The 230686-nt window shown below is 59.5% G+C and carries 195 protein-coding genes, 1 tRNA gene, 2 other RNA genes, 4 pseudogenes and 1 riboswitch (2 of these 203 cut by a window edge); of the genes and pseudogenes, 135 read left to right on the top strand and 67 right to left on the bottom strand.

Going from position 1 to position 230686, the window contains the following annotated elements; all coding sequences use genetic code 11:
• Positions 1-853 carry the 5' portion of a phosphotransferase gene (locus tag BAD_RS06165; RefSeq protein ID WP_041777365.1) on the bottom strand. The gene continues 698 nt to the left of window position 1, outside the view, so the window shows 853 of its 1551 coding nt (coding positions 1-853); its start codon is at positions 851-853; the stop codon falls past the left edge of the window.
• A gap of 125 nt (positions 854-978) precedes the next feature.
• Here BAD_RS06165 and BAD_RS06160 point away from each other — a divergent pair, with 125 nt between their 5' ends.
• Positions 979-2487 carry an ATP-dependent helicase gene (locus tag BAD_RS06160; protein ID WP_041777364.1) on the top strand — a complete coding sequence of 503 codons (1509 nt, stop codon included), beginning with the start codon at positions 979-981 and terminating at the stop codon, positions 2485-2487.
• Here the strand turns inward: BAD_RS06160 and BAD_RS06155 are convergent.
• The gene (locus BAD_RS06155; protein ID WP_003810931.1) at positions 2470-4029 is read right to left on the bottom strand and encodes a zinc-dependent metalloprotease; all 1560 of its coding nucleotides are present in this window, start codon (positions 4027-4029) and stop codon (positions 2470-2472) included. The genes BAD_RS06160 and BAD_RS06155 overlap by 18 nt on opposite strands.
• A gap of 71 nt (positions 4030-4100) precedes the next feature.
• Here BAD_RS06155 and BAD_RS06150 point away from each other — a divergent pair, with 71 nt between their 5' ends.
• Positions 4101-4997 carry a YlbL family protein gene (locus BAD_RS06150; RefSeq protein WP_011743492.1) on the top strand — a complete coding sequence of 299 codons (897 nt, stop codon included), beginning with the start codon at positions 4101-4103 and terminating at the stop codon, positions 4995-4997.
• 109 nt (positions 4998-5106) lie between these two features.
• Positions 5107-5532: a DUF3052 domain-containing protein gene (locus tag BAD_RS06145; RefSeq protein WP_003810925.1), complete on the top strand. Its 426-nt coding sequence runs from the start codon at positions 5107-5109 to the stop codon at positions 5530-5532.
• Positions 5533-5729: 197 nt separating this feature from the next.
• On the opposite strand, the gene BAD_RS06140 is transcribed toward BAD_RS06145, so the two are convergent.
• Positions 5730-5803: transfer RNA gene (locus tag BAD_RS06140), tRNA-Val, on the bottom strand.
• 208 nt (positions 5804-6011) lie between these two features.
• On the opposite strand from BAD_RS06140, the gene BAD_RS06135 reads away from it, so the two are divergent.
• The 6 genes from BAD_RS06135 (at position 6012) to BAD_RS06110 (ending at position 13627) form a co-directional block, all read left to right on the top strand.
• A complete protein-coding gene (locus tag BAD_RS06135) occupies positions 6012-7595 on the top strand; it encodes a DivIVA domain-containing protein (protein ID WP_041777363.1) in 1584 nt (527 codons plus the stop codon).
• Positions 7596-7747: 152 nt separating this feature from the next.
• Positions 7748-8926, top strand: a complete 1179-nt coding sequence (dxr, locus tag BAD_RS06130; RefSeq protein ID WP_011743489.1) for a 1-deoxy-D-xylulose-5-phosphate reductoisomerase — start codon at positions 7748-7750, stop codon at positions 8924-8926.
• A 64-nt stretch (positions 8927-8990) separates the two neighbouring features.
• Positions 8991-10190 carry a flavodoxin-dependent (E)-4-hydroxy-3-methylbut-2-enyl-diphosphate synthase gene (ispG, locus tag BAD_RS06125; RefSeq protein WP_011743488.1) on the top strand — a complete coding sequence of 400 codons (1200 nt, stop codon included), beginning with the start codon at positions 8991-8993 and terminating at the stop codon, positions 10188-10190.
• 190 nt (positions 10191-10380) lie between these two features.
• Positions 10381-12006, top strand: a complete 1626-nt coding sequence (locus tag BAD_RS06120) for an alpha/beta hydrolase family protein (RefSeq protein WP_003810918.1) — start codon at positions 10381-10383, stop codon at positions 12004-12006.
• An 83-nt stretch (positions 12007-12089) separates the two neighbouring features.
• A complete protein-coding gene (recO, locus tag BAD_RS06115; protein ID WP_011743486.1) occupies positions 12090-12830 on the top strand; it encodes a DNA repair protein RecO in 741 nt (246 codons plus the stop codon).
• Between the two features lie 5 nt (positions 12831-12835).
• Positions 12836-13627, top strand: coding sequence for an isoprenyl transferase (locus BAD_RS06110; RefSeq protein ID WP_003810914.1), 792 nt, complete (start codon positions 12836-12838; stop codon positions 13625-13627).
• Between the two features lie 157 nt (positions 13628-13784).
• Here the strand turns inward: BAD_RS06110 and BAD_RS06105 are convergent, their stop codons facing one another.
• From BAD_RS06105 to BAD_RS06085, 5 genes are all read right to left on the bottom strand, one after another.
• Entirely contained in the window at positions 13785-15023 is a 1239-nt protein-coding gene (locus BAD_RS06105; RefSeq protein WP_011743485.1) for a nucleoside hydrolase, read from the bottom strand.
• Between the two features lie 93 nt (positions 15024-15116).
• Positions 15117-16184 (bottom strand): ABC transporter substrate-binding protein, encoded by a 1068-nt coding sequence (locus BAD_RS06100; protein ID WP_011743484.1) that lies wholly within the window; start codon positions 16182-16184, stop codon positions 15117-15119.
• 270 nt (positions 16185-16454) lie between these two features.
• Positions 16455-17258, bottom strand: coding sequence for an ABC transporter permease (locus tag BAD_RS06095; protein ID WP_011743483.1), 804 nt, complete (start codon positions 17256-17258; stop codon positions 16455-16457).
• Between the two features lie 326 nt (positions 17259-17584).
• Entirely contained in the window at positions 17585-19141 is a 1557-nt protein-coding gene (locus BAD_RS06090) for a glycoside hydrolase family 32 protein (RefSeq protein WP_011743482.1), read from the bottom strand.
• Positions 19142-19343: 202 nt separating this feature from the next.
• The gene (locus BAD_RS06085) at positions 19344-20675 is read right to left on the bottom strand and encodes an MFS transporter (protein WP_041777362.1); all 1332 of its coding nucleotides are present in this window, start codon (positions 20673-20675) and stop codon (positions 19344-19346) included.
• On the opposite strand from BAD_RS06085, the gene BAD_RS09300 reads away from it, so the two are divergent.
• Entirely contained in the window at positions 20665-20967 is a 303-nt protein-coding gene (locus BAD_RS09300) for a hypothetical protein (RefSeq protein ID WP_231836959.1), read from the top strand. The genes BAD_RS06085 and BAD_RS09300 overlap by 11 nt on opposite strands.
• Positions 20968-21021: 54 nt before the next feature.
• Here BAD_RS09300 and BAD_RS06080 read toward each other — a convergent pair whose 3' ends face one another.
• From BAD_RS06080 to BAD_RS06055, 6 genes and pseudogenes are all read right to left on the bottom strand, one after another.
• Complete coding sequence (locus BAD_RS06080; RefSeq protein WP_011743480.1) at positions 21022-22065, bottom strand: LacI family DNA-binding transcriptional regulator; 1044 nt, start codon at positions 22063-22065, stop codon at positions 21022-21024.
• 102 nt (positions 22066-22167) lie between these two features.
• Positions 22168-22533, bottom strand: coding sequence for a thiamine-binding protein (locus BAD_RS06075; RefSeq protein WP_003810902.1), 366 nt, complete (start codon positions 22531-22533; stop codon positions 22168-22170).
• A gap of 88 nt (positions 22534-22621) precedes the next feature.
• Positions 22622-23464: a bifunctional hydroxymethylpyrimidine kinase/phosphomethylpyrimidine kinase gene (gene thiD / locus BAD_RS06070; protein WP_003810900.1), complete on the bottom strand. Its 843-nt coding sequence runs from the start codon at positions 23462-23464 to the stop codon at positions 22622-22624.
• A gap of 134 nt (positions 23465-23598) precedes the next feature.
• A pseudogene (locus tag BAD_RS06065) lies at positions 23599-24348 on the bottom strand (thiamine phosphate synthase); the annotation flags it as partial.
• Between the two features lie 143 nt (positions 24349-24491).
• Positions 24492-25376: a hydroxyethylthiazole kinase gene (locus tag BAD_RS06060; protein WP_011743478.1), complete on the bottom strand. Its 885-nt coding sequence runs from the start codon at positions 25374-25376 to the stop codon at positions 24492-24494.
• A riboswitch (TPP riboswitch) is annotated at positions 25367-25480 on the bottom strand. Its footprint overlaps the gene before it by 10 nt.
• Positions 25481-25657: 177 nt before the next feature.
• Positions 25658-26101 carry a MerR family transcriptional regulator gene (locus tag BAD_RS06055; RefSeq protein WP_041777361.1) on the bottom strand — a complete coding sequence of 148 codons (444 nt, stop codon included), beginning with the start codon at positions 26099-26101 and terminating at the stop codon, positions 25658-25660.
• A 227-nt stretch (positions 26102-26328) separates the two neighbouring features.
• Between BAD_RS06055 and BAD_RS06050 the strand changes: the two genes are divergently transcribed.
• From BAD_RS06050 to BAD_RS06035, 4 genes are all read left to right on the top strand, one after another.
• A complete protein-coding gene (locus tag BAD_RS06050; protein ID WP_011743476.1) occupies positions 26329-27204 on the top strand; it encodes an aldo/keto reductase in 876 nt (291 codons plus the stop codon).
• A complete protein-coding gene (locus BAD_RS06045) occupies positions 27201-27473 on the top strand; it encodes a flavodoxin (RefSeq protein WP_021913383.1) in 273 nt (90 codons plus the stop codon). Before BAD_RS06050 ends, BAD_RS06045 begins: the two co-directional genes overlap by 4 nt.
• A 353-nt stretch (positions 27474-27826) precedes the next feature.
• Positions 27827-28504: a DUF4230 domain-containing protein gene (locus BAD_RS06040; RefSeq protein ID WP_227561621.1), complete on the top strand. Its 678-nt coding sequence runs from the start codon at positions 27827-27829 to the stop codon at positions 28502-28504.
• Positions 28491-29084 carry a DUF4230 domain-containing protein gene (locus tag BAD_RS06035; RefSeq protein WP_229060142.1) on the top strand — a complete coding sequence of 198 codons (594 nt, stop codon included), beginning with the start codon at positions 28491-28493 and terminating at the stop codon, positions 29082-29084. Before BAD_RS06040 ends, BAD_RS06035 begins: the two co-directional genes overlap by 14 nt.
• A 24-nt stretch (positions 29085-29108) precedes the next feature.
• Here BAD_RS06035 and BAD_RS06030 read toward each other — a convergent pair whose 3' ends face one another.
• Entirely contained in the window at positions 29109-30209 is a 1101-nt protein-coding gene (locus BAD_RS06030; RefSeq protein WP_231836957.1) for a hypothetical protein, read from the bottom strand.
• A gap of 210 nt (positions 30210-30419) precedes the next feature.
• Here BAD_RS06030 and BAD_RS06025 point away from each other — a divergent pair, with 210 nt between their 5' ends.
• The 16 genes from BAD_RS06025 to glnA all read left to right on the top strand — a co-directional run bounded on the left by BAD_RS06025 (position 30420) and on the right by glnA (position 49575).
• Complete coding sequence (locus BAD_RS06025; protein ID WP_011743472.1) at positions 30420-31895, top strand: glycine--tRNA ligase; 1476 nt, start codon at positions 30420-30422, stop codon at positions 31893-31895.
• Positions 31896-31936: 41 nt separating this feature from the next.
• Positions 31937-33166, top strand: a complete 1230-nt coding sequence (gene dusB, locus BAD_RS06020; protein WP_003810853.1) for a tRNA dihydrouridine synthase DusB — start codon at positions 31937-31939, stop codon at positions 33164-33166.
• 179 nt (positions 33167-33345) lie between these two features.
• Positions 33346-34575: a cell division protein FtsZ gene (gene ftsZ, locus BAD_RS06015; protein ID WP_113736384.1), complete on the top strand. Its 1230-nt coding sequence runs from the start codon at positions 33346-33348 to the stop codon at positions 34573-34575.
• Positions 34576-34605: 30 nt separating this feature from the next.
• A complete protein-coding gene (locus BAD_RS06010) occupies positions 34606-35088 on the top strand; it encodes a cell division protein SepF (protein WP_011743470.1) in 483 nt (160 codons plus the stop codon).
• Positions 35089-35179: 91 nt separating this feature from the next.
• The gene (locus BAD_RS06005) at positions 35180-35461 is read left to right on the top strand and encodes a YggT family protein (protein WP_011743469.1); all 282 of its coding nucleotides are present in this window, start codon (positions 35180-35182) and stop codon (positions 35459-35461) included.
• A 109-nt stretch (positions 35462-35570) separates the two neighbouring features.
• Positions 35571-37169: a DivIVA domain-containing protein gene (locus BAD_RS06000; protein ID WP_011743468.1), complete on the top strand. Its 1599-nt coding sequence runs from the start codon at positions 35571-35573 to the stop codon at positions 37167-37169.
• Between the two features lie 21 nt (positions 37170-37190).
• Positions 37191-37754 carry a signal peptidase II gene (gene lspA / locus BAD_RS05995; RefSeq protein WP_011743467.1) on the top strand — a complete coding sequence of 188 codons (564 nt, stop codon included), beginning with the start codon at positions 37191-37193 and terminating at the stop codon, positions 37752-37754.
• A complete protein-coding gene (locus BAD_RS05990; RefSeq protein ID WP_003810838.1) occupies positions 37751-38680 on the top strand; it encodes an RluA family pseudouridine synthase in 930 nt (309 codons plus the stop codon). Before lspA ends, BAD_RS05990 begins: the two co-directional genes overlap by 4 nt.
• A gap of 63 nt (positions 38681-38743) precedes the next feature.
• Positions 38744-42334, top strand: coding sequence for a DNA polymerase III subunit alpha (gene dnaE, locus BAD_RS05985; protein WP_011743466.1), 3591 nt, complete (start codon positions 38744-38746; stop codon positions 42332-42334).
• A gap of 210 nt (positions 42335-42544) precedes the next feature.
• Positions 42545-43927, top strand: a complete 1383-nt coding sequence (gene hisD, locus BAD_RS05980; protein WP_107646377.1) for a histidinol dehydrogenase — start codon at positions 42545-42547, stop codon at positions 43925-43927.
• Complete coding sequence (locus tag BAD_RS05975) at positions 43924-45099, top strand: histidinol-phosphate transaminase (protein WP_011743464.1); 1176 nt, start codon at positions 43924-43926, stop codon at positions 45097-45099. Before hisD ends, BAD_RS05975 begins: the two co-directional genes overlap by 4 nt.
• Positions 45100-45269: 170 nt before the next feature.
• Positions 45270-45869, top strand: coding sequence for an imidazoleglycerol-phosphate dehydratase HisB (gene hisB / locus BAD_RS05970; protein WP_011743463.1), 600 nt, complete (start codon positions 45270-45272; stop codon positions 45867-45869).
• Entirely contained in the window at positions 45869-46639 is a 771-nt protein-coding gene (locus BAD_RS05965) for a hypothetical protein (protein ID WP_003810830.1), read from the top strand. Before hisB ends, BAD_RS05965 begins: the two co-directional genes overlap by 1 nt.
• Before the next feature lie 51 nt (positions 46640-46690).
• The gene (gene hisH, locus BAD_RS05960; RefSeq protein ID WP_003810827.1) at positions 46691-47338 is read left to right on the top strand and encodes an imidazole glycerol phosphate synthase subunit HisH; all 648 of its coding nucleotides are present in this window, start codon (positions 46691-46693) and stop codon (positions 47336-47338) included.
• Positions 47339-47449: 111 nt separating this feature from the next.
• On the top strand, positions 47450-48175 hold the full coding sequence (gene priA, locus BAD_RS05955; protein ID WP_003810825.1) for a bifunctional 1-(5-phosphoribosyl)-5-((5-phosphoribosylamino)methylideneamino)imidazole-4-carboxamide isomerase/phosphoribosylanthranilate isomerase PriA: 726 nt from the start codon (positions 47450-47452) through the stop codon (positions 48173-48175).
• A gap of 62 nt (positions 48176-48237) precedes the next feature.
• Positions 48238-49575 (top strand): type I glutamate--ammonia ligase, encoded by a 1338-nt coding sequence (glnA, locus tag BAD_RS05950; RefSeq protein ID WP_011743462.1) that lies wholly within the window; start codon positions 48238-48240, stop codon positions 49573-49575.
• 171 nt (positions 49576-49746) lie between these two features.
• On the opposite strand, the gene BAD_RS05945 is transcribed toward glnA, so the two are convergent.
• Entirely contained in the window at positions 49747-50673 is a 927-nt protein-coding gene (locus BAD_RS05945; protein ID WP_011743461.1) for a hypothetical protein, read from the bottom strand.
• 91 nt (positions 50674-50764) lie between these two features.
• On the opposite strand from BAD_RS05945, the gene BAD_RS05940 reads away from it, so the two are divergent.
• Positions 50765-51778, top strand: a complete 1014-nt coding sequence (locus BAD_RS05940) for an MFS transporter (protein ID WP_080505097.1) — start codon at positions 50765-50767, stop codon at positions 51776-51778.
• A 46-nt stretch (positions 51779-51824) separates the two neighbouring features.
• Here BAD_RS05940 and BAD_RS05935 read toward each other — a convergent pair whose 3' ends face one another.
• Together BAD_RS05935 and BAD_RS05930 are read right to left on the bottom strand one after the other, a co-directional pair.
• Positions 51825-55934 (bottom strand): DUF3418 domain-containing protein, encoded by a 4110-nt coding sequence (locus BAD_RS05935; protein ID WP_011743459.1) that lies wholly within the window; start codon positions 55932-55934, stop codon positions 51825-51827.
• Positions 55931-56542 (bottom strand): class I SAM-dependent methyltransferase, encoded by a 612-nt coding sequence (locus BAD_RS05930; RefSeq protein WP_011743458.1) that lies wholly within the window; start codon positions 56540-56542, stop codon positions 55931-55933. Before BAD_RS05930 ends, BAD_RS05935 begins: the two co-directional genes overlap by 4 nt.
• Positions 56543-56714: 172 nt before the next feature.
• Here BAD_RS05930 and hflX point away from each other — a divergent pair, with 172 nt between their 5' ends.
• From hflX to BAD_RS05915, 3 genes are all read left to right on the top strand, one after another.
• On the top strand, positions 56715-58175 hold the full coding sequence (hflX, locus tag BAD_RS05925) for a GTPase HflX (RefSeq protein WP_113736380.1): 1461 nt from the start codon (positions 56715-56717) through the stop codon (positions 58173-58175).
• Between the two features lie 262 nt (positions 58176-58437).
• Complete coding sequence (locus BAD_RS05920; RefSeq protein WP_003810784.1) at positions 58438-59400, top strand: L-lactate dehydrogenase; 963 nt, start codon at positions 58438-58440, stop codon at positions 59398-59400.
• A 174-nt stretch (positions 59401-59574) separates the two neighbouring features.
• Positions 59575-60516: a cation diffusion facilitator family transporter gene (locus tag BAD_RS05915; protein WP_011743455.1), complete on the top strand. Its 942-nt coding sequence runs from the start codon at positions 59575-59577 to the stop codon at positions 60514-60516.
• A gap of 179 nt (positions 60517-60695) precedes the next feature.
• Here the strand turns inward: BAD_RS05915 and lexA are convergent, their stop codons facing one another.
• A complete protein-coding gene (lexA, locus tag BAD_RS05910) occupies positions 60696-61469 on the bottom strand; it encodes a transcriptional repressor LexA (protein ID WP_003810781.1) in 774 nt (257 codons plus the stop codon).
• 87 nt (positions 61470-61556) lie between these two features.
• Between lexA and BAD_RS05905 the strand changes: the two genes are divergently transcribed.
• On the top strand, positions 61557-61862 hold the full coding sequence (locus BAD_RS05905; protein WP_011743454.1) for a LysM peptidoglycan-binding domain-containing protein: 306 nt from the start codon (positions 61557-61559) through the stop codon (positions 61860-61862).
• Positions 61863-61911: 49 nt separating this feature from the next.
• On the top strand, positions 61912-62364 hold the full coding sequence (gene nrdR, locus BAD_RS05900; protein WP_021913880.1) for a transcriptional regulator NrdR: 453 nt from the start codon (positions 61912-61914) through the stop codon (positions 62362-62364).
• 116 nt (positions 62365-62480) lie between these two features.
• On the opposite strand, the gene serA is transcribed toward nrdR, so the two are convergent.
• Complete coding sequence (serA, locus tag BAD_RS05895; RefSeq protein ID WP_003810774.1) at positions 62481-63680, bottom strand: phosphoglycerate dehydrogenase; 1200 nt, start codon at positions 63678-63680, stop codon at positions 62481-62483.
• Positions 63673-65970 (bottom strand): HelD family protein, encoded by a 2298-nt coding sequence (locus tag BAD_RS05890; RefSeq protein WP_011743451.1) that lies wholly within the window; start codon positions 65968-65970, stop codon positions 63673-63675. Before BAD_RS05890 ends, serA begins: the two co-directional genes overlap by 8 nt.
• Before the next feature lie 320 nt (positions 65971-66290).
• Between BAD_RS05890 and mraZ the strand changes: the two genes are divergently transcribed.
• From mraZ to BAD_RS05830, 12 genes are all read left to right on the top strand, one after another.
• The gene (mraZ, locus tag BAD_RS05885) at positions 66291-66746 is read left to right on the top strand and encodes a division/cell wall cluster transcriptional repressor MraZ (protein ID WP_229086408.1); all 456 of its coding nucleotides are present in this window, start codon (positions 66291-66293) and stop codon (positions 66744-66746) included.
• The gene (gene rsmH, locus BAD_RS05880) at positions 66746-67777 is read left to right on the top strand and encodes a 16S rRNA (cytosine(1402)-N(4))-methyltransferase RsmH (protein ID WP_011743449.1); all 1032 of its coding nucleotides are present in this window, start codon (positions 66746-66748) and stop codon (positions 67775-67777) included. Before mraZ ends, rsmH begins: the two co-directional genes overlap by 1 nt.
• Before the next feature lies 1 nt (position 67778).
• Positions 67779-68240, top strand: a complete 462-nt coding sequence (locus BAD_RS05875; protein WP_003810762.1) for a hypothetical protein — start codon at positions 67779-67781, stop codon at positions 68238-68240.
• Positions 68237-70039: a peptidoglycan D,D-transpeptidase FtsI family protein gene (locus BAD_RS05870; protein ID WP_011743448.1), complete on the top strand. Its 1803-nt coding sequence runs from the start codon at positions 68237-68239 to the stop codon at positions 70037-70039. Before BAD_RS05875 ends, BAD_RS05870 begins: the two co-directional genes overlap by 4 nt.
• A gap of 34 nt (positions 70040-70073) precedes the next feature.
• Positions 70074-70952, top strand: a complete 879-nt coding sequence (locus BAD_RS05865; RefSeq protein ID WP_033499725.1) for a hypothetical protein — start codon at positions 70074-70076, stop codon at positions 70950-70952.
• A gap of 75 nt (positions 70953-71027) precedes the next feature.
• Positions 71028-72497 carry a UDP-N-acetylmuramoyl-tripeptide--D-alanyl-D-alanine ligase gene (gene murF / locus BAD_RS05860; protein WP_011743446.1) on the top strand — a complete coding sequence of 490 codons (1470 nt, stop codon included), beginning with the start codon at positions 71028-71030 and terminating at the stop codon, positions 72495-72497.
• Between the two features lie 49 nt (positions 72498-72546).
• A complete protein-coding gene (gene mraY, locus BAD_RS05855) occupies positions 72547-73644 on the top strand; it encodes a phospho-N-acetylmuramoyl-pentapeptide-transferase (protein ID WP_003810755.1) in 1098 nt (365 codons plus the stop codon).
• A gap of 76 nt (positions 73645-73720) precedes the next feature.
• Positions 73721-75160 carry a UDP-N-acetylmuramoyl-L-alanine--D-glutamate ligase gene (murD, locus tag BAD_RS05850; RefSeq protein ID WP_011743445.1) on the top strand — a complete coding sequence of 480 codons (1440 nt, stop codon included), beginning with the start codon at positions 73721-73723 and terminating at the stop codon, positions 75158-75160.
• Positions 75141-76394: a peptidoglycan glycosyltransferase FtsW gene (locus BAD_RS05845; protein ID WP_003810751.1), complete on the top strand. Its 1254-nt coding sequence runs from the start codon at positions 75141-75143 to the stop codon at positions 76392-76394. Before murD ends, BAD_RS05845 begins: the two co-directional genes overlap by 20 nt.
• Before the next feature lie 121 nt (positions 76395-76515).
• The gene (locus BAD_RS05840; RefSeq protein WP_011743443.1) at positions 76516-77697 is read left to right on the top strand and encodes a UDP-N-acetylglucosamine--N-acetylmuramyl-(pentapeptide) pyrophosphoryl-undecaprenol N-acetylglucosamine transferase; all 1182 of its coding nucleotides are present in this window, start codon (positions 76516-76518) and stop codon (positions 77695-77697) included.
• A gap of 89 nt (positions 77698-77786) precedes the next feature.
• A complete protein-coding gene (murC, locus tag BAD_RS05835) occupies positions 77787-79352 on the top strand; it encodes a UDP-N-acetylmuramate--L-alanine ligase (RefSeq protein WP_011743442.1) in 1566 nt (521 codons plus the stop codon).
• Positions 79352-80341, top strand: a complete 990-nt coding sequence (locus BAD_RS05830) for a cell division protein FtsQ/DivIB (protein ID WP_003810745.1) — start codon at positions 79352-79354, stop codon at positions 80339-80341. The genes murC and BAD_RS05830 overlap by 1 nt, the downstream gene beginning before the upstream one ends.
• Before the next feature lie 165 nt (positions 80342-80506).
• Here the strand turns inward: BAD_RS05830 and BAD_RS05825 are convergent, their stop codons facing one another.
• The 4 genes from BAD_RS05825 to BAD_RS05815 form a co-directional block, all read right to left on the bottom strand.
• On the bottom strand, positions 80507-80911 hold the full coding sequence (locus tag BAD_RS05825) for a pyridoxamine 5'-phosphate oxidase family protein (protein ID WP_003810744.1): 405 nt from the start codon (positions 80909-80911) through the stop codon (positions 80507-80509).
• 287 nt (positions 80912-81198) lie between these two features.
• Positions 81199-81595: a transfer-messenger RNA gene (gene ssrA / locus BAD_RS08690) on the bottom strand.
• 191 nt (positions 81596-81786) lie between these two features.
• Positions 81787-82686: a carbohydrate kinase family protein gene (locus BAD_RS05820; RefSeq protein ID WP_003810740.1), complete on the bottom strand. Its 900-nt coding sequence runs from the start codon at positions 82684-82686 to the stop codon at positions 81787-81789.
• Positions 82687-82716: 30 nt separating this feature from the next.
• Positions 82717-83919 carry an ROK family transcriptional regulator gene (locus BAD_RS05815; RefSeq protein ID WP_011743440.1) on the bottom strand — a complete coding sequence of 401 codons (1203 nt, stop codon included), beginning with the start codon at positions 83917-83919 and terminating at the stop codon, positions 82717-82719.
• Between the two features lie 391 nt (positions 83920-84310).
• Between BAD_RS05815 and BAD_RS05810 the strand changes: the two genes are divergently transcribed.
• The 4 genes from BAD_RS05810 to BAD_RS05795 all read left to right on the top strand — a co-directional run bounded on the left by BAD_RS05810 (position 84311) and on the right by BAD_RS05795 (position 89992).
• Positions 84311-85936 carry an ABC transporter substrate-binding protein gene (locus BAD_RS05810; protein WP_011743439.1) on the top strand — a complete coding sequence of 542 codons (1626 nt, stop codon included), beginning with the start codon at positions 84311-84313 and terminating at the stop codon, positions 85934-85936.
• Positions 85937-86024: 88 nt separating this feature from the next.
• A complete protein-coding gene (locus BAD_RS05805) occupies positions 86025-87098 on the top strand; it encodes an ABC transporter permease (RefSeq protein ID WP_011743438.1) in 1074 nt (357 codons plus the stop codon).
• A gap of 1 nt (position 87099) precedes the next feature.
• Positions 87100-88275 (top strand): ABC transporter permease, encoded by a 1176-nt coding sequence (locus tag BAD_RS05800; protein WP_003810731.1) that lies wholly within the window; start codon positions 87100-87102, stop codon positions 88273-88275.
• Between the two features lie 4 nt (positions 88276-88279).
• The gene (locus tag BAD_RS05795) at positions 88280-89992 is read left to right on the top strand and encodes a dipeptide ABC transporter ATP-binding protein (protein ID WP_011743437.1); all 1713 of its coding nucleotides are present in this window, start codon (positions 88280-88282) and stop codon (positions 89990-89992) included.
• An 87-nt stretch (positions 89993-90079) separates the two neighbouring features.
• Here BAD_RS05795 and BAD_RS05790 read toward each other — a convergent pair whose 3' ends face one another.
• A complete protein-coding gene (locus tag BAD_RS05790; RefSeq protein WP_011743436.1) occupies positions 90080-90601 on the bottom strand; it encodes an NUDIX hydrolase in 522 nt (173 codons plus the stop codon).
• Positions 90602-90610: 9 nt separating this feature from the next.
• Complete coding sequence (locus tag BAD_RS05785; protein ID WP_041777358.1) at positions 90611-92212, bottom strand: aminopeptidase P family protein; 1602 nt, start codon at positions 92210-92212, stop codon at positions 90611-90613.
• A 146-nt stretch (positions 92213-92358) separates the two neighbouring features.
• Between BAD_RS05785 and BAD_RS05780 the strand changes: the two genes are divergently transcribed.
• Positions 92359-93993: a bifunctional folylpolyglutamate synthase/dihydrofolate synthase gene (locus tag BAD_RS05780; RefSeq protein ID WP_080505095.1), complete on the top strand. Its 1635-nt coding sequence runs from the start codon at positions 92359-92361 to the stop codon at positions 93991-93993.
• Positions 93994-94151: 158 nt separating this feature from the next.
• On the opposite strand, the gene BAD_RS05775 is transcribed toward BAD_RS05780, so the two are convergent.
• The 3 genes from BAD_RS05775 to BAD_RS05765 are packed head-to-tail and all read right to left on the bottom strand — an operon-like array spanning position 94152 to position 97691.
• Entirely contained in the window at positions 94152-94877 is a 726-nt protein-coding gene (locus BAD_RS05775) for an aspartate/glutamate racemase family protein (protein ID WP_011743433.1), read from the bottom strand.
• Positions 94874-96118, bottom strand: coding sequence for a carboxylate--amine ligase (locus tag BAD_RS05770; RefSeq protein ID WP_011743432.1), 1245 nt, complete (start codon positions 96116-96118; stop codon positions 94874-94876). The genes BAD_RS05775 and BAD_RS05770 overlap by 4 nt, the downstream gene beginning before the upstream one ends.
• Before the next feature lie 19 nt (positions 96119-96137).
• Positions 96138-97691, bottom strand: coding sequence for a UDP-N-acetylmuramoyl-L-alanyl-D-glutamate--2,6-diaminopimelate ligase (locus tag BAD_RS05765; protein WP_011743431.1), 1554 nt, complete (start codon positions 97689-97691; stop codon positions 96138-96140).
• Between the two features lie 121 nt (positions 97692-97812).
• Between BAD_RS05765 and BAD_RS05760 the strand changes: the two genes are divergently transcribed.
• Together BAD_RS05760 and BAD_RS05755 are read left to right on the top strand one after the other, a co-directional pair.
• A complete protein-coding gene (locus BAD_RS05760; protein WP_011743430.1) occupies positions 97813-98403 on the top strand; it encodes a sigma-70 family RNA polymerase sigma factor in 591 nt (196 codons plus the stop codon).
• Positions 98400-98651, top strand: coding sequence for a hypothetical protein (locus BAD_RS05755; protein WP_003810716.1), 252 nt, complete (start codon positions 98400-98402; stop codon positions 98649-98651). The genes BAD_RS05760 and BAD_RS05755 overlap by 4 nt, the downstream gene beginning before the upstream one ends.
• A gap of 156 nt (positions 98652-98807) precedes the next feature.
• Here the strand turns inward: BAD_RS05755 and BAD_RS09445 are convergent, their stop codons facing one another.
• A complete protein-coding gene (locus BAD_RS09445) occupies positions 98808-98882 on the bottom strand; it encodes a 50S ribosomal protein bL37 (RefSeq protein WP_003817083.1) in 75 nt (24 codons plus the stop codon).
• Between the two features lie 115 nt (positions 98883-98997).
• Positions 98998-99948 (bottom strand): aldose 1-epimerase family protein, encoded by a 951-nt coding sequence (locus BAD_RS05750; RefSeq protein ID WP_003810714.1) that lies wholly within the window; start codon positions 99946-99948, stop codon positions 98998-99000.
• 186 nt (positions 99949-100134) lie between these two features.
• Here BAD_RS05750 and BAD_RS05745 point away from each other — a divergent pair, with 186 nt between their 5' ends.
• A complete protein-coding gene (locus BAD_RS05745) occupies positions 100135-101139 on the top strand; it encodes a 4-hydroxy-3-methylbut-2-enyl diphosphate reductase (RefSeq protein WP_041777356.1) in 1005 nt (334 codons plus the stop codon).
• A 92-nt stretch (positions 101140-101231) separates the two neighbouring features.
• On the opposite strand, the gene ybaK is transcribed toward BAD_RS05745, so the two are convergent.
• From ybaK to BAD_RS05730, 3 genes are all read right to left on the bottom strand, one after another.
• Positions 101232-101738: a Cys-tRNA(Pro) deacylase gene (ybaK, locus tag BAD_RS05740; RefSeq protein ID WP_033499760.1), complete on the bottom strand. Its 507-nt coding sequence runs from the start codon at positions 101736-101738 to the stop codon at positions 101232-101234.
• Between the two features lie 127 nt (positions 101739-101865).
• Positions 101866-102921: a type I glyceraldehyde-3-phosphate dehydrogenase gene (gene gap / locus BAD_RS05735; protein ID WP_003810708.1), complete on the bottom strand. Its 1056-nt coding sequence runs from the start codon at positions 102919-102921 to the stop codon at positions 101866-101868.
• Positions 102922-103092: 171 nt separating this feature from the next.
• On the bottom strand, positions 103093-103839 hold the full coding sequence (locus BAD_RS05730; protein ID WP_011743428.1) for a thiamine diphosphokinase: 747 nt from the start codon (positions 103837-103839) through the stop codon (positions 103093-103095).
• Positions 103840-104027: 188 nt separating this feature from the next.
• Between BAD_RS05730 and asnB the strand changes: the two genes are divergently transcribed.
• From asnB to BAD_RS05670, 12 genes are all read left to right on the top strand, one after another.
• Entirely contained in the window at positions 104028-105914 is a 1887-nt protein-coding gene (asnB, locus tag BAD_RS05725; protein WP_011743427.1) for an asparagine synthase (glutamine-hydrolyzing), read from the top strand.
• 288 nt (positions 105915-106202) lie between these two features.
• Entirely contained in the window at positions 106203-106901 is a 699-nt protein-coding gene (infC, locus tag BAD_RS05720) for a translation initiation factor IF-3 (RefSeq protein ID WP_035010673.1), read from the top strand.
• A gap of 18 nt (positions 106902-106919) precedes the next feature.
• Complete coding sequence (rpmI, locus tag BAD_RS05715; RefSeq protein WP_003810699.1) at positions 106920-107114, top strand: 50S ribosomal protein L35; 195 nt, start codon at positions 106920-106922, stop codon at positions 107112-107114.
• A gap of 52 nt (positions 107115-107166) precedes the next feature.
• Positions 107167-107550, top strand: a complete 384-nt coding sequence (gene rplT / locus BAD_RS05710; RefSeq protein ID WP_003810697.1) for a 50S ribosomal protein L20 — start codon at positions 107167-107169, stop codon at positions 107548-107550.
• A 245-nt stretch (positions 107551-107795) separates the two neighbouring features.
• The gene (xerD, locus tag BAD_RS05705) at positions 107796-108749 is read left to right on the top strand and encodes a site-specific tyrosine recombinase XerD (protein ID WP_003810696.1); all 954 of its coding nucleotides are present in this window, start codon (positions 107796-107798) and stop codon (positions 108747-108749) included.
• Between the two features lie 98 nt (positions 108750-108847).
• Positions 108848-109687, top strand: a complete 840-nt coding sequence (locus BAD_RS05700) for a ParA family protein (RefSeq protein ID WP_011743425.1) — start codon at positions 108848-108850, stop codon at positions 109685-109687.
• Between the two features lie 127 nt (positions 109688-109814).
• Positions 109815-110624, top strand: a complete 810-nt coding sequence (locus BAD_RS05695) for an NUDIX hydrolase (RefSeq protein WP_138296735.1) — start codon at positions 109815-109817, stop codon at positions 110622-110624.
• A 67-nt stretch (positions 110625-110691) separates the two neighbouring features.
• Entirely contained in the window at positions 110692-112047 is a 1356-nt protein-coding gene (locus BAD_RS05690; protein WP_011743423.1) for an MFS transporter, read from the top strand.
• A gap of 191 nt (positions 112048-112238) precedes the next feature.
• Positions 112239-114170: a translational GTPase TypA gene (gene typA / locus BAD_RS05685; RefSeq protein WP_003810688.1), complete on the top strand. Its 1932-nt coding sequence runs from the start codon at positions 112239-112241 to the stop codon at positions 114168-114170.
• A 150-nt stretch (positions 114171-114320) separates the two neighbouring features.
• The gene (locus BAD_RS05680) at positions 114321-114881 is read left to right on the top strand and encodes a hypothetical protein (protein WP_011743422.1); all 561 of its coding nucleotides are present in this window, start codon (positions 114321-114323) and stop codon (positions 114879-114881) included.
• Positions 114882-114950: 69 nt separating this feature from the next.
• Entirely contained in the window at positions 114951-115931 is a 981-nt protein-coding gene (locus BAD_RS05675) for a prephenate dehydratase domain-containing protein (protein WP_011743421.1), read from the top strand.
• Positions 115835-116965 carry a prephenate dehydrogenase gene (locus tag BAD_RS05670; protein WP_080505094.1) on the top strand — a complete coding sequence of 377 codons (1131 nt, stop codon included), beginning with the start codon at positions 115835-115837 and terminating at the stop codon, positions 116963-116965. Before BAD_RS05675 ends, BAD_RS05670 begins: the two co-directional genes overlap by 97 nt.
• Before the next feature lie 97 nt (positions 116966-117062).
• Here the strand turns inward: BAD_RS05670 and BAD_RS05665 are convergent, their stop codons facing one another.
• The 3 genes from BAD_RS05665 to BAD_RS05655 are packed head-to-tail and all read right to left on the bottom strand — an operon-like array spanning position 117063 to position 121043.
• Positions 117063-117320: a DUF6725 family protein gene (locus BAD_RS05665; protein WP_021913854.1), complete on the bottom strand. Its 258-nt coding sequence runs from the start codon at positions 117318-117320 to the stop codon at positions 117063-117065.
• 34 nt (positions 117321-117354) lie between these two features.
• Complete coding sequence (locus tag BAD_RS05660; RefSeq protein ID WP_011743419.1) at positions 117355-120201, bottom strand: ABC transporter permease; 2847 nt, start codon at positions 120199-120201, stop codon at positions 117355-117357.
• Complete coding sequence (locus BAD_RS05655; protein ID WP_011743418.1) at positions 120198-121043, bottom strand: ABC transporter ATP-binding protein; 846 nt, start codon at positions 121041-121043, stop codon at positions 120198-120200. Before BAD_RS05655 ends, BAD_RS05660 begins: the two co-directional genes overlap by 4 nt.
• Positions 121044-121209: 166 nt before the next feature.
• Between BAD_RS05655 and BAD_RS05650 the strand changes: the two genes are divergently transcribed.
• The 16 genes from BAD_RS05650 to BAD_RS05575 all read left to right on the top strand — a co-directional run bounded on the left by BAD_RS05650 (position 121210) and on the right by BAD_RS05575 (position 140100).
• Complete coding sequence (locus tag BAD_RS05650; RefSeq protein ID WP_041777355.1) at positions 121210-122136, top strand: tyrosine recombinase XerC; 927 nt, start codon at positions 121210-121212, stop codon at positions 122134-122136.
• 302 nt (positions 122137-122438) lie between these two features.
• The gene (locus BAD_RS05645; protein ID WP_035011216.1) at positions 122439-124091 is read left to right on the top strand and encodes a peptide ABC transporter substrate-binding protein; all 1653 of its coding nucleotides are present in this window, start codon (positions 122439-122441) and stop codon (positions 124089-124091) included.
• A 327-nt stretch (positions 124092-124418) separates the two neighbouring features.
• A complete protein-coding gene (locus tag BAD_RS05640) occupies positions 124419-125345 on the top strand; it encodes an ABC transporter permease (RefSeq protein WP_011743415.1) in 927 nt (308 codons plus the stop codon).
• Between the two features lie 20 nt (positions 125346-125365).
• Positions 125366-126334 carry an ABC transporter permease gene (locus tag BAD_RS05635; protein ID WP_003810669.1) on the top strand — a complete coding sequence of 323 codons (969 nt, stop codon included), beginning with the start codon at positions 125366-125368 and terminating at the stop codon, positions 126332-126334.
• Between the two features lie 21 nt (positions 126335-126355).
• A complete protein-coding gene (locus tag BAD_RS05630; protein ID WP_011743414.1) occupies positions 126356-128365 on the top strand; it encodes a dipeptide ABC transporter ATP-binding protein in 2010 nt (669 codons plus the stop codon).
• A gap of 73 nt (positions 128366-128438) precedes the next feature.
• Entirely contained in the window at positions 128439-129299 is an 861-nt protein-coding gene (locus BAD_RS05625; RefSeq protein ID WP_003810666.1) for an exodeoxyribonuclease III, read from the top strand.
• Positions 129300-129421: 122 nt separating this feature from the next.
• Positions 129422-130270 carry a DUF3710 domain-containing protein gene (locus tag BAD_RS05620; protein WP_011743413.1) on the top strand — a complete coding sequence of 283 codons (849 nt, stop codon included), beginning with the start codon at positions 129422-129424 and terminating at the stop codon, positions 130268-130270.
• A 29-nt stretch (positions 130271-130299) separates the two neighbouring features.
• Entirely contained in the window at positions 130300-131040 is a 741-nt protein-coding gene (locus BAD_RS05615) for a DUF3159 domain-containing protein (RefSeq protein ID WP_011743412.1), read from the top strand.
• A complete protein-coding gene (locus tag BAD_RS05610) occupies positions 131040-132305 on the top strand; it encodes a class I SAM-dependent RNA methyltransferase (protein ID WP_011743411.1) in 1266 nt (421 codons plus the stop codon). The genes BAD_RS05615 and BAD_RS05610 overlap by 1 nt, the downstream gene beginning before the upstream one ends.
• Positions 132302-132895: a hypothetical protein gene (locus BAD_RS05605; RefSeq protein WP_011743410.1), complete on the top strand. Its 594-nt coding sequence runs from the start codon at positions 132302-132304 to the stop codon at positions 132893-132895. The genes BAD_RS05610 and BAD_RS05605 overlap by 4 nt, the downstream gene beginning before the upstream one ends.
• A gap of 137 nt (positions 132896-133032) precedes the next feature.
• Positions 133033-135507, top strand: coding sequence for an HAD-IC family P-type ATPase (locus BAD_RS05600; protein WP_011743409.1), 2475 nt, complete (start codon positions 133033-133035; stop codon positions 135505-135507).
• A gap of 78 nt (positions 135508-135585) precedes the next feature.
• On the top strand, positions 135586-138285 hold the full coding sequence (acnA, locus tag BAD_RS05595) for an aconitate hydratase AcnA (protein WP_011743408.1): 2700 nt from the start codon (positions 135586-135588) through the stop codon (positions 138283-138285).
• A gap of 102 nt (positions 138286-138387) precedes the next feature.
• On the top strand, positions 138388-138696 hold the full coding sequence (locus BAD_RS05590) for a hypothetical protein (RefSeq protein ID WP_231836955.1): 309 nt from the start codon (positions 138388-138390) through the stop codon (positions 138694-138696).
• 43 nt (positions 138697-138739) lie between these two features.
• Positions 138740-139033: an IS3 family transposase gene (locus BAD_RS09200; protein WP_041777353.1), complete on the top strand. Its 294-nt coding sequence runs from the start codon at positions 138740-138742 to the stop codon at positions 139031-139033.
• A 535-nt stretch (positions 139034-139568) separates the two neighbouring features.
• Positions 139569-139865 (top strand): integrase core domain-containing protein, encoded by a 297-nt coding sequence (locus BAD_RS09195; RefSeq protein WP_197524281.1) that lies wholly within the window; start codon positions 139569-139571, stop codon positions 139863-139865.
• A 34-nt stretch (positions 139866-139899) separates the two neighbouring features.
• Positions 139900-140100, top strand: a complete 201-nt coding sequence (locus BAD_RS05575) for a hypothetical protein (RefSeq protein ID WP_011743405.1) — start codon at positions 139900-139902, stop codon at positions 140098-140100.
• An 82-nt stretch (positions 140101-140182) separates the two neighbouring features.
• On the opposite strand, the gene BAD_RS05570 is transcribed toward BAD_RS05575, so the two are convergent.
• Positions 140183-141205: an AraC family transcriptional regulator gene (locus tag BAD_RS05570; protein WP_021913841.1), complete on the bottom strand. Its 1023-nt coding sequence runs from the start codon at positions 141203-141205 to the stop codon at positions 140183-140185.
• 140 nt (positions 141206-141345) lie between these two features.
• Between BAD_RS05570 and BAD_RS05565 the strand changes: the two genes are divergently transcribed.
• Positions 141346-142011 (top strand): sugar O-acetyltransferase, encoded by a 666-nt coding sequence (locus tag BAD_RS05565; RefSeq protein ID WP_021913840.1) that lies wholly within the window; start codon positions 141346-141348, stop codon positions 142009-142011.
• A 100-nt stretch (positions 142012-142111) separates the two neighbouring features.
• Positions 142112-143473, top strand: coding sequence for an MATE family efflux transporter (locus BAD_RS05560; RefSeq protein ID WP_041777352.1), 1362 nt, complete (start codon positions 142112-142114; stop codon positions 143471-143473).
• Positions 143474-143497: 24 nt separating this feature from the next.
• Here BAD_RS05560 and BAD_RS05555 read toward each other — a convergent pair whose 3' ends face one another.
• The 4 genes from BAD_RS05555 to BAD_RS05540 form a co-directional block, all read right to left on the bottom strand.
• Positions 143498-143890 carry a VOC family protein gene (locus BAD_RS05555; protein ID WP_011743401.1) on the bottom strand — a complete coding sequence of 131 codons (393 nt, stop codon included), beginning with the start codon at positions 143888-143890 and terminating at the stop codon, positions 143498-143500.
• A 115-nt stretch (positions 143891-144005) separates the two neighbouring features.
• On the bottom strand, positions 144006-145295 hold the full coding sequence (locus tag BAD_RS05550; RefSeq protein ID WP_011743400.1) for an ABC transporter permease: 1290 nt from the start codon (positions 145293-145295) through the stop codon (positions 144006-144008).
• Positions 145282-146532 (bottom strand): ABC transporter permease, encoded by a 1251-nt coding sequence (locus BAD_RS05545; protein ID WP_011743399.1) that lies wholly within the window; start codon positions 146530-146532, stop codon positions 145282-145284. The genes BAD_RS05550 and BAD_RS05545 overlap by 14 nt, the downstream gene beginning before the upstream one ends.
• 44 nt (positions 146533-146576) lie before the next feature.
• Positions 146577-147563: an ABC transporter ATP-binding protein gene (locus BAD_RS05540; protein WP_113736316.1), complete on the bottom strand. Its 987-nt coding sequence runs from the start codon at positions 147561-147563 to the stop codon at positions 146577-146579.
• Here BAD_RS05540 and BAD_RS09295 point away from each other — a divergent pair.
• The 3 genes from BAD_RS09295 to BAD_RS05530 are packed head-to-tail and all read left to right on the top strand — an operon-like array spanning position 147562 to position 149698.
• A complete protein-coding gene (locus BAD_RS09295; RefSeq protein WP_231836953.1) occupies positions 147562-147783 on the top strand; it encodes a hypothetical protein in 222 nt (73 codons plus the stop codon). The genes BAD_RS05540 and BAD_RS09295 overlap by 2 nt on opposite strands.
• Positions 147780-148994, top strand: a complete 1215-nt coding sequence (locus tag BAD_RS05535) for a sensor histidine kinase (RefSeq protein WP_011743397.1) — start codon at positions 147780-147782, stop codon at positions 148992-148994. The genes BAD_RS09295 and BAD_RS05535 overlap by 4 nt, the downstream gene beginning before the upstream one ends.
• A complete protein-coding gene (locus BAD_RS05530; protein WP_011743396.1) occupies positions 148994-149698 on the top strand; it encodes a response regulator transcription factor in 705 nt (234 codons plus the stop codon). Before BAD_RS05535 ends, BAD_RS05530 begins: the two co-directional genes overlap by 1 nt.
• A gap of 63 nt (positions 149699-149761) precedes the next feature.
• Here the strand turns inward: BAD_RS05530 and BAD_RS05525 are convergent, their stop codons facing one another.
• The 3 genes from BAD_RS05525 to BAD_RS05515 all read right to left on the bottom strand — a co-directional run bounded on the left by BAD_RS05525 (position 149762) and on the right by BAD_RS05515 (position 153984).
• The gene (locus tag BAD_RS05525) at positions 149762-151864 is read right to left on the bottom strand and encodes a GmrSD restriction endonuclease domain-containing protein (RefSeq protein ID WP_035010725.1); all 2103 of its coding nucleotides are present in this window, start codon (positions 151862-151864) and stop codon (positions 149762-149764) included.
• Positions 151865-151993: 129 nt separating this feature from the next.
• On the bottom strand, positions 151994-152623 hold the full coding sequence (locus tag BAD_RS05520; protein ID WP_011743394.1) for a response regulator transcription factor: 630 nt from the start codon (positions 152621-152623) through the stop codon (positions 151994-151996).
• Positions 152624-152682: 59 nt separating this feature from the next.
• Positions 152683-153984 carry a sensor histidine kinase gene (locus BAD_RS05515; protein WP_172458531.1) on the bottom strand — a complete coding sequence of 434 codons (1302 nt, stop codon included), beginning with the start codon at positions 153982-153984 and terminating at the stop codon, positions 152683-152685.
• Positions 153985-154218: 234 nt separating this feature from the next.
• Between BAD_RS05515 and BAD_RS05510 the strand changes: the two genes are divergently transcribed.
• The 3 genes from BAD_RS05510 (at position 154219) to BAD_RS05500 (ending at position 157064) form a co-directional block, all read left to right on the top strand.
• Positions 154219-154989, top strand: a complete 771-nt coding sequence (locus BAD_RS05510) for a DUF5067 domain-containing protein (protein WP_011743392.1) — start codon at positions 154219-154221, stop codon at positions 154987-154989.
• Between the two features lie 116 nt (positions 154990-155105).
• Entirely contained in the window at positions 155106-155987 is an 882-nt protein-coding gene (locus BAD_RS05505) for a Bax inhibitor-1/YccA family protein (protein WP_003810620.1), read from the top strand.
• Between the two features lie 126 nt (positions 155988-156113).
• Complete coding sequence (locus BAD_RS05500) at positions 156114-157064, top strand: DMT family transporter (protein ID WP_011743391.1); 951 nt, start codon at positions 156114-156116, stop codon at positions 157062-157064.
• A gap of 71 nt (positions 157065-157135) precedes the next feature.
• On the opposite strand, the gene BAD_RS05495 is transcribed toward BAD_RS05500, so the two are convergent.
• Positions 157136-157819: a GTP pyrophosphokinase gene (locus BAD_RS05495; protein WP_021913827.1), complete on the bottom strand. Its 684-nt coding sequence runs from the start codon at positions 157817-157819 to the stop codon at positions 157136-157138.
• Positions 157820-158009: 190 nt separating this feature from the next.
• Here BAD_RS05495 and miaB point away from each other — a divergent pair, with 190 nt between their 5' ends.
• Together miaB and miaA are read left to right on the top strand one after the other, a co-directional pair.
• Positions 158010-159464, top strand: a complete 1455-nt coding sequence (gene miaB, locus BAD_RS05490) for a tRNA (N6-isopentenyl adenosine(37)-C2)-methylthiotransferase MiaB (RefSeq protein WP_021913826.1) — start codon at positions 158010-158012, stop codon at positions 159462-159464.
• The gene (gene miaA / locus BAD_RS05485) at positions 159448-160458 is read left to right on the top strand and encodes a tRNA (adenosine(37)-N6)-dimethylallyltransferase MiaA (RefSeq protein ID WP_011743388.1); all 1011 of its coding nucleotides are present in this window, start codon (positions 159448-159450) and stop codon (positions 160456-160458) included. The genes miaB and miaA overlap by 17 nt, the downstream gene beginning before the upstream one ends.
• 128 nt (positions 160459-160586) lie before the next feature.
• Here the strand turns inward: miaA and BAD_RS05480 are convergent, their stop codons facing one another.
• Positions 160587-163595: a carbohydrate binding domain-containing protein gene (locus BAD_RS05480; RefSeq protein WP_011743387.1), complete on the bottom strand. Its 3009-nt coding sequence runs from the start codon at positions 163593-163595 to the stop codon at positions 160587-160589.
• Positions 163596-163858: 263 nt separating this feature from the next.
• Here BAD_RS05480 and BAD_RS05475 point away from each other — a divergent pair, with 263 nt between their 5' ends.
• The 7 genes from BAD_RS05475 (at position 163859) to BAD_RS05450 (ending at position 170962) form a co-directional block, all read left to right on the top strand.
• On the top strand, positions 163859-166663 hold the full coding sequence (locus tag BAD_RS05475; RefSeq protein WP_011743386.1) for an FtsK/SpoIIIE family DNA translocase: 2805 nt from the start codon (positions 163859-163861) through the stop codon (positions 166661-166663).
• Positions 166664-166722: 59 nt separating this feature from the next.
• Positions 166723-167397, top strand: a complete 675-nt coding sequence (pgsA, locus tag BAD_RS05470; RefSeq protein ID WP_011743385.1) for a CDP-diacylglycerol--glycerol-3-phosphate 3-phosphatidyltransferase — start codon at positions 166723-166725, stop codon at positions 167395-167397.
• Positions 167398-167403: 6 nt separating this feature from the next.
• Positions 167404-167970 carry a CinA family protein gene (locus BAD_RS05465; protein ID WP_033499691.1) on the top strand — a complete coding sequence of 189 codons (567 nt, stop codon included), beginning with the start codon at positions 167404-167406 and terminating at the stop codon, positions 167968-167970.
• A 62-nt stretch (positions 167971-168032) separates the two neighbouring features.
• Positions 168033-168542, top strand: coding sequence for a helix-turn-helix domain-containing protein (locus BAD_RS05460; protein WP_021913821.1), 510 nt, complete (start codon positions 168033-168035; stop codon positions 168540-168542).
• 82 nt (positions 168543-168624) lie between these two features.
• Entirely contained in the window at positions 168625-168858 is a 234-nt protein-coding gene (locus tag BAD_RS08865) for a DUF3046 domain-containing protein (protein WP_080505092.1), read from the top strand.
• 262 nt (positions 168859-169120) lie between these two features.
• A complete protein-coding gene (gene recA / locus BAD_RS05455) occupies positions 169121-170263 on the top strand; it encodes a recombinase RecA (RefSeq protein ID WP_003810592.1) in 1143 nt (380 codons plus the stop codon).
• A gap of 3 nt (positions 170264-170266) precedes the next feature.
• On the top strand, positions 170267-170962 hold the full coding sequence (locus tag BAD_RS05450) for a regulatory protein RecX (RefSeq protein ID WP_003810591.1): 696 nt from the start codon (positions 170267-170269) through the stop codon (positions 170960-170962).
• 79 nt (positions 170963-171041) lie between these two features.
• On the opposite strand, the gene rnpB is transcribed toward BAD_RS05450, so the two are convergent.
• Positions 171042-171406: RNase P RNA component class A (rnpB, locus tag BAD_RS08675), an RNA gene on the bottom strand.
• 177 nt (positions 171407-171583) lie between these two features.
• Here rnpB and hpf point away from each other — a divergent pair.
• The 5 genes and pseudogenes from hpf (at position 171584) to BAD_RS08860 (ending at position 178015) form a co-directional block, all read left to right on the top strand.
• Positions 171584-172246, top strand: coding sequence for a ribosome hibernation-promoting factor, HPF/YfiA family (hpf, locus tag BAD_RS05445; protein ID WP_003810589.1), 663 nt, complete (start codon positions 171584-171586; stop codon positions 172244-172246).
• Positions 172247-172424: 178 nt separating this feature from the next.
• Positions 172425-175301, top strand: coding sequence for a preprotein translocase subunit SecA (gene secA / locus BAD_RS05440; RefSeq protein ID WP_011743379.1), 2877 nt, complete (start codon positions 172425-172427; stop codon positions 175299-175301).
• 190 nt (positions 175302-175491) lie between these two features.
• Positions 175492-176547 (top strand): anthranilate phosphoribosyltransferase, encoded by a 1056-nt coding sequence (gene trpD / locus BAD_RS05435; protein ID WP_021913818.1) that lies wholly within the window; start codon positions 175492-175494, stop codon positions 176545-176547.
• Positions 176548-176657: 110 nt separating this feature from the next.
• Positions 176658-177210: pseudogene (locus BAD_RS09190) on the top strand (transposase).
• A pseudogene (locus BAD_RS08860) lies at positions 177171-178015 on the top strand (IS3 family transposase). The pseudogenes BAD_RS09190 and BAD_RS08860 overlap by 40 nt, the downstream one beginning before the upstream one ends.
• Positions 178016-178116: 101 nt before the next feature.
• On the opposite strand, the gene BAD_RS05420 reads toward BAD_RS08860, so the two are convergent.
• Positions 178117-178683, bottom strand: a complete 567-nt coding sequence (locus BAD_RS05420) for a hypothetical protein (protein WP_011743375.1) — start codon at positions 178681-178683, stop codon at positions 178117-178119.
• Positions 178684-178733: 50 nt separating this feature from the next.
• On the opposite strand from BAD_RS05420, the gene BAD_RS05415 reads away from it, so the two are divergent.
• A complete protein-coding gene (locus BAD_RS05415; RefSeq protein WP_011743374.1) occupies positions 178734-179462 on the top strand; it encodes a lysophospholipid acyltransferase family protein in 729 nt (242 codons plus the stop codon).
• A 98-nt stretch (positions 179463-179560) separates the two neighbouring features.
• On the opposite strand, the gene BAD_RS05410 is transcribed toward BAD_RS05415, so the two are convergent.
• Positions 179561-181732, bottom strand: a complete 2172-nt coding sequence (locus BAD_RS05410; protein ID WP_003810572.1) for a Stk1 family PASTA domain-containing Ser/Thr kinase — start codon at positions 181730-181732, stop codon at positions 179561-179563.
• 122 nt (positions 181733-181854) lie between these two features.
• Entirely contained in the window at positions 181855-182943 is a 1089-nt protein-coding gene (locus tag BAD_RS05405) for a polyprenyl synthetase family protein (protein WP_003810570.1), read from the bottom strand.
• A gap of 209 nt (positions 182944-183152) precedes the next feature.
• Between BAD_RS05405 and BAD_RS05400 the strand changes: the two genes are divergently transcribed.
• The 5 genes from BAD_RS05400 to BAD_RS05380 all read left to right on the top strand — a co-directional run bounded on the left by BAD_RS05400 (position 183153) and on the right by BAD_RS05380 (position 194174).
• Positions 183153-183797 carry a DUF4192 family protein gene (locus BAD_RS05400; protein ID WP_011743372.1) on the top strand — a complete coding sequence of 215 codons (645 nt, stop codon included), beginning with the start codon at positions 183153-183155 and terminating at the stop codon, positions 183795-183797.
• A 121-nt stretch (positions 183798-183918) separates the two neighbouring features.
• On the top strand, positions 183919-185358 hold the full coding sequence (locus BAD_RS05395; RefSeq protein WP_011743371.1) for an RNA polymerase sigma factor: 1440 nt from the start codon (positions 183919-183921) through the stop codon (positions 185356-185358).
• A 94-nt stretch (positions 185359-185452) separates the two neighbouring features.
• The gene (locus BAD_RS05390; RefSeq protein ID WP_003810563.1) at positions 185453-187777 is read left to right on the top strand and encodes a DNA gyrase/topoisomerase IV subunit B; all 2325 of its coding nucleotides are present in this window, start codon (positions 185453-185455) and stop codon (positions 187775-187777) included.
• Positions 187778-187970: 193 nt separating this feature from the next.
• Positions 187971-189203 (top strand): MFS transporter, encoded by a 1233-nt coding sequence (locus BAD_RS05385; protein ID WP_011743370.1) that lies wholly within the window; start codon positions 187971-187973, stop codon positions 189201-189203.
• Positions 189204-189329: 126 nt separating this feature from the next.
• The gene (locus BAD_RS05380; RefSeq protein WP_167524181.1) at positions 189330-194174 is read left to right on the top strand and encodes a DEAD/DEAH box helicase; all 4845 of its coding nucleotides are present in this window, start codon (positions 189330-189332) and stop codon (positions 194172-194174) included.
• 123 nt (positions 194175-194297) lie between these two features.
• Here the strand turns inward: BAD_RS05380 and BAD_RS05375 are convergent, their stop codons facing one another.
• On the bottom strand, positions 194298-196973 hold the full coding sequence (locus BAD_RS05375) for a DNA gyrase/topoisomerase IV subunit A (protein ID WP_011743368.1): 2676 nt from the start codon (positions 196971-196973) through the stop codon (positions 194298-194300).
• Between the two features lie 85 nt (positions 196974-197058).
• Here BAD_RS05375 and BAD_RS05370 point away from each other — a divergent pair, with 85 nt between their 5' ends.
• A complete protein-coding gene (locus tag BAD_RS05370; RefSeq protein WP_172458553.1) occupies positions 197059-198285 on the top strand; it encodes an alkaline phosphatase family protein in 1227 nt (408 codons plus the stop codon).
• A 55-nt stretch (positions 198286-198340) separates the two neighbouring features.
• Here BAD_RS05370 and sepH read toward each other — a convergent pair whose 3' ends face one another.
• Positions 198341-199336: a septation protein SepH gene (gene sepH, locus BAD_RS05365; RefSeq protein ID WP_011743366.1), complete on the bottom strand. Its 996-nt coding sequence runs from the start codon at positions 199334-199336 to the stop codon at positions 198341-198343.
• A 148-nt stretch (positions 199337-199484) separates the two neighbouring features.
• Between sepH and BAD_RS05360 the strand changes: the two genes are divergently transcribed.
• The 3 genes from BAD_RS05360 to BAD_RS05350 all read left to right on the top strand — a co-directional run bounded on the left by BAD_RS05360 (position 199485) and on the right by BAD_RS05350 (position 202695).
• Entirely contained in the window at positions 199485-199778 is a 294-nt protein-coding gene (locus tag BAD_RS05360; protein ID WP_021913807.1) for a DUF4193 domain-containing protein, read from the top strand.
• Positions 199778-200254, top strand: a complete 477-nt coding sequence (dut, locus tag BAD_RS05355) for a dUTP diphosphatase (RefSeq protein ID WP_041777347.1) — start codon at positions 199778-199780, stop codon at positions 200252-200254. The genes BAD_RS05360 and dut overlap by 1 nt, the downstream gene beginning before the upstream one ends.
• A gap of 119 nt (positions 200255-200373) precedes the next feature.
• On the top strand, positions 200374-202695 hold the full coding sequence (locus BAD_RS05350) for a RelA/SpoT family protein (RefSeq protein WP_041777346.1): 2322 nt from the start codon (positions 200374-200376) through the stop codon (positions 202693-202695).
• Between the two features lie 112 nt (positions 202696-202807).
• On the opposite strand, the gene BAD_RS05345 is transcribed toward BAD_RS05350, so the two are convergent.
• Positions 202808-203347, bottom strand: a complete 540-nt coding sequence (locus BAD_RS05345) for a peptidylprolyl isomerase (RefSeq protein WP_011743363.1) — start codon at positions 203345-203347, stop codon at positions 202808-202810.
• Positions 203348-203470: 123 nt separating this feature from the next.
• On the opposite strand from BAD_RS05345, the gene BAD_RS05340 reads away from it, so the two are divergent.
• Complete coding sequence (locus BAD_RS05340) at positions 203471-203920, top strand: GatB/YqeY domain-containing protein (RefSeq protein ID WP_003810434.1); 450 nt, start codon at positions 203471-203473, stop codon at positions 203918-203920.
• 95 nt (positions 203921-204015) lie between these two features.
• Here BAD_RS05340 and BAD_RS05335 read toward each other — a convergent pair whose 3' ends face one another.
• The 4 genes from BAD_RS05335 to BAD_RS05320 all read right to left on the bottom strand — a co-directional run bounded on the left by BAD_RS05335 (position 204016) and on the right by BAD_RS05320 (position 207454).
• Positions 204016-204696 (bottom strand): methionine ABC transporter permease, encoded by a 681-nt coding sequence (locus tag BAD_RS05335; RefSeq protein ID WP_003810432.1) that lies wholly within the window; start codon positions 204694-204696, stop codon positions 204016-204018.
• Between the two features lies 1 nt (position 204697).
• Positions 204698-205522 carry a methionine ABC transporter ATP-binding protein gene (locus BAD_RS05330; RefSeq protein WP_011743362.1) on the bottom strand — a complete coding sequence of 275 codons (825 nt, stop codon included), beginning with the start codon at positions 205520-205522 and terminating at the stop codon, positions 204698-204700.
• Between the two features lie 87 nt (positions 205523-205609).
• A complete protein-coding gene (locus tag BAD_RS05325) occupies positions 205610-206455 on the bottom strand; it encodes a MetQ/NlpA family ABC transporter substrate-binding protein (RefSeq protein WP_003810429.1) in 846 nt (281 codons plus the stop codon).
• A gap of 198 nt (positions 206456-206653) precedes the next feature.
• Positions 206654-207454 carry a Cof-type HAD-IIB family hydrolase gene (locus BAD_RS05320; protein ID WP_021913803.1) on the bottom strand — a complete coding sequence of 267 codons (801 nt, stop codon included), beginning with the start codon at positions 207452-207454 and terminating at the stop codon, positions 206654-206656.
• 131 nt (positions 207455-207585) lie between these two features.
• On the opposite strand from BAD_RS05320, the gene BAD_RS05315 reads away from it, so the two are divergent.
• The 11 genes and pseudogenes from BAD_RS05315 (at position 207586) to BAD_RS05270 (ending at position 220098) form a co-directional block, all read left to right on the top strand.
• Positions 207586-208734, top strand: a complete 1149-nt coding sequence (locus BAD_RS05315; protein WP_011743359.1) for a M20 metallopeptidase family protein — start codon at positions 207586-207588, stop codon at positions 208732-208734.
• A gap of 85 nt (positions 208735-208819) precedes the next feature.
• Positions 208820-210517, top strand: coding sequence for an NAD+ synthase (locus BAD_RS05310; RefSeq protein WP_041777345.1), 1698 nt, complete (start codon positions 208820-208822; stop codon positions 210515-210517).
• A 43-nt stretch (positions 210518-210560) separates the two neighbouring features.
• Entirely contained in the window at positions 210561-210770 is a 210-nt protein-coding gene (locus BAD_RS05305) for a hypothetical protein (RefSeq protein ID WP_003810421.1), read from the top strand.
• 148 nt (positions 210771-210918) lie between these two features.
• Positions 210919-213294 carry a formate C-acetyltransferase gene (gene pflB / locus BAD_RS05300; RefSeq protein ID WP_011743356.1) on the top strand — a complete coding sequence of 792 codons (2376 nt, stop codon included), beginning with the start codon at positions 210919-210921 and terminating at the stop codon, positions 213292-213294.
• Positions 213295-213431: 137 nt separating this feature from the next.
• Positions 213432-214310 carry a pyruvate formate-lyase-activating protein gene (pflA, locus tag BAD_RS05295; RefSeq protein WP_011743355.1) on the top strand — a complete coding sequence of 293 codons (879 nt, stop codon included), beginning with the start codon at positions 213432-213434 and terminating at the stop codon, positions 214308-214310.
• A 187-nt stretch (positions 214311-214497) separates the two neighbouring features.
• The gene (locus tag BAD_RS05290) at positions 214498-215130 is read left to right on the top strand and encodes a DUF3000 family protein (protein WP_011743354.1); all 633 of its coding nucleotides are present in this window, start codon (positions 214498-214500) and stop codon (positions 215128-215130) included.
• A complete protein-coding gene (locus BAD_RS05285) occupies positions 215123-216418 on the top strand; it encodes an HRDC domain-containing protein (RefSeq protein ID WP_011743353.1) in 1296 nt (431 codons plus the stop codon). Before BAD_RS05290 ends, BAD_RS05285 begins: the two co-directional genes overlap by 8 nt.
• 52 nt (positions 216419-216470) lie before the next feature.
• Positions 216471-217841, top strand: a complete 1371-nt coding sequence (gene tig, locus BAD_RS05280) for a trigger factor (RefSeq protein WP_011743352.1) — start codon at positions 216471-216473, stop codon at positions 217839-217841.
• A 183-nt stretch (positions 217842-218024) separates the two neighbouring features.
• Positions 218025-219173, top strand: a pseudogene (locus BAD_RS09290) (amino acid permease); the annotation flags it as partial.
• Positions 219173-219418 (top strand): homocysteine S-methyltransferase family protein, encoded by a 246-nt coding sequence (locus BAD_RS09285; protein WP_011743350.1) that lies wholly within the window; start codon positions 219173-219175, stop codon positions 219416-219418. The pseudogene BAD_RS09290 and the gene BAD_RS09285, both read left to right, overlap by 1 nt.
• Before the next feature lie 56 nt (positions 219419-219474).
• The gene (locus BAD_RS05270) at positions 219475-220098 is read left to right on the top strand and encodes a 3'-5' exonuclease (RefSeq protein ID WP_011743349.1); all 624 of its coding nucleotides are present in this window, start codon (positions 219475-219477) and stop codon (positions 220096-220098) included.
• A gap of 31 nt (positions 220099-220129) precedes the next feature.
• Here the strand turns inward: BAD_RS05270 and BAD_RS05265 are convergent, their stop codons facing one another.
• Positions 220130-220882 (bottom strand): YdcF family protein, encoded by a 753-nt coding sequence (locus BAD_RS05265; RefSeq protein WP_011743348.1) that lies wholly within the window; start codon positions 220880-220882, stop codon positions 220130-220132.
• Between the two features lie 158 nt (positions 220883-221040).
• Here BAD_RS05265 and BAD_RS05260 point away from each other — a divergent pair, with 158 nt between their 5' ends.
• Together BAD_RS05260 and BAD_RS05255 are read left to right on the top strand one after the other, a co-directional pair.
• The gene (locus BAD_RS05260) at positions 221041-221814 is read left to right on the top strand and encodes a GNAT family N-acetyltransferase (RefSeq protein WP_011743347.1); all 774 of its coding nucleotides are present in this window, start codon (positions 221041-221043) and stop codon (positions 221812-221814) included.
• Positions 221815-222110: 296 nt separating this feature from the next.
• Complete coding sequence (locus BAD_RS05255) at positions 222111-222767, top strand: ECF transporter S component (RefSeq protein ID WP_041777344.1); 657 nt, start codon at positions 222111-222113, stop codon at positions 222765-222767.
• Between the two features lie 17 nt (positions 222768-222784).
• Here BAD_RS05255 and BAD_RS05250 read toward each other — a convergent pair whose 3' ends face one another.
• Complete coding sequence (locus BAD_RS05250; RefSeq protein ID WP_231836951.1) at positions 222785-223405, bottom strand: hypothetical protein; 621 nt, start codon at positions 223403-223405, stop codon at positions 222785-222787.
• Positions 223406-223823: 418 nt separating this feature from the next.
• On the opposite strand from BAD_RS05250, the gene BAD_RS05240 reads away from it, so the two are divergent.
• The 3 genes from BAD_RS05240 to mntA are packed head-to-tail and all read left to right on the top strand — an operon-like array spanning position 223824 to position 224726.
• On the top strand, positions 223824-224069 hold the full coding sequence (locus BAD_RS05240) for a type II toxin-antitoxin system RelB/DinJ family antitoxin (RefSeq protein WP_033494219.1): 246 nt from the start codon (positions 223824-223826) through the stop codon (positions 224067-224069).
• Positions 224056-224376: a type II toxin-antitoxin system PemK/MazF family toxin gene (locus BAD_RS05235; protein ID WP_011743342.1), complete on the top strand. Its 321-nt coding sequence runs from the start codon at positions 224056-224058 to the stop codon at positions 224374-224376. Before BAD_RS05240 ends, BAD_RS05235 begins: the two co-directional genes overlap by 14 nt.
• The gene (mntA, locus tag BAD_RS05230) at positions 224373-224726 is read left to right on the top strand and encodes a type VII toxin-antitoxin system MntA family adenylyltransferase antitoxin (protein WP_011743341.1); all 354 of its coding nucleotides are present in this window, start codon (positions 224373-224375) and stop codon (positions 224724-224726) included. The genes BAD_RS05235 and mntA overlap by 4 nt, the downstream gene beginning before the upstream one ends.
• A gap of 91 nt (positions 224727-224817) precedes the next feature.
• On the opposite strand, the gene BAD_RS05225 is transcribed toward mntA, so the two are convergent.
• Positions 224818-225702 (bottom strand): Abi family protein, encoded by an 885-nt coding sequence (locus BAD_RS05225; protein WP_085379702.1) that lies wholly within the window; start codon positions 225700-225702, stop codon positions 224818-224820.
• A gap of 451 nt (positions 225703-226153) precedes the next feature.
• On the bottom strand, positions 226154-226477 hold the full coding sequence (locus BAD_RS05220; protein WP_039198631.1) for a nucleotide pyrophosphohydrolase: 324 nt from the start codon (positions 226475-226477) through the stop codon (positions 226154-226156).
• Positions 226478-226536: 59 nt separating this feature from the next.
• Between BAD_RS05220 and BAD_RS05215 the strand changes: the two genes are divergently transcribed.
• A complete protein-coding gene (locus BAD_RS05215; RefSeq protein ID WP_011743338.1) occupies positions 226537-228675 on the top strand; it encodes a DUF2075 domain-containing protein in 2139 nt (712 codons plus the stop codon).
• 103 nt (positions 228676-228778) lie between these two features.
• Complete coding sequence (locus BAD_RS05210; protein WP_041777342.1) at positions 228779-228976, top strand: hypothetical protein; 198 nt, start codon at positions 228779-228781, stop codon at positions 228974-228976.
• Between the two features lie 18 nt (positions 228977-228994).
• Here BAD_RS05210 and BAD_RS05205 read toward each other — a convergent pair whose 3' ends face one another.
• The 4 genes from BAD_RS05205 to BAD_RS05190 all read right to left on the bottom strand — a co-directional run.
• Positions 228995-229276 (bottom strand): type II toxin-antitoxin system RelE/ParE family toxin, encoded by a 282-nt coding sequence (locus tag BAD_RS05205; protein WP_041777341.1) that lies wholly within the window; start codon positions 229274-229276, stop codon positions 228995-228997.
• Complete coding sequence (locus tag BAD_RS05200) at positions 229269-229529, bottom strand: type II toxin-antitoxin system RelB/DinJ family antitoxin (protein WP_041777340.1); 261 nt, start codon at positions 229527-229529, stop codon at positions 229269-229271. Before BAD_RS05200 ends, BAD_RS05205 begins: the two co-directional genes overlap by 8 nt.
• Before the next feature lie 193 nt (positions 229530-229722).
• Positions 229723-230187: a D-aminoacyl-tRNA deacylase gene (locus tag BAD_RS05195; protein ID WP_041777339.1), complete on the bottom strand. Its 465-nt coding sequence runs from the start codon at positions 230185-230187 to the stop codon at positions 229723-229725.
• A 118-nt stretch (positions 230188-230305) separates the two neighbouring features.
• Positions 230306-230686, bottom strand: partial view of an ABC transporter substrate-binding protein gene (locus BAD_RS05190; RefSeq protein ID WP_011743336.1) — the final stretch only. The gene runs 987 nt beyond the window's last position; 381 of the gene's 1368 nt are visible here — the last part of the coding sequence; its start codon lies beyond the right edge, outside the window; it ends in the stop codon at positions 230306-230308.

The raw sequence follows: 230686 nt of genomic DNA, 5'->3' as shown, positions 1-230686 counted from the left end.
GATTCAACGCGCTGATGAAATCGCCCACCTGTTCCATCTGCAGCCACAGGTTGGCGCGCAGCATGATCAGATCATCCAGACGATTGCCCAGCATGCGTCCATACGCGCTGAGCAGCGCATTACGGTGGTTTTCGTCAAGTTTGGAGAAAATCCACGCCAAATCACGTGCCGGATCATTGACCTGCATATCCTGCCAGTTCGTGATGGCGGTGATCGACGAGCCCGAGAACAGCACATCGCCGTCGGACAGGCCACCATGCACCGGACAAGTGGCGAACGACCACAGGCCGTCCGTTTCAAGAACGTCGGACCAGCTCGTCGTGATCTCCTGCGGCACATGGCCAGCCTGACGCAAACGCTTGATCCATGCGGTCAGCTGCGCGCGAATCTGCCCCGTGGAGAATACCGGATAGCCGGCCTCCTGCAGAAAATCCGGACGGAGACGGTGTATCGCGCCCAACGCGGTGCCCACGCTGGCACAGTCGTCCAACGTCAGCAGCGTCAGCGGACGCGCCTGACCATCATGATGCGTGGCGATCATCACGGAAACGTCTCCTGTGACGGACCTCTCCTGTTCGCCGTTGGAGAACGCCAGAACGCGATCGACGTCGAATCCCAATCCGCCCAACTCGCGGTTGCCCATCAACGTCTGCGCGGCACGCACGCGACCAGCGAGACGCTTGCGTCCCTTCGGCGTGTTCGAAGCGAACGTGTCATACAACTTGCCCGCGGCGTCCTGCACCACGGCATGATCAATGCCATACCCCTTGTCGGTGGCGTTGACCTGCTCGCTGTCACGCGTGCCAGCGATGGTGGCGTTCGGCATCGCCGCGCTCGCCAAGGCGGCCATCATAAATCTGCTTCGTTCGGTCACAATTCCAACCTTAATACACACTGAAGGCTAATAAGGGCGCGACTTGCCACGAATTCACGGTTAATCGCGCCGATGGCGTCCGTATCGTCACGCAATCTGCCACAATGGAGCATATGGATGCAACAGCGGAAGCGATTCTCGACGGACTGGACGATGCGCAGCGCATGGCGGCGACCGCCGTGCGCGGTCCCGTCCGTATCATCGCCGGCGCAGGTGCCGGCAAAACGCGGACCGTCACCCGAAGAATCGCCTACGCATGCGCCATCAAGGCATGGGATCCGCACGCCACGCTCGCCGTGACCTTCTCCGTCAAAGCGGCCGCGGAAATGCGCAACAGACTATCCCAACTCGACGTCGCATCCGACGTCAAAGCCGCCACCTTCCACTCCGCGGCACTACACCAACTCCGTCGGATCTGGCCAGACGTATGCGAAGGGCCCATGCCGTTCATCTCACGCAATCCGCGCGAAATCGTGGAACATTCCCTACGCCGAGTCACCACCCAGCAGGTGGACGACGACACCGTGCGCAACCTGCAAGCCGAAATCAACTGGTGCAAAATCTCGCTCATCGCGCCGGAAGACTATGAACGCGTCTGCGCGGCCATCCACCACCAGCCGCCGGCAGGACTGGAACCAAGCCAATTCGTGGATGTCTACAAAGCCTACGAAACCGAAAAAACCAATCGCAACGAAATCGACTTCGACGACATCCTGCTCATCACCTGCCACCTCATCGAAAGCGACGAAGACGTGGCGGCCAGCATCCGCTCCGGCATCACATGGCTCACCGTCGACGAATACCAAGACGTCTCGCCCCTGCAGCATCGGCTGCTCACCCGATGGCTCGGTGACAACCGCAACATCTGCGTGGTCGGCGACCCGGCACAGACCATCTACTCGTTCGCCGGAGCCAGCAGCTACAACCTGCTCAACTTCGCCTCCGAATTCGGCCCCCTCACCGCCGACGTCAGACTCAACAACGACTACCGTTCCACACCGCAGATCGTCAACTACGCCAACCGCGTGCTCGAAGCCTCACCGCAACGCGCCGACTATCTCAAACTCAACTCCAAGCGAGACCAAGGCCGCCGAGTCGCGCAAACCGTCTACAACAGCGATCTCGAAGAAGCCCGGGGCGTGGCTGCACGCATCCGCAGACTCGTGGACGAGGGAGCATCTCCGGGCGACTGCGCCATCCTCACCCGAGTCAACGCGCAGCAGAAAATCCTCTGCCGGGCACTGGGCGAACAACACCTGCGCTACCGCGTCAAACGAGACAGCGGATGGCAGAACTCCGCGCTCGCGGATGACGCTCAGACCCGCTTGGCCATGTTGGAAGCACTTGGCGCAGGCGGCGACGTTAAAGGCGTGACCATCTCCACCATCCATGCCTCCAAGGGCCTGGAATTCAAACACGTGTTCCTGATCGGGTGCTCCGAAGGGCTGATTCCATACGGTTCACCGCCCGAAGGCGACCTTCTGGAAGAGGAACGGCGATTGATGTACGTGGCGGTCACGCGTGCCGAAGACACACTCGACGTGTCCTATGCGCGCGCCCGCGAAGACGATGGGTCCGATCGCGGGCGCAGGAAATCACGCTTCTTCCGGTGACTGCGGGTCGCCGGAAGCGTTCGTATCGCCGGCGTCATCTGTACCGTCGGCGTCGTTCGTGCCATCGGCGTCATCGCCCTTGTGCTCTTCCTCGTCGAGCAGCTTGGACAGTTCGGCATCCCAATCGATGCTGTCCGGAATATCCTGTTGCGCCGTGGTCTGTTCCGTACCGGTAGTGGCGGATGCGGCGCCGTTCTCTTCGTTGGAGCTATCCTCGGACTGTTCGTCCGGCAGTTGCGGCAGCAGATCCGGATGCGACCATTTCGCGTCGCGCGCCTCGGGGCCTTCCTGCGCGCCGATGCTTTCCCACAGCGCGGCCGCCTCACGCATGCGCTTGGGGCGCAATTGCATGCCCATCAGGCTTTCGAACGTGCGTTCCGCAGGGCCTCCGATGGCGCGTTCGCGGCGCAACATCTCACGAAGCTGTTCGATATGCGGAATATGCGCCATGCCCGCACGCCACACGACGGCATCCACCCAGCCCTCCACCAAGGCAAGCAGATTCTCCAACGCCTTCATGGCCTGCTTCTGCTCCGGAGTGTCCGGGAACGCCACCTTGGTGATGTTCACCGCGCTGGCCATGGAATCCGGATCGATGGACTCCGCCTCACGGATCTGCTCCTCCATGGCATCCATGTCGATGGTGATGCCACGCGCGTATTTGCCCAGCAGCGCCTCGAAGCGGGGCATCAGCCACGGCACGGAGGCGAACAGCCTGGCATGCGCAAGCTCCTGCAGCGCAAGATAGCCCATCACTTCGTTCACGTCGATGTCCAGCGACTTCGCGTATTCGGTCACGTTCTGCACGATCAGTCCGCCGGCGGGATTCTTCAGCAGCGCGATGCCCTGATCGAAGCTGCCGCGCACCTCATGGGACAGGTCGCCGGCGGCACGCCCCAACTGCATGGCGAACGACGTGTTGCCGACGAATCGCATCAGCTTCGCCGGATTTTTCATTTCGTCCGGAATCGGAATTTCGATGGGGCCTGCGAAAACCCCGGAAATCTCGGTCTGGATTTCGCCGTCGCCGAAACGCTGCGACAGAATCGAAGCCAGAGCGTCGTTCATCGATTCGGCCACGGGGGAGGCGAACTGCGCCCACGCGTCGATTGTGTCCTCCACCCAGCCGGCGCGGGTGAGCAGCTGCGTCTCGCCTTGCGCCGGGTTGAATTCGCAAGCGGTATCAAGCCACAGGTTCGCCTCGCTGATGGCACGTCTTGCGATTTCGCCGGTTTCGGCGTTCACGCTGCTGTCCGATCCGGCACCATTCGCCTGCTGCAACGCGAGCGATTTCGCCAGTTTGATGTTGATCGGCCCCTGTTCCACGGCCTGCTGCATATCTCCCATGGTGTTGAGTCCGCCGGCGGTGAACGCCTGCATCATGGACTTGACCTCTTCGGGCTTGGGCAGCGTGCTCGGATCCTGACTCATCAGCTGGTCGCGTACGGCTTCCGGCATGTTGGAAAGCTGGTTCCATGCCATCTCGCCCTGAATCGGTCCGAAGCAATCGATAAGCCACTGGCGGATCGCATTCTCATCCATACCGTTTCCTGCCTTTGTTCCACGCGATTGTTAAGTTCGTTGCCTTCCATAGTATGGGAGGCATGGCCGATATGCAGGAAACACAGCGAGTTCACGCCAAAAGTACACGTAACGGGTCGTCTCAAGGCCTTCTGCCACGTATCAGACGACGTTGGCGTCAGGTCGGACGGTGGTTCGATGTTCGCCCTTGGCGATATCTCGCCGGACCGATCGTGGCCGTGCTTTGCGTGCTGGTGCTTATTGCGCCCAGCGCGTACGTGGTGCAGGAGCCGGGACCGACCCAGGACGTGCTCGGAAAAGTCGAAGGCAAGCAGGTCATCGACGTGTCCGGCGTGAAGACGCATAAGGACTCCGGCAAACTACTGCTCGTCACCGTCAACGCCTCAGGCGTTCCCGGATATCCTGTGACCAACGCGCAGGCGTTGCTGGCATGGGCCAATCCGAAGGCCACGGTGATTCCGCAGGAGGCCGTGTTCCCCGTCGGACAAAGCGCCAAGGACTATGCGAAGGAAAGCAACAAGGAGATGTCCTCATCGCAGAACGCCGCGGCCACGGCCGCGAAGCGGTTCCTCAAGGCGCACGGTTATGACGTGTCCGGTATGAAGGTGTCCATGCACGTCGATGACATCGGCGGCCCGTCCGCGGGCATGATGTACACGCTCGGTCTGATCGACAAGGTGACCGGAGAGCAGCTTTCCGGCGGGAAGACCATCGCGGGTACCGGCACGATGAACGCCAAAGGCAAGGTTGGCGCGATCGGCGGCATCCGGTTGAAGATGATCGGCGCGAAGCGCGACGGGGCCACGTGGTTCCTTGCCCCGGAATCCAACTGCTCTGACGTGGTCGGTCATGTGCCACAGGGCCTCCACGTGGTGAAGGTGGGCACGTTGGATGAGGCGTACGACGCGCTGGTCGCCATCCGCGATGGTAAAGGCGGTTCACTGCCGCAATGCACCGTCAAGCAATGAGCGTGCGGCGGAAGGGGATAGGCGTGATACAGGCGGAAATCGCCGTTTCATCTCGAAAAGTGGGCGATTCCGGCGTTCGTAACGTATATGTTCGAGCAGTGTTGGTATATTGACGAACGTGAATCAAACGGCATCTGATAACGCTGAAGAATTCGGTTTCCACGCCGGCGACCTGGTACAGGAATGGCTGTGGGACGATGATGTGGATGACTCGATCCGCGCCAAGATCGAGGAACTGACCGGTGAGGAGCTGGTCGACGAGGATTATGACTCCGCAGTCGATGGTGTGATCATCTGGTGGCGTGATGGCGATGACGAGGACGAACTGGCCGACACCATTGTCGACGCCTATGCGGTTCTCGGCGATGACGGCCCGCTGTGGGTGCTCACCCCGAAGCCGGGACGTCCGGGTGCCGCAAGCTCCAGCACCGTGCAGTCCGCGGCCAAGACCGCCGGCATGAACGCCGCCACTCCGCTGACCGTCAGCTCCGATTGGAACGGTATTCACCTGCGCGCGTTCGGCAAGGGCAAGTAAACCAAGACTTTTCGCGATTTTCTCGCGTATACGAAAATCCCCCGGGCCCATTGGGTTTGGGGGATTTCGCTATTACGTGGACTTTCCGGCAAAACACAAACAAAACGTGGGCGGAATGTGGGCAAAACACGGGTGCGCGCGTTGATATTACGCGGGATGATATGCGATTCCTTGATTTTTCACGGCGTTGCGAAAAGTGGGCGATGAGGGATTCGAACCCCCGACATCCACCGTGTAAAGGTGGCGCTCTAACCAACTGAGCTAATCGCCCGCAACGAACTACTGTACCGTATCCGCGCGATGAGCCGCACTCGTGTGTCGGCATGGCGGATATGATGCCGCTTGATCGGTACGAAACCGCCGTGCGAGCGATGAGCCGCACGTGTCGATTCACTGAATTTTCATCTTTTGCGGCGTCTGCGTCGAATCAATCACGTAAAGTAGTGACGTTAATACGTGTAGCAGGAGGTCGAACGCCAATGGCACAGGAACCTGAAACCGAGAAGAACGCATCGGGAATCGCTCATGCCGCGAAGCGAAAGTGGGGCTACGATGCGGAACAGGTGGATGCTTTCCTTGAACGTGCGCACATGCTGTATGAAGGTGAGGGCGCGCAACTCACCCAGCATGATATTCAGAACGTCTCCTTCGAACTGGTCAAGGGCGGCTATGTGATCGCCCAAGTGGATGCCGCGCTTGCCCGTCTGGAACGTGCCGTGGTCGACAAGCAGACCACGTGGGAAATCTCCCAGCATGGCCGTGTGGCATGGAAGGCGCAGACCGAGGACCTGTTCAAGAAGCTCGACGCGCATGCCGAACGCGAGCATGGCCAACGGTTCAAGCCGGGCGAGGGCAAGAATCCGAGCTACGACCGCAAGCAGGTCGACAGCGTGATCGACAAGTGCCTGACGAAAGCCGCCGGCGAGCTGGGTGTCGAGGAAGTCAGTGAAGCGGACGCCAAGGCGATCGCCGACACGAATTCCCAGACCTTGAGCAACGTGATCTTCACTCAGCGCAAAGGCAAGAGGGGATATGACGAACGTCAGGTGGATTACTATCTGGCCGCCTGCGCGCAGTTGCTGACCCGACTCGAATCGTATGCGCGCGTCGCGGATTTCGTCGGTGAACCCTCCGAAGAGGCGATGGCCGCGGCCGCACCGTCCGTTGCCCCGGCTTCCAGTGATTCCGCAGCTGGCGAAACCCAGATGATCGCACCGCTGTTCGCAGCTCCTTCCGCCACGGTTCCGGCTGCTCCGGTTCCTCCTACTGTGCCAACCGTCACGCCGAGCGAAGAGGATTCCTTCGACGCGCTGAACAAGGCCGAGCATGAGATCTTCACGTCCGCGGTCACCTCCCCGGTGAGCGTGCCTGCCACGCCGACGAACACTCCGCCTGCGGTTCCGGTGGTTCCGCCGGTGTTCCAGCCGCAGACCGATTCCGCTTCTTCCGCGCCGAGCGCCGTTGAAGAGACCCAGGCGTTCGATCCGCTTGCCGATGATGCGATGGAAGATGCCGCGCCAAAGGCTCCGGCTCCGACCGCGACCGATTCGCAGGCTCCAGCCGCTCCGGCATTCCCGCCGGCTCCGGTTGAACCCGAGCCGCAGCAGGATCCGTCTTTGGCCGCGTTGGCGCATCTGGCCCACACCATCAATGAGACGAACCAGACGGAAAACACGTTCACGCCGCAGGTTCCGAGCCTGTCCGCGTCCGACTTGCCTCAGGTCACCACCGGTTCGACGAGCCTGAGCTCCCTCGCAGCCTCGGTGCCGCCATCCTTCACGCCTGAACCGGCCGCTCCGGCCACTCCGGTTCCGGATTCGAACCCAACTGTCATTCCGGCTCCGGTTGTTGAACAGGCTCCGGCCGAGCCGGCCGCTCCGGCTGAACCTGCCGTAGAACCGGCAGTTGGCCCGGCAACTGAACCGTCCGCCGAATCCGATGCGGACAAGCAGCAGGAGGACAAAAAGCCGGAACCAAGCCCGGCTTTCAGGTCGATTTTCCCGGCGTCGGGCAACGACGACAATCTCGATATTCCGGATCTGTCGTTCCCGTCCTTCGAGTGAACCAACGGTAATAAACAGGCTGGCGGAATCGTCAGCCTGTTCTCGCGTTTACACAATCCCAACTACACAGCCTCGACTACACAGTCCCAACTTACATAGTCCAAACCAATACCGGAACATCGGCATATCATACGGAGAGCAGCGCATAACCCATGCAACCATCAACCGTAGTAATTCTGGGCTCCACCGGATCCATCGGCACCCAAGGCCTTGACGTCATCTCACGTCATCTCGACCGCTTCACCGTGACGGGTCTCGCCGCGGGCGGAGCACATGTCGAACTGCTTGCGCAGCAGGCGGCGAAATTCCATGTGCCAACCGTCGCGATCTTCTACAAGGAAGCTGTCCCCGCGCTACGTGAGGCGTTGGAACAGGCCGGCGCAGGCAACGTCAACATCACAGCCGGCCCTGACGCGGTGATCGCCATGGCAGGCTCCGGCGCCGACGTGGTGCTTAACGGCATCACCGGCTCCATCGGCCTCGAACCGTCCATCGCGGCACTGCAGGCAGGCTCCCAGCTGGCATTGGCCAACAAGGAATCCGTGGTGGCCGGCGGACACCTGCTGTTTAGCGCGCAGGTACGCGACAAGCAGATCAATCCGGTCGATTCCGAACATTCCGCCATCTGGCAGTCGTTGCGTTCCGGCACACACGGCGAAGTGTCCAAGCTCGTCGTCACCGCGTCCGGCGGTCCGTTCCGCGGCTGGAAGCGCGACCAAATGACCGACATCACGCCGGAACAGGCCTTGAACCACCCCACATGGAACATGGGGCCGGTCGTGACCATCAACTCGTCCACGCTGATGAACAAAGGTCTTGAAGTCATCGAAGCAAGCCGACTGTTCGATGTGCCACCGAGCCGCATCGACGTGACCGTGCATCCGCAATCCATCGTGCATTCCATGGTGGAATTCCGCGACGGCGCCACCATCGCGCAGGCTTCGCCGCCGGACATGCGCCTGCCGATCGCTCTCGGCCTGTCCGCGCCGGAACGTCTCGGAAACGTCGCCGCCGCATGCGATTGGACGAAGGCGGCCACGTGGACGTTCGAGCCGCTCGACAACGAGGCGTTCCCCGCGGTGAACCTGGCCCGGCACTGCCTCGAATCGTCCGAAAAGCATACGGCCGTGCTCAACGCGGCCAACGAGCAGGCCGTCCACGCGTTCCTCGAACACCGTCTGCCATACCTCGGCATCGTCGACACCGTGCGCGAAGTGCTTGACGAGATGGACGCCGAACTGCGCGGCAACCCGCTGTTCGCTTCCGTGGAGGAAATGAGCCGACTCGAGCAGGAGGCTCGCGCCCGCGCCGACAAGCTGATAAACAAGTAAAGAGCACAAGCCGTAAGAACCATCGCGGGGCGCATAACGCGCCTCGCACATGCAAGGATCACGTATGCCAGAAATCGAAAAACCGTTCCGCAAAACCGGTGACGCGGCCATCAGCGAAAGCCCGCTGCATCCGCGCCGCAAGTCCCGCCGCATCATGGTCGGCCCGGTGCCGGTCGGCGGGGGAGCGCCGATTTCAGTGCAATCCATGACCAATACGCTGACGGCTGACGTACCGGCCACCCTGCAGCAGATCGCGGAACTGACCGCGGCCGGCTGCGATATCGTGCGTGTGGCCGTGCCAAGCCAGGATGATGCCGACGCATTGCCGGAAATCGTCAAAAAATCGCCGATTCCGGTGATTGCCGACATCCACTTCCAAAGCAAGTACGTGTTCCAGGCCATTGACGCCGGCTGCGCGGCCGTGCGCGTGAACCCCGGCAACATTCGCAAATTCGACGAGGTCGGCCCTTCGATCTGCAAGGCCGCCACGGATGCGGGCATTTCCCTGCGCATCGGCGTGAACGCCGGTTCGCTCGATAAAGAGCTGTACGCCAAATACGGCGGCCCGACACCGGAGGCGCTGGTGGCGTCCGCGATGAAGGAAGCGCGCATGTTCGAAGACGTCGGCTTCCACGATTTCAAGATTTCCGTCAAGCACCATGATGTGGTCACCATGGTGCAGACGTACCGTTTGTTGGCTTCCAAGGGCGATTGGCCGCTGCATTTGGGCGTCACCGAAGCCGGCCCGACCTGGCAAGGCACAATCAAAAGCTGCCTGGCCTTCGGCGCGCTGCTGGCCGAAGGCATCGGCGATACGATCCGCGTTTCACTGTCCGCGCCTCCCGTGGAGGAAGTGAAGGTGGGCTGCAAGCTGCTGGAATACATGGGATTGCGCCCGCGTAAGTTCGACATCATCTCCTGCCCGTCCTGCGGCCGTTCCCAGGTGGATGTGATTCAGCTGGCCAACGCGGTGACCGAAGGGTTGAAGGACGTGACCGCGCCGATTCGCGTGGCCGTCATGGGCTGCATCGTCAACGGTCCGGGCGAGGCTCGCGAAGCCGATTTGGGCGTGGCCTCCGGCAACGGCAAGGGGCAGATTTTCATCAAGGGCAAGGTCATCCAGACCGTGCCGGAAGACCAGATCGTGGAAACCCTGCTCGCCAAGGCGCAGGAGATCGCCGCGCAGATGGAGACCGACGGTCAGTTGCCTGCCACCGCCACCGGTCCGGTGGTCGTGCCGGTGACGCAAAACGGCAACTGCTGAAAGCCATGTTCCAGCGTGCCGTCGGTAGCATGCAATCGCAGGCTTCTCAGCAAAGGCCGGTAGAATGAGCGGCGTGTCAGAGCAGGAACGTCAATCATCAGCCGCCAGCCAATCATTACGGCAAGAATCGGCTTCATCGCCCGCGCGTCCGCAACCGCAACATCAACCGTGGACGCGCGGACGGCGACTCATGGTCAACCTGCCTATTTTCATCATGCTGCTGGGCATTCTGGTGTCCGTGGCCAATCTGACGGCATCCACATGGAACTACGAGCCGACCGAGCAGACCATCGAAACGCTTGACGCCAACACCGCCGTGACCTTCGCCAATCCATCCGGCGAAAAACTGGCGAAAAAAGGCGATTACGAGGTGGCGAAACGGTACGTCACCATCAAAGCGAAACGGCCTTCCACCGGTGAGATACAGAACATCAAAGTGCTGATCCGCAAACCGAAAGGGGCTGGGAACGGACGTCCCGGTGTGGTTTTCATGCACGGCGCCGGCTATGGCACCTGCGACAATTCCTTCGGCGACATGGCCTCCGACCTGTCTTCGGCGGGATTCGTGACGGCGGTGCTTGACAAGCCGGTCTGGTCCACCAACGACGCCAATCGCGACTACCCGGGTTCCGCCGCCATCTACGACCAGGTCATCAACCTCCTGCGGAAAATGGATACGGTGGACGCCTCCAAAGTGGGCATCTACGCCACTTCCGAAAGCACATGGATCTCATCGTATCTGCTGCAGCGCGATCCGGACGTCGCTTTTCAGGTGCTGCTCAGTCCGATGGTCTACGAGCCGCGGTATTCGCTGGGCTTCCTCGCCGCACAGGACTTCGCGCTCGTCGGCGCGCATGACGGCTACCAGTCGATCGTCCGCCGCGTATTCAATATCGACGCGTCCCTGTTCGGACTCACCAACCTCGACATCGACACGTTGACGCCGAAAGCGTATGCCATTCCGACATTGGTGGCGTATGGCACGAAAGACGTCATGACCGCGCAGGTGGAAGGCACGGAGAAAATCGTCGATCTGGCTCACCAGGCCGGCAACTGGGACGTCACCATACGCACGTACCCCATCGCCAACCATGTGCTGAGGCTCGGCGACGAAGCCAATTCCGGAACCCCGTTCGCCGACGCGTACGTGGACGATGTGGTCGACTGGGCCGTCGGCACCACGCACGGACTCAAACAGACCAGCGAACGCGTGGCCGGCACCAGAATGTACCAGTCAATCGCAGTGCCATTGGACCTCAAAGCCAATCGCGGCCTGACCATCTACCTGGTCGCGTTGCATGCCAGCATGCTGGTGCTGCTGCTTGCCGCAGGCGTGCTGTGGCTCGCCGTGCTGATGCGTAAGATCTGGGCGCGTGCCCACGGACGACGGTATCGGCTGGGGCTTGCGCAAGGGTTCAAAAACTCGCTGGTCACGTTGACTATCGCCACTATGGCCACGTTCGTGCTGTTCTGCGCCGGCCTTGGCGATGTGATCATGGGTGTGGTCAAACTGGCATGGGGCAGTGCCCCAGTGGAGAATCCGGGCGTGATGTATTGGAGCTGGCCGGTGATCCAGATCGTGTGCGTCGCCGTGGTGTGGGCATGGTCCCGCGTGTTCATGCGGCTGATCGAAGAGGCAACCCATCGAGGCATCGCGCAGTGGCCGCCACGTAAGGGTGCTATCGGCGAAATCGTCAGCGGACGGCAGCCGGTGCTGGCTTCCACGCGGTTCGGACGCGTGATGTTCTGGCTGACCGTGGCCGCCATGTTCTGCGTATTGCTGGTGTTCGCGTTCTGGGGGCTGTTCATCTACTGACGGGGCGAATGTATTTCGGAACGCGCACGTGCGGCGAGCGTATGCATAACAGGATGCGATGAACGGCAAGAAAAGGAGGTGCGATGCCGCTGTATCAAGACGAAGGCGTGGTGCTGCGCACCGCCAAACTCGGCGAAGCCGACCGCATACTCACCTTGCTCACACGTGACCATGGCAAAGTACGCGCCGTCGCGAAAGGCGTGCGCCGTACCAAATCGCGTTTCGGAGGCCGACTCGAACCGTTCATGCGCGTGGCGCTGCTCATTGCGGAAGGTCGTTCGCTCGACGTCGTGTCCCAAGCCGAATCGATCGCCGCGTATGCAGGGCCGATTTGCGCCGATTTTCAAGCGTATACGGCGGCGAACGTGATCTGCGAAACCGCCGACAAGCTGGTCGCCACGGAAAAGGAGCCTGCGGTCGCACAATACCGGCTGGTATTGGGCGCGTTGAACGCGCTTGCCAAACATGCGCACGAGCCGTCCACGATTGGCGATTCGTACGTGCTGCGCGCACTGGCGATCGCTGGTTGGACACCCCGTCTGCGCGTCTGCGTGGTGTGCGGCGAGCCGATTTCGTCTGCGCTGTCCTGGTATTTTTCGATTCCCGCCGGCGGCCTGATGTGCGCCGCCGACCATACCCCCGAATCGGAAGCGGTGTCGTGGGATGCGATTTGCCGGCTTTCGGCGCTTGTCGATGGCGATTGGGGGGAGCTGGACGGTGTTCCGGCGTCCGCGTCGATTCAACGGGAAACCCACCAAATAGTGGAAGAATGGGGCGAATACTATTTGGAACGGCCGATTCGTTCCATGCGCTTGCTAGATTAGCGGGTATGGCTTTTGAGAACGTGGATTACAAATCCCTTGACATTCCGGCGGCACCGTTTTCCGACCCGTCGATCATTCCCGATTTTCCAAAGAACAAGGTTCCGCGCCACGTCGGCGTGATCATGGACGGCAACGGCCGTTGGGCCCAGCAGCGCGGACTCATCCGCACCGACGGCCATCAGGCGGCCGAACCGGTGGTGTTCGACACCATCGCCGGCGCCATCGAAGCGGGCGTGCGCTACCTGTCTCTGTACACGTTCTCCACGGAGAATTGGAAGCGTTCGCCGCAGGAAGTGCGTTTCCTTATGGGCTTCTCGCGTGACATCATCCACCGTCGTGTCGATCAGATGAACGAGTGGGGCGTGCGCGTGCGCTGGTCCGGCCGCCGTCCGAAGCTGTGGAAATCCGTCATCGACGAGCTGGAAGTGGCGCAGGAGAAAACCAAGAACAACAAGACCATCGACGTGGTGTTCTGCCTGAACTACGGTGGCCGCGCCGAAATCGCGGACGCCTGCGCGGCCATCGCACGTGAGGTGCGTGACGGCAAGATCTCCGGCGATCGTGTGACGGAGAAGATGATCGCCGAGCACCTGTACAACCCGGATATTCCCGATTGCGATCTGGTGATCCGCACGTCCGGCGAGCAGCGCACGTCCAACTTCCTGCCGTGGGAAGCCGCCTACGCGGAACTCGACTTCGTGCCGGAACTGTTCCCGGATTGCGGCCGTGATGTGCTGTGGCGCTCCATCGACCACTATATTCACCGCGATCGTCGCTTTGGAGGCGTGAAGCGATAAGGAACAGCCCGGTGGGCTGTTCCAGCTTCACGCCCGAGCGGCTATGCCGCGAGGGTAATGTTGAGCCGGCCGTAGGCCGTCAATAATTGCAGGACGTGAAGAAATAAGAAAAAGACCCCCGCGGGGGTCTTTTTCTTTTCCGCTCCTAAAACGGCTTTTAATCGCCTGCCAGTTGCGCGATTCGCCACGTGAAATCAGCCACGAAACGATCATGATCCACGGTGAGCGCCACATGCACGCGTGGCGCCGACGGGTCAATCATTCCGGCCGGATCGCCGATGGTGCGGCCGCGCGTGCCATGAAAATCGCCTGTCTCCGTTTCGACCTTCATCGGCAGATCGAAACATTCCACCAAACTCGGATCCACCGCTACGGCTGCGGCGAGCGGATCGTGCAATGGCATGCCGGCTGCGAATAGTCGGGGGTCTGCGGCGAAATTGGCCGCGATGGAAAAGTCGGCGATATCGGCAAGGAACGTCCGCACGTCGCCATCCTGCGATTGCGATGCGGCCTGACGCCACTGTACGGTCGCGTCGGACCCCAACAGGCACTGATGCGTCACGTCCAGTCCGGCCATCGTCACATCCGCACCGGAATGGAACACGCGGTCGGCGGCCTCCGGATCCTGGATGATGTTCGTTTCGGCGGTCGCATCCCAACAGTTGCCTTCCTGCGTCAGCGTTCCCCCCATCATTACCAGCCGGAGCCGGCTAGTGATATCCGGTGCCGCGGCAAGCGCCGCATCGACGTCGGTCAGCGGGCCGGTCGCCACCACCGTGACGTCACTACCGTAGAAGCGAACCGCGTCGATGAGGAATCGAACGCCGTCCGGCAGAGCGACAGGGGAGTGGGAACGGTCCTCACAATCGTTGTCGCCGCCGGCATCGCGGACAGTAAACGAAAGCGAAAACGAGTCGGCTGCGGGATTGGCGTGAAGGTCGTGCACGTCATATCCGCCAACGGAAATCAGCCCGCGCATCGCTCGAACATCCAATCCTGACGAATCGGACACATTGGGTGCCGGATTGAGTGTCTGGATGTTCGAATCGTCACAAACAGACGTATGCCGTCCGACGGCACAATCAGCGGACGGGCCGAATCCGCCCAATCCATCCGTGCCGTGGAACTGCGCGCAGCCGGCGTCGGGAATGAACGCGGCCGCCCAGGAGGGGCGCGTCGAGCCGCACATCACCGGAACGTCCCGGAACCCCAACCGTTCCAGTACATAAGCCGTGTTGCGTACGGCGGTGTCAGTCGAAACGTTGCCATAGGTGCCGATGACGCCCAGTATCTCGACGTCGTCAAACGAGACGAGATACGCCAAAGCCAGCGCATCGTCGATGCCGGTGTCGACATCGAGAATCATCTTGCGTTTGCCGGAGGGTGTGAGCGTCATCGGCCGGTCTTTCTCTTAGGGGAATCCGTTATTTCAATATTCGCTTTCTTAAGCAGGATTCGTTTCTTAAGAAAGCTGTTATTTCAAAATCCGCTACTTCAGGAATTCGTCGGTGGCGAGATCCTTCGACTGCGGAGCCTGGTGAATCACCTTGCCATGCGAATCGGTATACGTGTCGGCTTTGGCAAGGAAGTCGAAATATTCCTGCGTGCCCTTCAGATCGTTGGTACCGAAAGTAAACGAGCCGTCCTTGATTTTGGCCGGATCGCCCCAATATTGACCGTCCACGATGGTCTTCATGCTCTTCTTGACGAAAGCCGGCTTCAGATTCGCGTCCGGAGCCTCCTTGACGAGGATTCCGGCGGCATCGCCAGGATGCGCGTAGGCGTACTCATAACCCTTCTTGGTGGCCTGCACGAACTTTCGCACCAGATTCGGATTGGACGAGATGGTCTTGGTGTTGGTGATGATGCCGATGGCGTCGGCGTTGCCCGGCACGCCGTAATCAGGCTCGCTGAAGCAGTTGAGCTTCGGGCCGTACATGTCGGCCTGCACGCCCTCCCACGTGGCGTAGAAGCCACCGAAATCGGCTTTGCCACTGGACAGCGTCTGGAAGGTGGACGTGCCGACGGTCACCTTGTCGAACGTGCCCTTGCCGCCGTCGGTCTGAATCATGCGGCGGATCACCGCGTCGGATTCGTTGGAGCCGAACGTGGCGAAGGTCTTGCCGTCGAAATCCTTCGGGGACTTGATGTCCTTGTTCGACGCGAGCGAACACCAGATGGCGCTCGGCTTCTGCTGCACCTGCATGACCTGTTTGATTTTCGCGCCCTTAAGCGTGTAAATGCCCACGTTGGTGAGGTTGGACAGCGCGAAATCCGCCATGCCGTTGTTCACGGCCTGCTCCGCGCCGGCCTGCGCCACCGCCACGATGTCCACGTCAAGACCGGCCTGCTTGAAATAGCCTTTGTTCTTCGCCACATACACGCCGATATGGTTGGTGTCGGGCGCCCACGAAAGCATGAACGTCACCTTGGTGAGGCCGTTGCCGTCCGCCGCGGTTTTCGTGGAGTCGTTGCTTTGCCCGCATGCGGCCACGCCGACGAGCATGGCGATCGAGCCGAGGATTGCGATTGCTTTGCTGAAGATGGTCTTCTTCATACCTTGCGATTTCCCTTGAATCTTGCTTCTCTACCGTTTTCTAGGGATGACGCTGCGGGCGGGGTTCGGGCAGAAAACGATACGAAGGGCTAAGGCCCCCGCTCGTCCAATGCCCCCGACGTTCCTTATGATGCCTGCCGCCGCCCGGTTGACCGTTTGACGCCGAAGCTGTGGAACATTGCCGGTTTGCCACACATTGGCTAAACAGCGAGTCCCATTATACGGGTGTGCATGACGATGATGAGGGCCGCAATGGTGATTGTTGCGTTTTCACTGGTCCGCGTCCGGATCGGCGTCCGCGTCGGCTGGGCCGAGCAGCAGGCGTTCGCTGAGATTCACGAGGCACATGAGTATGCCGGTGATGACGATGATGACCAGCGTGGCCGAGAAGATCAGCGGCGTGCGGAACGAATTGTAAGCCGCCTGCAGCCAGATGCCGAGGCCCTTGCGCGCACCCAGATACTCGGCAGTGGTGGCGGTGGCGAAGATGTATGCGGCGGATACGCGGATGCCGCCGTAAATCTGCCGTGCGGCGACGCGAAGCTTCACATGCCACAGCGTCCATGCGCGGGTCGCGCCGCATGTCAACGCCACATCGGAATAGAACTGCGGCACCGCCTCAAGCCCGCGAACCGTCTGCACGGCGATCGGAAACAAGCCGAATACGGCCACAATCACGATTTTGCCGGAAACTTCGAAACCGAACCAGATCAGAAACAGCGGTGCGATCGAAATCAACGGCATCGTCTGCGCGGCAGACAGCAGTGGGAACAGTGCGGCGTTCGCAACACGGGAGCAATACAGCAGAATCCCGATCAAGATGCCGCATGCCACGGCCAGCAGGAATCCGACGGTGCCTTCCAGTAGCGTGACCTGCGTCGCCGGCCATAGTGTGGGCCAGGTTTCGACGGTTGCCTGCGCGATTTCGCTGGGGGCGGCGATCATCGTGGATGGCACGTGCCCCAATCGCACCCATGCCTCCCATACGACAAGCAGTGTGATGACGGCGATCAGCGTTGGAATACGACGCTTCGCCATACCGAGTAGTTTGTGTTGAACGTGCGATTCCGCCATCGTTCACCTTGCTTTCTGCGTCAAAGTGGACGCGCACGTGACCGACTGCGGGAAATCAGTAAGGTGAGGAGCCTGCCCGCCAATCGGCCAGAAAAGATTGTTACCGGCTCGCCAGTATAGACGGTGGGGCGGAACGTAGGCAAACCCGCACAGCAAGTACGGCAGTAACGAGAGATAACGTGCGTTGGATACCATCCCAGATATCACTTTAGATATAGAGAGACAGATATAGAAAGGCCTCCGCACCCTTCCGATGCGGAGGCCTTCCCATATACCCCTTGCTACTGCCTTATGGTCGTTTGCCTGTCAACCATGACAGACGTCTATCATTCCAGTCCGATGGACTTCATGTGGTGAAGCACCAGGGACTTGACCTTGAGCGTGCCGGATTCGGCCACGAGCTTGATGGCGCGCGGACCTTCGGACGCGTAGCTGTACGAGCTGAGCACCTGACGGCCGTCGTTGACGTACACCTCCACGCAGCCACGGTCCACGTACACGCGCAGCTTGAGTTCGCCGGCGGCAAGTTCGGCTTCGGACAGCGGTGCCGTACGGTAGCCGCGATCGCCCTGAGCGTTGGCCTGACGGTCGACCACCACGCGGCCGATCTGATCGTCATACGCAACGGACGTGTAGGCGCCATCCTCGGTGGCGTGGACACGCAGGCCGGCACGCTCGGCGGTGGAGTTGGCCAGGTCGATGGTCATTTCGATTTCCACGGCTTCGGCATCGTCCACAATGGTCTTCTCGCCGCTGACGTCCAGATCGATCGCACCGAAATCGACGGTATCCTCGCGCAGGCCTTCCATTTCGGCCACCGGCGCGGTGTGCAGGTCGCCGTCGGCGCCCAGCGTGATCTCACGCGGCAGGGTGAGGTTGCCGCACCAGCCGTCGTCCTGCATCGGAATCGGCTCGACGAACGGGCTCATCCAACCGTAGACGATCTGACGCTTGCCGTCGTTGAACGACTGCGGCGCGTAGTAATTGTGGCCGCAATCCCACAGACGGAACTCGGTTTCCGGCTTGAACTGCTCACCCGGAGTCCAAGTGCCGATCATGTAGCCGGCGTTGTTGACGTTGCGGTTCATGAAGCCGGACGGCTTGGCACCCATGGCGGAGAAGCCGATAACCCACTTCTCGTTGCCTTCGACGTCCTTGATCGGGAAGAAGTCCGGGCACTCAAGCATAAACACGTTCGAATCCGGATGCTCGAACAGCACCTGCTCATAGGTCCACTTGACCATGTCGTCGGAGGAGAACAGCCACATCTGGCCGCGCTTCTCGGCAGAGGAGACACCGAAGGTCATGTACCACTTGTCGCCGGTCTTCCAGACCTTCGGGTCGCGGTAGTGGTGGTTCACCTTGTCGGTCGGGCAATCAATGACCATACCGCGCTTAGTGGCGCTGGTCAGCTCATCGTTGTCTGGTTCGGCGAGCATCTGTACCTGCCAGTCGCCGCCGGTGTTGTCCTTGCCGTTGGCCCAACGGTGGCCGGTGTAGTAGAACTTGAGCTTGCCATCGTCGCCGATCACTGCGGAGCCAGAGAAGACGCCGTCCTTTTCTTCTTCCAGAGACGGGGCGAACATAATCGGCTCACGCTTCCAATTGACCATATCGGCGGAGGAGACGTGACCCCAATGCATCGGACCCCACTGGGTGCCATACGGGTGCAGCTGGTAGAAGACGTGCCAACGGCCCTTGTAGAAGCACAGGCCGTTCGGATCGTTGATCCAACCGCCATTGGATGCGATGTGGAACTTCGGATACCAGCGGTTGTTACGCTTGGCTGCGAAGGCCGCGACACCGGCCTCTGCCTTGGTGAGTTCCTCGCTGTGGTTCTTGATTTCGTGAAGGACAGGTGCGTCCGGAGTAAAGCCAGTCATCGTTGAATGCCTTTCTGAATCTGGGTTATGAATTGTTGGATAAAAAGCTTTTTGAAGATGGTGCCCAAAGCGGAAAAAGGGAAACGCTTCGGACACCACGATTGTTGTTATGATGCGTACGGTACCGATGATGATCGCGGGAGAAGGGATGTAGGTTGCGACCACCATCGACGCCGTACGCCGACTTAGTACGGGCTGAGACTCAGGCCTTCACTTCCGCATCAGCGGCCTTCATGGCCTTGAGCTGCTTGTCAGTGTAGAACGGATCGCCGCCGACTTCCTGATCATCCTTCTTGATGACGAAGAAGCCGTAGACCAGAGCCGCAAACACGATGGCAGAGATGGTGAAGAAGGTCGGACGGTCGCCCATGGCATCATGCAGAGCACCCATCGGGGTGGAGAAAATCACCTGGCCGACCTGGGAAGCGATCTGGAAACCAACCATGTACAGGGTGGCAGACAGCTTCGTGTCGAAGTGCAGGGTGAAGTAGCGGAACGCCGGCAGGCAGAACAGCGGTACCTCGATGGAGTGGAACAGCTTGACGATGGAGACGGAGACCGGGTCATGGAACACGCCGCACAGACCGATACGGGCGAACATCACGGTGGCGCCGAGCAGCAGGGAGTTACGCACGCCGATCTTCTTCATGATGATCGGGACGACGCCCATCATGGCGGACTCAAGGAACACCTGGAAGGAGTTCAGGGTGCCGTAGGTGGCGTTGCCGATTTCGGTGGTCGGGAAGAGGGAGGCGTAGTAGTTCGGGAACATCTGCTGATCGAACACGGTGTAGAAGGTGTTGGTGAACAGCATGAAGACGATGAGCACCCACAGGGTCGGCATCTTCAGGACGGAGACCATTTCCTTGAAGGACGGGTTGGTCGGAGTTGCGTTCGGATCAGCTTCCTTCTTGAGTTCTTCCTTCTGCTCGGCCGGAACCCAGAAAGCATAGACGCACAGCATGCTGAGGCCGCAGATGGAACCAACCCAGAAGTTCAGCAGCGGGTTGATGTTGAACAGGAAGCCTGCGCACAGTGCCACGACAGCGTAGCCGAAGGAGCCCCAAGCGCGGGACTGGCCGTATTCGAAGCCGAACTTACGGGAGTAACGTTCGGTGATGGCTTCGAACAGGGAGCAGCCGGCCATGAAGCCTGCGGACAGCACGATGGAGCCGAGAAGCACGCCGATGAATCGGGTGGTGCCGCCGGCGGTCAGCATCGGCTGGTACACGAACTGCACGAACGGGCCAACGCATGCAGCGACCGCAGAGATGAAGATCACGAGCTTACGCTTAATGCCCAGCTGGTCCTGAATGGTGCCGTAAACGAACATGATGACCAGGGTGGCCAAGGAGTTGATGGAGTAGATCTGGCCCTGTTCCGCGGAGCTCATGCCCAGACCGTGGGTCGGGTCAGTGAGCCAGCGGGAGAAGAAGGACCACCAGATGCCCCAGGAACAGAAGAACATGAAAATGCCGAAGGAGCTCTGCAGATAGGAAGGATTCTTCCATACAGAACGTGTTTTGCTTGCCATTTTGATTCTCTTTTTCTCTTCGCGCTGCCGCTGCCGCGCGGCAGCGATCGCTTCCGATGTTGTTTTGGCTTGCGCCTGCTCTGATTTCAGCTGCCGTGCCGAAAAGCGAACATGGCTTCAAGATAGCATGTTGCAACTGCTTCGTCAATCGTTTGACGTCAATCGTTTGACGTCAAACGTTTGTAAGGATTTGCGGATAGTTGAAATTAAGCCTGAATCAACTGCTGGCGGACTGTTGGCACGATTGCTTTATTCGGCGTGTCGTGAACAAACGCACAATTTTCATGTATAGAAAATGGCTGTGCGAACAATCGTAAGCATTTGAATCGTTGTAAAAACAGAAAAATCAGGATATGACGGAATCTTTTTCCAACAATGCGCAGTGGATCTTCGCCGGAATCGGCGCATCAAGCGGCGGCAGGGAAGCTCTGGCGGATGGACATGAACTGGTATCCACATCCTTGCCTTCAATCATGGAAATCAGCTTGCAGGCTGACCAATAGCCCATTTCGTAATGTGGCAGTTCGACGGTGGTCAGCTGCGGTTCAAGTGTCTCTGCGAACACGCGGTGGTTGTCCACGCCGACCACGGAAATATCCTTGCCTACCGTAAGCCCTCTTCTTGCCGCGCATTCGTACACATACCAGGCGCGCGCATCATTGAAGCAGAAGAAGCCGTCCGGATGCTCGTCGTCGAACAACTTGTTCACGGCGCGTAAAGCTGGACCGTCGTTCATTACGTTGCATACCAGCGATGGGTTGAACGCACGTCCGGCCTCCTGCAACGCGGTGCAGTAGCCGGCAAGACGACCGTCCTGCGCGATCATGTTTTCCGCGCAACCCACGTACGCGATACGTTTGCAATCGGCCTGCAGCAACCGTATCGTGGCGTCATAGCCGATCATGAACTCGTCGGGCTCGACGCTGGGAACCTTGTTCTCATAATCGGTGGCGTCCACCATCACCACGGGATAATCGCTCAACGATTCAGGCACATGCGCGATGCGGTTCGACATCTTCGAATAGAAGAATCCATCCACGCCGTATCGTTTCAACGTGGCGATTTCGTTCTCCTCGCTCGCCTTGCCGTCGGTGCTGACTGTGAACAGCATGTAGCCGTAGGCACTGGCCGCATCCTGCGCGCCCAGAATGATGCCGCCTGCGTATGGTGTGGTGGCAACTTCCTCGCTGATGAAGCCGAGGATTCGGGTTTTGTTGGTACGCAGGCTTCGCGCCAACGGATTGATCTTGTACCCGAGCTCGGTCGCTTTGTTGCGTACGAGTTTGGCGAGCGCGGGATTTACCCTGCCTTCGTCGCGTCCGTTGAGCACCAGGGATACAGTGGAGATGGATACCCCCGTTTGTTCGGCGATTTCCTTCATTGTCGTCATAATCGCAACACTATACCCAAATAAACGCGAAAAGCGCGCTTTTGCCAAGAAAAAGCGCGCTTTTTTACATGGAATGGTTTCGTTTCACCACTGTAAAGGGGGTTATTTCGACAGAATCTCGTTTACCAGTTCCTGCTTGGCGTGGATCTGTCCTTCGAAACCGGGGCGGATGTCGAGACGGATCACCACGTCGGTGCGGTATCCCTGGCCGGCGAGCTTCATGGTAGCGTCGCGGATCACCTTGAGCACATCGTCGATGTCTCCTTCGATGTTGGTGAACATGGCGTTCGTCTCGTTCGGCAGGCCGGATTCACGGATCACATCCACGGCCTGCGCCACGTACGTGGACTTCTCCGGGCTGGCGCCGGCGGGGGAGATGGCTACTGCGGCAAGCGTGTTGATATACGGTTTGCCGGTTTCCGGATTGACGGGCACTTCCTGCTTTTCTGCGTTGCGATCGAGCGTCATGATTACCTTTCTCAGCGTTGTCTCGTGTGTTTTCGTGCGATTACTTGTTGTACTGTTCCAACGGTTGCCGTGGTTCGCGTGGCTTGGCTCAACGCCACTTCCACGCGTGGTCCATCGGACCGGAACCATGTCCAAGATCGAGCTGCGCTTCCAAAGCGCCGGTCAGGTACAGCTTGGCATGGTCGACGGCCGTCGGCAGCGCCTCGCCAAGAGCCAAATGGCTGGCGATGGCGGAAGACAGTGTGCAGCCGGTGCCGTGCGTGTTCGGGTTGTTGATGCGACGGGAACGGAACCAGGTGATCTTGCCATCCGGCTCGACAAGCACGTCACTCGCGTCATGCGTGCCGTGGCCGCCCTTGACGAGCACCGCGCAGCCGAAATGGCCGGCGAGCAGATGACCTGCGGTCACCATGTCGTTCTCGGTGGAGATGGATTCGCCGTTCTCATAGTCGATTGCGCCCGCACCCTGCTCTACGGCCAAGTCGCACAGTACCTGGGTCTCCGGCATGTTCGGCGTGATCACAGTGGCCAGCGGGAACAGTTTGGACGTCAGCGCCGCGATGGCATCATCCTCGATGAGCTTCGCGCCGGACGTGGCCACCATCACCGGGTCGAGCACCACGTTCTTCGCGTTGTGCGCGGTCAGACGGTCGGCGATCACGGTGATGAGCTCGGCGCTGGACACCATGCCAATCTTCACCGCCACCGGCGGAATGTCTTCGAACACCGCGTCGATCTGCGCCGCAAGCATTTCCGGGGGAGTGTTGGTGACCATCGTCACGCCGGTGGTGTTCTGCGCGGTCAGCGCCGCGATCGCGGTCATGCCGAACACGCCGTTGGCGAGCATGGTCTTCAAATCCGCCTGAATGCCGGCACCGCCGGACGAATCCGATCCTGCGATGCTCAATACCGGTGGCAATGTGCTGGTCATGGTAACTCTCCTTATTAGGCTCACTGATTCATTGATTATCTTCACTGAGCTCACTGATACAGTGTAGAACCACCTTTGCGGAACTTCTCGCTCATCTCAGCGGGCTTGTCGATTTCCTGTACGACGGACTACTTCACACGCGGCGCATAGCCGTGCTTCGCGTCGCCGCGCACCGCCTTCCAGCGCGTCACCATTTCGCGGGTGGCCGCTTCCGGATCGTCGGCACCGGCGATCGCGGACACCACGAACCAGCCGGCCGCCTTCGAACGGGCCAGCATCTCCATATCGTCGGCATGTACGCCGCCGCCGACCACTACCGGGAACTCGCTCGCCGCGCAAATCGCGTTGATCTGTTCCTCGTCAAGCGTGTGCCCGGAACCGTCGTTGCCGCCCACGGAAGCCTCCGGCTTGGTGGTGGACACATGTAGCGGGCCGGCGCCGATGTAGTCGATGCAGCCGCTCGGCAGCTCGTTGATAAGCTTCACCAGACTTTCGGTCTCGGCGGACAGGCCCACGATGGCATCCTCGCCGAGCAGCGCGCGAGCCTCCTGCGGTTCCATATCGGTCTGGCCGATATGCACGCCATCCACCTTGATGCCCTTGTCGCGCGCCTGCCACACCACATCCACGCGGTCGTCGATCACAAACGCCACGGAATCGGACTTGCCGCTGTTCTTGATGACCTGCGCGATATCGCGGGCCATTTCGGTGATATCCTTCGCATCCGCGTTCTTGGCGCGCAATTGGATGAACGTCGCGCCCCCACGCAACGCGTCATCCACCACATCCGTCACCGGCCGGCCCTTGCAATCCTGCGGACCGACCACGAAATACGCGCTCATATCAAAGCAGTCGCGCATCGAGGCGAATGGATAATTATTCATTGGTCTCCCCTTTGTTGTTCTTTGGGTAAGTGCTCCAGAAGAAGTCTTGTTATTTTCCGTTTATTTTCCGTCGCACCGCACTGAACGTATATATTCCGTATATACGATTGCGATGGTGCGAAACCATCCACGGAACGTTGCGGTCAGTTGGTTTCGATGATGTCGGACGCGGCCACCTGGTCGGCGGTGACGTTCCACAGCGCGTCGAGCAGCGCCACCTGGAACGAACCGGGGCCATCGGATTTGACTTCGGCGATTTCGGACGCACGATCATACAGCAGCGACGCGGCAAGGGCGGCGACCAGCGGCTCGGCCACGGCAAGATACGTTGCGGTCACGCCGCCGAGCGAACAGCCGGCGCCGGTGATCTTCGTCATCATCGCGCTGCCTCCGGGCAGGCGGAACGTGCGCTCGCCGTCGGTCACCAGATCAACCGCGCCGGACACCGCGACCGCGCCTGCTCCAACGGGGGAGCGCTTCGCCAGATGGCGGGCGAGACGCTTGGCCGCGTCGACCGCGGCATCGACCTCATCGACGGCTTCCACGCCGGCGGGACGGGTCGCGGGCGTGGTGCTGTCGGCGTCGGCGAGTCCCCACATCGCGTCGAGCGCGATGATCTCGCTGGCGTTGCCGCGCACGATGGTCGGCGGAACGTCACGGAACGATTCGAGGATGGCGGTGCGTGTCTCGCCGATGCCGGCCGCGACCGGATCGAGCACCCAGGTTTTGCCGTTCTCATGTAGCTTGCGCGCGATCTCGGGCAGCGCGTTCTTGAAGAACGGCAGCAACGTTCCCACGTTGATGTAATTGGATCCTGCGATTTCGGCGGTGGCGATCACGTCATCCGGCAGATAGCTCATGGCCGCGGTGCCGCCCGCGGCGAGCTGCGCGTTGGCCACCAGATTGATGGTTACGAAATTGGTGAACGACTGCGCCAATGGTGTCTGCCCGCGCACGTCCGTGACGGCTTGTTTGATGGCGGCACGCAATGTGCCGAGTGCGTCATTGGTGGATGGGTCATCGCTCATGATCTGCTCCCTACGTTGGTCCTAACCAACAGGTTCAAAGGGTCAGGCGTTCATGCCTATCTCAGCTTGATGGACTTGGACATCAAGCACCCCCGCATGTTTACAACAGTGGTTAATCTATCTGCGTCCCTTGACAGGCGCGATTCCGTAGGTGATTTTGGGCTTCCGTAGGTGGTTGCTGCCGGATAAGCATCGGCGAGATGCCTGGAATTAGGCGTTTGCTCGTGTCCGGATTCGAAGCTGACCGCCTACGGAACGCAAAAATCACCTACGGAACGCAGTCAGTCGCTTTGCGTCGTGTCGATGACGTTGCTGCAGTATGCCGTCCTGCCGGCAGTCACGTCGGCGTAGAAGCGCTGTTTTTCATCGATGTATGCGATGGCTTTACGCAGTTCCTCCAGTTGCGTCTCCAGATGCTCGCGTTTTTCGGCAAGGATTTCCTGACGTTCCGGTATCGATGACTCACCTTTAAGACAGAGTTGCGTGTAGTGCCGCATCTCCTTGATGCCCAGACCGCAGCGTTTGAGGCATGTCAGGCCGTTGATCCATGCGATGCATCGCTCGTCGAAGACGCGTCGGTTGTTCTGGTCTCGTTTGAGACCGGGCACGAGTCCTGAATTGCAATAGAACTTCAATGCTTCGTAATTCATGCCGGTTAGTTTGCAGGCCTGCTTCATCGTATAGGTTTTCATGTTCTTATGGAGTGGCACTGCCGTGATTGCCATACGTGGCTCCTTTCGGACGCTGCGCGGCAGGACGTTCGGCGGGTGCCGCCGGATGGGGTCGGGCTTGAGGCGCATTGTTCTTTTTGTTTGTACCTATCATGTCACATTTCCGGTTATTAATACCGGTAGATAGTACCGGCGTGCCGTAATTTGACCGGTAGCAGCTACCGGATTTTATCGTGGGGGTCAGAACGGCATACATGCCGGCACTGAATACCGACGAATTTATGGAAGGAAAAACAGTGGAATACGTGAAACTTGCCAACGGTATTGAGATTCCGAAGATCGGATACGGCGTCTTCCAGATCAGCAAGGACGATGCTCCTCGCTGCGTGCGCGAGGCCATCGAGACCGGGTACCGCCATATCGACACCGCACAGTCGTACTTCAACGAGGCCGAAGTCGGCCAAGGAATCAAGGATTCCGGTATCGATCGTAAGGATCTGTTCCTCACTACCAAGATCTGGATCAGCAATTACGGCTATGAGAACACGCTGAGGTCCGTCGATGTGTCCTTGAAGAAGCTTGGCACCGACTATCTCGATCTGGTGTTACTGCACCAGCCGTTTTCCGATACCTACGGCGCGTGGCGTGCACTCGAAAAGCTCTACAAGGACGGCGTGATCCGCGCCATCGGCGTGAGTAACTTCTATCCGGATCGTCTGGCCGATATGGTCGCCTTCAATGAGATCGCCCCGATGGTCGATCAGGTCGAGACTAATCCGCTCAACCAGCAGATCGAAGCTCGCAAGAACATGGTCAAGCGGGGCGTGGCTCAGGAAGCATGGGCTCCGTTCGGGGAGGGCATGCAGAACATGTTCTCCAATCCCACCCTGGCCAGGATCGGCGAGGCGCATGGCAAGTCCGTCGCGCAGGTGATCCTGCGTTGGCTCACCCAGCGCGACATCGTTGCTCTGCCCAAGTCCACGCACAAGGAGCGCATGGAAGAAAACCTGAACATTTTCGATTTCCGGCTCTCCGACAGCGAGATGGCAACCATCGCGGGCCTTGACACCAAGACCAGCATGTTCTTTCGCCACGACACCCCTGAGGCGGTCGACCGCTTCGTCGGTTATGTCAAGGAACGTGCCGGCCGCGAATGATTCCGGTCCATGACATGGTCGGTGCCGGCAGCACTGTGTATCTGGGCTTCCCGATTTGGTGGATGGCACCTGTTTGGCTGGTGAACGATTCCGTCAAATCCAACGATTTCGCAGGTAAGACGATCATTCCGTTCTGCACTTCCGCCAGCTCCGATATCGGCAACAGTGCATCCACGCTCCAGAAAATGGCAGGCAGCGGTACATGGCTTACCGGGCACCGTTTCTCGGAATCTGTTTCCGAGAAGGACGTGACCGATTGGCTGATTTAGTCCAAAAACGGTATCGCCGAATAGCGAAGACATGGGGCGACCATTGTACGTTCGGCTGCAGCATTTCGTGTGCTGAATAGCAGGTCGCCTCTTCCACGCTCTTTTGAGTATCCCATCCGAATGTTTAAGCCGGCGTGGAAGTAGTAAGTGGTATGTGTGCTGTCCTGCCTTGCAGGAAGACATGGCGGGCATTTTCATTATGATGAAACGTCATCAAATATCGGATTATTTCCGATAATCATTCCACGAGATGGGCTTCCCCGTATTATTTCCTGAGACGTTTGTGACGTCCCTATGTATTTGCGTGCGGGGATAGAATTGTTGACGGAAGAGAACCGTGAAAGGAATGTGCGTTGGCGAGAAATGACGGGAGTCGAAGGAGGCGGGGCGGTCTTTGCGATAGGTTGTTCGGCGATCTCAGTGCAAAAAAGTTGCGTAAGGTGTTGTTTGGCGCTGTTGCGGCAATTGTCACTGTTGCAGTTGTCCTGTTTGTGTGGAACGGTGTCGTTAAACCTGTTTTTGACAATGCAAGGACCGAATCTACCATCAGTGTGGAAAGCCAGTTGCAGGCGGCTGTGAATATCGACGATCTATCGACCGCGAAATTCCATTATGGCGGTGTTGCTGTAAAGAAAGACAATGCTGGTAAGGACAAGTGGCATGTTGCATATGAGGCGACGGTGACTGCTGGCGTCAAGATGAGCGATATCACGTTCGAAGTGGACGATACCGCGAAGACCGTCACTCCGATTCTGCCGAAGCCGACTATTGGGGACGTCGTGGTTGATAGCGGCAGCCTCGACTTTTTCGAGAACAATCCGTCCGTTGAAATTGATGAGGTGATCAAGCTTTGCAAGCAGGATGCGCAACAGGAAACCAAGACAAACGGAGACATTATTTCTATTGCTGCCAGCAATCTTGAACAAACTGTGGATGCGTTGACCAAGGATCTCGTGGAAGCAAAAGGATACAAATTGCAGAAGGCCGAGACCGTAAAGCTCACTAAGGAGACCGCGCATGCTGACGAATAATCGTTCCATGAAACGTGCGATTGCCGCATTATGTGTTGCTACGCTTGCATGTTCTGCTGTAGGGTGCGGCGAGGAAAAGAAAGAAGCTATCCCAACTTTCTCGAATGCCACGTATATCGCACAGATGGCCACATTAAAATGTTATTACCACAACACGGCCAAGCTCAGTCATGAGGGATCGTGGTTTTTCAATAATGGCTACAAACGTATGTGGATGGAATACAGTGGCATCGTGAAGTACGGTATTGATGCCGATAAAGTAACAATTAGTCCAGATGCCAACGGTCATAAAGTAATCATTACCGTGCCTCCAGCTCACGTGTTGGATGATCCGGACGTAAATGAGAAGTCGTTCAGCAAACCGCTGGTGAGCACTGGTTTCGCCACTTCGATTACCGCCGAAGAGAAAACGGAAATGTTTGATAAGGCCCAGCAAAGCATGCTGAAGCAGGCGAAAACCGATTCGGCGTTGCTTGCCCAAGCCGAAGCTCGCGCGTGGACTATTCTAGAGCAGTATGTGCGCAATGTGCTTGGCGACGACGCGAAGAACTGGACTATCGAATTCAAGGATGTGCAATAGTCGCCAAGCGGAAACCGACTCACATCACCCGCAATTGCCATCGTGGATGGCTGTGGCCAGCTGGTCGCTGTGCGCATCCATCGCGTATTCGGCGACGCCCTGCTGCTGGTCGGCGATGCGGTTGCGATCGGCCCCGAAAAACAGCACCGAATAGGAATTCGTCACCGCCTCGGTGCGGTCGGCCGCGATCGTCGGTTGGGTGGTGCCGCAGGAGACCATGATCGAACGGTGCGAGAGCTCGTGCTTGACCATGTCCACCAGCCAAGGGCTTCGCGCGGTCTGCGTCCAACCTGGGTGCGTGGTGAGGATATGCACGACATCCCGCTGCGTGCGGTCGGGCATCTGGCAGTAATAGGCCGCCACGAATCCGTTCGGATTCTCACCTGACTGGCCGCCGCAGTTGAATTCCATGGTCTGCTCGATCTGCACGCCCATCGTTGATACCACGTTCGTGGCGAGCGTGTACCATCCGGCCGGATCGAGATCGCCGTTGCGCTCAGGTACGGCGATCGCAGCCGCCGAGGCTTCCTCGCTGTGCAGATTGCTGACCGCGGACGAGACCTGCTGCTTCACGTCCGAGCGCAGCTTGTGCAATGATTCCAGTCCGGTGAGCATTTCCCGCATCGACGAATACTCACGCTGTTTGCCGTATCGGTCGATGAGCTCGTTCACCTGCGTCGGATCGTCCACCTGCAGCAGCCATTGCGCCGCATGCTGGCTGAAATCGTCCGCCATGGCCGCGTCGACCGCGCTGAGCAGCTCCTTGGTCTGTGCGTCGAGATTATGGGCCGCCACACGCATGCTGTCGATGATGGTGCGCTGCTGGTCGCGGTACAACAGCCCGATGATGCGTTCCTGCGGATTGTCCGACAGCAGATACTTGATCTGCTTGGTGTCGGCAAGCCGGTCGTAATCGTCCATATACTGTTGCACGGTTTCGATGTGTGCGGCGAATTGATCCGGATCATCCAGGCTCTGCGCGAACGTGATGCTGTCCTGCGCGGTCTGCCGGATGTCCTGCATCGTTTCGATCTGCGGCTTGACGTTACTGACCGCGTCGCTGGTGGTGGTGCGGAGGAAATTGGCGACGCTGGCGATGACCGCAAGCACGACAAGCACGCCCACGATGCGCAAGACATTTCGCCGGCCGCGCGAATTCGGGTTGTGGTACAGCATATCTCCAGCCTACTTTGTGTAATGCATCGTCTGCCGCCGTTCCGATCGCTTGCCGCATGGTCTCCCGTGCGCATGCGGGACGGCGGCTGGGCTGTCAGCATGTGACGGTAGGCTGTGCGGTTGTAAAGACCCCAAACCATTCAATCCAGAAGGTGCATTGTGGCTGTATCCAAACTCGATGAAGTCGTATCCCTCGCCAAGCGTCGTGGCTTTGTTTTTCCCGCCGGTGAAATCTACGGCGGAACCCGTTCCGCATGGGATTACGGTCCGCTCGGCGTGGCGTTGAAGGACAATATCAAGCGCGAATGGTGGCGCTCCATGGTCGTCACCCGTGGCGACGTGGTGGGCGTGGACACCTCCATCATCCTGCCGACCCCCGTGTGGGTGGCTTCTGGCCACGTGGCCGTCTTCAACGATCCGCTGGTGGAATGCCTTAACTGCCACAAGCGCCAGCGTTCCGACAAGCTTGAGGAATCCTATGCCGAGAAGCATGGAGACAAGCTGCCGGAGAACGGCATGGCCGACATCGTGTGCCCGGATTGCGGAACCCGCGGCAAGTGGACCGAACCGCGCGACTTCAACATGATGCTGCGCACCCACCTCGGCCCGGTCGAGGACGAGAACTCCCTGCACTATCTGCGTCCGGAAACCGCGCAGGGCATCTTCGTGGACTTCAAGAACGTGATGACCTCTTCCCGCAAGAAGCCGCCGTTCGGCATCGCCAACATGGGCAAGTCCTTCCGTAACGAGATCACGCCAGGCAACTTCATCTTCCGTACCCGTGAGTTCGAGCAGATGGAGATGGAGTTCTTCGTCAAGCCCGGCGAGGACGAAGCCTGGCACCAGTACTGGATCGACGCCCGCACCCAGTGGTACCTCGACCTCGGCGTCAAGCCGGAGAACCTGCGCCACTACGAGCATCCGAAGGAGAAGCTGGCCCACTATTCGAAGCGCACTGTCGACATCGAATACAAGTTCGGCTTCCAGGGCTCCGATTGGGGCGAGCTCGAAGGCATCGCCAACCGTACCGACTTCGACCTGTCCGCGCACGCGGAGCACTCCGGCGAGGACCTGAGCTACTTCAACCAGGCCACCGGTGAAAAGTACGTGCCGTATGTCATTGAGCCGGCCGCCGGCCTGACCCGCTCCCTCATGTGCTTCCTCGTCGACGCCTATGACGTGGACGAGGCTCCGAACACCAAGGGCGGTGTGGACAAGCGCACCGTGCTGCATCTCGACCCGCGTCTGGCTCCGGTCAAGGCCGCCGTGCTGCCGCTGAGCAAGAAGCCGGACCTGCAGTCCGTGGCCCAGAAGCTCGCCGCCGACCTGCGCCAGAACGAGTGGATGATCGACTACGACGAGGCCGGCGCGATTGGCCGTCGCTACCGCCGTGAGGACGAGATCGGCACCCCGCTGTGCGTCACCGTCGACTTCGACACCCTCGACGACCAGGCCGTCACCATCCGTGAACGCGACACCATGCAGCAGGAGCGCGTCAGCCTCGACAAGGTGGCCGACTACATCGCCGAGCGCATCGGCGAGAAGCGCGTCAGCGTGCCGCAGATGCCGGTCGAAATGGGCGGCGAGGCTTGGCCTGAGTCCGTCAAGATCGCCGAAGCCGGTGGCCTGTACTGATCGCCCCGAATCGGTCATATCGAACGGAACAAGTCTGACCTATGCCAGATAGCATTGTGAATGCCTACGAGGAATCCGACGTGCTCGACCCGCGTACCGACGCGGAACGGCCGTCGGTTCCTCCCGTTATAAAGCCCGTTGATCTGGGTCCGGTGCACGTCGAAACGCCGGTGGTGCTTTCGCCTATGGCGGGCGTCACCAACTGGCCGTTCCGCGTGATCTGCGAAAGCTACGGTCCCGACGGTCTGTACGTGGCGGAAATGATCACCGCGCGCGCATTGGTGGCCCGCAATCCGAAAGCCCTGCGCCTATGCCGTTTCGCACCCAGCGAGAAGATTCGTTCGCTGCAGCTGTACGGCGTCAATCCCTCGATTGTGGAGCAGGCCGCGAAAATCGTCATCGACGAGAACATGGCCGACCATGTCGACCTCAACTTCGGCTGCCCGGTGCCCAAGGTGACGCGTCGTGGCGGCGGATCCGCGCTGCCATGGAAGACGGACCTGTTCCGTGAGATCATCCAACGCGTGGTCAAGGTGTGCGACGCGGCCAACGTACCAGTCACGGCCAAAATCCGCGTCGGCATCGACCATGAACACGAGACGTTCCTCGAAGCCGGGCACATCGCGCAGGAGGAAGGCTGCAAGGCCGTCACCCTGCACGCGCGCACCACCGCCGAATATTACGGTGGGCATTCCGATTGGTCCCGCATTGGCGAGCTGGTTTCCGAGCTTGATATTCCCGTCTTCGGCAACGGGGATATTTGGGGTGCCAACGACGCGTTGGCGATGGTCGCCGAAACCGGTTGCGCGGGTGTTGCGATCGGCCGCGGCTGCCAAGGCCGTCCATGGTTGTTCGCCGACATCAAGAACGCGTTCGCCGGCAGTGACGAGCGCGTCGACCCCACGCTGGGCGACGTGTGCCGCGTGATCGAACGGCATGCCGAACTGCTGACCGAATTCTATGATGGTGACGAGCGGATGGCCGTGCATGACCTGCGCAAGCACGTCGCGTGGTATCTGAAGGGCTTCCCCGTGGGCGGTTCCACACGCCGTGCGTTCATGGAATGTGAAAATCTTGAGGATGTCCGGCGCGAGATAGGCAGACTCGACCCGAACATTCGGTTCCCAGAACGCATCGCCGACAAGCCAAGGGGGCGCGTGCGCTTCGCCAAAAAGGTGCATCTGCCTTACGGATGGTTGGAATCCCGGGAAACCACGCACGAGGAGCGTGAGGCGCTGTTCGGGGATGACCCGATGGATGCCAGCTACTAAAGCCCGTCACGCATGTTCGAAGAGCCGTGTACAAATGACTGAAGGGGTCAACGCAGGCAGAATGAACATGCTGACAGCAAAAAAGTGAAAAAACGGTGGTACACGCCTGGAAAAGTGCGCGTATCATCGGCGCGATTGCGATAGAGTTGTTCATATACGTGAGTGAACAGGAGACAATGGTGAGCGAGATTGCCCAGACTGACAATTTCAACGACAAGACCAACATCAAGGTCGTCGGTGTCGGTGGAGCCGGAGGCAACGCTGTCAATCGCATGATTGCGGAGGGTCTTCAAAGCGTCGAATTTATTGCGATCAACACTGATGCAAAGGATCTGCTGCGATCCGACGCCGATGTCAAGATCTCGCTGAACGATGCCTCCAGCCGTGGTCTGGGCGCTGGCGCCGACCCGGAAAAGGGTGCCAAGGCGGCGCAGGATCACCAGTCCGACATCGAAGAGGCGCTTAAGGGCTCCGACATGGTGTTCGTCACCTGCGGTGAGGGCGGTGGCACCGGAACCGGCGCCAGCCCGATCGTGGCACGTGCGGCCCACCAGCAGGGCGCGCTGACCATCGCCGTGGTGACCCGTCCGTTCAGCTTCGAAGGTCCGCAGCGTTCCGCTTCCGCCGCGCTCGGCATCGAGAACCTGCGCAAGGAAGTCGACGCGCTGATCGTCATTCCGAACGACCGACTGCTGGAACTGTCCGACCGCACCATTGGCATCGTCGACGCGTTCAAGACCGCCGACACCGCACTGCTGGCCGGCGTGCAGGGCATCACCGACCTGATTACCTCGAATTCGTACATCCACGTTGATTTCAACGATGTCAACGCGATTCTGCGTGGTGCCGGCACCGCGCTGTTCGGCATCGGTTCCGCTCGGGGAGAGGACCGCGCCACGCAGGCCGCGGAAATCGCCATCAGCTCGCCGCTGCTGGAGGAAAGCATCGAGGGTGCGCATGGCGCACTGATCAACATCGCCGGTCCGACCGACCTGAAGCTGCAGGAAGCCGCAGCCGCGGTCGCGCTGGTGCAGAAGGCCATCCATCCGGAAGCGCAGATCATCTGGGGCCTGTCCCTGGACGACGCCTACGGCGACGAGGTGCGTGTCACCGTCATCGCGGCAGGTTTCGATGCCAATTCTAAGAAGCCCGACCAGCCGGCCGAAGAAAAGCCGGCCGCGGCCAAGGGAAACACGGTACCGCTGTCCGCGTTGTCCGCCGGCGTGCAGGCTCCCGCCCAGCAGCCGCAGCCGGTGCAGACTCCGGCGGTGCCGCAGGTGCAGCCGCTGTCCAGCTACATTCCGTCCACTCCGGACCAGAACGTCGCCTCGTTCGACCAGACCACCGAGCATGAAGTGGTTTCGGCTAACGATCCGGGCGACCTCGATATTCCGGATTTCCTGCGCTAAAGTCAACGCGTAGACGCGAAAGGAACATACATGGCAGGTTTCATGAAGAACGCGATGTCGTACTTGGGAATGTCCGACGTCGCCGAGGGTGAGGATGATTTCGAGGATGACGTCGACACCGGCGAGACCTCGTTCGATTCGGATCATTCCGTCACCCCGATGCCTTCCTCTTCGGCTTCCGCTTCCACGCCGTCCGCTCCGCGTGAGCAGTCCAACCCGTTCCAGGGGGGTAGAGTGAGTCGCATCACCACCATCCATCCGAAGACCTATGACGATGCGCAGATGGTCGGTCGCGCCATTCGTGACGGCATTCCGGTGGTGCTGAACCTGACAGGTGTGGCCGAAGCCGTGGCATACCGCATCGTCGACTTCTCCGCCGGTGTGGTGTTCGGCGTGCGCGGCTCCATCGAACGCGTCACTCCGCGCGTGTTCCTGCTGAGCCCGGCCCAAGTGAACATCAAGGTCGAGGAGCCTGAAGACAAGGGTCCGGCCCACGACCTGTTCGCCGACTGAGCCGTGTAGCACAGAGCAAGCACAAATCAGACGATTATGCCCCCACTGAAAGCGGGGGCATTTTGTTATGCGCGCTTGATACAGTGGCAACGTGATTCTCTCGATAATTGGTAGCGTCGTCCATTTTCTGGTCAACGCCTATATCCTGGTGCTGTTCGTCCGCATGATTCTCGACTGGGTGTTGGCATTGTCGCCGACGTGGCGGCCAAGCGGAATCGTGGCCTCGTTGTTCGACGCCATCTACCAGCTGACGGAGCCGCCGTTAAGGTGGTTGCGGCAGTATATTCGTCCCGTTCCGCTCGGACCGATCTATTTTGACGTCGCGTATCTTGTGCTTTATTTCGTTCTTGTGGTCATTGATTTCCTTATTTAGCACCTCTAAAAAACCGTTTTTCCGCAAAATATCTATGGTTTCGTGCTAGAGTCGAACACTGAAAGCAACAACAGTAAGGCATCAAGCCCAAAGCGAGGTGTAAGGATTTATGGCTCTGTTGACGCCGAAAGATATTAGGGAGCATACTTTCCAGACCGTAAGGTTCAAGGAAGGCTATGACGTCGATGAAGTCGATGACTTCCTCGATCAGGTAACCGAGACGGTGGAAGCCCTTGGCAAGCAGGCAGTTGCCGGCGGACAGGCCACGCAGTCTCTTGGCCCAGATGTCGCAGGACTCAATTCCAAGATTTCCGAGTTGAATGCTCAGATCCAGTCCCTGCAGCAGGAGAACGCGACGCTGAAGTCCGCCTCCGAGCAGGCAGCTGGTGCGGGAGACCAGGCCGCTCAGGCCGCTCAGGCCGCGGCCGCCAAGCTTTCCGAGGCAGAGGAAAGCAATCGTGCGCTGTCTTCCCAGAACGAGCAGCTCAAGGGGCAGATCGATCGTCTGTCCGCGCAGGTCGATCAGCTCACCGCCCAGGCAGCCGAAGCGGCCGGTCAGGCCGACCTTGGCGAGCAGCTTACCGCCGTGCAGCACGAGCGTGACACGTTCCGCGCACAGACCGAGGACCTGTCCCGTCAGCTGGCATCGGCCCAGGAGCAGGTGGTCGTGGCTCAGCGTCAGAAGGAGCAGATCGATCAGCTCACCGCAAAGCTTCAGGAAGCGCAGGACCAGGTCGCTCAGGCCCAGCAGCTCACTCAGGAGCATGCTGCCCAGTCCCAGCAGCAGGATGCCCAGGTGAAGCAGCAGGCCATGCAGATTCAGCAGCTTGCCCAGCAGCTGAAGGATTCCCAGATTCGCGAGGCACAGCTGCGCGAACAGGTCGCCAAGTCCGAGCCGAGCACCGAAACCGGCAGCCTGCAGAAGATCGCAGGTGCCGCGGCAAGCGCCAATACCGAGCCGGAGCGCGCCACCGCCATGCTGACGCTGGCCATGCAGCTGCACGACCAGTACGTCGACAAGGGCAAGGCCAAGGCCAAGGAGATCACCGAGGAAAGCCAGCGCAAGTACGAAGAGATCATCGGCAGCGCCAACGACTACTCCAACCGCACTCGTTCCGAGGCTGACCAGTACTCCACCGACACCCGCGCCAACGCCGACAACTACCTGTCCGGCAAGACCCAGGATGGCGATGCCTATCTGGCACAGAAGCAGCAGGATGGCGATGCGTACCTGAACCAGAAGACCGAGGAGGGCGACGCCTACCTTGCGCAGAAGACCGAGGAAGGCAATGCCTATCTGGCCGGCAAGCAGCAGGATGGCGACGCTTATCTGGAGCAGAAGCAGCAGGAAGGCGACGCCTACTTCGCGCAGAAGCAGGAAGAGGGCGACGGCTACCTGGCTCAGAAGACCCAGGACGCCGACACGTACTTCTCCGACAAGCACACCGAGGCCGACAACTACGAAGCCGAAGTGCAGAAGCGCGCCTTCGACTACGATTCGAAGACCCGTACCGCTGCCGACGACTACGCCCAGCAGGTCCGCGACAACCTCGAGACCCAGACCAAGGTCATCGAAGGCAACATCAAGGGCCTCAAGCAGTTCGAAACCGAATACCGTGCACGACTCACCGACTTCCTCGGCCAGCTCGTCAACCAGGTGTCCGATACGAACAACTACGACCAGGACCCTCAGGACAACAACGACTGAGATTAGCCTGTGTCTGACATCATGAAGAATGATCAAAGACGGCTGCGCGACCGCGTGGCCGTCTTTGCGTGTATTGCGATCGCGGCGATCGCAATTGACCAGCTCACCAAGATGTGGGCTTTGTCCGCATTGGCCGATGGCCGTACCATACGCGTGATTCCCGGCCTGCTTTCGTTGACATTGGTGCGTAATCCAGGCGCCTCGCTCGGCATGGGCTCCGGCATGACGTGGCTGATTTCCCTGCTGGCGATGGCGGCCTGCGTGGCGTTGGTCGTACTTGCCGTCCGCACCATTTCCATGAAATGGACGGTGCTGTTCGCCTTCGCCTTCGCAGGAGCGTTCGGCAACCTCATCGACCGCGTCATCTATGCGGAAGGGTTCCTCAACGGCAAGGTCGTGGATTTCCTGAACTACGGATGGTCCATCGGCAACGTGGCGGACATCTTCCTCATGCTCGCGGGCGTTGCGGCGGTGTTGCTGCTGTTCCTCGGGGAACCGTTCAGCCAAAAGGACCTTGACGAGGCCAACGGCAAGACGCTTGGTGATGATGCGAACGCAACCGACGACGGGGCGAAAGCAGCATGAGCCGTCTCGTACCCGCTCCCGACGCGCTCGTCGGCAAACGATTCGACGTCGCGGTCGCCAAAATGCTTGGCATTTCCCGGGCCAAGGCGGCCGACCTCATCGAAAGCGGACAGGCGCGCGTGCTCGGCAGGGACATTTCCAAATCGTCGACCCTGCAGGCAGGCGAAACCGTAGAATTCGACATCGTCGAGGAACGGTCCGAACCGGAACCGATCGCCCATGACATGGCCGTCGTCTATGAGGACGACGATGTGGTCGTGGTGGACAAGCCGGTCGGCGTCGCCGCGCACGCATCCGTCGGATGGACCGGTCCGACGGTGCTTGGCAGCCTGATCGACAGGGGAGTGCACATCACGTCATATGGCGCGGCAGGCCGTCAAGGCATCGTGTCACGACTCGACGTGGGCACATCGGGACTGATGCTCGTATGCAAGTCCGATCTTGCGTACGTGGAGATGCGCCGGCAGTTCGCCGAACATGAGGTCGTCAAAACATATCACGCACTCGTGCAGGGCAATCTCAAAGAAGACAAAGCCACCATCGAAGCGCCGATCGGACGCGCCAAAGTCTCCGACTTCCGCTTCTGCGTGACACCGGCCGGCAAAGAGGCCATCACGCATTGGGACGTGATGGAACGTTTCGGCGAAGCCACGCTCGTATCCGTGAACCTGGAAACCGGCCGCACCCATCAGATCCGCGTGCATTTCTCATCCATCGGGCATCCGTTGGCGGGGGACGCCATGTACGGCGCGAATCCGCAGCTGAGCGAGGCGCTTGGCCTTGAACGGCAATGGCTGCACGCCATGCAATTGGAATTCCGCCATCCGCGTACGCACGTGTGGACCACGGTGAAATCGCACTATCCCGCCGACCTGCAGCATGCGCTTGACGTGATGCGCGCACGGCACGCCGACCAGTCCCTATAAAAGTGTGGCCGGACGGCCAGAAACGACTCCACGCCGTCATGAAGCCCAGCTAAATTGGAACGCATGGCTACTTCCGCAAATTTCGTGCAACTGCATAATCACACGCATTATTCGCTGCTCGACGGCGCATCGAAAATACCGGATCTGGTCAAGCGCGCCAAGGAACTGGGCATGCCGGCCGTCGGCATCACCGACCACGGCAACATGCATGGCGCGTATGAGATGTGGAGCGCCGCGGTCAACGCCGGCATCAAGCCGATCATCGGCATCGAAGCCTATGTGACGCCGGAAACCGCACGTCAGGACCCCACCCGTGTGAGCTGGGACACCAACTGGAATCCGGATCTGGATCCGCTGCATCGCCGCCGTAACCCGGATGATGTGTCCGGCGGCGGTGTCATCACCCACCTGACCATGTGGGCAGAAAACGACGAAGGCCTCGTCAACCTCATGAAAGCCTCCACCGACGCGAACCTTGAAGGCCGAGTCATGCGCTATCCGCGTATGGATAAGGAAATCCTCGCCAAATATTCGAAAGGCATCATCGCCTCGTCCGGCTGCCCGTCGGGCATCATCCAGACTCGTCTGCGCCTGGGCCAGTTCGATGACGCGTTGCGTGCCGCCGGCGAATTCCAAGACATTTTCGGCCGCGATAATTTCTACATCGAATTCATGGACCACGGCCTGAAAATCGAAAAGCAAGTGACCGACGGGCTGCTCGACATCGCAAAAAAGCTCAACGCGCCGCTGCTGGCCACCAACGATTCCCATTACACGCGTGCCGAAGACGCCGGCGCGCAGGACGCCATGCTGTGCATCAACTCCGGCTCCACGCTGGACGAGCCGGGCCGATTCAAATTCGACGGCACCGGCTACTACATCAAATCCGCCGAGGAAATGCGCGAACTGTTCAAAGACCTTCCCGAAGCGTGCGACAACACGTTGGAGATCGCCGAACGCTGCAACGTCATGTTTGACGATCATGAAGACGGCGCGTTCATGCCGCAATTCGACTGTCCGGAAGGCTGGGACGAGACGTCGCTGTTCCTGAAGAAGGTCGAGGAAGGCCTGGAACGCCGGTACAACGGCAAGCCGTCGCTCGAAGTGCTGCGGCAGGCCGACTACGAATGCGGCGTGATCTGCCAGATGCAGTTCTGCGGCTACTTCCTCGTCGTGGCCGACTACATCAACTGGGCGAAGGCCCACGGCGTGATGGTGGGGCCGGGCCGTGGCTCCGCCGCAGGCGCCATGGTCGCGTATGCGATGGGCATCACCGAACTTGATCCGCTTGAACATGGTCTGATCTTCGAACGATTCCTCAATCCGGAACGTGTCTCACTGCCTGATATCGACGTCGACTTCGACCCGGACGGTCGTGGACGCGTGCTCGACTACGTGGGTGAGAAATACGGACGTGACAAAGTGGCGCAGTGCGTGATCTACGGCACCATCAAAACCAAGCAGGCGCTGAAGGACTCCGCCCGCATCATGGGATACGACTTCTCCGTCGGAGACAAGATCACCAAAGCCCTGCCTCCCGCACAGACCGGCGGCAAGGACATTCCGCTGCACGACATCTTCGACCCAAGCGCGAAACGATACGCGGAAGCACGCGAATTCCGCGAACTGTACGATTCCGACCCGGACACGAAACGCATCACGGACGAGGCGATGGGCATCGAAGGTCTGATTCGTCAGACCGGTGTGCACGCCTGCGCCACCATCATGGGCAGCGAGCCGATCACCAACACGTCGCCGCTGCTGGAACGTACCGACGGCACCGTCACCACCACGCTCGAATACCATACGTGCGAAACGCTCGGTCTGGTCAAGATGGACTTCCTCGGACTTTCCAACTTGACGGTGATTCGAGACACCCTGAACAACATCGAGGCGAACGGCAAGGAACGCATCGACCATACGAAGATTCCGCTGGACGACCGCCCCACCTACGACCTGCTGTCCCGTGGCGACACGCTCGGCGTGTTCCAGCTCGATTCCGACGGCATGCGCTCGCTGCTGAAAACGTTGAAGCCGAACAACTTCAACGATATTTCCGCACTGATCGCGCTGTACCGTCCAGGTCCGATGGATATGGATTCGCACACCAACTATGCGAAGCGCAAGAACGGTCTGCAGAAGATCACGCCAATCCACCCCGAAGTGGCCGAACCGCTTAAGGAAGTGCTCGACGAGACCTACGGTCTGATCGTCTACCAGGAGCAGGTGCAGTCCGCGGCGCGAATCCTCGCCGGCTATTCGCTGGGCAAGGCAGACGTGCTGCGTCGAGCGATGGGCAAGAAGAAGCCGGAAGTGCTGGCCAAGGAGAAGATTCCGTTCTTCGCCGGCATGAAGGAGCATGGATATTCCGAAGAGGCCGCGCAGGCCGTGTGGGACATCCTCGTGCCGTTCTCCGGCTACGCGTTCAACAAGGCGCATTCGGCCGCATACGGTTTGATCTCCTACTGGACCGCGTATCTGAAAACGCATTATCCGGTGGAGTTCATGGCCGCCCTGCTGCAAGGCGCCAGCACGAACAAAGACAAGACCGCGCTGTACCTGGGCGAGGCGCGACGCATGGGCATCCAGGTGCTTTCTCCGGACGTGAACGAGTCGGTGTACGAGTATTCGGCAGTCGGCGACGTCGTGCGATTCGGCCTCGGCGCCATCCGCAACGTCGGCAAGAACGCGGTCGATGCGATCATCGCGGAACGTGAGAACGGCCACGGCAAGTACGTGAACTTCACCGATTTCATCAAACGCGTGCCGTTGGAGGCGCTGAACAGGCGATTGGTGGAATCGCTGATCAAGGCCGGCGCGTTCGACTCGATCGACCCGAACCGTCGTGCGCTGTTCACCATCCACGAAACGGCCATCAATTCGGTCGTCGGCCTGAAACGCAAGCAGGCGGAAGGCCAGTTCGACCTGTTCGCCGACCTGGACGATTCCAAAGAGAACGATTCCGCCATGGGAGACGCCATGGTGCAGGTGCCCGACGTGGAGGAGTGGGACAAGAAAACCAAGCTCAACTTCGAACGTGAGATGCTTGGCCTGTACGTGTCCGACCATCCGTTGAGCGGCATGCAGTCGATTCTGGTGTCGTTGCGCGAAATGTCGATAGCGCACCTGATCGACCGCGCGGGAAGCATGCCGGACGGCCAGCAGGTGACGATCGCGGGCCTGATCACGAATGTGGACCGCCGCGTGTCGAAAAAGGGCAATCCGTGGGCCATCGTAACCGTCGAGGATTTGGAAAGTTCCATCCAATGCATGTTCTTCGGCAAGGTGTACGAGGCCGCCGCGCCCGAGCTCGCCGTCGACACCGTGGTACAGATCCGCGGCCAGGTGGAGAAGCGCGATGAGACAGTGAGCATGCGCGCCACCGAATTCACCGTGCCGACGTTGGAGGCGCAGGATGAACGTCCGCTGACGATTGTGCTGCCGCCGATCGCGCTCGACCAGTCGCATGTGCGGCGGCTCGGGCAGATTCTGACCAGCCATCCCGGCCCATGCGAGGTGAAACTGGCGTTGATGGACGACAAAGGCAACGCCAAGGTGCTGACGTTCGGAGACCGGTTCCGCGTCAAACGCGACACGTCGCTGTTCGCCGAAATCAAGATTCTCTTCGGACCGAGCTCGCTTCCGTTGGCCTGAGCGGTTTGACTTGAACGGTTTGACCTGAACAGGTTTTTGATTGCCGGCCGATGCTGAATGGCGTCGACCGGCATATATTTTTCGCGGAAATCGGCATGGCATGGAAAACGGCGGATCTGCGTGTCTCACAATGCGGCTGAATGTGAGACGACGGGACGTTCTCGTGACTTGGCGTTGTTACCATGGGGCGTTATGAGCGAAGAAAACTATATGCGAATCATTGACCTGCGCGGCAAGAAGCTGACCCGAGCTGAAATGCTGGAAGCCATGCCCCGCGCCGAGATGGGCACCAACGAGGCCACTGAGCTCGTACAGCCGATTCTCGATGATGTGAAGGCCCGCGGCGCTGCGGCCCTGCGCGACTTCGCGGAGAAGTTCGACCATATCCGTCCCGAGCATCTGCGTGTGCCGGTCGAGGCCATGAAGGCCGCCGTCGACGAGCTCGATCCGGAAGTGCGCGCCGCCATCGAGGAATCCGTGCGCCGCTGCCGCGCCGTATCCGCATCCCAGGTGCCGGCCCCGTTCCACACCGACCTGGCCGAAGGCGCGCGCGTCGCCGAACGTTGGATTCCGGTGCAGCGCGTCGGCCTGTACGTGCCGGGAGGCAAGGCCGTCTACCCGAGCTCCGTCATCATGAACGTGGTGCCGGCGCAGGCCGCAGGCGTCGAATCGCTGGCCATCGCCACCCCGCCGAGCCGCAGCAGCTCCGACGGTCTGCCGGACAAGACCATCCTCGCCACCTGCGCCATCCTCGGCGTGGACGAGGTGTACGCGGTCGGCGGCGCTCAGGCCATCGCCATGTTCGCTTACGGCGCCAAGGGCTCCGAACCGCAGGACGGCGAGATCCTGTGCGATCCGGTGGACAAGATCACCGGCCCGGGCAACATCTTCGTCGCCACCGCCAAGCGCATGGTCTCCGGCATCGTCGGCATCGACGCCGTCGCCGGTCCGACCGAAATCGCCATCATCGCCGACAAGGGCGCCAACCCAAGCTGGCTCGCCGCCGATCTGATCGGCCAGGCCGAACATGACGAGCTCGCCGGCTCCGTGCTTATCACCGACAGCGAAGACATCGCCGACAAGGTGCAGGAAAGCCTCAAGTACCGCGTGCCTCGCACCGAACACGCCGAGCGCGTCAACACGTCGCTGCGCGGCCGCCAGTCCGGCATCATCCTCACAGACGGCATCGAACAGTCCATCGACGCGGCCAACGCGTACGCGGCCGAACACCTTGAAGTGCAGACCGCTGATCCGGATGCCGTGATCGCCAAGATCCGCAACGCCGGCGCCATCTTCCGTGGCCCGTACTCCCCGGTTCCGCTGGGCGACTACATGTCCGGTTCCAACCACGTGCTGCCGACCTCCGGCACCGCGCGCTTCGCCGCCGGCCTCGGCGTGCACACCTTCATGAAGCCGGTCGAAGTCATCGAATACGACGAGCAGGGACTGAAGACCCTCGCCGCCCGTGTGAACGCCTTCGCCGTCTCCGAAGATCTGCCGGCACACGGCGAATGCGTGCTGAGCCGCTTCATCGACGACCCGTACAACAAGGCGACCATCAAGGAACAGGAAGAGCAGGCCGGCCTCCGATGAGCGAGACTTCCAGCAACGCGATTCCGGCATATCTGCCGCTGCGCAACGACCTGATCGGCGAAGAACCGTACGGCGCGCCGCAGCTCGACGTGCCGGTGTGCCTCAACGTCAACGAGAATCCGTACGCGCCCGAACCGGCCGTGGTGGAAACCATCGCCCAGCGTGTCAAGGAGATCGCCCCGACGCTCAACCGCTATCCGGACCGCGAGCATATCGAACTGCGCAAGGCTTTCTCCACATATCTGGAACGCGAATCGGGCGTGAAGCTCAGCGTCGACCAGTTGTGGGGCGCCAACGGCTCCAACGAGATCATGCTGCAGCTGTTCCAGGCGTTCGGTGGCCCCGGCCGCATCGCGCTCGGCTGCGATCCGACGTACTCCATGTATCCGGAATACGCGCGCGACACGTTCACCACGTGGAAGCTTGCGCACCGCAACGCCGACTTCACGCTTGACGTGGACGCCACCATCAAGGCGATCGAAGACGTCAAGCCGGCCATGATCGTGCTCACCAGCCCGAACAATCCGACCGGCACCCCGCTCAAGCCGGAAGATCTGAAGCGCGTGCTCGAAGCCGCCCGTACCGCCGAAGTGGCAGGCGCCGCCGAAGGCGTGCATCCGGTGGTCGTGGTGGACGAGGCGTACATCGAATTCCGAGATCCGGGCACGCCCACCGCGCTGGAACTCATCGGCGAATACGAAAACCTCGCCGTCAGCCGCACCATGAGCAAGGCGTTCGCCTTCGCCGGCGCACGCGTCGGCTACCTGGCCGCCAACAAGGGCATCATCGACTGCGTGCGCATCGTGCGCATGCCGTACCACCTGTCCGCCGTCACCCAGGCCGCCGCCCTCGCCGCGTTCGAACACACCGACGAACAGCTGAGCCGCGTGGCGCACCTGCGCGAAACCCGCAACGCCACCTCCGCATGGCTCAAGGAGCAGACCTACAAGGGCCAGCCGCTCGAAGTGGCCGAAACCCAGTCGAACTTCATTCTCTTCGGCGGCCATTTCGACGACCGCGACCGCATCTTCGACGAACTGTTGAAGCGCGGCGTGCTCATCCGCGTCGTCGGTCCGGAAGGCTGGATGCGAGTGTGCATGGGCACCGACGAGGAAATGGCACGGTTCCGTGAGGCGTTGGTCGAAGTGCTGCGCATCGTGGAACAGGGCTGAACAAGCCGGAACGCAAGCTGGGATACTGTCCGGAACGGAAGTTCGTGACAGTATTCGGCAATAAGCTTGAAACAGAACAGAATCGCGGTGGCTGCGGAAGACGCAACCACCGCAATCGCAATATCGTAGCTGTAATATCGCAACTGCAACATCGCAAAAGGAGTCGCAACATGGCACGTACTGCAACCATCGTTCGTGAAACCAGCGAATCCAAGGTGGAGCTGAGTCTCAACCTCGACGGAACCGGCAAAACCGACATCGACACATCCGTGCCGTTCTACAATCACATGATGACGGCGCTCGGCAAGCATTCGCTGATCGACCTGAAAATCAAAGCCACCGGGGACACCGACATCGACGCGCACCACACCGTCGAAGACATCGCCATCGTATTCGGCGAGGCTCTGAAGCAGGCCCTCGGAGACAAGCGTGGCATCCGCCGTTTCGCCGACGCCACCGTGCCGCTCGACGAGGCACTCGCCAAAGCCGTCGTCGACATTTCCGGCCGCCCGTACTGCGTGTGCACCGGAGAGCCGGAAGGCTTCGAATACTGCATGATTGGCGGGCATTTTACCGGTTCGCTCGTTCGCCATGTCATGGAATCCATCGCCATGCATGCCGGCATCTGCCTGCACCTGCACGTGATTTCCGGCCGCGACCCGCACCACATCGCCGAAGTCGAATTCAAGGCTTTGGCCCGCGCATTGCGTTTCGCCATCGAACCCGATCCGCGCGTCGACGGCATTCCCAGCACGAAGGGCGCGCTGTGATGTCCGACGACAAGGACGATTTGAACGGTTTCGACGGCTTGGGGAAGACCAACGACGACGGCATGCATTTCAGCGAAGAGGAGCTGGAAGCGGCCATGGCCGGCTTCGAAAAGGAATTCCAGGACGAGGAAGCTGCCCAACAGAACGATGCTCCCGCGCAGGTGCCATTCGATCAGCCGGATGAGACGGTTAATTCCGATGCGTCTTCCGACGAATCGCAGGACGGCCTGCAATCGAAGGAAGCCGACGCGGTACTGTCCGAAGCCGAGAACTCGCTGTCATTCGACGACGAGTTGCAGGGGCTGCTGGGCAACCGTGCGAAAGTCGCGGTGATCATCACCCGACTTGCCTCCGCACGCCTGTTCGCCGCGTTCTGCCAACTGTCCGACATCTCCGCGCAATGCCTCGCCTCACCGCAAGGCGCGGTCGCTGTATTACGCAATCTCGACGGCGATGGCCCGGAAGCGGCCATCAAAGATCTGACCACCGTGGTCTCCGGCATGCCTGCCGTCCTCGCGATCAACCGTGCGGACAAGCTCGAGGCGACGATGTACCTGCAAGGCAAGGTCGGCCAGACGTTCGCGCCACCGGTGCTGCTCACCTCCACCGCGCCGTTCGTCGAAGACCTGCTGCTGGGCATCACCGACGTTCAGGGGGTGCGTGATTCCGGCGTGGAAACCGTCGATTCCGCAAGCCTGACCCGTGATGACGCCATGAAGATCCTCGCCGAGCACACGCGATTCGGTCGTGGTTCGTCAAGCATCGAATAAGTTTTTCCCCGAAGGATGGATTCTTCGGCAAGCAAAAGAAGGAGAGCGCCCATGACTTCCGTGGTGGTGTTCGATTACGGTTTCGGCAACGTGCGTTCCATGGTGCGCGCGCTGGCCAATCTCGACCTCGACGTGACCCTCACGTCCGACCATCGTCAGGCTCTGGAAGCCGACGGACTGGTGGTGCCGGGTGTGGGCGCGTTCGGCGCATGCATGGAAGGACTGAAAAGCGTCGGCGGAGACAGGGTCATCAAAGACCGTCTGCGCGCCGGCCGCCCGGTGCTCGGCGTCTGCGTGGGCGAGCAGATCATGTTCGAACGTGGCATGGAACATGGCGACGGCACGCCCGGTCTCGGTCTGATCAAGGGCGATGTCGAGCTGCTCGACGCCGACGTGGTGCCGCACATGGGTTGGGACACCGTCGAAGCGCCGGAAGGTTCCGTGTTGCTCAAGGGCGTGGAGAACGAACGATTCTATTTCGTGCACTCCTTTGCCGCGATGAGCGCTTCGCCTGCCGACACCTCCGCCGACCAGCTGGACTTCGGCGATGCGGAAGAGCATGTGACGTGGTGCACCTACGGGCGCAGCCGATTCGTGGCCGCCTACGAACGTGGACCGTTGTTCGCCACGCAGTTCCATCCGGAGAAATCCGCCGAAGCCGGCGCGCAGCTGCTGCGTAACTGGGTTGCGACGTTCTGAACGCGGATTCGTGCAAGGCAATCGCAACAATCGCAAAATCGTAAATTCAAATCGGTAATCGCAAGATCCGTTGAACGGCCGAAAACCGTTCAACGCAACGAAAGGTATGACATGTCTTTGACGCTGCTTCCCGCCGTCGACGTCCGTGATGGCAAGGCCGTGCGCCTGCGCCAAGGCGAATCCGGCTCCGAAACCGACTACGGCTCCCCGCTGGAAGCCGCCCGCACGTGGGTGGAATCGGGTGCGGAATGGATCCACCTCGTCGATCTCGACGCCGCATTCGGCACCGGCAACAACCGTGACCAGCTGCGCGCCATCGTCAAGGAACTGGGCGACAAGGTCAACATCGAAATGTCCGGCGGCGTGCGCGACGACGCCTCGCTCGACGCGGCGCTCGAAGCCGGCGCGGCCCGCGTGAACATCGGCACCGCGGCTCTGGAGAACCCCGACTGGACCGCTTCCGTCATCAAGAAGTACGGCGACCGTGTGGCCGTCGGCCTTGACGTGCGCGGCCACACCCTCGCGGCCCGCGGCTGGGTGAAGGAAGGTGGCGACCTGTTCGAGACCATGAAGTTCCTCGACTCCGTCGGCTGCTCCCGTTACGTGGTCACCGACGTGGCACGCGACGGCATGATGAGCGGCCCGAACATCGAGCTGCTGCGCGAAGTGGCGTCCCGCACCGACGCGAAGGTCACCGCATCCGGTGGCATCTCCAAGCTCGACGACCTGCGCAACATCAAGGAGCTCGCCGAACTGGGCGTGGACGCCGCGATTCTCGGCAAATCGCTGTACGCGCGCGCCTTCACGCTGGAGGAAGCCCTCGAAGTCGCACGCTGACATGTCGCGACACGGCATGTGTTAACGACGTTCGTAACATGCGCATGGAACGATTGGACACTATGGATAAACAGCAAGAGTTTGCTTTGCGCACGGTCGAGGAACGCGACGTGCGCTTCATTCGTCTATGGTTCACGGATGTGTTGGGAACACTGAAGTCCGTGGCCATCGCGCCGGCGGAACTGGAAGCCGCATTCGAGGAAGGGCTCGGATTCGACGGTTCCGCCGTGGAAGGCCTCACCCGCGTGTCCGAAGACGATATGATCGTCAAGCCCGATCCGTCGACGTTCCAGATTCTTCCGTGGCGCGGAGGCCCGCAGGGCACCGCACGTATGTTCTGCGACGTGCTCACCCCCGATGGCGAGCCATCGTTGGGCGATCCACGCCATGTGCTCAAGCAGGCGCTGGCCAAAGCCAAGGAAAAGGGATTCACGTTCTACGTGCATCCGGAAATCGAGTTCTACCTGTTCGAGAAGCAGGATGATTGGTCCCGTACACCGAAACCAATCGACGAGGGCGGTTACTTCGATCACGTGCCGCGTAGCCCTGGCATGGACTTCCGCCGCGCCACCGTCAATATGCTCGAACAGATGGGCATTTCGGTGGAATACTCGCATCATGAGGCGGGGCCAGGCCAGAACGAGATCGATCTGCGATATGCGGACGCACTCACCACGGCCGACAACATCATGACCTTCCGCACCGTCGTCAAGGAGATCTCTCTGGAGCGTGGCATCCATGCCAGCTTCATGCCGAAGCCGCTTGTCGACGCTCCGGGATCCGGCATGCACACGCATCTGAGCCTGTTCGAAGGCGATGCCAACGCGTTCTACGAGGCCGGCCAGGAATTCAATATGTCCGTCACCGCACGTCAGTTTGCCGCCGGCATCCTGTACCACGCGGCCGAGATCTGCGCGGTCACCGACCAGTACGTCAACTCCTACAAGAGGCTGTGGGGCGGTGCCGAAGCGCCGAGCTACATCTGCTGGGGCCATAACAACCGTTCCGCGTTGCTGCGCATCCCGCAGTACAAGCCAGGTAAGGGCAACTCCGCCCGTATGGAATTCCGCGCGTTGGACCCGGTCGCCAATCCGTACCTCGCATACTCCGTGCTGCTGGCCGCCGGACTCGATGGCATCGACAAGCAGATGCAGCTGGGGGAGCCGACCAGTGACGACGTGTGGGAGCTCACCGACGCCGAACGCCAGGCCATGGGCATCCAGCCGCTGCCGGAATCGCTTGACGAGGCTCTGAAGATCATGGAGAAGTCCGACTTCGTGGCGGATGTGCTCGGCGAGCATGCGTTCGAATACTTCCTGCGCAACAAGCATCAGGAATGGGATGAGTACCGCAAGCAGGTCACCCCGTTCGAGCTGAAGAAGTATCTGCCGAAGCTGTGATCGCGGACCATCGATAGACAAAACGTCATACACGAGGCCGCCGTCCGGAACATAAACCGGGCGGCGGCCTTGCTCGTGCGTTTCGCACACGTCTATGGCGGAAAGGCCACGGGGAATCGGTGTCGGACTGGTCGAGGATATGCTCGAACGGCATATCCTCATTGGGATGCATCAGCCTCGCGGGCTGCCGAACATCGAATGGTAGATAATCGCGAAATTGCGGTTGCCGTATGACGAGCAGGAATCGCCTTCACCGGCCCCCGCTTCGAGCGCCGCGGCATTCGGCTGATACGGGGTGTATATGTACAGCAGCGCGGTCGCCCGGTTCTCGATGTACACGTTGCTGCCGCCGCAGCCGGCATTTGGATTGTACTGGATGTAATTGAGCCGTCCGGCATGGTAGCCGTAGCGTCCCTCGTGCCGAAGATAGTACTGGTACCGTTTGGCCGCGCCGTACACCTGTTTGAAGAAGCCGGCATAGGTGGGGTCGCAGTTCGCATCATCCGGGCAGCTCAGGCCCATCGCCGCTTTGAATTGGAAATCGTTTGGATTGGTGGCCGTGAGCAGATGCTGCTCCTTTTGCAACACGGTGAGCAGCACCTTCTGGCTGATGCCGCATGCCTTGCCCGCCTTGTAGACAATCGCCGCCGCGCTTTCGTTCGGGCCACCATCATAAGCCTGGCAATATTCGTCCGCGGACTGCGATTCGGTGCTGAACGTCATGGACTTCAGGCATCGTTCGCCACTGCAGGCCACGCCCTGCTGTTCGATGATGGTGCTGACCTGCTGCTCGCTCAACGCATTGCCGTTGAAGAACGTGCCGTCGGAAATGATGTTGCCGGGATTGAAGTCGTATTGCGACTGCGACTGGCTTTGCGCGGTGAGCGCCTCGTTCACCTGCACGCGCCAGCCGATGAAGCGCACCGCCCCCACGATGATGGCGATCGCCGCGATCGCTGCCACGGTCGCGGTGGCGACCATGCCGATGCGTGCGACGGGATTCGCCTTCCGCCACATGGTGCGGAGATTCTTGAGATTGAGGGGCTTGCGATTGCGGGTTTTCCGTGCTTTGCGCGTGCTGTTCGTCTTGCGTGTCATCGTGCGTCATATTGTATCGCGCATGGCATAGTGTCGCCTCGGATTGGTTACGTCAATCGATTGATGTCCCGGTGTGGAAGGGAAATGCGGCATGGCAAAGGAACGGTTCTTCAATCTTCCGGTGCTTATCCTGATCGCCTCGAGCTTCATGCTCGGCATGAGCGAATTCATCATGGTCGGCATCCTGCCGGACATCGCCGTCGGATTGAAGGTGTCGGAGGTGACGGTCGGCAATCTGGTGTCGCTGTTCGCGTTCGTGTACGCGCCGGTCACGCCGCTCGGTTCGGCCCTGTCCGCGCGCTTCCCGCGGTTCGCCACGCATATGACGCTGATTGGCGTGTTCCTGGCGGGCAACCTGCTGTGCGCCTTCGCTCCCAACTACGCGGTGCTGATGGCCGGACGCATCCTGATCGCGCTGGTGTCCGGCACACTGGTGGCCATCGCCATGACCTACGCGCCCGATGTGGCCACCGACACCTTCCGCACGAAATTCATCGCATGGGTGTTCTCCGGCTTCTCCATCGCCTCCGTGGTGGGTGTGCCGGTCGGCACTTGGGTGGCCAACGCGTTCGGCTGGCGTTGGGCGTTCCATCTGGTCAACGCGCTTACCGTCGTGCTCATCATCGGCATGGTCGCCGTGCTGCCGCGCAACAGCCATGCGGCAAAAATCGGCTTCCTGTCCCAGTTTCGCCTGTTCTTCGACCGCTGCATCCAGCTGGGCGTGCTCGACGTGGTGTGCGGCGCGGCCGCAAGCTACGTGTTCTACACGTACCTGACTCCGATCATGCGCGATGAAGTGCATGTGCCGGAGCAATATCTGAGTGTCGGACTGGTGATCTTCGGCGCGGCCTGCCTGTGGAGCAACCTGTATGGCGGCAAGCTCGCGGACCGGGGCAGGGGAGTGGAGCCGCTGACGCACATCCGTCCGATCTACTGCGCGCACGCGGTGCTCATGGCATCGCTCATCGTGGCGCATTGGGTGGCGGTGTTGGCGGCTGCGGTGCGTACGCCGTTGGCTGTGTTCGCCGGTGTGATGGTGGCGAGCCTGTTTGCAGGGTTGTTGATTCGGGAATCGCAGTTGTTCCGTTTCTTCAAGAAGCGTTGACTGGTTTGAGGAAACGGAACAATCCGTTGGGTTGTTTGGTCGGTGGCTAGGCGATGGCCTTTTTGATGCGTTGCAGGCTGATCGGTTTCGGCGTGCCGAGTTCCTGCGCCCAAAGGGATACGTAGAATTCCTCGAGCATCCAGCGCAAGGTCTCGGCCTGTTTCATGAGTGTTTCATGGCGTGGGCCGGCTGGTTCGCGTTGTGCTTTCGCCATGGTGTTGTCGGCGAGTTGTTTGGCTTCGTCGGCTTCCCATGCCCAGCGCACATCGCGGTTCTTGTCGTTTTTCGCCTTGGCGAGGCGCAGCAGGTCGGCGTGCAGGTATCGTTCGATGGACGGCAATGCGTCCGGTGGCGTCTTGCCGATGAAACCGGGGAAGACGAGCGTGGCGATGTGCTCGCGGATCGACTGCAGCACGCTCAGCAGGGGCAGGTCGGCTTTGCCGGACACGGCTTTGTCGACTTCCGCATACCGTTTCAGTATGGCGATCACGTCATGCGCCACCGCATACACGGTGTCCTCGTACACTTCGCGCACGTCGAGCACTGCGTTGGCGAGCGCTTCGTCGTCGGGCAGCTGGTCCACGTTCGGCAGGAGTCGTTTGACGGCGGCCAATTGCAGGTCTTCGGTGAGTTCCTTCGTGGACTTGTAGGGGGCGGAGGCGAGCATGAGCGCTTCCGTGCCGAGCCAGCGTGAGGAGATGCGTTCACCGGGCAGGCGCAGCGTGTCGAGTGCACCTTGCCAGAGCATGGTGGCGCGTGCTTCGGTGGTTGCTCCCGCTTTGTTGAGCAGGTTGGCTTTTTCGACGATTTTGCCTTGGTCTCCGGCGTTTCGGGCTTGTTTCTCGACCATGTGGCGTGCGGACGCTTTGGCCTGCTCGGCGAATTTGCGTTGCAGATCGACGAGTGATTTGCCGGTGCCGAGTGTTTTGACGGGGCCTCGCGCGTGCCGTCTGCCGTGCTGGTTCTTGCGGTTGGGTGGCAGCTGCTGTTCCACGGCGAAGGTCATGCGCAGGTATGGTGCGAGCTTGTTCCACAGTTCGCCAGTGAGGACTTCCGGGTGGATTTGCGCGCCGACGATGCTGATGGCCGCTTGGGTGAACGCGTGTGGCAGGTCGGGCCATGCGGCGACGCCATCCTCGTTTTCGGGGGCCAGGTTTGGTTTTTGCTGGCTTCCGGAGCCGGGTAGGTCGGGGTAGCGTTCGTCGATCCAGGCGCGGATCCTGCGTGCCGTGTCCGGGGCGGGTACGAACTGTACGCGCAGGGTTTTCGGCAATGATTTGATCATGCCGACGATGAGCCCGTCCAGCAGTCCCGGCACGTTCCATGTGAACTGTTCCGGGGTCAGCCGCGACAGCGCCTTCAACGGCACGTGCACGGTGACGCCGTCGTTCGGGTCGTGCGGATCGTAGATGTAGCTCAACCTTAGGTCGATGGGGGAGCCGTCGGTGCCGAGCGTATGCCAATGGTCGGGATAGTCGTCCAAGGACACCGAATCGGAGTCGGCGAGGCGTTCCACCTTGTCCGGGTCGAAATCCAGCAGGTCGGGCTGCTCGTCGTGCCTTGTCTTCCACCATTTCGCCAGGTCGGCCACGCTGGTGACGGTGTTGGGGATGATGGCGTTGTAGAAGTCGAACAGGTCCTCGTCGCCGACGGTCTGCGCCACCTGGCGGGTGCGGCTCGCGTCGTCGGCCGCGTCTTCGAGGATGTCGCGGTTCCGCATGACGAAATCGTCGTAGGAGAACCGTTGCTGGATGTCGCCTTCCACCAGGCCTTGGCGGATGAGGAAGTCGCGTGCCTCGAGCGGGTTGATGCGCCCCCATTGCACGGTGCGGTCCTGCACGATCGGCAGGCCGTACAGGAGCACCTTCGCGCTCGCCACGGCCGAGCCACGCGAACCGGACCAGTGCGGATCGGCGTAGGTGGTGCGCGTCAACGCTCCGGCGAGCGGTTCGGCCCACGCTGGGTCGATTTCGGCGGAGTACCGCGCCCACAGCCGGCTTGTCTCCACCAGTTCGGTGCTCATCACCCATTGCGGGGTCGACTTGGCTACGGCGGAGGCGGGGAACAGGGCGAAATGCGTGCCGCGCGCGCCCTGATAGTCGTTCTTCGCCATCTTCTGCGCACGTTTCATCGCGCGTGCCCGTGCCGCTCCCTTGAGCCCGGCGAAATCGGAAGCCTTCGGCTCGCGCACGATCTGCATGCCCATCATGGACAGCAGGCCGGAAAGCATGGACGTGTGGATGCCCTGCGCGTCCCATGAGCAGCACAGCGAATGCGCTGCCTGCTGGTTGAGCGGTAGCTGGCGGATTTCCAACGGTGGGCGGGACACGGGGATTGGCTCGCCGAGCTTGAATTTGAACTCCCGGCACATTTCGCGCAGCTGGGCGACCAGATCCTTCCATTGGCGCATGCGCAGCCAACTCAAGTACTCGGTCTTGCAGATGCGGCGCAGTGCGGAATTGCTTGGTTCGCCATCAGCTTGGAACACGCGGTCCCACAGGTTCAACGCGGTCAGGAAGTCACTGGTCGGGTCCGCATACCGGTTGTGGATGCGGTCCGCCTCCTCACGGTTCTCATCGGGACGTTCGCGCGGATCCTGCAGGCTGAGGAACGCCACGACCACCAATACGGCGGCCAGTGTGTTCGGCGTGGTTGACTTCGCGGCCTCGATGATCATGCGGCCCAAACGCACGTCGATCGGGATGCGCGCCAGCATGCGGCCCGTATGCGTCAACACCACTTCGCCATGCTTGCGGGCGATGGCCTTCAGTTCGGTCAGCTCGTTGAAACCATCGGATACGGCCTTCATATCCGGCGGGTCGATGAAACCGAAATCCGTCACATCCCGCGCGGTGCGCGCCACGCCCACCGACAGCATGTGCAGGGCGACCGCGCCCAAGGACGTGCGTAGGATCTCCGGCTCCGTGAATTCGGGACGCGTCTCGAAATCCTCACGTGAGTACAGGCGGATCGCGATGCCGTCGGCGATACGGCCGCAGCGGCCCGAACGTTGGTTCGCGCTCGCCTGGCTGATTGGTTCGATCGGCAGTCGCTGCACCTTCGCCGTCTTCGAATAACGGGAGATGCGCGCCGTGCCCGGATCGACCACATAGCGGATGCCCGGCACCGTCAACGACGTTTCGGCCACGTTCGTGGCGATCACGATGCGCTGATGCTCGTGCGGCTCGAACACCTTATGCTGCTCCTTCGAGGAGAGCCTGGCGAACAGGGGCACGATCTCGATCGCGTCGGGGCGGCGCATGTCCACCGCGCGCGGTCCGTAATGGCGGCGCAGCGCGTTTTCGAATTCGTGGATGTCGCGCTCGCCGGAGGCGAACACGAGGATGTCGCGTGGCCCGCGGTCGTGGCTTGAATGGATGACCAGTTCGGCGCAGGCGCGTGCCACGGCGGTGGGCATGTCCACGTTCGTATCGCGTGAATCGCGGCCATCCCTACCATCCGGCGCTGCGGACAGGCTCTCGTAGTCAGCGTCTCCCGGCATCGCGCCGGTTTCGAAGCCCGGCACGGAGCGCATCAGCGCCGGCGCGGTACCCAACGGCTCGTACACGATCTGCACGGGGTAGGTGCGTCCCGACACTTCGATCACCGGCACTTTCGTATGCAGCGCGTGTTCGAAATGCTCCTGGAACTTCACCGAATCGATGGTGGCGGACGTGATGACGAGCTTCAGATCGCGTCGTTTCGGCAGCAACGCGGTCAGATAGCCGAGCAGGAAATCGATGTTCAGGCTGCGCTCATGCGCCTCGTCGATGACGATCGTGTCGTACTGCATGAGCTTGGGATCGCGTTGGATCTGCGCCAGCAGGATACCGTCGGTCACGACGCGCAGCCGTGTCTTCGGCGAGCTTTCGTCGGTGAACCGCACCTGATAGCCGACTTCCTCGCCCAGCTTCACGCCCATTTCGCTGGCGATTCGCTCGGCGACGGTACGTGCGGCGAGCCTGCGCGGCTGCGTGTGCACGATCTGCCTGCCATGCGAGCCGCGGCCCAGCTCAAGCAGGATCTTCGGTAGCTGCGTGGTCTTACCGGAACCCGTCTGTCCGGAAATGATCACCACCTGGCTTGCTCTGACCGCTTCGGCGATGTCGTCGCGCGCCGTGGAAACCGGCAGTTGGGAGGGATATTCGAATCTCATGCCTTCATAACCTCGATGACGCGGAAGCCTTTCGAACTCGCGTACTTGCTTACCTCATATCCGTCGCCGAGCTGCGTGGCGAGCCACGGGATCAGCGAATCGGAACCCAGATTCTTCTGCACCACCAGATATGCTGCGCCTCCCGCGTTCAGCCGCGGAAGCCATGTCATGAGCAGCGTGTGCAGGACTTCCTTGCCGACGCGAATCGGCGGATTCGACCAGATCAGGTCGAACGTCGTCTCCGCGGGAATGCCGTCGGCCGTGGCCGCGTGGATGTTGCCCATGCCGTTGAGCTCGGCGTTGCGCCGGGTCAGTTCGAGCGCGCGCTCATTGACGTCCAACGCCCAGATGTCCGCCTTCGGCGAAGCGAAGCCCAACGCCAACGCGATTGGCCCCCAACCGCAGCCCAGGTCGAGGAACGTGCCCTCCTCGGGAGGTTCCGGCGCCTGACGCAGCAGCACCGACGTGCCCAAATCCACGCGGTTGCCGGAGAACACGCCGTTTGACACCTCCACGTCCGCCTCGTTGCCGCGCAACGTGACGTGCAGTGTTTTGCGCACGTCCTTTGACTGCGGCTCCGCCGCGAAATACTGTTCGGCCTGTGCCATGTCCGATCTCCTTGCAAACGCTCGTCTGCGGCAATCCATGGTGTTTTTCGCCGCGCCCGTCCACGTGGCGAAAGCATGGATGCCCATGTCTCTAGACAATGATGATAATAAAGACACCATAGTTCAACCGTGAGAGGTGCCATTGAGCCAAGACAACGATATCGAGCAGAGCATGACCGCAGGCGACGTCACGGGCGTGCTCGCTGACCAATCCGACGTGCTGCTTGATACCAACGGCGGGGAACACCTTCGCGAAACCCACGACGAACAGTGGCAGGAACGCGAATCCCGCAACGCATTGAAGCATGTGGCGGGTCTGGGCGAGATCCAGGACGTCACCGAAGTCGAATACCGTAAAGTCAGGCTCGAACGCGTCGTGCTCGTAGGCGTATGGTCCAGCCGCGAGACCACGCAGGCCGCGGCCGAGGAATCGCTCCGAGAACTCGCCGCGCTCGCCGAAACCGCGGGCGCCGTGGTGTGCGACGGCCTGCTGCAGCACCGCATCAAGCCGGACGCGGCCACATACGTGGGTTCCGGCAAGGCGCGCGAACTGGCTGGCATCGTGGCGCAGGACGAGGCGGACACCATCGTCGTCGACGATGACCTGCCGCCGAGCCAACGACGCGCATTGGAAGACGCCACCAAAGTGAAGGTGGTCGACCGCACCGCCGTCATCCTCGACATCTTCGCACAGCATGCGACGTCGCGCGAAGGCAAGGCGCAGGTCGAGCTGGCACAGCTCGAATACATGCTGCCGCGACTGCGCGGCTGGGGCGGGTCGCTGTCGCGTCAGGCGGGCGGCCGTGCGGCAGGCGACGCCGGCATCGGCTCCCGTGGTCCGGGCGAGACGAAAATCGAAATGGACCGTCGCGTGATCCGCAGCAGAATCGCCAAACTACGCCGGCAGATCGCACAGATGGCGCCCGCCCGTGACGTCAAACGTGGCGCGCGCCGTCGCTTCGGCCTGCCGACCGTCGCCGTGGTCGGCTATACGAACGCCGGCAAATCGTCGTTGACCAACCGGCTGACCGGTTCCGCGGAACTGGTGGAGAACGCGCTATTCGCCACTTTGGACACCGCCGTACGCCGTGCGAAAGCCAAGGACGGGCGACTGTACGCGTATGTGGACACCGTCGGTTTCGTGCGCCGCCTGCCCACGCAGCTGATTGAGGCGTTCAAATCCACGTTGGAGGAGGTCGCCGACGCGGATTTGATCGTGCACGTGGTCGATGGATCGCATCCTGATCCGTTCTCACAGATCGACGCGGTCAATGACGTGCTTTCCGACATTGATGGTGTGGAAACGATTCCCACGATTGTGGCATTCAACAAGGCCGATCGTATGGATGAGGCCGCGCGTGAGCGGGTCGAGGCGTTGATGCCGGACGCGTATATTGTCTCCGCGTTCTCGGGAGAAGGTGTCGAGGCGCTGCGCGAGAAGGTGGAATCGATGCTGCCGACGCCAAACGTGCATGTCGAGGCGTTGCTGCCGTACGCCGCCGGCTCGCTCATGTCCCGTGTGCGCGAGTACGGCAGGGTGGTCAACGTCGAATACCGCGACGACGGCATGATGCTCGAAGCGGAGGTCGACGACCAGCTGGCCGCGCAGATCGTGGAGCAGGCCATCGACTGAGCTTCCGTGCAAGCCGTTCCCGATGACGTTTGCCGGAGCGGCCGTGCAAACGCTGCAACGGATTGCAACAGCTGCATTTCAACGGGTGCAGTGTATGTGAGCGCTCACAAAAGCTGTGACGAAAATCACTTTTCAGTGGTTGCAAATCATGCGGATTCACGGCGAAACGTCATGCTGTATGGATAAAGTAGGGTTGAAATCGAAAGAAAATACCCTGCCACAACGCGGGACGTTCTTCTTGCTCAAAAGAGAGGTAAAGCACATGGTGGATTCACCAATCAAGCCCACAAAGCTCGCTATCATCGGTGCCGGCGCAGTCGGCTCTACTCTCGCTTTCGCTGCTGCTCAGCGTGGCGTCGCACGTGAGATCGTGCTCGAAGACATCGCCAAGGAACGCGTCGAGGCCGAAGTGCTCGACATGCAGCACGGCTCCAGCTTCTATCCGACCGTGACCATCGACGGCTCCGACGATCCGGAGATCTGCCGTGACGCCGACATGATCGTCATCACCGCAGGCCCGCGCCAGAAGCCGGGCCAGTCCCGCCTCGAGCTGGTCGGTGCCACCATCAACATCCTCAAGGCCATCATTCCGGGCCTCGTGAAGGTCGCTCCGAACGCCATCTACATGCTCATCACCAACCCGGTCGACATCGCCACCCACGTGGCCCAGAAGATCTCCGGCCTGCCGGCCAACCAGGTCTTCGGCTCCGGCACCAACCTCGACTCCGCCCGTCTGCGCTTCCTGATCGCGCAGCAGACCGGCGTCAACGTCAAGAACGTGCACGCCTACATCGCCGGCGAACACGGCGATTCCGAAGTCCCGCTGTGGGCCTCCGCCACCATCGGCGGCGTCCCGATGTGCGACTGGACCCCGCTGCCGGGCCACGATCCGCTGGACGCCGAAGTGCGTGAGCAGATCCACCAGGAAGTCAAGAACGCTGCCTACAAGATCATCAACGGCAAGGGCGCTACCAACTACGCCATCGGCATGTCCGGCGTGGACATCATCGAAGCCGTCATGCGCGACTCCAACCGCATCCTGCCGGTCAGCTCCATGCTGCACGACTTCCACGGCATCTCCGACGTGTGCATGTCCGTGCCGACCCTGCTTAACCGTTCCGGCGTCAATACCGCCATCAACACCCCGGTGTCCGACCGTGAGCTCGCGGCCCTGAAGCGTTCCGCGGAGACGCTGAAGGAAACCGCCGCCCAGTTCGGTTTTTAATTGACGGTTTGACTTTATTGACAGGGGAGCGGTGAGCCGCTAGGCTGTCAGCAGAACTTGGAAACCCCAGCCTTCGGGCTGGGGTTTCCTGCGTTTTGAGACGAATGAAAATGGTATTGAGAAGCGGTTTCAATAGCCGCGGATCGAACCAAAGACGACGAAAGGAAACCCATCATGGCACACAACCATGCGGGTGTGGACGCCACGACCGCCGCAAGCGGGGCCGAACACCAGAAAAGACTCATGATGTCATTGGGGCTGACTTCCACGGTGTTCATCGCCGAAGTGGTCAGCGCCATCGTCACCGGATCGCTGGCGCTGCTGGTCGACGCCGGCCACATGCTCACCGACATGTCGGTGCTGATCGCCTCCACCGTCACCGCGGTGCTCATGCAACGCAAACCCAGCAACAAACGCACCTGGGGATGGGCGCGACTCGAAGTGCTCACCGCCGCGGTCGGCGCGCTCGTGCTCCTGATCGTCGGCATCTACGCGCTCGTCGAAGCCGGCATGAGGCTGTTCGGCGGAGCCGCCGACGAAGTGCATGACGTGCGGTTGCTGCTGTTCATGGGCATACTCGGCCTTGCCGCCAACGTCGGTTCGATCTTCATCCTCGCGGGGCAAAGCGAGGACAACATGAACATGAAAGCCGCGTTCCTCGAAGTCATGAACGACGCATTGGGGTCCGTGGCCGTGATCGTTTCAGCCATCGTGCTGATCTCAACGGGCTGGGCCGGCTTCGATGCCGTCGCGGGCGGCATCATCGCATTGATGATGATCCCCCGGGCGTTCGTGCTGCTGCGCAACGCCGTGCGCGTGCTGCTGGAGGAAACCCCACAGGAACTCGATCTGGACGAGGTGCGCGAACATCTTGAGCAGGTGCCGCACGTGGTGGCCGTGCACGACCTGCACGCCAGCACCGTCTCTACCGGCATGCCCGTCGTCATGGCCCATGTGGTAGTGGAGCGCGGGCTGACCATGGATGATGCCGCCGACGTCCTCTCCCAATTGCAGAACTGCCTGCGTGAGCACTTCCCCGTATCCGTGCCGCACACCACCTTCCAGCTTGAACCTGAAGGATACGATTCGGACAGCCGCAAGGAACTGCATTTCTGAACCGTGCTCCCGAACTTCAAGAATGCGACGACATTTTGAAATGCCCTCGCGTTCATTCTTGATGGATTCGCAAGGTGAATGCACAACCGCGCGGTATGGCAAAGGGTATGGCAAAGGGCGTCGGACATGCCTCAAAATGGTATGTTCGACGCCCTTTGCCGTTTAACGTGTGAAAGCAATCAGATCTTGCGCAGCACGGTGACGACCTTGCCCATGATCTCGGCATGCGTGCCGTCGATGGGGGAGTAGGCCGGATTGTGCGGAATCAGCCAGACATGGCCGTGATCCTTGCGGAACGTCTTGACCGTGGCCTCGTCATCCAGCAATGCGGCGACGATATCGCCATTCTCCGCGCTGTTCTGCTCGCGGACCACCACGAAATCACCATCGCAAATGGCGGCGTCGATCATGGAATCACCGTGCACTTCAAGCATGAACAGATTGCCGGTGCCGGTAAGCCGTTCGGGAAGCCTCATCACATCATCGACATGCTGCTCGGCCGTGATCGGCACGCCGGCGGCGATGCGCCCGACCAGTGGAACGTCATGCGAGGCCATGATGGAGCCGCATGCATCGTCCTGACTGGGGAACGGGATGACCTGGGCGACTTTTCCATTCGGCTCCTCGTCATTGAGGTTCACCACTTCGATGGCCCTCCCCTTGTTCGCGTTCATGCGGATGAAGCCTTTTTCGTCAAGAACCTGAAGCTGGTGTTTGACGGATGACGGGCTTTTAAGCCCTGCGGCCTCACCAATCTCACGGAACGAAGGAGCGAATCCCTGCTTGGCCAAATGCGTTTTGATGGCGTCAAGCACCTTGCGCTGGCGGTCGGTCAACGTGCTTTCATCCGGACGCTCGTCGCTCTTCTTGGGCGTGAAGGGGATGGTGCTCACGATGGGCTCCTTTCGTAGTTCCTTAGAAGCATAACGCGAAACGCCGATAAAATCAAACATCTGTTCGAGGTGTGTTTGCGTTTATCGAACATATGTGCCATACTTGGAACAAGCGTTCGATAGAACAGCTGTTCGAAAAGGAGTGGCGTGGTGAACGGTGCGGCGAATATCGGAAATGTGGCAAATCGAATCGCCATGGCGATCATGGCGGCCGGTTTTGCCTGGTGTCTTTTTGGATTCATCGCGCCCGGAAGTGCGCAGTCCGCGCCGGATTCCACCGCTGTCGTCGTGTATACGGTGCAACCCGGCGACACCTTGTGGAGGTATGCGGCGAGCATCACTCCGGAGGGTGGCAATGTCGGAGATACGGTGGATGAACTGATGCGGCTGAACAACCTTGATACGGTGTCTTTGCATGCGGGGCAGCGCCTCATTGTTCCCCATGAGGCGTAGGGGCCGCCAAGCGTGGCTTATTTCAAGGGCTCAGTCTATTCTGGACAACATGCATTGCCCGTTTTGCCAGAATCCAGACACCAAGGTGGTCGATACCCGTATTAGCGACGATGGTCACTCCATCCGTCGCAGGCGCGAATGCCCGAAATGCTCCAAGCGATTCACCACATTGGAGACGACCATGCTATTGGTTGTGAAGCGTTCCGGAAACGTCGAGCAATTCGACCGCAATAAGGTGATTTCCGGCGTGCGCAAGGCATGCCAGGGCCGTCCCATCAACGAGGACGATCTGAAGATGCTGGGGCAGAAGGTCGAGGAGGATCTTCGTTCACGAGGATTGGCCCAAGTCAAATCTGATGAGGTCGGCAAGGCGATTCTCAAGCCGCTGCGTGACTTGGACATGGTGGCGTACATGCGCTTCGCCAGCGTCTACCAGAATTTCGAGAATCTGGAGGACTTCCAAAGGGCCATCGACGAGCTGAAGGGCGCAAGTTCCGAATGATGGCGTGAGACGGGTGCCGCATCTGTAAGCAAATACAGCATATATAATGCGGGCGGGGTTCCAATCCTGATGGTTGGAACCCCGCCCGCATTATCGTAACGTTTCGTATTGCGTGCTCAGCTGATCACGCGCATGCGGATCGTACCCTCGATGGAGGCGAGCTGGTCGAGAGCCCTCTGGTCCGGGCGCTGCGCCACATCGGTGACCACATAGCCGATCTCGCCTTCCGTGCCCAAGGCCTGGGCGGCGATGTTGATGCCGTCCTCGCCCAGCACACGGTTGACGCGTGCCAGCACACCCGGAAGATTCGCATGCAGGTGGGCGATGCGGAAATTCGACTTGATGTCGGACAGGGTGATCTGCGGCAGATTCACCGACAACATGGTGGAACCCTTGAACCAATAATCCTCAAGACGCTGGGAGACGAACTGTCCGATGGACTTCTGCGCCTCAAGCGTGGAGCCGCCGATATGCGGGGTGAGGATCATGTTGTCCTCGTCCGCAAGGTCGGTCAGGAACTCGTCGCCGGTCTTCTTCGGTTCGATTGGGAACACGTCCACCGCCGCGCCGGACAGATGGCCGGAATCCAGATGCTTCTTCAACGCATCCAAATCCGCCACGAAACCACGGGACAGGTTGATGAAGATGGCATCCTGCTTCATATGCTCGAACTGGTCTTCGCCGAAGAATCCCGTGTTCGACTTGCGTCCATCCACATGAAGCGTGACCACATCGGACTGTTCCAGCAATTCGTTGAGCGTGTCGCAACGGTGGGCGTTGCCCATGGCGAGCTTCTCTTCAATGTCGTAGAACAGCACGCGCATGCCAAGCGCCTCGGCGACGACGGAAAGCTGGGAGCCGATGTTGCCGTAGCCGATGATGCCGAGCGTCTTGCCTCGGACCTCATGGGAGCCGGAGGCGGACTTATCCCACATGCCGTGCTTCATATGATGGGTGTGCGCGGGAATGCGGCGCATCAGGCAGATGATGTCGCCGATCACCAGCTCCACCACGGAACGGGTATTCGAATACGGCGCGTTGAAGACGGCGATGCCGTTCTTGCCCGCGTATTCGAGATCCACCTGGTTGGTGCCAATGCAGAAGCAGCCGACCGCGGTGAGCGTCGGACGCGCGTCGATGACCTTGCGGGTCACACTGGTCTTGGAACGGATGCCGAGCAGGTCGACACCTTCCAACGCATCAATCAGCTCGTCCTCGCTCAGGGCTCCCTTGAGGCACTCGACCTCGAAGCCATGGTCGCGCAGCGACTGCGCCGCGTCGGGATGGATGTTTTCAAGTAACAATGCTTTAGGCATGGTTCCTACCATATAGCTTGAGCAGCTTTTCGTCGTCTTTTGTCCGCAGTATAAGCAGACGCTGCGTGGGCCTCGTCATGGCGACATACAAATCGGAGGCCGCTACGATACGCGACGGCGCGTTCTCCTCGATTCGTCCGGGCTGGACCACCATCACGGCATCATACTCCAGACCCTTCACGGTCTGTGTGGAACATACGGTGACCTGCTCGTCCCAGGAACTCTGGGCATCGAGCCTGTCGAATTCCTTCGGGTCGAGCTCATCCTGAAGTTGTGCGTATACGCGTGCGCGCAACGGCTTGAGCATATCGTCCGGCGCGATGATCGCCACACGACCGGTACCGTCGGAGGAAACGTAGGCGCGCACCAACTCGACGGTCTGCTGCGCGACGGCGTCGCCGATCAGGCTATCGTCACGCAAGGTGAGACGCTTGACTGAATCCGGGACGCCACGCACGGCGTTCACCGTGGAGATGTACAGGCCTTCGGACGAGGCGAAATCGCTGGCGAGCTGCGACACCTCCTTCGGATTGCGGTAGTTGATCGTCAACTCGTTGAGCTGCCAGTTGCGTTCGCCGAACAGCGGGTCCATCATGCGACGCCAGGACCGGGTACCGCCCAACGCGGAGGTCTGCGCCACGTCGCCCACAATCGTGAACGAGCGCGACGGACAACGACGGATCAGCATGCGCCAATCCATCGCGGTCAGCTCCTGCGCCTCATCCACCACGATATGGCCATACGTCCACTCGCGGTCGGCCGCGGCGCGCTGCGCGGTTAATTCGGCGTCCATACCATTGATATTGTCCACCAGCATCTGCGAAGTGACGATGCCGGAACCGATACCGGCCTGCGCCAGCGTGTCCTTGGCGAACTGCTCTTCCTCGGCGCGCTTGGCATCCAACGCCTTCTGCCTGGCCACGGCCTTCGGATCCGGTCCAAGCAATTCCATGGCCTCATCCAGCAGAGGTACGTCGCTGACGGTGAAGGGCGAGCCCTTCGGACGCGTCAGCGTCTCGATGTCACGCTCTTCGAGCCAGGGGGCGAAACGGCGCAATTGCTGCGGTTTCGCGAACAGCTGGTCGACCAACCATTCGCCGGTCATCGGCAGCCATGCGAGGTTCAGCGTCTTGCGCAAATCGTCGTTCATACGCAACTGCTGCATCACATCGTTAAGCTCGGCCTGCTCCGGCTCGTAGTCAAGCCGTTCGACGTACCGGTTGCGCATGGCCGACAGCATGTCGCGCACGAAGGTCTCGCGCGCCTTGTTATGCGGCTGCCGCGTGCGCTTGGCATCGGCGATGGCCTGCTCGATATCCGCACGTACCATCGGCACGTTGAAACCGTTGATGCGGATGACCGGCAGATGCGAAGGCACGCGTTCACGAGCCGCCACGGCATTGGCGATCGCCTTGGCCATACGGCGTTCACCCTTGAGCTTGGCCGCATACGGGTCGTCATGCGCGGTGGCGATGATGCCGGGAATCAGATCCGCGATGGTACGGCTGACCACACCTGTCTCACCCAGCGAGGGGAGCACCTGGTCGATGTAATGCAGGAACGTCGAGCTGGGGCCGACCACCAGCACTCCGGAACGCTGCAACGCGCGACGATGCGTATACAACAGGTAGGCCGCGCGATGCAACGCGACCGCGGTCTTGCCGGTTCCCGGACCGCCCTGCACCACCACCGCCTGGTTGAGGTCCGCACGGATGATACGGTCCTGCTCGCCCTGGATGGTGGCCACGATATCGGTCATCTTGCCGGTGCGTTTGGCGTTAAGCGACGCAAGCAGAGCACCCTCGCCGGTCAATGTGCCATTGGAGGACGCCTCGCCGACCTGATCGGAATGCACGTCGAGCACCTCATCCTCGACGCCGACCACTTCCCTGAAACTCAACGTGATATGCCGGCGCATGACGATGTCGCCATGATTCGAAGGCGTCGCCTCATAGAACGGGCGTGCCGCGTCGGCGCGCCAGTCGGTGAGAATCGGCTCATGATCCTCATCGGACAGGCCGATACGCCCAATGTAGCGATGCGCGCCATGCACGTCGTCGAGCCTGCCGAAAACCAGACGATCCTCCACCGCACGAAGCTGGGTGAGACGGTCCTCGTACATGGTGGCGAAGGAATCGCGTTCGGTGCGTTGCGTGGGCGAACCGTGCGATCCTGCGGCCCGGACCGTGTCGAGACGCGACCGAGCCTGCGCCCTCAACGCGTCCAGACGATCATATGCGCGGCTGACGGCCTGTTGCTCCTCACGCAACTGGGCGGAATAACTCGACATTGCTGTCCCTTCATCAAAAACTTAAGGCACTCTAATGTACCCCAAGGCTTCTACGAGCGGCGATTGGCCGCGGCGAATCGCGATGGGCTGACAACGCCGGAACTGTACGGTGCGGACGCGCAATCTCAAATATGGGGAGAAATCGACAATATTTTGAGGCATTTTTGCTTTTTCGTGGGGAAAAATGGTGAGCGGTGGGGTAGAGTGGGGAAAGTGTCTCGGATTGGTGGGCCGAGTGTGGGCAAAAAGGAGGTGCGGTAATGGTCCATGACATTGGAGCAGAACCCGTCTCCGACGATGACCCGGCTCAATCCGGCGGCATGATGGCGGGCTTGCCGCCATTGCTGCTGGGCACCTACACTCCGAAAATCGACGCCAAAGGACGTATGGCATTGCCTGCGAAGTTCCGCAGCCAACTGGGCTCCGGCATGGTGATGGCAAGAGGCCAGGAACGATGCGTCTACCTGCTGCCGCAATCGGAATTCAGACGGATCGCGGTGCAGATCCAACGCACGTCCATGGGAAACAAGGCGGCACGCGACTACCTGCGTGTGTTCCTTTCCGGCGCGGTCGACCAGGAACCAGACAAGCAGGGACGCGTGCTTGTGCCGCAGATGCTCCGCGATTACGCGAATCTGGGCAGCGACATTGTGGTGATCGGCGTGGGAACCCGGGCCGAGATTTGGAACAGACAGGCATGGGAGGATTACTTGGCCGACAAGGAACAAGGATATTCCGACATTGCCGATGACGTATTGCCGGCGATGGAGTTCTAATGACAGACGTGACGACGATTCATCAGCCGGTGCTGCTCCGCGATTGCGTGGACTTGGTGGCACCGGCATTGGCGAAGCCCGGCTCGATCGCGGTGGATTGCACCCTCGGCCTCGCCGGGCATTCCACAGCGTTCCTCAAAGCAAGCCCCAACGCCCGCCTGATCGGCATCGACCGGGACACCGAGGCGCTCGCGCTCGCCACGAAACGCATGGAAATGGAAGGCCTTGCCGACCGTTTCACGCCCGTGCACGCGGCATTCGACGACTTCTCCCAAGTGCTTTCCGACCAAGGCGTCGACAAGGTCAACGCGGTGTTCATGGACCTCGGATTGTCCAGCCTGCAGATCGATGAGACGGAACGTGGCTTCTCCTATTCCCATGACGCGCCGCTCGACATGCGTATGGACGTGACGCAGCCCCTGACCGCGGAGCAGGTGCTCGCCGAATATTCGTTCGCCGATTTGGTGCGTATCTTCCGCGCATACGGCGAGGAGCGGTTCTCCAAGCAGATCGCACGGGAAATCGTACGCCGGCGTGAAACCGAGCCGCTGACCACGTCGGGCCAGCTCAATCGTTTGGTGGACGAGGTCGTGCCGCAGGCCCACCGTCCCGCCGGCAACCCCGCGAAACGCGTCTTCCAGGCGCTGCGCATCGAAGTCAACGGCGAACTGGACAAGCTTGCCGGCACGCTGCCGCAAATCGCCAACCACCTTGCCGTGGGAGGACGTCTGGTGGTGGAGTCGTACCACTCGTTGGAAGACAAAACCGTCAAAGCCTTCATGAACCAAGGGCTTAAGGTCGACGCTCCGGCGGATATGCCCGTGGTGCCGCCCGACATGATGCCGTTCTTCAAGGAACTGACCCGCGGCGCCATCAAGGCGGACGCGGAGGAAATCGCCAACAATCCACGATCGGCGTCCGTCAGATTGCGCGCGGTGGAATTGACCAGACCGATTCCCGCACGATGGCGCAAACGGTTCGACCAAGGCGCGGATTACGCAAGCATGACCAGACAAGGAAGAAGGGACTGAAGTGGCGGCACCAAGAACGATCGCTTCGAATGCGGCTCCGGCCGGCCGCAAAAGCCAGACCGAGACCATCGGCACCACGCGTCCCGAACTGCACGTCATCAAAGGGACCAGAGTCGAAGGCAACGGCATCCGTCACGGCTTCGAACAACTCATCACATGGACGCGGACCCGCAGCACGCCGCTGCTGCACCTGGTCATCGCCGCGGTGTTCCTTGGCGTATGCCTGCTGGGCTCGCTGATGCTGCGCACCCAAATGGTGCAGAATTCCTTCGAGGCGAGCCAAATCGAAACGCATATCACCCAGCTGACCCAGGACGTCGAGGACGATCAGGCCAAGCTCGACGAACTTGACGCCTCATTGCCGAGCAAGGCCGAAGAGATGGGCATGGTCCCGCAGAAAGGCGCATTGACCATCGATCTGAACGGCTATCAGGCAAACGCAAGTGGAGACAAGACCCGGTGAACCCTATCCGCAGGATCTACACGTTCTTCCACAAGAACCTGTTGACGAAAACCATGGCCATCGGCGTCGTTCTGGCGCTGATGGGCACCACCTGCCTTATCCAACTTGCCAATATTCAACTGGTCAACGGCAAAGGCATGGCGCAGGCCGCGGCGCAAAGCCGTACCACCACCGTGACGTTGAAGGCTCGACGCGGCAAGATCATGGATACCAATGGCGCGATTCTCGCGCAAAGCGTCGAACGCTACACCATCATCGGCAACCCCGAACAGGCGCAGGCGTTCATACCGACCACCTGCACCAAACAGACCGGCAGCAACTGCCACCAGATCAACGGCAAGCCGGTCGGCGTGACGGGAGCCGCAGCCGTGGCTCGTCTGCTGGCCCCCGTATTGGGCATGGACGCCACGGAACTGGGCGCCAAACTGTCGATCAGCGGGCAATACGTGGTATTGAAGAAGGACGTGACGCCTGCGGTCAAGCGTAAAATCTCCAAGCTGAACCTCGGCGGCATCGTCTACGCGGAATTAAGCAACGAACGTCTGTACTCCAACGGCACTTTGATGGGCTCGCTATTGGGTGGTGTCGACGCCGACGGCAAGGGCGTGGCCGGCATCGAGCAGATGGAAAACAAGACATTGACGGGCCGTGACGGCTACCAGGTGTACCAACAGGGCAACAGCGGCGTCGAAATCCCCGGAACCATGACCGAATCTAAAGACGCGGTCAACGGATCCGACGTCACCCTCACCATCGACCGGGATGTGCAATGGTACACCGAGAAAGTGCTGAGCGACAGCGAAAACAAATACCATTCCGCTTGGGGCATCGCCATGGTCCAGGACGTGCAGTCGGGCGACATCCTCGCTTTGGCGGACAGCGATACGACCGAGGCCGGAAGCGACCAGGCGAAGATGGGCGCCTCCCGGGCGGTGAGCGAGACCTTCGAACCTGGCTCCATCGGCAAGGTGCTGGCCATGTCGGGCATGCTGCAACTGGGATTGCACAAGATCGATGACAAATTCACGGTACCGAACACGGTGACCGTGGAAGGACAGACCTATAAGGACGCGGTGGACCATGGCAACGAACATTGGACGCTCGCCGGCATCCTCGAACAGTCGTCGAACGTTGGCATGGTCATTGCCGGAGACAAGATGACCAACGAGCAGCGGTACAACTTCATCAGCAAATTCGGTATCGGACAGGCCACAGGACTGAACCTGCCAGGCGAATCCGAAGGCGTGCTGCACCCCTCGGATAGCTGGGACAGGCGAACCCGCAACACCGTGCTGTTCGGTCAAGGGTACACGGTGAACGTCATGCAGCTGACCAACGCGATTTCGGTGATAGCCAACAAGGGCGTCAAAAAGCCGCAACGCATCATCAAGTCCATCACCGACACCGCGGGGCATGTCGAAGAGCAGCAGTCCAAGGGCGAGGCGACACGCGTCATCGACGAATCCGTGGCGAGCCAGATGCTCAACGCCATGGAATCGTCCGCTGAACACTACAACACTTTCGTGAAGGTCGACGGCTATCGTATGGCGGCGAAATCAGGCACAGCAGAAGTCGCCGGAGCGAACGGCCAACTGACCTCGATCATCAGCGATTACTCGACGATCATTCCCGCGGATAATCCACGCTTCGTCATCACCGTGGTGCTCAAAGACCCCCAAGGCAGCTTCGGCGGTTTGACGGCGGGTCCTGTCACCGCGGAGATTGGTGAATTCCTTATGCAGAAGTATGAAGTGCCGGCGTCTTCACCTCGCACGGATGCTATTCCGGTGAATTGGTGAGCGAATACGTATTCAGACACGGAGGGGCGGAAAGGTGAGCGCGGTCAGCGAATCCATGAACAGACGAATGACTTTAGGGCTGCTTGCCAGCCGATACGGTTTCGATCTTGATCCGACGTCGGCGGCTGAAGTGACGATCACTTCCATCGCGGATGATGTCGAATCGGTGCGTCCCGGCGCACTGTTCGTCCCGTCCGCCGATGTGGACGTGCACCAGTTGTCGCAGGCTCAGGAGCAGGGAGCATATGGCGCGATCGTGCCCCATGCGCTGCGCGGTCAAACCGACGACATCCAGATTCCGCTCATCTACGCCGAACCCACCATGGGACAGCTCGGCAAACTGGTGAGCGACATGGCCGGCAATCCGTCCGACGCATTGGCCGTGTTCGCCATCACGGGGAAGAACAGGGAGATCGTGGAATCCGAAGTGAGGAACCTCGCGGATTTCCTGCACATGCTGGGCAACCCCGTCGGCGTGATCAGCTCGTCCGATTCACAGTCATTGGAACGCTTCCTCAATCTGGAATATCCTCTGTCGGCCATCGATGTGCAACGTACCATGGCGGTGTGCGCCGAAGACGGCGCAGCCGCTGTGATCCTCGCGTTGGATGAAGAGACCCTGCGTGAGGACGCGTTGCAATCGGTCAGCGTCGATGTGCTTGCCTGCGATGACAATGGTTTGAGCGATGCCGAGGTTGCGAAACTCGTCGCAAAATTCGGATGCGCGGTCGGCAAACAGACCCGCATCGCGGGACGAACCCAGGAATCCGACCTGCTTGCGGCGCAGGCCGCGACGGCATACGGCCAGACGGACAGCCGTTCGCTGTCCCTGTCCATCGCCATGGTGCTGGCCGCCGGCGTGAGGAAAGCCAACATCAAAAGCGCGTTACGCGTCTCGCGTGACCTGAACTAAACGTGGAACGAAACATTCTCCACGTCAAACACAAACCCAACCATTAGAGGAGTAACGACAGTGAGCAGCCCGACCATGATGCCGATGAGCCTGACGGAGATCGCGCAGGCGGTTGATGGACGGTTGATGCCGACGACCGTGCCGACCGACGAACCGGTGGCCATCAGCGCCTTCACGGATTCGCGCCAGATCGTGCCGGGATCCGTTTTCGTGGCGATTGCCGGCGAACGCGTCGACGGTCATGATTTCGTGCCGAAGGTCGGCGCGCAGGGGGCTGTGGCCGCACTGGTCGACCACGAAATCGCGGGCGCGCAGGTGCCGCAGATCGTCGTAGAAAACACCGTCAAGGCGTTGGGAGCGCTCGCCAAGCATAATATCGAGCGTCGGCGCGCGCTGGAATCGCCGTTCACCGTCATCGGCATCACCGGTTCTGTCGGCAAAACCACCACCAAGGATCTGCTCAAATCGCTGCTGTCCAAAATGGGCGACACCGTCGCTCCGGTCGGATCGTTCAACAATGAGATCGGCCTGCCGCTGACGTCGCTCAAGGTGAACGCCGGCACGCGTTTCCTGGTGGCGGAAATGGGCGCCAATCACGTGGGCGAAATCGCCAACCTCACCTCCCTGGTTCCGCCGGACATCGCCGTGGTGCTCAAGGTGGGCGTGGCGCATCTGGGAGAATTCGGCTCTGCGGAACGCATCGCCCAAGCCAAATCGGAAATCGTACGCGGACTGGTGCCGGGCGGCCTGACCATCCTCAACGCCAACGACGAACATGTGGCCGCGATGAGCGCCATCGCTCCGGCCGATGTGCTGTGGTTCGGCCTGCCGCAGAAAGAAGACGCGCAACTGGACACGACCGCGCTCGACGTGCGCTGCGACGATCTCGACCATCCGTCATTCGTACTGGAAGACAAGACAGGCCGGCACGCCAACGTCACGCTCGGCATCTGCGGACAGCACAACGTCATGAACGCGCTTGCCGCAGCCACGGTGGCGATGACGTTGGGCATGCCGATTGACGCTGTGGCCTCCGGCCTGTCCGACGTGACGAGCATCAGCCCGCATCGCATGGCGGTGTCCACCGTCACCAAGCCCGAAACGTCGTTCACACTGATCGACGATTCGTTCAACGCCAACCCCGATTCCATGAAGGCCGGACTCGATGGCCTGTCGCGCTGGCATGCCGGCGCCGAGCAGCAGCCGTTCAGAATAGCGGTTCTCGGAGCCATGCTGGAGCTCGGACCGGATGAGCATCGCCTGCATGAGGACGTCGGCAGATACGCCGTCGAGGGCGGTGCGGACGCGCTTGTGACGGTCGGCAGTACTTCCGACGAGGCGTTGGACGCGCTTGCCGAGGCCATGGCGCAGGGCGGCAAGGCGGTTGCCGCCGACCCGACGATGGTGCAATGGGCGCATGATGCCGAACAGGCCGACCGAATGGTCACCCGGCTTGCGACCGACCATGAGGGTACAGTGGTGTTGCTGAAAGGATCCCACGCGTCCGGATTGAGCGCTCTGGCGGAGCGTTGGACGCAAAACTGACGGAATCGGCGTCGTGCCGATCATAGCTGACTGAAACGGAGAAGATCAGGTGATTTCACTCATCATCGGCATTATGGTGTCGCTCGTCGTGACGATTGTGGGCACTCCGCTGCTGATTAAGTTGGTGCACAAACTCAACTACGGACAGTACATCCGTCAGGATGGCCCGAAGTCGCATCTCGTCAAGCGCGGCACGCCGACGCTTGGCGGCGTGGTCATCAACCTCGCGGTGGTGCTCGGCTGGTGCTCCTCGGCACTGTATCGGTTCCTCACCAGGGGAGAGGTGCCGTCGTGGTCCGCGGTGTTGGTGCTGTTCGCCATGCTGTCGATGGGATTCTTGGGATTCATCGACGATTTCGCGAAGGTCCGCAAGAAGCAGAGCGAGGGACTGACCGTCAAGGGCAAGTTCATCGGACAGTTCATCCTCGCCACCATATACGCGGTGCTGGCGCTGATTCTGCCGACCAAATCCGGCTTCCCCAGCGCCCAGGCCGGCATGAGCTTCATCGAAAAGCCGTTCTTCAGCTTTGAATTCGCCGGTCGTGTCGTGGCCATCGTGCTGTTCGTGATCTGGGTGAATTTCCTGATGACCGCATGGACCAACGCCATCAATCTGACCGACGGTCTTGACGGCTTGGCCGCCGGCTCCTCGATGATCGCCTTCATCGGCTATGCGATCATCGCGTTCTGGGAGTTCTACCACCTCAAGGGTTCGGACCATCCAGGCTTCACCTATGCGGTGTCCGATCCTCTTGACCTGACCATCATCGCGGCGTGCGCGGCCGTAGCCTGCTTCGGCTTCCTGTGGTACAACTCCAATCCGGCCTCCATCTTCATGGGAGACACCGGCTCCTTGGCGCTTGGTGGTCTGTTCGCAGCCATGTCCATCGCCACGCACACCGAATTCCTGGCGATCATCCTTGGCGGTCTGTTCGTCATCGAGACCATGAGCGACATCATCCAGGTCGGCTACTTCAAGATGACCCACAAGCGCGTTTTCAAGATGGCCCCGATCCATCATCATTTCGAATTGAAGGGCTGGCCGGAAGTGAAGGTCGTGGTCCGGTTCTGGATGATCGAGATGCTGTTCGTGCTGATCGCCTTGGTGCTGTTCTACGGCGATTGGGTGGCCCGTTCCGGCCTGTGACACGATTGCGGGCGCGGCTTTACGCCCGCAATATAAGTGTGCTATCACGGCAAATGACGTTTCCGATTGGAGGGTGATGGATATGAATATGGATGGCAAGACCGTAATCGTGGCTGGTCTCGGTGTCTCCGGGCAAAGCATGATGGAAGTGCTGGGCTCCCGTGCCGGCAGAGTGCTGGGCGTGGATGAGAAGAAGCCGGACGCCGACCTGCATTCCTTCGACCAAATCGATTGGGACAATACCGACATGGTGATGACCTCGCCGGTCTTCAACCCGCGCACGCCATTCATCCTTGAGGCGCAGAAACGCAACATACCGGTCATGAGCGAAGTCGAACTGGCCTGGCAGCTGCGCGTGAACAGCAACACCACCGGCAAGCCGGCGCAGTGGATCGGCATCACCGGCACCAACGGCAAGACCTCGACCACGGAAATGACCTCCGAAATGCTGACCGCATGCGGCCTGGCCGCTCCCGCCGTCGGCAACATCGGCAAAGCCGTGTCGCATGCCGCCGTCGACCCCGCGAACGACGTGCTCTGCGTCGAACTGAGCTCGTTCCAGCTGCATTTCACCTATTCTCTGGAACTCGACTGCGCGGCGATCACCAACATCGCCGACGACCATCTCGATTGGCATGGCGGCATCGAGAACTATGCCGCCGACAAGGCGAAGGTGTTCCACAACGTCAAGAAGGCGCTGGTCTACAACGCCGACGACGAACGCGTCACCAAACTGGCGTTCGCGGCCCAGACCGCGCCGGAATGCCGCCGGATCGGCTTCACGTTGGCCGAGCCGAAGGACGGGCAGATCGGTGTGAAAGATGGCTGGATCGTCGACATGTCCGGCATTGCCGGCGGAGAAGCGGGAAAGCCGTTCCAAGTGGCGAAGGTCACCGATTTCACGCATCTGACCGAGCCGGATGGCACGGTCTACCCGCATCTGCTCGCCGACGCCCTGACCGCGTTGGCGCTGGTGTTGGGTCTCGGAGCAGACAAAGACAAGGCGTTGGCCGCGCTCAAGCAGTTCACGCCGGGCGGCCACCGCATCCAGACCGTCGCCGTCGCCAAAACGTCCGACGGTGGCACCATCCGTTTCGTGGATGACTCCAAAGCCACCAACGCGCATGCGGCCAAGGCGTCGCTTAACAGCTTCGCGGACAAGTCCGTGGTGTGGATCGCCGGCGGACTTGCCAAAGGAAGCCGTTTCGAACAGCTCGTCGCCGACCAGGCGCGCACCATCAAGGCGGCCATCATCATCGGCAAGGACCAGCAGCCAATGCTGGACGCGTTCAAGGCAAGCGCTCCCGACATTCCCATGTCCATCATCGATCCCACGGACAACGACACCGTCATGGCCCGCGCCATCGATGCTGCCGGCACTTACGCGCAATCCGGCGATGTGGTGCTCATGGCTCCGGCCTGCGCGTCCATGGACCAGTTCAAGTCGTACGCCGATCGCGGAAACCAGTTCGCGCAGCAGGCTCAGCGTTGGGTGAATGAGCATGGGGAAGCCTGAGGCCAGCCGTAGCATCACGTCTTCCGCAAGCCGCCCGAACATGACGGACGGCGCCGCGGCACAGACACGAGAACCGTTGAAGAACGGCGGAACGCGTAATCTCGCCAACCCGTTATGGTGCTTCCACGGATTCCGCCTATGCGTGATCATCCTCACGATCTTCGGCGTGATCATGGTGTTCTCCAGCTCTTCGGTGAACATGATCGCCAACGGGCAGTCGCCATGGGCGCAGGCGCTGAAACAGGGCATGTACTGCGTGTTCGGCCTGGTCATAGCATTCATCACGATGATGCTGCCGGCCAGCTTCTACCGAAAGATCAGCTTCTGGTTCCTGCTTGGCGCCATGGTCATGCAGGCCGCCACACTGACGCCATTGGGCGTCGAAGTCAACGGCAACAAAGGATGGATCGGCATTCCGGGCGTGTTCACCATGCAGCCCGCGGAAATCGTCAAGCTGGCGTTATGCATCTGGATGCCGAACGAGCTGATCAACGCGCGCAAGCAGGTGAAGAAGGTCGGCGCGCCCCGCGCGTACTCCAAGCTTATTCTCGGCTATCTGTGCGCGTTCTGCCTGGTCATGTCCGGCAAGGATCTTGGTACGGGCTTGATTATTCTCGCAATTGGCGGCATTGCATTGCTGCTTGGCGGATTCCCCGGCAAATGGCTTGCCGGAGCCGCGCTGCTTGGCATATGCGGTATCGTCGGATTCATTCTGACCAGCCCCAACCGACTCGGCCGCATCATGGCGGCCTACCGGACCTGCTCTCCGTCCGACCTGCAGGGCGTGTGCTATCAGGCGGTCCACGGCAAATACGCGATCGCATCCGGCGGCTTGTTGGGCGTCGGCATCGGCAATTCCGGCGAGAAATGGGGCTATCTTCCCGAAGCGCACAACGATTTCATCTTCGCCATCATCGGCGAGGAAACCGGATTCGTCGGAGCAGCCATGGTGATTCTGCTGTTCATCGTCATGACGTGGTGCATGCTGATGGTGGCCGTGCAGGTCCGCGACCGGTACATCACCATGGCGTTGGTGTGCATCGCGGTATGGATCGTCGGCCAGGCGTTTGTCAACATCGGCGTCGTCGTCAGCCTGCTGCCGGTCATGGGCGTGCCGATGCCGTTCGTATCAGCAGGCGGATCGTCTCTTATCATGTGTCTGGGGGCCGCCGGCGTGGCCATCAGCCTGATGAAGGAGCAGCCGCAGGTCAAAGCCGAGAACCGCATACTGTAATCGGTTCCCGTCATGCGAGTTGCGAAGCAAGCAAAAGAAACGTAGACGAAATGTAAGTATCTGCATCGGCGGCGGTATGCCGCGTGGCCTGCCGCCGCATGGTGGGCTAAGCTCGTGGATTATGAGCAATCAGAAGCATATCGTTCTTGCCGGTGGCGGCACGGCAGGCCACGTCAATCCTCTGCTCGCCGTGGCGCATGTGATTCGCGAGCTTGAACCGGAAGCGGATATCGCGGTGGTGGGCACCGCCGTCGGTCTGGAGCGTGATTTGGTTCCGCAGGCCGGTTTCGAACTGGAAACCATCGAAAAAGTGCCGTTCCCGCGCAGGCCCAACAAGGCTGCGCTGCAGTTTCCAGCCAAATGGAAGGCCGAGAAGGCCAAAGTACGTGACATCCTCACCCGGCATCAGGCCCAAGTGGTCGTCGGTTTCGGCGGATACACGTCCGCACCCGTATACGCGGCCGCGCACAGCATGGGCATTCCGATTGCGATTCACGAACAGAACGCACGCGCAGGCATGGCCAACAAGCTGGGCGCGCGTTGGGCGTCCATGATCGGTGCCGCATACGCCCAGCCAGGACTGAAACCACGCAGGGGCGTCGAAGTCGAACGCGTGGGCCTGCCGCTTCGTCCGGCAATCGCACGATTGGCGTCCGATCTGGAACATGACCGTACCGCCACTCGTAAAGCCGCCGCGGCGCAGCTTGGCGTCGATCCGGACCGTCCGCTCGTGGTCATCACCGGCGGATCCTTGGGCGCGGTGAACGTGAACAGGGCTGTGGCCGCTTCCGCCAAGGATCTGCTTGCGCACGCCCAGGTGATTCATCTGACCGGTAAGGGCAAAGACGACGAAGTGCGTTCCTTGGTGTCGGTAAGCGCCGGAGAGGACGTGCTCGGCGAGCTTGGCCCCGACCACGTTTCGGATGGCGACTACCGTGTGGCTCCCTATCTGGAACGCATCGATCTGGCGTTCGCCTGCGCCGATCTGATCATCTGCCGTTCCGGAGCCGGCACGGTCAGCGAGCTGACGGCTTTGGGACTGCCGGCGATTTACGTGCCTCTGCCGATCGGCAATGGCGAGCAGCGTTTCAACGCGCAGCCCGTGGTCGACGCGGAAGGGGGCTTGATGGTGGCGGATGGCGATTTCACCCCGGATTGGGTCCGTGGCCATGTGCCGGAACTGCTCGCCGATCCGGACAAGCTGTCCCGATACGGTGCCAACGCGTGGAAATACGGCATCCGCGACGCCGCCGAAGTCATGGCGAAGCGCGTGCTCGCGCTAATCGATCAGCCAGCTGATTAACCGGCCGAACAATCATGACCGCACCCCGTGGGAGACCATGGGTGCGGCCATAATGAAATGAGCTTGAAAACAATTTACGAGGAGCAATCGTGTCTGACAACCAGCGTGAAGCCGGTACCATAATTCTTGACCCAACCCATGCGTCGTTCGCACCTGAAGAGACGGTGCATGACCTAGGTGCCACGCATTTCATCGGCATCGGTGGCGCGGGCATGAGTGTGCTCGCTGAAATGCTGCATGAGCAGGGTGTCGAGGTCGATGGTTCGGACCGTGAGCCAAGCGCCAAAACCGACCGTCTGCAAAGCCTCGGCATCACCGTCGAATTCGGCCAGCAGGCGAAGAACGTCGAAGGCAAGAACACCGTCGTGTTCTCCAGCGCCATCAAGCCGGACAATCCGGAAATCGTCGCCGCGCATGAGGCAGGGGAGCGCATCGTGCACCGCAGCGACATCCTCGCCCTGCTGATGAACGCGAAACGTGCGGTGACCGTGGCCGGCGCCCACGGCAAGACCACGACCAGCTCCATGCTGGCGCACATTCTCGTGAACGCCGGAGAAGGCGAGCTCGCCGATCCGAGCTACGCCATCGGCGGTTCCATCCAAGGCAAAGACGGTGCCATTTTGGACGGCGGCCATGCCGGCAAGGGCAACGTGCTGGTGGCCGAGGCCGACGAATCGGACGGCAGCTTCGCCAAATACCATCCGCAAATCGCCATCATCACCAATTCCGAAGCCGACCACCTTGACCACTACGGCACGCAGGACAACTATCGGGCCGCATTCGTGGACCATGCCGGACACGCCACCAAAGCCGTAATCATGTGCGGCGACGACGAAGGCAACCTTGCCGTGCTACGTGCGCTTGACGCCACCGTGGCCGGACGCACGATCGTCTATTCAACACGGAACGCCGCCGAATTGGGCGACCTGAACGGTGCCACGCTGGTACGCATCGAATCGGAAAGCGAAACCGCCGAAAGCGGAGCCGAACATTTCACGCTGCATATTCCGGGCGGACTGATCGGCGAAGAGGAGCGCCGCATCGCAGTGACGCTTACCGTTCCCGGCATCCACAACGCACGCAACGCCTCCGCGGCGATTATCGCGGCCGCGCTGTTGGGCATGGACGTCGAACGTGCCTCCGCGGCGGTCACCTCGTTCCTCGGTGCCGCACGCCGCTTCCAGGTCCGTGGCACCGTCAGCCAAGTGACGGTCGTCGATGATTACGCGCATCATCCGACCGAAATCGCTGCGCTGCTGGATGCGGCCCGTCGCCGCTACCCGCAGTCCAAGATCCGTGTGATCTTCCAGCCGCACCTGTTCTCCCGCACGCGTTTCTTCAGCTCTGAATTCGCGCAGGCGCTTGCCAAGGCCGATGACGTCATCGTTACCGGCATCTTCCCCGCGCGCGAGAAGCAGGAGGATTTCCCCGACGTGACTCCGGCCACCATCGTGGACGAGGCGCTCAAGCTTGAGCATGAACCGGCAAAGGACTGGATCCGTGGCGTCGAAGACATGCACACCGCGGCCCAGATGATGGTGATGCGCGCGCATCATGGCGACGTCATCTTCACCGTAGGCGCCGGCGACATCACGCAGATGGACGAGGTCATCCTGCATGCTCTTGAAGCGCATCGTTGGGATTGCGAGGGCTGATGGCTCGACGGGTCATCAGTTCCGGCAAGGATGTGCAGGAGACGGACCAGTCGGGCGGACGACGTTCCGGACGGTCCATCTCATCGGAGCATGCCGAAGGACGGTCGATTGAAGGGTACGCGGACCGTTCAAAAGCCGAAGGCTTCGTAGACGCGCGACGTTTGCAAAGCGAGGACCTGGTTTCCAAAACCCTGCAGGAGACCACCGGCACGATCGGCATCATGACACGTCCGAAAGTGGTTGATTTCGGCGAACGGCTCAAGGAACGCCGTCAGGCCGGCGCGCGAGCCATAGTCCTGCGCGTGCTCATCGGTCTTGTCGTAGCCGTGGTTTTGGGAGCTGTCGTCTGGCTGTTCCTCTTCTCGTCGGTGTTCCGTTTGGAGCCAGGCAACATCAGCGTGGTCGGCGCCAACGAATGGGTGAGTGAATCGCAGGTGCTTGACATCGCGAGGCAGCAGTCCGGAAAATCGTTGTTCCTGGTTTCGGATGGAGCCGTGGAGAAGCAGATCAAGGCGATTCCGGGAGTCACGTCAGCCAAGTCGAAGAAACAGCTGCCGAACTCGCTTGAAGTGACGATCAAGGCGCAGAAACCCGCGGCCATGCTCAAAACCAGCGAGGACCATATGACGGCGGTCGACAGCAAGGGCCGCGTGCTCAATTCCGTCAGCGGCGTTTCCGTGGAAGGCATTCCCGTCATCGAAGTGCAGAACGTCGATGCGAGCCTGTCTAGGCGTCCTATCAAGGAAGCGTTGAAGATTCTCAGCTCACTGCCGGAATCGATGCGCAACTCCATCACCAAGGTCACCGCGGCGACCCAGGATTCCATCACCACGGAACTCAATGGGGGAGACCGCGTGATCGTATGGGGTGATTCCTCGGACCTGAAGCTCAAGAAAGCGGTGGTGGACAAGATCGTCAATGATCCGAACGTGATTGGAGACAAGCATAACGTGGACGTGTCCGCGCCGTTGAGACCGATCATCAAATAGCGTTATTGCGCAACGTCACTGCATGACGGAGCGGAAATACTTTGATCTAGCTCTTTTTGTCTTGACAGAAAAACGAAACGCGCTCTGGACCTTCTTTCCAAGGGAGGGCCAGAGCGCGTTTCCGCGTTTGGATGGATGGTATTAGCCGTATGCGTTGAACGGGCGTCAGTCCTTGACGATGGTCTTGCCTGCGGTCGCCCCTGGCGTCAAGTCCTGAATCTCCGTGATCTCCAGAACGGGAATGGTCATGGGCTTCTTCGTGCCGTTATGTTCGGCCACGGCGACCTGCTCATCGTAGATCGCATCATCGGAATGCAGAGTGACGTTGCCACGGAAACGATAACCTCGCTTCTGCTCAAGATTGGCCACTGCGATGACCAGTTCGCTGCCGTCGAGCAGATTACGGTACATTTGACCGGCGGTACGCTCGTGATAGCCGATATGAGTGTCATCGATGACGAACGTGCTCATTTTCGGCCCCAAATCGACGTGTCCATCCTTGCCGATGGTGGCCACCCAAGCGAGATTGCTGCTGATGAAATCCTTCATTTCCTCTGTAAGCTTCGCCATGATATCGTCCCTTTCGATGGTTGGCTGGCCGGCGGCTTGTAATATTGGAAGGCGCCGGACGGTTATTTCGATGATACGGAGGCGTTGCTGCCGACATGCGCTGTTTCACCGAACGAGAAATGTGATTACCAATACAGAAAGCCGTCATTGCTGACACATGATTCGTGCCCACATTTTGCCCATGTTTTTGAGAAATATCGCGATAAAGGGTGAATTGCAGCGAATTGCAAAAGTGGCGGAAACCGTTGGAAATAAAGGAAAAGCCGCCATTTCTGGCGGCTTTCAATCCGTGGAGATGCGGGGAATCGAACCCCGGTCCGATGACCGAACCCTCAGTCTTCTACGTGCGTAGTCTGCTGGCCGTGCGGCGGTTTTTCTGCCCCCATCGATGTCGCAGACAACTGATGGCGAGCATATCTACAGTAAAAGTCCCTTGCCGGCCCTGTGGCTCAGCCGGTAAGGCAAGTCTTCTAAACGACGCTCAACATCCCCCCAAAGACGAGGGGGAGTGAACGGAGCGGCTGCTCACTGGTTAATCCTGGCGCGAAGCTCAGGCAGCGAGAGCGAACTCAGTGCGGTTAGATTTAGCACTTATTCTTTTGTAGGGGGCATCCACGAGCGGACCCTACGTTCTCGGCACGCTTCCCTGCGACGAACAGGTCACCGTCGAAACCGATCATCCCCAAATATTGAATTATCAAACCTTCCAGCTTTATAGCCAGACATTTCAAGATACCACGGTTTATCCGACAAACCAAATTATGCTATCGGCGATTCATCATACCGACGAAACTTCGCAAAACCGGTAAAAAAAATTCCGCATGCCGTTATTTGACGGCATGCGGAATCGGTGATGATGAAAGGAGAAGATACGCTTACTTGGCTGCTGCGGCGAGGTAATCCGGAACGCCTTCGGTCGGGTAGGCCGGCCAGCCTCCTTCCTTGGTGCACACGTAGGCGGCGGTGTTCACGGCCGCGCGATGCGCTTCCTTGAGGGAGGCACCGGACAGGATCTTGCCGGTGAAGGAGCCGGAGAAGGAATCGCCGGCTCCGACGGTGTCGGCCACCTCGACATGCGGGGTCAGCAGAGTGGAGGTCTCGCCGTCCTTGGCGATGATGGTGCTGAAGGTCGCGCCGCCGGTCAGGATGGTGTACTCCAGATCGAAGCGATCCATGAACCACTTGCAGGCCTCTTCGTCGTTGCCCTCCGGAATGGAGAACATCTCACGCATCATGATGAGCTCGTCGTCGTTGATCTTGAAGATGTTGGCGTATCCCAGCAGCTCCTCGATCAGCTCCTTGGAGTAGAAGTTGGCGCGCAGGTTGATGTCGAAGAACTTCAGCGCGCCTTCCTTGGCATGCTGGAGCAGTTTGATGATGGTGTCATGCGATTCCTGGGAACGCAGACCCAGCGTGCCGAAGCAGATGGCGTCGGCCTTGGACACGGCCTCGGCGAGTTCGTCGGTGTAGCCGATGTGGTCCCAAGCCACGTTCTGCACGATGGTGTATTCCGGAATGCCGTTGGTCAGTGCCACGGCGACGGTGCCGGTCGGGTATTCGTTGGTCTGCACCAGCGTGTTGATGCCGGCCTTGTGCGCATCGTTGAGCAGCTCGGCGCCCAGCTCGTCGTTACCGACGGCGCTGATGGCGTAGCTTTCTGCGCCGTTCTGGGACGCGTGGTAGGCGAAGTTGACGGGAGCGCCGCCGGCGCGCTTGCCGGTGGGGAGCATATCCCACAGGATTTCACCGAGGGCGATGACGATTGGCTTGGACATGGGTGGTTCCTTTCTTTGGTGGGCGGCGTGCTATGCGACGTCGAAGAACATCGATGGATGTTCCAGAAAATTGGTGATGGCCACGGCGGCGGCACCGGTAACGGTGGCGTCGGTGGGCAGGGCGGACAGGGTGATTCGGGTGTTGCGCCCGATTTCGGGGATCGTGCGTTCGCGCACGACTTGTGTGACTTCGTCGAGCAACGGCTGGCCGGCTTGCGCGATGATGTCTCCAAGAACGATGTGTGTCGGATTGAAAGCGTTGATGATGGTGACCGCGCCGTACCCAACGTATCGGGCAACATCGAGCATCAGAAGCGTCGCGGTCTCGTCTCCCGCGTTCGCCTTGGCGAACAGTGCTGCGCAAGCCTGCGCATGCGTCATCGTCTCGCATCCGGGAACGATGCTCGGGTTGGCGTTGAGTTGTTCGTGGATGGCGTTGGCGGAGCAGTAGCGTTCCAGGCATCCGACATTGCCGCAGTCGCATGGCTTGCCGTTCACGTCGATGGAGACGTGTCCGATTTCCGTGGCGGTGCCGTGCTCGCCGTAGTAGATGGTGCCGTTGTCGATGACTCCGAGGCCGATGCCTTCGCCAAGCAGATAGTAGGCGAGGGAACCTTCCGACAGTTCCGGATTGAACAGGAACTGCGCCAGCGCGCCGGCGCGGGCGTCCTGTTCGACGAACACGGGGACGCTGAATGCGTTGCTGAATTCGTCGATGAAGTTGATTTGCCTCCAGCCCTGCATGGAGGAGACCAAAGCGGTGCGTCCTTCGTCCTTTAAATAGGGCCCCGGAACCGCCATGCCGACGGCCACGATGCTGGGGTCGTCCTTGATGAGCTGGCGTACGGTATCTCGAATGCGCTCCACCGTTTCGGGGATGTGCTCTTCGCTGACGGTAGGCAAGTCGGACAGGAAGATACGGTTGCACTTGAGGTCGAAGACCGCGATTTGCACCAGACTGCGGGCGAACTTCACGCCGATGATGTGGTATTTGGCACAATTGAGATTCAGGCCGATGGAACGGCGGTTCTTGTCTCCGTCCATGTCGCCGGTTTCGTCGATGATGCCCTGCGCCAGCAGTTTCGCGGTGATTTTGGTGATTGCCGCCGGAGTGAGCTTGATGGCTTTGGCGATCTGCGCGCGTGAGCAGATGCCATTGTGGTACAGGTATTGCAGGATGCGGGAACGGTTGTTTTCCGAAATCGATGACTGTTGGGCGCTGTACCTACTCATGCTCACCTCCTTGCGACAGTGCATGGACCCTCGTTGAACTTCTTAATATATTAACGCCGTTAATTGATTAATGCAATTCATGTTGTGCCGCGTGTCGCGCGCTTATCTGGGTCTCTCTGTGCGAAAGCAATGAGTAAAAAAGAAGGACGTAGACCTTGAATGCGACTTTGGCTGGGTCCGTCTCATAAAATGGCTGGTTTTTCTTATTTTCTTTCACTAGTCGTTAAAACGTTGGAATTTCGCCGTTTTAATGCATAGCAGAAAACGGCGAATATAAGGTAGGTGGGTAAAACGGCCTCCAATGAAACGTACGGTTAACATTGCGCGCCGATTCTTGTCACTATATCGCCTTGCACAGGGGCGATTCGGATAGAAAAGAGAGGATTCCATAGTGAATCGCAAGAAAGTTATCGCCGCTCTGGCTTCTGTCGCGGCTCTGGCTTCCCTGGCCGCCTGCGGCGGCGTGAAGGACGGTGGCGCCGCAACTGGCAACACCATCACCGTCGGCACGACCGATAAGATCACCAGCCTTGATCCGGCTGGCTCCTACGACAACGGTTCCTACGCCGTGCAGATTCAGGTGTTCCCGTTCCTGTACGCGCAGAACTACAACACTTCCGAGCTGTCTCCGGACATCGCCGCCGATGACGGCACCTGGAGCGCCGACGGCACCGAGTTCACCGTCAAGCTCAAGAAGGGCTTGAAGTTCGCGAACGGCCACGATCTGACCGCCTCCGACGTCAAGTTCTCCTTCGACCGTATCAAGAAGATCAACGACGAGAACGGTCCGTCCTCCCTGCTGGCCAACATCGAGTCCGTCGAGGCCAAGGATGACACCACCGTCGTGTTCCACTCCGCGGTCAAGGACGACGTGACCCTGAAGCAGGTGCTCTCCAGCCCGGCCGGCCCGATCGTCGACGAAGAGTCCTTCTCCGCCGACAAACTGACCGATGCCAACACCGTCGTCAAGGACAACGCCTTCGCAGGCCCGTACAAGCTCACCTCCTACAAGGTGAACGAGGCCCTGGCATATGCCAAGAACGATTCCTACAAGGGTTTGACCCCAGCTAAGAACGACGTTGTGCAGGTCAAGTACTTCGCCGATTCCTCCAACCTGAAGATGGCCGTGCAGCAGGGCCAGGTCGACGTGGCCTACCGCTCCATGACCCCGACCGACGTCGAGGACCTGTCCAAGGACAACAAGGTCAAGGTCGTCAAGGGACCGGGCGGCGAAGAGCGCTTCCTTGCCTTCAACTTCAAGATCATGCCGTACGGCGAGAAGTCCAGCGAGCCGAACGCCGACAAGGCCAAGGCCGTGCGTCAGGCCGTCGCAAGCCTGATCGACCGCAACGAGCTGGCCACCAAGGTCTACAAGAGCACCTACACCCCGCTGTACTCCTTCATTCCGGATGGCCTGTCCGGCCACGACGACACCCTGAAGGCAGCCTATGGCGACGGTTCCGGCAAGCCGGATGCGGCCAAGGCCAAGAAGACCCTCGAAGCCGCCGGTGTGAAGACCCCGGTAGACCTGAAGCTCCAGTACAACCCGGACCACTACGGCCAGTCCTCCGCCGACGAGTATGCGGCCATCAAGGCCCAGCTCGAGGAAGGCGGCCTGCTCAAGGTCGACCTGCAGTCCACCGAATGGACCCAGTACAACAAGGACCGTAACGTCACCAAGGATTCGGACGGTTCCTACCCGGTCTACCAGCTCGGCTGGTTCCCGGACTACTCCGATCCGGACAACTACCTGTCCCCGTTCTTCCGTGACGGCAACTTCGTGAACAACGGCTATTCCAACAAGGACGTCAACGACCTGATCGTCAAGCAGGCCGGCCAGACCGACGCCAAGGCCCGCGAAGACACCCTGAAGGAAATCCAGAAGCTCGAGACCGAAGACCTCTCCACCATCCCGCTGCTGCAGGGTGCCCAGGTCGCGGTCACCGGATCCAGCGTGAAGGGTGTCGTCCTCGACGCCTCCTTCCGCTTCCGCTACGCTTCCGTGACCAAGGCCTGATAAAGGTTTTGATCGCCCCTGCCCACCCTTAAGATGGGCAGGGGCTCAATTTGTATCTGAAACACCAATAAGGAAAAAGGAGCCCGACGTGACGCAAAGCGCAACCGAGGCTCAGCCGAAAGCCAAGAAAAACAAGCTTTCAAGCGGATTCTTCCGTTTCGTGCTCACACGCTTTCTGCTGATCATTCCTACAGTATTCATTCTTGTAACCATCGTTTTCTTCGTGATGCGCGCCACCGGCGACCCGATCTCCGCCGCACTCGGCGGCCGCCTGACCCCGGAAGAACTGCAGAAGCGCATCCATGCGGCCGGCTACGACCGTCCGCTCATCGTGCAGTACATCGATTATCTTGGCGGCCTGCTGCACGGCGATCTCGGCACCACGCTGACCGACAACCAGAAGGTCAGCAGCATCCTCGTCCACTACGGCTCCGCCACATTCGAACTGGCATTCCTCGCGCTCATCGTCGCGCTCATCGTCGGCATCGGCTTGGGACGCATCGCCGCACGCAAGCGTGACCACGCGGCCGATGCGGGCATCCGCACCTTCGCCATCCTGTGCTATGCCACCCCGGTGTTCTTCCTCGGCCTGATTCTGAAGCTCATCTTCGCCATCTGGCTGAACGTGCTGCCGGCATCCGGGCGCTCATCGCTTGGCAGCGAGATGCAGTTCTCCCGACTGGTCTCGCCGACCGGCTTCTATATCATCGACGCGATCCAGTTGGGCGACATGTCCGTGTTGCTTGATGTGCTCCGTCACGCTGTGCTGCCGGCCCTTGCGTTGGGCCTGCTGACCGCCGGCGTGTTCATCCGTTTGGTGCGTACCAACGTGATCGCCACCTACAATTCCGGCTACGTCGAAGCGGCACGTTCCCGCGGCGTCTCCGAGAAACGCCTGCTCAACAAGCACGCATGGAAGCCGGCGTTGATTCCAATCATCACCGTCATGGGCATGCAGATCGCCCTGATGCTCGCAGGCGCGGTGCTCACCGAAACCACCTTCGAATGGAAGGGTCTCGGCTTCATGCTGTCGCAGTACCTGAAGGCACGCGACTTCGTGGCCGTGCAGGGCATCGTTATCCTAATCGCCATCATCGTGGCCGTCGTCAACTTCATCGTCGACGTCATCGCCGCGTTGGTCGACCCGAGAGTGAGGTACTGACATGACCGCAGCATCTGCCAACAAGGTCACCGTTCCAGGCGACAATCGTCTGGACGAGCTCAAGCTCGGCAACAAGACGCCATTCTGGCATAAGATTCCGATCATCAAGGAACTGCGCGTCGCAGTCGGCTGGCAGAAAGGCATGCTGATCACGGGCCTCGTGCTCACGGCGTTCTTCCTGCTGGTCGCCATTTTCGCGCCGCTCATCGCGCCATACAGCTACGCGCAGCTCAAGGGCGCCGACGGCGTTTCCTTCCCGGCCCAGGCGGCACCGTCCTCCGAACACATCTGGGGCACCACTGCAGGTGGCTACGATGTGTTCAGCCGTGTGGTCTGGGGTGCCCGCACCGCCGTCATCGCCATCGTCGTCGCGGTATTGCTGTCGATTTTCGCAGGCGTGCTGCTCGGCCTGGTCTCCGGCTATTTCGGCGGATGGGTCGATCGTGTGCTCGTCATGATCGCCGACGCCGTGTACTCCTTCCCGTCGCTGCTGCTGGCGATTCTGATGGCGATCATGATCTCCCACGGCCAGTCCGGCCTGTGGAGCGGCATCTTCGCCTCCGGCATCTCCATCACCGTGGTCTATATTCCGCAATACTTCCGTACCATCCGTGCCGAAGTGATCCGCATCAAGGAATCCGCGTACGTGGAATCCGCCCGCGTGGTCGGCGCCTCCACGTGGCGCATCATGACCAAGCACCTGTTCAAGAACTCCACACGAACCCTGCCGGTCATCCTGACGCTGAACTCCTCCGAAGCTATCCTGACCCTTGCGGGCCTGGGCTTCCTGGGCTTCGGCATCGAACCGACCGCGGCCGCCGAATGGGGATACGACCTCAACCGCGCCGTCTCCGATGTGACCGCCGGCATCTGGTGGACCGCCGTGTTCCCGGGTCTGGCCATCGTGCTCATCGTGCTGGGCATCACCCTGGTGGGCGAATCGCTGAACGATCTGGCCGATCCGCGTCTGCGCGCCCGCAAGTCCGCAGGCGAAGTGGTGGGTTCCATCGAGGACACGTCCGTGGACCCCAGCCAGGAGCCAGGCAAGCGCAACGAGGTCGTCGCCGAACTTGAGGCGGCGAAGAATCCGATGGGAGCCAGCGACAAACCGGTGACCGTCACCGACCGTGATCCGTCATTCGTGGCTTCCGAATGGGCTTCCGAGGAAGGGGAGTGAACCGATGAGTGAAATCAAGGAAGGCAATCTCGCCGAGATCAAGGACCTCAGCGTCTCGTTCATGACCGACGCCGGTTCCATCAAAGCCATCGACAAGATCAGCTTCGAAATTCCCCGTAAGAAGGTCATCGGCGTGGTGGGCGAGTCCGGCTCCGGCAAGTCCGTGACCGCACGCTCCCTCATCAAGCTGCTGCCGGAGACCGCTACGACCTCCGGCGCGGTGTACCTGTCGAACCGCGCGGGCACCGAAGAGCTGGAAGTGCTGTCGCTGTCCGGCGAACAGCTGCGCGAAATGCGCGGCGCCGAAGCGGCCATGGTGTTCCAGGAGCCCAATTCGGTGCTCAACCCGGTGTACACCATCGGATGGCAGATCGAGGAAGGCCTTCGCGCCCATGGCATGAAGGACAAGAAGGAACTCCGTGCCAAGTCCATCGACATTCTCAAGAAGGTCGGCATTCCGGACGCGGAAACCCGCATCGACTACTACCCACACCAGTTCTCCGGCGGCCAGAAGCAGCGCATCGTCATCGCCATGGCCCTGGTGCTCAACCCCGGCCTGATTCTGGCCGACGAGCCGACCACCGCCCTCGACGTGACCGTGCAGGCCGAAATCCTCGACCTGCTGCGTCTGGCGCGCGACGAGTTCGACGCATCCGTGCTCATCATCACCCACAACATGGGCGTGATCGCCGACATCGCCGATGAGGTCGTGGTCATGTACCGCGGCCACGTCGTCGAACAGGGCAGCGTCGAGCAGATCTTCTACTCGCCGAAGGACGACTACACCAAGCGTCTGCTTGCCGCCGTGCCGCGTATTGGCCAGAAACTGGTCGTCAAGGATGCCGATGGCAAGGTCATCGAACGTGAGAAGGATTGGCGCGATCAGCCCATCGCGGTCGAGGCCAAGGGACTGACCATCACGTATCCGGGTCATCTCATGCAGCCTGATTTCAAGGCCGTGGACGGCATCGACTTCACCATCCACCGTTCCGAAGTGCTCGGTCTGGTAGGCGAGTCCGGTTCCGGCAAATCCACCACTGGCCGTGCCATCGCAGGCCTGCAGAAGATTTCCGGCGGTTCCCTGAACGTTCTAGGCATAGAAATGAACGGTGTGAAGGAACGCGACTTCAAACCCAAACGCGCCGACATCGGCTTCGTGTTCCAGGATCCGGGCAGCTCGTTCAATCCGCTGATGACCATCGCGGAAAACGTGGCCGAACCGTTGATCGTGCACAAGAAGTTTTCGTCGGTATCAGACGCCCGCAAGTATGTGGGCGATCTGCTTGAGATGGTGCAGCTTCCGCGCGCCTATATGAACCGTTTCCCGCACGAGCTGTCCGGCGGCCAGCGCCAGCGCGCCTCCTTGGCACGCGCGTTGGCGTTGAAGCCAAGCCTGCTCATCGCCGACGAACCGACCTCCGCGTTGGATGTGTCGGTGCAGGCGAAGGTGCTGGAACTGTTCAAGAAGCTGCAGGCCGAAATCGGCTTCGCATGCCTGTTCATCACGCACGACCTCGCCGTGGTCGACATGCTCGCCGACCGCATCATGGTGATGCACAAGGGCCAGATCGTGGAACATGGCGATGCGGACCAGATCATGCAGAATCCGCAGAACCCGTACACGCAGAAGCTGCTGGCCTCCCTGCCGGTGCCCGATCCGCGCGAACAGCGCAAGCATCGCGAGCATCTGCATGAGCTGCTTGCCGCCCAGCAGTGAGCTGATCCACGGAATCTAATAAAAAGGAATCCCCGCAACGCTTGAAACGTTGCGGGGATTCCATTTTATGATGTATGGAAGGCGATTTCAGCGGATGGTGCCGTTGAAGGCAAACTGGGCATGGGAATCACCATTCGCCTTGGCCTTCAGATATTCGCGTACGTAAGCCATGCGTTCCACCGTGGTGGCTGCCAACGGTTCGGGCAGAGCATCAGGGGAGAACCAGCCTACGCTGAGGCTTTCCTCATCGCCGACGAACGGCTCCGTGTTGCCATTCGGATCGGGCCTGCAGATGAACAGGTGATCCATGTACATGGTGTTGTCCCCATTCGCATAGGTGAGGACCTTTCTGGACGATTTGACCGACACCAGATCGGTGACGACCACATCCACGCCGGTCTCCTCCTTGACCTCGCGGGCAACGGTATCGGCCGGTTCCTCTCCGGGCTCGTTGATGCCATACACCATGGCCCATTCGCCGGTGTCGGAGCGCCGTCCCAACAGCACACGGCCCTGCTCGTCCTCGACATAGCCGGAGACGCCCATGAGCCATAACAGATCGTGGCCTATCTTCTTACGAAGTTCGAGTACGAATTCAGGCGTGGGCATGATGCATCCTCAGGCCTTCGCACCTTCGGCGGCCATATCGGCCATCCACGCCTCGACATCGTCGATCCGCTTCGGAATGCCCGCGGAAATCCATTCCGGACCATCCTCCGTCATGAGCACATCATCCTCGATACGAATGCCGATGCCACGGTATTCCGGCGGAATCAGCAGATCATCCTCACGGAAGTACAGGCCCGGTTCGATGGTGAAGATCATGCCCGGACGAATCTTGGCGTTCTGATACGACTCATAACGCGCCTGCGCGCAATCATGCACGTCGAGACCCAGATGGTGGGCCACGCCGCAGGCGAGCCAACGGCGATGCTGCTGGCCTTCAGGGGAGAGCGACTCCTCGACATCGACCGGCAGAATACCCCAGTCATGCAGACGTTCGGCGATCACGCGCATGCACGCATGATGGATGTCCGAATACGTGGCGCCCGGCTTGGCCGCCTCGAAACCGGCCTGCTGGGAATCCAACACGGCCTGGTACAGCTTCTTCTGGAAATCGGTGAACTTGCCGTTGGTCGGGAACGTGCGGGTGATGTCGGCGGTATACAGGCTGTTGACCTCCACACCGGCGTCGATGAGCAGCAGCTCGCCCGACTCCACGGTACCGGTATTGCGCATCCAATGCAGAATCGGAGCGTGGGCGCCGGAAGCGATGATGGTGTCGTAGCCGACCTCGTTGCCCTCCTCGCGGGAGATGGCGTTGAACGCGCCCTCCAGCATGCGCTCCGAACGCGGCTTGCCAAGGGAAGACGGAATCTTGCGCAGAATGTTGTCGAAACCGTGCTTGGTTGCGGCCACGGCCTTGCGCATCTCGCGAACCTCATACTCATCCTTGCACATGCGTGCCTCGGCGGCGAATTCGTGCAGCTTGTCATCGGCAGCGGTGTTATTGTCCGGATCAGCGAAACCGTTGGCTTCACGGATCTCCTCGACCATGCTGGTAATCGCCGGATCGGCTTCACGAATCACGCGCACGCGCACCGCGCCGGCCTCAGTGCCGACATCCTTGCTCAACGCGTCGGGCAGCTGCGCGATGTCGTTGGTTTCGATGCCGGTCATCGCGGTCATTTCCTTCACACCGGCACGCGGACCCACCCAATACTCGCCATAATGGGCGTTCATGAAAAAGTCCTGCGTGTAATGGTTGGCACGCGGAGCCACGAACAGTTCCGGAACATGCGTCTTGCCGGCCTTCGCTTCCGGAGAATCCGGATCGACGGGATTCAGCACCAGCACCGCGCCGGCCTCGAAATCCTCACCCAAACCGGTGTAGTAGGAGAACGTCGTATCCGGACGGAACGCGTAATCGCAATCGTTGTTGCGCACCTTCGGCTGTCCGGCCGGAATCACGATACGCTCGCCCGGGAACGCCTTGCCCAACGCCTCCAGACGCGCCGGCGTGTACTTGGAGGACTCCAACGGCTCGATCTGCGGCTCGTTGTCATCCCAACCGGTGGTCATGAACTCCTTGAACGCCTCGGAACGCGGACGCAGCGAACGATTGTTCACACGATCGCTCATGGCCTGATCCGGTCCCGGAGCGGACTCCCGCTCCATCTTCTCGTATTCCTTGTCCTTGTCAGTAATGACTTCGCCCATCACATCTCCTGAACATGCATTCGTAACGTACGGAAATTACCGCAACCCATCCTATAACTTTTCCCGGCGCGCAACGTTCATGCGGACATCTAGAATGGGAAAAGTTTAGTGTGCTGTCCGCAAGGTACGGGAGGAAAACGGGAAATATGTCATTCGAACATCCCAATCGCAACAACGAAAGCATGATCGACGTCGAACGCGACATCATGAGCCGTCCATCGGAACGCAACACCACCAATCTCGACCTGCAACGCATGAAGATGATCCTCGACATCATGGGCCATCCGGAGCAGTCGTTCCGCGTCATCCACATCACCGGCACCAACGGCAAAGGCTCCACGGCACGCATGGCCGAAGCCATCTGCCGCGCCTACGGCATGCGTACGGGCCTATACACCTCGCCCCATCTGGAACACGTCAACGAGCGCATCGCCATCGACGGCCAGCAGCTGTCCGACGACGATTTCGTCGACACCTGGGACCAGGTCAAGGACCTTGTCGCCATCGTGGACATGAAAATGGACGAGCTGGGCAAGCCGAAGATGAGCTTCTTCGAAGTGCTCACCGCCATGGCCATCTGGAAATTCGCCGACGCGCCGGTCGACGTCGCCATCGTGGAAGTCGGCATGGGCGGCCGATGGGACGCCACCAACGTGCTCGACGCGGACGCGGCCATCATCGGCCCGGTCGACATGGACCACATGGCATGGCTCGGCGACACCGTGGAGGAAATCGCCACGGAAAAGGTCGGCATCATCAAGCCGAACTGCACCGTCATCATCGGCCGCCAGCCACACGAGGACGAGGTCATGCCGATTATCGAGGCCGCGGCCAAGGAGAACCACGCCAGCTTGGTGCGCGACGGCGTCGAATCGGAAGTCGTTACCCGAGTGCCGGCCGTCGGCGGCCAGGTGGCCACCCTGCGCACCCCGAACGGCACCTACACGGAAGTGCCGATCGCCAAATTCGGCGAGCATCAGGCACACAACGCGCTCGCCGCACTGTGCGCGGCGGAAGTGGTGATTCCCGTCAACGGCGCGTTGGACGGCGATTTGGTGGCCGAAGCGTTGAGCAGCGTACGCATTCCGGGACGTATCGAACAAATTCGTACCTCGCCTACCATCATCCTTGATGGCGGGCACAACGTGAACGCGGCCGAATCGCTGCGTGCCGCCATTGAAGAGAACTATGATTTCCAGCAGCTCGTCGGCGTGGTCGCCATGATGGGGGACAAGCAGGTCGAGGAGTATCTGGGCGTGCTCGAACCGTTGCTGAGCCATGTGATCGTCACCGAGAACTCGTGGCGTGACCGAGTGATGCCGGCTGAGGATCTGAAGAAGATCGCGGACCGTGTTTTCGGGCCGGAACGCGTCACCTGCATTCCCGAATTGCCGGACGCCATCCAGGAAGCCGTCAACATGGTTGATGCCGATGACGAACTGGGCGTCGGCTACGGTCATGGCGTGCTCGTCTGTGGCAGCTTCACAACCGCCGGTGATGCGCGACTCATGCTGGAGGAGAAGATCAACCCCGACCTGAAGAAGCCAAAGGCCGAACGTGTGTTCCAGGAAGCCGTCGATCCGGAACCGCGCAAAAAGCAGGACGAGGCTGACGTGGATTTCGAATCCGACGCCAACCCTGATTTCAACATCAACGATTTCGGCAGCGTCGGTCCGGACGATTCCGTTTTAGCAGACGCCGATGCGGATGAAATGGATGAGGCGGCGGATGCCAACGAACCGGCGGATGCGGAAACGGCTTCGGAAAACGAAACGAAGTGACGAAGCGAAACAACATCGGACGATGACGCCATACGTGCGGCGTACACCGTCCATGTAAAACAGATTATGGGTGGCTCCCCAGGCAATGGGAAGCCACCCACAATCTTGTTTTATCGTCCGACGCCTAAGCAGTCGAAGATAGGCGTGACAAATAATAGCTACGCGCGCAACGCTTCGGCCCGCGCCACGGTATCTTCCACCAGCACGGCCTGCGCGTCGATGACCGGCAGCTGGGGCAGCGGAAACGCCTCGTTGAGCACGCTCAGCTCGGTGCAGCCCAATATCAGCGTGTCGCACGCGCAGGGGCCTGCCGGATCGAGCATATCGCGCAACACCGATTCGTAGCGTTCCAGATTGAGCTCGCCACTACCTTTCACATCGTCATAAATCAACGAAGTGATACGGGCCTGCAACTCGTCGGTCGGTTCGACGAACGTGTACCCGGCCTCTTCGACGGCACGCTTGTACACGCCGGATTTGCGCGAACCCACGGTGCCGAGGAAACCGACCCGCGGAAAACGATCCTTCGGATAACGCTGAGCCATGCGTGCCACCGCGCCGCGTGGCATATGCAGAATCGGCACCGTCGTCAACGCCTGGAAATCGTCATAGAAATAGTGCGCGGTATTGCAGGTGAGCACAATGAAACTCGCGCCCATCGCCGTTGCCTTCTCGATATCGTCGGCGAGTACGGGGAAGGGATTCTCGTCGGATTCGCCGAGAATGTACGCGGTGCGGTCCGGCACGGAGGAATCGTTGAAGACGATGTAGTCCAGATAATCCTGATCGCAATGGGCATGCGTGGCGCGGTTGACCAAGCGGATGTAGCTTTCGGTGGCCAGCGTGCCCATGCCGCCCAGTACGGCGAAAAACGGTCGTTTCACTTAAGCTCGCCCTTCTTGGTGAAGTACTTGGCATAGCTCTTCTTGTAAATCGAGAACATGTGCCGAATCATCAGCCAACGCAGCGGATTCATATCCTTGGAATACTCCAAGGTGGTACCCCAATCGCCCGACTTGAGCATGCGCTTGCCGGTTTCCTTGTCAGCGCCTTCTGCGACGTAATCAAGGAAAATCGACTTCGGAATCTCAAGCCACAGCTTCGAACCGCGGCCGAACAGGGTGTTGCCGTCGAACGGCGTGTCCTCGACGAGGTCGTCGACGAAATACTTCGCCAGATTGAAGCCGTTCAGCGTGACGAAATAGCTGGAACGTCCCTGGCGAAGGTTGATTTCGAACAGCTTGTACTCGCCGTCGCGTTCGTCGTACTTCATGTCGAAATTGGCCACGCCCTCGTACTTGATGTCCTCGAGGAAAGCCTTGATACGACGGAACACACCCTCGTTGTAGTCGGGCAGAATGGCCGCATAGTTGCCCGCGGCGACAGGGGAGGGATCCTCCAGCAGCGGGTGGCCGAGGAACATCATACGCACGCGATGATGCTGGTCCACATAGGCGTTCAGCACACGCATACGGGAATCGTCGCCGGGGATGAAGTCCTGAATCACCATTTCGGACGTGTATCCGGCATCGTACGCACGCTTGATGATGGTCTCCAATTCGGCCGGATCGTTGAAGATGTAGGCCTTGCGACGGCCCTCGAAATCGATGTTGAGCCATTCCACCGAATTCGCGGGCTTCATGGCCACCGGATAGCTGAACGGCAAATCACAGTAGGCTCCTGCCTTCACCTCATCGGCGGTGACGGTGCGCGTCTTCGGATGGGGCAGATCATACTGCTCGCAGATCTGGTAGAACGTGGACTTGTAGGCGAGCCGGCGCGAAAGGTTCACGTCAAGCGTGTTGTATACGAAATATTCGCGAAGATCGTCGCCGCACTGGCTCAGCAGATTGGCGTACACGTCGCCGCAGGGGATGAGCAGCAGCACGCGTTCCGGATCCTCGGCCTTCATACGCTTGCCGAGCTTGAGCATGAAATTACGGAACGTGACGAAGTTGTTGAAATCGTCGACGATGTGCACGTTGACGATACGGCTGAATTTCGTGGGGCTCAGCTGGAAATACGCATACGCCTCGGAAACGATGCCGTACTCCTCATGGAACGCCCTGGCCATGCCGTAGACGTTGATGTCGCTGCCCAGCAGAATCGGTTGGAATCGTGTCATAATGCCTTCACCTTAGTTGTTATTTGAGACGGAACACACGTTCCACGATGCGGTCGTCGCCCTCGTAAGGGATGTGCTTGCCGTGGTCTTTGAACCAACGTTCGTTGCCCTTGCCGATGATGAGGATGATGTGCAGATGCTCGGGATCCTTGCGATCGCGGCTTACCGTGGTCTCCACGGCTTCGGCACGGTCGAGAATGGTCTTCACGTCAAGCTGCGGGTTGGTGACGCTGTCGTTCATGTCCGCGCAGACCTGTTCCACAGGCTCGTCGTCGGTGTCTTCGAAAGTAAGCACGAGATGGTCGATGCGGTCCTGCGCGGCGTGGACGATTTCGGCGCGACGATCGTATGCCTTGTTTCCAGCGGAGCCGGTGATGAGCGTGATTTCCGGCTTTTCGCTGCCGTAACGCTGATCGACGTAGTCAAGCAACGCGGTGACAGACGCGTAGTTATGCGCGTAATCAACAATGGCGATGGTGTTCGACCGCGTGTCCTTGAAATGCTCCATACGTCCGGCGATGCGTACCGGCTCCATCTCACGCAACGCGTCCTTGGCCTGTGCGGAACCGAAATCGAAACCGGCCGCACGGGCGATCGCGACGGCCGCCGCCGCGTTCGCATAGTTGAAATCGCCGTCCAATGTCAGGCTCAACTCGCCGATCGAGGTGCCGTCGATGACGATGGAGAAGCGGCTGTGATCGTCATTCGCCGGCGCGGCCATGACGTCTGCCATGGAATCGCCGCCAAGCGCGAACGTGGTGACGGGAACGCTGGTATGACGTGCGTCCTGCCGGATGAGGTCGGCGCGCGCGCAATCGGCACCCAATACGAGGGCACGGCAGTTCTTGACGATCTGACGCTTGCAGTGGAGATAATCCTCGAACGTCGGATGCTCGATCGGGCTGATATGGTCCGGGCTGATGTTGAGGAACGCGGCCACGTCGAATGTGAGACCGAACACGCGGTCCACCTTGTAGGCCTGCGAGGAGACCTCCATGACGAGATATTCCATGCCGTTATCAACGGCCTCGCGCATCATGCGGAACGCATCCATGGATTCCGGCGTGGTCAGATCGGATTCCACGTAGGTGTGGCCGTCAAGACAATTGTCCACGGAGGAAAACAGCGCGCACTTGCCGCCGGAACAGCCATTGAGCATCGCCTGCGTGAGATAGGCGGTGGTGGTCTTGCCTTTGGTGCCGGTGATGCCGACCACCTTCAACTGGTCCTGCGGACGACCATAGAATTCAGCCGATAGCAAAGCCATGGCCTTGCGCACGTCATCCACAATAAGGCCCGGAGCTTGCGTGGCGTCGGAGAAGTCGTTCTCCGACACATAGGCGGCAAGGCCGCGTTCGTCGATGCCCTGCAGATATTCGGCCTTGAAACGGCCCTTGCAGCACAGGAACGTGCCCGGCTCCACCTTGCGGGTGTCGTAGGTGATTGCGGAGAACGGCTCGTCGAATCCCTTGATGTCGTGCGGATCAAGCGTCCAGACATCGCCGCGGATGATTTCGCGCAGCAGTCCGTGCCTATCGAGCAGTCGGGCCGCCGATTCCAGAGTCAAAGCCATGTTTTCGTGTTCTCCCTGTGTATGAGACGCCGAGCGGATACCGAAGAGCCATTTTAGCGGCAACCATGTGCACGACGTGTGACGTCGGGGAAGTTACAATGAGGGTGTGACTGAACAAGAAATGGAATCCATGGCGGGCCGGCGCGCGCGGTTTGAGAAGCTTGCCATGCCCGTTGTGGACTCGCTGTACCGGCAGGCGATGAAACTGACCAACAATCCCGACGACGCGCAGGATCTGGTGCAGGACACCTTCGAACGTGGATTCAAGGCGTTCGACTCCTTCAAAGAAGGAACGAATTTCGCGGCTTGGATGACCACCATCGAACGCAACGCCTATTTCAACCAGTACGCCAAAGCCAAGCGACGGCCGCAACGCGCCAACGATTCCACCGGCGAATACGACGACTGGGACCTGTATTCCGCGTCCGAACATTCCTCCGAACAGCTCAAATCCGCCGAACAGGAATACTTGGACGCCTACGCGCCGGAGGAGATCATGGCCGCTTTGAACCGGCTTTCCCCGGAACGCAGGCAGGTTTTCATCGACGCCGCGATCGACGGCAAATCATACAGCCAGGTAGCTGAGGAACAAGGCGTGAAAATCGGCACTGTGATGAGCCGGCTCAACCGCGCCCGCACACAGCTGAAACGTGAGCTTGCCAATTACGCCAAGGAACGTGGCTATGCCACTGCCGGGAAGGATCGACCATGAGCGAACCAATGGAACGGCACATCTCCATTACTTCGACCACCACCAACACGAACGGTGTGGTGACGCAGGTGACGCATGCCAGCGTGCATGTCGTGGCCTCCGGGGACTGCTTCGACCCGGAGACCTGTTGCGATGAACGCGAACGTGCGCTGATCGCAGCGATGCGCGCGTACCTGCGGCCGAAACACGCGCCGCAAAGCCTGATCGACAGGCTTGAGGCGACACTCGACCACTGTTGTGACGAGTAATTGGAAGGACGTGCGGCGTTTCATGCGCCAAGTGCCACGCTGATGTGACGCGAGGCGTGCCCGCCGCATCAGCGTCTGAATATGGGAAAACCCCGCGAACCGTAATGATTCCGCGGGGTTTTCCATGCTCTGTGACGCTATTCGCGCCGGCAGGGATCAGGCGTTCGGGCGCTTGCCGTGATTGGCGGCCTTCTTACGACGATCCTTGCGCTTACGTCCGCGCATGCCCATGATTGGACTCCTTTACTTGCGATTAATAAGCCTTCGGGATTATCGCACACGAGCGAGACGTTTGCCAAATTCGGCGTCCGCTGTGTGGCCGGGACTTATTCCGATGGTGATTATATCAGTCGAGCATCCCGATGAACAGCGCCGTGCTTGACGTCTCGCCCGGCTTGATGACGATGAGGTCCTTGCCGGTGTTGAACGCGTTCGCGTATGCCGTCTGCGGTTCCACCGCCACGCCGGCCGGATGCTTGATGGCCGGGAAACCGGTGCCGGTGCACACCTGGAACGAGGTGACGGTCTCGTCGCCGCCCACACGCACCTTCTTGCCGTCCGGACGGGTGAACACCGCGGTGACGGTGCCGTCTTCGGCATGCTCCAGATCCGTCCAAGCGTCGTCGAACGGCTGCTCGGTGAGCAGCGTGTCCTTACGCAGGTCGTACTTGGTGCCGTCCACCGGCTCGGTGCCGGTCGGAATGAGGTTCTCGTTGACGGTGACATGCGTGCGCCCCGGCACGGTCAGGCTGCACTTGGCGTTGTGGGCGTCGATCTCATCGCCGTATCCGTTGAAGCCGTTGGCGAGCCACGGGTGGATGGCCAAGGCCCACGGTGCGTCCGCATCGCCGTTGTTGTAGGCGCTGATGTTCAGATGCAGGCCATCGTCGGCGAGGCTGTACGTCGCGGTCACCACGATGTCGAACGGATATCCCTCCATGTTGGGGGCGCGCCAGCTGAGGGTCACGGCATCCTCTTTAAGGGAGACAAGCTTCCAGAACGCGCGCTTGCCGTAGCCGTGGATGGCGTTGTGGCGCTCATGCTCGTCGATCGGCAGCGTGTAGGTCTTGCCTTCGAAGGTGTATTCGCCATTCTCGATGCGGTTCGGGAACGGGATGAGCAGCTGGCCGTGGCAGCAGGTCACCATGTCATCCGGACCGGGGGAGACGATGATGTCCTCGCCCTGGTAGGTCAGTTTGCGCAGCGTCGCGCCCAACTCGGTGACGACGGCATGGTAATCGCCATGCGAAATGGAAAATTGCTGTCCGGTGCGTGGCGGCAGATTGGTGCAGGTCATAAATCACTCCATAGTGTTGTCGACTGTGTTTCCGCTACTATGTTACCGCTCACGATGTGGTGGTGGATGCGTTTGTCGTGTGGAAATTCTGCGGATGAAGACGGCCGATGTCGATTGACGGCGCCCGTGCCTTAATATTGGTGATTGCTGTTGTGATGGATGGATACGATTGGAAGGCGGCTTGACATGGGCAAACGCATCGTGCTGGCGGATCCGCGCGGATTCTGCGCCGGCGTGGATAGGGCGATTCTGACGGTGCGGACGATTCTCAAATCCGCCGATACGCCACGTGCCGACGGATTGCCGCCGGTGTATGTGCGCCGCCAGATCGTGCACAACAAGCATGTCGTCGAGGATTTGGCCGCGCAGGGCGCGGTGTTCGTGCAGGAATTGGCTGAGATCCCCGATGCCGCCGCCGAAGCCGGCATCCCAATCGTATTTTCCGCCCACGGCGTGTCTCCGGCGGTCAAAGCCGAGGCCACGGCGCGCGGCATGCATGTGGTCGATGCCACCTGCCCGCTGGTAAGCAAAGTGCATCGCGAGGTGCTGCGTTTTGTCAAGGAAGGTTACGAGATCATCTACATTGGGCATAAAGGCCACGATGAGGCCGTTGGCGTGGTGGAGGAATCGCCGGAACATGTGCATTTGATCGAGCATGCGTCCGACGTCGACTCGTTGGATTTCCAACCTGACACGAAATTGGTGCTGCTTACGCAGACCACGTTGAGCGTCGATGAGACCGCTGGCACGATCACCGCGCTCAAAGCTCGTTTCCCATGGCTTGAAATGCCGCCGAACTCCGATATCTGCTATGCCACGTCGAATCGTCAGGCGGCGGTCAAGCTCGTTGCCGAGCAAGCCGATTGCGTGGTGATTGTCGGCTCCGCGAATTCCTCGAATTCCGTGCGGTTGATGGAAGTCGCTCAGGAGGGACTTAGCGCGCGGTACGCCTCAAAAACGGCTGTTGGCGCCGCTGGTCGCGCCCATCGTGTTGATGATGCTTCGGAACTTGACCCCGCATGGTTTGAAGGTGTCGAATCCGTGGGTATTTCCTCGGGTGCCTCCGTGCCGGACGAGCTGGTTTCCGGCGTGGTCGCAGCGTTGCAAGAACTTGGCTACCAGGATGTGAGCACCATCGAAACCATCAAGGAGAACATGCATTTCGTGCTTCCTGCGGAACTGCGCAAATAGCGCGAACCTTTCGCTTACGCAAGTGGGCGGTCGGAACATCGTGTTGTTCCGACCACCCACTTATGTATTGGTGTGATGTATCGGCGTGTTTTTTACCAAGTGCCGATCGGCGCCGCTACCGCGTCGAGCACCTTGAGCAGATCGTTGGGATTGACGCCGACTGAGAAACCGCGTTTGCCGCCCGACAGCAGGATTTCGTCGTATTGCAGCGCGCTTTCGTCAAGCACCGTCTTGTGGTGTGTGCGCTGGCCAAGAGGGGAGATGCCGCCGACCACGTAGCCGGATTCGCGCATGGCGACCTTCGGATCGGCCATCGCCGCCTTCTTCGCGCCGACTGCCGCGGCCAGCGCCTTCAGATCCATATGTCCGCTGACCGGCACCACGCCGACCACGCGTTCGGAGCCGGTGTCCGCCATCAGCGTCTTGAACACCTGATGCTCGTCGAAACCGAGCTTGGTGGCGGCCTCAACCCCATAACCGTCATCCATGTGATCGTTCGAATGCGCGTATTCGTAGGTTTTGAACGGAACTCCGGCTTTTTCCAACTGCACGGTGGCCGGTGTGGAACCGGCGCCCTTCTCATGCTTTTTCTTTGCCATGCCGCCCATAATAAGCCTTCCACGTGTCCGTTGCGGCGTTTCGGATACGAAAAGGGGCTTCCGCCGAAGCGAAAGCCCCTTTGTTCTGAGGTTCAGAGACGAACCGTGCGGATTACTCCGCGCCGATTCACTCGGAGATCTCGGCGAAGTACAGCAGGGTACGCACCATGTTGCAGGTGAAGCCGTACTCGTTGTCGTACCAGGAGACGGTGCGAGCCATGGTCAGGCCGTCAACGGTGTTGACATCGGTCTGGGTCGGATCGAACACGCCACCGTGGGTGTCGCCGATGATGTCGGAGGACACGATGCCATCCTCGTTGTAGCCGTAGAAGTCGGTGTCGGAGAAGGCGGCCTTGAAGGCGGCGTTGATCTCATCGGCGGTGACTTCCTTGTTCAGGACGGTGGTCAGCTCGGTGACGGAGCCATCCGGAACCTGGATGCGCTGGGCGTGGCCCTGCAGCTTGCCGTTCACGGACGGAACGACCTTGCCGATGGCCTTGGCGGCGCCAGTGGAATGAGGAATGGTGTTGATGGCGGCGGCGCGGTTGTTGCGAGCCTTCGGGAAGCGCGGGCCGTCGAGAATCATCTGGGTGCCGGTGTAGGCGTGGATGGTGGTCATGAAGCCAGCCTTGATGCCCCAGTTCTCGTCCAGCAGCTTGACCATGGCGGCCATGGAGTTGGTGGTGCAGGAGCCGGCGGACACGATCACGTCGGAAGCCTTGAGGGTCTCGTGGTTCACGCCGAACACGATGGTCGGGGTGGTCTCGTCCTTGGCCGGAGCGGAGATCAGGACCTTCTTGGCGCCAGCGTTGATGTGGGCCTGGGACTTCTCAGCGGAGGTGTAGAAGCCGGTGCACTCGAGCACGAACTCAACGCCGTCGTTCTTGACCCACGGGATGTTGTTGGCATCCTTCTCGGCGTAGACCTTGTATTCCTTGCCGTCGACCACGATGGAGTCGTCGGTGGAGGTGACCTCGACCGGGGTGCCATCGTCATGACGGAAGGTGCCGTGGGTGCTGTCGTACTTCAGCAGGTAGGCCAGCATGGACGGGGTGGTCAGATCGTTGATTGCAGCGACCTCAATGTCACCGGCCTGGCCGCCACGAGCCTGCAGCTCGAAGATACGGCGGAAAGCCAGACGACCGATACGACCAAAGCCGTTAATACCAATCTTAACTGTCATGTAATTCTCCCTTTAGGGTAGGCCACGCGTGTGCCAGGCACACTGAAGCCATTGTTTACCAACACCGTCCACTGTAGTGCGTCACCTGTACTTAGGGCAACGTTCCGAGGCGCGTGTTCCAAAATGCAGTGCGATTTTCAGTGAACGCTCACATGCATGTCCCGCATGCGTTCAACGGCCGCTTGGCTCGACCAGCGCGGAGGATACGTCCGTGTCCAATGCACCGAGATCTCCGGAGAAGCCATGCCATCGCGCCACGTGCGGCAGGGGAGCCTCGATGGGGAACGTGACGATGAGCGTGCCATGCTCCACCGTGATGCGGGACGGCCTGCCGGCAAGGAACTCGTTGCTCAGTCCGTTGACGCGCGTGCTGCTCATGTCGGCGTGGTGCAGCTCGTATTTCAATCCCGTTTCGCTTACGCCGGTCGAGATATCGCTGTGGGAGAACACGGAGACCATGCGTCCCGCAACGGCGTCGTCCGCCGGGAAATCGAGCGCGCCGTCGCAGATCGCGGTGACGATCGATCCGTCGCCGTGCAGGTAGCCGGTCGCGCCACGGTCGGCCAGTAGCGCCATAAGCTGGATATTGGAAATCGTATGGTCGATTCGTCCGCCGAGCGCGCCGTATATGTGGAACGTGCGCGCGCCGCGCAGCCAGCCGATCTTCAAAGCCGACAGCAGGTCGGGATCGTCCTTTTCCGAAGGCAATGCGATGGTGCGGTCGTTTTGCGTGGGGCGGTCGCCGGTAATCGAATCGAAGTCGCCGACCACGAAATCGGCGTCGATGCCGAAGGCGCGGGCGTGGTCGAGGCCGCCGTCCGCGGCGACGACGAAGGCGTCATCCGGAATCGCAGGGGTCTCATCGTAATAATCGCCTGCGCCGAAGATCACGCAGGTGCGGGCATCGTGGAAATCCATACCCGGTAGTGTAGCCGTGACGGACGAAAGGAAAGAATCGTCATTTTCATGGCTATGCGGCATACCTAAAATGTCTGAAACCTGTGGAGATTGTCACGCATGAATCGGTTCGGAGGCGCGGCGGCGGTTTTTCGACATGCGGATGCTGGTACACTGACACCGAGTTTGTTTTGAAGGGATTGCAGATAATGTGCGGAATTGCTGGTTTCGTCAACGATATGCCCATTGACGTGAAATGCCCGGTCCTCCAACGTATGACCGACATGATCGCGCATCGCGGGCCGGACAGCGAAGGCCATTACATCGACGAGCATGCGGCGCTCGGCCATCGAAGGCTCAGCATCATCGACCTCGGCGGCGGCCAGCAGCCCATCTACAACGAGGATGGTTCGAAGGTCATCACCTTCAACGGCGAGATCTACAACTATCAGACGCTGCGTGAGGAATTGATCGCGGCCGGACACACCTTCACCACCAAAAGCGACACCGAGGTGCTGCTGCACGGCTATGAGCAGTGGGGTGTGGATTTGCTGCAGCGCGTACGTGGCATGTTCACTTTCGTGATCTGGGACAAGAACAAGCAGGAACTGTTCGGCGCGCGCGACCATTTCGGCATCAAGCCCTTCTACTATGCGAAGATGAACGGCACGTTCATGTACGCGTCGGAGATCAAGAGCCTGTTGCGCCACCCCGATTTCGTCAAGGAGCTCAACGCCGAGGCGTTGAAGCCGTATATGACCTTCCAGTATCCGGCGATCGGTGAGACCTTCTTCAAAGGCGTCTACAAGCTGCCGGAAGGGCACTATTTCACGTACCGGGATGGCAAGATGGACATCCACCGGTATTACGACGAGGATTTCCGCGAAGGCAAGCAGAAGCTGGGCGAGCTGGTGAACTCGATCGACCAGACGGTGTGCGATTCCGTCAAGGCGCACCAGATCGCCGATGTGGAGGTCGGCTCCTTCCTGTCGAGCGGTGTCGACTCCAGCTACGTCGCCGCCGTGGCGCGTCCGCAGCACACGTATTCGATCGGTTTTGGCAAAGGCACGTACAACGAATCGCAGCAGGCCGGCGAACTGGCGGAACTGCTCAAACTGAACAACACCGCCGAGTCGTTGACCGACGAGGAGGCGTTCGCCGCGTTCCCGCGCATCCAATGGCATCTCGACGAGCCGGACTCCAATCCGAGCTGCGTGCCGCTGTACTTCCTGTCCGCATTGGCCGCCAAAGACGTGAAGGTGGTGCTGAGCGGCGAAGGCGCCGACGAGTTGTTCGCCGGATACATCGACTACGGCGTGCACACCAAATTCAAGCCCATCAAGGTGGTGACTCGCTGGCTCACGCATCTGCCAGCCGGCGCGCGCAAGGCGATCGCCCGGTTCTGCAAGGGCAAGACCTTCCCGGGCGCATGGCATCTGTACGCCAATCTTGCGCCGGCCGAGGAAAGCTTCATCGGACAGGCACGTGTGTTTGAGGAATCGCAGTCCGAACAGCTGCTCAAGCCTGAATACCGCAAGGCGCCGAGCGTGCAAAGCATCGTCGACAAGACGTATGCGCGTGTGGAAGGCAAGGGTCTGAGCGAACTGAAGAAGAAGCAGTACCTTGACATGCATCAGTGGATGCCGGGTGACATTCTGCTCAAGGCCGACAAGATGACCATGGCGCATTCGCTGGAATTGCGTGTGCCGCTGCTCGACAAGGAGCTCATGGGCGTGGCCGAGCAGGTGCCGACCAAGTACCTCATCACCGACGAGAACACGAAATACGCGTTCCGCCAGGCGGCGGGACGTCATCTGCCCAAGGAATGGTACGACCGTGAGAAGCTTGGCTTCCCGGTGCCGATCAAGAAGTGGCTGCGTGAGGAGAAGTTCTACAAGTACGTCCGTTCCGTGTTCGAACGCGATTACGTCAGCCAGTTCTTCGACCAGGACGCGCTGCTGAAGATGATCGATGACAACTATGCCGGCAAAACCGACGATCGCCGCAAGATCTGGACCGTGTACTCGTTCCTGACGTGGTACGACGTCTACTTCGTGCACGACGGCGAGAAGCCAGACGTCATCGCCATCGCCTGACGGCGGATGCCGTCCGAATGGTGACGAACACCCCGGGACCGGTGCGACACGCGCTGGTCCCGGGGTGTGGTATTATCTACAAGGCTTGAGAAATCAAGAAAGCGGGATATCCCCACCTGGAAGCCTTTCAGGGCCTCGGGTTCAGGCAGATGCCTTCCACCGGTCGTCTCGGTGAGATATGTAAGCCGCTCTTACGGGTTTACGGCGCGTTGTGATGCGTTTTGGCATGCCTTGAACAATCGAGACTTTGGAAAACTGCCAATCAAAGGATGTTCCGTTGCATGGAATATGAGGATTGGAGTCATCATCAGCGACGAACCACGCATTAACGACGAGATTCGCGTCTCCCAGGTGCGTCTGATCGGCCCGAACGGCGAGCAGGTGGGAGTCATCGCGACTTCCGTCGCACTGAACCTGGCAAAGGAAGCGAACCTCGATCTCGTCGAGGTGGCGCCCAACGCGAAGCCTCCGGTCGCCAAGCTCATCGATTACGGCAAGTACAAGTACAACGAGAAGATCAAGGCTCGTGAGGCGCGCCGCAACCAGAGCACCGCGGAAATCAAGGAAATTCGCTTCCGTCTGAAGATCGACGACCATGACTTCGAGGTCAAGAAGGGCCATGTTGTGCGCTTCCTGAACGGCGGAGACAAGGTCAAGGTCACCATTATGCTGCGCGGTCGCGAGCAGTCCCGACCGATCGGCGGCGTCGAGCTGTTGCAGCGTCTCGCCAGCGAAGTGGAGGAATACGGCACTGTCGAATTCGCTCCGAAGCAGGAAGGCCGCAACATCATCATGACGCTTGCGCCGAAGGGCAAGAAGGTCCATACCCAGTCCGAGCAGCGTCGTCGTGGCGATCAGTCCCGTGCCGAGCGCCAGGCTCGTCAGGCGGCTCGTCTGGCGGCCAAGCAGGAGGCCCAGGCAGCGGCCGCAGCCGCAGCCAAGGCAGCCGTGGCATCCGACAAACCGAAGACTTCCGAAACGAAGTAACAAACAAGGAGGGCAGCAATGCCGAAGATGAAAACTAATTCCGCCGCTTCCAAGCGCGTCCGCGTGACCGGTTCCGGCAAGCTGATGCACGCCGGCTCCGCAATGCGCCACAACCTCGAGCACAAGTCCGCTCGTAAGCGCCGTGAGCTGAAGGCCGACGGTGTTCTGGCCACTTCCCAGAGCAAGAACATGAAGAAGCTGCTCGGTCGCTGAGCATAGCGAGAGCTTAGAAACAAAGACTTAATAGAAAGCTGAGGAATCAAATATGGCACGTGTCAAGCGCGCAGTAAACGCCCACAAGAAGCGTCGCGTCGTTCTCGAGAGGGCTTCCGGCTACCGCGGCCAGCGCTCCCGCCTGTACCGTAAGGCCAAGGAGCAGCTGCTGCACTCCTTTACCTACAACTTCCGCGACCGCAAGGCTCGCAAGGGCGACTTCCGCAAGCTGTGGATCCAGCGCATCAACGCTGCCGTCCGCGCCGAAGGCATCACCTACAACCGCTTCATCCAGGGCCTGCACCTTGCCGGCATCGAGCTGGATCGTCGCGCTCTCGCCGAGCTGGCCGTCTCCGATCCGGAGGCTTTCAAGGCCATCGTCGAGCAGGCCAAGGCCGCTCTTCCGGCTGACGTGAACGCTCCGAAGGAAGCCTGAGTTTCCCCGACGGTTCACCTGTGAACTTCAGAACCCCCGATCCGGCAAACGGACGGGGGTTCTTGCGTATCGCGTTCCCCATACCGGATACTTTGAATAGACTTTCCGGAATGTTGATTTCCATCCAATGACGGCTTCCACTTGGAACGAACGTCCTTGGAATCCTCCATGCGGGCAACGCGTTCCGTACGGGAGCGTGACGGAACGGACACGACAAATGATGACGATGCAAACGGAGGACCACGATGACGGATATCGAACGCTTGATTGATCAGTTCCTCGCGTACATCGACGTGGAACGAGGACTTGCGAAAGCCACGGTGCGCGCATATGACTCGGACCTGCGCAAATACAACGGCTGGCTTGCGACGCAAGGCATTCAAGACCTTAATGCAGTGACCACGCAGGACGTGGAACGATACATCGCCTTTCTTGACGATTCCGGAGAATCCGCGCGCAGCAAGGCACGAAGACTGGCCAGCATCCATGCATTCCATCGCTTCGCACTGAACGAACATGTGGTGTCCAATGACGTTGCGGCACAGGTCAAGGCTCCCAAAGGCGCGACGACGCTGCCTGACGTGCTCACTGTGGACGAGGTGGCCAGTTTGCTGGACGCGATCCCCGTCTCGCAGAATCGGCCTCAATCCGAAGGCATGGCGGACATGCCCGATGATCCCGCGATGCTGCGCGACAAGGCGTTGCTGGAATTCATGTACGCCACCGGAGCCCGCGTGTCGGAAGCGTGCGGCGCGAATCTTGACGATGTCGACTTGGAATCGAACGTTGCGAGATTGATGGGCAAAGGCTCCAAACAACGTCTGGTGCCGGTCGGCAGTTACGCATGTGAGGCGATCGCAAGATACCTCAAAAACGGACGGCCGCAGCTCGAGTCGAAGGCGAAAGGGCCCACCGAACGACGCGCGTTGTTCCTCAACAAGCGCGGCAAACGACTGTCAAGGCAATCGGTGTGGGAGATCATCCGTGCGGCCGGGGAACGCGCGCATATCGACAAGCCCCTGCATCCGCACACATTGCGCCATTCCTTCGCCACGCATCTGATCCAAGGCGGGGCCGACGTGCGCACCGTGCAGGAACTGCTGGGTCACGCGAGCGTCACCACCACGCAGATCTACACGCATGTAAGCCCGGAGAACCTCATCGAGACATATCTGACCTCGCATCCAAGGGCAAGATAGCATGAGATGCATGTGTTGCTGCCGTTTCTGACGGCGATGATGGGCTAGCATGGAAACAGTGGAATTTTTGACACGAGGATGTTGGTAAGGTAAACGGTATGCCTACGGATTTGCTTGGACGTGATTATGAGACGTTTCCCGCACCGGAGCCGCTGCAGACGCACGGTCCGGCAAGGGTCATCGCCATGTGCAACCAGAAGGGTGGCGTCGGCAAGACCACCAGTTCCATCAATATCGGCGGCGCGCTAAGCCAATACGGCAGGCGCGTGCTGATCGTCGACTTCGATCCGCAAGGCGCCGCCACGGTGGGTCTCGGCATCAACGCCAACGCGGTGGAGGATACCGTGTACACGGCGTTGTTCAATCCGCGCATGGACGTGCACAGCGTGATTCACCACACCGATTTCGAGAATCTCGACATTATGCCGGCCAACATCGATCTGTCCGCCGCCGAAGTGCAACTGGTCACCGAAGTGGGACGTGAGCAGGTGCTTGCCGGTGTGCTGCGCCAGGTCAAGGACGAGTACGACGTGATCATCATCGACTGCCAGCCATCGTTGGGCCTGCTGACGGTGAACGCGTTGACCGCGGCCGACGGTGTGATCATTCCGGTCGCTGCCGAATTCTTCGCGCTGCGTGGCGTGGCGCTGCTCATGCAATCCATCGAGAAGGTGCAGTCGCGCATCAATCCGAGCCTTGAAGTGTATGGCGTGCTGGTCACCATGTACACCCGTACCCTGCATTGCGAGGAGGTGTTGCAGCGTATCTACGAGGCGTTCCAAGGCAAGGTGTTCCATTCCGTGATTTCGCGTTCCATCAAGCTGCCGGATTCCACGGTGGCGGCCGCGCCGATCACCATCTACGCGCCGAACCACAAGACGGCGAAGGAATACCGTGAAGTGGCCCGCGAGCTGATCGCCAACGACATCGTGGCCTGAACTTTGCAAGAGCCCCGTTGGGGGCTCTTGGTGTTTATGAGCGACTCGACACACTTATAGTCATGTTGACTATAAGTGTTAGACTCCTTTCCTGTAAGCAATTCGAAGTATTGGAAGAGGCCATCAATTGATCATGGGCAATGTCTCGGAACGGCGCAAGCAGCCTCCGCAGGTCGGCGTATCCGTGGTGATTCTGGCTTTGGGACCGGTTCCGCAGTCAGATGTGGGCGCTGGTGCCGCTTCGTCCGGCATGGGCTCCACCCTGTGGATGCCGCTGGTCAAACGCGTCCGTCAGCCTTTTTTGGGGCAATGGGCGTTGCCGGGAGGCGGTCTGAGGGCCGACCATTCATTGGAACAGTCGGCGTATGCCGCACTGGAATCGACGACGTCGCTGCATCCGAAATATCTTGAGCAGCTTTACACGTTCGGCGATCCGGCACGTTCGCATGGCGGTCTGCCGATGGTGTCCATCGTGTACTGGGCCCTGGTGGGCGAGGCCGATGGACGAATCGACTTCGCCGGAGGGGACAACGTCAAGTGGTTCCCCGTCAACCATCTTCCGGAACTTGCGTTCGACCATCGCACCATCGTCGAATACGCCATGAACCGGCTTCGCGGCAAAATCGAATCGCCTGACATCGCCACTCGATTGGTGGGCGAGCGATTCACGTTGAGCCAACTGCATGACGTGTACGAGGCGATTGCCGGACAGCGTATCGATTTGGCGAATTTCCGCCGTAAAATGCTTGCTTCCGGACTGTTGGAAGACACCGGTGAGAAACTGCGGATCGGCCGTAACAGGCCGGCGGCGGTCTACCGGTACAGCCGGAAGCCGGGAACGGATTTGTGGACCGAAGCCGGAACGGCATCCGAATCGGACGACACTCGAATTGCTTTCCAGGATGACGACGCGTTATCCGCATTGATGACGGCGTGATCGCCTGCCATCGTCGGGCTTGAACGAGCTCACGACACAATAGGAAAACAATGATAAAGGGGTGTTGATGTCCGCATCGCAACAAACTGTTGGGGGAGAGGTCTCGCTGACTCGCAACGAGCGTCTTGACCGACTGCCGTTCAACAAGGCGCACAGGAAGCTGTTGGTGGCTTCGGGTATTGGATGGGCGTTCGACGCGATGGACGTTGGTCTGGTGTCGTTCGTCGTGGCCGCCATCGCGGCCGACCCGCATTTCAATCTGACGCCGACCGAGAAAAGCTGGGTGCTGTCCATCGGTTTCGTCGGAATGGCGATCGGCGCCGCGCTTGGCGGCTTCGTGGCCGACCGCGTTGGCCGCAAGACGGTCTTCTCCGCGACGCTGGTGATTTTCGGTCTGGCCAATGGCGGTATGGCGTTGTCATGGTCGCTGGCGGCTCTGCTGATCGCTCGACTGGTCATCGGCCTCGGCCTGGGCGCCGAGCTGCCGGTCGCCTCCACATTGGTCTCGGAATTCTCTCCGACCAAACAACGCGGCCGTATGACGGTGCTGCTGGAATCCTTCTGGGCAATCGGCTGGATCATCGCCGCCTGCATCGGCTATTTCGTCATTCCTAACACCGGCGATTGGGGATGGCGCTGGGCGCTGCTCATCGGAGCATTGCCGCTGCTGTACGCCATCGTGACGCGCATTCATATCCCTGAGTCCGTGCGATTCCTCGAATCCAAGGGACGTGAGGATGAGGCCGAGCAGGCCGTGCGCTACTTCGAACAGGCCGGAGGCGTCGAACCGGTCGCATCCCCGAAGGGCGAGCCGCTGCCGAAGATCAAAACCCGCGAGCTGTTCGGCAAGAAGTATCTTGCGCGCACCGCAGCCATCTGGGCCACATGGTTCTTCGTGAACTTCTCCTACTACGGCGCGTTCACGTGGATGCCGTCTCTGCTGGCCGACCAGTTCGGCTCGCTGACCAAGTCGTTCGGCTACACGCTCGCCATCGCCATCGCACAGCTGCCCGGCTACTTCCTCGCGGCATGGCTGGTGGAGATCTGGGGCCGCAGGAAGACCCTGAGCGTGTTCCTCGCCGTGTCCGCCGTGGCCGCGTTCGCCTTCTCCCAAGCCGGTTCCGTGGCCGCTGTGCTGGGCTTCGGCATGCTGCTGTCCGCGTCCAACCTTGGCGCTTGGGGCGTGTTGTACGCGGTGACTCCGGAAATCTATCCGACGCGTCTGCGCGGCGCCGCCTCCGGTGCAGCCGCGGCTTGCGGTCGTGTGGCCGCGATCATCGCGCCGCTGCTGATGCCATGGTTCCTGACCTTGTCCGGTGGCAACAAGGCCGTGGCATTCATCGTTTTCGCCGTGGCGTTCATTCTCGCCTGCGTGGCGGCCCTGTGCCTGCCTGAACGCACTGGCAAGGAGCTTGAGGATTAAGGTCCGCGCGTCTCTTCGCGCGATTGACGGCGGGCCTGTCGGCATGATCTGACAGGTCCGCCGTTTTCCATGTGTCGTAATGCTTCGCTAGAATTGGCTCGGTTTGTGTGTAAGTACGGATTTTTAAGTACCGATAGCATGTACGTACCGAACGTTTACGTAAGAGAACAGCAACACTAAGAGAGGTTTCGATGGCGGTTCGCGGCGATATCCGAAATGTAGCGATTGTGGCACACGTCGATCACGGTAAGACCACCCTGGTCAACGCGATGCTGGCCCAGTCCCACGTGTTCAACGAGCGTGAGGAAGTCCCGGACCGTGTGATGGATTCCAACGATCTGGAACGCGAGAAGGGCATCACCATCCTCGCCAAGAACACCGCGGTGCAGTACACCGGCCCGCTGGCCGCCAAGTACGGCCATCCGGAAGGCATCACCCTCAACATCATCGATACCCCTGGCCACGCCGATTTCGGTGGCGAGGTGGAGCGCGGCATCTCCATGGTCGATGGCGTCGTGCTGCTCGTCGACGCTTCCGAAGGCCCGCTGCCGCAGACCCGTTTCGTGCTGCGCAAGGCCCTCGAAGCCAAGCTTCCGGTCATCCTGTGCGTGAACAAGACCGATCGTCCGGACGCCCGAATCTCCGAAGTCGTCGGTGAATCCTCCGACCTGCTGCTCGGCCTGGCCCAGGACGTCATCGAGGAAGGCATCGACCTCGATGAGGATTCCCTCTTCGACCTTCCGGTCATCTACTGCGCCGCCAAGGCCGGTTACGCTTCCGAAAACCAGCCGGAAAACGGCGGTCTGCCGGACAACGACAACCTCGAGCCGCTGTTCGAGGCCATCATCAAGAACATTCCGGCTCCGGAATACGAGGAGGGCGCTCCGCTGCAGGCCCACGTCGCCAACATCGATTCCTCCGACTTCCTCGGCCGACTCGGTCTGGTCCGTATCTACAACGGCACCCTTGAGAAGGGCAAGACCTACGGCCTGTCCCGTGTGGACGGCTCCATCGAGAACTTCCGCGTGTCCGAGCTGCTGCGTACGCAGGGCCTGGAGCGCACCCCGGTCGAATCCGCAGGTCCTGGCGACATCGTCGCCGTCGCCGGCGTGAACGACATCATGATCGGCGAGACCATCGTCGACCCGGACGATCCGCGTCCGCTGCCGCTCATCCACGTTGACGACCCGGCCATCTCCATGACCTTCGGCATCAACGATTCCCCGCTTGCCGGCACCGAAGGCAAGGACCACAAGCTCACCGCCCGCATGATCAAGGACCGCCTCGACCGCGAGCTCATCGGCAACGTGTCCATCAAGGTGCTGCCGACCGACCGTCCGGATGCCTGGGAAGTGCAGGGCCGTGGCGAACTCGCACTGGCCGTGCTTGCCGAGCAGATGCGCCGTGAAGGCTTCGAACTGACCGTCGGCCGTCCGCAGGTGGTCACCAAGACCATCGACGGCGTGGTCAACGAGCCGATGGAAAACACCACCATCGACGTGCCGGAAGAGTACATGGGCGCCGTCACCCAGCTGCTCGCCGACCGCAAGGGCCGCATGGACAACATGACCAACCACGGCACCGGCTGGGTCCGTCTGCAGTTCACTGTGCCGTCCCGTGGTCTGATCGGCTTCCGCACCGCGCTGCTGTCCGCCACCCGCGGCACCGGCATCGCCTCCTCCATCTCCGCTGGCTACGCTCCGTGGGCCGGCCAGATCGTGACCCGCCAGAACGGCTCCATGGTCTGCGACCGTCAGGGCGTCGCCACCCCATACGCCATGCAGCGTCTGCAGGCACGCGGCAACTTCTTCGTCGAGCCGCAGTCCCCGGTGTACGAGGGCCAGGTCGTCGGCATCAACAACAAGCCGGACGAGCTGGATGTGAACATCACGCTGGCCAAGCACATGACCAACATGCGTTCCGCCACCGCGGACGTGCTGGAAACCCTGACCCCGCCGATCAAGATGAGCCTCGAAGAGTCCCTGGACTTCGCCAACGAGGACGAGTGCGTGGAAGTCACTCCGGAGTCCATCCGCGTGCGCAAGATCATTCTGAGCCGTGAGGATTGGTACAAGTGGCGCGCCAAGCAGCGTCGCCAGAACAACGCTCAGAATAACAAGTGATTCTTCGCATTGTTTTGGCGCTTCGCGGGAACGGTAGTGTGTTCCGCTAGTGAGCTAAACGCTTAAGAAAGGCAAGAGATGTCGGCGGTTTTCCGCGTATCTCTTGCCTTTCTTGCTGTTTTGTAAGGAACGTAGGGCATAGTGGAGGACATGACGCAACGCACGCAGGAAACACAGCCGGAACCGCAATCGCAATCACAGGACGGCATCGACCGCAGGCTGCTGCCGTGGTCGCATCGTCTACCGGTATGGGCGCGGTTTTTGGTTGACCTGCTCGCCGGTGCCGTCGTCGGCGTGATCGGCACGATGGCGCACCGCATGGGCGCGTCGGCGAATATTCCCTACGGTCTTGTGATCGCATATGCTCTGGTCATCATCTCGACATGGTCGGCGCGTTCACGTGATGGCGTGTCGGGCCTCGCATTGCATCTGATCAGTTCATCACTGGTGGTCTGGACCGTCATGGCCGGTTACGGTCCGGGCGGGGACGCCATGATTCCCGTCGGATTCGGCGAGACGGCGACGTTGCCGTATTTCAGCAACAACGCCGGCTATTTCTGGCTATACGGCGTGGTGCTGATTCCATTGATCATGCTGGCGCTGCCCAAGAGCTGGTTCACGATGCCGCCGCGCACTGAGGATGACTCCACGGAATATGACCAGAACGAATCGTCTGAACCGGACCATGACACCGCCCAACCGGTGGACTAGACCCCTCCACAGCCTCGCGAATGCGCTAAGGTGCTTAGGATGACCCGCAACAAGGAGGCACAGGCGGCAATGAGCGCACGCAAGCTGTTCTATCTGGGGCCACAAGGCACCTTCACCCATCAGGCGGCCGTCAATGCCGCCCAAGAGTTGGCACGGTTCGAACCGCAAGGCTTCGACCTGATGCCCATGGACGATGTGCCGCAGATTCTCGACGCCGCACAGCACGGCGACGGCTGGGGAATCGTGGCCTGGGAGAACAACGTCGAAGGGTACGTGGTGCCCAACCTCGACGCGCTGATCGACGCGAAGGACCTTGTCGGATTCGCACGCGTCGGTGTGAACGTCGAATTCGACGCATACGTGGCGCAAGGAGCCGATCCAGCCGAAGCGCGCATCGCCACAGCCCATCCGCACGGTCTCGCGCAATGCAAACGATTCATCGCCGAACATCGGCTCTCCACACAGCCGGCCACATCCAACGCGGCGGCCTGCCGGGACCTTATCCCAGGTGAAATCGCCTTCGGTCCCGCCATCTGCGGCGAACTGTACGACATCACCCGCATCGGCACCGCCATCCAGGACTACCAAGGAGCCGCCACCGACTTCCTCGTGCTCTCGCCACGCGCCGAAGTCGCACGGCTGCTCGCCAAACCACGCGCCGAAGCTAACGTCGAATACGAATCGGTATTGACGCTCATCCCGCTCGTCACCGGCCCAGGCGTGCTCGCCAACCTGCTCGACGTGTTCCGTGACGCGGGACTGAACATGACCAGCTTCATCTCACGGCCCATCAAAGGACGCACCGGCACATACAGCTTCATCGTCACCCTCGACGCCGCCCCTTGGGAGGAACGTTTCCGCGACGCGCTTGTGGAAATCGCAGAACATGGCGACTGGGCCAAAACACTCGCCGTCTACCCGCGGAGGGAACACCCCAACCCGCCCGTCACCTCATGGATGCTGCCGCAAGGCGGCGTACGACTCGACGACAGCCACCTGCCGGACGATTGGCAGAACGACGAAACCGTCAGAAGGGAGCTGATGTGGTGAAGCCACGCATCGCAATCGTAGGACTCGGCCTCATCGGAGGATCACTGGCACGCCGACTCGTCAACGCCGGCTGCGAAGTGACCGCATGGAACCACAACGACCGCCCCTACGCCACCGCCGAAGCCGACGGCATCATCTGCAAACCCACCTTGGCGGCACTCGCCGAAACCAAACCGAACGTGCTCGTACTGTGCAACCCGCTCAAGGCCATGCCCGAAATCCTCGGCGCATTGAAACCATTGATCGACACGGAAACAACCACGCTCACCGACGTGGGCAGCGTCAAAGGCATGGTCCGCGACCAAGTCAAAGCCATTGGTCTTGACGGCTGCTACGTCGGAGCACACCCGATGGCCGGCAACGAACTGTCCGGCTGGGAGGCATCCGACCCGACACTCTATGACGACGCGCTCTGGGCCATCACCGTCGACGAACACACCGAATACCGCCGGTTCCGCGCCGTGGCCGACATGATCGTGAACCGTTGCGGCAACCGGCTCATCGTACTTGACGACGCCACCCATGACCGTTGCGCCGCGCTCATCTCACATATGCCTCACGTCATCGCCACCGCCATGATCAACGAGCTGGTGGCCAACCCGAACCGCAACATCGCGGCCGCGCTCGCAGCCGGGTCCTGGCGTGACATGACGCGCGTGGCGCTGACCGATCCGAACCGCACACGTGCCATGGTGGAGGAGGACGCGGCCAACGTGGAGACCTTGCTACGCAACATGGCCAACCGATTGACGTTGGTGGCCAACGTGCTGCATGACATGGCCGATACCGGCGTGCGCCCTACGGAAGGCGACGTGAAGCAAATGGACCGTTTCTTCGCCCAAGGCCAACCGTTCCGCGACTACAAGGCCGCCAGCAGGCAGCCGGAGTACGCCGAACATTGCGCGACGGTCGAACTGTCGATTCCCGAAAACGATTGGCAGCGCACGCTGCTGGAATCCGCCCGCAGAGGCGAGCATATCGTGCGATTCGACGGCGAGCGTACCGCGATCGCGCAGGCGCGTTCCGTGGTCTGACGACTGACGCCATCGCTATGCAAAAGCGCCGCAATCGCAGAAAATCAGTGCGATTGCGGCGCTCTTGTCTTTGCGCGCGGTAGGGGGAGGTATGCGACTACGGACGTGGCCGAGTCATGGAACGTTCCGGCACCGGCTTGATCGTCACGATTTCGTCGGCGGGAATCGTGACACGCTGCTCGGGACGTGAGCCGTTCGCCGCCGCATCGCGCGTCATCTCCAGTTTCTGACCGTCCCACGAACGCACGTGGCCTACGTAATCGCGGAACTTCATACGATGATCGGTAGGATCGACGCCTTCCAAGGTGCGCACCACGATGCGCGCTCCTACTGGAATCTCATTGGGAATAGGCATTGCTGCCTCCTTTCGATGTTCCGCTCCAACTGTCTCACTCGCTCGCCACGGCGTCAAGGACCGGCTGCTTCAACGCGCGGGAGGCGGGGGAGATGCTGGACACCAGACCGACCACAATCGATAGCAGCAGGAACACGAGCAGCTGCAACCACGGAATCGCCAGCGTCTCCAAACCTTCGGACGCGTAGACCGCACGAATCACCACTCCCGCGGCGACGCCGACGATCAAACCCAACACCGTGCCGAACACGGAGATGATCGCCGCTTCGATGCCAAGCATGCCACGCACCTGGCCACGTGACGTGCCGATGACACGGAGCAGACCAATCTCCTTGGTGCGTTCCGACACGCTCAACGCCAGCGTGTTCACGATGCCGAAAATGGCGATGATGATGGACAAAGCCAGCAACGCGTACAGGACCATGAGCATCTGATCGATCATCGAGCTCATCGTGGACTTGTACTCGTCACGATCGAACACGACGATTGTATAGTATTTCTTGATTGTTTTCTTCAGGGCCTTCTTGACTTGGGCCGTGTCGGCGCCCCGCTTGTCCGTGACGAACGCCTGCATGACGAACATGGTCTGCTTGTTGCCGATTTGCTCGGCCAAATCGTCGTTGACGATCGCGAAATCGCGGTATACGGAATTCGACACGATCGCGCCGATGGTCAGCGTCTTTCCGGTGGTGACCTTCTTCGTCTTGACCAGCGTTTTCGGATCGACGTTCTTGGCGTCGTTCGTGTACTGTTCGATTTCCGAAGCCTTGGCCTGCGCTCCTGTCAAGTCGCCGGATGCGGCCAATTGCTGGGCCTGCGACTGCAATTCCTGCACATGCGCCTGCACCTTGGCCTGGTAATCGGCCTGCGCCTTGGCTGTGGCCTCCTTGTCTACCACGATGTTCTCGGCCGTGGCCTTGACCTTCTGACCCACATGCCATCCACGATCGTCGGCAATGGTCTTGCCGACGAGCAGCTTGCCATCCTTCAACGCGGCAGCGGCATCACCTTCGGTGGTTTCGGCGGCGAAGATCTTGGTGAACAGTTCCGGCTGTGTGGCGAACGTGAACCCGTTGATGGCTTTGCCGTCATATTTCACACCAAGCACCACACGGTTCGACACCACATGATTCACGCCATCGACCTTTTTGATGTCTTTGATGGCCTGGTCGGGAATCTGCCCGGCCGAAGCCGAAGATACGGCGAAATCGGCTTTGAGCCCGGTATCCACCAGCGAATTGACCGAAGCCTTCGCCGACGTGGCCACCACGCCCAGACAGCTGACAATCGCCACTCCCACGAACAGGGCGGCTGCGGTGTTGGACGTGCGACGTTTCGAACGAGAAATGTTACGTTGCGCGAGACGCCCGGTCACGGTGAAGACCTTCGATGGCAGCCAGCCGAGCACCGCGCCCGCGGTGGACACGTATGCCGGTCCCGCCACAATCACGCCGATCACGGCCAGCGCCGCGCCAATACCGAGCGGCCAGCCGACAGCGATACTGTTGAGCGCCTTCCACGGCGTCGGACCGCCGTCACCATCCGCGGCGGCCAAAGCGTAGGTGAAGCCCCAGCTCAGGAAGCCCAACAGCACCATGACGGTGCCGAGGATGCCACGTGCGAGGACAGACTTTTCCGGATTGACGGTTTCGTTCATCGCCTGAATCGGCGGGGCAAGCGCCGCATTTCGCGCCGGCAGGGCCGCACCGATCAACGTCACCACAATGCCGACCACAAGGCCGACGAGCATGTCGGAAACGGTCGGATTGGTGGCGCCGGTCAATGGCATACCCATATTCGCCAAACCGGATGCGATGAGTTTGACCATGCCCCAGCCGAGCCCGATGCCTGCGAGCGAACCTACCAGGCCCAGCAACAGAGCTTGCACGATCACCGTGGAGAACACTTGCAGGGGAGAAGCGCCGATGGAACGCAGCAGCGCATAGCCGCGCATCGACTCGCGCACGATCATGGAGAACGTGTTGGCGATGATGAACGAGCCGACAAACAATGCGATCACCGCGAAAATCAGAATAAGCGGTTGGATGAAGCCGAGCGCGTCCTGCGTGGATTTGGTTGATTCGTCACGGTATTCATCACCGGTGATGGCATGTGCCTTCGCCGATCTCGGCAGCGCCTTGTTGATACGGTCCGCCAGCTGCTGCTGCGCGTTGTCGTCAAGCGGCGTGGTCTTATTGCCGTAGACGCTGATCAACGCAGTCTTGTCCGGATCGTCCGATTGCTTGTTCGCCTGTTCCTTGGCCGTCGCGGGATCGATGGCGATGATGATGGCGCCTGCCTGGCTGGCATCGGTGGTGAAGATGCCGCTGACGGTCACCTTATGAGCGCCGTCCGGATAGACGATTTTCGTCTTATCGCCGACCTTCAGACCCGACTGTTCGGCGGCGAAGGAATGAAGGGCGATCTCATCGCCGTTCTTCGGCCACGTGCCGGTCGTGAACTTGGCGGACCGCCACGGCGACGACTTGCCCATGCCTATGGCGAGCGTCGGAGACCCCATGGTGGTCACCGCATCGCCATGCTTGTCGAGCAGCACTACGCCGGACAGCATGTGCACGACGCGTGCCGAGGAAACACCGTCGACCTTGGCTATCGTACCCGCCAGATCGACGTCGACATCGTTGTAGTTTTTCGTCGATCCCATCGACATCGCCGACGAATCTTTTTTCTTCTCCTGCGAACCGCGCACGTACACGTCATGGTCCGCATTGGTGGACATCATCTGTGAAACCTGGTTGTTGAGCATTTCGCGGAAACAGAACGAGCCGACCACGAAACTCACGCCGAGCGCGATGGCCACGATCGACATGATGAAACGGCCGAAATGGCTGCGCGCGTCGCGCAATCCTATGCGAATCATGCCTGCGAGTCCTCCGTCACGGTCGGAACGGCGGTGGAGGCGGCGTACTTGGAAACATCGTCGATGTCGTCGTCGCCGGCGAACACCTCAAGAATCTCGTTGTACGTCGGATGCTGCATGTCGCGGGTGATGTTGCCGTCGGCGAGCACCAGCACACGGTCCGCGAAGGAGGCCGCACGCGGATCGTGGGTGACCATGACGATCGACTGGCCGTAGTCGCGTACCGAATCGCGCAGGAAGCCAAGCACTTCACGGCTGGAACGCGAGTCGAGGTTGCCGGTCGGCTCGTCGGCGAAGATCACGGACGGTCGTGCCATGATGGCGCGGGCGCAGGCCACACGCTGCTGCTGGCCGCCGGACAGCTGGCTTGGACGGTGCGTGAGCCGCTTCTCCAGACCGACCACCTTGACCACTTGGTTGAACCAGTCGCGGTCGATCGGACGTTTCGCTATCTGCAATGGCAGCAGGATGTTCTCCTCGGCGGACAGCGTCGGCACCAGATTGAACGACTGGAAAATGAACCCGATCTGTTCGCGGCGCAGATCCGTCAGCTGCTTCTGGTTCATGGAGGAGACCTCGAGGCCCTCCACCATCACCTTGCCGGACGAAGGGGCGTCGAGTCCGGCCATGCAATGCATGAGCGTGGACTTGCCGGAACCGGAAGGGCCCATGATGGCGGTCATTTCACCGCGCTTGAATTCCACATTCACATGATCCAACGCCATCACTTCGTTGTCTTTTGAGCCGTAGACCTTGGTCAGGTCGATGGCGCGGGCCACAATCCCATCATCGGGGTTTTCGGCTGTCGGATGCTGTACGTCATGAATGGAATGACGAGTCATAATACCGCCTGTTCGTAGGATGCCTAATCGTCATCAGTCTATCGGTATGGGGACATAATGGAATCGTGCCATCGCGTGAGATGACATTCGATCGCGTTGCGGAATGGCATTTATACGGTGTCTGCGTGGTGTCTGTTCATTTCAGACGAAGCGGAAGGTGGTTTGCATGTGTTTCGATGATGCGTTGGACGGATTCGACGCCTATCTGAAAGCCAACCGTGGATTGAGTGCAAACACCCGCAGGGCGTACCGCAGCGATGTCGAGGAATGCTTGGTGGCGTTGCGGAAACAGGGTTGCGTGGATCTGAATGAGGTGACCATCGAGGATTTGCGCCTGTGGATGGCCGAATCGTCCAAAAATCACGCACGCAGCAGCATGGCGCGCAAAACCGTCGCCGTGCGTGGATTCTTCGCATGGGCGTACGACCATGACATGGCGTCCGCCAACCCGGCGGCTTCGTTGCAGACGCCGAAAATCCCCGATACGCTGCCGGCGGTATTGAACGAAACGCAGGCGCAGCAGCTGATGGACCGCGTTGATGAGGACGGCATGGAGGCGCGATCGCAGGAACCGAATATGAAAAAACAGGCGATCGCGCTGCGTGACGCGGCCATGCTGGAACTGCTCTATGCCACCGGCATGCGTGTGGCGGAACTGGTCGGACTCGACGTGGCCGACGTGACATTCGGCAACCGCACGGTGAAAGTGACCGGCAAAGGCGACAAGCAGCGTGTCATGCCATTCGGCGCACCAGCCGACAAGGCCTTGCGCGATTGGCTGGAACATGGCCGTCCCGTACTATGCGGTGACATGTCGGACGACGCGTTCTTTTTGGGATCGCAGGGCGGGCGGATCGATCAACGTATGGTGCGCAAGGTGGTGCACGACCGGGCACGGGAGGCCGGCGTGCCAGACATCAGTCCGCATGCGTTGCGCCACAGTGCGGCGACCCATATGCTCGACGGGGGAGCGGACCTGCGTGAGGTGCAGGAGATGCTGGGGCATTCCTCGCTGAAGACCACGCAGCGTTACACACACGTGTCCATCGAACAGTTGAAGGCACGATACGGGCAGGCGTTTCCACGGGCGTGACGCGGATTGGCAAAGTACGCTGACAGCGAACGGATATGTCCGCGTCCGTCCATACACACGATGCGGATAAGTTGTCCCGGCGATAAGAGGGAAAAACGGATTGTTTTATCAGATGATGAGTTTTGATTTGGCTATTTTGCATGGGCCTCCCTCGGATATGGAGCGGTTGTCCCTCAATCGAGCGATAATGAACCCACCATCAGAACGAAGACGGACGTTGATGCCACGGTATTGACGCCCGCCTTCTTTTTGAGCAGGGTCTTACGGCTCTGGAAATAATGGATAAGGAGAATATGAATTCCATGAAGAAGAAAGCTCTGGCTTTCGCTGCGGCCGCATGCGCATTCGGCATGCTGCTCAGCGGTTGCGGCTCTTCCAACGGTGACTCCACCGCTGACAAGGGTTCCAACGTCATCACCGCATACAATTCCGAACCGCAGAACCCGCTCATCCCGGGCGACTGCAACGAGACCGGCGGCGGCAAGCCGCTCGACCTGCTGTTCGCACGTCTGATTTCCTTCGACGCCAAGGGCAACGCCTCCAACGAAGTGGCGGAGTCCATCAAGTCCAACGATGACGCCACCCAGTACACCATCAAGCTCAAGGATGGTTGGAAGTTCACCGACGGCACCCCGGTGACCGCCGAATCCTTCACCAAGGCATGGAGCTACACGGCCAACGCCAAGAACGCACAGCTCGGCTCCTCCTTCTTCTCCACCATCAAGGGCTACGACAAGCTCCAGGATGGAGACAAGCTCAAGGGCGACGAACAGCTCGAGGGCCTGAAGGTCGTCAACGACCATGAATTCACCGTCGACCTGAACCGTTCCGACTCCGTGTTCGCCATCAAGGTCGGCTACACCGCATTCGCTCCGCTGCCGGAATCCTTCTTCAAGGATCCGAAGGCCTTCGGCGAGAAGCCGGTCGGCAACGGCCCGTACAAGTTCCAGTCCTGGGACCACGACAACCAGATCGTGCTGGTGAAGAACCCCGACTACAAGGGCAACCGCGTCGCCAAGAACGACGGCGTGACCTTCAAGGTCTACACCAAGGATGAGGCCGCCTACGCCGACATCCAGTCCGGTTCCCTCGACGTGATGGAGTCCGTCCCGGCCTCCGCCACCAAGACCTTCCAGAAGGACTCCACCGTACAGGCCTACAACAAGGCCGGCTCCGTCATCCAGCAGTTCACCATCCCGGCCAAGCTGAAGCACTTCGAAGCCGACACCGAGGAAGGCACCCTGCGTCGCCAGGCCGTCTCCATGGCCATCAACCGCGAGAACATCTGCAAGAAGGTGCTCAACGGCACCGGCACCCCGGCCGCCGACTTCACCTCCCCGCTGACCCCGGGCTACTCCGATTCCCTCAAGGGTTCCGGCAACCTGAAGTACAACGAGAAGAAAGCCAAGGAACTGTGGGCGAAGGCCAACGCCATCAGCCCGTGGACCTCCGATGACAAGCTCACCTTCGCCTACAACGCCGATGGTGGCCACGAAGTCATCTACACCGCCGTGGTCAACTCCATCAACAACGTGCTGGGCGCCGGCGTGGCCGCCACCAACCCGTACCCGACCTTCAACGATTTCCGCACCGCCGTGTCCGACCGCAAGGTGAACGGCGCGTTCCGTAGCGGCTGGCAGCCGGATTACCCGTCCGCCGAAAACTACCTGGTGCAGAACTTCGCCTCCGCCGCTGCCGATGGCAACGGCTCCAACGATGGCGACTACAAGAACCCGGAGTTCGATGCGCTGTGCGACAAGGCCGCTGCCTCCAAGTCCGTCGCAGACGCCAACAAGCTGTACCAGCAGGCACAGGAAGTGCTGCTCAACGACCTGCCGGCCGTTCCGCTGTACTACGCCAATGCCTATGGTGTGGCCTCGACCGGTGTCTCCGGCTTCGAGATGAACTGGCAGAACCTGCCGGTCTACGAGAACATGACCAAGTCCGGCAAGTGAGCCGTTCTCTGATTTTGATTTCGTAGGATCGACATGAAGGAAGGAACGGATTCGAATATCCGTTCCTTCCTTTCCGCGTAATAAACGGGGCTTCCATCGGAGGTCCATGACGGCTGGACATGCGACATCAACAGAAGATGTCCGCGCGTGGGGTATATTTTCAGCTGTCTTTCATGAAACTGCAATATAAAGCATTGTGGTGCAGTATCACTGATACGTAATGGGGCAAGCGCCGGCCGCCCCGGGCCTCATGTCCTATACGCGTGAGCGTAGGGGACGAAGCCGCAAACGGCTGGCGAACGAGTGAGTAATCAAAAGGAGAAACCAATGGGCAAGTATCTTCTGCGACGCATTCTGCAGATGATCCCTGTGGTTCTCGGCACGACGCTTCTGGTGTATGCCCTGGTGTTCGCGTTGCCGGGCGACCCGGTCAAGGCGATGTTCGGCGACAAGCCGGTCAACGAAGCGGTCGCGGCCCAGATCCGTGCCGAATACAATCTGGACAAGCCGTTCATCGTCCAGTATCTGCTGTTCCTGAAGAACGCGCTGACCCTCGACTTCGGCAAGACCTTCTCCGGACAGCTTGTCATCGACGTGATCGGCCGCGCCTTCCCCGTGACCATCAAGCTCGCCCTGATGGCCTTCGTGTTCGAAGCGGTTTTCGGCGTGATCTTCGGTGTGATCTCCGGCCTGAAGAAGGGCAAGTGGTGCGATACCGTCATCCTGATCTTCTCCCTGCTGCTCATCTCCGTGCCGACCTTCGTCACCGGCTTCCTCTGCCAGTACTTCCTCGGTGTGAAGTGGCATCTGCTGCCGGTCACCGCCGGAACGAATCCAGGATTCCTTGATCTGCTGATGCCGGCCATGGTGCTTGGCTCTGTATCGATGGCGTACATCATCCGTCTGAGCCGTACGGAGATTTCGTCCAACATCGCCCTCGACTATGTGCGCACCGCGCGCGCCAAGGGCATGGACAACAAATCCGTCATGCTGCGCCACGTGCTGCGCAACTCCATGATCCCCGTCGTCACCTATCTGGGCCAGGATCTTGGCGCACTGATGGGCGGCGCGATGATCTCCGAAACCATCTTCAACGTGCATGGCATCGGCTACCTGACCTATCAGAGCATCCTCAAGGGAGAAGGCAACCTGGTGGTGTCCATCGTGACGCTGCTCATGCTGATCTTCGTGGTTTGCAATCTGCTGGTCGACATGCTGTACGCCGCGCTTGATCCGCGAATCCGTTACGCGTGAGTCGAGGGAGGGAACAAGAAATGACCGAAATGAATGAGACCAATCCTTCCACCGTGCTTCCGGGACAGGAACGCTATGTGGCACCGCTCGATGAGACGCCCCTGAAGGCCGTCGACTCGATGGACGAATCCGCACCGGCTTCGAACATGTGGGCCGACGCATGGCGAACCCTGCGTAAGAACCCGCTGTTCATCATCTCCGGACTGCTGATCATCTTCATCGTGTTCGTGGCGCTGTTCCCGAGCGTGTTGACCAAGCAGAACCCGAACTACTGCACGCTCGACAATTCCCTTGAGCCGGCTTCCTCAGGCCATCCGTTCGGCTTCGACCTGCAAGGTTGCGACGTATACTCCCGTGTGGTCTACGGCACCCGCACCTCGCTGAGCGTCGGCGTGTTCGCCACACTGCTGGTGGTGCTGCTCGGAACGCTGATCGGCGCAATCGCCGGCTTCTTCGGAGGATGGGTCGACGCCGTGCTGAGCCGACTGACCGATATCTTCCTCGCGCTGCCGATTCTGCTTGGCGCCATCGTGGTGCTCCAGATGTTCAAAACGAGCAGCTCCATCTGGAAGATCATTCTGGTGATGACGCTGTTCGGCTGGACCTCCGTGGCACGAATCGCGCGAGGTGCTGTGATGGAAGCCAAGAACCTTGAATTCAACACGGCGTCCACCGCTCTGGGATCCACCCCGATCCGCAACCTGTTCCGCCACATCCTGCCGAATTCGCTGGCTCCGATCATCGTGGTCGGCACCACCTCGCTGGCCACCTACATCGTGCTCGAGGCCACGCTGAGCTTCCTGGGCGTCGGCCTGCCCACCACCACGGTCAGCTGGGGCGGAGACATCTCCAACGCGCAGTCCATCCTGCGTACTGACCCGATGGTGCTGTTCTACCCGTCCGCCGCGCTGGCCATCACCGTGCTGGCATTCATCATGATGGGCGACGCCGTCAAGGACGCGCTCGATCCGAAGAGCCGTACGGCCTGAGTGTAAGTGAAGGGATATTCGATGACTGAAATGAATACCGAGAACAACCTCGAGGCCATGCAGCGCGCCCACGGGCCGCTGTTGGAGGTCAAGAACCTCCAGGTCGACTTCACCACCGATGAAGGCAAGGCCGTGCATGCCGTGCGCAACTCGTCCTTCAGCGTGTATCCCGGCCAGTGGGTGGCCATCGTCGGCGAATCCGGTTCCGGCAAATCCACTTCCGCCATGGCCGTGCTTGGCCTGCTTCCGGGAACCGGCCATGTGGTCGGCGGCTCCATCAAGCTTGATGGCCAGGAGATCTCCGGCTTCAAGCAGAAGGATTTCGACAAGCTCCGTGGTAGCAAGATGGGTCTTGTCCCGCAGGATCCGATGAGCAACCTGAACCCGGTGTGGCGCATCGGCACCCAGGTCAAGGAAGCGTTGGTGGCCAACAACATGGACATCGACCACGAAAAGCGTTCCGAATTCGCCAAGGCCCTGGCCGGTGACGAAGTGGAGCTCAAGGGCAATGACGATGAGACCTTCCTTGGTTCCAAGGAACTGCCTGATCTGATCGCCGCGGCCAAGGAGGCTCTTGTCAAGATCGGCAAGAGCGGTGACGAGCTTGACAAGATCATGGCCCGGTTCGCCGAGGAATGGGTTCCGGGATCCGAAACCCGCTGGCGTGTGGCCGATGGCCTGATCAAGGCCGGGGTGAAGGACGATGACGCATGGTACATCGCCAAGAAGTATGTGGTCGGCTCCACCATGGACGACCGCATCGCCGGTCTGCTGTCCGAGGCCGGTCTGCCTGACGCCGCCACCCGTGCCCGCCAGTTCCCGCACGAATTCTCCGGCGGCATGCGTCAGCGTGCGCTGATCGCCATCGGTCTGGCCTGCCGTCCGGAACTGCTCATCGCCGACGAGCCGACCTCCGCGCTTGACGTGACCGTGCAGAAGAAGATCCTCGACCATCTGCACATGCTGACCGATTCCCTGGGAACCGCGGTGCTGTTCATCACCCACGATCTCGGTCTGGCCGCGGAACGCGCCCAGCATATCGTGGTCATGTACAAGGGCCAGGTCGTGGAATCCGGTCCTTCACTGGAAGTGCTGCAGCATCCGCAGCATCCGTACACCAAGCGTTTGGTCGCCGCTGCGCCGTCCTTGGCATCGCAGCGCATCATCTCCGTCAAGGAGCATGGCGGCGACGCCACCGCGGTCATGGAGCACGCGGTGAACGAGGATTCCCTGAAGAAGGGCGAAGCCATCATCACGGTGGATCACCTGACCAAGGAATTTAAACTGCCGCGCAAGAAGGAGATGTTCAAGGCGGTCGACGATGTGAGCTTCTCCATCAAGAAGGGCACCACATTGGCCATCGTCGGCGAATCCGGTTCCGGCAAATCCACCGTGGCCAACATGGTGCTGAAACTGCTTGAGCCGACCGCCGGCACCGTCACCTACGACGGCAAAGACGTCTCCGGATTCAAGGGCAAGGAGTTGCTTGACTTCCGACGTCATGTGCAGCCGGTGTTCCAGAACCCGTACGGATCGCTCGACCCCATGTACTCCATCTACCGGTCCATCGAGGAGCCGCTGCGCATCCACGGCATCGGAGACAAGAAGAGCCGTGCCAAGCGTGTGCGCGAGCTCATCGACATGGTGGAATTGCCGGAATCGGTGATGAGCCGTTATCCGAACGAGCTTTCCGGCGGCCAAAGGCAGCGCATCGCCATCGCGCGCGCCATGGCCCTCGATCCGGATGTGATCGTCTGCGACGAGGCCGTCTCCGCATTGGACGTGCTGGTGCAGGACCAGGTGCTTCGCCTGCTCAACGACCTGCAGGCGGAAAAGGGACTGAGCTACCTGTTCATCACCCATGATCTGGCGGTGGTGCGTCAGATCGCCGATGAGGTCGTGGTGATGCAGCACGGCAAGCTGGTGGAGCATGCCACCACCGACGAGGTCTTCGACCATCCGAAGAAGCAGTACACCCGCGACCTGCTGGACGCCATCCCAGGCGGCAAGCTGCAGCTCGGACTCGACTGATCGCGTCAGCCATCTGGAAAACCTCCCTTCCCACAAGGGAGGTTTTCTTGTATTCCGGCTAGGCTAAGGCGCTATGACGATCACAATCACGACATCGAATGTGAATGGAATCCGCGCGGCGAAACGCAAAGGCATCGAGCAATGGGCCGCGAAGAACACGCCGGACGTGTGGTGCATGCAGGAAGTACGCGCCCCGCAAAACGAAATCGACCCCATCTTCGACGAATTCGGCTTCGAATACGCGACCGCCGGACGCATCGCCGACCAAAGCGGGCTTGATCGCATGAACGAGATCTGCCGTATCAAGGGACGCGCCGGCGTCGGTCTGCTCTCCGCGCTGCCCGTCATCGACAAGCGCTACGGACTGCCGGGACTTGCCGAGGACGTCGATTCCGGCCGTTGGATCGAAGCGGATGTGAAGACCCCGCAAGGGTACACCGTCACTGTCGTATGCGTGTACGTGCACGCCGGCAACACTGACGATCCGGAGAAAATGAAGCAGAAATACCGTTTCCTCGACACCATGCTGGTACGTATGGGACAACTGCGCGATGAAGCGGCGCACGGCGGCAAGCAGGCGGTATTGTGCGGCGATTTCAACATCGCGCACACGCCGCTCGACATCAAGAACGCGAAAGCCAACGAGAAGCACGCCGGCTTCCTGCCCGAGGAACGCGCCTACGTGGACAAATGGCTGGGGGAGTTGGAATTCGTGGATGTGATGCGTTCCCTGTGCGGAGACATCCAAGGACCGTACACCTGGTGGAGCCAGCGGGGCCGCGCCTTCGACAACAACGTCGGCTGGAGGATCGACTACCAGTTCGCCACACCCGAACTCGCCGAAACGGCCCGCGGATTCGTCATCGACAAAGCTCCGACCTACGACCTGCGATGGTCGGATCATGCGCCGCTGAGCATCACCTACGACGTGTGAGTTTTTGCGGCCGTCATCCGGCCAATGCCGGGCAACGGGAGGACACACTCCGATTCCCAGCCCGTATTAAGCATGGGTGCTAGGCTAGTCACGGTTGCAACCGTAATGAAATGAGGAACATCATGGGACTGTTTGGATTCGGCAAGAAGAAGCGTCAGAGCGAGGAAGCCGCTGAAGCCGCCGCCGAAGAGAACGACAAGGCCGATGAGGCCATCTCCGAAACCGCCGAGGCGCCCGCCGGTGGAATTCAGGAAACCATCCTTCCGGAACCGTCCGATGAGTACGACGGCCGTGGCGATGAGCACGGTCCGTGGGACGTCGACGACGAGAACGTGCCCGACTATGACGAATACCTCGACATGGGTGCCTACTATCTGCCGTTCCTCCAAGGCATCGAACTGCGCGTGAAGGCCAACCGCGCCACCCAGCAGGTGCTCGGCACCACCATCACCTACGGATCCTCCAGCGTGGAGATCGAAGCCTTCGCCGCGCCGAAGACCATGGGACTGTGGGATGACGTGCGCGCCGACTTGGTTGAGGCCAACAAAGACGCCAAGGAGACCGACGGCGTGTTCGGCACCGAACTGACACTGCCGGTCGTGGTCAAGGGCGGACGCAAGGTCGTCACCCGCATCGTCGGTGTGGACGGACCGCGGTGGATGCTGCGCGGCATCTTCTCCGGCAAAGCCGCCACCGATCCGGACCACGCCGAAACCAAGGCGCTGAACCAGCTTTTCTCCAACATCGTCGTGGAACGCGGCGAGGACCCGCTGGCCCCGCGTGACCTCATCCCGATGCATCCGCCGGTCGCCCCGGCCGAACGCAAGGCCGCCAAGGAAGCCGCCGAAGCCGAACAGGCAGGCAGGACGATGGACATTCCAGGCCAGCCGAAGGGACCGTTTGACTCCGACCAGCAGGTCGAGGTCAAGACCACGTTGTCGCGTGGACCGATGTTCTCCGAAGTGCGCTGAGCGAACGACGACCACGAAAACACAAACGCATGGCTGAAACCGAAATCAAGAAAAGAACCGGCCTCGGCGCGCTCGCCGACGCCGGCGATGCCGACGATTTCTCCGTCATTGACGCGATCGGCGGTCCGCGCGGCGTCGTCGAATCGATGCTGCCGGGCGTGGTGTTCGTGGTGATGTTCGTCATTACCTCCGACCTGCATCTGACCATCGGCGTATCCGCAGCCCTCGCCGTACTGCAGGTGATCGTCCGCCTATGCCAACGCCAATCCGTCATGGGCGCCGTCTCCGGCCTTCTGGCAGTCGGCATCTGCCTGATCTGGGCATGGAACAGCCACGAGGCGCGCAACTACTACATGTTCGGATTCCTGACCAACGCCTTCTACATCGTGCTGCTCGCCATTTCGTTGATGGTACGTGTACCGGGACTTGGCTTGGTGATCGAATTCATCCGGACACTGCCAACCGAGCATCTGCGCGCATGGCTTGCCGATTGGCGTGGCGACAAGGCATTGAACCGCGCGTACACCATCATCACCGCGTTGTGGATCGGTGTGTTCTCACTGCGACTGGTGGTGCAGGTGCCGTTGTACCTGTCCAACCAGGTCGGCTGGCTCGGCACTGCACGTCTGCTCATGGGCATTCCGTTCTGGGCGTTGGCCATCTGGGTGTCGTACCTCATCGTGGCCACCCCCATGCATCGGCATAAGACGTTGGCCGAACCAAACGCCGACGCGATGGACGACAACAACGAAACGGAGGAACAGCACTGATGGAATCGACCATCCGCATCGAACGATATGCCGACCAAGGCCGTTGCGTCGGCCACATCGACGGACGCGTCGTGTTCGTGCGATTCGCGTTGCCGGGCGAGCTGGTACGCGTCGTGTTGGACGAGCCACATGATCGCGAGGACCGTTTTTGGACTGGCGAAGTGACGGAAGTGCTGGAAGCCAGCGAGGACCGCGTCGAACCCGTATGGCCGTTGGCGGGTCCGCTTGCCATGGGCGGCGGCGTCGGCGGTGCCGATTTGGTGCACGTCTCACTGCCCGGACAGCTTAAATGGAAATCCACGTCCATCGCCGAACAGATGAGACGTCTCGGCCATGTCGACGTTGACGTGCCGATCGAGCGCATGCCCGAGGATGAGGCGGAGCAGGGGCTGCACTGGCGTACCCGCATCGAGATGATCGCGGACGAGAACGGCCGACCGTCCATGCGCAGACGCGGCACCCACGTGCGTGTGCCGATCGACACCATGCCGTTGGCCAGTCGCGCGTTGCTTAACGTGGCCGAGAAGGAACACGTGTGGGATGGGGGATTCACTCCCGGATCGCAGATTCGTCTGTCTGTTCCCGAGCCTCGCGGCAATGCCGAAATCGCCGACAACTACGCCGTGCTCGTCGATGGCGAGGTGACGGCGGGCAATCGCGAGCTTACCGAAAAGGTGACGGTGTGCGGACGTGAATTCGAATATGGTGTGGACGCCGGCGGATTCTGGCAGATGCACCGTCACGCGCCGATCGCGTTGACCGGCCATGTGATGTCCTTGGTGCATGGCGAGCTTGACGGCGCCACTTCCGCATGCCTGTGGGATTTGTATTCCGGTTCCGGCCTGTTCACGCTGCCGTTGGCCACGTTAAGCGCCGGCCGCACGCGCATGCTGAGCGTGGAAGGTGGCAAGACCGCTGTCAAACACGCGCAACGCAATCTGAGGGCCATCCATTTGGGCAATGTCGACGCCCGTGTGGGCGATGTGGCCAAGACGCTTGCCAACGTACGCAACGATTTGGCCAAACCCGATATCGTGGTGCTTGATCCGCCGCGTGCCGGCGCACGTGCGAAGGTATGCAGGCAGATCGCCGAATCCGGCGCGCGAAGCGTCGTATACATCGCCTGCGACCCGGCATCGCTGGCACGCGACACCGCCACATTGGCCTCGCTCGGATACGATCTTGCCGATATTCGCGCATTCGACATCTATCCGACCACCCACCATGTCGAAACGGTGGCGCTATTCAGGAAAGCCACACGATGACCGGTTTCGCGCGGCGTGCCGCAGCCGGTCTCCTTGCAGCCGTCTTCGGCATCTCCATGCTGGCCGGCTGCACGCCGAACAATGCCGCGGTGGGAGATACGCAGTCCGCAGGCGATGCGGTCGCCCACAGCATGAAGGACCGCAACAGTCTCGACGTGGCCATGATCGGCTCCCAAGACGAACAGACCGATCGCCTGGCGTTGGATGCCATGGAGGCGGGCGGGCTCAGGCCGGTGTATCTGCCGGTCGCCGGCACGGTCGACATGCAGGACACCGCCCGGCAAGCGGTCGAGGATATGGCGCAACGCATGGTCAGCATCATCGTCATTTCGGGAATCGACATGTCCGGCGTGAACCATGACGGCTGGTACGACACGCTGACAACCGCAAGACAGGCGGGCATTCCAGTGGCACTGCTCAACCCGATCGCCACGCCGACCGACAGCACGCTGTTCGCTGCGACGCTCACAATCAACGACCGCATGACGGATGCGACGCCGCTTGCCGACGCGGTAGCCGGCATAGCCAACAATGACCCGCACGACAGAACAATCCTCGTCACCACCATCAGCCACGGCGGCAAACAGTGAACCGCTCCACGCATTCGGGTGAGTTCGAATCGGTTCGGATGAGTGGCGCTGAACGCACCCTGAGAAAACCCTGAATTTTGCCGGAGCTTTACGGGAAAAGCCTGCGGGTGCGCATCGCCAAGCGGTAGGCTGGCAGCATGAGTGAAAGTCAAACCATGCCTGAAACCAGTGAAAAGGGGCTCACCGCAGCGGAAGTCGCCGCCCTTACGGAAAGCGGGCAGGTCAACGCCGTCAAATCGTCCACGTCACGTTCGTTCGCCGACATCGTGCGAGCCAACGTGTTCACCCTGTTCAACGGCATCGTCTTCGCCGCCATGGTCATGGTATTGGTCACGGGATCATGGAGAGACGCCGTGTTCGGCCTCGTCATCCTCATCAACACCGGCATTGGCATCGTCACCGAGCTGAAAGCCAAACGAACGCTCGACAAGCTTTCCATCCTCGTAGCCTCCGACTATCTCGTACGACGCGACGGCAAGGACGTCGAAGTGCCGCACAACGAAATCGTGCTCGGCGACCTCATGTGGATCCGCTCCGGCGAACAGGTTCCCGCCGACGCGCAGATCGTGCGCACCTGGGGCCTGGAACTCGACGAATCCATGCTCACTGGCGAATCGCGCACCGTGCGCAAGAACGAAGGCGACGACATCTATTCCGGATCCACCGCGGTCTCCGGCATGGCCTTGGTCAAGGTCAACGCGGTCGGCGCGCACAGCTATGCCGCCACCTTGACCGCGCAGGCGAAGGTCTACAAAAAGACCGTGTCCGACCTCAACAAGGGCATCAACACCATCCTCAAATTCATGACCTTCCTCGTCGTGCCGCTGTGCGTGCTGCTCATCTGGTCGCAGGTGCACGCGGTCGGCGGTTGGGACGTAGCCATCTCCACCGGCCAATGGCGTTCCGCCGTGGTGTCCGCCGTGGCTGGCGTGGTCGGCATGATCCCCGAAGGCCTCGTACTGCTCACCTCGCTCAACTTCGCGCTCGCCGCCATCCGTTTGGCACGCAAGAACACGCTCGTGCAGGAGCTCGAATCCGTGGAGACCCTCGCACGCGTGGACTGCCTGAACCTCGACAAAACCGGCACCGTCACCGACGGCGGCATCATGCTCAACGAAATACGCATGCTGGATGGCATCGGAGCCAATACCGTTGACGAACATGCCGTGAAACAGGCGCTGTACGACCTGTCGAACGAAGGACAGCCGAACGGCACCGGATTGGCGATTCTCAACGGACTGGGCAAGCAGGGATTCTCCGCCGGTCCCGTCGCGGCGCGCGTTCCGTTCTCGTCGGCACGCAAATGGAGCTCGATTGCCGATGACGGCGCGGTATGGACGATGGGCGCGCCGGAAGTCGTGCTGTCCCACTTGGATGGCGATTACGCCGACGTTCTTCGACTGGTCAACGATTCCGCACACGACGGCAACCGCGTGCTGCTGATCGCACGGCATGACGGCAAGGCGCCCGCCGATTACGAAAGCGATCCCGCCATCGACCCCGCATCGCGGCCCGTCGCGCTGGTATTATGCTCCGAGCACATTCGCGACGACACCGAAGCCACACTCGCCTGGTTCCGCGAACAGGGCGTGCGCTGCCGCATCATCTCCGGCGACAATCCCGTCACCGTCGGTGCGATCGCAAGAAAAGTACGGCTCACCGGAGACGAGGAGCCACGGTTCATGGACGCGCGAGAACTGCCCGCCGACATCACGGAACTGGCGAAAGTACTGGAGAACGTGGACGTGCTCGGCCGTGTCCTGCCCGACCAGAAGAAGGCGATCGTCCAGGCGCTGCACCTAGGCGATCATGTCGTGGCGATGACCGGCGACGGCGTGAACGACGCGCTCGCCATCAAGGAGGCCGACCTGGGCATCGCGATGGGCAACGCGGCACCCGCCACCAAAGCCGTCGCACAAGTGGTGCTCGTCGATTCGAAATTCTCGCATCTGCCCGATGTGGTGGCACGTGGACGCCAGGTCATGGCCAACATGGAACGCGTGGCCAGCCTGTTCCTCGTCAAAACCGTATATTCCGCGCTGATCTCGCTCGGCGTGGTGCTGACGCAGATCCCATTCCCATACCTGCCCCGCCATATCACCTACATCGGCGCACTCACCATCGGCATGCCGGCGTTCATCCTCGCGCTTGCGCCGAACACGCGCCGCTACATTCCGGGCTTCCTCAGGCGCGTGGTGCACTTCGCATTGCCGGGAGGCATCGCCACGGCTCTGTCGATTCTCGCCGATTCGTGGCTGTTGCCGAAGTTCATGGGCTGGGACGCACAGCATTCCGCCGCGCAGCTGGGCATGCTTCGTGGCGTCAACGCGATTATCCTGCTGATGATGGGCATCTTCGTACTGGCGCGCGTGGCCCGTCCACTCAACTCGTGGAGAGGCGGTCTGGTATTGGCGTTCGCCGTGGCGGGCGTGGCCGGCATGTTCATTCCGCCCGTCGCGCGTTTCTTCGCGCTCGTGATACCGTCCGGCGAAATGCTCGCGGCGACGGGCGTCGCGCTTGTGGTGTCCGCCATCGTTTTCGTGCTGTGCCTGTGGTGCGTGCCGAAAATAGTCGCCATTTTCTCACGTTTCAAGAAGACACGCCAGTGCTGAAGTAACGTGGCTGTATCGTTGGCAACGGATAATCGGCTGCTGGAAAGTTTCAACCAGCCACAAAAGCTCGGAGGTAGCATGTCTGTGCGCGACGACCAGCTCGACACCCTGAAGGTGGGCGGCAAGGATTACGACTTTTACCGTATCGCGGATTTGCCGGGCATCGATCATCTCCCGTATTCGTTGAAGGTTCTCGTTGAGAACCTGGTGCGCAACATCGATGGCGCCAACATCACGGATGATCATGTCAAGGCTCTGTTGGATTGGGATCCGGCCGCACAGCCGAGCCACGAGATCCAGTTCACCCCGTCCCGCGTGGTCATGCAGGACTTCACCGGCGTGCCGTGCATCGTCGACCTCGCCACCATGCGTGACGCCGTCAAGGAGCTTGGCGGAGATCCGGAAGTCATCAACCCGCAGGTCCAGTCCGACATGGTCATCGACCATTCCGTGCAGATCGACAAGTACGGCGTGGCCGACGCGGTCGAACAGAACATGGACATCGAATACCAGCGCAACGGCGAACGCTACCAGTTCCTGCGCTGGGGACAGCAGGCCTTCCGCAACTTCCGCGTGGTGCCGCCGGGAACCGGCATCATCCACCAGGTCAATATCGAATACCTCGCCAAAGTCGTCATGACCAAGGCGGGGGAGCGCGGTCGCGACCTCGCCTACCTCGACTCCTGCGTGGGCACCGATTCGCACACCACCACCGTCAACGGTCTGGGCGTGCTCGGCTGGGGCGTCGGCGGCATCGAAGCCGAAGCCGCCATGCTCGGCCAGCCGATCTCCATGCTCGTGCCGCGCGTCGTCGGCTTCAAGCTCACCGGATCCATTCCGGAAGGCGTCACCGCCACCGACGTGGTCCTCACCATCACCGACATGCTCCGCCAGCACGGTGTGGTCGGCAAATTCGTGGAATTCTACGGCGAAGGCATCGCTTCCGTGCCGCTGGCCAACCGCGCCACCATCGGCAACATGGGACCGGAATTCGGCTCCACCTGTGGCATCTTTCCGATCGACAACGTCACCCTCGACTACCTGCGTCTGACCGGCCGTTCCGAAGAGCAGATCGCTCTCGTCGAAGCCTACGCGAAAGCCAACAAGCTCTGGGGCGACGCCACCGATCCGGACTACGTAGAACCGCAGTACTCCGAATACCTGGAACTCGACCTCGGAACCGTTGTGCCGTCCATCGCAGGCCCGAAGCGTCCTCAGGACCGCATCAGGCTGTCCGAATCGAAAGAGAAGTTCGAAGCCACGCTACCGGCATACGAAACCGACAAAACCGTGCAGAAGCCGATCGCGGTATCCACTGACTTCCGCGGCGACTTCGATATCAAGAACGGCGACGTGGCGATCGCGTCCATCACGTCGTGCACCAACACCTCCAACCCGTCCGTCATGATCGCCGCCGGCCTGATCGCCCGCAACGCGCATGCCAAGGGACTGAAGCCCAAGCCGTGGGTCAAGACGTCACTTGCTCCGGGCTCCCAGGTCGTCGCCGACTATCTGAAGGCCGCCGGTCTGCAGGATGATCTCGACGCGCTCGGCTACCAGCTGGTCGGCTTCGGCTGCGCCACCTGCATCGGCAACTCCGGCCCGCTGCTGCCGGAAATCTCCGAGGCCATCAACGCCAACGACCTGACCGTCACCTCCGTGCTGTCCGGCAACCGTAACTTCGAAGGCCGCATCAGCCCGGACGTCAAGATGAACTACCTCGCGTCCCCGCCGCTTGTCATCGCCTACGCGCTCGCCGGCACTATGGATTTCGATTTCGAAACCCAGCCGCTCGGCAAGGACCAGGACGGCAACGACGTGTACCTGAAGGACATCTGGCCTACCAATGAGGAAGTCGCCGCAGTGGTGGATGGCACCGTCAGCCGCGAGATGTTCCTCAAGGATTACGCCTCCGTGTTCGAAGGCGACCGCCGTTGGAAGGGCCTTGACGTGCCGGAAGGCGAACTGTTCGCATGGGATGAGAACTCCACCTACGTGCGCAAGCAGACCTTCTTCGACGGCATGAAGGCCACCCCGGATCCGGTCAAGGACATCCACGGCGCCCGCGTGCTCGCACTGCTCGGCGACTCCGTGACCACCGACCACATCTCCCCGGCAGGCGCGTTCAAGGCCTCCAGCCCGGCAGGCAAATACCTGACCGACCGTGGCGTCGAACCGAAGAACTTCAACTCCTACGGTTCCCGTCGAGGCAACCATGAGGTCATGGTCCGTGGCACGTTTGGCAACATCCGCCTGCGCAACCAGTTGCTCGCCTCCGTCGGCGAGGAAATCACCCCTGGTGGCTACACCTACGACTTCCTCGACAAGAAGCCGACCACAATCTTCGAAGCGTCTCGCGACTATATCGACCATGATGTGCCGCTCGTCGTGCTCGCAGGCAAGGAATACGGTACCGGCTCCTCCCGTGACTGGGCCGCCAAGGGCACCGTCATGCTGGGCGTCAAAGCCGTCATCACCGAAAGCTTCGAACGCATCCACCGTTCCAACCTCATCGGCATGGGCGTGCTGCCATTGCAGTTCCCCGAAGGCGAATCGTATGAGAGCCTCGGCCTGAACGGCACCGAAACCTACGACATCTCCGGTGTCGAGGAACTCAACAAGGGCGTCACCCCGAAGACGGTCCACGTCACCGCCACCCACGCGGACGGTTCCACGACCGAATTCGATACCGTCGTTCGCATCGATACGCCAGGCGAAGCGGACTACTACCGCAACGGAGGTATTCTCCAGTACGTCCTGCGCAACCTGATGCGCTAGGCGTCGGACGGGGCTGATACGCGGGCATGGCGAAAGTGACATTGCGGGACGTGGCCGATCTCCATCGCAACCGCCTCATGGGCGGTGAACGACAACCGGGACGTGCGGATCACGGAATCCACACGCCGCAAGGTGCGCAGGGCCGCTGACGAACTCGGCTACCATCACAACGCGCTCGCCCGCGGATTGGCCCGAGGCCGCTCCGACATCATCGGCTTCATCAGCGACGGAGTGGCCACATCGCCCTTCGCCGGCCAGGTGATCCAAGGCGCGCAGGATGAAGCCTGGCGTAATGGGAAAATTCTGCTGGTGGTGGATACCGACGGCAGAAAAGACGTGGAGCGCAGAACCTTCTCGTTCATGTTCGAACACCAGGTCGAGGGCATCATTGGATTGGCTACAATGTATTAGACAGTCCGATGAGGGACGAATGACATGGGATTGGAGGCCGACGATGGCCGACCCGAAGCATCCCCGCCACCACGACGAGGCGTTCAAACGGCAGATCGCGCAGTCGTGCGAGAGCGGCAAGCCATCCCGGGAGATCAGGGCCAGGCACGACATCGCGCGATCGACCCCGCGGCGCTGGGTCCAAGGCATCCGCGACAGCGGCTCCACCCGGGCCGCGGACAACCGCACGCCCGGGCGGAACGAGCCGGTCGAGCCGGGGAGGCGCGACCGACAGTTGGAGATGGAGGTGGACGTTTCAGAACAAGCGGCGCCGGTATTCGCACGAAGGCAGGCGTGATACGGGCCAACGCCGCCCGCTGCCCGATATCGGCGCGATGCGGGATACCGGGCGTTCCCCGCCCCACCTGTTACTGGATGACCGGGCGTCCCGGGACGGAGCGTGCGGATCCGGTCGCCGGCGACGTGCGCGCGGTCCGGCGCGACGGCCGCGGACGCTACGGCGCCGGGAAGATCAAGGCCGCCCTGGAAGGGAAGGGGGCGTCACCGCGTCCAGGAGACGCATCGGCAGCATCATGCGTGAACAGGGCATGCGGGCGCGTACGCGCGCGGACGGTCCGAACCGCACGGGACGCGGGCCGACGAGGCCAGGCTCGCGAACCTGCCGGACCGCGGGTCCGACGGCTACGCCCCTCACACGCGTCCGGCGAGCGACCTGACGTATGTGAGGGTAGGGAGCGGATGGGCGTACGTGTGCCTGCTGGCCGGCCTGGCGGACAGGGGCATCGTCGGCCATTCCGCCGGGCGGGCCCGGGACGCGGGCCTGGTATTGGGCGCGTTCGCCACCCCCCGACTTCCCGCCGGCGGACGTCCAGGTGTTCCGCACGGACCGGGGCGGCGGGTTCGACGACACGGGGATCGACGAGCCGCTCGACGTGTTCGGCATCAAAAGATCGCTGTCGCGCAAGGGCGACCTCTACGACAGCGCCGTGGTCGAATCGACGGACAGGCTGCTGAGGAAGGAGCTCGTGTACCGGAACCACTACACCACGATCGAGCAGCCGAGGCGCGGCCCCGACGACTACGTGTGGTGGTCCGACGACCGGCGGCTCCACTCCACCCTTGGATACCGGAGTCCGAAGGAATTCACCGGACAGGGACTCGTCCTCTAGGAAACCGTCCAACACACCGTTGCCAATCCAGGGTATGAACATCGGCCTCGAGGCGGGGCATACGTACCACATCCGTCTCGTCGTCGACGACACCATCGGCACGTTGTACGTGGATGGGGTGGCGTTGAACGTGCGCATGTACGAGCGTCCGGGCGAGTCGTTGGGCGTCTTCGCCACCGACGGCACGGTCGAGGTGCGCAACGCCTCCATCGCCCGCGGACTGAAGAGGAAGTGAACGTGTCCGTTTCCGGCTTGATGTGACGCAATCGGCTGCGTGTCCTTATGCGTGACGGCGTGGGGCACGCAGCCGATTGTTTTTATTCCTCGGATTTCCGCTTGGTATGCGTGGTTCGGTACGTGATGGGGGTGACGCCCATGAACCGGTGGAAGGTGCGGGAGAAGAAACTGGCGGATGAGAAACCGGTCTGTTTGGCGACCGTGGCGATAGGCAGCGAGCTCGTTACCAGCAGGTTGGCTGCGGCGCGCACGCGCACGTCGTTGACGAATTCGATTGGCGACTGGTTGAGCGATTCGCGGAATATCGATGCGCAAGTGGTGCGTCCCACCGATCCGGCCGATGCGATTTGCTTCAAGGTGATCGGACGCACGTAATATCTCTGCACGTAATCGATCATCTTGCGTAGCGTCACGATGCGGGGGTGCGGCGCTGTGGAAGTCGCGCAATGACTGCCGGCGATCGCCAGTATGTCGCGGACGACCGCATAGAAACAGCTGAGCACCGTCAACGCCTCGGTATTGTCGGTTAGCGTCATATCGTCGGCGGGCAACGGTTCGGCTGACCGCTCTGACCGCTCCAGCGGACCGAATTTCGCCGCATGAAGCTGTCGGATGGTGGCGAGCAGCCGCCGACCGGGGGCCGTGTCGTCGGTGATGACGGCATATGGCATCGTGTTCTCCGCCATCAACGGCGCGATGAAACGGTCGTACACTTCGAATGAGGCGCACATTTTAGCCGGATTGAGCAACGTGCAGGAGAATTCGCAATCGGAACCGTCCTTGGTGAAACCGTAATGCAGCTGACGTGAGTTGACGAAAATCGCCTGCCCCTCATCGAGCCGGACTGTTTCTCCGTTGACGAAATACCACATATGCCCATGGATGATGTAGGTGAGTTCAAGGTCGACATGCCAATGGCATTCCGCACGCATATGGGGGTACTGGTGGAGCAGCGAATGCTCGGTGAAGGAGAAGAACATCGGCGCGTCATACTGCACTATCTCCGAACCATCGGGTCGGCGACCCCAATTAGTGATGGGCATCACCTCACGGGAGGCCCATTCGTCCCGTTCCATCTGTGCGTCTTCATCGGCAGTGTTCATGACTACTCTAATAAACGGTAGATAATGCAAAGAACAAGGATGATTCTACAACATTGCGAGTGCTACCGTCGATGTTGGTGGTGTTGAATGGTGTCAAAGGACGTCAAACGATTGACAAACAGATTCACAAGGAGCTTTCAATGGCGGAGAATGAAGGTGCGGCCGTTGCCGTGGATAATGCGGCGGTGCCTACGAACGAGTGGGAACGCATGCTTTCCGGCGAATTGTATATTTGCGGTGATATGCAGCGTGAAGCGAACATGCGTAAACGCCGCTTGGTGCACGCCATCAACACGTCCGCATACGACGCGTTCGAGGAACGTGACAGGCTGTTCCGCGAACTGTTCGGTTCACTCGGCAAAGGCGCGTTCCTTGAACCGCCATTCAACTGCGATTACGGCTGCAACACGTATATCGGCGACAACTTCTATGCCAATATGGACTGCATCTTCCTCGACGTGGCGAGAATCACCATCGGCGACCGTGTCTTCTTCGGCCCGCGCGTCGGCCTGTACACGCCATACCATCCAATCGATGCGGCCGTACGCGCTTCCGGTCCGGAAGGCGCCCGTCCGATCACCATCGGCAATGACGTGTGGTTCGGCGGCAGCGTGGTGGTCTGTCCGGGCGTTACCATCGGCGATGATGTGGTGATCGGTGCAGGCTCCGTGGTGACCAAGGATATCCCATCCCATTCGGTGGCCGTGGGCAACCCGTGCCATGTGATTCGCAAGATCACTGATGCGGACCGTGAATACTGGGAGGGCAAGGCCGCCGAATACCGCGCATGGAAGGATTCGCTGTAAAACCTCGCCCAATATTCGGCCCAACGTCGGGATAAGGCTGGTCGGCCTACATATCCCGACGTTTTCGTTTGCCCGTCGTCTGAAACGGGCTTGTATTCCAATGGAGACTATCGTGCGCACCATCATGCCGGACCGGGAATTCCTCGGCCATGTATTCAAATTGGCTTTGCCTATCGCTTTCCAACAGCTCATGCTGTCGTTGTCGTCCTGCGCCGACACGCTGATGTTGTCGGGGGTAGGGCAAAACGAGTTGGCCGCCGTCTCGCTCGCCACGCAGTTCCAGTTCCTGTTCAGCCTGTTCACTGCGGCCCTGACCCTGGGCATGAGCATTCTCGTGGCGCAGTATTGGGGTGCCGGCAACCGTGACGCGGTGGAACGCGTGCTGGGATTCGTCATGCTGTATGCCGGAATGCTGTCGACGGCGTTCTTCCTGGCGGCACTGCTCGTGCCGGAACAGTTGATGTCCATCATGACCAATGACGGCACGCTGATCATGCTTGGCGCGCGATATCTGCGGATTTCGTCATTGTCGTACTTGTTCATCGGCCTGTCCCAGATGTACCTGTGTCTGATGAAGAACACCGGTTCCGCGGTGATGGGCATGACGGTCAGCACGGTTGGCGTGATCGTGCACGTCGTGTTGAACGCGGCGCTGATTTACGGTATCGGCAGCCTCGGCATTCCCGCGCTTGGCATTTTCGGCGCGGCTATATCCACGGTGATTTCGCGTGCGATTGAGCTGGCATGGTCGGTCGTGGCGACCCGTCGTGGCCCCCACCTGCGACTTGGCCATGTGCTGCATCCCGATGGGCCGTTGCAGAAGGATTTCTGGAAATACAGCCTGCCGGTGCTTGGCAATGAATTGGTGTGGGGATGTGGTTTCACCATGTACACCGTGATCATGGGACATTTGGGTGCGGACGCCGTCGCCGCCAATTCCATCGCCAATATCGTCAAGGATCTGCTGGTGTGCCTGTCCCTTGGTCTGGGCAATGCCGGCGGCATTTTGGTCGGCAATCTGCTGGGACGTGGAGATTTCCGACAGGCGAAGGTGATGGGCGACAGGATGTGCGTGCTGGTGGCCGTGGTCGGTACCGCGACGGGACTGTTGATTGTCGCGGCGCGTCCGCTGGCTTTGCAATGGGCGAACCTTACGCCCGAAGCCACACGGTACCTGTCGGTCATGCTGTTCGTCTGCGCATATTACGCGGCATGCGGATGCATGACGAATCTGACGATCGCCGGTCTTTTTCCAGCCGGCGGCGATGCGAAGTTCGGTCTCATGTGCGATGCCATCGTCATGTGGCTGATTGTGGTGCCGGTCGGGCTGTTGGCCGCGTTCGTGTTCAAACTGCCCGTGTTGGTGGTGTATGCGCTGCTCAACACCGACGAATGCATCAAAATGGTTCCCGCGTTGTTGCACTACCGCAAGTACCGTTGGCTGCGCAATGTCACCCGATGACTTTTTGCGATTCGGCGGCCGATTTCATGATTGGCTTGTGTGCGACCAGTCTGTGACAGCTTCGATGTTATTGCCGTCGGGGTCGAGCACGAAGGCCGCGTAATACCCGGAATGGTAGGCACGTGGTCCGGGTCTGCCGTTATCCATTCCGCCTGCCGTGATCGCGGCTTCATAAAAGTCGCGTACCGCTTGTTCGTTCGTTGCGCGGAAGGCGATATGCGTGGGAATCGGCTGTTGCGCCGGATCGTCCATCGGGGAGATGTAGAAATCCGAACGGGGCGTGCCGTCATCCACGCCGAAACCGATGGTCGGTTCGTGATGGGCTTTGGGAATGTATCCGAGCGGAGACAGAGCTTTCGTATAGAATGCGATGCTGCGTTCCGCGTTCGAAACATGAAGTGTAATGTGGTCGATCATGCTTTCAGCCTAGTCCGATTTCGTCCGGTTCCATCCGATTTGATTGAGAGCCTACGGCAAAGGCGGATGTTCCGTTCCATCGGGACTCGGCCGATGGAACGGAACACTTGGGGATTTACTTGGCCAACTGCGTGGTGGTGGGGGAGGCCAAGGACGGGCGTGTGCGACGGATACGCCCCAATGCCAGACCAAGGCAGATGAACGCCACTGCAAACAATGCCACCAAGCCGACCGACGATGCCCAAGAACCATAATCCACACCGGTTGCAGCCGCCGTGCCAAGCCCGAACACGTTGTCGATGGACACGCACAGCCACCATCCCGGCAGCAGCTTGCCGATCATGATCATCGGTTCGGGCATCATATCGATGGGGAATGCCATACCCGACGTGAACATGCACAGCAGACCGAATACGTTGGCGAACGCATTGACCGCCATTTCCGAGAAACCAACCGACCCCAGAAGGAAACCGCAGGCGATTGCCATCAACGTGTACGCCAGCAGCGACACGAACGTCAAAGCCACATTCGTGGATGTAATCCCGTCGAACGGCACTCCTGCGGCCACCATCAAGACCAATGTCGCCGCCGTGTAACCCACGCACACCACCAAGCCGAAGGCGGCGCAGGTGAGCATCTCCTGCATCTGCAACGACACCAGACGCGTCGGCGACGAATACAGGCGGCGACGAATCTCACTGTCATTGAAGGTGCCAATCACCAGGAACGTGCAGATCGGCATGACCAGCAGCAACGGATAGAGTCCCGTTTTGATGGTGCCGGCGAATGCGGATGCCGCCGGCTTGGTATTATCAGTATCTGCGGATGGCGATTGCACCACCGCTATTTTCGACGTCTTGGCATCTGCTTTCGCGGTATCCAACGCCGTCCGCATGGCCGTTTCCATCGACTGCTGCTTCCCGGCTTGACCCAAGTACGCGGTGCGTGTCAATGACAGGAATTCGTTGACTTCCAGCTGCGAAAGGGAGCCTGCTCCGGAAGTGTAGCTGACAACGGTTTCGACAGTCGGTTGGTCATTTGACGAACCATCCAGATATTTCTGATAATCCGAAGCGAAGCCGTGCGGCACAATTGCGATCAAATCGACATAGTTCGAAGCGACGGCCTGCTGCAACGCTTCGGAATCGTCGGCAAGGTCCACCATCTCGCCATCCAACGCAAGATAGGAACGCAGCGCGGATGAAATACCATCGGCATCGCCATCGCGGTCGATCACCGCCACACGTGCCGTATCGGGATGGAACACCTCATCGCCACCCGTCATCGAGCCACGCATGATCTGCCAGCTGATGGCGAACATCATGATGCCGATGAACCCCAAATAGATGACCAGGTACATCTTGCGTGATTTGAGAATTCTCAGCGCCGTCTTACAGGTATTCATAGCGTTGCCTCCTCAACAGAACGGTCGCCGCAGCAAGGCAGACCAGGCTCATCGCGGCAAGGATGCCGGCGGTGGTGAAGAACGGTTTGAAATTGTCGTAATAGAGGATGTCGTAGAACAGGTTCGTGATCTGCTGCGCCGGATTGAGCAGACTCAGCACCGGTGTGCGCTGGGCGATCAAGTCGCTCAACTGCATGGCGAACGAACCGTACAGTCCGGAGAACAATGACAACGTGCAGGCGATCGCCGTGCACAGCCCCTGCTTGGCGCCGGTTGGAATCTTCGGCAGCGCGCCAAGCAACGTGCCGAATGCGCTCGCCGCGAACGAAGCCATGAGACATGCTCCCACACCAGCCCATTCACGTCCGCCCAACGAAATATGACAGACGAACCGGATATACAGCATGGCCACGGTCAGGCTCAGGAACGAACACAGCCAACTGGACAGGAATCCAGCCAGCAGTTGCTGCGATTTCGGAAGCGGCGAAACGGAACGGCGGACACCCAAAGCCGAAAGATTCGCCTGCGTCATCGTCACTACGTTGATGGCGAAGCTCATGGCCATCAACGCGGCCAATCCCAGCAGTGCATAGTAATATCGTGCCGTACCGCTCGGTTTAAAATTCGTCAGCTGGATTTCCTTTGTATAGCCATTCGCCGAACCGATGCTGCCGGTCACCTTGCCATTCATCAGAGCTTCGGGGTTGTGCTTCGCAATGTCCACCACCACATCGGTGTTGCGGTTGTACAGGTCCACGATGTTGCCCAGCACCGTCAGCGAAATATCCAAGCCGCTGCTCGACGCCATCACATCGGACACGGACGATTGCGTCGACTGTGAGACGGAGAATCGCAATCTGCCGTCATCGATTCGCAGCATGCCTTGCGCGGTGCCGTCGGCCAGCAGCTGTTCCGCCTGCGCAATCGATTCCACCTTGGTCGTGTTGATGAGTCCCGTTCCATTCTTGCCATCGGCACTCACTTTCACGTGATTGTCCGATAATGCAGACGATTCGGATGAAATGCCTTCGATCAGCGTCTGCGCCCCATAGGACGTCTTCCACGCGTTGTCTTCGACCACGGCCACGTCAAGTGTGTGCAGCTCGAAACTTTCCGCGATGTTGCCGAACATGCCGTTGAACATGGTGGCCAGGATGATGGGGAAGGCGAACAGCCAGAACAGTTGCGTTTTCTCCCGCAAATGCAGTTTGAGATTGATCAGTAACGTCTGCCACATGATGTCACATGCCTTTCGATTTGCCACAAGCCTTGCAAGCCAAGTCAGTCGCGTAACGCGGTGCCGGTCAGTTCCAGGAACACATCATTGAGCGTCGGCTGGCGACTGGAGAGATGCCCGATATTCGTGCCCTCGTGCTCCAACAGCTGCAGTACGTCGATGAGATTGTGATCGCCCTGGCGGCAGTTCACCGTCAGCTCATGGCCGTCATAGTCGGCGTTGGTCACGAACGGCAATGCGCGCAATCGCGCAAGCGTCGTATCGGCCGAATCTGAGCGCCCTCCCAGATCATCGGTTTCGATGCTGATGCGTTCGCCGGTGCTGATCATCGCCTTAAGTTCCTCCGCGGTGCCAAGAGCCAGATGCCGGCCATGATCCATGATGAGGATGCGGTCGCAGATCTGCTCGACCTCCTCCATGTAATGGCTGGTGTAGATCACCGTCGCGCCTTCGCGGTTAAGTCGTTGGATACCTTCGAGAATCGCATTGCGGCTTTGTGGATCGACGGCCACGGTCGGCTCGTCGAAAAAGATCAGATCCGGCTTGTGGGCGATGCCGCAGGCGATATTAAGACGACGCAGCAGACCGCCGGACAGTTTCGCCGGACGATAGGTACGGTAATCGCGCAATCCTACGAAATCCAACGCCTCGTCCACGAGCATGCGACGTTTTGCCTTGTCGGAAACATACAGCGAGCAGAAATAATCGATGTTCTCCTCGACGGTCAATTCGTTGAACACGGCCACGTTCTGCGGCACAATGCCGATACGCCGCTTCAACGCATAGCTGGTAGGGCTGATCGGCTCGCCGAACACGCGCACAGTGCCCTCATCGAACGTGAGCAACGCAAGTATGCAGTTGATCGCCGTGGTCTTGCCTGAGCCGTTAGGCCCCAGCAGGCCGAAGATTTCCCCCTGATGCACGTCGAGATCGAAATAGTCGAGCGCCAGCATGTCTCCGTAACGTTTCACCAGTTTCGAGACCTTGACCGCGCTGACCGCATCGGCAGCGTCATTCATGCGTCCACCCATGACGAGCTCCTTTCTCGTGCTCCATGCCTCTGATTCCATTGTCGTGCCGCCGGATGCCCCCGACATGGTGCGCGTAGTCACAATTGCCGGAATGGTGTCACTTTCGAACATGACAAATGTCACCTTCGTTGATGCCGCCGGCTGTGCCATGCGCCATGTGCATTACTCTGGAAGCAAGCGAACCAATCAGACACGAATCGGCGGACGGGAGGCGGCATGAAACGGTTGTTGTTCCAAGCCGTGTTCCTGGCCATGGGCATGATCATGGGCGTATACGCATCCGGAGATGTCGGCCTTGACCTGATGTGCGGCGCGCTTGTGGCGGTGTGTTGTGCCGCGGTGGGGGAATACGCGTCGGGTTCGTGGCTTGCGATGACGTTGATTGTCATGCTTGACTGCGGCGCATGCCTGGTGCCGGCGTGGTATCTGATGCTTCCCATCGCAGCATTCAACGCGGCATCATCGTCCGCTGGTGTCGATGGCAGCCGCTTCTTGCAAGCGTTGGTGCCGCGATGGCTGTGGCTTCTTCCCATGACGATAGTGATTTTCTGTTCGATTGGCTCGCACGTTCCATCCGACTTGTCCATCATCATATTGATGGTGCTCCAAACGGTTCTGGGATTCGCTGCCGGTCTGCTTTGCGCGCGCTGCGCGAACCTCGCCCGCGAAGTGCGGCGATTGCAGGATTCCCGCCGCGACCAGATTCGCCGCCTGCGCTCGCAGATCGCCGAAAACGACGAGGATCGTGCGTTGGCCGTACGCACGGCGACGCTTGCCGAACGCACACGCATCGCACGTGAGATCCATGACAATGTCGGCCACATGCTGACCCGAGCCATCATGCAGACCGAGGCGGCGCACGTGGTGGCCCAGGTTGCCGGACAGGAACAATCCGCCCAACGTTTCTGTGAAATTCATGACACGGTGAGCGAGGCTATGACTTTGGTGCGTAAAGCCGTGCATGATTTGAAAGACGAAGGTACGGATTTCGCTTCGCAGATTGAGACGGCCGCACACAGCATGGACGGCGCCGGCCCCTTGCGGGTGAGGCTGGTCAACGGCATCGATTCAGCGCCGGCGGCCGTGTCCCGCTGCTTCGCCACTGCGATTCGCGAGGCGTTGAACAATACGGTCAAACACAGTCAGGCAAGGAACGTTTCAATCACCCTGCGCGATTTCCCGGCATTGTGGCAGCTGTGCGTGCAGGATGATGGAACCGTGAGAAGATCGTCTGCTGAAGCCGTCGCCATGCAGTTCATTCGACCGAACGATTCCACAGGCATCGGCATTTCGGACATTGAGGAACGGGCTCGTGCGTTGGGAGGCTCCGCGATTTGCGGGCCGTATCATGAGGGTTGGCGCGTGTTCGTATCCATCCCCAAGCCGGCGAGTGGTTCGGAAACGACGCAACCGGAGAAAGGAGCGCATTAATGCGTGTCGCGATCGCAGACGATGATCCAATCGTCTGCTCGTCATTATCCACGATTCTCGAAGCCACCGGCACCGCCGATGTGGCATGGACCGCCAACACCGGCACGGATGCGGTGACCCAATATGAGATGGATGCCCCCGATGTGTTGCTGGTCGACGTGCAGATGCCGGGAATGGACGGATTGCAAGCGTCGGAGGCGATTCTTGACGCGCATCCGAACGCGCGAATCCTTATCCTCACCACATTCGCCGACGAGTCATACATCGCCAAAGCGTTGGAAATAGGCACGAAAGGCTACTTGATCAAACAGGACGTTTCGTCCGTCATACCCGCGGTGCAAGCCGTCATGGCCGGACAAGTGGTCATGGGCGCCGAAGTGTTGAGCAAGCTGCGGGTCAGTCCGCAATCCACGACATCAGACGAATCCTCATCAGTCGATCGCGTTGTGTCGCATGATGATGCGCAGGCAGTTCAAGGATCTCGGAACCCCGATTCCAGCGGACCATCCGAACGTTTCGCCGGCCTTACCGAACGCGAATTGGACGTGCTGGAACTTGTGGCCGAGGGATTGGACAATCGTGAGATCGCGTCACGGCTGTTTCTCAGCGAAGGCACGGTCCGCAACCGCATCAGCGACATACTTGCCAAAACCAACATCTCCAATCGCACCAAACTCGCCGTCGAATGGCTGGCCTGGCATTGACCGGCTGAATCCGGTTGATTGAATCCGGCTGGTTGAGACTGACCATCTGGTCGTTCGGCGTCCTCAGTGCTTGCGCAGACGATACGCCTTCCAAACGTCACTCAGTTTCTGGCCATTCGACGTGCGTTTCCACACGGTAAGACCCGCTGATGAGCCGCCAACGGCACGCGCCGCGGCAGTAGGCGTGGCATACTCCCTGCCGTCATCCATGCGCAGCTTGCCTTCGGAAGTGACGGTCGCTACCCAACGTTCGCCCTTGCGGGGACGCTCCCATACCAAGGTCTCTCCGGCGATAAGCAGCCCGGCTTCCAGCACTTGGGCAATGCTGACGCGTTTGGACGTGGGGGAGGAGGCCGTAGCTTTCACATTGAGCGTCTCCTCGTTCAACGTCGACAAATCCGTATCGTCGGCATCGTAACGAATATTCCAATGGTCGGCGATGAGCCGAACCATCTCATCCTGCCGGTATTGCAGCGTCTGTGGTGTGCATTCGGCGATATTGGCGAGTTCGGCTGTCAGCGGAAAACGTCTGGAGCTTGCCGACAACAGCATGCGGTCGCGCCGCTGCGCATACGTGGCGAGTGGCGCGACTTGGGTTTCATTGGCCTGACTAAGCACCAAATTGCCGATGCGGTTTGCCCAATGGTCACGCACCGACTCCGGCCAAGCGGCGAAATCGGATTTCGCGCTGACCTGTTCGGGCATGATCGGCAACGCTTTGAGACTGCGCGGTCGGGTGATGCGGTAGCCGGCCTTCTGCTCGTTGGCGCGGATGAGCAGAAGTTTCTTCATGGCGGGACTGGTCTGCAACTCGCCACGTAGATGCGCGAGTGCGGAACGTCGGTCCTCGTCGGTGATGAGGAATCCACGGATCTGTTGGAGGGTATGGCCTTTGTTGAGGTCTCGGATGGCGCTTGCGGCGCGTGTGCGTCGGGCGAGTGGGCTTTGCCGGTTGAGGCTGTCGACGCCGGTGACGCGTTCGAGTGCGGCGAGAACGTCGTGGAGTCTGTCGATGTCGTGTAATTGGAGGCGTTCGTCGTGCGCGTTCGTGGTTTCGTTTCCGATATTTCCGGGTGTGGAGAACACTTGTGCGTTGGCGCTGCCGAGGTTGCGGATGGAGTTGACGAGCGCCCACATGGCCACGGGTTTCCAGTCGGTGGTCTGGTAGTCGGCGAGTGAGACGAGCATGGCCACGATGTCGTCTGGCAGGTTGGCGTCGGTCGGACGGTTGAGGATGAGCCACGCGTTGGCATAAGGGGCGAGCAGATCGTCGATGAAGGAGATGACGTTCTGTTTCTTCACGTATGGTTTGAGCACGTCTTTGCGGAATTCCTCAAGCAGCTGTGTGCAGACGGCCTTGTGCGAGACGATCAGGTGCAGGTCGGAGAAGAACTCTTCGAGCGTGTGCGAGTCATCGCCGAGCGGGTCCATGATGTCGTCCCATCGTGTGGCGTAGGCGTTACGCGCGGCGGGGGATATTTCCGCGATGGTTTTCGCTTTGAACACGTCGGATGCGGTCAGTGGCACGCCGCGCATGTTCATCACGTCGAAGATGCGGTGCGCGCCGGCGAGGTCGTCGGTGGTGACGATGACGAGGGTGACGCCGTTGACCAGGTATGAGGCGAATCGGCGGCGGTCTTTGGCGTCCATGGCGGCGAGCAGGTCGAATGTGCGGCGGGTGTTGACGGCGATGTTGCGTTGCGCGTGCGAGGCGATGTCGTTGTCCCTCAGATCGAACAGGCCTTCCAAATCGCCTTCCTGCACGTACATGCGGAAGAAGTCGGTGTCGCGTTCTCGCAGGGTGAGTCGTGGCTCGGCTTTGATGCCGCGGAGTTTGTCGCCTGGTTCCAAAATGAGGTCGTTGAGGCTGTCGATGAGGTCGGGGTCGTCTTCCAGTTCGCGCAGCACGGAGATGATGATTGACAGGGAGATGAGGCGCTGTTGGCCGTCGATGACCTGGTATTGGGTGGGGCCGTCCTTGACGAGGATGAGCGAGCCGAGGAAGTAAGGCGTGTCCGGGTCGGCGCAGGCGTCCTGAAGGTCGTTGACGAGCTGTTCGATGTTCTCCGCCTGCCACGTGTACGCGCGTTGGAACGAAGGGATGGTGAGTTGGTAATCGGAAGTGAACACTTTGCCCAGGGGTTTTTCCGTCGCGCTGATCGCCATATCGACCGCCATCCCTCATTGATAACGTTTGCACCGCAGGTGCGGCATACTGTTTTCTAGTTTATGGGAGGGGGTGCACCGGCGTTTCATGGACGTAACGGAGTCTCCACTGCCGTAGAATCCTTCGCCTCATAATTGGTCCGGCAGATCCGCACGTTCAACCAAACGCGCCATCTGTACCCGGCCCATGCATAATCTGTCTCCCGCGGATGAGATGTGCGCCTTGACGGTACGTTCCGAAATGAACATTCGTTCCGCGATTTCGGCATTGGTGTACCCGTCGGCTGCAAGAACCACCGCCTCGCGTTCCCGCTCAGGCAGAGCGTCGAGCATGGCGCGAGCCTCGTCCCGGCGCGATTGCGGTTGCTGCATGTTCAGATCGTTGATGAGCTGCCGTTGGCTGGATGGATTGAATTGCGGCAGACCGTCGCACACATCGGTGATGCGGCGGATGATGTCCTCCGGTGCATCGGTTTTGGAGACAAAACCCTCGGCGCCTGCCTCGACGGCCCGCTCCACGGTCCCGCTCGGACTCAAGGACGTCAGTATCAGCACATGCGGCGGCTGCGGAAGTGCGCGCAGTCTTCGTGTCGCCTCGATGCCGTCCATGCCGGGCATGGCTATATCCATCAACACCACATCCGGATGATGCCTGTCGGCCTCGTCGACCGCTTGACCGCCATCGGTGCAGGTGAAAACGACATTGAGCCTGCCGGTGGAATAATCTTCGAGAATCAGCCGCATGGTCTGGCAAATCATCGGATCGTCATCAATCACGCCAACCGTTATCGGCCTGTCATCGCTGTTCTCTTCGCTGCTCACTCAACCCATGGTAGCTGCACATCAACATGGAACGCGTGTCGTGCGTCAAAACCGAATCGACATGTTCCTCCGGCCTGCCGGACGCGCTCGGCCAATCCCGGCAATCCGGCACCGGTACGGAAAGCGTTTTTGGAATCCATGGCGGGACGCGTGGCATCCGCCGATGCTGCCGGAACGGACGGATTAGTTGGATTGGACACATGCGCGTGCACGCCTACGGTGGGGTTCACGGTGAGTTCCACCGATACCGGGGCTCCCGGCGCGTGACGGCTCGCATTGGTCAGCCCCTCCTGAAGGACTCGATAGGCGATTTTGCCGGTTTCCCTGTTGAGTTGGCCCAATTGTTGGATGTCAATCCATGTGTTGAGCCGCATGCCGGCGGCACGTGCGTCTCCGAGAAGCGCATCCAACGATTCACGGGTCAACGACGTCTCATCGGACGGCGCCAGTTGCGCCTTCGCCTGCTCCGGATGACGCAGCATGTCGATGACACTGTGCGCCTCGTCCAACGCTCCTGCCGCCTGTTTGCGAATCTCCTCGGTTTTGTCCGCGATTCGGCTGGCCTGCCCGGCCAGTTGGCCGGCGTCCAGACTTCCCGCTTCGACCGCGAGCTTCTTCGACTCGGCTTGCAGCGCGCTCGCATTCAACGCCAGCAGGGAAAGCGAATGGGCAAGCGTGTCATGCGCTTCGGCAGCGATCGCGTCGGCCAGCTGCTGACTGTCGATCGTGGTCTTGAGCTGCGCCACCTGCGCGTCCGCCGCGTCCGCCTTGGCCGTGGCCAGCGATGCCAAGGCGCGAGAACGGATATGCAACCCCGCCAAAGTCGCGATGGCCAGCTCCAACAATGCCGCAACTATCGCGGTGATGACGATGGTGCGGTCATCGGCAAGCATGATTAGGTCGGTGCCATATTGGCTGCCGGTATCCGGTTTGGCGAACACCATATGCCAGATGGATGCCTCCGGCGGCCGCAACGCGTCGCGTACCTGCGCGGCAAGCGTGACGAAACCGCCCGCCACGATCGCGCGAACCGTGGTCTTCATGTCATTACGGCGGGCCAATAGCGCGGTCAACGCCATCAAAGCGAGAATGGGATCGTATGGGAAAACCAGCACGACCACACACGCGGCGACGAATGTGGCACGCGGATAACGGGAACGGGCGAGCAGCAGAAACCCGATGGCGAACGCCACCAGCATGCAGAACACCATCCATACGTATACGGCGGAATCCTGGCCGAACCGTTGCGCGGCGAACGCGGTCTGCGCCAAGCACATGAAGCCCGCGCAGACCACCATCACCATGCTTTGCCAGCCTCTGGTACGTACCGGCACTTCGATGGGGGTCGGGGAATTCGTCGTCTCGCTCATACCTACCATTATTGGGCCCGTCCCCGAAAGACGCCATTGTTCTTCCGTGCGTTTCGCACGCCCCAAAGTGCAGACGGGAATGACCTTTCGTCCAATACCGGTCCAGCGCGGAATTCCGTACCCTCGAAAGTGTCTCAACCGATTCGAGAAGAAGGAACGATCATGAGTGGTTACATCGCCCCGCAGCAGCCCATCCAACCCCAACCCCCGCTGCAGCCGGTCTATCAGGAAGAGAAGGGACTGACTGTGTGCGGCATTGTCGGCGTGGTGTTCGGCGCGCTTGGCTTCGTGCTGAGCTTCATTCCGATTATCAACAACATTGCTGCGATTTTCGGTTTCATTGGCGTGATTCTTGCGATTGTGGCATTGGTCGGCACGTTCCGCGGTAAAAAGCGCGGCAAGGCATTGGCGATTGTCGCTGCGGTGCTGTCGGTGTTGGCCATCGTCATTACTCTGGCCATGCAGTCCGCAGCAAGCAAGGCCATAGACGAGGCCACCGGCGTGTCAAGCTCACAATCATCCGCAAAAGACTCCGCAAAAAATCAGCCGAAGGGCGATCAGGATATGGAAGGCGATTTGAAGACCATGCATGTGAAAATCGTCTCCGCGGTACGTAGCAACAACGACTATAACAATCAGCCCACGGTGTTGGTCACATTCGAATGGACCAACAACACGGATAAAAACAGTTCGTTTGCAGTCCTCGCCAGCCCGCAAGTGTTCCAAAATGGGCAAGCTCTCGACACCGCCATTTACAGCGAGAACCCTGCCGGATACGATTCCAATTCTGATTTCGCCGAAGTCCAGCCCGGAGCCACCGGAACCGTGACGATTGGATATACCTTGAAAGACGATTCCGAAGTGACGGTCGACGTCACTGATTTGTTCGACCTGAACGATAGCGCGAAAGTGGTGCACAAGTTCACGGTCTGATTGCGCATTGGATATACGGTGCCGGTAGTTTCAGCTCGGCACCGTAAGACGTGGGCTCTCATGAAATAGTCAGAAAAGTACCGTACTGTGATGCGTAATCGAGTTAAGGAGCGATTATGACATTCGGTCAGCAGCCCCAAGGCAACAACGCTAATGGATTCAACGGCCAGCCGTATGGGCAGAACCAATACAATCCGAACCAGAATTCGTACGGGCAGTACAGCCAGAATCCGTACGGTCAGAACCAATACCAGTACGCGCCGCAGAACATGTATGCGCAGGGCGCTCCGGCGGCCACCATTCCGGCTCAGGCGACATACTCCTATGAGCGTGCCGAACATGCTTCCGTCACCCGTGCCTACGGTGAGATGACCATCGGCCTGCTCGTCACCGCGGCTGTGGCCATCCTCACCCAAGCCACCGGTGCCTACATCGCGCTCATCCAGTCGCTTGGCGTCATTGGCGCTTGGGCGCCGTTCGTCGTCGAAATCGTGATCGCCATCTATCTTGGCGCCCGCATTGAAAAGATCAAGCCGAGCACCGCACGCGTCATGTTCTACGTGTATGCCGCGATCATGGGCTTCTCGCTAAGTACCATTTTCATGGCGTATGATCTTGGCACCATCGGCATCTCCCTGGCGTTGTGCGCCGGCTTCTTCTTCGCGCTCACCATGCTGGGCATGACCACCAAGGTCAACATGCTCAAAGCCGGTCCGATTCTGCTGGTCGGCCTCATCGTGCTGATCGTCGCCGAAGTGCTGCTTATGATCTTCGCTCCCGGACAGACCATGCTGATGGTTATCTCCGCCATCGGCCTCGTGCTGTTCGCCGGCATGACCGTCTACGACGCCCAAGCTACTCGCGCGCTGTTCGCCCAGTACGCAGGCCAGGGTGAGGACATGGTCAAGAAGGTCTCCATCATCTGCGCGCTGAACCTGTATCTGGACTTCATCAACATGTTCCTGTATATTCTCCAGCTCTTCGGCGATCGCGACTGAAAAATCCCGCGACGTCCTCTGCGCTGAACCCTCAAACAAAGCCTGACCAGAATATGGTCAGGCTTTTCTGTCGGCGAAAAACGTGCCATAGGGTAGTGGGTCATGCAGAGGAAAGAGATTGGCGGCATGGCCTGCCTTGTTCTGACGGCCATGATCTGGGGCTTCGCATTCGTATCCCAAGTGCAGGGCATGGCCTCCATGAGCCCCCTGTTCTTCGGGGCCACACGATTCACATTGGGCGCGCTGTCATTAATACCGTTGCTGTGGTTCCGCCGTCGAGGCATCGCCGAACAGGAACGCCGACGCCGTGAATCGAATGAGTGTCCAACCGTCACGCTTGGCAACGGTATAACCGTGGCCATGCCGAAATGCCTGGGCAATCCCGTGGTCATCAGCGTCATCTGCGGCATCGTATTGTTCACCGCCAGCACCGTCCAACAATACGGCATCCTCTATTCCGGTTCCGCAGGCCGTTCCGGCTTCATCACGGCGCTCTACATCGTCATGACGCCGCTGCTCGCCTTCCTTATTCTGCGCCGCCGCGTGACCATGAACGTCATCGTCAGCGTTGCCATCGCCGTGGTCGGCTTCTATCTGCTGTGCATCACCGACGGATTCGGCTCGATCACCCTTGCCGACGTGGTGCTGTTGTCCACTGCGGTTCTATTCGCAGGCCATATTCTCGTCATCGACACGTTCGGACAGAAGATGGATCCGATTCTGCTGTCCTTCGGACAAATTTCCACCACCGCGCTGCTGAGCTGGATCGGCTCCCTATGCGAAGGCTCCATCGACTGGGCCGGCGCCATGCAAAGCTGGTTTCCCATCGTGTACGCCGGCATCGGCTCGGCCGGCGTGGCATACACGTTGCAGGTGGTCGGACAGCAGCTGGTGCCGCCGTCGCGCGCGGCCGTGATCATGTCGCTCGAATCGTTCTTCTCCGCGGTGGGCGGCGCGTTGCTGCTCGGCGAAGTCATGACCACACGAGCCTACATCGGCTGCGCGCTGATCTTCATCGGCACCGTGCTCGCACAGGTTCCGGTGAAAATACCACGATTGCTGCGTAAGCGCGAATAACGTTCGATATCGTCGAAAAATGGCGATTGACAGGCAATGATTTGTCCGTCAATCGCCATTTTCCGAAAACATCAGTCCGCCTGCGGCGCCTCACCCACACGCGGGGCGCTGTTGATGTCGCGATGGATGTTCTGCATCTGCGTCTCGATGTTCTGCAGGCTGCGCGCGCAATCCAACAGCGTCTGCGAATGCTCGGCAAGCTTCGCGTCCGGCAGATCCGTCTTATACCGCAGCGCATGCTCCAGGCTCGCCCAATAATCCATGGCGATGGTGCGTAGCTGAACCTCTACCGGCGTGTAGTGCGGTCCGGATGACAGGAACACCGGCACCGCGTAGATGACATGCAGCGAACGGTAACCGTTCTGCTTCGGGTTCTTGATGTAATCCTTGACACGCAGCACTTGGATGTCGCTTTGCGCGGACAGATAATTCGCCACGGAATACACGTCGTCGCGGTAGTTGCAGATCACGCGTACGCCCGCCACGTCGAACAGGTTGTCCTTGATGGCGTCGACGGTCAACGGCAGGTTGCGGCGCTGCAGCTTGCCGAGGATCGAGTTAAGCGATTTGAGACGGCGTTCCATATGGTGAATTGGATTATGGGAGAAGCGCACCTGGAATTCCGAGTCAAGAATTTCCAATTTGGTGCTGATCTCGTACATCGCACCCTCATACACCTGCATCTGGTCGATGAACTCGGTGATCTGTTCGGGGGAAAGGGATCCCTCGCCGACGTCGACGTTCTTCAGACGCATCTGCAATTCGGTGGTGTTAATTCGATTTTGCCTGTCAAGTATCACGGAAGAACAGTGTACCGCCTCGTTTTCCGCAAAACTGAACGTATGCTGTGTATCGAAGAGGGTCAATGCCCTGCGATTGCGCCGAGAACGGGGCGTTCCCGCGTTCCGAAACGCCTGTGCCGCCCTGCCGATAGCATGGTGCGTTATGAACGAAGACATGATGACCGAGGCGGAGCGCGCCTCGAAACTGGCCGAACCGGCGGCGAACGATACCCCCACGCGCGGCAAGGGCGTGTTCTACGTGCATACGCTCGGATGCCAGATGAATGTGCATGATTCCGAACGCATCGCCGGCGTGCTTGAGGCCGACGGCTACGTGCCCGCCACCGAGGAACAGTATCTCAACCATGACATCGACCTGATCGTCATGAACACCTGCGCGGTGCGCGAAAACGCCGCCGAACGCATGTACGGCACCATCGGACTGTGGGCCGAATTGAAGAGGGAACGCCCGAACCTGCAGATCGCGGTCGGCGGCTGCATGGCGCAGCTCGACCGTGAGAAGATCGCGAAAAAAGCCCCGTGGGTCGACGCCGTGTTCGGTACCAAGAACATCGGATCCCTGCCTCAGCTGCTCGACCAGGCCCGCATCGAAGGCCACGCGCAGGTGAAGGTGCAGGAGGAACTCAACTACTTCCCAAGCCAACTGCCTACCGACCGTGCGTCGAAGGTGTCGAGCTGGGTGGCCATCTCCGTAGGCTGCAACAACACCTGCACCTTCTGCATCGTGCCGACCACGCGCGGCAAGGAACATGACCGTCGTCCCGGAGACATCCTCGCCGAAATCCGCCAATGTGTGGACGAAGGCGCCAAGGAAGTCACGTTGCTGGGCCAGAATGTGAACTCCTTCGGCTACGGCATCGGCGACCGGTTTGCCTTCTCCAAGCTGCTGCGCGCGTGCGGCGAGATTGACGGTTTGGAACGTGTACGATTCACCTCGCCGCATCCCGCGGCCTTCACCGACGACGTGATCGCAGCAATGGCCGAGACGCCGAACGTCATGCACCAGCTGCATTTCCCGTTGCAGTCGGGTTCCGACAGGATTCTTCGTGCGATGCGCCGCTCCTACCGTTCCGCCAAGTTCCTCGACATTCTGCGCAAGATTCGCGAGGCCATGCCGGACGCGCAGATCTCCACCGACATCATCGTCGGCTTCCCCGGCGAAACGGAGGAGGACTTCCAGGAAACCCTGCGCGTGGTGGAGGAGGCACGATTCGCTTCCGCGTTCACGTTCATCTACTCGCCGCGTCCCGGCACGCCGGCGGCTGAGATGGAGCAGGTTCCGCATGACGTGGTGCAGGACAGGTTCGAACGTCTTGTGGCGCTGCAGGAACGTATCACCGAAGAGAATCTCAAGACTTTCGAAGGCCGTGACGTCGAGGTGATGGTCACCGGCGCATCCGGCAAGAAGGATGCCGCCACCCATCGTGTTACCGGACGTGAGAAAACCGGCGTGCTCGTGCATGTCGGCGTGCCGGAAGGCGAGCCGATGCCGCAGGTGGGTGATTTCGTGACCGCCACCGTCACCCATGCGGGACGCCACAATCTCATCGCCGATCCGAATCCGGAAGCGGGGCAAACCTATGCCGTCCGCCACTGAAAGCAAGCCCGAAACCCGTAAGGTCGTGTCCATCGTCGGTCCCACTGCGTCCGGCAAGACGGGGCTTGGCATCGCCATTGCCAAGGCGTTGGAGGCCAAGGGCGAGCAGGCGGAAATCGTCAACGCCGATGCCTACCAGATGTACAAGGGCATGGATATCGGCACCGCCAAGGCGAGTCCTGAGGAACAGGCCGAGGTCAGGCACCACCTGATCGACATCATCGAACCGGACGACGCCATGTCCGTGGCACGTTTCCAGGAGATCGCCCGCGCCAAAATCGCCGAACTGCAGGCCAGGGAAGTGCGCCCTATCCTCGTGGGCGGTTCCGGTCTGTACGCCCGTGCCGCCATCGACGACATTTCCTTTCCTGGCACTGACCCAGAGGTGCGCAAACGCCTCGAGGAACGTGAAAAGGTCGAAGGCGCCGGTGCGCTGTTCGACGAGCTCAAGACAAAGGATCCCGAAGCCGCGGCCCGCATGGATCCGCACAATCCTCGACGCACCATCCGCGCGCTTGAGGTCATCGAAGTGACGGGCCGGCCGTATTCGGCGAGCCTGCCGCATTACCGGTATGTGATTCCCACCGTGCAGATCGGCCTTGATTTGCCGCGTGAGGAACTTGACCGCCGCATCGACATCCGTACCAAGCAGATGCTGGAGAACGGTTTCGTCGAGGAAGTGGAGCGTATCCGTCCCCGGCTTGGCATCACCGCAGGCAAGGCTCTTGGATACCAGCAGGTTGTCGACTATTTGGATGGCCTGTGCGATTTAAATGACACGTTCATGAGCATCGCGCAGAAGACGAAGCGTCTGGCACGCAAACAGATGGGATGGTTTGGCCGCGATCCGCGTATCCACTGGCTGCAGGCTCTCAACCCCGCGCTGCTGGGCAATGCCATGGCCATCATCGAGCATGCCGACGCCGGCGATTACGACGCGATCGACGCGCAGGCGGATGCGTACACGCAGCATCATCTTGGCGATATCGCCTAAATGATTCATCACTGCGGAGCCTCTTTTTGCAGGGTTCTGCGGAAATACGGGCGGGGGTCCCGCAACCAGTTGGATTGCGGGACCCCCGTTTTGTAATGTCCTACGTGAGAAAGTTCATTCCTATTGGACTATTCGATATCGCCTCCCTTCCGCTTGCGTGCGATCAGCACGGCGCAGCCGCCCAGCAGCAGTACGGCCACGGCAGCAATGGCAGAGATTATGTTTGAACCGGTGCGGGACAGGCCATCTTTGCCGGTGTTGTCGGCCGGTTCCTTGGTGTCGGGCGTGGGCTTGACCGTAACCGTCGTATTGCCGGTCGAGCCCTTGGAATCTTCGTCTGAAATCGGGCAAGTGGCCGGATCTTGGGCGGTCACATCCGCGGAGGTGTCCTCGGACTGTTCCTGCTCCTTGTCGGCCTTGACCTCGGTTTTGCTTTCGTCCTTCGGGGTTTGCTCGTTGGACGTATTCTCGGCGGGCTCGACCTTGATATCGGCGATGGAGGAATCAAGCCCATCGCTTTCGCTATTCCATTGCTGGGAGGCGAACACCAGTTCCTTGATGGAGGCCAGATCATCTTCGGTCATCGGATTGTCTTTATTGGCGTCCTCCGGCCAGGATTGGGTCAGATTGGCGTTATCGACCAATGGAATCTCAATCTGCTTCCAGCCGGTGAAGTCAAGTTTGACGCTGGCGAGGAAGTATTTGCCATCGCTTGTGCCGATCTGCAGGCCGATGGCGTTGCCGGAACCATCCCCCTTGACTTGGAAAGCCAATACGGATTCGCCGGACCAGTTCGCGCCGTCAAGATATTTCGCCACATCGTACCAGCCTCCATTGGAGAAGTCGTACTTGAAGCGAAGCGCCTTGGACCCATCGGTCGGGCCTTCATCGAGGGATAGGACTTCCGTATGTCCGCGGTTGCCCCAAGCCGATTGTGCTGCGGCATCATCCGAATAGCCTGAGAAATCATCCACGGATTGCGCTTTGGCGGTGTTGCCCGGCGTCGGATTGGTGTTCGGCGCGTAAGCGTCGCGTTTGCCGTCGAGCTTGATGGAGTCGAGCGTCAAATCGCCGCTCTTCGGACGGTTGCCGCCATTGTCGTTGATGTACAGGGCGAACGAACCGACTTTGGACAGCAGCTTCTGCGAGAGTTTCATGCCCGCATGCGCGGTGTCCCAGGATGCCGGTGCGAAGTCGCCTCCGTTGCCGTCGGCGTCACCGAAGTTCAGTGAGACGACGTGTCCGTCCGTGCCATCGATCTTCGGATAGGCTTCGAAGGTCACGCCGCCGGCATTGACCTGCACCACAAACTTGTGATCCGAACCGTCGGCCTTGAGGAACATGTTCAGCTTGGAGAAGCCGGACCAGTCCTGCTTCGGCGTATGGGAACGCTGGAAGCCGTTATACTCCGGATAGCTCACGAAATCATAGTGGATGTTACCGGCCTTGGTGCCATTGTCCTCGGGGCTGTCCACCAGCGTGAGATTCGATTTCGTGCTGTGGCTCGGCGAATAGACGGACTGTAATTCGGCTTCGTTGTCATAGGAGTCGAAGTCCTCCACGTTGTCTACCGTCTGCTCTGGTTTGGCACCCAGTTTTACTGTGACGGAACCGTTGCCGTCGGCCGCTGCGAGTGTCTTGCCGTCCTTGGTCTTGACCTGCGGAGTCAAAGTGAGTTTGGACTGGTCAAGATTGATACCGGCCGCGTTCAAATCCAGTATGCCCGTGAAATATCCATTGCAGGAATACTTGAGTTTGACGTTCTGGCCTCGATCGGTGGTCACGATGGCGGAATTAAGATCAAGGTCGGAGTATTTCACACCTTCGGTCTTGACCCGGACGACCACCTTGGTGTCGGTCACACGATTGCCGTCCACTGGAGTGACGATACGCGCGGAGCCATTTTGCATGGCGGCTGCCGGGGCGTTCGAATAGTCGACGTTGTCCTTGGAGGCCATGAGGTTCTTGTTGCTGTCCGCGAACGCCTTGAAATCGGCTTCGCCGTCGGAGCCCTTCCACGACGTATACGCCTGGAAATTGTCTCCACCTCCACCGAAGTTGGCCCAAGTCATCATATATGCGGTGCTTGGCACGTTTTCGGCAAGTGCTTCGGCAAGTTCGGAGAAGAACTTGGTGTCCTTGTCTCCGGTGCCGGATTCCTTGAACTTGCGGTCGCCGGAACGTCCGAATTCGGTGAGCGCCACGATTTTGCCACGCTGCGAAGCTTGGTCGGAAACCATCTTCATATCCTTGACCACAGTGTTGATCCATGCGCTGGAATCGTCTGCGGAATCATCGGAGTCGTATTCGTCATAACCGAGTACGTCCACCCACTGGTCGCCCGGGTAGGTGGCGAGATAATCAGTGGAATCACCGTTGAATACGCCGCCGGGGGAGTAGGCATAAAGCAGATTGTGCACATCTTTGACGTCACGCAGATAGTCAACGATGTAGCGGTACAGTTCCTTGTATTCACTAGCGGAAGCATGCGTGGCGCCCCACCAGAACCAGCTGCCATTGTTCTCGTGCAGTGGACGGAAGATGATTGGAATCAATGTGCCGTCGCTGCGTTTGGCCCGCTGCGCGGTGGCGGCGATGGCGTCGAGCTCCTTGTTGAAGGTGCCGGAGTATTTGCCGCCGGGAAGCAGTTCGGAAGCGACGGCAGTGGTGTCGTTGAAATCCTTGCCGGTGCCTGGGTTGCACCAGTGTGCGGACAGTGTCACGATGGCGCCTTTGCTGTCCGCATCGGTGATGTTCTGGGCGAGAGCCTTGGCGTTGGCGTTCTTGTCGGCACCTGATCCAGGCTTCTCCGCGCCGCGCAGCGCAAGACCGGCGTCCCAACCGAAGACGGCCGGGTATTTTCCGGTCGTCTCATAGACGTCTCCCTGTGAAGCGCTTGAGCTTATGTTCTCGTCGGTGGCGTGCTGCTGTCCGAAACGAAGATCTCCTTTTCCGCTGTTTTTCAACTTGTCGAACAAGGCGCGGGTTTCTGCTGTGGCGTTGACGTCGCTGATGTTCACGGAGTTGCCATTGGATGCCGATTTTCCTTCTGCAGCAAAGGCTGGGAGGGTGCTCATGCCAAAAATGGTCGATGCCGCCGCAACCGTTGCCAGCAGTTTGGTGACTGTGGTTTTCATGGTTCCTTCACTTATCTTCCTTGATGTTCCACGCGCACCCCAACATTGGGATTAAGCGCGTTAATATCCGCGCTAGTTATTTAATCGTTTAAGTGCACGAGGGCGTGTTCCGCCGGAATTGCTTATATTTCAGTTACAGCGCTGAATAAACGCTTAACAATGTTTGATTCGCTGAAAAAGCATGTTCGATTAAGTTCGAATAATTGTTCGATTTGGTTAATGCCGTGTCATGACGTCGGACATCGGTAAAATCAAGTTCTGTTATGGCACGAACAGCATCTTCCAACCCGAAATCAGGCGGCAAGGGTTCCGCAGGCAAATCGCGTTCCGGCGATACCAAAGTCATGGACGAGGTCGATTCCTCTCCGATCGCCGGCATACTGCGTAAATATCGCCGCGACATCGCATGTTTCATCATGGCCATTCTCGCGGTGCTGTTCTGCGCATCCGAATGGTTCCGTGTCCAGGGCGCTTTCGGACAGGTCCTGCATGCCATGGCCTCCGGACTGTTCGGATTGACCAGCGTGATTCTGCCGGTATTCCTGGCGCTTGTGGTGTTCAGTCTGATGCGCAAGACGCAAAACAAGGATGAGAACCTCCATATGGCCCTTGGATGGTTCATGATCCTCTGGTCCGTCTGCTCTATTCTTGACGCGGCGATTGCCTCCGACTCCCAGAAGTTCGATATGTCTTTGCTGCAGCGGGCAGGCGGCCTGCTTGGCTATGTGCTTGGCTGTCCGTTGGCGTGGGGGCTTTCCAAAGGCTTTTCCATTGCGATTTTCGTAGTCGTCATCCTGTTTTCGTTGCTGTTGATCACCCATACCCGGGTCACGCAGATACCGGACAAGGCGAAGGCTCTGGCGGCCAAGTTTGTTGGAACGCCGAAAAACCGTGATGACATTGACGATGAGGCCGAACAGTTCCCGAACGAAGTACGCGTTGGGGACATGACACTCGCCTTCGCCGAAGGCGTTCCCGCCCACGACGGCACCGATGCGGATGGAGAAAACGACGATAGGCTGGGCTTCCTTACGCGTATGAAGCAACGCTTCGCATCCCATAAGAGCAAGAACGTCGATGATGGCGACCTTGACCATTACGCCGGCGACGAAGCGTTTCTTAATGCCGCCGAACGGCACGGACAGACCGCGGAAACCATCGTCGACGAGCCGTACCAACAGGTCGATTCGCCACGCAGCATTTCTTCGGACGATTATCGTGCCGATGATTATGATTCAGATGATTATTCCGCCGCTGCGCCGTCCGGCACCACGGCCATGCCACAGAACGGTCGCAGACGCTCCTTCTCGTCCGCGCCGATCGGCACCGCGAGCGGCACCATGCCCAGCGTCGCCGAGCCGGTGCCGTCCAGTGAAATCAAGCCGGTTGGCGTCGCTCCGAGCGACCCATGGGCCGTCATCGACGAGGACGGCACCTCCAACGGCAAGGAAGTCATGGTGGATGCCGCGACCGGCGAGGTCCTTGACGATATGCCGGCTGCTGCCGTTGACGGGGAAGCGGCGGATGACATTCCCGAGGGACCGTATCATCTGCCTGACCTCAACATTCTGAAGAAGGGCGCGCCGCACGCCGCGCACACTCCGGAGAACGATCGTGTGATCCGCGCGCTGACCGGTACCTTCCAACAGTTCAACGTCGATGCGAAGGTCATCGGCTTCCTGCGCGGACCATCCGTCACCATGTATGAGGTGGAGCTTGGCCCTGGCGTCAAGGTCGAGAAGGTCACCAACCTGCAGAAGAACATCGCCTACGCGGTGGCCAGCTCCGACGTGCGCATCCTGTCGGTGATCGAAGGCAAATCCGCCATCGGCATCGAAATTCCGAACTCCGACCGCGAAACCGTGGTGCTGGGCGACGTGCTGCGCTCCGACAAGGCCCGGAACGATCCGAATCCGATGCTCACCGGCGTCGGCAAGGATGTGGAAGGCCATTTCGTGACCGCCGACCTGACCAAGATGCCCCACCTGTTGGTGGCTGGCGCCACCGGCTCCGGCAAGTCGAGCTTCATCAACTCCATGCTCACCTCCGTGATCATGCGCGCCACGCCTGACCAGGTCCGCATGATCATGGTCGATCCTAAACGAGTCGAACTGTCCGCCTATGCGGGCATTCCACATTTGCTCACCCCGATCATCACCGATCCGAAGAAGGCCGCGCAGGCTTTGGAATGGGTGGTCAAGGAGATGGACGCACGATACAGCGACCTCGAATTCTTCGGATTCCGCCACATCAAGGACTTCAACGCTGCCGTGCGCGCTGGCAAGGTGCATGCGCCCGCAGGCTCCAAACGCAAGGTCGCACCATACCCGTATATCCTCGTGGTCGTCGATGAAATGGCCGACCTTATGATGGTGGCCAAGAACGACGTGGAGAGCTCCATCCAGCGCATCACGCAGCTCGCGCGAGCCGCCGGCGTGCATCTGGTGCTCGCCACGCAGCGCCCGTCCGTTGACGTGGTCACGGGCTTGATCAAGGCCAACATCCCGTCCCGACTTGCTTTTGCCACCTCATCCGCCACCGATTCGCGAGTCATCCTCGACGCCACCGGTGCGGAAACGCTGATCGGCCAAGGTGACGCGTTGTTCCTGCCGATGGGCCAGGCCAAGCCGATCCGCGTGCAGGGCGCATGGGTCGACGAGTCCGAAATCCGTCGCGCGGTGGAGTTCGTGCGAACCCAGCGCAAGCCGCATTATCGCGAGGATATCGAGGAGATGGCCAAGGAGGCCGAAAAGAAGGCCATCGAGCCGGATGAGGACATCGGCAACGACATGGACGTGCTGTTGCAGGCGGCGGAACTGGTGGTCAGCACGCAGTTCGGCTCAACCTCCATGCTGCAGCGCAAATTGCGTGTCGGATTCGCCAAAGCCGGCCGACTCATGGATCTGCTTGAATCGCGTGGTGTGGTCGGTCCGTCCGAAGGCTCCAAAGCTCGCGAAGTGCTCGTCCAACCGCAGGATCTGCCGCAGGTGCTCGCCTTCATCAAGGGCGAAACCTCATCGCTTACCGCAGGTTCTACCCAGCCGGCCGACGCTGCGGACACGCGATGATGGAACGCGACAACCGCACGCATTGCGCCAAGTAGTGGTATCGGGGTAACGTGAACGGTATGGAAAAGCAAGAAGAACGCAAATCGTCCCTGCTTGACGGGTGGAACGCCCCGCCGAACATCGTCACTTTCTCTCGTATCGTCCTGGTCGTCATCTTCCTGGCGTTGTACGTCATGGCAGGCGCATGGGGTACCAAAAACACGACTATGCGCTGGGTGGCGGCGATTATCTTCATCATCGCCGCCTGCACCGATAAGCTCGACGGTTGGATGGCCCGCAAATATAACCAGGTTACCGAACTGGGCAAGCTCATGGACCCAATCGCAGATAAGCTGCTCACCTGCGGCACGCTGATCGTCGCCGCCATCTTCAACGAATTCGGCAACGCAGTGCTCGGCTGGGTCGTGACCGCGCTGTTCCTCATCCGTGAGATCGGCATCACCATCATGCGTTTCTTCGTCATCGACACCGGCGGCAAGGTCATCGCCGCATCCCAAGCCGGCAAGTACAAGACCCTGTGCCAGTGCATCGGCCTTGCCATGCTCATGCTGCCGATGTGGAGCCTCGCTGATGGCATGAACACCACTCCGCTGTGGATGACCGTTTATTACACGATCACGTACGCCCTGATTTACCTGGCGTTGATTCTATGCCTGTATTCGGGCGGCGAATACCTCGTCAACACGTTCGGCGGACGTAAGAAGACCGCAAAATCCGAAAAGGAAACCAAGTAAATCCCGATGAGCGAATCCGAAAATTCGTCGACCGCGGCCAGCCAATCGCAATGCGATGAGCTGGCCGCAGCCGTTTTACGCTATTGCGAAGCCAACCATTTCAAAATCGCCGCCGCCGAATCACTGACGGGAGGTCTACTCGCCGACGCCTTCGTACGCATACCAGGCGCATCGAAAGTGTTCCTCGGCTCGGCGGTGACCTACGACATTCGCGCCAAAGCGAAGATTCTCGGCGTGAATGCCGACCTGCTGGCCCGAGAAGGGGCGGTCCACCCCGAAGTGGCGCGGCAGATGGCTGCGGGAACCGCGCAACTATACCGACAGACCGAGGATGGAGACTGTGTCATCGGCTTGGCCACTACCGGTGTTGCAGGGCCAGGACCGGATGGTGACAAACCTGCCGGCCTGGTGTACATCGGCTGCTCCCTGCCCTGTGGCTTCAATGGCATTCGTGCGCGTCAAACAGCTGCTTATGAGCTGCGTCTGAAGGGTGATCGGGAAGCCGTGCGGCACGAAACCGTGCAATGTATTCTGGAAAAACTGAGGACTCTTTCAGCACTTTCACAGGAATAATCCACGAATATGGGTGTTGACCATAGTGGACGTACGTATGAAAAGCGAAAGGGGCTGGCGGCATGGACACGATGACACTCACCAAGGAACAGATGGAACTCAAGGCGATGGTTCCCACGGTGCAAAGCGGCAACGCCCGCGTCAGGGAACTCACCCCAGCCCAGCGCCGCGCGGTGATGTTCGCCCAGCAGCAGGTGCTGCGTGCCCGCGCGGCCAAAAAGGCCAAAGACGAGCGCCAGGCCGCATTGACCCGCATATGGCGGGAGGAAGACGCGGAACGCGTTTCCGCACGATCCATGTCGGCAGCCACGGAAACCACCGACGAACCCAGAGAGGTATCGCTTCGCGAGGCCATCGGCCATGTACTGCGCGATCTGCGCACCCATGACCACAAAACGTTGCGTGAGGTGAGCGAAAAGGCCGGAGTGTCGTTGGGCTACCTCTCCGAAGTGGAGCGTGGCCAAAAAGAGGCCAGCTCCGAGCTGCTGAGCTCGATTGCGCAATCGTTGGGCGTCTCCACGGCGCAGATGCTGCGCATGGTCGCCGATTATCTCGATTCCGTCGCAATCTGATTCCTGTTGGACGTCTAACGCCCGGCGGCTTGTTCCGTCGGGCGTTTTCTTTTGGTTGCGCTTGCTGTGTACACTTGAGCGCGTGCAGGAACGTGAATTTTGGCAGTTGCTTGAAGAGGTACTCGGCCGTAGCTATGGCCGCGCGCTCGCACGCGACCAAGTGCTTGATCGATTGAACGGTCTGACAGCCGTCGAAGCGCTTGAAATGGGGGAGGAGCCCCGCGTGGTATGGAACGTTCTGTGCGACCAGATGAACATTCCTGACTGCAAACGTTGGGGAAAGGACCATAACGCGCCACCAATGCCGGTGCGTTAGGCGGAGTTCGGCTATCGCAAAACACCGATTTCGAACAGATGTTCGGATAATGGGGTATAGTTATCCACAGAAGCACGGATTGGGCAGGTCGTCAACGGCTCGCCGCGAAGTTTCAGAATGCTGGAATTTCAAGGGAAAGCGGTCTTCGGCGTGTCGAAATGCATGTTCTTCGACCACAATGGCCGATTGAACTTGCGCAGATGGATGATGCGGTTTTACGGTGAATCCATTCATTCGTCTCGGTCAACAACAAGGAGTAGTCATGGCACAGACGAGCGCGGCAAAGAACGCCGCACAGAACAAGTCCGCGAATGGAATCGATCCGCGCCGTCAGGCCGCGCTCGACACAGCGCTCGCGCAGGTCGAGAAAAGCTTCGGCAAGGGATCGGCCATGAGACTTGGCGACCGCCCGGAACAGGATGTCGAGGTCATTCCGACCGGATCCTTGGCTTTGGATATGGCATTAGGCATCGGCGGCCTGCCTAAAGGCCGTATTGTGGAGATTTACGGACCGGAATCCTCTGGTAAGACCACATTGGCGCTGCATGTGGTGGCCAATGCCCAGAAGGCCGGCGGTGTGGCCGCATTCATCGATGCCGAGCATGCGCTCGATCCGGTCTATGCCCGTAAGCTGGGCGTCGACACCGATTCGTTGATCGTCTCTCAGCCGGACAATGGCGAGCAGGCATTGGAAATCGCCGACATGCTGATTCGTTCCGGCGCGCTTGACGTGATTGTCATCGATTCCGTCGCGGCCTTGGTGCCGAAAGCGGAAATCGAAGGCGAGATGGGAGACAGCCATGTCGGCCTGCAGGCGCGCCTGATGAGTCAGGCGTTGCGTAAGATGACCGGTGCGCTGGCGCAAGCCGGTACCACCGCCATCTTCATCAACCAGTTGCGTGAGAAAATTGGCGTGTTCTTCGGTAATCCGGAGACCACCACCGGCGGCAAGGCATTGAAGTTCTACGCGTCCGTACGTATGGACATCCGCCGTATCCAGACCATTAAGAACGGTGATGAGGCTGTCGGCAACCGTACTAAGGTCAAGGTTGTTAAGAACAAGATGGCTCCGCCGTTCAAGACCGCCGAATTCGATGTGCTGTACGGCGAGGGCATCTCCAAGGAAGGTTCCGTGCTTGATATGGCGTTGCAGGCCAACGTCGTCAAAAAGTCTGGCTCGTGGTTCACCTATGAGGGCGACCAGCTGGGGCAAGGACGCGAAAACGTGCGTCAGTTCCTCAAGGACAATCCGGAACTCACAGAGGAAATCGAGAACAAGGTCAAGGCGGCATTCGGTCTGATCAAACCTACCGACCAGTTCGCCGAGGACGATGGGGCGGAGGACGCCGCGGGCGCGCCGGATGATGGTAAGACGTCCAAAACTTCAAAAGCCGCCAAAGCCTGACATATGATCAGCGCCGAACGTTTCCTTAAGGAACAGGGCCTTCAGCCGGCGTCGGCCGATACTGGGGGCCTTGCCCTTTCTTCAGAGGATCCAGAACGCACGAACGTTCAGAGGTGGAACCGTCGAACGAAACCTGACCGTTCCAGTTTGTTCGCTGGAAGCGCAAATGCGACGAAAACGCCACGACACGCGCGACACGCTGGGCGTGTCGGGAACGGCGATTCTACTGCCGCAAAGGATCCAAATGATCTTGACGCATGCAGGGAAGCCGCATTGCGATTGCTGGACGCTGCGCCTCGACCTTCCGGCGCACTGCGTGAGCGCCTGATTGGTAAGGGCTATACCTCTGAAGTGGTTGACGACGTCATCGAAAGACTGACAAGGGTTCAACTGATTGACGATGAAGCCTACGCGCAATCCGCGGTGCGCTACTGTGCGACCCGTCTTATGGGATGTAGGGGCGCGGTCGCTGAGCTTACACGGAAAGGCGTCGACCGTAGGCTGGCCCAACAGGTTTGTGATGAGGCGGAATCCTACGGCGTGTTTACTGAAGCCGCATGGGAATTAGGCCGTAGAACCGCGAGAAAAACCGCCGGTCTGGAACGCGATGCACGTAGGCGCCGCTTCTGGAGCGCGGGCGGCAGAAAAGGCCATAATCCTGAGATTCTGCGCCAAATCGCACAGGAACTGTTTGATTGACGGCGACCGTTGGCCAAGGGCGTGACGTCAGTTTCATAAAGAGGCTGGTGTAAAGAAATCCTCAAAACATAAAGAGTGGAGAGTGAGACCTCTTATACCCCGGGTTCTGTCGTGCCAACGGCACGGATGGCCATCCATCTCGACCTGGCGTTGCCGTCAGGCTCTAGCAGCCTACCCGAAGGCTTCGGACGAGCAGTCCTCGAACGCCTTCTGCTTGGCCTTGCTCCCGATGAGGCTTGCCATGCGGCCAACTGTCACCAGCGGCCCGGTGGTCTCTTACACCGCCGTTTCACCCTTACCCACCGGCCGAAACCGGTAAGGCGGTCTATTCTCTGCTGCGCTATCTCTCAGGTCGCCCTGGGCGGACGTTATCCGCCATCGTGCTCTATGGAGCCCGGAAGTTCCTCAACCGACAAAATCGGTCGCGGCCATCAAGAGGTCTCAAACGCACAACTATAGCAAGAGAATCGTCGAAAGCAAAGCGTAAAAAAACTTTTGTTTTCTCGGGGAGTTTTCCAGCAAATCACCAATCTTATGGATACAATGATGACTACCAAGCAGCGATGCAGCTGGTTGGTCCGTATATAGCGGTTAACACCGCTTGAGTCTAGGGAGGTCCACATGGAAATCGTCGTTACCGGACGTCATACGCAGATCAAGCAAAGGTTCCGTGACGTTGTCGAAAGCAAGATGAATCGTGTGACCGCTATCGCCCCGGATGCGCAGCGTGTCCAGATTGTGCTGTCCCACGAGGGCAATCCGCGTCAGGCCGACACCGCCAAGCGCGTTGAGATCACCGTCATCGCAGGTCGTACCGTGGTGCGTGCCGAAGCCTCCAGCGCCGATGAGTTCAGCGCGCTCGATTTGGCTCTCGACAAGCTGACGCTTCGTCTGCGCCGTACCCGCGACCGCCGCAAGGACCATCGTCGTGGCTACACCGATCCGGTCCCGGTCGATCTGGGCCCGGTCGAGCCGGTCGTCGTCGAGGAGCCGGAGCCGGAAGCGCCGAACAATAGCCCGGCCGACGCCGTTTCCGCTGATCTCGGCCCTGGCGAATCCGTCGAGGTCCAGGTCGGCGACACCCCAATCGTCATCCGCCGCAAGCTGCACATCGCCGAGCCGATGACCATTGACGAGGCCCTGTACGAGATGGAGCTGATCGGTCACGACTTCTTCCTGTTCGTCAACAAGGAAACCGGTCGTCCGTCCGTCGTCTACCACCGTCACGGTTGGAGCTACGGCGTCTTCGAAATCGACACTCCGGAGAATGTGGCCAAGAAGTAATGGCTAATGGCTGAAAACTGAACGATAAGAGGCTCGCATGTCATACATGCGGGCCTCTTTTCTTATGCGAAAAACAAGATACGTCAAAACTTACGTAAAATGGACGGAGCTTTTCGGAAATCGCGAGAAAGCGACTATCCTCAATCGAGGAAAGTCACCATACACAAAGGGAGTGATTGTGGTAGATATCGTTGACAAAGCCCTACGCATGGGTGAAGGCCGACAGATCAAGAAGCTTGAGAACGTGGCCAAAGCGACGAACGCCTTGGAGGACGAGATCGCGGCGCTTGACGACGAGGAGCTCAAGGGCCAGACCGCCAAGTTCAAGCAGCGTATCGAAAACGGCGAGTCCCTTGACAAGCTCATGCCGGAAGCCTTCGCCACCGTGCGTGAAGCTTCCAAGCGAACCTTGGGCCTGCGCCACTTCGACGTGCAGCTCATGGGCGGCGCCGCTCTGCACTGGGGCAACATCGCCGAAATGAAGACCGGTGAAGGCAAGACCCTTGTGGCCACGCTGCCGGCCTACCTGAACGCACTCGACGGTCAGGGCGTCCACGTCGTCACCGTCAACGACTATCTGGCCAGCTACCAGGCCGAGCTGATGGGCCGTGTCTACCGCTTCCTCGGCATGAGCACCGGCTGCATCATCACCAACCAGAAGCCGCCGGAGCGTCGCAAGCAGTACAACGCCGACATCACCTACGGCACCAACAACGAATTCGGTTTTGATTACCTGCGCGACAACATGGCATGGGAGAAATCCGATCTCGTACAGCGTGGCCACCACTACGCCATCGTCGATGAGGTCGACTCCATTCTTATCGATGAGGCTCGTACCCCGTTGATCATCTCCGGTCCGGCCGAGGGCGACGTGACCCGCTGGTACCGCCAGTTCGCGCGCCTGGTTCTGAAGCTCAACCGTGACGAGGACTATGAGGTCGACGAGAAGAAGAAGGTCGTCGGCATCCTTGATCCGGGCATCACCAAGGTCGAGGACTATCTCGGCATCGACAACCTGTACGAACCGAACAACACCGCATTGATCGGCTATCTGAACAACGCCATCAAGGCCAAGGAGCTGTTCCTGCGTGACCGCGACTACGTCGTGACCGGCGGCGAAGTGCTCATCGTCGACGAGCACACCGGACGTATCCTGCCGGGCCGCCGTTACAACGAGGGTCTGCACCAAGCCATCGAAGCCAAGGAAGGCGTGGAGGTCAAGGCCGAAAACCAGACCTTCGCCACCATCACCCTGCAGAACTACTTCCGCATGTACGACAAGCTGGCAGGCATGACCGGTACCGCAGAGACCGAAGCCGCCGAATTCATGGGCACCTACAAGCTGGGCGTGCTGCCGATTCCGACCAACAAGCCGATGATCCGCGAGGATAAGGACGATCTGATCTTCCGTACCAAGAAGGAAAAGCTCGCCGCCATCGTCCGTGATGTGGCCAAGCGCCACAAGAAGGGCCAGCCGGTCCTGCTGGGTACCGCATCCGTGGAATCCTCCGAAGTCGTGTCCTCTCTGCTTGACGTGGCCAAGATTCCTCACCAGGTGCTGAACGCGAAGCAGCATGACAAGGAAGCCGCCGTTGTGGCCGTCGCAGGCCGTAAGGGCGCCGTCACCGTGGCCACCAACATGGCAGGCCGTGGTACCGATATCATGCTCGGCGGCAACGTCGAGTTCCTCGCTGATGCGAAGCTCAAGTCCGAAGGCTATTCTCCGGATGACACTCCGGACGAGTACGAGAAGCGTTGGCCGGGCACTTTGGCCGAAATCAAGGACCAGGTCAAGGACGAGCATGAGGAAGTCGTCAAGCTCGGCGGTCTGTACGTGCTCGGCACCGAGCGCCACGAATCCCGCCGTATCGACAACCAGCTGCGCGGCCGTTCCGGCCGTCAGGGAGATCCGGGTGAATCCCGTTTCTACCTGTCCCTCGAAGATGATCTGATGCGTCTGTTCAACACCCAGCTGGTGGCGCGTGTCATGGCCAAGGGCATGCCGGAAGGCGAGCCGATCGAAGCCAAGAGCGTTTCCAAGGGCGTGCGCACCGCACAGAAGGCCGTCGAATCGCGTAACTTCGAAATCCGTAAGAACGTGCTGAAGTACGATGACGTGATGAACAAGCAGCGCACCGTCATTTATGCGGAGCGTCAGGCTGTGCTGAAGGGCGCCGACATCCACGAGGACATCCTCAAGTTCATCGACGACACCGTGCTGAGCTACATCAAGGGCGCCAACAACGGTTCCGACAAGCCGGCCGATTGGGATTGGGACGGTCTGTTCAAGGCCATCTCCTCCGTGTACCCGATCGCCGTGGAGCAGGAAGGGGCCAAGGACGCCGTCGACAAGCTCAAGGGCGACAAGGCCGTTGAGGCCCTGAAGGAGCTCATCGTCTCCGACGCCAAGGACCAGTACTCCGATTTCGAAGACAAGCTCGGCAGCGAAGGCCTGCGCCAGCTCGAGCGCCGCGTGGTGCTCGCCGTGCTCGACCGCAAGTGGCGTGAACACCTCTACGAGATGGACTACCTCAAGGACGGCATCGGCCTGCGCGGTATGGGCCAGCGCGACCCGCTGGTCGAATACCAGCGTGAAGGCTACCAGATGTACAACTCCATGATCGAAGCCATCAAGGAGGAAACCATCCAGCTGCTGTTCCACGTGGACATCGAACGCGTGGCCATGACCGAGGACGAGGAGACCGAATCCGATGAGGATGAGGCCGTGAACGCCGCCGAGGCCGTAATGGGTCTGGACGGCGAAGCCGCCGCGACCGGCGAATCCGCTCCTGCAGAGCCGGAGACCGATGACGAGGCCGAAAAGACCACCATCGATGAACTGGCTGACGAGCAGAAGAACGAGAAGGGCATCGTCGGCATGCAGCCGATTAGCCATGCCGAAGGCAAGGTCCCGGCCAACAAGCGTCCGAAGAGCGAGGAACTCCACTCTCCGTGGGCGGATGGCCGTACTTTCCCGGGAACCGGCAAGAACGCCCAGTGCCCGTGCGGTTCCGGTCGTAAGTACAAGATGTGCCACGGCCAGAACGAGCAGTGATTCGCTGAGTCGCTGACTTGCTCATGACATAACCTCCCCCGACCGTAATCGGGGGAGGTTTTCTTTTTTGAAGAATCTTCGATGGGCCGTTTCGTGATATGGACGTGCGGACGTGGGGGAACGTCCAATCGTTACAATTGGCGGCATCAGAACAACAATAAAGGCGTGCGACAGCGCCAAGGAGGGCATCATGGCCGAAATCACATGGAAGTCGATCCTCACCAAGCTGGTCGGAGGGGACCACTTGAGCGCCGAGGAATCCGAGTGGTTCGTCGATGACCTCATGAACGGCAATGCCGATCCGGCGGCCGTTGGCGCGGTACTCGCCACCCAGCAGCAGTTGGGGCTGACCCCCGACGAAGTGCGTGGTGCGGCGAAGGCCATGGTGGCCCATGCCATTCCGCTGCACATCGACGGTGAAACCACCGACATCGTCGGCACCGGTGGCGACGGAGCCTCCACCGTGAACCTGTCATCCATGGGGGCCGTCGTAGCCGCGGCCGCAGGCGTAAAAGTCGTCAAGCACGGCAATCGTGCGGCCTCATCCAAGTGCGGCACTGCTGACTGCTTCGAAGCGCTCGGCCTGCCCATGGATTTGACTCCGGAACAAGTGAGCGAAGTCGGCAACGAATGCGGCATCGCCTTCGCTTTCGCACGCACCTTCCACCCCGCCATGCGTTTTGTCGGTCCGATTCGCGCTGCGCTCGGCGTGCCATGCGTGTTCAACGTGCTTGGTCCGCTGACCAACCCGGCAAGCCCGAAGCATATGGCCGTCGGCTGCGCTAATCGCAAGATGAGCCCGATCATGGCCGCCGTATATGCGGCGAACGGCCAGATCGGCATGGTCTACACTTCCCATGAGGGCCTTGACGAGATGGCACCGACCGGTCCGGTCTCCATTTGGGAATTCAAGGACGGCAAGGTTACCGAAAACAAATTCGATCCGACCGTCGAACTCGGCCTCGCCAAAGTCACCATCGCAGATCTGAAGGGTGGCGAACCGACGCTCAACGCGCAGCTGGCACGAGACTTCTTCGCAGGCAAGGATGTGTCGTTCCGTACCACCGCGCTGCTGAACGCCGCTTCCGCAATCGTCGCCGACGGTCATTTGGTGCCGGGCGACGCAAGCTTGGCTGACCGGTTCAAAGCCGCCTACGCCATCGCGGAGCAGACCGTCGACTCCGGCAAGGCCACGGCGCTGCTTGACAAGTGGATCGCCACCGCCCAAGCTGCGAAGAAAGCCTGAAAACGCTGACAACGTATGTGTATGTGAAGGCCCGGCGTAAATATGAACCGCACCCCGATTGTTGGACTGAAGAAATTCAGATTCGATGATCGGAGGTGCGGTTCTTTCGTATGCGTGAGGATCGAAGGAGACGTTACGACGACGGGTTCCGGCGCGAGGCGCTGGAGCTCATCAAGTCCGGAGCCGGCAAGGACACGCTCGCCAGAAGGCTTGCCATACCGGTGTATATCGCGAGAAACTGGATCGGGCTGTACAGGTCCAACGGCGAGGAGGCGGTCATGGGAGGCGGCGGCAGCAGACGCTACGACTGGGAGACGAAGGTCGCCGCGTCGCGCGACCACGTCGAGAACGGTCTGACCAAGACGGAGGCCATGGCCAGGCACGGGATCGCGAGCATCGCGTCCCTGGAGCGCTGGTGCCGCGACTACCGGTCCGGAGGCGCTCAGGCCGAAACCCAAGGGCAGGCCGAAAGGCGCGAAATCCAAACCGAAGCCCGAACCGACGCGCGAGCAGGAGCTCGCCGAACAGGTCGCGTACCTGAAGGCGAAGGTCGCGTACCTGGAAAAACTCCGGGCCCTGCGGGCGTCCAAGTCACGCGGCGCGAGCGAAGCGCCGTCGTCCGACTGCTCGCAGGGCGGGGACACCGGCTCGACCACCTCCTGAGGATAGCCGGGCTGCCGAAATCCACGTACTACCACCACCTGTCGCGCCCGGCACACGTGTCCAGGCCGGACGTGGAGCCGATGGTACGGGAGATATGGGAGCGCACCCCGAACGGGTGCGGCCACCGGCAGGTGCGCATGTGCCTGGTCCACGAGTTCGGCACGCGCATATCCGCCAAGACCGTGCTCAGGGTCATGCGCCGTATGGGCTGAGATGCGCCATCCGCTCCAGGAACCCGTGGATACGCTACAGCTCGTACAGGGGCGAGACGGGCGACCGCGTGCATAACCTGCCCGAACGCGACTTCGACGCGGCCCGTCCGTTCTCCAGGCTCGGCACCGACGTCACCGAGTTCAAGGTCGCCGGATCCAAGGCGTACCTCGCTCCCGTGTACGACATGGCCAGCAAGGAGATCGTGGCCTGGGACGTGAGCCGCAGTCCGGACCTCGGTCAGCAGAAGCGTCTGCCCGCCATGCTCGCGGAGCGCCTGCCCGCCGGCGCGGAGCCGATCCTGCACTCGGACATGGGATGGCAGTACCAGCACCAATGGTGGAGGAAGGAGCTCGAACGCCTCGGCATCCGCCGGTCCATGAGCCGCAAGGGCAACTGCCTGGACAACGCGGCGGCCGAGCAGGTCTTCGGCCACTTGAAGGACGAGTTCTACCGCGGCCGTGTGTTCGACTCGTACGAACAGTTCAAACGCGAGCTGGACGCCTACATCATCCATTGGAACACCAGACGACGCCAGATACGACTCGAGGGACGCACCCCGGAGGAGTTCCGGAGCATGTCCCTCGCGGTCTGACCCTGTATCCCAATTAACAACGTCCAACAAACGGGGCGCAGTTCAATAACCGCCGGGGCCTTCACATAGATGGATGTATTCAGTTTGTCGCCAAAGAATCGTCAGACGCGTGCTCCATCATCGAATTCGTCGGTACGCGTTTCACGATGCCCTTTATGCTGCACGATGAGGCCAGCGGCGCCGACCAGCGCACACAAACCGAAAATCGAACCAAGAATCGAAGCCAACGCCGGAACGAACACGGAAGCGATAATGCCGATGACGCCGGCCACCAGCAATATCCAGAACACCAGTTTTGACAGTTTCACATGGCCGATTTCAGGATTCGGCGGCACGAAGTCGTCACCGTAACGGTCCATGACCCGATCCGTGTCAAGCCAGCTCGAACCAGTGAAATCGCGCGGCCCACGACCATTCGCCGGCGCATCATTGGTGAACGTGCCCTGATCCAAGTCATCGATGGACAGCAAAGCCTCTTTTTCCCGACGTTGCGCATGCTTCTCGAAACGTTTCGCACTACGCGAACGTTCCACGGCCTTCAAATCGTCAGCATGCGAATCCGCAAACTCGGCCCAAGCCGCATCCAAGTCGTCCATTGGAGAGCCGCCACCATGCGACGCGTCATTTGGGCGTTCTTCATCGTCATTGCTATTGTTGAGGTCAGTCATACTTATACTCTAATCGGGCGGAGGCCAATCCGCCGGGAGGATCGTGAAGAATGCTCTATTGGTTTTTCGTAAAAGGCTTGGGACCAATCGCCATCCACCGTTTGGGACCGACCGCGCAAGGACTTGAGAACATTCCGCACGAAGGTGGCGCCATCATCGCAGCCAACCATCTTGCCGTCATCGACGATGCGTTGCTGCCGTTGACCTGCCCGCGCATGATTCATTTCATGGGCAAGGCCGAATATTTCGAAGGCAAAGGCATCAAAGGCAAATTCAAGAAATGGTGGTTCACGTCAGTCGGCGTGTTCCCCGTGGACCGTTCCGGCGGTTCCAAATCACTTGGCGCACTGAACCACGCCCGTGAGATCATCGAGGACGGACATCTGTTCGGCATTCACATCGAAGGTACTCGCAGCCCCGATGGACGTCTTTACAAAGGACACACCGGCGCGGCGCGTCTGGCATTCGAAACCGGTTGCCCCATTATTCCGGCCGCCATCATCGGTTCGCGTGAACTGCAGAAGCCAGGACAGGTCATTCCGAACAAAGGCAAGTCCAAGGTGATTTACGGCAAGCCGATTGAAGTCGAGAAGAAATCCGCCGACCAGATTACCCACGATGATTTGCGTTCGCTTACCGACCGCGTGGCCCGTGAGATCCAGAAGATGAGCGGACAGGAATACGTCGACGAATACGCGCAGAAGGTCAAGGCCGAGCTCAAAGCCCAGCAGGAGGCCGAAGCGCAGGCACAAGCCGAATCCGCTGCCAAGAAGGCATAAGTTTTCAGCGAGGTTCATTCCAAACCAATCAGGGGTGTCTGTTCCGAAGAATGTTTTCGGAACAGACACCCCTGATTTCTATTTTGTAATCAGGATAATCAGTCGAACAGCGACGAATACATTTTCAAGGTGACGGTATTCGGCGTGCCATCCTCCTGACGCAGTCGCACCTCGGTGCCTCCTACCGGATCCTGCGAAGCGACCTTCTTGTCTTGACTGGAGTCAAGTGTCAGTTGCGAGCTGATCTTCACACTGAATCCCAGCTTCTCCAATGCGGCTTTGGCAGCGGCGGCTTTCTGTCCGACATAATTCGGCAGCGTTACGGTTTCCGGTCCCTTCGACACCACCGCATTGACGCTATCGCCCCAGTGCAACTCGTCTCCGGTCTTCGCGGAAGCGGAAATCACCTGTCCTTGCGGAATCTTGTCATCGAATTGCTCGGTCCAGTTGACGGTGAGCTTGAGCGCATCAAGCGTCTGCTGCGCCTCATCCTTCGATTTGCCCACGACGTCCGGCATGGTAACCGGTTTCGGTCCTTGGGACAGCGTGACGGTAATCTTCGCGTTATGGGGCAGAGTCGCGCCGGGATCCACGCTTAAATCAAGCAACGCGCCCTGAGGTACGTCCATGGAATATGCGTCATCATTGGCCGGAGTCTGTTCGATGTTGTCGAAGCCGGCACGCTTCAACGCGTTGATCGGATCCTTGCCGTTCGCACTGGTGGCATCGAGAATGTCTGTGGGAACAGTGCCCTGCTTAATACCCTTGGACACTACCACCTTGACCTTCTGATGATGACGTTTGCTCACATGCGAACCGACATTCTCCGGGTCGGTGGAGATGACATTGCCAGCCTTGACGGAATCACTGAACGCCTCGGTCTCTTCGTACTCGATGTTGGAGAATTTCAGCAGTTCCTCATAGGCGTTCCATTTGATGTTGGAAATACGGCAGGGCTCCGAATCGGAACATGTGAGATCTGCCGGCTGAGGCATGGTCCAGTAGCTGCCCGGTCCTCGGAAATACCACCAGGCATAGCCTCCACCGCCTGCGCAGGCAAGCACGATGGCTGCTACGACGGCGATGATGACAGGTGCACGCTTGCCACTGCGTTTCGGCTGTCCACCACTGACCGGACCGTTCGAGGGGGAAGCTGGAACGTTGTTGGCGGGGACGTCGTTCTTTTCCAAAGCCAAGCGGGTGGTTGCCTCCGGATCTGCCTGCTGCGCCGGCATGACGGTGGTTTTGTTCGGGTTTTCCGGATTGAACTGTCGTGTACGATCGTCGTTCTGACGCACAGGCGGTGCTGGGGGAGCGGGCGGTAGCGGCATCTGCCGGGTGCCATCGCCGGGCATGGTGTCGGCGGCATCGTTTGCGGCCGGGGAAACGGCTGACAGACGGTATTGCCAGTCGTCGATGGTGAGGTTCGATTGCAACTGCTGCAATTCGTCGAATGCCACGGACGCATCCTGGGGACGGTCCTCGACCGCGCGCGCCGTAAGACGGGCGAGGAATGCGGCCACGCCTGCATTGATGCCCGGACAAGCGGTCGTGATATCCGGCACATCCTCATGCACGTGCTTGAACACCAGCGTCACCGGATTGTCCGCGGTGAACGGCACCTTGCCGGCCAGCATCTCCCAAGCCATGATGCCTACGGAATACAGGTCTCCCTGCGGCGTTGCCTGATTGTGCTGAATCATTTCTGGCGCCAGATAGGCGGCCGTGCCCAGCAGCATGCCGGTGGAGGACAGCGTGGCCTGCGACACCGCCTTGGCCAGGCCGAAATCGGTGATCTGCACATGTCCTCGGTCATTGAGCAGAATATTCTCCGGTTTGATATCGCGGTGCACCACGCCTGCGCGATGCGCCGAAGCCAAGCCGTCCAACGTCTCACCGACTATGCGTAGCGTCTCACGAACGCTGAACGTGACTTGCTGGTTCATTTCGTACCGCAGGTTCACGCCATGCACGTACTCCATGACAAGAAAATCCAGTCCATCGAACTCACCGGTGTCATACACCTGCACGATATGGGGATTGGCTATTGCTGCTGCGGAACGGGCCTCGCGATGGAAACGTTCCACGAACTGGTCGCGTTGTGGGCCCTGTGCCAGCTGCGTGTGCATGATCTTAATGGCGACGGTGCGTCCCAGACGCTCGTCAACAGCTTGATACACCGTGGCCATGCCGCCATCGGCGATTCTGCTGACGACTCGGTACCGGCCTTCGATGACCTGGCCTTCGGGGGCATGCTGGGCTTCACTCATGGCTAATCGGTACGATTCCTTCTTCAAAAAACGTTTCGCGACAAAGATGTGTTCACTTGTAGTCTACAAGGAATGGTTTGCGGAAGATGCGATGAACACGGGTCTTTCACAGTGCGGCGGCATCAGCCCTGTTCCCGCACAATCGGTACGAAACGTGCGCATGCCTCGGTAAGCATGTCTTTGCGATCCTGCGATAGTTCAAGCGTCTCGATGGCGGCCTTCGACTCGAGCCACAGACCGGCGATCCGTTCCTTGGAACGTGCGATGGCACCAGTGGACTCGAACAATGCGATGGCACGCCTAACATGTGCCTCGTCACGTGATTCGGCTTCCCACATGTCGATGAGTTCACGTCGTTCGACATCGCCGGCAGCCTCAATCGCATCGGCCAGCAACACCGTGCGTTTGCCTTCACGGATATCACCGCCCACCGGTTTGCCGGTATTGCGGCTCGACCCGATGACGTCCAGAAGATCATCCGCGAGCTGGAACGCCAAACCAAGAGGCAATCCAATCGCCAGTGCGAGCCTGCGCGCGTCCGCAGGGGCGAGGCCGGCGGCAAGCATACCGAATTCCAAAGGTGCGATAGTGGTATAACTGGCGGTCTTCCAACGGAAGACATTCAAAGAGGCCGACGCCAGCTCTTCAGGATCGTCTAACGTATTGAGTTCCACGGCCAAATCGAGTACTTGGCCGATTTCCACTTCACGGTGCATATTCAGGAAGGCCGACACCACGGAAGACCCGGAGCCAAGCCGGCAAGCCGCTTTATTGGCGATATCCACGCTCGCGGTGGCCAGCATATCACCCAACATGATGCCCAAACCATGGCCGATGGCATCACTATGGGTATCCGTGGCAAGCGCACGATGAGCGGACGGCTTGCCACGGCGCAGATCGGAATCGTCGATGATGTCGTCATGCACCAACGCGCCGGTCTGAAACACTTCGATCGCGCATGCCAGATCCAACACCGCATCCATATCACGTTCCGCCACATCCTGCGGCGCGAACGCACGGAACGCATCCAACGTCAGCAACGCCCGCAGACGTTTGCCGCCCTCACTTGACGTGACCGCCTGCTGCGCCACCGCATCAGCGACGGCTTTGCAGGAATTCGCCACCGGATCGTCCGCATGCAGGAACGAAAAATCCCTTACCAGCGAGAGCGTGCGCGTTTCAATCTGTTCCAAATCGGAAGAGCTAGTCATGGGTCAAGGTTATCCACACACATTCGACAAGAGGAAAACATAATGATTGCAGCGGGTGAGACGGTGCCGGACGTTTCGTGACACGCCGAGCTTCACGTTCTCCGACCACAGGGGTGCCGAAACGCCTCATTGCATTGCCGGATGATGCATAGTTCCAACAAAGCGGCCTGCATCAAGCGACCGCTCCGATACGCCAAGGAGGACGAGACATGAAGACGATCGACGAGCCCATGCCGATATGCGAAGCCGAGATGGAACGGCTTGAAGACCAATTGGTGGAGGATTGCAAATCGCTGGGCATGGCGGAGAGCATACGCGATTTCCTGCAGGAGCCATTCTCGGAATGGATGGATGAGCTGGCCGATGAATCGTCGGGAGGTGACGATTCATCGCCAGAATGCAGACTGTCCAGAAACGGTGCGGGAGCACTTGCCATCGCCATGCAGCAGACCATGGCGGTGCGTGACGCGCTGCTGGTCTCCATCATCGTGGATGAACGACGTTCGTCACGTGACTTTCTCATGGGATTCATGGCCAATCCGACACTTCCCGGCAACACGCGTCATCTGGAGGAATCCCTCAACGGATCGTTCCGTGACGCATCAAGAAAACCCGACACGAAACGTTGCGACAACGGCGTCAACATGATGTTCGACATCATCGGGATGGTCCCCGAACGGTATCATGTGCAGCCATTGGCCATCATCAGTTATGTGCTGTGGTGGATGGGCGATGAGCGCGCCATGCTGTGCGCGATGCGTGCGCTCGCGTTGGATGAGAATTGTTCGCTCGCGGCGATCATCTGCTCCGCGGCGCATCGTCATATCGGACCGGCATGGGCCGAAGAGACATAGAGCAACACGCCGAAAGGAAGCGGTACTTGCGCATGGTGAGCTCAACACGCGGGAATAATCGTCCTCGCAAGATGGTTAACTCACATAGTTGACGATTTGCCCTTGCCAGAAGTGGGTCCATATGGTATACGCTTCCGGCGGGATCAATAGGAGGATAAGTTTGGCCACCAAGGAAACGACGGTAAATACGGAACAGACTGATCTGACCGAAAAGACCACCTCCGGAAAAAAGGCCTCCACGCGCAAGCCTGCTGCCAAGAAGAGCGAGTCCTCAAAGACCGCTACGAAGACGTCGCGCAAGACGGCCGCGAAGAAGACCTCCGCCGCCAAGAAAAGCAAGAAAGCGGAAGAAGAAGAAGAGAACCTGATCGAGCAGGACGCTCCTGAAGACGATCCCGTCGAGGATGCCGATCTTGATGATTTCGACGATGACCTTGATGACGTGGACGACGAAGGGGAGGATGACGACCTCGACGAGGACAATATCGACGAGGATGACGATTCCGAACTGGAAGACGATGACGAAGACAAGCGCAAAAAGCCGGAAGAGCCCAAGGAAAAAGGCGCTTTCGTGGTGCGTGACGATGATGACGACGACAATCTGACGCCGTCCGGCAATCCGAAGCGTCGTGTGATCGCAGCCGGCGCCACCGCAGATCCGGTCAAGGATTACCTGAAGCAGATAGGCCGAGTGAACCTGCTGAACGCCGAACAGGAAGTCGACCTGTCCGAACGCATCGAGGCCGGTCTGTACGCCCAACATCTGCTGGACACGGAATCCGACAAGATGGATTTCAAGCGCCGGCGTGAACTGAAGTGGGCCGCGAACGACGGCAAGCGCGCCAAGGACCATCTGCTGGAAGCCAACCTTCGACTCGTGGTCTCTCTTGCCAAGCGCTATACGGGCCGTGGCATGCTGTTCCTCGATTTGATTCAGGAAGGCAATCTTGGTCTGATTCGTGCCGTAGAGAAGTTCGACTGGAAGAAGGGCTTCAAGTTCTCCACGTACGCCACATGGTGGATTCGCCAGGCCATCACCCGTGCCATGGCTGATCAGGCCCGCACCATTCGTGTGCCTGTGCATATGGTGGAAGTCATCAACAAGCTGTCCCGCGTGCAGCGCCAGATGCTTCAGGACCTCGGCCGCGAACCTACGCCGGACGAACTAGCCCGCGAGCTCGACATGCCGGTCGAGAAGGTGCAGGAAGTGCAGAAGTACGGGCGTGAGCCGATTTCCCTGCACACGCCGCTGGGCGAGGATGGCGATTCCGAGTTCGGTGATCTGATCGAAGACACCGACGCCATCGCACCGTCCGATGCCGTCGCCTTCTCGCTGTTGCAGGAGCAGTTCAAGCAGGTGCTTGAAACGCTGTCTCCGCGTGAAGCTGGCGTCATCAAGATGCGCTACGGTTTGGAGGACGGCCAGCCGAAGACGCTGGATGATATCGGACGTGTGTATGGCGTGACGCGCGAACGTATCCGCCAAATCGAATCGAAGACCATGTCCAAGCTGCGCCATCCGTCCCGTTCGCAGACGCTGCGCGACTTCCTGGACCAGTGATAGTAATCAGACGCGAGTAAATGAAGTCGAGAAACCGGCATGAACGCAGGGTTTCTCGACTTCATGTCTTGTAAGGCGACAATTGAAAGGGAACATGGCTAAGGATAATTACGGTGCTGAGAGTCTTACCGTGCTCGAAGGCTTGGATGCGGTGCGCAAACGTCCGGGCATGTACATCGGCACGACCGACAGCCAGGGCCTGATGCACTGCCTGTGGGAGATCATCGACAATGCCGTCGATGAGGCTCTTGCGGGAGCCTGCAACCACATCATCGTGACCTTGCATGACGATGGTTCCGTTGAAGTGGCGGACAATGGCCGAGGCATTCCGGTGGACGTGGAGCCGAAAACCAAGCTCACCGGCGTGGAAGTGGTGCTGACCAAGCTGCATGCCGGCGCCAAATTCGGCAATTCCTCGTATGGCGCTTCCGGCGGTCTGCATGGTGTCGGCTCATCCGTTGTGAACGCATTGAGCTCCCGTCTCGACGTGGAAGTGGATCGTGACGGCAAAACCCACCACATGGCTTTCCATCAGGGCCACCCCGGAGTGTATTCCGACGTTGATCCGGAACACCCGTCTCCCGATTCGCCATTCAAGAAGACGCGCAAGAATCGTCCCACCGAACTTGAGATCATCGGCAAAGTCAGTCCGAAGACCACGGGTACCCGCATCCGCTATTGGGCGGATCCGGAGATTTTCAACGACACCGCTGAATTCAGCTATGACCAGCTCATCGACCGTGTACGGCAGACCAGTTTCCTGGTGCCAGGGCTGAAAATCACCGTCATCGACGAGAACATTCCCGAAACCGGCGACGAGTCCATTGACGAAATGCTGGAAGTCGATGACAATGTCATCGAACAGGTGACGGAAGAGAACACGTCCGCTGAAACGGATGATATCGGAACCTCTGCCGACATACTGCAGGAGGATTCAGCCGAAGCTGATGAATCAGCCGAATCGCAAGAAAACGATGCTGCCACGCAATCGCAGGAAACCGTTTCCCAACCCGTGCAGCCGAAATATCCGCATGCGCGCGTCGAAGAATTCTGCCATACCGGAGGCGTGAAGGATTTCGTCGACTTCCTGTCCAAAGGCGAAGCGGTCTCCGATATTTGGCGCATCGCCGGCGAGGACACGTATGTTGAAGAAACGCAGGCGGTCGGAGACGATGGTGAACTGCATGCGCAGAAGGTGACGCGTGATTGCGCAGTCGATATCGCCATGCGATGGACCAACGGCTACGACACCACCATGCGCAGCTTCGTCAACGTGGTGGAGACGCCCGGCGGCGGCATGCACGTGGACGGCTTCCTCCAAGGCATCACCAAGCAGGTGCGCAAGGCCATCGAGGACAACGCGCGCAAACTCAAGGTGAATCTCAAGGATTCCCATATGAAGGTGGAACGTGACGACATTCTCGCCGGTCTGGTGGCCGTCGTCACCGTCCGCATCGCCGAACCGCAGTTCCAAGGCCAGACCAAGGACGTGCTCGGCACCGCGCAAGTCAAGCCGATCGTCTCCAGAATGACCGATAAGCAGTTCGGTGAGATGATTACCGGCTCCAAACGCGGTTACAAGGAACAGTCCGGCCGCGTGCTGGAGAAAATCGTCGGCGAAATGCATGCCCGCGTGCAGGCGCGCAAGACCAAGGAAGTCACACGCCGTAAGAACGCGCTTGAATCCGCGTCCATGCCGCCGAAACTGTCCGACTGCCAGCCCGGCAATGACGATGTGGCCGAACTGTTCATCGTCGAGGGTGATTCCGCATTGGGCACAGCCAAGGCCGCCCGTAATTCCGGTTTCCAAGCGTTGCTGCCGATTCGAGGCAAAATACTCAACGTGCAGAAGGCATCGCTCGCGCAGATGCTGTCCAACAAGGAATGCGCAGCCATCATCCAGGTGGTCGGCGCAGGATCCGGCGCAAGCTTCGACATCGAACAGGCCCGATACAACAAGATCATCATGATGACCGATGCCGATGTCGACGGCGCGCACATCCGCATCCTGCTGCTGACGCTGTTCTACCGGTACATGCGGCCGCTTATCGAATACGGTCATGTGTATGCCGCCGTGCCGCCGCTGCATCGTATCGCGTTGACGGGTACGCATAAGGGCGAGTACATCTACACGTATTCCGATGATGAGTTGGCAGGCAAACTCGCCGAGCTTGATAAAAAGCACATCGGCTACAACGAGGACATCCAGCGTTACAAGGGTTTGGGTGAGATGGACGCCGACCAGCTGGCCGATACCACCATGGATCCGCGCACCCGCATGCTGCGCCGTATCCGCATGGAGGACGCCGAACAGGCCAGCCACATCTTCAGCCTGCTCATGGGTGATGACGTGCCGCCGCGCAAGGCGTTCATCGTGGAGAACGCCGACGATTTCGACCGTTCCAAGATCGACACCTGATATTGCATGGCGATTGCGATTGGCGGGTCTTGCGTTACGGCGGAGACCCGCTTTTCGTGTATGCACGATAATGCAAAAACGTCGGTCGATAGTGCAAGATACAAAATACCGTTTGGTAGGTAACTTTGGATAAAATAGCGGAGTATTTTCGTGATTTTATTGCCGCAAACATAAAACATACAAGGAGCTGACTGTGGCCAATCTGCTGCTCGCCGTGATTTACATCGCCTTCATCAGTCTGGGTCTGCCGGACGCGGTGCTCGGCGCCGCATGGCCGACGATGAGCGGCGACCTGCATGCGCCGATTTCCTGGGCGGGTGGCATTTCCATGACGATTTCCGCCGGCACCATCGTGTCCGCGCTGCTATCAGACCGCATGACCTTGCGGTTCGGTGCAGGCAAGGTCACGGCAGTGTCCGTTGCGTTAACGGCGTTCGCATTGTTCGGCTTCTCCATCTCGCCGAATTACTGGATGCTGCTGCTCTTCGCCATTCCGTACGGCTTGGGCGCGGGCGGCGTCGATGCGGCGCTCAACAACTATGTGGCAATCCACTACGAAAGCCGTCACATGAGCTGGCTGCACGCCATGTGGGGCTTGGGCACTCTGCTTGGCCCGTACATCATGGCAAGCGCATTGGGTGCCGGCCATGGCTGGGCGTGGGGCTACCGGACCATCTCCATTCTGCAGGTCGTGCTCACCGCGGTGCTGGTGCTGAGCCTGCCGTTGTGGAAGGCGCGTAAGACCGTCGAACCGCAGCGGACGAGTGAAACCTCTTCCGTGCAATCCGCGCAGTCCGAGCAATCGGAAGGGGAAACAGCTGACCGGCGCAAGCCGCTTGGTATTCGCGGTGTGCTCGCCATCCGTGGCGCCCGCGAGATCCTCGTGATGTTCTTCTGCTATTCCGCGCTCGAATCGACCGCCATGTTGTGGGCCAGCAGCTATATGGCGCTTGGCAAGGGCATCGACAAGACCACGGCGGCCATGTGGGGAAGCCTGTTTTGCATCGGCATCACCGTCGGACGTCTCGCCAGCGGTTTCCTGACCATGAAACTGAACGATCCGGCCATGATTCGTCTTGGCCAGGCGTTGGTGCTGACCGGCATCGTCATCATGCTCCTGCCGTTGCCGCACAATATCGGCACCATCGCGGGACTAATGGTCATCGGTTTGGGCTGCGCGCCGATCTATCCGTGCGTCATCCATTCCACTCCTGCTTATTTCGGCGAGGACAAATCGCAGGCCATCGTCGGCATGCAGATGGCTTGCGCCTATGTGGGATCGATGTGCATGCCGCCGCTGTTCGGGCTGATCGCGCAACATGTTTCGGTCAACCTGTTCCCGTTCTATCTGGTGGTGTTCCTGGCGCTGATGGTCGCCATGCATGAGACTTTGCGCCGCAAGTGCGGCGACCGTGCGGCCGCCTGACGACGCCATATGTGAGACGCTCGAATGTGTCAGCCGGGCGGTGTGCTCGAATGAGCCGACGACGGTGGATGACGAGCTTTCCGCCGGTTGTGGATGATGTCTGAAGGCGATGCCATAATCGAACGTATGTACGAATGCATGGACTTGTTCTCGGAGCCTACCAAGGCCTGGTTCAAGCATGCGTTCAATGCTCCGACGGAGGCGCAACGTTTGGCATGGCCGGCCATCCGTTCCGGCGAGAACGTATTGGTGGTGGCGCCCACCGGCTTCGGCAAGACATTGTGCGCCTTCCTTTCCGCAATCGACCGTCTGATGACGAAGGAGGGCGATGACTTATTGCGGACGTCCGGCGGTGGGGACGGCACGGCTGAATCCGATTGCAATGCCAAGAAACGCAAACCCGTCCGCGGCGTCAAGGTCCTGTATATTTCGCCATTGAAGGCTCTGGGCGTGGATGTGGCCAAGAACCTCCAAGCGCCATTGGCCGGCATCGCCGGACAGTGCGAGGCGATGGGATTGCCATCGCCGAAAGTCAGCGTGGGCATACGAAGCGGCGACACCACGCCGCAGGAACGGCGCAGAATCGTCAGCCATCCGCCGGATATCCTCGTAACCACGCCAGAATCGCTGTTCCTGCTGCTCACCTCCAAGGCGCGACGGATACTTTCCGCCGTTGATACCGTTATCGTGGATGAAGTGCACGCCATCGCGGGCTCCAAACGTGGCGCGCACCTGGCGCTGAGCTTGGAACGATTGGAAAGCCTTGCCGGCCGGTCTGTCCAACGCATCGGGCTTTCCGCCACTGTGGAACCGCCGGCCGAAGCCGCACGTTTCCTTGGCGGCATACGGCCGGTACGCGTCATCAGACCCGAATCGCACCCCGACATGGATCTGAAAGTGGTGGAACCGCTTTCGGCCATGCGCGATCCCGTCTCCGACGACGCAGGGCGGAGGGCAGGCGCCGTGAAACTTCCGAACCGCCATACCACGCATATTTCCGGGGTGAGTCCTGCCATGGAAGCATTGGCGGAACGTAAAGGACTGACTTCGGTCGGGGGAGACGAACATACCTCACGGGTTTCAACCGGAGGTTCGGTATGGCCGGCCATCGAACGCAGCGTGCTTGACGAAGTGCTGAAACACCACACCACCCTCGTGTTCGTCAACTCCCGTGGCCTTGCGGAAAAACTCACCGCACGGCTCAACGACCTGTATGCGCAATTGTGCACATCCCGGAAAACTGGGTCTGAAACCGCCGTCAAAGCGGACGCAGGGCGGGATGCGCTGTCCGACCGTAGGCTTGGCCGAACGGACTTGAGTGTGTCGGACAACGCATCCCAGCCGGAGTCCACAGCCAGTGATTCCACCCAGCCGTATCCGGATCTGGGCTCCCCGGAAGGCCGTGAAGGCTTCGCCAAACACTACGATTCCGTGGTCGGATCCACCACCATGCTGGTCTCCTCGCATGCGGACGCCGACGCGATCGCCATGGCGCATCATGGTTCCGTTTCCAAAGACCGGCGCAAACAGATCGAAGAGCAGCTCAAACGCGGCCAATTGCGTTGCGTGGTCGCCACATCGAGCCTTGAACTCGGCATCGACATGGGTTCAGTGGATCTGGTCATCCAGATCGCACCGCCATTGTCCGTGTCCTCGGGATTGCAGCGGGTGGGGCGCGCCGACCACAAGGTCGGGGGAGTCTCGCATGCACTGTTCTACCCGATTACACGAGAGCAAATCATCGGCACGGCCGCAAGCATCGAATGCATGCGCTCCGGAGACATCGAAACACTGACCATTCCATGCACCCCCTTGGACGTGCTTGCCCAGCAAACCGTCGCCGCCGCGGCGATGGATGATCTGAAACCAGACGACTGGTACGTGACCGTGCGCAAGGCCGCGCCATTCGAAGATCTCGACAGAACCATGTTCGATGCTGTGATGGGCATGATGACCGGTGCCTACAACGGCGAGGATTTCTCCGCCTTCCGACCTCCATTGCAATACAACGAAGAGGCGGGTCTCATCTCCGCGCGCCCTGGCGCTCAACGACTGGCCGTGACCAGCGGAGGCACCATACCCGACCGAGGAACCTACACCGTGGTGCTTCCCGAAGAAGGCTCCGGACCGGGCCCACGCAAAGTGGGGGAGCTGGATGAGGAAATGGTGTACGAATCCCGGGTTGGAGACGTCATCACCCTCGGCACATCGACCTGGCAGATCCAGGAAATCACCCGGGACCGTGTGGTGGTGGTTCCTGCTCCAGGGCGTACCGCCCGACTGCCGTTCTGGCATGGCGAAGGCGACGGGCGGGACGCGGCATTCGGACGGTCCCAAGGCCGATTCATACGCGATATGGCGCAAGGACTACGCGCGGAAGTCTCGGACGGCATCGCAGGAGACAAGACCAGCCGATTCGACACGACAACAATCGCACGTCTACGTCGTGACGGATTGGACGACAACGCCATCGGCAATCTTGCCGACCTGCTTGCCGAACAGCGCGCCGCCACGGGAACGATTCCCAACGACCGTGAGCTGGTCGTCGAACGCTGCCAGGATGAAGAAGGCGATTGGCGTGTGATCGTCCACTCGCCATACGGCAGACGCGTGCACGAACCATGGGCCATGGCCATCACCACACGTATCAAACAACGATACGGGTTCGATGGGCAGGTATACGCGGCCGACGACGGCATCATCATCCGCCTCCCGGACGGCGACGGCAACCTGCCGATCCGCGAGCTGCTGCTGTTCGACACGGAAGAGCTGCAACGCATCATCGAAACGCAAGTCGGCGAAAGCGTGCTGTATGCCGCACGATTCCGAGAATGCGCGGCGCGATCGCTGTTCCTGCCACGCGCCAACCCCGGCAGACGCGTCCCCTTATGGCAGCAGCGGCTGCGCGCGGCGCAACTGCTCAACGCCGCCCGAACTCGGAAGAACTTCCCGTTGCTGTTGGAAACCGCACGCGAATGCCTACAGGACGTGTACGATCTGCCCGCGCTGAAACATGTGATGTCCGGATTACGCTCCGGCGTCATCTCTTTGAGCGAGACCGTCACGGAAACGCCGTCGCCGTTCGCGGAAAACATGCTGTTCGGATACGTGGGCGCGGTCATGTACCAATACGACGTGCCGCAAGCCGAACGCAGCACGCAACTGCTGTCCATGGACCCGGAAGTGCTGGAACGTCTTCTGGGAGCCACGGACATGGCTTCGCTGTTGGATGCCGACGTCATCGCGCAGGTTGGGAAGGAGCTTGCCGGACGGACGTTCTGGAACGATTTGGACGAGACCGACATTGCCGGCCGTGTGGCGCGATATGTCAAAACGCATGGCCCATTCACCGCGGATCAGATGATCGCCGAACTGGGATTGGACGCTGTCCAAGGCGTACGCATGTTGGATGAATTACATGCCAAAGGCGAACTGCTGAAAGGCCATTTCGTCGATGATGCGGCCGGAGCGGACGCCAATGGTTCCGATGATTCAGCATCGGAACGGTCACCTCGGCAAACGCCCCAGCAATGGCTCCACAAAGACGTGTTTCGGCGTATCCGCGCGCTTTCGCTTGCCAAGGCACGCAAAGCCATCAAGCCGGTGGAACCGGCCGTCTATCAGGCGTTCCTGTTGGACAGACAAGGTGTCGGACCTGTGGGTGGCGCCCGATATGAAAGCGTCGACGGGCTGATGCGTGTGATCGAACAGCTTGAAGGCATATACCTCAACGCCTCCGTTTGGGAATCCTCGGTCTTCCCCGCACGCGTTCGCGACTACCAACCGAGTATGTTGGACGAATTGCTCGCATCCGGAGACGTGGTATGGGTCGGCTCCAAAATCAATGGTTCCAACGCCAAGGAAGCCGGCGGCATCGCATTCCATCCAGCTGATTCACGGCTGCTGACGAAACCCGGCGAACAATCGCAGAACAATGCCTATAGTGCCGGAACCATGACCGTGCCGGAGACGATACTTGCCGTATTATCGAATGGGGGAGCCTTCCATGCGCGGCAGCTTTCCACAGCCGCCAAAGCCATCTGGCAGGAACATGCGGAAGTCAACGTGAATCCTGAAACAGGGGAAATCATCCTTCCCGCATGGGGCGAAAGCCAGTTCGAGGAAGCCTTGTGGTCCTTGGTATGGCAAGGCAAAGTGACGAACAGTTCATTCGCTCCCGTTCGGGCCTTGACTCAAGGCACGGTTTCAGTGCGCGCGCCACGCACTGCCGCACGCAGACGCGTACGGATCCACGCCTCGACACCGGCGACGCTCGGTGGATTATGGTCCGCGGTCGACTCGTCCCGGACCAGTCCAATGGCGATACCGGATCAAACGGACGATACCGCCGGCAAACCAACAGCCGGCATCGAGGAATACGACATCGCATTGATCGAATCGCTGCTCGACCGATATGGCGTGATCGCCGCTCCGCTAATCGACAAGGAGCAGGTCGCAGGCGGATTCTCCGGACTATACCCGGTACTCAAACGTATGGAAGAACACGGCAATCTGGTCAGAGGCATGTTCGTCAAAGGATTCGGAGCGGCCCAATTCGCCGGACGTGACACAGTGGACGCCTTGCGCGGCGACGACGAGGCGCGCAGCCAATCCTGCGTGGCGCTCGACGTGACCGACCCGGCCAACCTGACAGGCTCCGCGATCACATGGCCCGAACAACACCATATGAAACCGGCGTGCAGAGCGGAATCGGTCATCGTGCTCGACCACGGCATGCCGGTGCTGTTCGCCGTGCCGAAAAGCCACAGAATCGTCAGCTTCACCGATGACGAGCGAATATTGCAGCCGGCATGTACGGAACTTGCCTATGCATTGCAGCATCAGTCCAAGGGCAGCGTCAGCTTCGCCGAAATGAACGGTGAATCATTGAAGGAACGCAACGAATACAGACGTTTGCTGCATGCTGCCGGGTTCGTGGACAGCCCACAAGGCATGAAGCTATATGGCTGAACCAAGCCGGAGGCACTTTCACCCAGCCTGCTCATTCAACCTGGCGGCCCAAGTGCGCAAAACGGGAAGGCCCTGAACCGGAAGAAGAACCAGTCCAGAGCCCCGCCAATCGATTTCGTCGAATCAGCCGACCACCGCAATCGGCGCCGACAGATCCGTACCGGAACCATCGCGTCGCATATCAGGCTTCGGCAATTCCACAGGAGCGCCGCTTTGCGTGGAAGCATGCAACGGATACGCGCCCACGAACGCGAGAATCAACGTATCCTGCCCCTTGAGGAATCGCTGCGAACGCACGCCACCCGTACCACGGCCCTTCGTCGGATACATCTCCAACGGCGTGACCTTCGCGGCACCGTTTTCAGTGCCAGGCAACGCTTCGGAATCGCCGGCAACCGTCAACACCACGGCTCCGGAAGCGGAGAACAGTCCATTCTCGCCTTCTTCGTAATTCCATGTCACCTTGCCGTCAGGCACCACCGCGAACGCGGCCGCCGAACACCCCTCAGCCAGACGAATGCCCGCCATGCCGCCAGCGGTACGGCCCTGCGGACGCACATTCTTCGCTTCGAACGTCAACAACGAGGAATCGGTGGACACAAACACCAGACGATCCTCATCACGGGCTTCGGCAGCGGCAAGCACTTCGTCATCATCCTTCAAATCGATGACGCTCCACGAATCCATTGTGGTCGGAGATTCACGGTTCCAACGCTTGACCACGCCGTTGCGGGTGCCCAACGCCAAAGGAACAAGCTGACCGTCGTCATCCGTGGACGGCATATCAATCGCAGCAATCACCCGTTCGCCGCGGATCGGATCGGTGTTCTCCGTCATGCCCAGCAGTTCCTCGGCCTTCACACCACCCGTGACACTGAGCGGCCCATCCGCGGAAACCTTCGGCAATTCGACCACATGGGCCAGCACCAGACGACCCGCTGAAGTAACCAAGCCGTATGAGGAACGTGTGGACGTGCGGAACATCGAAACGATCTGATCATCCTTGGCGCGTCCGTCGGAAGCCGAACGATTCTCCCAACGTTCCACCGCATCCTCGGAAGTGCGTGCGATCAGGCCCGTGGCGGACAGCATCACCGCGCACGGCTCGTCATCAATCTGCAGAGCCGATGCGGTGGCATTCTCATCGCCGGCTTTCTTTGCGGCCTTTGCGGCTGCGGCGACATCGGCTGCTGCGGAGGATACGGTCGCGGCGGCGCGCGCGGCAGCCATCGCGTTTGCAGAGACGCCATCATCGCCATGCGCCACAACAGGCGTCAAATTGCCTTCCTCATCCTCATCCAGCAGCACCGTGCGCCGGGGAGTGCCGTATTTGGCCACGGCGTCATCCATTTCGTCAATGACCACGCCGTCAAGCGCCTCATCGGAAGCAAGAATGCGTTCAAGCTCTTCGATACGCCGCTTCAGGTCGTCGCGTTCCGCCTCAAGCTCGATACGACTCATCTTGGTCAGACGGCGCAGCCGCAAGTCAAGAATGTACTGTGCCTGAATCTCATCCAGATCGAATACGGCGATAAGCTTTGTTTTCGCGGCCTCGGCATCATCAGAAGAGCGAATCACCTGAATGACTTCATCGATGTCCACCATGGCGAGCAGCAAGCCCTCCACCAAGTGCAGCCGCTCAAGCGCCTTCTTCCTGCGGAATTCACTGCGTCGGCGGATCACCACACGACGATGGTCCACCCACACCTGAAGCATTTCCTTCAATCCCATGGTGTGCGGACGGCCATTGACCAACGCCACATTGTTGATGGTGAAATTGTCCTGCAACGGCGTGTGTTTGAACAGCTGCGCCAGCACCGCGTTCGGATCGAACCCGGTTTTGATTTCGATGACGAGGCGCGTGCCGTTATGCCGGTCAGTCAGATCGATGGCACCGGAAATGCCGTCCAGCTTACGGTTCTTCACACCTTCGGAAATACGTTCCAACACACGTTCCGGACCCACCATGAACGGCAGTTCCGTCACGACGATGGCCTTTTTGCGAGCCGTCACGTTTTCGATATGCGTCACGGAACGCGTGGTCAACGCGCCACGACCCGTCTCGTACGCCTCGCGGATGCCCTTGCGGCCCACAATCACGCCGCCGCCCGGCCAATCCGGACCCGGCACGTAGCGCATCAACTCCTCTAACGTCGCGTCGGGATGGCGCATAAGATGCTTGGCTGCGGCCACCACCTCGCCAAGATTGTGCGTGGCCATATTCGTGGCCATGCCGACGGCAATGCCGGAACCACCATTGACCAGCAGGTTCGGAATCGCGGCAGGCAGCACAGTCGGCTCCTGAAGCTTGTTATCGTAATTCGGCGTGAAATCGACGGTATTTTCGGCGATATCGGCATTCATGCCCAACGCGGCCGGCGCCATACGAGCCTCGGTATAACGAGAAGCAGCAGGACCGTCATCGAGAGAACCGAAATTGCCGTGACCGTCCACCAATGGCAGCCGCATCGCGAACGGCTGCGCCAAACGTACCATCGCCTCGTAAATCGCGGAATCGCCATGCGGATGGAGCTTGCCCATCACTTCGCCAACCACACGCGCCGACTTCATATACGGCCGGTCCGGATTGAGGTTCATCTGACCCATCTGATAGATGATGCGTCGTTGCACCGGCTTGAGACCGTCCCTGGCATCAGGCAGCGCTCGGGCGTAAATCACCGAATACGCGTATTCGAGGAACGACTTGCTCATTTCCTCGTTCAACGGCGTTTCGACGATGTTCTCCTTGACCGTACGCGGGTCAAAGGCTGGTTTTGCCGGTTTGCGGTGCGACACCATGCGGTGGTTCTCCTCACGGAAAGGTTATGGTAATCAACCTAGCAATATTACCAGCTGGTACTGCCGCGGTGCTTGAATGGGAACCATGAGTGTTGAAGTGCCCGAAATCGACCAGCTGCTAGCCATGACCAGTCCGGCACGATATGGCGACGAACTGCCGGATGAGGGCGGCCGCGGCGGTGCTCTTCACCTATCCTCGGTACTTCCCGCCATTTCCAGCGCCATCGGGCATCCGATTCCAACGGCCATCCATGCCGATCCGAAACGACTCCAAGAGGCACTTGGCCTGCCGGACGCGCGTTCGGCAGTCGTGGTCCTGGTGGACGGTCTCGGATATTGGAACATCAATATGAGATTGGGACATTCACCCTATCTACGGTCGCTGATGGCGGATGGCGTTAACCAGCGGCCAATCGCCACATGCATGCCCAGCACCACCGTGGCCGCAATGTCCACGTTCGGCACCGGCACATGCCCCGGATTAACCGGCATGACGGGATATACGCAGCTCAATCCCGACAATGGCGAAATCTGCCAGCTCATCTCTTTCAAAAACGCGCCCGCACCGCTGAAACTGCAACAGCAGCCGACCATATTCGAACGATTGGCGGAACAGGACGTTCGCGTCACCAGTTCGGGACTGCCGAAATTCGCGTTCTCCGCGTTGACTCAGGCGGCGTTACGTGGCAGCGACTACATCTCCAATGACGATCCACGCCGACGTATCATGACCGCGGCGAAAGCGGCGAACACGCCCGGACTGACATACGTGTACCTGCGCGACGTGGACAAGATCGGACACAATTACGGCTGGGACTCCGACAAGTGGATCGGCACATATGAGCGTATCGACGCCCAGTTGTCTTTGCTGCGTCGAAGTGTGCCGAAGAACACGCTGATCGTCATCGTGGCGGATCATGGCATGATAACCGCCGACCCGGAAGCCTGCATCGACATAGCGTCCGAACCCCAGCTGATGCGGGGCGTCGCGAATGTCGGCGGCGAACCACGCTGTGTCATGCTTTATGGCGAGGATGGCGAGAATCCGGAGGACATCGCCGCTCGTTGGCGTGACGTGCTGGGGGAGCGCGCCCAGGTGCGCACCCGCCGGCAGGCAATCGAGGAAGGCGTCTACGGACCAGTCGATGAACGCGTCAAGTCGATGATCGGCGATGTGGTCGTCTCCGCTGCGGGCTCTACCACCATTGTCGATTCCCGCACACAGGCGGAGAAGGCGATGCATCTGCCCAGCGTGCACGGGTCGCTGACCTACATGGAATCTGATATTCCATGCCTGATTGACGTGGCTTGATCGAATGATCCGAACGTCTGAACGGATGTTGCCGTGGGATGTTAGGGAACGTTAATCAGTCACCGAACAGAATTTCATCCCAACTCGGCACTGCGGAGCGTCCTGCACGGCGCTTCGATTTGGTGGTGCTCTGACTATGAGGATCGGATGATGCCATCTTGGACTTATCGGACTGCTGCTCGCCGGCGGATTGCGTGTTTTGCGAGTTTTGGGCAGGTTCCGTCGTTGAAGGGGCGGGGTGCTGCGTCGTCGCGATTTCCGGACGGTTCGGCAGCGGAACGGTCGCCGATGGCTGAGTCTCAACGGTGGTCTTGATATTCGTGGCTTGTGGTGCAACCGGTTCCGGAGCATTCCAAGCGGACACCGTCTGTTCGATACGTGCGGAACGTGCGGAATCGCCCGGCAAATTCAATGATGCGAGAAAATTCTGGTCGACCTGCTTCTCGGCGTGTCCTTCCGTCGGCGTGTCTTGTTCGCCGATGAGCTTGCGTGCCGTTGCGTTCAGACAGTTGACCGCGTTGTCATGCATGTTCCAAGACCATTCCGCACGGGCGGCATGACCTGCGGAATCGAACTCCGCGGTAATCTTCCACGGTTCCAAACCGCGTCTGGTGGCCTTCCACCGCACATCCTCCAACCGTACGTGGGCTGCGGCGAAAGTGCGTTCGATCAGTTCGGAAAGCGTGCGCACACGGCTTTCCTTCGGCGCGGGAACCGCCAGGAACTGTTCGATCGCATATTGCTTTTCGGTTTCCACCGCCGCCGAGAAACGCCGAACAAGCGCTTCGCTCAACGAATATCGCTCCGCCACGCGGGTCGGATTGGCTCCGGCTCGAATCAAGGATTGGATTTGGGAGATCGGCAGCGTGGAAGGCGCTTGCTGCTGACGCTCCTCTTGGGTTTCGGTGCGAATCTGCTTTGCCTCCAAAATGGCTCTTTCAAGCGCTTCATCGACCTTGACGGCGAATTTGCCGGCACCTGAAACAAAGACGAGCTCACCGGTTTCACTCACATGATCGAACCGTGCATCTTCGAGCGCATTCTCAGGCACAACACACCACTTTCCCTTAGATTTTTCTATTAATTCTATTGTGCCCCACGTGTCGGATTTTACGAGTATTTCAATTCGTGTATCCTAGCGGGGGAAAAGTCATGTATTCTATGGCGCATAAGCACCATAGATGACGAAAGGAATCTCGATGGCACAGGATTATGATTCCCCGCGCAACAAAGACGAGGACGAGGAGTCGCTCCAGGCTTTGAGCAAGGGTTCTCAGAACAATTCCAACGATATGGACGATGACGAGAACGCCATTGCCGAAGACTACGAGCTGCCGGGCGCCGATTTGAGCAATGAGGACGCTTCGGTGACCGTCATTCCGATGCAGGGCGACGAGTTCATCTGCTCCGAATGCTTCCTGGTGAAGCATCGCAGCCAGCTTGCCTACACTACCGACGACGGACAGCCGGTATGCAAGGAGTGTGCGGCCTGATGGCGTTCGACGAGGCATACAACGAGCCGGAAAACGTCGAGGTTCTGGTAAAGTCGCTGGATCCCGGGCAGCCGGCTCAGCTGCATTACGCCCATGCCGGAGACGCCGGTGCCGATTTGCGCACCACCGAAGAAGTGACGTTGAAGCCGTTCCAGCGGGCGCTGGTGCCCACGGGAACGGCAATCGCATTGCCTGCCGGCTATGTGGCGCTGGTGCATCCGCGTTCGGGACTCGCCGTCAAGCAGGGCGTCACGGTGCTTAACGCGCCGGGAACCATCGACGCTGGGTACCGTGGCGAAATCAAGGTGCCGTTGATCAACCTCGATCCGGAACGCGCCGTGACGTTCCATCCGGGCGACCGCATCGCACAGCTGGTCATCCAACGCTACGTCGAGGCAAAATTCATCGAGGCGCAGACCCTGCCCGGATCCGACCGCGCGGAACGTGGCTTCGGATCAACCGGCGTTGCGTCCTGACGGGACTGCAATACACAAAGACCGAGGATGTATCCGGCCGTGCAACACGCGGCCGGATACATCCGTCATATGGTGATGCGCGGGTACTATAGGGTACATTCCAAGCGAGGAGGAGCGAAATGAGCGACATGGATCATGAGGTTCGTTCGGCCAGAATGTTGGGCTGCGAGATCAGCACGAATCCGCTTGACCCGCTTGAACCAATCCTCAAGATGTGCGAATACCACCATCCCGACGAGGACATGAGCATTCTCGCGAGAGCCTATCGGCGCGCCGTCACCCAGCATTCGTCGCAACGGCGTAAATCCGGCGAACCGTACATCATCCATCCGCTTGCAGTGGCGCAGATCCTCGCCGATCTTGGCATGGGGCCGCTGGTTGTGGCAGCGGGCCTTCTGCACGACACGGTGGAGGACACCGACTACACGCTCGACGAATGCCGCGCCGAATTCGGCGACACGGTGACCGGCCTGGTGGACGGTGTCACGAAGCTTTCCAAAATGGAATACGGCGATTCCGCCCAGGCCGAGACCATCCGCAAAATGGTGGTGGCGATGAGCCGCGACGTGCGCGTATTGGTGGTCAAGCTCGCCGATCGTGTGCACAACGCCCGCACATGGCGTTACGTCAAGCAGTCGAACGCGCAGAAAAAGGCACGTGAAACGCTGGATGTGTATGCGCCGCTCGCCAACCGTCTTGGCATGAACGCCATCAAAACCGAGTTGGAAGAACTCAGCTTCAAGGTTCTGTATCCGAAGATCTACAACGAGATTGTGGTATTGGTGGCCCGTCGCGCCGGACAACGCGACGTGTACCTGAAGCAGATTCTCGCCGAAATCAATGAGGATCTCGACGAACAGCACATCAAAGCCTATGTGACAGGCCGCCCGAAGGACTACTTCTCCATTTACCAGAAGATGATCGTGCGCGGGCACGATTTCGCCAACATTTATGATTTGGTGGGCGTGCGTATCATCGTCGACACGATTCAGGACTGCTATGCGGCGTTGGGTGCCGTGCATGCGCGGTGGAACCCTGTTCCCGGCCGTTTCAAAGACTATATCGCCATGCCGAAGCTCAACATGTACCAGAGCCTGCACACCACGGTGGTCGGCCCCGGCGGCAAGCCGGTGGAGATTCAGATCCGCACGTGGGACATGCACCGCCGCGCGGAATTCGGCATCGCTGCGCATTGGAAGTACAAGGAGAACGGCCAAGCCGGACGCGCGTTGAGCTCGCCTGACAAGTTCGACCGCAAGCGTGGCGAAAACCAGGAGCTGAGCGAGGCCGACAACCTCAAATGGATTCAGCAACTTGCCGACTGGACGAGCGAAACGCCGGATTCCGACGAATTCCTTGGCTCCCTCAAAGAGGATTTGGGCGCGGCAGAGGTCTACGTGTTCACGCCGAAAGGCAAGATCGTCTCGCTTCCCGCCGAAGCCACTCCGATTGATTTCGCTTATGCGGTGCACACCGAAGTCGGTCACCGTACCATGGGTGCGCGCGTGAACGGACGATTGGTGCCGCTTGATACCAAGCTCGAGAATGGCGATACCGTTGAAATATTGACATCCAAGTCCGAATCCGCAGGTCCGTCGCGTGATTGGCTGAGCTTCGCCAAGAGCCCGAAGGCACGCAACAAGATTCGTCAATGGTTCAGCAAGGAACGCCGTACCGAAGCCGTCGAGGAAGGCCGTGACGAGCTGACGCGCGCCATGCGCAAGCGCAACCTGCCAATCACCACGCTGCTGACTCCGGAAGCATTGGTGGGTGTCGCCGACGAGTTGAACCTTGCCAACGCGGAAGCCGTGTTCGTGGCGATTGGTGATGGCCAGATCTCCACGCAGAACGTCATCTCGCATCTGGTCCGTGACGCGGGCAGTGACGAGGTGGATGAGGAAGTCGAGCAGGAGGCGTTGCCGCTCAAGCAGGTGGAGCGTACCAAGAAGACCACCAGCTCGCTCGGCATCTCCGTTAAGGGTGTGGGTGACATCTGGGTCAAATTGGCCCGATGCTGCATGCCGGTTCCTGGAGACAAGATCATCGGCTTCATCACCCGCAACCAAGGCGTGTCCGTGCATCGCGTGGACTGCCAGAACATGCTCGAACTGGAGAAACGCCAGCCCGAACGTGTGGTGGATGTGCAGTGGACCAGCACCAAGGGCGTGTTCATGGTCAAGATCCAGGTCGAGGCGCTTGACCGTCCGCATCTGCTGAGCGATGTGACACGCGTGCTGTCCGACCACGGCGTGAACATTATCTCCGGCTCGATTTCCACCGGCACCGACTGCGTGGCCACCAGCCAATTCAGCTTCGAAATGGCCGATCCGCAGCATCTGAACACTCTGCTCGCCGCCGTGCGTAAAATCGAAGGCGTGTTCGACGTGTACCGCATCACCGGCGCGAAGGATTCCGCGGAACCGCGACTGCGCAAAATGTGATGTTGACGAATCACATAAGCCGGTGATTGCAAGCAAACGCCTCTATAAATAAAATGAAGAAAGCCCCTCAATCGAGGGGCTTTCCTATATTGTACGGCTGTGCGGGAAACGCTTACTTGAGCACTTCCACGGACACGATGCCGACCGGCTCGGTCGGACGGTCCATGCGATCGGTGTTCACGGCTTCGAGCTTGTCGACCACTGCCTTGGAATCGTCATCCGCAACCTCGCCGAAGATGGTGTGGTGGCCGTCGAGCCACGGGGTCGGCACGGTGGTGATGAAGAACTGGGAACCGTTGGTGCCGTGGATCTTGCCGTCCATGCCACGACGCAGGCCGGCGTTCGCCATGGCCAGCAGGTACGGGTGGTCGAACTTCAGATCAGGAACGATCTCATCGTCGAAGTCGTAGCCCGGGCCGCCGGTGCCGTTGCCCAGCGGGCAGCCACCCTGAATCATGAAATCCTTGATGATGCGGTGGAAGGTTAGACCGTTGTAGAACGGCTCATGGGAAGGCTGGCCGGTCATCGGATCGATCCATTCCTTCTCGCCGGTGGCAAGGCCGAGGAAATTGGCCACGGTTTCCGGGGTTTCGTCGTCGAACAGGTTGATTTTGATGTCACCTTCGGAGGTGCGCATGATAACTGTAGTCATGGCTCCAAGTGTCTCATGGGCTTGAGACCGGCGTGGATGCCGACGGCACGGATACAGGACGGCGGATTGGTAGACGCGTAGTATTAAGACGGTGTTCGAACGGTCAAGAAAAGAGGAACGAACATGTCGATGAAGGACACGCTGAAGAAAGCCAAGATCGCGGCGATGAAAGCCAAGGACAAGGCCAAGCTCAACCCGATCAACCTGACGTTGGCGGACATCCAGAACCTGGAGATCGCCAACGGTCACGAAGCGACCGACGAGGAAGTGCTCAAGGTCATCCAGAAGGGCGTCAAGACCCGTCGTGAGACCGCCAAACTGTACGAAGACAAGGGACTGGCGGACAAGGCCGCTCCCGAAACCGCCGAGGCCGATTTCCTGGAAACCTTCCTGCCGGCGGCCGCCAGCGACGAGGACTACGCCAAAGCCGTCGCCGACGCCGTGGCAGAAGTGAACCCGGCCGGCCCCAAGGACATGGGTCGCGTCGTCAAAGCCGCTCGTGCCGCGCTTGCCGGCAAAACCATCGATGGCGGCAAGCTGGCCGGTCTGGTCAAGGCCGAGCTCAACAAGTAATCGTCTACGAGCAGCGTCTCTTTCCGCGTACGAAAAGCGGGTCCAAACAACAAACGTTTGGACCCGCTTTTCATAAGGAACGCGAATGTGCTGGCTCAACGCTCGTGATGGTCGATATGGTCGGACACCACGTCGCCGATGGTCTGCACGATCTGCACGAGAATGACGCACAGGATCACGGCAACGGTCATCACGTCGTACTGGTAACGCTGGTAGCCGTAACGGATGGCGATATCGCCCAGGCCGCCCGCGCCGACGGTACCGGCCATGGCGGAGAAGCCGAACAGAGTGATGAACGTCAGTGCCGCACCGCGCACCAGCGATGGCAGGCTTTCGAACAGCAGCACCTTGAACACGATCTGCAGGTTGCTGGCACCGAAGCTTTGCGCGGCCTCCACCAGACTGCCGTCCACTTCGGCGAGCGACTGTTCCACCACGCGCGCCACGAACGGAGCCGCGGTGATGACCAGCGGCACGATGGCGCCCGGCACGCCGAGCGAGGTGCCGACAATCAGTCGGGTCAGCGGGATGATGGCCACCAGCAGAATGATGAACGGCACGGAACGCACGATGTTCACGATCCAGCCGAGCACGGTGTTGAGCGGTGCATTCGGACGGATGCCCTTTTTCGCGGACGTGATGAGCAGCACGCCGACCGGCAGGCCGATCACATATGCCAGCAGCGTCGCCACAGCAGTCATGATGATCGTGTCACGCACGCCTTCGACCAGCAGTTCGCCATAATCGGCGATGAATTGCGAAACCACCTGTCCCATCTCACTTCACCTCTTTCTGGGCGGAATCATCGGCCGTCCCATTCTTCGCGCCATCCGCCGTTTCGTGCGTATGCCGATGGTTCGTCACCTTCGCGTCGGCGATCAAAGTCTTCAGAATGTCACTGTGCGGATCGGCGAACAGCGCTTCCGTATCGCCCATTTCCACAATGCGGCCTCCGTCTATCATGGCCACACGGTCGCAGATGTTGCGTGCCACGGACAGCGAATGCGTGATGACGACCAGCGTCACATTAAGTTCACGGTTGATGCGACGCAGCAGGTCGAGGATCTGCGCCGTCGTGGTGGAGTCGAGCGCGCTGGTGGCCTCATCGCACAGCATGATGGACGGATTGTTGGCCAACGCGCGTGCGATGGCCACGCGCTGCTGCTGGCCGCCGGACAGCTGGCTGGGGTAGCGGTCGGCCAGATCAGCCAGACCGACCAGATCGAGCAGATACCGCGCACGTTCCTCACGCTTGGCTTTCGGCGTGTGGTTGAGTTCCAGCGGGAAGGTCACGTTGCGTAGCACGGTGCGCTGTTGAAACAGGCTGAAGTTCTGGAAGATCATGCCGATTCCGGCGCGTACGTCCGCCAGCTCCTTGCCTTTCACGCCGGTGATGTCTCGTCCGTCGATGAGCACCTTGCCGGAAGTGGGGCGTTCCAGCAGGTTGATGCAACGCACCAATGTCGATTTGCCCGCGCCGGACGAGCCGAGAATGCCGAAGACCTCACCCGAATCGATGGTCAGGTTAATGTCGTGCAGCACCTCATGCGCTTCGGCGCCACTGCCGTAGCTTTTGTGCAGATGGTCGATCTGAATCGTCATAATGTCCTGTTCCTAATCGTGTTCCATAACAAGAATGCCGCAGGGTAGTATACCTGCGGCATTGAACTCCTACTGCCGAAACGGGTCTTAGAAGACCGGAACGACAGCGCCCTTGTAGTTCTTGTTGATGTAGTCACGCACCTCGTCGGACTTCAAAGCCTTCTTGAGCTCCTTGGTCTTGGCGGTGTTCTCATTGCCTTCCTTCACCACGAGGATGTTCTGGTAGGTCTTCGCGGCCAGACCGTCGGCCTTCTCGGTGGCTAGCGTGTCCTTGGTCGGGTCGAAGCCGGCCTGGATGGCGTAGTTGCCGTTCAGGGCTGCGATGTCGACATCCTTGATGACGGTCGGCACGACGGCGGCCTCAAGCTCCTTGAACTTCAGGTTCTTCGGATTGGAGGTGATGTCCTTCGGCGTGGCGTTGATGTCCTTCGGATCCTTCAGCTTGATCAGGCCGGCATCCTGCAGCAGCAGAAGCGCGCGGGCCTCGTTGGTGGCATCATTCGGTACGGCCACGGTGGCGCCGTCCTGAAGATCCTTCAGCTCCTTGGTCTTGCCCGGGTACAGGCCGAACGGCTCGAAATGGATGCCCTCCACGGACACCAGATGCGTGCCCTTCTCCTTGTTGAAGTTGTCGAGGTACGGCTTGTGCTGGAAGTAGTTGGCGTCAACCTCGCCATCCTCGGTGGCGGTGTTCGGCTGCACGTAGTCGGTGAACTCCTTGACGACCAGCTTGTAGCCGTCCTTCTCGACGAGCGGTTTGACCGCCTTGTTCAGAATCTCCGCGTGCGGGGTCGGGGAGGCGGCCACGGTGATGGTCTTGTCGTCCTCCTTGGAGGCGGCACCGTTGGAACCGGAATTGCCGCAGCCTGCCAGGCCGAAGGTCGCGAGCGTGGTGACGGCGAGCAGTGCGCCGAGAATCTTCTTGTTACGCATGGTTGAGTTCCTCTCTCTCAATTTCGCTACACGGCCCGGACGCTTACTGCGGTTGCGGGCCAACGATTGACCAATATAGAGGAACCTGTGACGGCAACACGTCGCGCGCTTATCGGAATTATTTATAAAGGGCGCAAAAACCGCAGGAATATGCGAAAAACAGACTTGTGAATCGTAAATAATCTTGCGGAAACACCGTCATATAACGCCGAAATGCTTAAGCGCGTTGGCTATGCCGGCGTCGTCGACGCTGTCGGTGACGTAATCGGCCGCCGCTTTCGGCTCGTCGGTGGCGTTGCCCATTGCCACGCCGATTCCCGCGAATCGTAGCATGTCCACATCGTTGCCGCCGTCGCCGAATGCGATCGCATTGTCTTTCGTCCAACCGAAATGCTCCAGCATCACCTGCATACCAACCGCCTTGCCTCCATCGGCGGGAATCAGATCGGTGAAAGCGGGATGCCATCTGACGCCGCGCACGTTGCCGCACATGCTGGCGATTTCGGCTTCCATCGTCTCGTCCACATACGGGCTGATTTGGAACGTGGAATGGTTTGCGATGCGTTCGCGCGGATCATGCACGTCGATTTTCGGCGCGGTCTTGCCGAGACTGTTCCACGTGCGTTCCAATGCGGCGTTCGTGCGATTGAAATACCCGTAGTCGCTTTCCGCATAGTTGGCGACCACGTCGGCATGCGTTTCAAGCCAGTCGGTGATCAGCTTCACGTCGGCCTGGTCGATCGGATGCCGGTAGTCGAGACCGTCGCGCGTGGTGCAATACTGGCCGTTAAGTCCCACGATGCCGTCGAACGTGACGGGAATGGTATCAAGCACCACGCCCATGTAGGAGGGTGCGCGGCCCGAACAGATGAACACCTTCACGCCATTGCGCTGCAATGCATGCAACGCGTCGACGGTGGACTGCGGCACCACATGCGTGACGAAACTCGTCAACGTGCCGTCGATGTCGAAAAACGCCGTCTTGATGTCCTGAGCCATGCTGCCTCCATGAAAAACCATGTCAAACCCGGTATCCAGCTTACGAGGATATATGCGAAAACGTCGTGCACGGCACGGAACACGACCACGAAAATAGGAAAAACGGCCGGATGTGCCTACAATCGTCAACCATGAGCGAACATATCGAAATCACGCCGGAGATCATCGAAATCAGGCACTATCTGCATGCGCACCCCGAACGCAGCTTCAAGGAATACGAGACCAGCGCCTACATTGAGAAGCTGCTGCGCGCACACGACATCGAAGTGCTCAACAATCCGCTCGAAACCGGCGTGGTCGGACTGATCCGCGGCGACCAGCCGGGACCACGCATCGCATTGCGCGCCGACATCGATGGTCTGCCCATCCAGGAAGACACCGGTCTGCCGTTCTCATCCGTCAACGACGGCGTGATGCACGGCTGCGGCCACGACCTGCACATGTCGTACATGCTCGGCGCGGCGTTCTGGCTCGCCAAGCATCGCAAGCGCATCAAGGGCTCCATTAAACTGCTGTTCCAGCCCGCCGAGGAACTTGGCCTCGGCGCGAAGGCCATGGTCGACGCGGGACTGCTCGCCGACGTATCAGCCGCCATCGGCGCGCACAACAACCCGAACTACGCGCCCGGACAGATCGCCGTCGGCCCCGAACCGATGATGGCCGGCTGCGTGAAATTCCATGTAACCCTGCACGCCACCGGCACACACGCCGGCTATCCGCACAAGGGCACCGGCCCGATCGAGGCGCTCGCCACCATGGTCCTCGCATTGCAGACCATCGTGAGCCGTAACGTCTCGCCGTTCCATCCGCTCGTACTGTCCATCACCGAGATGCACGGCGGCCACGTGTGGAACGTCGTACCCGACAAGGCGAGCTTCCAAGGCACCGTACGATACTTCCACAAGTCCGACGGTGAACTGGTGGAGAAACGCTTCAAGCAACAGGTCCAGTCCATTGCGGCCGGTTATGGCATCACCGCCGACATCGATTGGGACGATTTCCAGAACCCGCTCGTCTCCGATACGGAACTTTCCAAGATAGTCGCCGACAACGTGCGCGATTACGCCCAGCTCGAACCCATCCACCCGTCGATGGCGGGGGAGGACTTCTGCGATTTCATGCCCGTCACCATGCCTGTGTTCGCCTTCATCGGATCTAACGGCGAGGAAGGCTGCCCGGATTGGCACAGCCCGCATTTCGTCGGTCTTGACGAATCGCTGCAAGCCGGCGTGGAATTCTACGCCAACGCGGCGCTGACGGTGCTCAACGAACTGTCGTGACGCCACGTGCGGAACGCCGTAATCGTAATTTTCATAATCGTAAAAACACAACATATCCAACAAATCAACGGTAGGTTAGGCAGCTATGACAGACATTCGCTTCGCACTCGCCCAAATCGACACCTGCGTCGGAGACCTTGATTCCAACGCCGACAAGGTCATGCGATACGCGCATCTCGCCGCTCGGCAGGGCGCGCAAGTCGTCGTGTTCCCGGAAATGACATTGACCGGATACCCCATCGAAGACCTCGCACTGCGTGCCACCTTCCGCAAAGCCGCATGGGACAAAGCCAACTGGCTCGCCACCGAACTGGCATCCGACAGTCTCGGCGAACTATATGTGGTGGTCGGCACTGTAGGCACCGACCGTGAAACCTCCAAACCGCGCAACCGACTCGTCGTCCTGCACGACGGCGTTGTCTGGGCCGGCTACGACAAGCATTTCCTGCCCAATTACGGCGTGTTCGACGAATTCCGCATCTTCAGCCCCGGCAACAAATCCATGGTGCTCGACGTGAACGGCGCGCGCATCGGCGTGGCCATCTGCGAGGACATCTGGCAGGACGGCGGCCCTGTGGCCGAACTCGCCAAGGAGAACATCGACCTGCTGCTGACCATGAACGGTTCGCCATACGAGGAAGGCAAAACCGACACCCGTCTCGACCTCGCGGTGCGCCGCGCGGCCGAAGTGAACGCCCCGATGATCTACCTGAACCAAGTGGGCGGCCAGGACGACCTCGTCTTCGACGGCGGCAGCTTCGTTGTGGACACCAACGGCACCCTGCTTGAGTGCTCGCCGATGTTCATGGAGGATCTGAGCTTCTTCGACTTGGACACGTCCGCGGAGCATCAGAAGGTCGGTACGATCGCAGCCAAGCCCGATCCGGACGAGGAAGTGTACACCGCCTGCGTGCTGGGTCTGAAGGATTACATGGCCAAGAACCATTTCAAGGGCGTGTGCCTGGGCCTGTCCGGCGGCATCGATTCCGCGCTCGTGGCTGCCATGGCGGCCGACGCGGTGGGCGGCGAGAACGTGTACGGCATCTCCATGCCGAGCATGTATTCGTCCGACGGATCCAAGGACGATGCAGCTGATCTGGCGCGCAATATCGGCGCGCATTATGACATCCAGCCCATCGAGCCGCTGTTCGTCTCCTTCCAAAACCAGCTGGAACTGGAAGGCGTCGCCGCCGAGAACCTGCAGGCGCGCATCCGCGGCGTCATCGTCATGGCCTACTCGAACTCCAAAGGACTGCTGGCCGTGGCCACCGGCAACAAGTCCGAACTGGCATGCGGCTATTCCACGATCTACGGCGATGCGGTCGGCGGCTATGCGCCGATCAAGGACCTGCTCAAGACCCGCGTGTGGGAGATCTCCCGCTGGCGCAACAAGGCTGCCGCCGCCGGCATGGGCATCGGCGGTCTGCATGTCGTCGGCAACGAGCAGGGGAGCGCGGGCACTGCGCTGCCGGATGGTGTGATGATCCCCGTCAACTCGATCGAGAAGGCGCCGTCCGCCGAATTGCGCCCAGGGCAGAAGGATTCCGATTCACTGCCGGAATACGCGCTGCTCGACCAAGTATTGGCGATGTACATCGAGCATGCTCATGGCCGCGCCGACCTGCTGGCCGACGGCTTCGACGAGGCGACCGTCGACACGGTCATGCGATTGGTCGACCGCGCCGAATGGAAGCGTCGCCAGTATCCGCTGGGACCGAAGGTGACGGCGCTGGCGTTTGGACGTGATCGCCGTCTGCCGGTCACCAACGCATTCCGCGAATAATCGGCGATCGCAAGTAGAACATCGAGAGCCGAAGGAAGCCGATATGGAAAAGCAGTGGTATTTCAACACCGTCACCGAGCAGCCGGAATTGGGCATGATTTCCCCGGCAAGCCACCGCATGGGGCCGTACAGAACCCGTGAGGACGCGCTCGACGCGTGGAAGATCGTGCAGGAACGCAATCTCAAATGGGAGGAACAGGACCGCGAATGGAAACGCTGGTCAGCGGACGGCTCGGCATCTTCCGAAAAGTGAATTCCATATGAAAACCACGCCCGATTGTGATTTATGTCACTAATTTCGGGAGTGGTTTTCAGGCTTTTCGCAGATGATTGCCGTTACAATCGTGAAGTAGCGACGGCGTAACGATGCGTCGCCAACCGACACCCAGTAAGGAGTGGAAATGGCAGCAGTTGATGCAACGGCGGTCTCCCAGGAGGAACTTGAGGCTAAGGCTTGGGAAGGCTTCACCGAGGGCAACTGGCAGAAGGACATTGATGTCCGCGACTTCATCCAGAAGAACTACACGCCATATGAGGGCGACGAGTCCTTCCTGGCTGACGCCACCGACAAGACCAAGCACCTGTGGAAGTATCTGGACGACAACTATCTGTCCGTGGAGCGCAAGCAGCGCGTCTACGACGTGGACACCCACACCCCGGCGGGCATCGACGCCTTCCCGGCCGGCTACATCGATTCCCCGGAAGTCGACAATGTGATTGTCGGTCTGCAGACCGATGTGCCGTGCAAGCGCGCCATGATGCCGAACGGCGGCTGGCGTATGGTCGAGCAGGCCATCAAGGAAGCCGGCAAGGAGCCCGATCCGGAGATCAAGAAGATCTTCACCAAGTACCGCAAGACCCACAACGACGGCGTCTTCGGCGTCTACACCAAGCAGATCAAGGTAGCTCGCCACAACAAGATCCTCACCGGCCTGCCGGATGCCTACGGCCGTGGCCGCATCATCGGCGATTACCGTCGTGTGGCCCTGTACGGCGTGAACGCGCTGATCAAGTTCAAGCAGCGCGACAAGGACTCCATCCCGTACCGCAACGACTTCACCGAGCCGGAGATCGAGCACTGGATCCGCTTCCGTGAGGAGCATGACGAGCAGATCAAGGCCCTGAAGCAGCTGATCAACCTCGGCAACGAGTACGGCCTCGACCTGTCCCGCCCGGCACAGACCGCACAGGAAGCCGTGCAGTGGACCTACATGGGCTACCTCGCCTCCGTCAAGAGCCAGGACGGCGCCGCCATGTCCTTCGGCCGTGTCTCCACCTTCTTCGACGTCTACTTCGAGCGCGACCTGAAGGCCGGCAAGATCACCGAGACCGACGCACAGGAGATCATCGATAACCTGGTCATGAAGCTGCGCATCGTGCGCTTCCTGCGCACCAAGGATTACGACGCGATCTTCTCCGGCGATCCGTACTGGGCGACTTGGTCCGACGCCGGCTTCGGCGACGACGGCCGTACCATGGTCACCAAGACCTCGTTCCGTCTGCTCAACACCCTGACCCTCGAGCACCTCGGACCTGGCCCGGAGCCGAACATCACCATCTTCTGGGATCCGAAGCTGCCGGAAGCCTACAAGCGCTTCTGCGCCCGAATCTCCATCGACACCTCGGCCATCCAGTACGAGTCCGATAAGGAAATCCGCTCCCACTGGGGCGACGACGCCGCCATCGCATGCTGCGTCTCCCCGATGCGCGTGGGCAAGCAGATGCAGTTCTTCGCCGCCCGTGTGAACTCCGCCAAGGCCCTGCTGTACGCCATCAACGGCGGACGCGACGAGATGACCGGCATGCAGGTCATCGACAAGGGCGTCATCGACCCGATCAAGCCGGAAGCCGATGGCACGCTGGATTACGAGAAGGTCAAGGCCAACTACGAGAAGGCCCTCGAATGGCTGTCCGAGACCTATGTGATGGCTCTGAACATCATCCATTACATGCATGATAAGTACGCTTACGAGTCCATCGAGATGGCTCTGCACGACAAGGAAGTGTACCGCACCCTCGGCTGCGGCATGTCCGGCCTGTCGATCGCGGCCGACTCCCTGTCCGCATGCAAGTACGCCAAGGTCTACCCGATCTACAACAAGGACGCCAAGACCACGCCGGGCCACGAGAACGAGTACGTCGAAGGCGCCGATGACGATCTGATCGTCGGCTACCGCACCGAAGGCGACTTCCCGCTGTACGGCAACGATGATGACCGTGCCGACGACATCGCCAAGTGGGTCGTCTCCACCGTCATGGGCCAGGTCAAGCGTCTGCCGGTGTACCGCGACGCCGTCCCGACCCAGTCCATCCTGACCATCACCTCCAATGTGGAATACGGCAAGGCCACCGGCGCCTTCCCGTCCGGCCACAAGAAGGGCACCCCGTACGCTCCGGGCGCCAACCCGGAGAACGGCATGGACTCCCACGGCATGCTGCCGTCCATGTTCTCCGTCGGCAAGATCGACTACAACGACGCTCTTGACGGCATCTCGCTGACCAACACCATCACCCCTGATGGTCTGGGCCGCGACGAGGAAGAGCGTATCGGCAACCTCGTTGGCATCCTGGACGCCGGCAACGGCCACGGCCTGTACCACGCCAACATCAACGTGCTGCGCAAGGAGCAGCTCGAGGATGCCGTCGAGCATCCGGAGAAGTACCCGCACCTGACCGTGCGCGTCTCCGGCTACGCGGTGAACTTCGTCAAGCTCACCAAGGAACAGCAGCTCGACGTGATCTCCCGTACGTTCCACCAGGGCGCTGTCGTCGACTGAACGGCACAATCAGCCAAATGAAAGCCGCCGCATGAAACGACGGTAATGCGAAGGGACGGAGCTCGTGGCTTCGTCCCTTTCGCTTTTCCCATATCGTTTTCCCATATGATTGGGATGGCAGATGAAAGGGGACATTGATGTCTGAACATATTTTCCGTTCCACGACCAGACACATGCTGAGGGATTCCAAGGACTACGTCAATCAGACGCTGATGGGAGGCCTGTCCGGATTCGAATCGCCAATCGGCTTGGACCGTCTCGACCGCATCAAGGCGTTGAAAAGCGGCGATATCGGTTTCGTGCACTCGTGGGACATCAACACTTCCGTGGATGGTCCTGGCACCAGAATGACCGTGTTCATGAGCGGATGCCCTCTGCGCTGCCAGTACTGCCAGAATCCGGATACTTGGAAGATGCGCGACGGCAAGCCCGTCTACTACGAAGCCATGGTCAAGAAAATCGAGCGGTATGCCGATTTATTCAAGGCCACCGGCGGCGGCATCACTTTCTCCGGCGGCGAATCCATGATGCAGCCGGCTTTCGTGTCACGCGTGTTCCATGCCGCCAAGCAGATGGGAGTGCATACCTGCCTCGACACGTCCGGATTCCTCGGGGCGAGCTACACCGATGACATGGTGGATGACATCGACCTGTGCCTGCTTGACGTCAAATCCGGCGATGAGGAGACCTACCATAAGGTGACCGGCGGCATCCTGCAGCCGACCATCGACTTCGGACAGCGTCTGGCCAAGGCAGGCAAGAAGATCTGGGTGCGTTTCGTGCTCGTGCCGGGCCTCACATCCTCCGAAGAAAACGTCGAGAACGTGGCGAAGATCTGCGAGACCTTCGGCGACGCGTTGGAACATATCGACGTATTGCCCTTCCACCAGCTTGGCCGTCCGAAGTGGCACATGCTGAACATCCCATACCCGTTGGAGGACCAGAAAGGCCCGTCCGCGGCAATGAAACAACGTGTGGTCGAGCAGTTCCAGTCGCACGGCTTCACCGTGTACTAAACGCCCGTCCTCTCAATGGCTTCCCCATATTCGCTGGATATGCGGAACGCCTCATATCGGTCCATGCCACCGACTGAATCGATGGCATGGACCAATTTATTCATACGCTGAAAAATCTTCACATTCGACGCGTGGCAAAGTGGTTCGAAATACTACGAAATGCCCTTCTCTGTCGTAGCCTTGAACTATGGCAGACATCTTTGATTTTCCACGAGATGCGCGCAACGTGGCGCGCGCCGATGGCAAGGAAGCGGATATGGGCGGCGAAGCCCCACAGACCATGCTTATGCGACCGCAGGGCGTTCCCGACCAAGTCTGGAACGCGGTGCTTTCCGTGGACCGTATGCGGCGTTTGAAAGGCATGACATACCGTGAGATTCCGGTGCCCAATTCCATGGCGAACTTCGGCATCGGCGTCGCGTTGGAATGCGATGAAACATACGCATCCGGCTGGATCATGATCCTGTACTCGCTCAAATTCCGAGAGGACTGGCACTCCCACTGGCGTTGCGTGGCTTTCGCATCCCTGCCACTGCCCGACAAGGAGGACGACTGCCTGACTCCGGGCATGTACTGGGACATGATGATGGAACGTCTCAATCCAAACGATTCCGAACATGTATCCGGCACCGTCACAGTCACCCAAAACACAGCATTCGGCCATGACCCCGACGTGCCCAGGGTGGGCTGCGAGATCCGGGTGTCTTGGACTCCACTAGACTATGCCGATGGAGGCCTTGACGCCGGCTCCCAAGTCGGACAGTGGGCGTCGTTCCTCCGGTCCATGACGCAATCCGAGGAGGAAAACCCCGTTGACTGATGAGCCGAAGCTGCTGGCGGAACCGCGCGAAGGCGTGCCCAACGTGATCGACACGTTGCCGGCATTCCGTGACTATTGCAGTGAGCTGGCTTCCTCACATGGCTCCCTTGCCGCGGACGCGGAACGCGCATCCGGCTTCCGGTATGGGCATGAGGACTGGTTGGTGCAGTTCAAACGCGACGGAGCCGGCATCGGCCTGCTCGATCCGCAGGCGCTCGCCGCGGCCGGGGCGGATTGGAACGATTTCAACCGTGCCGTCGGAGATGCGGTATGGATTCTGCATGATTCCCTGCAGGATCTTCCGGGATTCGACGAACTCGGCATGGAACCGCAACGGCTGTTCGACACGGAAATCGCCGCGCGTCTGCTGGGATTGAAACGATTCGGACTCGCCGCTGTCACCGAGCATTTTCTTGGACTGACCCTTGCCAAAGAACATTCTGCGGCTGACTGGTCGTATCGTCCGTTGCCCCGCGACTGGCGAAATTACGCGGCGTTGGACGTCGAACTGCTCATCGAGCTTGAAACGAAGATGCGCGCCGAACTCAAACGCCAAGGCAAGATGGAATGGGCTCAGGAAGAGTTCGATTACGCGCTCAAAGAAGGTCTGGGACCACGCAAGGAGCATCTGATTCCCTGGATGCATGTCTCGCACATCACTGAAGTCATGCGTGACCGGCAGGCGCTGGCCATCGTCCGCGCGCTATGGACCCGACGCGACGAACTCGCGCGCGAATACGACATCGCGCCGACCCTGCTATTGTCCGACAGCTCCATTATCGAAGTGGCGAAACGCAAACCACACAACGCTGCGCAATTCCGTTCGATTCGCTCCATCAACGAACGTGTGCGCATCCATACCGATTCCGAACAGGACAAGATGTTCGAACGGTACGCGCCGATTCAACGCAAAATCAAACCGAGCATGTGGAAGAACATCATCCAGGACGCGCTCGCCCTGCCGCCAAGCGAATGGCCGGACGTGGACGGCGGCGCCGCGCGGCGTCATGAATCGCAGTCAGCCTCGGCTCCCAAATCGATTCGCGTGTGGAAGGAACGGTATCCGGAACGTCTGCAAGTGCTCAACAGGGTGCGCAAGGCGGTCTCCCAGATAGCGGAGGACACGCGCACGCCTGTGGAAATCGTCATCAAACCGCAGTATTTGCGTAACCTGTGCTGGACGGACGAACCTCGTAAGCGTGACGTCGCGCGATTCCTCAGCGAACAGGGCGCACGCGACTGGCAGGTCTCCCTAGTTGCAGAGTCCGTAAGTCGCGCTATTATATAGAGGTTGCCTAACGGCAGAAATATGAAGAACCGTATTTTTCAGGAGCGCAAGCGTGAAAATCAGCGTCAGGAATCTTGAGCCGACCAAGGTGAAGCTCACCGTCACCGTCGACCCGGAGGAGTTCAACCCGTATCTCGACGAGGCTCGCAAGGAAATCGCAAAGCAGGTCAACGTGCCTGGCTTCCGTAAGGGCCACGTGCCCGGCAAGATCATCGACCAGCGTATCGGCTTCGGTGCCGTCGCCGGCGAAGCTGTGAACAACGGCGTGCCGGAGCTGTATTCCAAGGCTCTTGAAACCAAGAAGATCCACCCGATGGCCCAGCCGGAGATCGACGTTCAGGACGTGCCGGAATCCGCCAAGGATGAGACCAAGCTGAAGTTCGTCGCCACCGTTGAGCGTCGCCCGGACATCGAACTGCCGGCTCTTGACGGCATGGAGATCGAGGTCGCCAAGGCCGAGGTCACCGATGAGGACATCAACAACCGTCTGGAAGCCCTGCGCCAGCGTTTCGGCACCCTCGTGAGCGTCGACCGTCCGGCCGCCAAGGGTGACTACGCCAACATCGACCTCAACGCCGAAATCAACGGCGAAACCGTCGACTCCCAAGAGGGCGTGAGCTACGAGCTCGGCTCCGCCACCATGCTCGACGGCCTGGATGAGGCCCTCGAAGGCCTGTCCGCCGGTGAGGAAACCAGCTTCGAAGGCACCCTCGAGGCCGGCAAGCACGAAGGCGAGAAGGCCCTGATCAAGGTCAAGGTCAACTCCGTCAAGGCCGAGGAACTGCCGGAACTCGATGACGACTTCGCTTCCGAAGCCTCCGAGTTCGACACCCTCGACGAGCTGAAGGAAGACCTGAAGAAGGTCGCCGCTCAGGACGCCGAAAGCCGTCAGGCCACCGCCGCTCGTGACGCGTTCATCGCCAAGCTCGAGGATGGCCTCGAGATTCCGGTGCCGAAGGGCGTCAAGGCCGAAATGGTCGAGCAGCAGCTCAAGAACGTGACCGCGGATCCGTCCAAGGCCACCAAGGAGCAGAAGGCCGAAGCCGAAGAAACCGTGGAGAAGGAACTGCGCGACCAGATGGTGCTCGACGTGCTCGCCGAGACCATGGACGTCAAGGTCTCCCAGGGTGAGGTCTTCAACTTCCTCGCCTCCATCGCCCAGCAGTACGGCATGGACCCGAACGCCTTCATCCAGGCCATCATCCGCAACGGCCAGATCGGTTCCGCCGTGCAGGAAGTCGGCCGCTCCAAGGGCCTGCTCTCCGGCATGCGCGCCGTGACCTTCAAGTCCGAGGGCGAGACCCTGGACCTGAGCGCCTTCCTCGGCGAAGCCGCTGAAGACGAAGAGTCCGAGAGCGTTGAAGCCGCTTCCGCAGCCGCCGCTGTGGCCGATTCACTCGCCGCCGACAAGGACGCCGAGTGAATCGCTGCCGCCGATAGGCTAAAGCGCTGACAAACGCGTAAAGAAGGCTGGAATCCTTTGATGATTCCAGCCTTCTTCGTTTTTCTCTCAAATACTGGAGGTTCGACTCTCCTCAATGATGCAACCAATATTATGAATCAGGCGTCGGCGACATGTTCCGCCGACGATAGAGGGGAGAATCAAATGAAGGACGCTACGCGGGAGAACCCTGCGAAGACCACGCATACCGATTTGAAACGCAAGATGGAGGTACGCCACCTCCGCATGATTTCACTGGGAGGCGTGATAGGTACGGGACTGTTCCTCAGCTCCGGCTACACCATCACAACCAGGCGGGCCCATTGGGCACGGTCATCGCCTACGCTATCGGCGCGGTGATTGTGTATCTGGTCATGCTCAGCCTCGGCGAGCTTTCCGTCGCCATGCCGGAAACCGGCTCATTCCATGTGTATGCGACCAAATTCATCGGTCCTGGAACAGGCTTCACCGTCGCGATCCTGTATTGGCTGACCTGGACGGTCGCATTGGGGTCCGAATTCACCGCTGCCGGACTTATCTGCGCAAATGGTTCCCCGGCACGCCGGTATGGATTTGGAGTGCCCTGTTCATCGTGGTGATCTTCACCTCGAACGCGCTTTCCGTGCGCTTCTTCGCGGAAACCGAATTCTGGTTCTCTTTCATCAAAGTGGCGGCCATCGTGCTGTTCATCCTCATAGGCGGTTGCGCGGTGTTCGGCGTGCTGCCGATTCAAGGGTATGACCATGCGCCGCTATTCGAGAACTTCGTGAAGGACGGATTGTTCCCCAACGGGTGGATGCCGGTGTTCACCACCATGCTGACGGTGAACTTCGCCTTCTCCGGCACCGAGCTGATCGGCGTAACGGCCGGCGAGACCAAAGATCCTGACAAAGCCATCCCGAAGGCGAGCCACACCACCCTGTTCCGTCTCGTCATCTTCTTCATCGGTTCCATCGTGGTCATGGCTTCGCTGATTCCTTGGCAGGACGCCGGTGTGGACGAAAGCCCCTTCGTACTGGTGTTCAACTCCATTGGTCTGCCTTTCGCCGGCGACGCGATGAACTTCGTTGTGCTCACCGCGATTCTTTCGGCTGCGAACTCCGGGTTGTACGCCTCCACACGCATGCTGTGGTCCTTGGCGAACGAAGACATGATCCCACACAACATCGCCAAAACCAATAGCAGGGAGTGCCGATGACCGCGCTTCGCCTGAGCATGATCGGCGGTCTGCTGGCATTGCTGTCCAGCGTCGTGGCCGCTTCCACGGTTTATCTGGTATTGGTGTCCGTGTCCGGTTTGGCCGTCGTGATCGTGTGCTTCCAGCAATTCGGGCCATCCGACAGGTTACGGACAAGCCGATCATCGTGTATCCGAACAACGGTGACATCTACGATCCGAAAACCAAAACCTGGTCGCCTAATCCCACCGGTTCCGAACCGGCCTTCGCCCATCTGGTACCGCAATGGATCGACGCGGGAGCCCGACTCATTGGAGGATGCTGCCGAACGACTCCAGACGATATCCGAACCATAGCGCATGCCGCTTCGGCGAACGTCTGACGAGCAGCAGAGATAGCTAACCGGACCTTAACCGGACCTATATACTGGCAGGTGTGATGAATTCTCAAGGATATGCGGTAGTCGACTTCGAAACCACGGGTTTAAGTCCCGCAAAAGGCGACCGGGCCATCGAAATCGGCCTGGTGCATGTGGCTCCGGACGGTACGCTCGAAGACGAGCATGAGACGCTGATTCATGTCGATCGCAGTGTCGGCGCCTCATGGGTGCATCACATTACCGCACGCGAACTGCTGCATGCTCCCGATTTCGAAGGTATCGCGCATGAGCTGCGCGACCTGCTCGCCGGACGCGTGTTCGTGGCACACAACGTGTCGTTCGATTCACGGTTCCTACTTGCGGAATACTCGCGTATGGGAGCTTCCATTCCGGTCGATCAAAGCACCATGCTGTGCACGATGAAACTGTCGCGTTCCCTGATCGGACGGGGCAAGCTCGCCGACTGCTGCGAGTATTTCGGCATTGCCAACGAGGATGCGCATAGCGCGTTAAGCGACGCTCACGCCACCGCCATACTGCTCGGACGACTGTTGGAAGCCGACCCGAAATGGCCCGGCTTCCAACGTCGGCTGGACGCGGCCGGTGCCGCTGCGGAACAATGGCCCACATTCGCAACCCTGCCGAAGAAGGAATGGCTGCCGCGCGGCACGCATCTTGCGTAGTGACGACGGGCACTGAAACGCTGATTGGCGCTTATGAGAACAGGAATTTGATTTCGGCGAAGAACTCACGGACCATATTGTTGACCAGCATGTCCTTCGGGGAACTTGTCGCGATGCCCTGCGCCTGCTTCAGACCATTGGCATGTGCGATCTGCAAGGCACGGAACATGTGGAAATCATTGGTGACGATACCGACCGAAGCGTTCTCCTGCCGCATGAGCTTCTTGCTGTTGACGATGTTCTCCATAGTGGATTCCGACTTGGACTCCTGGATGATGCGGTTTTCCGCAATCCCATGCTTCTGCAGATAATCGGCCATGCCCTGCGCTTCGGCGAACGGCTCGTTATGGCCCTGACCGCCGGAAACAATGCAGATGGTATCCGGATTCTCCTCCAGATAATCGATGGTTCTGTCCAGCCGATAGCGCAACGCTTTGCTGGGGCCTGACTCGCGCACCTGCGCGCCAAGCACAATCACATAATCAAGATCCGGCTCGCCCTGAGCGTTCATATTGCCGATGATGCAACCCTCTATTGTGCAAAACGCGACAATGCCGATGGCCACCACAGCGATGATGGCGCCCCTGATGATCCGGGGAAGCGCCACCCACCAGTGACATGCGATGCCAATCGCCAGCAATGCGAAAACAACGGCGAGAACCAGCCAGACCTTCCAAAATCCCGTGCCCGAATGCGTCCTCAACACGGCGAACGCGTAGGCCGCCGACAGCAACGCCAGCGCAACACACACCACAATCGCCAGCCGTCGCAGCATCATCTTCATCGCAAGCCTCGTGTCGTCATCGTCCTACATCACTTCATACCGTGTATCAGCGTAATGAAATCATTCCCGCAGAGTGCCGTACCGTGCCCGAATGCGAACGATTCTTTCGCATTTGCCCTGAGCGCATCTTCGATAGGGGCGAGGTATAGGATGGTTGCATGACTTGTGAAACACCTACCATCCGTCCGTTGCGTCGCACCGATTTTCCCGCTTTGGAAGAGCTGATACGGCTCGCATGGTACGACGATGGCAACGATTCACACAACACGCATGACGAGGTCGGACAGACGTCAGGCCCAGACAAGCATCGCGCCGAACTACGCAAGGCGACCCGTCTGCGCAACATGCATCGACTTGCCGCAATCGACATGCAGGATTGCCTGGCCCGCACCACCAAAGCATACGTTGCCGAACTTAATGGGCAGGTGCTCGGCGTGATTCTCGGATCGCTGCGTTCGGATATCACCGGTCGGCAGCGGACACGCCATATGCTGCGCCGACATTGCCTCACGTTGCCGTTGCTGGCAAGCCACGAGGGACGTCACGGTCTGCTTGCGCAGCTGGCCATTCTGCAGGCCGACGAGGCGTTGAAACATGACGCGGGCAAGGAGTACGAGGCCGAAGTGGTGCTGTTCGTCGTTTCCCCGGCCGCACGAGGCATGGGAGTGGGGCGCAGACTGTTCAACCATATGCTTGGCGTATTCCATGACGCCGGCCTGCGCGAATACTTCCTGTTCACCGACAGCACATGCGATGTCGGCTTCTACGACCATCGCGGACTAATCCGCAAAGCCGAACGTGATGACCGGAACGATGGTTCCTCGCGGCCGAATCCGACAGACAGCTCGTCCAGCGGGTTGACGGTCGGCACGACAAGCCTGTTGGCGGATGACGAGCCCATGTCTTACTTCCTGTACGAAGGACGTTGCTGAAGTCATTCCCCACTGAAACAGTGCTTGCTCAAGCAAGAAGCCACACATTTTGGACTGGATGCGCGGCTTCTTGGCTTTCCCACATGGCATCATGCATGCCAGCGAGCGGCGAATTTCCTATGCGTTGAGGAGCGAAAACGGCCGGAACTCGGAGCATGGAACATTTTCGGCAACAATAGGCCGTATAATGGCGCGCGTCGTTCCTGCCCGGGCCGCGCAGGTCGAGGAACGGCCCACGGCGACCGCCGCGATCTCCAACTCACGGTGCGCGGCGTCAACCAAGGCAAGGATTCATCATGGCAGAGCCATCCTCTGAAACGATTACCCAAAAACCACGCATCCCGATGCTGAAGCATGCTCCGCAAACAACGGAGGAAACACGCAGATCCCTGAAATGGCGTGTCGTCGACATCGCCGTCGGAGCGGCCGTCGGCGTAATGTCCGGCGTGATGTTCTGGGTGTTCGATGGCATGTCCTATGGCTTGTTTCCTTTACTGACCCTGATACTTCCAGGCTCCGCGGCACTGCTGCACGCATTGTTCTATTTCCCCGCCACACTGAGCTTGCTGATCGTACGCAAACCGGGCGCGTCGGCCTACGTGCTGTTGGTCGCCTCGTTCGTCGAAGTGGTGCTTGGTACGAAATACAGTGTGAGCCTGGTGGTGATCGCGCTTGTGCAGGCGCTTGCCGCCGAAGCGGTGTTCGCGGTGTTCCGCTACCGTCGTTGGACGCTTGGCGTCACGTTGCTGTCGGCCGTGGCGATCGGCATTGTATACAACTTCTACCTGTTGTTCTTCTATTACCAGGCGTTTTCGTTCTTCAGTCCGCGTGGACTCATCGGCATGGCATGCGAGTTGCTGAGCGCGGTCGTATTCGCCGGGTTCGGTTCGTGGGTCCTCTACCGAGCCTTGGCCAAGTCGGGAGTCCTCACCCGCTTCGCCTCCGGACGATGACGCATGCTCGGGGGAATTTACTTTGATTGGTCGGCGTGCCGGAATGTGAACCAGGCGAGGAGCTGCTGCTCGCTGACGGGCTCGAAATCCCACGCATCAAGCCCCACATTCACGCTGAGCGGATCGGTGCCGTCGGGAATGCCTTGATGCGTATGACCATAGAGCAGCCAACCTTCGGTGGTCGGCGCCACATCGGCGAACTTGTTCCAGTTTTCCGGCCAGTTGCCGTGTTCTTCGGCCAATGCCGAGAGCCTGGGGAAGTGGCTCATGCCTATGGTCTGCCGTGCGGTTGCGGCCGTCGGCTTGCCGGAGCCGTCGAGAACGGGAAGCTCCATGTCGATCTCGCGGTAGTCATCGATGGTCTCGAACACGTCCTCGTATAGCGCGTCATTGGAGCGGAGACGGAAGTTGCGGTCGTGGTTGCCGATGATCAGGTGCAGATGGCGGCAGTTGATGCGGCGTAGACAGTCGAGCGTGTGCTCGACGGTGCAACGGTAGGAGAGATCGCCGAGAATCCATAGCTCGTCATCACGCCCGACGGTCTCGTTGATGTTGCCGATGATGGTGTTCTCATGGCGTGTGATGTCGCAGATTGCTTTGAACGACGTCTGATTGTCGCGTACGTATTGTTGATCCATGCGTGCGCGGCGGCGCGACCCTGCGCCTGCCAGACATCACGGTATTCGGTGCGGAGCCTGCCATTGTTCAGGAATCCGCGCAGTGCGGTGACCAGAGGGTGGCCGAAATGCGTGTCCGAAGTGAAATAGCGCATGTGATTCCTTACGGTATGCGGTTGCTGGATGTTTTTATCAATGATAGAGCGCAACATCACGCGAATGACTCTCCCCAAAAACGCTTGTTGGCTTGTTTGTGGCACCGTTTGGCGATTATGGCGAGTATGAGCGTTGGAATTCCAACGCTCATGCTTCGGGTTTTGGCGTTCGGCTGCCACATTGCAAATTCTGTGAATCTAGAGTTTTAGTAATCCAGATATGGAATATTAGCAAAACATGTCAATAAGATATAAAATGATAAAAAATAGTGATTGGAGTGGCAATGGTAGTTCAGCTTGCGACACGTGTTGATGATGATCAGGCGGAAGAGTTCCGTGAAACGACAAAGAAGCTCGGTCTTTCCACGGCTGATGCGCTGCGTATGTTCGTCTCGTCCTTTAATGAATATCAGGGGTTCCCATACCAGGTACGAGTTCGACAGGTTGCGGAACCGTTCGAGAATGAACGGGAGGCTTCTGATTTCGCTAATGATTTGTCGATGAGGATGATCGCTGATGAGGAGGGGTGAGATCTGGACTGTGCTGGCTGATGGTTACGCGAGAAAGCCTCGGCCGGTTGTCGTTGTGCAGAATGACGAAATCGAGGGTTTTGACTCTACCGTGGTATGCCTGATGATTTCTTTTACGTCGGATGATATGACTACCCGGGTTAAAGTTCCTCCTACTGCGCAGAATGGTTTGATTAAAATAAGTTGGGTGATGACGGAGAAGATTCTTGCAGTGCACACTTCGGCATTGGGCCAACGCATTGGAATTTTGGAAGATGATGTCATGCGCCAGGTGGAAAAGAAACTTGCACATGTTCTAGCTCTATGAAAGCGCTTGATGTGATTTCGCGGGTCGCTATGCCGCAGCAGATAGCGGAGATTGCTCGTCCTATCGCGCTGCGGCATCATGTCAATGAACTGTACCTGTTCGGTTCCATGGCTCGAGGGGAGGGGCATGCGGATTCGGATATCGATTTCATCTATCAGTTTGACGACACCGCCAATCCAATGATTGATGAGTGGGCTTTGCGTGATGATCTTGCATCGACTTTTGGTCGGGAGATCGACTTGGTGAAAAAACGATACATTACCACTGAACTGCAGGACAGACTGGCTGAAATGCAGCGTGTGATATTCGTCAATTCCATAACCTCCAATCCGATGTTCCGCATTATCTGAGGTGTGTCATATTTATCATTTTCTTCGATACTGGGCTTTCTCATGACAATGAGATTCGGGGAGCTGACAAATATTGGTCAGGTGGCTGTGTCTAATGCCACCGTTTAGGATGACATAATCCCCAGAAATAGTTATCATTCGACTCAGCTTGTTTTATAAGCATGGATGAATATGTGGAATTCTTTTTTATTCCATCGATTAAATCCATGAGAACAATAAGAGATTTCCAGACGGAGCGGTCTTCATAAGCATATGAGCCATAGCGCTCAGCTGTGGCATCAAGGACTGGGGGAGGAAGGACAATCTCCCTGTTCCAAAGACGGCAATGGTGCGAGCAAATGTTGCGTAGATACACCATGCTGTGAATGATTTGCGCAGCACGTTGACGATTTTTCCCTAGAGAAAGCGACTGATTGAGTTCGTCAACAGCTGTTGTGTTGGTATGCAATGAAATCATTTTTGAGAGAGTGTCAAAGGGCATCGCCTCGACCGCCGCCCATATGGGAATAGGCTCGTTGTTATTCCGATAATGGCGAATGCATACTTCGCTGGAACGTTCAAGCCATTTGTGAATGTTCTCAATTAGAACTTCTCTGGCTTCGGTGCCATCGGAATATTTGATTGTCTTATATGAGCTGAGTTCCGTGTAGGAGTAGGCTCCTCCGTTTTGAGCAAGGTAGTAAGCGAAATGGGCCCGAAGCGTTTGTTCTAAGGATGATGTTCCACGAAGGATGAGTAGACGTAGCTGTTCATCCATCAAATAAGGAATCATGAAATCCTTAATGTGCGTTCCATTTCGAAAGCGATTATTGCCATGAGAAGGATCAATCTGAAAGGCTCGGAAGTAGCCGGACAATCTGTAATAGTTGCAATCAAGGAGGACGGTGCTGAAATCGGAGAATCCGGTGATATCCAAGCCGCGTTCTTCGACTAAAAGCGTCATCATTTCCTGTATTGTTTTTGGCTGCTTCGTCATGGCGTATCCTTGTGCGACTTGATAAAAAAAAGAGCCCCCGGATTTGAGCATTGTTAAGAGGCTTGGAGGCTACTGTTATTAGTTACGATAGCATAGTTGGTTCGCTTGGTCGATTCGAGCGTGTCTCAAGGAATGCTCTACCGTTGTTACAGAGAAGAAGAGACCCACCGCGTTTCAGGACGTAAACGTAGCCTTGGGTGGGCGCTGATACACAGAACTGTACATCCCTGGGCAAGTGAACGTGCCGTACATGAACAGAATATGTAATCAAGATGTTGGTACGCGAGAATGCATGAAAGTGCGCGAACGCATTCTGACGGATTACTAACCTAGATGCAGGTTCTATCTGTTGGAACCCCTGTCGCGCTCGCGAAGAAAACGTGGCTCATAGTGAATGCAGATTGGGCAGCGTGCAACTATTCAGGTGTTATCTACGAACGTATATACAGCGTCAATTGGCTTTATTACTATTGCCGTAGGCAAATTCAACCGGATATCTCTGAGCATTCTTCGCAAGCTTATCGAGGATTATCTCGTCAAGGTCAAATCCAAATTTGTCAGATAGCATGATGCAATACATGAGTACATCTGCTATTTCCTCATGAATATGTTCGATATTGCTGTCTTGTGGCTCGTCGTTCCATTGAAAACATTCCAGAAGTTCTGCGGCCTCAATGCTGATAGATTTGGCAAGATTGCCGGGAGTGTGGAATTGAGACCAGTCCCGCTCTGCTACGAATTTACGGATCGCGTTGATGCTTGAATCGGAAATCATAATACGTAAGTGTATGTCGAATCTTTTCTGAAGGCCTCTCTCGGGTGCATAATGAGCATATGACGAAGAGCGCGCTTCCAAAGCCAATCATTATAGATTTGCCGTATCAGAGCATTGATGACAAAGCAGAAATAGAGAAAGCCTTTGTCGAGCAATTGGGATACGAGACATTATCTGCTGTTGAGCGTGAGACTTTGCACTATATTTTCGATTATCCAACGGTGTATGTGGTTCATTCAAAGAAGAGGAATCAGCATACTTTACGTCCCGAATATACGGTGTATGTGGGAGAGACGAATAATATTCGTAGTCGAACAATGCAGCATCTGAGGGAAGATCCCAAAACGAGAGTTGATTGGAAGGAATTTCAAGAAAATTTGCAGAGCGACGCTAGTTCTGTGTGGCAGTATGTCATTGGCAATCCGCATTTCAACAAATCTCTGACTTTGGACGTGGAGAACCGGCTGATGCATTATCTTCTTGGCTCTGATGCAGTCAAGAATTTGAACAATCGTCGCACCAATGCGCAAGGCGACTACTATACGCAGGATGAATTCAACCAGATTTTCTCGGACATCTGGATGGAACTGAACCGACAGGATCCGGAACTATTTCCGGCTGAGGAGATTATTCGCGATTCTGCACTTTTTAAAGCATCGCCTTTTCACCAATTGAGTGATGATCAGATAGCTGCGGAGGAATCGATTATGGACGCGCTTTCTGAAGCTCTTGCCGGCTCTGGTGATTCAGCCGATTCCGGTTTATCGAGACTGATTTTCGTGCAAGGCGTTGCGGGTACTGGAAAGACGGTTTTGCTAAGTCACCTGTTTTATCGCATAGCAACAGAAATGGATATCAATGGGCGCATCAATGACGAAGATGATGAAGATATTCTGGAAACCGATTCATCACTAAAAATCAGTAAGGAAGATCGCAGAAAAGCATATATCCTTGTCAACCATAACCAGCAAATGCACGTCTATAACCAAATTGCAAGCAAATTAGGTTTGCAGAAACATTTTGGCGAGGTGGCTCTTAAACCGAGTCAATTCATCAATCGATTTAGTGAGAAAACAACAAGTAATCGAGCTATTGCGGACAAGCCCCGAGGCAAAGCCGATGTAGTGCTTGTTGATGAAGCTCATCTGCTGTTGACGCAGGGTGACCAAGGATACTCGGGCAAGAACATGCTGCACGATTTATTGCGTCGTGCGAAAGTGGTTATTGCGGTATTCGACCCGAATCAGATTTTGCAAACTTCGCAGCGTTGGAGCGAAGAGGATCAGGACATGCTCTTTCCGCAGCAAGCAGAAAGCGACGTGCAAAAAACTGCTGCTGGCTATAGCGGGCAGTTGGAGCGATTTGTGCCATTGAATATGTGGGGTGATCACTATTTGCTAAGTCGCATATGCTTGCATAGGCAATTTCGCATTGCTGCGGATGATGCGACGATTCGATGGATTGATGATTTCGCTGATGGTAAGAGAATAGGTCGTATTCCTCAAGACATTGGGGAGAAGGATAGAAAAACAGGCGAATATGTCCGCGAGCCATTTGAAATCAGAGTATTCGATTCGCCGGTTGGACTGTTTAAAGCCATAAAGGAGAAGGCATATCTAAAGGCTTCAGGCGTTGACGGATGCGGGCTTTCTCGTGTGGTTGCTACGTATGATTGGGAGTATAAGGGCGGCAAAATCAACGATTCCAGTCCCGATGGTCTTTGGAATGTTGAGATGCATCGCGATGCACAGGGAGTATGGCGCATGGGAGCGGCTCCGGGAATGCAGAGAGGATACGATGCGTTTAATCCTGATGGAAGAGCTGATTATTTCTGTCATCCATGGAATTACGAAATCAAGGTAGGGGATAAGGGTCTTTCCCTAGATGCTGTCTGGGCGGAAAGTCCGCATACGCTTAATGAAGTAGGATCAACGTTCTCTATTCAAGGGTTTGATCTTAATTATGTAGGTGTCATCATTGGACCGTCGGTTACCTATCGCGAAGGGAAAATCGTTTTTAACGAAAAGGCAAGTTGTAATAAACGTGCAGTGAGTAAGAGGAACGGCTCAATCAGCTACGCGCAATCCAATCTGCGTAATGAACTGAATGTTCTGCTCAAACGCGGTGTGCATGGATTGTATTTATTCGCCGTTGATCCTGAACTGCAGGCCGCTCTCAAAGAAGCTGCCAGTAAGTAATTGCTTGACTGTACTTGATGTTCGTCTATGTTCATCTTTGAGTTTATCCAGCCGATGCGTATGCAATGTTGAGCGATACATAACCGTCCGAAAAGAGGCCGCCATGAAATACGGAATGAGAAAACCCAGCTGGAAGAAGAGCCTGTCCGCGCGTACGAAAGGCCGTGTCACCCGCGCGGTCAAGAAAGCGTTGATTCCCGGCTATGGCAAGAAGGGCATGGGGTGGTTGCATCCCAAGCGCAAGCTGTACAACACAATCTACAAGAAGACCACGTTCAGCCTGTTCGACCTGTTCAAGTAGTCGGTAATCGGGTAATCGCTAGAACAGATCATCATGCGACCCGGTCCGTGTGAGCACGAGTTGCAGTTCCTGCTTTTCCACGCGATAAATCACAAGCCAGTCACCCTCGATATGGATTTCGCGATATCCTTTCCAATTTCCAGTCAGCGGATGGTCGCGGTATTTTGTGCTGAGTAGTTGCTTGTTCTGAGCCATGAGTGCGTCAATGGCTTGTTTAAGCTTATCGGGACTATAGTGTTTTTTGAGCAGAACCTTGAAATCCTTCTTGAACTGTGTTGTACGAAAGACCGATTTAAGCATCCAGCAGATCCTTCATCAACGCATCCGTGCTGGTGAAGGATTCTCCGTCATGGGTTTCCGCTTGGCGGCGTGCCTCAATGCTGGACGGATTGTCCCTGGTGATCTTGAAAGGCATGCCGTTTTCGCGGATTGATTGGCGCAGAAAGATGTTGATTGCCGTTGACAGATCCATGCCCATATCGGCATACAGTTCCTTTGCCTCTCGCTTGATCGCTGGGTCCGTGCGGAAACTAATCGTCGCAGTGTCGCTCATGGTTGCTCCTAATCATATGCAGGTAACAGCTACAAGCAATTGTAGTGCGAATGTCATGCTGTTATCTATACACTAGATCATGCCATACGGGAGCACATTCCGTATAGCGGAATCTTCTACGTTCGTAATATCGCATTTATACTTCGGGAAAGGGTGATCAACGTTTTGGAATCCATGCTGGCAAGCGTTGCGGTCATTCCTGCAACGTGAATTGGAAGGGACCGTCCGCCACGGAACCGACGCGCATGCGGGCGCCGAACCGACCTTCGCGCACGGGAACATCGCCCGACCGCAGCGCTTCATTGAACCGGATCCATATCAGATTCGCATGCTCATCATCGGCATCATGAGATACTAGCTGCGGCCTGCCGACCGCGGGACGCCGCAGTATGGTGAGCGGCTGTGGAATCGACAGAATCTCGCCGCGCATCTCCTGAACAGACAGCGACAGTCTGCCCTGCGGACAATCGAAACAGCGTAGCGTGAGCACACGATGCGCCATCCGTGCAAGCGTTCCCTCATCATCATCGGGCTCCACTTCAATGGTCAGCACCAATCCGGGCCCGATCTGCGCCATGTCGAATGTCGGATCCGGTGTGCCCAACTCGTTCAATACGATGGCGCTCGCCTCGGACACGCGTTGCAGGGAAACTTTCATAACGACCAAGTGTACGGCAGCGGATCGGACGACCGTCGCATGGAAAAAACGGCTGGACGGCGGTAGATTGGGGTGTTATCTACCGGCGTCCAGCCGTTTTTCCACGAGTCGGATGGCGTCAGCTCTTTGCGTCGAACTTCTGCGCTTCCGGCACGGAACCCAGCGATTCCTCGTTGTTGTTCCACTCGGTGGACCAGCCGTCCACGAACGCGCTCTGCACCTTGTCCCACTTGCCGGTGCCCTGTGCGTATTCGACCAGCGCGGAGGCGATGTCGTCCTGCCACTGCTGATCCGGAATGGTGAAGCTGCGCACTTCGGTCTTGCCGTCATTGCTGTAGGCTCGGGCGGCCTCGGTCAGAGGATTGTCCGGCTGGTAGTCATCGGTGAACGTGGTGAACGGTACGGAGAATCCCATGTCCTTGGACAGGATCTTCTTGGCTTCGTTGTCGGTGATCATCCACTTGATGAAGTCGAGCGTGGCCTTCTTGTCCTTTTCGGA

Source organism: Bifidobacterium adolescentis ATCC 15703 (genome assembly GCF_000010425.1).
GTDB classification, from domain to species: domain Bacteria; phylum Actinomycetota; class Actinomycetes; order Actinomycetales; family Bifidobacteriaceae; genus Bifidobacterium; species Bifidobacterium adolescentis.
Note: the sequence above shows the minus strand (reverse complement) of the source record. Positions and strands in the feature narration are given on the sequence as shown.

Coding starts and splice junctions, on each gene's coding strand:
- BAD_RS06160 (WP_041777364.1), top strand. CDS start 979: ATGGAGCATATGGATGCAACAGCGGAAGCGATTCTCGACGGACTGGAC.
- BAD_RS06155 (WP_003810931.1), bottom strand. CDS start 4,029: ATGGATGAGAATGCGATCCGCCAGTGGCTTATCGATTGCTTCGGACCG.
- BAD_RS06150 (WP_011743492.1), top strand. CDS start 4,101: ATGCAGGAAACACAGCGAGTTCACGCCAAAAGTACACGTAACGGGTCG.
- BAD_RS06135 (WP_041777363.1), top strand. CDS start 6,012: ATGGCACAGGAACCTGAAACCGAGAAGAACGCATCGGGAATCGCTCAT.
- dxr (WP_011743489.1), top strand. CDS start 7,748: ATGCAACCATCAACCGTAGTAATTCTGGGCTCCACCGGATCCATCGGC.
- ispG (WP_011743488.1), top strand. CDS start 8,991: ATGCCAGAAATCGAAAAACCGTTCCGCAAAACCGGTGACGCGGCCATC.
- BAD_RS06120 (WP_003810918.1), top strand. CDS start 10,381: ATGGTCAACCTGCCTATTTTCATCATGCTGCTGGGCATTCTGGTGTCC.
- recO (WP_011743486.1), top strand. CDS start 12,090: ATGCCGCTGTATCAAGACGAAGGCGTGGTGCTGCGCACCGCCAAACTC.
- BAD_RS06110 (WP_003810914.1), top strand. CDS start 12,836: ATGGCTTTTGAGAACGTGGATTACAAATCCCTTGACATTCCGGCGGCA.
- BAD_RS06105 (WP_011743485.1), bottom strand. CDS start 15,023: ATGACGCTCACACCCTCCGGCAAACGCAAGATGATTCTCGATGTCGAC.
- BAD_RS06100 (WP_011743484.1), bottom strand. CDS start 16,184: ATGAAGAAGACCATCTTCAGCAAAGCAATCGCAATCCTCGGCTCGATC.
- BAD_RS06095 (WP_011743483.1), bottom strand. CDS start 17,258: ATGGCGGAATCGCACGTTCAACACAAACTACTCGGTATGGCGAAGCGT.
- BAD_RS06090 (WP_011743482.1), bottom strand. CDS start 19,141: ATGACTGGCTTTACTCCGGACGCACCTGTCCTTCACGAAATCAAGAAC.
- BAD_RS06085 (WP_041777362.1), bottom strand. CDS start 20,675: ATGGCAAGCAAAACACGTTCTGTATGGAAGAATCCTTCCTATCTGCAG.
- BAD_RS06080 (WP_011743480.1), bottom strand. CDS start 22,065: ATGACGACAATGAAGGAAATCGCCGAACAAACGGGGGTATCCATCTCC.
- BAD_RS06075 (WP_003810902.1), bottom strand. CDS start 22,533: ATGACGCTCGATCGCAACGCAGAAAAGCAGGAAGTGCCCGTCAATCCG.
- thiD (WP_003810900.1), bottom strand. CDS start 23,464: ATGACCAGCACATTGCCACCGGTATTGAGCATCGCAGGATCGGATTCG.
- BAD_RS06060 (WP_011743478.1), bottom strand. CDS start 25,376: ATGAGCGATGACCCATCCACCAATGACGCACTCGGCACATTGCGTGCC.
- BAD_RS06055 (WP_041777361.1), bottom strand. CDS start 26,101: ATGGCAATCACGGCAGTGCCACTCCATAAGAACATGAAAACCTATACG.
- BAD_RS06050 (WP_011743476.1), top strand. CDS start 26,329: ATGGAAGGAAAAACAGTGGAATACGTGAAACTTGCCAACGGTATTGAG.
- BAD_RS06045 (WP_021913383.1), top strand. CDS start 27,201: ATGATTCCGGTCCATGACATGGTCGGTGCCGGCAGCACTGTGTATCTG.
- BAD_RS06035 (WP_229060142.1), top strand. CDS start 28,491: ATGCTGACGAATAATCGTTCCATGAAACGTGCGATTGCCGCATTATGT.
- dusB (WP_003810853.1), top strand. CDS start 31,937: ATGCCAGATAGCATTGTGAATGCCTACGAGGAATCCGACGTGCTCGAC.
- BAD_RS06010 (WP_011743470.1), top strand. CDS start 34,606: ATGGCAGGTTTCATGAAGAACGCGATGTCGTACTTGGGAATGTCCGAC.
- BAD_RS06000 (WP_011743468.1), top strand. CDS start 35,571: ATGGCTCTGTTGACGCCGAAAGATATTAGGGAGCATACTTTCCAGACC.
- lspA (WP_011743467.1), top strand. CDS start 37,191: ATGAAGAATGATCAAAGACGGCTGCGCGACCGCGTGGCCGTCTTTGCG.
- BAD_RS05990 (WP_003810838.1), top strand. CDS start 37,751: ATGAGCCGTCTCGTACCCGCTCCCGACGCGCTCGTCGGCAAACGATTC.
- dnaE (WP_011743466.1), top strand. CDS start 38,744: ATGGCTACTTCCGCAAATTTCGTGCAACTGCATAATCACACGCATTAT.
- hisD (WP_107646377.1), top strand. CDS start 42,545: ATGCGAATCATTGACCTGCGCGGCAAGAAGCTGACCCGAGCTGAAATG.
- BAD_RS05975 (WP_011743464.1), top strand. CDS start 43,924: ATGAGCGAGACTTCCAGCAACGCGATTCCGGCATATCTGCCGCTGCGC.
- hisB (WP_011743463.1), top strand. CDS start 45,270: ATGGCACGTACTGCAACCATCGTTCGTGAAACCAGCGAATCCAAGGTG.
- BAD_RS05965 (WP_003810830.1), top strand. CDS start 45,869: ATGTCCGACGACAAGGACGATTTGAACGGTTTCGACGGCTTGGGGAAG.
- hisH (WP_003810827.1), top strand. CDS start 46,691: ATGACTTCCGTGGTGGTGTTCGATTACGGTTTCGGCAACGTGCGTTCC.
- priA (WP_003810825.1), top strand. CDS start 47,450: ATGTCTTTGACGCTGCTTCCCGCCGTCGACGTCCGTGATGGCAAGGCC.
- glnA (WP_011743462.1), top strand. CDS start 48,238: ATGGATAAACAGCAAGAGTTTGCTTTGCGCACGGTCGAGGAACGCGAC.
- BAD_RS05945 (WP_011743461.1), bottom strand. CDS start 50,673: ATGACACGCAAGACGAACAGCACGCGCAAAGCACGGAAAACCCGCAAT.
- BAD_RS05940 (WP_080505097.1), top strand. CDS start 50,765: ATGGCAAAGGAACGGTTCTTCAATCTTCCGGTGCTTATCCTGATCGCC.
- BAD_RS05935 (WP_011743459.1), bottom strand. CDS start 55,934: ATGAGATTCGAATATCCCTCCCAACTGCCGGTTTCCACGGCGCGCGAC.
- BAD_RS05930 (WP_011743458.1), bottom strand. CDS start 56,542: ATGGCACAGGCCGAACAGTATTTCGCGGCGGAGCCGCAGTCAAAGGAC.
- hflX (WP_113736380.1), top strand. CDS start 56,715: ATGACCGCAGGCGACGTCACGGGCGTGCTCGCTGACCAATCCGACGTG.
- BAD_RS05920 (WP_003810784.1), top strand. CDS start 58,438: ATGGTGGATTCACCAATCAAGCCCACAAAGCTCGCTATCATCGGTGCC.
- BAD_RS05915 (WP_011743455.1), top strand. CDS start 59,575: ATGGCACACAACCATGCGGGTGTGGACGCCACGACCGCCGCAAGCGGG.
- lexA (WP_003810781.1), bottom strand. CDS start 61,469: ATGTTTGATTTTATCGGCGTTTCGCGTTATGCTTCTAAGGAACTACGA.
- nrdR (WP_021913880.1), top strand. CDS start 61,912: ATGCATTGCCCGTTTTGCCAGAATCCAGACACCAAGGTGGTCGATACC.
- serA (WP_003810774.1), bottom strand. CDS start 63,680: ATGCCTAAAGCATTGTTACTTGAAAACATCCATCCCGACGCGGCGCAG.
- BAD_RS05890 (WP_011743451.1), bottom strand. CDS start 65,970: ATGTCGAGTTATTCCGCCCAGTTGCGTGAGGAGCAACAGGCCGTCAGC.
- mraZ (WP_229086408.1), top strand. CDS start 66,291: ATGATGGCGGGCTTGCCGCCATTGCTGCTGGGCACCTACACTCCGAAA.
- rsmH (WP_011743449.1), top strand. CDS start 66,746: ATGACAGACGTGACGACGATTCATCAGCCGGTGCTGCTCCGCGATTGC.
- murF (WP_011743446.1), top strand. CDS start 71,028: ATGATGCCGATGAGCCTGACGGAGATCGCGCAGGCGGTTGATGGACGG.
- murD (WP_011743445.1), top strand. CDS start 73,721: ATGGATATGAATATGGATGGCAAGACCGTAATCGTGGCTGGTCTCGGT.
- BAD_RS05845 (WP_003810751.1), top strand. CDS start 75,141: ATGAGCATGGGGAAGCCTGAGGCCAGCCGTAGCATCACGTCTTCCGCA.
- BAD_RS05840 (WP_011743443.1), top strand. CDS start 76,516: ATGAGCAATCAGAAGCATATCGTTCTTGCCGGTGGCGGCACGGCAGGC.
- BAD_RS05830 (WP_003810745.1), top strand. CDS start 79,352: ATGGCTCGACGGGTCATCAGTTCCGGCAAGGATGTGCAGGAGACGGAC.
- BAD_RS05825 (WP_003810744.1), bottom strand. CDS start 80,911: ATGGCGAAGCTTACAGAGGAAATGAAGGATTTCATCAGCAGCAATCTC.
- BAD_RS05820 (WP_003810740.1), bottom strand. CDS start 82,686: ATGTCCAAGCCAATCGTCATCGCCCTCGGTGAAATCCTGTGGGATATG.
- BAD_RS05815 (WP_011743440.1), bottom strand. CDS start 83,919: ATGAGTAGGTACAGCGCCCAACAGTCATCGATTTCGGAAAACAACCGT.
- BAD_RS05800 (WP_003810731.1), top strand. CDS start 87,100: ATGACCGCAGCATCTGCCAACAAGGTCACCGTTCCAGGCGACAATCGT.
- BAD_RS05795 (WP_011743437.1), top strand. CDS start 88,280: ATGAGTGAAATCAAGGAAGGCAATCTCGCCGAGATCAAGGACCTCAGC.
- BAD_RS05790 (WP_011743436.1), bottom strand. CDS start 90,601: ATGCCCACGCCTGAATTCGTACTCGAACTTCGTAAGAAGATAGGCCAC.
- BAD_RS05785 (WP_041777358.1), bottom strand. CDS start 92,212: ATGGGCGAAGTCATTACTGACAAGGACAAGGAATACGAGAAGATGGAG.
- BAD_RS05780 (WP_080505095.1), top strand. CDS start 92,359: ATGTCATTCGAACATCCCAATCGCAACAACGAAAGCATGATCGACGTC.
- BAD_RS05770 (WP_011743432.1), bottom strand. CDS start 96,118: ATGACACGATTCCAACCGATTCTGCTGGGCAGCGACATCAACGTCTAC.
- BAD_RS05765 (WP_011743431.1), bottom strand. CDS start 97,691: ATGGCTTTGACTCTGGAATCGGCGGCCCGACTGCTCGATAGGCACGGA.
- BAD_RS05760 (WP_011743430.1), top strand. CDS start 97,813: ATGGAATCCATGGCGGGCCGGCGCGCGCGGTTTGAGAAGCTTGCCATG.
- BAD_RS05755 (WP_003810716.1), top strand. CDS start 98,400: ATGAGCGAACCAATGGAACGGCACATCTCCATTACTTCGACCACCACC.
- BAD_RS05750 (WP_003810714.1), bottom strand. CDS start 99,948: ATGACCTGCACCAATCTGCCGCCACGCACCGGACAGCAATTTTCCATT.
- BAD_RS05745 (WP_041777356.1), top strand. CDS start 100,135: ATGGGCAAACGCATCGTGCTGGCGGATCCGCGCGGATTCTGCGCCGGC.
- ybaK (WP_033499760.1), bottom strand. CDS start 101,738: ATGGCAAAGAAAAAGCATGAGAAGGGCGCCGGTTCCACACCGGCCACC.
- gap (WP_003810708.1), bottom strand. CDS start 102,921: ATGACAGTTAAGATTGGTATTAACGGCTTTGGTCGTATCGGTCGTCTG.
- BAD_RS05730 (WP_011743428.1), bottom strand. CDS start 103,839: ATGGATTTCCACGATGCCCGCACCTGCGTGATCTTCGGCGCAGGCGAT.
- asnB (WP_011743427.1), top strand. CDS start 104,028: ATGTGCGGAATTGCTGGTTTCGTCAACGATATGCCCATTGACGTGAAA.
- infC (WP_035010673.1), top strand. CDS start 106,203: ATGAGGATTGGAGTCATCATCAGCGACGAACCACGCATTAACGACGAG.
- rpmI (WP_003810699.1), top strand. CDS start 106,920: ATGCCGAAGATGAAAACTAATTCCGCCGCTTCCAAGCGCGTCCGCGTG.
- rplT (WP_003810697.1), top strand. CDS start 107,167: ATGGCACGTGTCAAGCGCGCAGTAAACGCCCACAAGAAGCGTCGCGTC.
- xerD (WP_003810696.1), top strand. CDS start 107,796: ATGACGGATATCGAACGCTTGATTGATCAGTTCCTCGCGTACATCGAC.
- BAD_RS05700 (WP_011743425.1), top strand. CDS start 108,848: ATGCCTACGGATTTGCTTGGACGTGATTATGAGACGTTTCCCGCACCG.
- BAD_RS05690 (WP_011743423.1), top strand. CDS start 110,692: ATGTCCGCATCGCAACAAACTGTTGGGGGAGAGGTCTCGCTGACTCGC.
- typA (WP_003810688.1), top strand. CDS start 112,239: ATGGCGGTTCGCGGCGATATCCGAAATGTAGCGATTGTGGCACACGTC.
- BAD_RS05680 (WP_011743422.1), top strand. CDS start 114,321: ATGACGCAACGCACGCAGGAAACACAGCCGGAACCGCAATCGCAATCA.
- BAD_RS05675 (WP_011743421.1), top strand. CDS start 114,951: ATGAGCGCACGCAAGCTGTTCTATCTGGGGCCACAAGGCACCTTCACC.
- BAD_RS05670 (WP_080505094.1), top strand. CDS start 115,835: ATGGATGCTGCCGCAAGGCGGCGTACGACTCGACGACAGCCACCTGCC.
- BAD_RS05665 (WP_021913854.1), bottom strand. CDS start 117,320: ATGCCTATTCCCAATGAGATTCCAGTAGGAGCGCGCATCGTGGTGCGC.
- BAD_RS05660 (WP_011743419.1), bottom strand. CDS start 120,201: ATGATTCGCATAGGATTGCGCGACGCGCGCAGCCATTTCGGCCGTTTC.
- BAD_RS05655 (WP_011743418.1), bottom strand. CDS start 121,043: ATGACTCGTCATTCCATTCATGACGTACAGCATCCGACAGCCGAAAAC.
- BAD_RS05650 (WP_041777355.1), top strand. CDS start 121,210: ATGTGTTTCGATGATGCGTTGGACGGATTCGACGCCTATCTGAAAGCC.
- BAD_RS05645 (WP_035011216.1), top strand. CDS start 122,439: ATGAAGAAGAAAGCTCTGGCTTTCGCTGCGGCCGCATGCGCATTCGGC.
- BAD_RS05640 (WP_011743415.1), top strand. CDS start 124,419: ATGGGCAAGTATCTTCTGCGACGCATTCTGCAGATGATCCCTGTGGTT.
- BAD_RS05635 (WP_003810669.1), top strand. CDS start 125,366: ATGACCGAAATGAATGAGACCAATCCTTCCACCGTGCTTCCGGGACAG.
- BAD_RS05630 (WP_011743414.1), top strand. CDS start 126,356: ATGACTGAAATGAATACCGAGAACAACCTCGAGGCCATGCAGCGCGCC.
- BAD_RS05625 (WP_003810666.1), top strand. CDS start 128,439: ATGACGATCACAATCACGACATCGAATGTGAATGGAATCCGCGCGGCG.
- BAD_RS05620 (WP_011743413.1), top strand. CDS start 129,422: ATGGGACTGTTTGGATTCGGCAAGAAGAAGCGTCAGAGCGAGGAAGCC.
- BAD_RS05615 (WP_011743412.1), top strand. CDS start 130,300: ATGGCTGAAACCGAAATCAAGAAAAGAACCGGCCTCGGCGCGCTCGCC.
- BAD_RS05610 (WP_011743411.1), top strand. CDS start 131,040: ATGGAATCGACCATCCGCATCGAACGATATGCCGACCAAGGCCGTTGC.
- BAD_RS05605 (WP_011743410.1), top strand. CDS start 132,302: ATGACCGGTTTCGCGCGGCGTGCCGCAGCCGGTCTCCTTGCAGCCGTC.
- BAD_RS05600 (WP_011743409.1), top strand. CDS start 133,033: ATGAGTGAAAGTCAAACCATGCCTGAAACCAGTGAAAAGGGGCTCACC.
- acnA (WP_011743408.1), top strand. CDS start 135,586: ATGTCTGTGCGCGACGACCAGCTCGACACCCTGAAGGTGGGCGGCAAG.
- BAD_RS09200 (WP_041777353.1), top strand. CDS start 138,740: ATGGCCGACCCGAAGCATCCCCGCCACCACGACGAGGCGTTCAAACGG.
- BAD_RS05575 (WP_011743405.1), top strand. CDS start 139,900: ATGAACATCGGCCTCGAGGCGGGGCATACGTACCACATCCGTCTCGTC.
- BAD_RS05570 (WP_021913841.1), bottom strand. CDS start 141,205: ATGAACACTGCCGATGAAGACGCACAGATGGAACGGGACGAATGGGCC.
- BAD_RS05565 (WP_021913840.1), top strand. CDS start 141,346: ATGGCGGAGAATGAAGGTGCGGCCGTTGCCGTGGATAATGCGGCGGTG.
- BAD_RS05560 (WP_041777352.1), top strand. CDS start 142,112: ATGGAGACTATCGTGCGCACCATCATGCCGGACCGGGAATTCCTCGGC.
- BAD_RS05555 (WP_011743401.1), bottom strand. CDS start 143,890: ATGATCGACCACATTACACTTCATGTTTCGAACGCGGAACGCAGCATC.
- BAD_RS05550 (WP_011743400.1), bottom strand. CDS start 145,295: ATGAATACCTGTAAGACGGCGCTGAGAATTCTCAAATCACGCAAGATG.
- BAD_RS05545 (WP_011743399.1), bottom strand. CDS start 146,532: ATGTGGCAGACGTTACTGATCAATCTCAAACTGCATTTGCGGGAGAAA.
- BAD_RS09295 (WP_231836953.1), top strand. CDS start 147,562: ATGACGAGCTCCTTTCTCGTGCTCCATGCCTCTGATTCCATTGTCGTG.
- BAD_RS05540 (WP_113736316.1), bottom strand. CDS start 147,563: ATGGGTGGACGCATGAATGACGCTGCCGATGCGGTCAGCGCGGTCAAG.
- BAD_RS05535 (WP_011743397.1), top strand. CDS start 147,780: ATGAAACGGTTGTTGTTCCAAGCCGTGTTCCTGGCCATGGGCATGATC.
- BAD_RS05530 (WP_011743396.1), top strand. CDS start 148,994: ATGCGTGTCGCGATCGCAGACGATGATCCAATCGTCTGCTCGTCATTA.
- BAD_RS05525 (WP_035010725.1), bottom strand. CDS start 151,864: ATGGCGATCAGCGCGACGGAAAAACCCCTGGGCAAAGTGTTCACTTCC.
- BAD_RS05520 (WP_011743394.1), bottom strand. CDS start 152,623: ATGATTTGCCAGACCATGCGGCTGATTCTCGAAGATTATTCCACCGGC.
- BAD_RS05515 (WP_172458531.1), bottom strand. CDS start 153,984: ATGGTGGTCTGCGCGGGCTTCATGTGCTTGGCGCAGACCGCGTTCGCC.
- BAD_RS05510 (WP_011743392.1), top strand. CDS start 154,219: ATGAGTGGTTACATCGCCCCGCAGCAGCCCATCCAACCCCAACCCCCG.
- BAD_RS05505 (WP_003810620.1), top strand. CDS start 155,106: ATGACATTCGGTCAGCAGCCCCAAGGCAACAACGCTAATGGATTCAAC.
- BAD_RS05500 (WP_011743391.1), top strand. CDS start 156,114: ATGGCCTGCCTTGTTCTGACGGCCATGATCTGGGGCTTCGCATTCGTA.
- BAD_RS05495 (WP_021913827.1), bottom strand. CDS start 157,819: ATGCGTCTGAAGAACGTCGACGTCGGCGAGGGATCCCTTTCCCCCGAA.
- miaB (WP_021913826.1), top strand. CDS start 158,010: ATGAACGAAGACATGATGACCGAGGCGGAGCGCGCCTCGAAACTGGCC.
- miaA (WP_011743388.1), top strand. CDS start 159,448: ATGCCGTCCGCCACTGAAAGCAAGCCCGAAACCCGTAAGGTCGTGTCC.
- BAD_RS05480 (WP_011743387.1), bottom strand. CDS start 163,595: ATGAAAACCACAGTCACCAAACTGCTGGCAACGGTTGCGGCGGCATCG.
- BAD_RS05475 (WP_011743386.1), top strand. CDS start 163,859: ATGGCACGAACAGCATCTTCCAACCCGAAATCAGGCGGCAAGGGTTCC.
- pgsA (WP_011743385.1), top strand. CDS start 166,723: ATGGAAAAGCAAGAAGAACGCAAATCGTCCCTGCTTGACGGGTGGAAC.
- BAD_RS05465 (WP_033499691.1), top strand. CDS start 167,404: ATGAGCGAATCCGAAAATTCGTCGACCGCGGCCAGCCAATCGCAATGC.
- BAD_RS05460 (WP_021913821.1), top strand. CDS start 168,033: ATGGACACGATGACACTCACCAAGGAACAGATGGAACTCAAGGCGATG.
- recA (WP_003810592.1), top strand. CDS start 169,121: ATGGCACAGACGAGCGCGGCAAAGAACGCCGCACAGAACAAGTCCGCG.
- BAD_RS05450 (WP_003810591.1), top strand. CDS start 170,267: ATGATCAGCGCCGAACGTTTCCTTAAGGAACAGGGCCTTCAGCCGGCG.
- hpf (WP_003810589.1), top strand. CDS start 171,584: ATGGAAATCGTCGTTACCGGACGTCATACGCAGATCAAGCAAAGGTTC.
- trpD (WP_021913818.1), top strand. CDS start 175,492: ATGGCCGAAATCACATGGAAGTCGATCCTCACCAAGCTGGTCGGAGGG.
- BAD_RS05420 (WP_011743375.1), bottom strand. CDS start 178,683: ATGACTGACCTCAACAATAGCAATGACGATGAAGAACGCCCAAATGAC.
- BAD_RS05415 (WP_011743374.1), top strand. CDS start 178,734: ATGCTCTATTGGTTTTTCGTAAAAGGCTTGGGACCAATCGCCATCCAC.
- BAD_RS05410 (WP_003810572.1), bottom strand. CDS start 181,732: ATGAGTGAAGCCCAGCATGCCCCCGAAGGCCAGGTCATCGAAGGCCGG.
- BAD_RS05405 (WP_003810570.1), bottom strand. CDS start 182,943: ATGACTAGCTCTTCCGATTTGGAACAGATTGAAACGCGCACGCTCTCG.
- BAD_RS05400 (WP_011743372.1), top strand. CDS start 183,153: ATGAAGACGATCGACGAGCCCATGCCGATATGCGAAGCCGAGATGGAA.
- BAD_RS05395 (WP_011743371.1), top strand. CDS start 183,919: ATGGTATACGCTTCCGGCGGGATCAATAGGAGGATAAGTTTGGCCACC.
- BAD_RS05390 (WP_003810563.1), top strand. CDS start 185,453: ATGGCTAAGGATAATTACGGTGCTGAGAGTCTTACCGTGCTCGAAGGC.
- BAD_RS05380 (WP_167524181.1), top strand. CDS start 189,330: ATGTACGAATGCATGGACTTGTTCTCGGAGCCTACCAAGGCCTGGTTC.
- BAD_RS05375 (WP_011743368.1), bottom strand. CDS start 196,973: ATGGTGTCGCACCGCAAACCGGCAAAACCAGCCTTTGACCCGCGTACG.
- BAD_RS05370 (WP_172458553.1), top strand. CDS start 197,059: ATGAGTGTTGAAGTGCCCGAAATCGACCAGCTGCTAGCCATGACCAGT.
- BAD_RS05360 (WP_021913807.1), top strand. CDS start 199,485: ATGGCACAGGATTATGATTCCCCGCGCAACAAAGACGAGGACGAGGAG.
- dut (WP_041777347.1), top strand. CDS start 199,778: ATGGCGTTCGACGAGGCATACAACGAGCCGGAAAACGTCGAGGTTCTG.
- BAD_RS05350 (WP_041777346.1), top strand. CDS start 200,374: ATGAGCGACATGGATCATGAGGTTCGTTCGGCCAGAATGTTGGGCTGC.
- BAD_RS05345 (WP_011743363.1), bottom strand. CDS start 203,347: ATGACTACAGTTATCATGCGCACCTCCGAAGGTGACATCAAAATCAAC.
- BAD_RS05340 (WP_003810434.1), top strand. CDS start 203,471: ATGTCGATGAAGGACACGCTGAAGAAAGCCAAGATCGCGGCGATGAAA.
- BAD_RS05335 (WP_003810432.1), bottom strand. CDS start 204,696: ATGGGACAGGTGGTTTCGCAATTCATCGCCGATTATGGCGAACTGCTG.
- BAD_RS05330 (WP_011743362.1), bottom strand. CDS start 205,522: ATGACGATTCAGATCGACCATCTGCACAAAAGCTACGGCAGTGGCGCC.
- BAD_RS05325 (WP_003810429.1), bottom strand. CDS start 206,455: ATGCGTAACAAGAAGATTCTCGGCGCACTGCTCGCCGTCACCACGCTC.
- BAD_RS05320 (WP_021913803.1), bottom strand. CDS start 207,454: ATGGCTCAGGACATCAAGACGGCGTTTTTCGACATCGACGGCACGTTG.
- BAD_RS05315 (WP_011743359.1), top strand. CDS start 207,586: ATGAGCGAACATATCGAAATCACGCCGGAGATCATCGAAATCAGGCAC.
- BAD_RS05310 (WP_041777345.1), top strand. CDS start 208,820: ATGACAGACATTCGCTTCGCACTCGCCCAAATCGACACCTGCGTCGGA.
- BAD_RS05305 (WP_003810421.1), top strand. CDS start 210,561: ATGGAAAAGCAGTGGTATTTCAACACCGTCACCGAGCAGCCGGAATTG.
- pflB (WP_011743356.1), top strand. CDS start 210,919: ATGGCAGCAGTTGATGCAACGGCGGTCTCCCAGGAGGAACTTGAGGCT.
- pflA (WP_011743355.1), top strand. CDS start 213,432: ATGTCTGAACATATTTTCCGTTCCACGACCAGACACATGCTGAGGGAT.
- BAD_RS05290 (WP_011743354.1), top strand. CDS start 214,498: ATGGCAGACATCTTTGATTTTCCACGAGATGCGCGCAACGTGGCGCGC.
- BAD_RS05270 (WP_011743349.1), top strand. CDS start 219,475: ATGAATTCTCAAGGATATGCGGTAGTCGACTTCGAAACCACGGGTTTA.
- BAD_RS05265 (WP_011743348.1), bottom strand. CDS start 220,882: ATGAAGATGATGCTGCGACGGCTGGCGATTGTGGTGTGTGTTGCGCTG.
- BAD_RS05260 (WP_011743347.1), top strand. CDS start 221,041: ATGACTTGTGAAACACCTACCATCCGTCCGTTGCGTCGCACCGATTTT.
- BAD_RS05255 (WP_041777344.1), top strand. CDS start 222,111: ATGGCAGAGCCATCCTCTGAAACGATTACCCAAAAACCACGCATCCCG.
- BAD_RS05250 (WP_231836951.1), bottom strand. CDS start 223,405: ATGGATCAACAATACGTACGCGACAATCAGACGTCGTTCAAAGCAATC.
- BAD_RS05240 (WP_033494219.1), top strand. CDS start 223,824: ATGGTAGTTCAGCTTGCGACACGTGTTGATGATGATCAGGCGGAAGAG.
- BAD_RS05235 (WP_011743342.1), top strand. CDS start 224,056: ATGAGGAGGGGTGAGATCTGGACTGTGCTGGCTGATGGTTACGCGAGA.
- mntA (WP_011743341.1), top strand. CDS start 224,373: ATGAAAGCGCTTGATGTGATTTCGCGGGTCGCTATGCCGCAGCAGATA.
- BAD_RS05225 (WP_085379702.1), bottom strand. CDS start 225,702: ATGACGAAGCAGCCAAAAACAATACAGGAAATGATGACGCTTTTAGTC.
- BAD_RS05220 (WP_039198631.1), bottom strand. CDS start 226,477: ATGATTTCCGATTCAAGCATCAACGCGATCCGTAAATTCGTAGCAGAG.
- BAD_RS05215 (WP_011743338.1), top strand. CDS start 226,537: ATGACGAAGAGCGCGCTTCCAAAGCCAATCATTATAGATTTGCCGTAT.
- BAD_RS05210 (WP_041777342.1), top strand. CDS start 228,779: ATGAAATACGGAATGAGAAAACCCAGCTGGAAGAAGAGCCTGTCCGCG.
- BAD_RS05205 (WP_041777341.1), bottom strand. CDS start 229,276: ATGCTTAAATCGGTCTTTCGTACAACACAGTTCAAGAAGGATTTCAAG.
- BAD_RS05200 (WP_041777340.1), bottom strand. CDS start 229,529: ATGAGCGACACTGCGACGATTAGTTTCCGCACGGACCCAGCGATCAAG.
- BAD_RS05195 (WP_041777339.1), bottom strand. CDS start 230,187: ATGAAAGTTTCCCTGCAACGCGTGTCCGAGGCGAGCGCCATCGTATTG.